Source organism: Dysgonomonas sp. 216 (assembly GCF_010501065.1).
Classification (GTDB): domain Bacteria; phylum Bacteroidota; class Bacteroidia; order Bacteroidales; family Dysgonomonadaceae; genus QVMM01.
In genome coordinates, this window is the sequence record NZ_QVMM01000001.1 from 115,344 (window position 1) to 282,942 (window position 167,599).

The window sequence follows — 167,599 nt, forward strand, 5'->3', positions numbered from 1 at the left end:
ATTATTTTTTAGAAAGCTCAAACAATGCTATAAAACAAGACTTTAAAAATGCATCGGCAGTAAGAGTTGGAGCCGAAGTACGTATCACACCTCAATTCTCCGGACGTATAGGGTATGCATGGACACAAAGTGCATTTGACGACAATCTGAAAGATAACATTCAACCGGCTATAATTTCGGGTACAATACCTCACTATATGGTAGAAGGAGACATAAATCACCTCACTTGGGGATTAGGATACCGTTTCACCCCTAATTTTTATGTAGATGTTGCGTTTGTTGTTAAAAACCAAAAGAACGATTTATACATGTTCCCTAAATTCTACGAGCCCAACACAGACAATTTACTAGTGGCCTCTCAGTCCGGAACTTACAAGCTAAACGAATTTAGCGGGCTGCTTACCTTTGGGTTCAAATTCTAATTATTCATAAATATTAAACAATATCAGAGCCGTTTTATCTCGCCCGAGGTAAGACGGTTCTTCATTTTTATGTAACTTTGCCCCCGAAAACTTATATAAAACGAAATATCATGTCAACTTATACCGAAGACAACCGCAAAGTAACAACCTTGCGTTTTTCAGAGATGAAACAAAAAGGCGAAAAAATTTCGATGCTTACATCGTACGATTTCACAATGGCAAGCATTGCCGATCAAGCCGGTTTAGATGCTGTACTTATAGGAGATTCGGCATCCAACGTTATGGTTGGAAACTCGACTACCCTTCCGATGACACTCGACCAGATGATTTTCATGGGACGCTCTGTTGTTAATGGCGTTAAACGAGCAATGGTTGTTATCGATATGCCTTTTGGTTCTTGTTCGGGCAATCCCGAAAAATCGCTGGAAGCGGCAATCCGCATGATGAAAGAAACCGGAGCCGATGCCCTTAAAATAGAAGGTGGAGAAGAAATAATAGAAGACATTCGTAAAATAGTAAATGCCGGCATTCCTGTTATGGGACATTTGGGATTAATGCCTCAATCGATAAATAAATACGGCTCATACGCAATCAGAGCTAAAGACGACAAAGAATCTAAAAAACTATTATCGGATATCCGCCTGTTAGAAGAAGCCGGATGCTTTAGTGTTGTTTTAGAAAAAATACCGGCAAAACTTGCCGAAGAGGCAACCAAGTCTACAACAATGGCAACCATAGGTATTGGAGCCGGCCCCGCAACCGACGGACAAGTATTGGTTATACACGACATGCTGGGTATGAACAAAGGTTTCTCTCCTAAATTTCTACGCAAATACGCCGATTTACATACAGTTATGACCGACGCCATACAAACGTATGTAAAAGACGTAAAATCGAACGATTTTCCTAACGAAAAAGAAAGCTATTAACAACTTGGTTTTATCTATAAAGGGAGAGATAACATCTGTCCCTTTATAAGAACAATAAAGCAATAATAAAAAATATTATTTTTTGTCAGATGTGTCAGGTTTTGAAAAAATAGCACTCTGTATTATATTTCAGCAAGGCAAAATTCTACATTAATAGAATTAACGACATAAAACATTGTCTCAAATTTTGTTGTTTTATATAAAACTACAGATTGCCAGCCAAAGCTAAAATATGGATTAACTAAAAGAATGCAATAATCTGTCAGGTGTGTCAGGTTTTTCCAAAATCATTCATTACAGTACATCAGGAAGAATATGCAATTATAGTCAGATAGAATAACTCAAAAAAAAGATTGAATTAATGAAAGTTTGCATAGCCGAAAAGCCAAGTGTTGCTCGCGAAATTGCCAATATTTTGGGTGCTAAAACCCGGAAGGATGGGTATTTCGAAGGTAACGGCTATCAGGTAACATGGACTTTCGGACATTTTTGTACCCTAAAAGAACCTCACGAATATTACACCGAATGGAAACAATGGTCGTTGGCTTATTTACCAATGATACCTCCTCGTTTTGGCATAAAATTAATAGACGACAGTGGCGTTGCAAAACAATTTGCAGTGATAGAAGAGTTGATATCGAAAGCCGAAGAAGTCATAAATTGCGGTGATGCGGGTCAAGAAGGAGAACTAATTCAACGTTGGGTTATGCAAAAGGCTGCATGTAACGTTCCGGTAAAACGGCTATGGATATCTTCACTTACCGAAGATGCGATAAGAGAAGGATTTGAAAAACTCAGGGAGCAAGACGAGTTCAACAGCCTGTACGAAGCCGGGCTGGCTCGTGCTATTGGAGATTGGTTATTAGGAATGAATGCGACGCGCCTTTATACTATAAAATATGGGCAAAACAAATCGGTGTTATCCATCGGGCGAGTACAAACCCCAACTCTGGCGTTAATAGTAAACCGACAGCTCGAAATAGAAAACTTCAAGCCCGAACCATACTGGGAGCTAAAAACAACTTATCGCGATGTAATCTTTTCTGTAACAAAAGGTAAATTCACCACACAGGAAGAAGGTTTGGAATTTCTTGAAAAAATCAAAGAATCGAACTTTGAAATTACCGACATAACTACTAAAAAAGGAGAAGAAGCTCCTCCTCGCCTATTCGACCTGACAGCACTACAGGTTGAATGTAACAAGAAATTCGGTTTTTCGGCAGAAGACACATTAAAGCTTATTCAAACACTATACGAAAAAAAGCTAACTACCTACCCTCGTGTAGACACCACTTATCTTAGCGACGACATTTATCCCAAAGTGCCCAACACTTTAAGGGGACTAGCCGGATACGAAAATCTTGTAACTCCTATACTGGCAAGCAAAATAAAAAAATCGAAAAAAGTATTTGACAACAGTAAGGTTACAGATCACCACGCCATAATCCCTACGGGCGTAAGAGCCAATAATCTGGCAGGAAACGAAAGGCTTGTATACGATCTTATTGCACGCCGATTTATAGCTGTATTTTATCCGAACTGCATATTTTCGACAACCACAGTATTGGGCGAAGCAAACAAAGTTGAATTTAAAGCAACAGGAAAACAGATATTAGATGCCGGATGGCGTGTTGTTTTCGAGAAGCAAACCAACCAACAGGAAGAAAAAGAAGAGAACGATAAGGAAAATATACTACCCGAATTTGTAAAAGGAGAACAAGGTCCTCACGAACCATCTTTAGCCGAAAAATGGACTCAACCACCTAAACTATATACAGAAGCTACTCTGCTGAGAGCAATGGAAACAGCAGGAAAACTGGTAGATAACGACGAACTTCGGGATGCGCTAAAAGAAAACGGCATAGGCAGGCCATCGACCCGTGCCGCTATTATCGAAACGTTGTTTAAACGCAACTATATACGGAAAGAGCGAAAAAACCTGACAGCAACCATTACCGGAATACAATTGATTACTACAATTCAGGAAGAGCTTCTCAAATCGGCTGAATTAACAGGATTGTGGGAAAAAAAACTGCGCCAGATAGAAAAAAAAGAATACGAGCCCAAGCTGTTTATAAACGAGCTCAAAGAAATGGTTTCGACAGTAGTTCACAATGTTAAAAACGACTGGAATTACAAGGCTATAACCATAGAAGACAAGGAAGCCCCGAAAGCTGAAAAGAAAGAAACCAAAAAGAAAGAGAAGAGCGAAAAAAAGCCATCCTCTCCTCGTAAAAAGAAAGAGAAGAAACTTATATGCCCCGTTTGTAAAACAGGTAACATCATAAAAGGGAAAACAGCCTACGGTTGTTCCAATTGGAAAACAGGATGCCAGTTTCGCCTGACTTTCGAACAGGCAGGAGGAGACAACCTTTCGGACGAAGCCTTATACGAGGTTCTGAAAAATTACAACGCATAAAGAATTCAGTTCAAAAAAAAGAAAAAGAATATTACAGCCGTATACGGCAGTAAAGTTCTTCTTCCTTCTTCTAAAAATAAAATAAGTTTAAACCTAAAACAAAAGATTTAACTAGCGATGAGATGATTATATTCGGGATGTCGCTTAACATAAGCTTTTGTATATGAACATAATGGCCGCACCTTTACCGACCGCTTTTGTGCATATTCAAATACCGCTTTTGTAAGTGCAGCGGCAATTCCACGCCCCTCCAATTCCCTTGGAACCCGCGTGTGTGTCACCAAAATCTCACCATTCTCGTCTTGCGTGTAATTCACAATTGAAACCTCGTTGTTAATGATAGCTTCAAATCTACTTTTAACTTCGTTGTGTTCTACTAAATAATTCATAATGTGTGAATCAATTAAATTGATTATTCTTAAACCTAAACAAAACAACAATAACTTTGTTCGAACTTTTTTAGAAACCTAACATTTAAAAGGTATAATTCACACCATACTCAGCTTTTAAAGTTTAATGGTGTTAAGATATGAAATATAAATGAGTTTCTCACTATATTTGTAGCCTAATAATTATTAAAAAGATGGGAAAAAACAAATTGATGAAGTTTGCAAGCATGGAGCAATACCCTCATGTATTCCAATATCCATTTTCGGCACTACAAGAAAAAGGATTTGAAATGAAGGGACGTTGGAACGAGCTCTTCTTCAAAAACAATAATCCTATAGTTCTCGAATTAGGATGCGGAAAAGGAGAATATACTGTAGGGCTGGCTCGCTTATATCCTGATAAAAACTTTATAGGAATAGACATAAAAGGAGCCCGAATGTTTACAGGTGCAACCCAATCGTTAAACGAAGGATTAAGAAATGTCGCCTTTTTACGAACCCATATCGAACTGATTTCCCATTTTTTTGCAGCCGGCGAGGTTGATGAAATATGGATAACGTTCCCCGATCCTCAAATGACACGCGTTAACAAACGTATGACATCAACACGTTTCATGAAATTATATGCCAATCTGTTAAAACCTCAAGGTATAATCCATCTCAAGTCGGATAGCAACTTTATGTTTATCTATACAATGGCAATGGTTAAAGAAAACAACCTGCCCATTTTATTCGAAACAGACGATCTTTACCACTCTGGATATATTGATGACATCCTTAAAATACAAACGTTTTACGAACAACAATGGTTAGCGCGAGGTTTGAATATAAAATACATAAAATTCGGGTTCGAGAACAAAAAGGAGTGGATAGAACCTGATATAGAAATTGAACAGGATTCTTATCGTAGCTACGGGCGGGAAAACTTCCAGACACTGGATAAAAAAAGAGCCGAAATGAATAAAAAACAATAAAACGAAGAATAGAAATGATAAAATTATATCCTAATTTAATTCTTGATGCATTACGCAACGTTCGCTACCCGGGAACAGGCAAAGACATTGTAGAAATGGGTATTGTATCGGACGACATTCGAATTGACGGAATGAAAGTTTCATTTTCGATGCTATTCGACAAACCCAACGATCCGTTTATAAAATCGGTTGTAAAAGCTGCCGAAACAGCTATATTAACATACGTAAGCCCTGACGTTCTGATAAAAGATAACATTGAAATATTAACAAAAGAACAAGTTAAGGCTGAACCTCCGCGCATGCTGCCCGACGTAAAAAATATAATCGCAATTTCGTCAGGAAAAGGAGGTGTAGGAAAAAGCACCGTTGCTGTAAACATCGCCGTTACTTTAGCCCGTAAAGGATATAAAGTAGGTTTACTTGATGCTGATATATTCGGCCCATCATTACCTAAAATGTTTGGGGAGGAAGATGCACGCCCCATGCTGGAAGCAGTTAACGGAAAAGAGCTTATTACACCCGTAAATAAATATGGCGTAAAAATGCTTTCCATCGGTTTTTTCGTCAACAAAGACGACGCAATTGTGTGGCGTGGCGCAATGGCCGGAAATGCTCTTAAACAACTGATCGGAGAAGGAAACTGGGGCGAACTCGATTATTTTCTGATCGATTTTCCGCCGGGAACCAGCGACATTCATCTCACATTAGTACAAACGCTAGGCATAACAGGAGCCGTTGTAGTAAGTACTCCGCAAGACGTAGCTTTAGCCGATGCCAGAAAAGGGATAAACATGTTTACAAACGAAAAGGTTAACATACCTATACTCGGACTTGTTGAAAACATGTCGTGGTTTACACCTGCCGAATTACCTGAAAACAAATATTACATTTTCGGGAAAGACGGAGCAAAAAAGTTAGCCGAAGAAATGAATGTTCCCTTATTGGGACAAATACCCATAGTACAAAGCATTCGCGAAGGAGGCGACGAAGGCAAACCTGTTGCCCTTAACGAAAATTCTATAACGGGTATGGCTTTCGATACATTAGTAGATAATTTCATAACCTCTGTTGATAAACGAAACGCAGAACTTGAACCAACTAAAAAAGTAGACATTAGCAAAAAATAATGCTGGAACTCTCTTTATATCCCGATTTAATTGAGGCCGGATGCGACGAAGCCGGACGGGGCTGTCTTGCCGGACCGGTTTTTGCCGCGGCAGTAATACTCCCTTCCGATTTTATTTGCGAAGCACTAAACGATTCGAAGCAATTGTCGGAAAAAAAGCGATACGAACTCCGCCCTTACATAGAAGAAAAAGCATTAGCTTGGGCTGTTGGCATTGTAACACACGAAGAGATTGACAAAATAAACATTCTGAATGCTTCTTTTTTGGCTATGCACAGGGCTGTAGAAGCTCTGAAAATACGCCCCCAGCATTTACTCATAGACGGTAACAGGTTTAAAAAATTTGAAGATATACCCCATACCTGCATTGTAAAAGGAGACGGGAAACTTCTTCCAATAGCCGCAGCATCTGTGTTAGCTAAAACGTACAGAGACGATTATATGCTGGCAATACATAAAGAATATCCAATGTATGATTGGAACAAAAACAAAGGATACCCAACCCTAAAACATCGAAATGCAATTGCAAAATTCGACATTTGTTCATATCACAGAAAAAGTTTTAATTTGAAAGATAACCAATTAAGCATTGATTTTTAACAAAAAAAGCTAAATTTAGAACCTGTTTTTTATGCTGTTATACGGATTTTACCTTACCTTTGCCATCTGGTTGTTGGTTAAACAAATAGTCCTAACACAAAATAAAAGGAAAATCATAATAATTACACTCATAGAGTTTCTTTATAACTATGAAATTAAATGCCCTGACCGCCGTTTCACCTATAGACGGACGCTACCATAGCAAGACTGCAGTGTTTGCAGAGTATTTTTCAGAATATGCATTAATCAAGTATCGGGTAAAAGTTGAGATTGAATATTTCATCGCTTTATGTGAGTTGCCCTTACCCCAACTTAAAAGCATTGACAGTAAAATATTCCCGGAGTTACAAAACATTGTGACCAACTTCTCGGAAGCCGATGCTCAACACATAAAAGAAATAGAAAGCATTACTAATCACGACGTTAAGGCTGTCGAATACTTTATCAAGGAAAAGTTTGATGCCCTTAACCTTGAGCCATATAAGGAGTTCATCCATTTTGGACTTACATCACAAGATATAAACAACACATCAATTCCTTTATCTATAAAGGATGCGTTAAACGAGCAATATTATCCAATGCTCGAATCTCTTATCTCCAACTTAAGAGATAAAGCCTATGAATGGAAAGATGTTTCTATGTTGGCAAAAACGCATGGACAACCAGCGTCTCCCACACGTTTAGGTAAAGAGATCATGGTGTTTGTCAGCCGATTAGAGAATCAATTAGAGCTATTAAAGCAAGCACCTCATTCAGCTAAATTCGGAGGTGCCACAGGTAACTATAATGCTCATAATATAGCATACCCCGAATACGATTGGAAATCGTTCGGTAATAAATTCGTTAGTGAAAAACTAGGATTGGTTAGAGAAGAATGGACTACTCAAATCTCAAATTACGATAATCTGGCTGCTGTGTTTGATGGGTTGAAACGTATCAATACCATTATGATAGACCTCAATCGCGATTTCTGGCAATACATCTCGATGGAGTACTTTAAACAGAAAATCAAAGAAGGAGAAATTGGGTCGTCGGCTATGCCACACAAAGTAAATCCTATCGACTTTGAAAATGCAGAAGGAAACTTAGGTATAGCAAATGCTATATTAGAACATTTGTCATCGAAGCTTCCCATTTCGCGTTTGCAACGAGATTTGACTGACTCTACAGTATTGAGAAATGTTGGTGTTCCAATGGGACACATAGCTATAGCATTGCAAAGCACATTAAAAGGATTAAGCAAATTGTTACTAAACAAAAAAGCATTAGAGAAAGATCTGGACGACTGTTGGGCTGTTGTGGCCGAAGGCATTCAAACAATCCTTCGCCGCGAAGGTTATCCAAAACCCTACGAAGCTTTAAAGAATCTGACAAGAACAAATGAAGCTATAACAGAAAAATCTATTGCCGATTTTATCGACACACTTGATGTTAACGATGCAGTAAAAGCCGAATTAAAGAAAATTACTCCTCATTCGTATACAGGAGTCTAAACACGACATTAGCCGTGAGGGCTAAATACATATGACTTTGTACTATAATAAACAGTTGGTATTATAGTTATTTAGGTTCAATAATATTAATATTTTAATCGACACAAGAAAAAATGATTACAAACAGAGATGATTTTCGCTCTCAAAGAGGAAGTGAAAGCCGGGATGGTAATTCATCGTCAGGTACAGGAAAAACACAAGATGGAGCAAGAAAAAAACGCCCAAGAGTAGGCGACACACGCATATCCACTGGAAGAGTTGGGTCAAGTAACAACGATTCGAGACGCAGCAGTAACAGTGGCAATTCAGACACCAGAGAATACCGCAGCAACAACAACTCGGGTTACAGAGATGGTAATAGCTCTGGAGGATATAGAGATAATAACGGAGAAAGAAGAAGCAATTCCGGCAATTCATCTTACAACAGACGAGGAAACAGTAACAACCGTCAAGGAGGGGGATATGGAAATAGCAATCGTCAACAGGGGGGAGGCTATAACAATAACCGCCGCCAACCGTCAGTAAACGCAGACGGAACACCTCGTAAAGTGTTCAACAGACAAAAGTCGTTGGTTAAACCTGTTAAGTACAAAGAGAATATTGATCCAAATACGCCTCTTCGTCTAAATAAATATCTGGCAAATGCAGGTGTTTGTTCTCGTCGTGAGGCTGACACATACATTTCATCGGGAGTTGTAAAAGTAAACGGTGTAGTTGTTTCTGAGTTAGGGGCAAAAGTTACACGCGGCGATATCGTTACATTCCACGATCAACCTGTTACATTGGAAAGTAAAATATACGTGCTTCTTAACAAGCCCAAAAATACGGTAACAACTTCCGACGATCCTCAGAACCGTAAAACAGTAATGGATCTGGTAAAGAATGCTTGTTCCGAACGCATTTATCCTGTCGGCAGACTCGACAGAAATACTACCGGGGTTCTATTATTGACAAATGACGGAGATCTGGCTTCGAAACTAATGCACCCCAAATTTAAAAAGAAGAAAATATATCAGGTAAAACTAGACCGCGATGTAGCAATAGAGGATATGCAAACAATTGCCGATGGTGTAGATCTTGATGACGGAGAAATACATGCCGATTCTATCGCCTATGTAGCCGAAGATGTTCTTGACGAGGTTGGTATAGAAATACACTCGGGTCGGAACCGCGTTGTACGCCGTATTTTCGAAAAGCTTGGCTATCAGGTAATGAAACTAGACCGAGTATATTTTGCAGGTCTAACAAAAAAGAACCTGCCCAGAGGAAGATGGAGATATCTTACCGAATCGGAAGTAAACATGCTTCGGATGGGAGCTTACGAGTAAAACTCTAATAGTATAATAGCCAAAGGGTAAGCATCTATAATTACTGATTATTAACTTGTTGATATAATAAAATTTATAATGGAAACAATTCGTAGAACTAAAATTTCAGATTTGCTCCAACGTGAAGATTTTGGAGCCACAATAAGCGTTAAGGGATGGGTAAGAACTCGCCGGGGTAACAAAAATGTAAACTTCATTAATCTTAACGATGGTTCTACTATAAATAATATACAGATAGTTGTGGATCTAGCTTCTTTCAGCGAAGACCATCTGAAAGTCATTACAACAGGTTCATGCATACATGTAATCGGAACTCTAGTCGAATCGCAAGGTCAAGGACAAAAGGGCGAAATTCAGGCCAAAGAAATCGAGATATATGGCACTGCCGACCCTGCAACATATCCTTTACAGAAGAAGGGACATTCGCTTGAATTCTTGCGGGAAATAGCACACTTACGTCCACGGACAAATACTTTCGGAGCAATTTTCCGTATGCGTCACCATATGTCTTTTGCTATTCATAAGTATTTTAACGATAAAGGGTTCTATTATTTACATACACCTATAATCACTGCTTCGGATGCAGAAGGTGCAGGAGCTATGTTTCAGGCTACGACCCTAAATTTAAACAATATACCTCGCACCGAAGAAGGTAAGATCAACTATACAGAGGATTTTTTCGGACGACAAACAAATTTAACTGTATCGGGGCAGTTAGAAGGTGAACTTGGTGCAATGGCATTAGGCGGAGTGTATACTTTTGGGCCTACTTTCCGTGCCGAAAACTCAAACACCCCTCGTCACCTTGCTGAATTCTGGATGATTGAACCGGAGGTTGCATTTTACGACATCCATGATAACATGGATTTGGCTGAAGATTTCCTTAAGTATCTTATCCGATATGCATTAGACAACTGTAAAGACGACATTCAATTCCTTAATGATATGTTCGACAAAGAACTGGTTGAAAGATTGAACTTTGTTGTTGCAAACGATTTTGTTCGTCTGACATACACAGAAGGAGTTAAGATACTGGAAGAAAGTGGAGCCAAATTCGAATTTCCCGTATACTGGGGAGCAGACCTTCAATCGGAACATGAACGCTATTTAGTTGAAAACCATTTTAAACGTCCTGTTATACTGACTGATTATCCAAAAGAAATCAAGTCGTTCTATATGAAACAAAACGAGGATGGAAAAACGGTTCGTGGAATGGATGTGCTATTTCCGAAAATTGGAGAAATCATCGGAGGTTCGGAACGTGAAGCAGATTATGACAAACTTACCAAGCACATGGAAAGTCTGGGCATGGACATAAATACCCTTTGGTGGTATCTCGACACTCGCCGATTCGGAACCGCACCTCATGCCGGCTTCGGGTTAGGATTTGAGCGTCTAATGTTATTTGTTACGGGCATGGCAAACATCAGAGATGTTATACCATTCCCCCGCACACCTAATAATGCTGAATTTTAATATCATTCATCGAAATCATATAATAAAAGGTCACAAATTTTGTGACCTTTTTACTTTATCATAAAGTCAAAGATCAGTCTCTCCCGGCACTTTCCACCATCATACGTACTTTCTTATTAAAAGAATTCAACTTCAGCAATTCTTCAAGAGTTATATGCATACGATACCGCCAGTAATGTCGGGGATCGGCTGGTATATTTATTCGTTCTGCTGCGGCATCGGCATTTCTTACCTTCGCATCAACCGACATCCAATCTTGCAACGGAATAACAGTAAACATTGCAGGCGAATTTAAATGATTCGTCAATATTTTATTGCATATATCGGGAGTACACTCCACGGGGGCTTCTCCTTGCTCATGCAATACCCGATTATAATAATACTGCGCATCGTCTCTGTTTTCGTTCCACCACAACCTGACAGGAGGCATATCGTGAGTTGATGTTGAGCAAACCGACATATAAGGGATAGAACTCAAATCCTCGAATTTTGCCCCATAAGCCTTAGGCATACGTTCTATCTCAAGACTAAGTATTTGCAAATCTGCCATAACCTGAGGAACACAGGCCGGAATCATCCCTAAATCCTCGCCACAAACCAACATACCATTCGATGAAATAAGAACAGGTAGCTTCTTCATTGCCTCAGCATGCCAAAAATCGTTATGACGATAATAAAAAAAGTTATCATACAATCGGTTAAAAGCATCTTTCTGCGAATCATCTAGTTCCCTGTAAGCAAATGTATATTGTGCCGTTATACGTGGGTGATACTTGTCCGGTTCTCTTTTATCCTTAATAAACAGCACCTCGTTGCACAGGCTGTAAAGGCTATCCCGAAGCCGGATACTCCGCTCATTATCTTTCGTCTCGAATAAAGCACATATCTTTTGCTGAGTATTACAAAACTCTTTCAGTTCAAAACGATCGGATGTTACCTGATTCAGATAAATATTTTTAGCCTCATCTGTATTATCGCCAAATAGTTCGGACAAATACTCTTCTTTTACAGAAGCATTTATCATTCTGTTTTTATCAAAAACAACACCAAAACTATTTATCTCGGTATCGGTATAAGGTAGCGCCGGATTAAAATAACCTAACAAACCTTGTACCGAATGCTTCGGAATTTCCCAAATACGGAAAAAGCCCAAAATATGGTCGATTCGGTAAGCATCGAAATAATCTGACATTTTCCTGAATCGCCCTATCCACCATTGGTAACCATCCTTAGCCATTTCCGTCCAATTATATGTAGGAAAGCCCCAATTTTGCCCATTTATAGAAAAATCATCAGGTGGTGCCCCGGTTTGTGTATCAAGATTAAATAAATGTGGTTCGGCCCATGAATCTGCACTTTTACCACTTATCCCGATAGGAATATCTCCTTTCAACACAACTCCTTTACTATAAGCATAACTACGAACAGCCTGCAACTGCCGATGCAATAAAAATTGAACAAAGAATACACGGTTTACGGCTTTTTGAGCCTCCACATTCTCTTCCAAATACATCTCTAAAGCTCTCTTATCATATTTAGCAAACCTTCCCCAACAATTATAGTCGGCTGTCTGATAATGGTCTCTTAAATAAGAAAAACAAGCATAAGAGAAAATCCAGCCTTCACTATCCTCCAAAAATGCTTTATAAGCATCGCTTGCCTGAACTTCTTCTCCAACATCGTCAAATAAAAGGTTTATGTAGTCCTGTTTCATTCTTACTACACGTTCGTAGTCAAGAAATTCCAGGTCATTCAGTTTCTCTGCCTGTTTCAGATACTTGTTAAACACACGTGTATCTTTTAAAGGAAACTCTTTCAACCCCAGATATACAGGATGTAAAGCATAAATAGAGATAGCATTGTAAGGATAAGAATCGGTCCATTTGTAAGTTATGGTCGTATCGTTTACAGGCAAAATCTGAATAACCTTTTGACCGGTTTTCACAGCCCAGTCTATCAGTTTAATCAGATCGGAGAATTCTCCTATTCCAAAGCTATCTTCCGATCTTAAAGAAAATACAGGAATAGCAATACCCGAAGCCCGCCAGCGTATCGAATCGTGACGATAAATAAACGACGATACAATACAAACATTCTGCTCGCCTTTTTCCGGTAATGGAAGTAAATAACGGTTTTCGCCTTCCTCCCAATGAGCAATCTGTTTCTTTTTCTTATCATATATTGCAAACTTGTATTGCAGTCGCTCTTTTACGTTATCAGCATCTATCAATAGCTCCCACATTCCTTGTTGCCCTACCGGCGATAATCGGGAGGCTTTTTCAACATTCCAATTTCCCAGAAAATCCGATTCCCCACATAATATAAGCACCTGATTTATGTCAACATAAGGACAAAACACTTGTAAACGAATAGAATTTTTTAAAACTTTTTTCTTCGGCATTACTACCCTATGAGAAAAAAAACTTTCGGTAAAAGCAGATGTCGATAAAAAGTTCTGAGAAGGTTTAATTATCCAGCTATCGTATAGATAAAAAGTTTTGCCTGATTCCAGTCCTATTTTCCTAACACTTCCCCATTCGTGCCTAACCGAAACCTGTCCTTCTTTCAATATATAGTAATAATCGAGTTCCAGATGCCAATCTTCAATCTCGATATATCCATTCCATTCCGAAGCATCAGTACATGTAAGCAATAAAGCCTTGCTTTCGTCCATATCGCCCAATTCGGGCACAGAACCACAAACATATATATTCTGTCCCCACGACGCACGATAGTCAATATTAAAATATATCTTCATCTATACGAATTTTCAATAACCCAATAATAATAAAACCCGGAAGATAATCTTACCGGGCTAACAAATATATCAAATGCTTTTTATATAAACAGTCTATTTTTTATAAAACATGTTCTTTTTTGCGATAGCTTCATTCAGTTCCTGCACATTAATTCTGCTTCTGGGAACCTCATTCATATCCAGATCGAAAATATCCATTCTCCCCGAATGTCCTGTTGTTAATATCAGGTCGTGCAACACAAATCCATACTCTACATTATTACCCACAACATGAGGATAACGGTCGGTATCATCCCACAAATCATATCCCATTGAATAATCGGACGATGGGTTTTTAATCCCAAAGAAATGGGACATAATACTTGGGCTTATATCGTAATGTGTTGTAGTATGATTAAATACCTTTCCTTCGTCTATTCCCGGATAATATACAATAAAAGGTACCTGCAACTGCCATTTTGAGTAATTTGAACCATGTCCCCAATAATTCTTCTGATTTTCGTTGAACTCCTGACCATGATCTCCGGTAACAACAATAATAGTATTCTCCAATAAGCCTTTTTTCTCTAGCGCATCTAACACTTTACCAACCAATATATCAGTCTGATGCACACAATTCTTATACAAATTGAAGAACGGAGTTCTATCCATCCCATTATGCAGCTTTATATAATATGGTGCATCCCACGACGGCAAGAACTCTGTAAGCGAGTCTTTTGGCATAACCATAGCATGTGGTAAATCGTAAAACACAAACGAAAAGAATGGTTTATCGTCGGTTCTGTTATCTATAAAGTCGATAAAACCATTTGTTATATCCTTATCTCTTTCCATCGGGCTATCTCCTTTTGCCTTTGTTCTTACATCAGGCACTGCTTTGAATACAATTTTATCGAGAGGAGGGCTTGCAAAATTTGCACTGGGAAACATCTCGAAATGATATCCTAACTGTAATAACCGATCGACAAGCACAGGAGACTTCTGCTCCATATAAAACTCCTGTTCGTATGTTAGCGAAACTCCAAAAAACAACCCGAATATTCCCCCTCTTGTTCCGCAGTGCGAACTCATATGATTCATAAAAGTATGCCCCCTTTTAGCAAAAGACACAATGTTCGGAGCTACAATTGAATCGAGGGTAGTAGGATTCCACGAATCTATTACCAAATACACAACATTATATTGGGGTATAGAATCGGATAGCACCAAAGGATTGACCGGATATTGAATATCGGACGAGGTTTTTCGATACGAAACCTTATCCAACTCGTCAGTCTTAACCAAGCCCCATTTCGACAAAAGAGTATTCGATGTCAGAGGAAAAAACAAAGGTAATACCGTAGCCGATTTCTGTATACTATATTGTTTTTGGGCATGAGCCACCATATAAACCAAATGTGAAGCAACAATACAAAATACCAACAATATACAAATCTTTCTGATTTTCGAAGGTTTCAGTTTTTCGTAATAACGCTTCGATATAATAACAGATAGCTGAATAGGCAGATATGCAAAAAAGAGGACAATAACAATAAAGCTCAGATAAAGAGTCCAATCAAATACAAATATCTCGGTAGCAGCACCTCCGAATAAAAGTTCGAGAACAAAGCCATTTATATGGAATTTGTAAAGGTCGAAAACGTACATATCGAGTATAAGTACTATTTGCGTACTCAGCGTCATTGTTGCATAAATAATGGTAGCAACAAAACGCCTTCGAAGCAACAAAGCAAATGGTATATAAAACACAATTTGCAGAAGAAGTGCAAATAAAGCTGCATGTCCCAAAGATGCTATCACAAAGTAGCCCCAAGACAAAACATCCATATGTGCCGAGACATTACTCGTGAATACAGACACTACAAAATCGACAAAGAATATGAACAGGGTGCATAAATAAAGTAAAAAGCCATACTTTAATTTGCCCTTTACGCCTGAAAAGAGTTTCATTTTACCAATATTTCTCGCAAAAGTATTTTTTCTCGTGGCAAAAATACTCAATTCAATCTTAATTATACAATAAATCTATAATTATACGCCAATCTTTAATTTTGGAGTCTATACCCATTCGGGCATTTGCACTACTTGGCGAAGGCAATGTGAAGTATTCTTTATTGCCAAACTTACCCACATACTTTATATAGTATTCTTCAGCCTTTTTACTGGCAAAACATACGAACTTTATATTGGGGTACGCAGCAAACAACACCGAGAAGTCGTTCGGTATTTCTTTTTGAATAGCAGTGTCGGCACTACCCTCCCGTTCGCATGCCGCCAAAACATCCCATAAAGCTATGCGATTGTCAAGTAACAATTGCTTTTTAGCCCCATAGTCCGTGAGGAAGGGCACACCTAATACCGAACATATTATTTGCCAAAACTGGTTACTTTTATGCCCATAGTACTCTTGTTTCCTCAACGATTCTTCTCCCGGCATTGTACCTAATATCAACACTGTGGAATTATCATCTACTATGGGCTTAAATGCTTTTTTCATAATTACTAATTCTATCAATATAGAATTACAGCCTCGTTTTAAAACCTTTTTGCTTTCATTTTTGAAAAACCTGACATACCTGACAAAAAAACGATATTTATAATTTAACCCTTCTACCTACTAAGGTTCGATAACTTAATCCCCTTGGTATAGATAAAAAGATAGTTGTTTTATTCCACCGGAACAATTTTATCAAGCGTTACATAACAAATAAAACCTGACACTTTTTCGTAGCCCATTTTCAGTATCTGAGCCATATAATATTTAACTTGTTTATGGTACTTTTTGCTTTCTTTCCCCCCAAATTTATAATCAACAACAATAACTTCATCGTTATTTATCATTACTCTGTCAGGACGAATAAAAACGCCGTTTGGCTGTAATATCTCTACTTCATTCAAAACTCTGTACTTTCCGGAATACCATTCTGCAACTTCCTCTCTTATCAGAAAGTTCACAATCATATCAATTACTTTCGTTTTTTCATCCTGTGTTATGTCGCCCGATATACTATATTGTTCAACAATATCAGTAACCTCATCCAACGATTTTACCTTACTTATAATCTCGTGCATCAGGGTTCCGTATTCCCGTTGCCCTTTATCGGAGAAGAAGTATTTATTATTCAGCTTTAACCTCAAGCGTTCGTCAAACGCAACACTCGACAATGTCCCTATTTTTATTTCTCCCGAACCATCTTCCTCGCTTTTCAAATAAGGTTCGTAGCTAACCCCCAACTCAAATACTCCCGATTCTTCATCCAAATTCTCCTGAAGCGGTATGTACTCGACGCTTTTCAAGGTATTACCTATACCATTTAAAGTACCCCACAACAACGATGAGATATTATTAATTTTATCCTTCGTTGGTCGGGGCGAGAATGCAATAAGATCTTTCTTTGCACGGGTAAATGCCACATATAGCACATTCAGGTTATCGATATGAGCATGCAATTTTTCGTTGAAATAATCGTATGCAAATATTGTATTCTTTAGTTTCTGCGAATACTTTACAGGAACAAGATGCAATTTATCGAAAGGCTCTGTTTGTGGCCTACACCATAAAATAGTAGTTAGTTTATGATCGATTTCCCAATTGCAAAAAGGTATCAGCACAGCTTCGAAACCCAACCCCTTCGATTTATGTATTGTCATTATACGGATAGCATCCTGCCCATCGGGGGTAAATATTGTTTTAGTAGAACCCGAATCGTCCCACCATTGCAGAAAACTATCCAAATCGGATGATTGCCTAACCGCATAATCGAGAACCATATCCAGAAAAGTTTGAATATATACATTCTCATTCTCTTCCATAGCCTCATGAAACATTTCGAAAACGCCTTCTACCATTTCATATAAAGGCATTTCGCGTATCTGTTCCAACTCTGCCCGAATATCTTCGGGAAAATCGCCTTTGGCAAAATGTTTCTGCAAAGCCATTTCGGAGGTCAAACCGTCTTTGAATTTGTAATACTCATAAATCGCTAAGCTCCTCAAAGCCATATCTAACGGATTGCTTAAATATTTAAGCAGCGAGATAATGAGTTTTATACTCTTCGAATTTCTGACAAACAATGCCTCATCCGATATTATATCATACTTATATTTCGAATCGGGGTGCTCCCCTTTATAACGAAGTAAGCAATCAGCAACATCAGCACCTTCTTTTTTTGTACGTACCAATATTGCAATATCTTTCAGGGCATACCCTCTGTCCTGTAAATCCTCTATGGTATGAGGTAATTGTTCCAAAACGGTAGCCTGCCAATCCGAATTATCAGCCGTATCTATAAACTCGACCTTTACATGTCCGCCATTATCTTTTTTGTGGGGTGCATAGTGCTGATACAAACCCGAATAGGCCTGAACTATTTTCGAAAAAAATTCTTCTGTTGCATTATCCCTTACGTCTTCGAGCGAATCGTTAAACTCCGACTGTAACAACTGTGCAGCCATGCCGAACACTGCATTATTGAAATCAACTATATTTTTTTCGCTTCGCCAATTTGTACCTAACAAACGATGATCTATATTCCGAGAACCAAAATCAACATCTAGCTGCGTATCCAGCAATTTCCAATCCGAGTTGCGCCAACGGTATATACTTTGCTTAACATCACCCACAATCAGATTACGGTTTCCGGTCGCCAAACTATCATTGAGTAAGGGGCGAAAATTAGCCCACTGCATACCCGATGTATCCTGAAACTCGTCAATCATATAATGATTTACATAAGTTCCTGTTTTCTCATATATGAAAGGACTGTCCGTTCCCTGAACTATTTTGCTGAGCAGCTCTGTTGTATCCGAGATAAGCATCAGGTTGTTCTCGGCAGTATATTCCCTTATCTTAGAGTCTACATCGCTCAAAATACCTAATGCAAAATAGTAACGATTTATTTCGTATGCTGTTTGGTAAAAAAACGAGTTTTCATAATGGCTTATAACTTCTTTCACACAATCGTTCAACCCGCTTGCATAAGCCTCTTCAATTTTACCCTTTGTTGCTGTATCGGTTTTCGCAGTATACCAGTTTCCTATATTATCATATAAGTTAGTAAACGTTGCGTTTGGCATTTTTATTTCGCCATTTGCCCAAGTCACAAAATTCGTAAAAGGCGACCTGCTTCCATTTTTGAAATCGGCAGGTAGCAGCCCGAACCTATCCATAATATTCAGCCCCTTCTCCCCTAACTGTTGCGAACGTTTTTCGTACTCGCGAATATACGAAACCAGCATCGATTTATATTCGTCCAATGCGGTTTTATCTTCAATATCTTTTTGTAGTTGATCGCTGAAAGCTTTGTAACTTTCCTTAAATATCTCGGACGAGAGCGATTGAATGTCATTTTTAACATTCCATGTTTCGCCATTTTCTATTTTTTCTTCCGAAAACCTCAATAGCCAATCCAACAACCTTTTATTCTCCGATTTCTCAAGGTCGGAAAGCATGCTGTCAATAGCCTCCCTCAACACTTTAGTTGTATCAAGCTCTACATTATAACCACCTCCCAAACCTATTTCGCGGGTAAATGCACGCATTGTTTGTTGAAAAAAGCGGTCGATAGTACTTACCGAAAATGCAGAATAATCGTGAAGTATATTTATAAGAGTACGTTTGGCCTTTTCCCTTATTCGTTCTTCTGTTTCGGCATACTCATACACCAATTCGCTTATATAATCAGACTTTTGCCCCGACGCAAGTTTCGACAGTTCTTCTACAATGCGGCTCTTCATCTCGTCGGTAGCCTTATTGGTAAATGTTACCGCCAAAATATGCCTGTAAGCAAAAGGAGAAGCAAAAAGCAGGCGTAGATACTCGTACGTCAACTGATGAGTTTTACCCGATCCTGCCGACGCCCTATAAACTAATAAATTTGCACTATCAGATGATTCGTGCTTTGGCATATCCTTCTTTTTTTAGAAGTTCTAATACTTTATTCCGCAAATCGCCCTGAACTATTATTTCTCCGTCCTTAGCCGATCCGCCTACCCCACACTTCACTTTAAGAAACTTCCCTAAATCCTGCAAATCGTCATCTGTACCTACAAAACCTGCTATCAAGGTTACAGCTTTTCCTTTACGGTTACGCTTATCAAGCGAAACCCGCAACAATTGTTTTTCCTTAGGTAAAGTATCCGATTCTTCTTCATCTTCCGATTCGTATTTGAAGTCGGGATTAGTTGAGTAAACAACATTCAAACGGTCTTTCCAGTCGTTATTATTTTTTTTCATTATTAATCAATTTCTTTATTTCTTCTTCTATCTCTTCTCCCCGTATATTTTTAGCAACAACAATACCCTCCCTATCGATAAGTACAGTATGAGGAATTGAATTTATACCATATATTGATCTTGCCGAATCTTTTCCTTTTTTCGAAAGTAATTGCGTCCAGACTAACTGATCCTGATCAACAGCTTTTTTCCATGCACTTTCATTGCTGTCAGTGGATATATTTATAATCTCAAATCCGTCTCCATTGTATTTTGTATAAAACTCCTTCATTAATGGAAACTCTTGTCTACATGGTCTGCAGGCCGATGCCCAAAAATCCAGTAACACAATCCTTCCTTTACCTACATATTGCGAAAGCTTTACATCTCTCCCCGTCAAATCGGTACAAGTTAGTTCGTAAAATGGTTTGCCTATTATTGCATATCCTCTTTTCTTTTTTTCTTCTTCTTGTTTTATCGAATCATTTTTTGCTTTCTCTAACAATCGTTTACCAGATACGACATATAGTTCTTTCTTTTGTGAGACATTCAAAAATATGTAATTTTTTACATAAATCTCATCGAAAAGCGGGCTTCCCACTATGCTTTTTAGATAAGGACAGAGTGTGTCATTTATCTTTTCTGCCAAAGCTGCCATTTCTTCGAGCTGAACGGAGTTGCCGTTATCTTTACTTTCTCCCTTCCTCTTCTTAATGGTTAATACTACCTCTTTTTTGATTTTCTGTAATTCATTCAAACGGTCATTTTCAGGTGACCCCGAAAGAGTAGGATAACCATTTGAATCGACAATCATTTCAATATTACCGCTTTCGGGAATAAACATAAGATCAGGGTCAAAAGATCGGGTATTTTGTATGTTTCCTAAAAATATGTATCGTGCCACTAATGAATCGTTTATAGCTTTTCCTTTAAAAACAAATTCGTTATTTTTTATTATTATTGAGTCCAGACTTACGAAACTCTCCAAGTCATCATTCATCTTCGTTAGATAAGCGTAATGTCCATTAAAAAGCTCGTTGGAGATTTTTACAGTCAACGTAAAGTCATTACCTGCTTGCTTTTTTGCATCTTGACAGGACAATTGTACAAAAAAAGGCAAGATTAACAAAAATGAAAGTTTTTTCATAAATCTATTATTAAAGATAAAACATAAACAAAGATACATTTTTCCGCCGTATTTTCTTTTGCTATTTTTAAGTAAGTCAACAACCCTCTCAAGAGATAAAAGCGAAACTTAATTCGTAACTTTGCACCTCGAAAAATTGGAACTAATGTCGGAAGAAAAAAATATACTCATAAAAGGAGCTCGGGTAAACAATTTAAAGAATATTGATGTAGAGATACCCCGAAATAAATTTATTGTAATCACCGGTTTATCAGGGTCAGGAAAGTCTTCTCTTGCCTTCGACACTCTTTATGCCGAAGGACAGCGGCGCTATGTCGAAAGTTTGTCTTCGTATGCACGTCAGTTTTTAGGGCGTATGCATAAACCCGAAGCCGACTATATAAAAGGCATCCCACCGGCTATTGCTATCGAACAAAAAGTTAGTTCACGCAATCCGCGTTCAACCGTAGGAACATCTACCGAAATATATGAATATCTGCGTTTGTTGTTTGCCCGTATAGGTAAAACAATTTCACCTGTATCGGGCGAAGAGGTAAAAAAACATCAGGTAAAAGATATTGTTGAAAAAATGCTTTCGTACCCCGAAGGCACACGTTTAATGATTCTGACCCGAATAATAAAACGCGATAACCGAAGCCTGACCGAGCAACTTGATATATTATTTAAAGAAGGATTTTCCAGAATTGACGTAAATGGAGAAACCATAAGAATTGACGATTTTTTATCAGCCAAAAACAAAACAGATAACAACGAAATCTATTTAATAATAGACCGTTTATCCTGCGAGAATGATCATGCAACTATTAGTCGTTTCTCACAGTCTGTCGAAACCGCATTTTTTGAAGGCGAAGGCGAATGTACTGTCAGATTCTACCCGGAGAGTGGAATCGAAAGTTTCACTTTTTCCAATAAATTTGAAGCCGACGGAATTCAATTCAACGAGCCTACCGATCTGAAGTTCAGCTTCAACAGCCCGATAGGAGCATGTCCCCGATGCGAAGGGTTCGGCAAGGTTATAGGAATAGACGAAAACCTTGTTGTTCCCGATAAAAGTCTTTCGATATATGAAGACGCCGTCGTTTGTTGGCGAGGCGATAAAATGAACGAATGGAAGCGCGAGTTTATTCAATCGTCGGCTGAATACGATTTCCCCATCCACCGCCCATACTTTGAGTTAAGCGAAAAAGAACTTGATCTGCTATGGAAAGGGGCAACAGGAGTACACGGAATAGACGATTTCTTCCGTATGTTGGAAGAAAATCAATACAAGATACAATATCGTGTTATGCTTGCCCGATACAGAGGGAAAACCACTTGCCCCGATTGTAAAGGAGCACGATTAAAACCGCAGGCACTATATGTAAAAATAGCAGGGAAAACAATTGCCGATTTGGTATTAATGCCCGTTACCGAGTTAAAGGATTTCTTTGAAACATTAGAACTCGACGAAACTGATGCCAAAATAGCCAAGCGATTACTTACCGAAATAAATAACCGTATACGTTTTCTTACCAATGTTGGTTTAGGTTACCTTACTTTAAATCGACTTTCGAACTCATTATCCGGAGGAGAAAGCCAGCGTATAAATCTGGCAACATCCTTAGGTAGTAGTCTTGTAGGTTCGCTTTATATTTTGGATGAACCTAGTATCGGATTACACTCGCGCGATACCGACCTGCTCATAAAAGTTTTGCGCAATCTCCAAAACTTGGGAAATACGGTTATAGTAGTCGAACACGATGAAGAAATAATCCGTGCAGCCGACTATATTATCGACGTGGGCCCGAAAGCAGGACGATTAGGGGGTGAGATTGTTTATCAAGGTAATCTCGCCGGACTCGAAAAGAACACCGAGAGCTATACCGTACGTTATCTGAACGGAGAAGAAACTATTGAAGTTCCCCTTTTAAGACGTAAATGGAATAACTATATTGAATTAACAGGAGCCAGACAAAATAACCTTAAAAATGTAAATGTCAAGTTTCCGCTAAATGTGATGACCGTTGTTACAGGCGTCAGCGGTTCTGGAAAATCGTCGCTCGTTTCGGACGTTCTTTACAATGCCCTGCAACGACATTATAAAGGAAACAGTGATCAGATAGTTCAATACAGCAAATTAATCGGCGACCTGAATCTTATTAAGCATGTCGAAATGGTCGACCAAAATCCGATAGGCAAATCATCGCGTTCAAATCCTGTCACTTACATTAAGGCTTACGACGAAATACGCAAACTATTTGCAGAACAAGCTTTGGCTAAACAAATGCATTTCACGCCTGCATTTTTCTCGTTCAATGTCGATGGCGGGCGTTGCGAAGAATGTAAAGGAGAAGGCACCATAACCGTAGAGATGCAGTTTATGGCCGATATAACTCTTGAATGCGAAACATGCAAAGGTAAACGCTTTAAACAAGATGTTCTGGATGTAGAATACAGAGGCAGCTCAATATTCGATATTCTGGAGATGACTATCGATCAGGCAATCGACTTCTTCAGCGAAGGCAAAGGAAGCACCGAGAAGAAAATAGTAAAACGATTAAAACCCTTACAGGACGTAGGACTTGGATACATAAAGCTGGGACAATCGTCATCTACTCTATCAGGTGGAGAAAATCAGCGTGTTAAACTAGCCTTTTACCTTGGAGAAGAAAAAGCCGAACCTACCCTATTCATATTTGACGAACCAACAACAGGGCTTCACTTTCACGATATAAAGACTTTGCTTAAAGCATTTAATTCGTTAATAGACAGAGGACACACAATTCTTATCATCGAGCATAATATGGATGTAATTAAAAGTGCTGATCATATAATCGATATTGGCCCCGAAGGAGGAAAAGAAGGTGGTAATATTGTTTTTGCCGGAACACCTGAAGATCTGGTCAAATGCAAAGAATCGTATACCGGAAAATTTTTGAAAGATAAATTATAATACAAACAGCCTGATATTCTCAGGCTGTTTGTATTTAACACAGAATCCTCAAGTCATTTACAGACCAAAACACTTGGCCCACTCAAAAATTTTCTTATTTTTGTATATTACGTTTAACTATTTAATGATGTTTGCATGAAAGACTTTTTTTTAAGTATGGATAGCTCGCAACAGGTATATTGGTATATTGCTCTTGCTGCATCTGTTGTTTTTATTATACAAACCATAATGACTTTTGTGGGTGCCGATACTGATACGGGAATCGATGCCGACTTCGACGGGAATCTGGATGGTGCCGGCTCTCCGTTCCAATTGTTTTCGTTACGTAACCTTGTCAATTTCCTACTAGGATTCGGATGGGCAGGAGTTACCTTATACAACAGTATAGAAAGTCAGTTTTGGCTAGGTGTTGTATCTTTCCTTATTGGAGCAGCATTCATTGCAATGTTCTTTGTAGTTATGAGAGCCTTGCTTAAACTATCGGAAGACAATAGCTTTAAAATAGAAAATACTATCGGTAAAACGGCAGATGTATATTTAACAATACCTGCCGACAAAAAAGGTAAAGGTAAAATATTTGTCAGCGTCAAAGGATCTACCCGCGAATTGCCTGCCATCACAACAGCCAAAGAAGATCTGAAAGCGGGAACCTTGGTAAAAATCACAGAATTGGAAGGCGATGTACTTGTTGTTTCACCTTTATAACCGAGCTGAAAAAACTCAAATAACAAAAACTCAAATAAATTTAAACACACATTATGATTTTTGAAGGAATACCCAACAGTATATTGCTCATTGTTATAGCAGCAATAGCTTTATTTGTCTTTATCTCGGCAATGGTATCGAGGTATAAGCGATGTCCGTCGGATAAAATTCTCGTAGTATATGGAAAAACAGGCGGAGCCTCGGCTAAATGTATACATGGTGGTGGTGCATTTATCATTCCCGTTATTCAGGATTATGCATATCTCGACCTGAAGCCTATATCCATCGAAGCTAACCTAACCAGTGCTTTAAGTAAGCAAAACATCAGGGTAGATGTTCCTTGTCGTTTTACAATCGCCATTTCTACCGAAAAGGAGAATATGAATAATGCAGCCGAAAGGTTATTAGGCTTAACCACTTCGCAAATACAGGAATTGGCTAAAGACATCTTATTCGGGCAGCTACGTCTTGTTATTGCAACAATGATGATTGAAGAAATCAATTCCGACCGCGATAAATTTCTTGATAATATATCGAAGAACGTCGACACCGAGCTTCGCAAAATAGGCCTAAAGCTTATAAACGTAAACGTTACCGACATTAATGACGAATCGGGGTATATTGATGCCCTAGGAAAAGAAGCTGCTGCAAAAGCCATTAATGAGGCTAAAATAAGCGTTGCCGAGCAGGAAAAAATCGGGGAAACAGGTAAGGCTGTAGCCGACAGAGAACGTGATGTAAAAATAGCGGAAACACACCGAGACAGGGATGTGCAGATTGCATTTGCTCAAAAAGACAGAGAAATAAGCATTGCAGGCGCAGCAAGAGACGAATCGATTGGTAAAGCAGAAGCAACAAGAGACACCCGTGTAAAAACAGCCGAAGCAAATGCCATTGCTGTAAAAGGGGAGAACACTGCAAAAATAGAAATTGCCGGATCGGACGCTCTTCGTCGTGAAAAAGAAGCCGAAGCCGCACGTGTAGCAGTTGCTGCCGAAAAAGTGCAACAGGCCAAAGCCTTGGAAGAAGCATATTTAGCTGAACAAAAAGCAGAAAATGCCCGTGCCGAAAGAGAACGTTCGACACAAAAGGCAAATGTTGTAGTTCCTGCCGAAATAGAGAAACAAAAGATCATTATTGATGCACAGGCATCTGCCGAACAGTTGAGAGAAAGAGCAAAAGGAGAAGCGGATGCAATATTCGCTAAAATGGATGCCGAAGCACGTGGATTATATGAGATATTGACCAAGCAGGCCGAAGGTTACAAAGAGATAGTAAAAGCTGCGGGAGGCGATACCACTGCCGCATATCAATTATTACTTGTTGAGAAACTTCCTGAGCTGGTTAAAACACAGGTTGAGGCTATCAAAAATATCAAGATTGATAAAATAACTGTTTGGGACTCGGCAAATGGCGGAGCAAACGGTAATACTTCTACTGCTAATTTTGTATCGGGGCTTATGAAGTCTGTACCTCCGTTGAATGACCTGTTTAATATGGCGGGAATGAATCTTCCTTCATATCTGAAAGGTGATCCTACTGAGAAAGAAAGCAACACCATTCCATTAGCTCCGAAAGAGAATATAGACAATAAGGGATAATAGATATTCCCTTACATAGAAACGGCTTAAATAAATGTTTAAGCCGTTTCTTATTTAAGCTTCAGTTCAATCTTCTTTAAACCAACCCGAATACATCAGATAATTCTTAGCTATTTTCTGATTTATTTCCTTCGCTTGGTCGGGGTCAACCTTCTTTACAAATTTGGCAGGTACACCGGCATATATACTACCGGGTTCAACCTGAGTACCACTCAGAATTACCGATCCTGCCGCAACAATAGCACCCTCGCCAATAACAGCATGATCGAGAACTATTGCGCCCATACCTATCAGTGCACCATTCTCTATTTTTGCGCCATGTATTACCACATTGTGACCAATAGAAACATCGTCTCCAATCTCAACAGTCGATTTTTGATATAATGTATGTAATACTGTACCATCTTGTATATTCACCCGGTTACCTATGCGAATCGAATTTACATCGCCACGTAAAACGGCATTAAACCACACACTACAGTCGTCGCCCATAATCACATCGCCTATAATGGTTGCATTATCCGCTAAATATGCGTTTTTTCCTATTTTGGGAACAAATCCCCTAACCTCTTTTATCAGTGCCATATTCTTAATACTTCTTTATTTTAACTAATTCTAGCTACCTATAATAACTACTTTATTGTAATACTTTAAAACATCTATTATTTCAAAACCTGACAAATCTTACACTTTTTATAATATTTGTTTATTGCAAACCTCTTTTACTTGTAAACCCAATACATAAAAAAACCTGACAAAGTTTACACACTTGGCAGGCTTTTTCGTTTTATGCTGTTCACTATTATTAATCTGCAACCTCCTGCATTATAAAGATAAAAAACAGATTATTATCCGGTTATTATATAGCTTTGGTCTTTTCTTTTAACCAAACCTTTTCTTCCACATCCAAGAACGACTCCAGCCTATCATAAACCATTTCGTGATAGTCGTTCAACCACTTTATTTCATCTTTGCTCAACATACTTTTCACAACAGGAGTTGTATCTATAGGACAAAGAGTTAAAGTTTCAAAAGCATAGAAATTACCAAACTCGGTTGTTATATCTTCCTTCGTCAATATCAGGTTCTCTATCCTAATACCATATTGACCGGCTTTATAAATACCCGGCTCGTTAGACGTAACCATTCCCGGCTGCAACGTCACAGGATTTTCATCCATACGTATACTTTGCGGGCCCTCGTGTACATTCAAAAAATGTCCTATGCCATGCCCCGTTCCGTGAAGATAATTCATGCCCTCGTTCCATAAAGCCTTACGTGCCAACACATCAATCTGGCTTCCTCGTGTTCCCTGAGGATAACGGCACGAAGCAATACCTATATGCCCTTTCAGCACCATAGTATAATCACGCTTCATATCTTCGGTTAGTTTTCCAACAGCTACTGTACGTGTAATGTCAGTTGTTCCATCAAAATACTGAGCTCCCGAGTCTATCAATAAAACACCTTCGGGTTTTACCTGTGCCGATGTTTCGGGTGTAACATGATAGTGAACAATAGCACCATTAGCCAGATAACCAACAATAGCGCCAAAACTTTCGCCCACAAACATAGCTTGCTGGCTTCGGTATTCTATCAATTTATTCACTATACCCAACTCCGAAACTTCGCCTTTTGGCACAGCTTTTTCGAGCCACATAAAAAATTTAACCAAGGCTACCCCATCCCTTGTTAAAGCATTGCGAAAACCTTTAATTTCGGTTTCATTCTTTATACTTTTCATCAAATCGGCAGGCGATGGAGTAATATCTAGTATCCGGCACGAAGAAGATATTTTATTATATAAAGCAAAAGTTATTTTATTTCCTGTAACACAGATAGTCTTATTCTGCAGTCCTGATACAAAATCGTATACTTTATTATATTCTGCAAGAATAACTCCTTCGCCTTGCAAATATTTACTTGCTTCGTCCGTCATTTTCTTCGGATCGATAAATAATATTGTTTCAGCTTTCGATATGTATGCAAAACTCACTGCTACGGGATTATACTCAACATCATTTCCTCTTATATTGAAAATCCATGCAATTGTATCAAGCGACGCAACAAGTAGCGAATCGGCATAATTTTCTTCCAGTTTTTCGCATACGGCTTTAATTTTCTTACTCACTGATAGCCCCGAATGCTCCTCAGGGTGTATAAATATAGGGTTCTGTGGTATTTGAGGACGATCGTGCCAAATAGCATCAAAAGGATCGTAATCGCTTATCAGATGAATATTATGTTGATTTAGTTTATGAGTAAGGTTAAATGCGTCTTTAGCCGCATATACACTTCCGTCAATACCAACATATTCGCCTTCACCCAACTCCGAGACCAACCATTGTTCTATTGAAGGAGTGTGAGGCAATCCCTCACGTTGAAGCTCAAACCCCGAACCTTCGAGCTCGTTTGCCGCCTGCAAAAAATAGCGGGAGTCCGTCCACAAACTCGCTTTTTCTCTGGTTATAACTGCCGTACCGGCCGACCCGGTAAAACCACTTATCCATTCGCGCGAAGCCCAATGCAACGCAGGATACTCGCTCAGATGAGCATCAGTGCTTGGAACGATAAAAGCATGCATACCTTTATCTTCCATAAATTTTCTCAACGCAACCAAGCGTTGATGTATTTTATTCGACATAACTTATTATTTTATCCTTGGAATACTCTTATAACCGTCGTACACCCTTAAGTGTTCATTTTACAAGAGCCTGTAAACTGGGCTCCCGGTTCTATTTCGATTACACGAGTAAGAATATCGCCCATCAACATGGATGCCGAACGCAATATAACTATCTCGTTACATTGAACATTCCCTGTTACTTTACCTAACAAATCAAGATTATAACATTCAATATCTCCTGTTACCGATCCGTTAGCGCCAACAATAATCTTTCCCTTACTTATTATATTTCCCTCAATTACGCCATCAATGCGGATATCATCATCCGTCACCAAATTACCGGTCAAAACCGTACCCGAAGAAAGCACATTATGTATGCCGGAACTTGTTACTACTTCTTTTCGATTTAACATGTGAATTTAAAGTTTCAATACAAAAGCAAATGTAAAAAAAAAACTTAGCTTTGTAACACTATTACATACATTAATACCCTTATATGGAAACTTTTATTTTACTCGAAAATATAACCTTCCATGCTAATCATGGAGTCTTCCCACAAGAAAATACAGTAGGCAACACATTTATCATAAACTTAAAAATAAAGACTTTAAGTAATAATGCATATAGCAGTGACGATTTGAATGAGACACTGAATTATGCCGAAGTTTATAACATCATAGACGAAGAGATGAAAGTTGCGTCGAAATTAATGGAACATGTTGGAGGACGTATTATAAAGCGGCTTAAATCGTACTCGCAGCAAATAGACAGTATTGAACTGAAAATATCAAAACAAAATCCTCCTGTAGGGGGACAAGTTGAATATGCAAGTATTATTTTAATAGATTAAACCATGCGAAAATTAAAGATAACAGAGCTAAACAGAATATCTGTAGATGAGTTTAAAGATGTAGAAAAGATACCTCTTATTATCGTTCTCGATAATATTCGCAGTTTAAATAACATAGGTTCGGTTTTTCGCACATCCGATGCGTTTCTTATCGAAGCTATATATTTATGTGGTATAACCGCAACCCCGCCAAATAACGAGATACACAAAACAGCTCTGGGAGCAGAAGATTCGGTAAGCTGGCTATATTTTGAGGAAACAACCGATGCCATTAAACAATTAAAGGATAAAAACTACACTGTTTTCGCTATTGAACAAGTAGAGAATAGTATACCTCTCGAAGAGGTAAAATTGAATCCTGCCAACAAATACGCAGTAGTTTTAGGTAACGAAGTTAAGGGTGTACAGCAAAGTGTAGTGAATATGTGCGACAATTCGATAGAAATTTCTCAATACGGAACAAAACATTCGCTCAATGTGTCGGTAACAACAGGTATTATTATCTGGGATTTTTTTAAACAGCTATATAAATAAAAAACGAAACCCAACTAAATCGTTTAACCGAAATAGTTGGGCTTCCTTATCTTTCAGAAAAAGTAGCTTATTCTGCAGCTTCGCTTTTAGGCTCTTCTGTTGCCGGAGTTTCAGCTTGTTCAGCTTTTGGTTCTTCAACAGGAGCAGCTTCTTTTTTCTTTGCAGCAGCAGAACGGCGAGTTCTACCTTTAGAAGCAGCTTTTTTCTCTTTCAACATGTTTTCGTTATAGTCAACCAACTCGATAAAACACATAGAAGCGTTGTCTCCTAAACGGTTACCTGTTTTGATAATACGGGTATAACCTCCGGGACGGTCTCCTACTTTTTGTGAGATGTTTTGGAACAACTCAGTAACAGCTGTTTTACTTTGAAGAGTTTGGAAAACTACACGCCTTGAATGTGTAGTATCTTCTTTCGACTTAGTGATAATAGGCTCGATAACTTTTTTCAATGCTTTAGCCTTAGCCACAGTCGTAAAGATTCTTTTATTAGGACTAATAATCAAAGATACACACATGTTAGATAACATGGCTTCTCTGTGAGTCTTAGTACGGCCTAAGTGATTGAATTTTTTATTATGTCTCATCGCTTAACTAATCTTTATCTAATTTATATTTTGAAATATCCAATCCGAACGAAAGATTCAGGCTATCAAGCAATTCATCTAATTCGGTTAATGATTTTTTACCGAAGTTACGGAATTTAAGAAGGTCATTCTTATTGAATTGAACAAGTTCGCCTAATGTTTCTACTTCAGCCGATTTCAAACAATTTAACGCACGAACAGATAGATTCATGTCCGATAGTTTTGTTTTCAATAACTGACGCATATGAAGAACTTCTTCATCGAACTCGTCATTTCCTTCCGATTCGTTTTGCTCAAGCAATATCTTTTCATCCGAGAACAACATGAAATGGTGTATCAATATTTTAGCTGCTTCTTTCAAAGCATCTTTCGGATGAATAGAACCATCGGTTGATATTTCTATTACTAATTTCTCGTAGTCTGTTTTCTGTTCAACACGGTAATTTTCTACCGCATATTTCACATTGCGGATTGGAGTATAGATAGAGTCAATTGCGATAACATTAACGTCGTCCGACAAACCACGGTTCTCGTCGGCAGGCACATAACCACGTCCTTTGTTAATGTTCAGTTCAATCTGAAAGTTCGCGCTTGTATCTAAATTACAGATTACCAAATCAGGATTCAGAACCTCAAATCCGGACAAGTGTTTACCAATATCTCCAGCTTTGAACACTTCCGAACCCGAAACAGTTATCATAACCTTTTCATTCTCGATTTCCTCAACAATCTGTTTAAACCTTACTTTTTTAAGGTTCAAAATGATGTTGGTAACATCCTCCATAACTCCGGGTACTGAAGCAAATTCATGCTCAACCCCGTCTATTTTGATTGAAGTTATAGCGAAGCCTTCGAGAGAAGAAAGGAGGATACGGCGCAGAGCATTACCTACGGTAATACCATAGCCGGGTTCCAAGGGACGAAATTCGAACTTTCCGTAGAAATCGTCCGCTTCTAACATCAATACTTTATCGGGTTTTTGAAATGCTAATATAGCCATAATTATTATTTCGAATACAATTCTACGATCAACTGTTCTTTAATGTTCTCTGGGATATCTGCTCTTTCAGGCAAATGTAAGTATTTACCTGTCATTGACGATGAGTCCCATTCAATCCAAGGATATTTACTGTGGTTAAACCCTGATAATGAGTTATCGATAACTTCTAGCGATTTAGATTTCTCGCGAACACCTACTTGCTGACCTGGTTTCAAAGTATATGAAGGAATATTCACTACTTTTCCGTCAACAACAATATGACGGTGCGAAACCAACTGGCGAGCAGCAGCTCTTGTTGGAGCTAAACCTAAACGATAAACAACGTTATCTAATCTCGACTCAAGAAGCTGAAGTAATACTTCACCTGTAATACCACGTGTACGTGCGGCTTTTTCGAACAGGTTACGGAATTGTTTCTCAAGAACTCCGTAAGTATATTTAGCTTTTTGTTTTTCACGTAACTGAATTCCGTACTCCGACGATTTTTTCTTCCTTCCGTTTCCATGTTGTCCCGGAGGATAGTTCTTTTTAGAAAGAACTTTGTCGGGGCCGAATATCGGTTCTCCGAATTTACGGGCAATTTTAGTTTTTGGTCCAGTATATCTTGCCATTTTCTTTTAATTAATTTTCAATTAAATTCAAATGAATCTGGAATTGTGCAGCCGCGATCACAGAGAGGGTTTTTGCAATCAAATTCACAATTCAAGTTTCAATCTCTCTTAAATTACGTTAGAATTAAACTCGTCTTTGTTTTGGAGGACGACATCCGTTGTGAGGAAGTGGAGTTACATCAACTATTTCCATAACTTCGATTCCTGCGCCATGAATTGTACGGATTGCCGACTCACGTCCATTACCCGGTCCTTTAACAAATACTTTAACTTTTCTCAATCCAAGATCAAATGCAACCTTTGCACAATCCTGAGCTGCTAGCTGAGCTGCATAAGGTGTATTTTTCTTAGAACTACGGAAGCCCATTTTACCAGCTGATGACCAACTGATTACTTGTCCTTCACTGTTTGTAAGAGAAATAATGATATTGTTAAATGAAGAATGGATATGAGCTTGCCCCACTGCATCAACCTTAACGTTTCTCTTTTTCGCTGCGACTGTTTTTTTTGCCATATCAAACTATTATTTTGTAGCTTTTTTCTTGTTTGCAACAGTTTTCTTTCTACCCTTACGTGTACGGGCGTTATTTTTAGTACTTTGACCTCTTACAGGTAAACCAATACGGTGACGTATGCCTCTGTAGCAACCAATATCCATCAAACGTTTGATATTTAATTGTACTTCAGAACGTAAATCTCCTTCTACTTTATATTTTGTAGAAATAATCTCACGGATTGCACCTGCCTGATCGTCGGTCCAATCTTTCACTTTGATGTCTCTATCGACACCTGCCTCTTCTAAAATCGCATTAGAAGCGCTACGACCTATTCCATAGATATATGTCAGGGCTATTTCGCCTCTTTTATTTTGTGGTAAATCAACACCAACTATTCTTATTGCCATATCACTAAATTAGTTTGCAAAATTAATAAATTATCCCTGACGTTGTTTATACTTAGGATTTTTTTTGTTAATTACATACAGGCGACCTTTTCTTCTTACGATTTTGCAGTCGGCTGTACGCTTTTTTAATGACGCTCTTACTTTCATATTTTTATTTTTTATTTGTATCTGAATGATATACGACCTTTTGACAGATCGTATGGCGACATTTCGACGCGAACTTTGTCTCCGGGTAATATTTTTATATAATGCATACGCATCTTTCCCGAAATATGAGCTGTTATTTCGTGTCCGTTTTCCAACTCTACACGAAACATTGCGTTCGATAATGCTTCAACTATTACGCCGTCTTGTTCTATTGCTGCTTGTTTAGCCATAAATTACTTAACTATAAAAATTAAATTGCGTTACTTCCTAATACAGATTCTATAAATTCGAATGTTGATAATATATCGGCATGACCTTCACGGATTGCAACTGTATGTTCAAAATGAGCCGAAGGCTTACGGTCTTTTGTCCGAACTGTCCAGCCATCACTTTCAAATACTACATTTTTGCTTCCCATATTAATCATAGGTTCAATGGCGATACACATCCCCTTCTTTAACAAAGGCCCGGTTCCTCTTCTACCATAATTAGGTACTTCTGGAGCCTCGTGCATTTTACGCCCAATACCGTGCCCGACTAGTTCGCGGACTACAGAATAACCTCGTTTTTCACAATACGTTTGAATGGCTTCTCCAATATCTCCAACCCTACTTCCTTCTACAGCTTTCTCAATTCCTTTATATAAGGACTCTTTTGTTGTACGAAGCAATTGTTTAATATCTTCCGAAACTTCTCCTACACAAAATGTATAGGCCGAATCTCCACAAAAACCATTTTTCTCGGTTCCACAATCGACAGAAATTACATCTCCATCTTTTAGTATATAATCTCCGGGAATACCGTGAACGACGTTTTCGTTTACCGAAGCACAAATGGAACCTTCGAACCCATTATAACCCAAGAACGAAGGTATAGCTCCATGGCTTCTTATAAACTCTTCTGCTATCTTATCCAATTGGCGAGTAGTTATGCCGGGCTTTATATGCTTAGCAAGCTCGCCCAATGTCATCCCAACCAATCGGTTGCTTTCACGCATCAACTCAATTTCTTCGTCTGTCTTTAGAAATATCATTTATGTGCCTTTCTTTTTCTTAATAAGCAGCTATCGAACCTGAACGACCTTTTATTCTTCCCGATTTCAATAAGCCGTCATAATGTCTGTTCAGCAAGTGGCTTTCTATTTGTTGAAGTGTATCAAGTACAACCCCTACAAGGATAAGCAACGATGTTCCTCCAAAGAATTGGGTAAACTCGCGACTTACACCAAAAATACTTGCAAATGCAGGCATTATAGCAACCAATGCCAGGAATATTGATCCCGGAAGTGTAATACGAGACATTATTTCGTCGATATAGTCGGCAGTTTTCTTACCAGGTTTAACTCCCGGAATAAAACCGTTATTTCTTTTCAAATCTTCAGCTATTTGTTGTGGATTCACAGTAACAGCTGTATAGAAATAAGTAAAGGCTATAATCAATAATGCTTGTAAAACACAATAAGGTACGCTAGTGAAATCGGTTAATGACGCCCAAAATCCGCCTGTTTTCTCAGTATAGCTGGCAAACGTGATAGGTATAAACATTATTGCCTGAGCAAAAATGATAGGCATCACATTAGCAGCATTCACTTTCAACGGAAGATAGTTGCGTGCACCTCCGTATTGTTTGTTTCCAACAACACGTTTTGCATATTGCAATGGCACTTTGCGTGTTCCTTGTACTAACAATATTGCAGCAGCAATAATTAATAACAAGGCTACTATCTCGATAAGGAACATAACCAAACCTCCGGCCTGATCGCTCAAACGAGACGCAAACTCACCTAGCAATGCATGAGGCAGACGTGCAATAATACCAACCAAGATTATAAACGAAATTCCGTTTCCTACCCCTTTATCGGTAATACGCTCACCTAACCATAATACAAACATACTACCTGCAGCTAAGATTATTGTCGATGGTAATAAGAATGTCCAGAAAGCCATGCCTCCCGGTACTATTGCCATTTCCATACCTTCAACTACAGCTCCGCCACGAAGTGTTCCTAATAAATAAGCCGGAGCTTGGAACATCAGGATTAACACTGTCAGGTAACGGGTATATTGATTAAGTTTAGATCGTCCACTTTCACCTTCACGTTGCAGCTTCTGAAAGTAAGGTAAAGCTATACCCAAAAGCTGAATAACAATAGATGCGGAAATGTAAGGCATGATTCCTAATGCAAATATAGACGCATTAGCAAACGCACCTCCCGAAAACATATCCAAAAGACCTAAAAGCCCCTCCGACGAACCTGTACGTTGAGACAAAGGCAGTGGATCTACCCCCGGCAATATAATAAACGTTCCGAAGCGATATATCACTACGAAAATGAAGGTTATGAGGAGTCTTTTTCTTAACTCCTCAATCTTCCATATATTTACTATAGTCTTTACTAACCGCAAATCACTAAGATGTCTTACAATCCCCATTGTTATTTCATTTTAGATACAGTTCCACCTACAGCCTGAATAGCAGCTTCTGCCGATTTTGAGAATGCATGAGCTTCTACTTCTAATTTAGCAGTTAAAGCTCCGTTTCCTAAAATCTTAACCAAATGGTTAGCAGATATAAATCCGGCGTTAATTAAAGCCTGAACATCGATTTTAGTCAGTTTTTGTTCGTCAGCTAAACGCTGCAAAACATCCAAATTGATAGGCTTGTACTCAACACGGTTAATGTTTTTGAAACCGAACTTTGGAAGACGACGTTGAATCGGCATCTGACCTCCTTCGAATCCGATCTTCTTTGAATATCCGGATCTCGATTTAGCTCCTTTATGACCTCTTGTAGAAGTACCGCCTAAACCCGAACCTGTTCCACGACCGATTCTTTTTCTAGTTTTAGTAGCACCTACAGCAGGTTTTAAACTTGATAAATTCATATTCGTTATTTTATCTTTCGTTCTGTTACTAAATTATCTCTCTACAGATACAAGGTGCTTAACTTTTTCGATCATCCCTAATATTGCAGGATTTTCTTCGTGCTCAACCACTCTGTTCAATTTTCTAAGACCAAGAGCATCTAATGTTCTTTTTTGATCTATAGGACAATTGATTCTGCTTCTTACTTGTTTAATTTTTATTTTTGCCATAACTTTTTCTTCTTGCAAATTTAACCTTTAAACACTTTCTCCATAGATACACCTCTGTTTTGAGCAACAGTGTAAGCATCTCTCAATTCGCCTAATGCCTCGATAGTAGCTTTCACCAAGTTATGAGGGTTTGACGATCCTTTAGATTTTGCAAGTACATCAGTTACACCAACACTTTCAAGAACGGCACGCATCGCACCCCCTGCTTTAACCCCTGTACCGGGAGCAGCTGGCTTAAGAAATACTTCCGAACCTCCAAAGCGCGCAACTTGTTCGTGAGGAATTGTACCTTTAAGAACAGGAACCTTTATAAGGTTCTTCTTTGCAGCTTCAACTCCTTTAGCAATGGCAGCTGTTACCTCGCCGGCTTTACCTAAGCCCCAACCAACTACGCCATCTTCGTTACCAACCACTACAATAGCAGCAAAACTGAAGGTACGACCTCCTTTTGTTACTTTTGTTACACGGTTAATAGCAACTAATCTGTCTTTTAATTCTATATCGTTGGTTGTTTTAACTCTATTACTAACTCTTGCCATTTCTATTAAAATTTAAGTCCGCCTTTACGGGCTGCGTCTGCCAATTCTTTAATTCTTCCGTGGTACAAGTAACCGTTACGATCGAAAACAACAGTTGTAACACCAGCTTCCTGAGCAGCTTTAGCAACCATTTCTCCTACTTTAGCAGCTAATTCTTTCTTTGGAGCTTTTTCTGTAATCTTCAAAGATGAAGCCGATGCTAAAGTTTTTCCTGTTAAATCATCAATTACTTGAGCGTAGATTTGTTTGTTGCTTCTGAAAACAGTCAAACGAGGACGCTCAGTTGTTCCTTGGATCTGACCACGAACGCGTAATTTTATTTTATATCTTCTTTCTGTCTTTGTTATCATAATTCATCAAAATTTCAATTATTTAGATGCCGATTTACCAGACTTACGACGGATTTGTTCGCCAACGAAACGTATACCTTTTCCTTTATAAGGCTCAGGTTTACGGAACGAACGGATTTTTGAACATACCTGACCGATAAGTTGTTTATCGCACGATTCCAGAATAATTAAAGGGTTTTTATTCTTTTCAGCTTTAGTTTCGAGCTTAACTTCGTTTGGCAACAACATAACAATAGGGTGAGTATACCCTAATGCCAATTCAAGAAGTTGTCCGTTATTAGTAGCTCTGTAACCAACCCCTACAAGTTCGAGTTCTTTACGATAACCTTCCGACACACCAACAACCATATTGTTTATCAACGATCTGAATAATCCATGGTTTGCACGTGTTTGTTTTTCGTCAGAAGGACGGCTTACTGTTAAAACAGTTCCGTCTACAGTTACTTTTATTTCCGGGTTTACGCTTTGCGTTAACTCTCCTTTAGGGCCTTTCACTGTAATAGTGTTATCATCAGCAACACTAACAGTTACACCTGCAGGGATGTTAATGGGTAATTTTCCTATTCTAGACATATATTATCCTCCCTCTTAATTAATAAACATAACATAATACTTCTCCACCCACTTTTGCATCGCGAGCTTCTTTATCTGTCATAACACCTTTAGAGGTAGATAATACAGCTATACCTAGTCCGTTAAGAACACGAGGCATGTCTTTATACCCTACATATTTACGTAGACCTGGTGTTGAAATACGAATCAGTTTTTTGATTGCATTTACTTTATTCACCGGATCGTACTTCAAGGCAATTTTGATTGAGCCTTGAGGTCCTTCTTCTACAAACTTGTAATTAAGGATGTAGCCTTTCTCCATTAAGATCTTTGTGATCTCTTTTTTCAAGTTAGACGCAGGTATTTCTACCACACGGTGGTTTGCACTGATGGCATTCCTGATTCGCGTCAAATAGTCCGCTATTGGATCTGTTGTCATAAAAAATGTTTTTAAATTAATCCCGTAACCCGGGACAATATTTAATTAACACTAAAAAAATTAGTCAGTTTTACCAGCTTGCTTTCTTAACTCCCGGTATCAACCCCTTAGAGGCCATTTCTCTAAACTGAATACGAGAAATTCCGAATTGACGGATATAACCTTTAGGACGACCTGTTAAGCTACAACGGTTGTGCAAACGCACAGGCGATGCATTTTTAGGTAGTGCCTGAAGTGCCTCGTAGTCGCCTTCAGCTTTGAGTTGAGCTCTTTTAGCAGCATATTTAGCAACTAATTTTGCTCTTTTCACCTCGCGGGCTTTCATTGATTCTTTTGCCATATATCAAGCTTTTTTTGCATTCTTAAACGGTAAACCAAATTCTCTTAACAGAGCGTAACCTTCTTCGTCTGTTTTTGCAGAGGTCACAAAGGTAATATTCATTCCCAATATTTTACTAATATTATCGATATTAATTTCAGGGAAGATTATTTGCTCTTCGATACCTAACGTATAGTTTCCACGTCCGTCAAGTTTACTTTCGATACCTTTAAAGTCGCGGATACGGGGAAGTGCTACTCTGATAAGTCTTTCTAAAAATTCGTACATGTTATCGTTACGCAATGTTACCATTACTCCGATAGGCATTTTTTTACGAAGTTTAAAGTTCGAAATATCTTTCTTTGACACAGTCGCTACAGCTTTTTGTCCTGTAATAGCAGTTATTTCGTTTATTGCTGTTTCGATAATCTTTTTATCGGCAACTGCAATACCTAAACCTTGGTTCACTACTATTTTTTTCAACACCGGAACTTGCATGTTCGACTTGTAACCGAATTCTTTCATCAAAGAAGAAACAATACGGTCTTTATATTCTTTCTTAAGATTTGCTGTATTGCTACTCATTATTTAATCTCCTCCCCTGACTTTTTAGCGTAACGTACTAGTTTTCCATTAGCTCCAACTTTACGGCCTACACGTGTAGCTTTACCTGTTTTAGGATCAACCACGTTTAGGTTCGAAATATGTATAGAAGCTTCTACTTTCTCAATTCCTCCTTGAGGATTTTTAGCATTAGGCTTAGCATGTTTCGTTACCATATTCAGGCCTTCAACAATAGCACGTTGCTTTTCAACAAGAACTTTTAATACACGTCCTGTACGTCCTTTGTCTTTTCCTGTGTTAACGAAAACAATATCGCCTTTCTTTATATGTAATTTGCTCATTACCTATGGTTTTATTAGTTATAGTACCTCTGGTGCAAGAGAAACAATTTTCATATTTGTTGCACGAAGTTCACGGGCAACAGGTCCGAAAATACGACTTCCTCTGATATCGCCTCCGGCATTTAACAGTACACAAGCATTGTCGTCGAAACGGATATATGATCCGTCGGGACGACGAATTTCTTTTTTCGTACGTACTACTATCGCCTTAGTTACAGCACCTTTTTTAATATCACTTGAAGGGATTACGTTTTTGATAGCAACCACGATTACATCCCCTACTGATGCATAGCGTCTTCTTGTTCCGCCTAATACACGGATACACAAACATTCTCTTGCGCCACTGTTATCAGTTACTACTAGTCTCGATTCTTGTTGTATCATAATTACTTAGCCCTTTCAATTATTTCTACTAATCTCCATCTTTTCAGTTTACTTAAAGGACGGGTTTCCATTATACGTACTGTATCGCCAATGCTACACTCGTTCTTCTCGTCATGAGCATGATATTTCTTCGTTTTGTTAACGAACTTTCCATAGATAGGGTGTTTCTCTTTCCATTTTACAGCAACAGTAATGGTTTTATCCATTTTATTACTGAAAACGACCCCGATTCTTTCTTTTCTTAAATTTCTCGTTTCCATTAACTCTCAGTTATTTTTTTAGTTCTCTTTGGCGCAATTCAGTAAGCATACGAGCAACTGTTCTACGCTTTTTCTTAATTTCTACAGGGTTATCCAATGGAGTAACACTGTGACTGAGTACCATTTGATCTAGAGCTATTTTTTCAGCATCTATTCTCTCCAGTAATTCTTTATCCGATAGTTCTCTTACTTCTGCAATTTTCATAGCTTACGAATTTTGAGTTAAATCATAATCTCTACGTACTACAAATTTTGTAGTCACGGGAAGCTTTTGTGCTGCTAAGCGCAATGCTTCTTTTGCCACATCATAAGATACACCTTCGATTTCGAAAAGTATTCTTCCTGGAGTAACTGGAGCAACAAAACCTTCGGGCGAACCTTTACCCTTACCCATACGCACTTCGGCTGGTTTTTTGGTAATTGGTTTATCAGGGAATATTCTTACCCACACTTGCCCTTGACGTTGCATGTAACGAGTTACAGCAATACGAGCCGCTTCAATTTGACGTCCTGTAATCCATTTCGAATCTAATGTTTTGATTCCAAATGAACCGAAAGCCAATTCATGCCCTCTTTGGGCATTTCCTTTCATACGACCTTTTTGCTGTCTTCTGAATTTTGTTTTTTTCGGTTGTAACATTTTAACTCTGTTTCAAACGTTTAATACTTATTTTCTCTTTCCTTTCTTGAAACCTCTTCCACCATCTCTGTTGCCACGGTTACTTCCTTGAGATCCGTTTTCTTTGCTTTGAGTGAATGATGGAGCAAGGTCTTTCTTACCGTAAACTTCTCCACGGCAAATCCATACTTTTATACCAATCAAACCAACTTTGGTCAACGCTTCGGCGTGTGCATAGTCGATATCGGCACGGAATGTATGAAGCGGAGTACGTCCTTCTTTATACATTTCCGAACGAGCCATCTCAGCTCCGTTCAAACGACCCGACACCTGAACTTTGATACCTTCGGCACCCATTCTCATAGTAGCGGCGATAGCCATTTTAACGGCACGACGATAAGCGATTTTACCTTCAACCTGACGAGCAATATTGTTTGCTACAATAACAGCATCAAGTTCAGGTTTTTTGATTTCAAAGATGTTGATTTGAATATCTTTGTCTGTAATCTTTTTCAACTCTTCTTTCAGTTTGTCTACTTCCTGACCACCTTTACCGATTATGATACCGGGGCGTGCAGTACAAACTGTGATTGTAACGAGTTTCAAAGTTCTTTCAATAATAATACGAGATACACTTGCTTTAGCAAGACGGGCATTCAGATATTTACGGATTTTAGTATCTTCAAGCAATGTATCGCCATACTTTTTACCGCCATACCAGTTAGAATCCCATCCCCTGATGATTCCTAAACGATTAGATATCGGATTTGTTTTTTGTCCCATCTGCTATTTAATTTTGATTATTGTTAAGTGTATCCACGTACAAAGTAACGTGATTAGAACGTTTACGAATTCTGTAACCTCTTCCTTGTGGAGCAGGACGCAAGCGTTTAAGCATTGTTCCTCCGTCTACTGTGATCGAAGAGATAAATAGTTCTCCGGCTTCGGCTTTACGCTCATTTTTAGCTTCCCAGTTAGCTATGGCTGACTTCAGAAGTTTTTCAACACGTATAGAAGCTTCTTTATTCGAGAATTTCAAAGTTCCAAGAGCTTTGAATACTTCCATTCCACGAACCATATCTGCTACTAAACGCATTTTACGAGGAGAAGTCGGCACATTGTTCAACTTAGCGAAAGAAACGCTCTTTTTGGCTTCTTTTATCGCTGTTGCTGCTCTTTCTTTTCTCTTACCCATTTTTACTGTTTCTTTTTATTTTATCAGGGTTTCCTATTATTTTTTCTTATTACCACCATGTCCGCGGAATGTACGTGTAAGAGAAAACTCTCCTAACTTATGACCTACCATGTTTTCTGTGATGTAAACAGGAATAAATTTATTTCCGTTATGCACAGCTATAGTATGTCCTACAAAATCCGGCGATATCATTGATGCTCTTGCCCATGTTTTAACTACAGCTTTTTTGCCCGACTCATTCATAGCCAAGACTTTCTTTTCAAGCTTTACATTAATATAAGGGCCTTTTTTTAACGAACGACTCATAGTTGTTTTTAATTAAATCAGATTATTTCTTTCTTCTTTCAATTATGTACTTAGAAGAATGTTTCTTCGGTGCTCTTGTTTTAAGCCCCTTAGCGTACAATCCTTTACGTGATCTTGGGTGTCCTCCCGAAGAGCGACCTTCACCACCACCCATTGGGTGATCGACAGGGTTCATCACAACACCACGGTTGTGTGGGCGACGTCCAAGCCATCTAGAGCGTCCGGCTTTACCTGATTTTTCAAGCGCATGATCTGAGTTTCCTACACTACCGATTGTTGCTTTACAAGATAGAAGAATCTTGCGAGTTTCACCCGAAGGCATTTTGATAATTGCATAGCTTCCTTCGCGAGAAGTTAACTGTGCAAATGTACCTGCCGAGCGAACCATTTTAGCTCCTTGACCGGGACGTAATTCTATATTGTGAATTACTGTACCGATAGGAATTTTCGCTAATGGTAATGCATTTCCTACTTCAGGAGCAGCATCTGCTCCCGACATCACTGTCTGACCAACTTCCAAACCGTTAGGAGCAAGCATATATGCTTTTTCTCCGTCGGCATAAAACAACAATGCGATACGAGCCGAACGGTTCGGATCGTATTCTATTGTTTTTACAATGGCTGGAACTCCGTCTTTTGTTCTCTTGAAGTCGATAATTCTGTATTTCCTTTTATGACCACCTCCAAGATAACGCATTGTCATCTTACCGGTATTGTTACGGCCACCTGAAGTATTCTTTCCGACTACAAGCGATTTCTCTGGTACATTTGTTGTGATGCTTTCAAAAGTACCAATAACTTTGTGTCTTTGCCCCGGTGTTGTGGGCTTTAATTTACGTACTGCCATTTTTTATTTAGATATTACTAAAAAAGTCTATAATTTCGCCCTCTTTCAAGGTAACGATTGCTTTCTTGAATGCAGGAGTTTTACCCGATATTACACCCGATTTTGTATAACGGCTTTTGCGTTTTCCGGCATAATTCATTGTGTTTACTCTAACTACACTCACGTTATATAGCTGCTCTACTGCATTTTTGATATCCACTTTATTAGCAGTAGGAACAACACGAAAAGCATAACGATTTGGATACTTTTCAGTAATCGCTGTTTGCTTTTCTGTTAATATTGGTTTTATCAAAATTCCCATTTTTTATTCTCCTTATGCTTTAAAAAGGTTATCAATTGCTGCTACTGACGATTCGGCCAACAATAAACATGTGCAATCCAAAATCGAGTAAGTGTTTAACTCAGAAGCAGTTATAACTTTAACTCTTTGCAAATTTCGAGCCGACAAATATACGTTTTTATTTTGATCTGGCAAAACCAAAAGTAGCTTTTTATCAGCAACTTGCAAGCTGTTAGCCATAGCAACGAAATCTTTTGTTTTTGGAGCATCGAACGATAAGTCCTCAACTACCATTATCTGATTTTCTTTTGCTTTGTAAGCTAAAGCCGATTTACGAGCTAACGCTTTTACTTTTTTGTTCAGTTTGAAACTATAGTTACGAGGACGTGGACCAAATACACGAGCACCACCTACAAGTACAGGAGAGTTGATATCACCACGACGTGCACCACCACTACCTTTTTGACGGATAAGCTTACGAGTACTTCCCGACATTTCGCTTCTCTCTTTCGATTTGTGTGTACCTTGACGCTGATTAGCCATATATTGTTTAACATCTAACCAAATAACATGGTCATTTGGCTCGATGCCATAAATAGCATCATTCAAAGTAACTTTCTTTCCGGTTTCTTTACCGCTTATATTAAATACACTAAGTTCCATTATTTCTCAATTAATACGATTGAACCTTTGCTTCCCGGAACAGAACCTTTAATCAATAACAGATTATGCTCTGCAATAACTTTGATAATCTCTAGGTTTTGAACAGTAACACGTACGTTACCCATTTGTCCACCCATTCTTGTTCCCTTAAAAACTTTAGCTGGATAAGAACATGCTCCGATCGAACCCGGTGCACGCAAGCGGTTGTGCTGCCCTAAAGTAGCTTCTCCTACCCCACGGAATCCGTGACGTTTAACAACCCCCTGAAATCCCTTACCTTTCGATGTACCTACAACATCAACAAAAACTACGTTTTCGTCAAAAACCTGATCTACAGTCAGCACATCTCCAAGTTTGCAATCAGTAAATCCTTTGAACTCAGCCAAGTGCCTTTTTGGAGTTACTCCTGCTTTCTTAAAATGTCCCATAAGAGGTTTAGATGTGTGTTTATCCTTTTTATCGGCAAACCCCAACTGAACCGCTTCGTAACCATCTGTATCAGCAGTTTTTACTTGAGTAACAACACAAGGACCTACTTCGATAACAGTGCATGGAACGTTTTTTCCATCGGCACTGAATACGGATGTCATTCCGATTTTCTTTCCTAATAATCCTGGCATTTCTTTTTTATTTTACTATTAATACTCTCTGATCAAACTTTAATTTCTACTTCTACACCACTTGGCAACTCAAGTTTCATAAGCGCATCTACTGTTTTAGCTGTTGAGCTATAGATGTCGATAAGTCTTTTATACGAAGACAATTCGAATTGCTCACGAGACTTCTTGTTAACGAAAGTCGAACGGTTTACTGTAAAAATACGTTTGTGTGTTGGTAATGGAATTGGGCCACTAACCACTGCACCTGTAGCTTTTACTGTTTTAACGATTTTCTCTGCCGACTTGTCAACCAGGTTGTAATCGTAAGATTTCAGTTTGATTCTGATTTTTTGACTCATGTCTTTTTTTATTATTTATAATTCATAATTAAGCATGCAAACCATAATTAAGAGTCATTTACTAACTACGGTTTGCACACCTCGATTTTCTATTTTATAAGATCGACACGCCCTTGAGCTTCTGTCAATACTTGTTTAGCAATAGAAGAAGAAACCTCTTCGTAGTGCGAGAATGTCATTGAAGACGTTGCACGACCCGAAGTAATAGTTCTTAATGCTGTAACATATCCGAACATTTCGGCCAAAGGAACTTTAGCTTTAACGATACGCGCACCAGAACGGTTAGATTCCATACCTTCAACTTGACCACGACGCTTATTCAAGTCAGAAATCACGTCACCCATACTTTCTTCAGGAGTAACAACTTCTACTTTCATAATAGGTTCAAGAAGAACAGGACGAGCTTTTTCTGAAGCAGCTCTGTATGCCTGCATAGCACAAAGTTCGTATGACAACTGGTCAGAGTCAACTGGGTGATAAGAACCATCAACAAGCACAACTTTCAGTTTTTCTACCGCAAAACCGGCAAGAACCCCTGTAGTCATAGCACGAGCAAATCCCTTTTGTACAGATGGAATAAATTCTTTAGGAATATTACCACCTTTCACCTCATCTACAAACTGAAGGCTTCCTTCGAAATCTGCATCAGCAGGACCAACTTTAACAATGATATCGGCAAATTTACCACGACCCCCTGTTTGTTTTTTGTAAACTTCACGAAGCTCTACTGTTTCGGTCAATGCCTCACGGTAAGCAACCTGAGGACGTCCTTGGTTACATTCAACTTTAAACTCACGTTTCAAACGGTCGATAATAATTTCCAAGTGAAGCTCACCCATACCCTCAATAATAGTTTGACCACTATCTTCGTCAGTATGAACACGGAATGTTGGATCTTCTTCCGACAGCTTAGCTAAACCGTTAGAAAGTTTATCAATATCTTTTTGAGTTTTAGGCTCTATCGAAATACCAATAACCGGATCGGGGAAGTCTATAGCTTCTAACACAATAGGATGTGCCTCGTCGCAAAGAGTATCTCCTGTACGAATATCTTTAAACCCAACTCCTGCACCTATATCACCAGTTCCGATAACTTCCTTCGGATTTTGTTTATTTGAGTGCATTTGGAATAAGCGCGAAATACGCTCTTTCTTTTCCGAACGTGTATTATATACGTAAGAACCCGCATTCAATTCACCCGAATATACACGGAAGAAACACAAACGTCCTACAAATGGGTCGGTCGCAATTTTAAACGCCAACGCACATAGAGGCTCTTCCGGATTTGGCTTACGAACTAAAACTTTATCAGGATCGCGAGGATCTGTACCTTCGATAGCCGGAGTATCGGCAGGACTAGGTAGATATAAACAAACCGCATCCAGCAAAGGCTGAACTCCTTTATTTTTGAATGAAGATCCACACAACATTGGCATGATCTGCATTGCAAGAGTTCCTTTACGAATAGCTACTCTGATTTCATCTTCTGTTATAGTCGATGGATCGTCAAAGTATTTCTCCATAACTGTATCATCACACTCTGCGATAGTTTCAAGTAAGTTATCTCTCCACTCATTTGCTTCATCAACAAATTCGGCAGGAATTTCTTCTACAGTATAATCAGCACCCATTGCTTCATCGTGCCAGAACATTGCTTTCATTGTTACCAAGTCAACAATTCCTCTGAACTTTTCTTCTGCACCAACAGGTATCTGTATAGGGCAAGCAACTGCGCCCAACATTTCTTTTATCTGACGAGAAACTTCAAGGAAGTTCGCTCCCGAACGGTCCATTTTGTTCACATAACAAATACGGGGTACATTGTATTTATCAGCCTGACGCCAAACAGTTTCAGACTGAGGCTCAACACCCGACACCGCATCGAATGCAGCAATTGCACCGTCCAAAATACGTAGCGAACGCTCTACTTCCACTGTAAAGTCAACGTGCCCCGGAGTATCAATAAGGTTGATTTTAAACATCTCGTTATTGTACTTCCATTGGGTAGTTGTAGCAGCAGAAGTAATTGTGATACCACGTTCCTGTTCTTGTTCCATCCAGTCCATAGTAGCGGCACCATCGTGCACCTCACCAATTTTGTGAGTCAGACCTGTATAGAAAAGAATACGTTCCGAAGTAGTCGTTTTACCGGCATCAATGTGAGCCATGATGCCTATATTTCTGGTATTTTTTAAATTATCTGTACTTTTTGCCATTGTTTTTTACTCCCTTAATTAAAATCTGAAATGAGCGAACGCACGGTTAGCTTCGGCCATACGATGCATGTCCTCTTTCTTTTTATAAGCACCACCTTGACTGTTGAATGCATCAACAATTTCGGCTGCCAATTTATCTGCCATTGATTTACCTCCTCTTTTACGAGAGAAAAGAATAAGGTTTTTCATACAAATAGACTCTTTACGGTCAGGACGAATTTCTGTTGGCACTTGGAATGTAGCACCACCAACACGACGAGATTTAACTTCGACCTGAGGTGTAATATTATCCAAAGCTGCTTTCCAAATTTCTAATGGAGATTTTTCTTCGTTAGGTAATTTTGTTTTCACAACATCTAACGCTGAATAAAAAATTGTGAACGCGATACTTTTTTTACCGTCGTACATTAAATGGTTAACAAATTTTGTAACCTTTACATCACCGAAGACAGGATCAGGTAATATCTGTCTTTTCTTTGGTTTTGCTTTTCTCATTGTTTTTCTTCAATTTAAATTGTTTGGCTGCTAATCTTTGTATCTTCAATAATTCCTCCGAATTATTTACTCAACCTTTTCTTTTAGCCTACCTAAAAAATAATAATTTAATTTTTTTGATAAAATAATCTTATTTACCGATTATTTTTTCTTTGCTGTAGCAGCTGCTGCTCCTGGTTTTGGACGTTTTGCCCCATACTTAGAGCGTCTTTGCGTACGACCATTCACACCAGCAGTATCCAATGTACCACGAACGATGTGATAGCGTACCCCCGGAAGATCTTTCACACGACCACCTCTAACCAACACAATAGAGTGCTCTTGCAAGTTATGTCCTTCTCCAGGAATATAAGCATTCACCTCTTTTGAGTTTGTTAAACGCACACGCGCTACTTTACGCATCGCCGAGTTAGGTTTCTTTGGCGTAGTAGTATAAACTCTTACACAAACACCACGTCTTTGAGGACATGAATCTAATGCTGGAGATTTACTCTTGTCAACCAAAACAGCCCGTCCTTTTCTTACTAATTGTTGAATTGTAGGCATCTTTTTTTACTTTAAAACTTAAAATTAAATTTATTTTCAATTATTTGCATTAAATAACTTATGCGACAAAAGCCACCAATAACCACATGACTATCAATTAAATAGCCAAGATTATCCGGTGAATTTCACACAAACGAGTCGCAAAATTACACATTATCAATAAGATATACAAATATTTACTAAAAAAAATAGCCATAAGATTGTTTTTATCTCATGACTATATATCAAATACGTATAAACGATTTTCTTTATCAGCTACAATATTTTAAAGCCAGATAAACCATTGTTCCAACCGATGTTTTTAAAGAATCTTCATCAATCAGAAATGTAGAAGTATGCAAACCCGTACAGTTTTGTGCACCAACAACCCCAAATCGATAAAATGTAGAAGGATACACCTGAGAGAAAAAACCAAAATCTTCCGAAGTCATACGCTTAGGCAATCCGGCCACCTTTTCGTCTCCTAAAAACTCAATAGCAAACTGTTTCATTAACGCCGTAACCCCCTCGTCGTTGTAAGTACATGGATACCCATCGTAAACGTCTATTTCGCATTCGCAGCCATAAGCCAAAGCCGTATTTTTTGCAATTTCCACTATTATATTTTTCGCCTTCATCCTTTCGTCTTCGTCCATACACCTCAATGTTCCGGCAAGAACAACTTCGTCGGGTATTACATTTGTTGCCCCGTCAGCAATAAATTTCCCGAACGAAAGCACCATTGGCTTAAATGGGTTTGAGCGACGACTCACCACTTGTTGCATTGCCACTACAACCTGAGATGCAGCCAAAACCGTATCATTTAATAAATGAGGCAATGCACCATGTCCGCCTTTGCCTTTTATTTTAAGATGTACTTCATCGGCAGAAGCCATTATCACCCCATCCTGAAAGCCAACAGTACCAACCGGATAATCGACATAAACATGTTGCCCTACCATTACATCAGGTTTTAATTCGTCAAAGACCCCATCTTCGAGCATAAGACGGGCACCACCGGGATGTTTCTCTTCCCCCGGTTGAAAAACAAACAACACAGTACCATCCAATCTATCTTTCATCCCATTTATTATCTTTACAACAGACAACAAACTAGCCGTATGCGAATCGTGCCCACAAGCATGCATCACCCCATCGTTTTCCGATTTATACTCAACATCATTCGCCTCAGTTATAGGTAAAGCGTCCATATCGGCTCGAAGAGCTATTGTTTTGCCTTCGGGATTCCGCCCCTTTATCCATGCCAACACCCCAAAACCTCCTATTTTATCACGAAAGCCTACCCCCATGTTTTTCAAAACAGAAACCACGTATTCCGAAGTATTTTTTTCATGAAACGACAGTTCGGGACGGCGGTGCAAATATCTATAATGCTCCACCGTTTCGGGATGAAGCTTATCAACCTCTTTTTTTATAAGATGGGCAAGTTCTTTATCCATAGCTTTAAAATTGTATATTTGTATCGAATAAAACAAAGATACAAAGAAGAATGATTATAAAAGATGCAAAATTTGTCATAAGTAACACCGATTACAACAAATGCCCTCAGGATGGAAAACCCGAATACGCTTTCATCGGACGATCGAATGTCGGCAAATCGTCATTAATCAACATGCTAACTAACCGCAAGGGGCTTGCTATGACTTCGTCGAAACCCGGCAAGACACAACTTATAAACCATTTTATCATAAACGACGATTGGTATCTTGTGGATCTTCCCGGATATGGTTACGCCCAGCGAGGCAAAGATGGACGAGAGCGCATACGAATCATTATCGACTCGTATATACAAAACAGAGAAGCCCTTACCAACCTATTTGTTTTATTAGACTGCCGACATGAACCTCAGAAAATCGATCTTGAGTTTATTGAATGGCTTGGCGAAAACGGCATTCCATTCTCGATAATTTTCACAAAAACGGATAAACTAAGTAAGTCTAAATCGAAATCCAATATCGATTTATACATTGAAAAGCTTAGAGAAACATGGGAAGAACTTCCCCCTATATTCCTTACCTCGTCAGAATACAAAATCGGGCGTGACGAAGTACTTAACTATATTGACAGCATTAACAAGGAAATTCAGAACCCTTCGCGATGAAAATTTCAGACATTTTGCGAGTAAAGGATAATAAATTTACGATAATAACCTTCCTTTTATTATTTATCATTGCTTTCACCTTACGATTAAGCATAAAGGAGTTTTCGTTAGCCAGCATTATATTCAGCATTACCAATGTCCTCATTCTATACCTTTTTACAGATACAATCGCACGTACATTTTTACGGATTCCGTTAATCGTTTTTCTTTCGTCCTTAATTACCGTCGACACGACATTGATGCTTGTTTATAACAATCCTTTAAATTATGGAGTCATCGCATCAATATTTGAGACGAACATTTCCGAAACATTAAGTATGGGTAAATTTATTTTCCCCATAGGCATTACTGTATTAATCTTAATTTCGTACCTGATTATTAAAACAACGGCAGAATTTAAAAGACGGAAACAACTAAAATTATATTTAACAATACCAACATTCTTAATTCTCTTATTCATCGTCCCTCCCATCCTTGATTATCAAGGTTCGATAAATTCATCAAACCTAAAATCGTATACCAAAACCTTTTGGAAAGACCCATTATTATTATATTCCAATATAATATACGTAAAGTATCCGCTTGTTATAAACGATATATTTGTAACTATTTCGTATTTCGACGAGATGAAAAAATACAAAAATGAAATACTAAGCGACAAAGTTTTACCCGAAGGTATTTCGCTTGATAAAAACAACACTAACAAGCCCGATAAAATAATATTTGTTATTGGCGAAAGCTCATATTCAGCCCACTACTCGCTGTATGGGTACAGTATAAAGACAACACCATCGCTCGACAGCCTCTACAACAACACAAACCTTCTTTCTTTTTACAAAAACATTATATCATCGGCAAGTTATACGCGCGATGCTCTACGTATAGCTTTATCGTTTGCCACCCCACACGAAGAACAGCCTTTTATTAATCAAAAAAACATACTGAATCTTGCAAAAGACGCAGGATATGAAACTTCGTGGATATCGAACCATGGAAAGTATGGTCTGCACAACACTTTTTTAGGCATGGTTGCATCCCACGCCGATTATAAATATTACGAAGACACGAACAACGACCTCGATTTGATTCCACTGCTGCAACAACAACTAAAAGACAGCAATAAGCAACAATTTATCACTGTTCACTTAAGAGGAAGCCACAAGTCTTATAGCGATAAATTTGACAAGCAAGACACCCAGATGCTAGGCTCGGAAGGCAAAACAATAGATTATGATAAGTCGATACATCACACCGATAGGGTCTTAAAAAAAATAGTTGAATTAACGAACGATAGTTGCTTTAAGTCTGTCATCTATTATTTTTCCGATCATGGCGAGGTCATTAATACCGGGCATGCAATTCTCAACAAATGGAAATGCCAGTATCAGGTCCCCCTAGTACTAATACAAAACAAGCCGTTTTTAGACACCGACAACATTATCAGAAAATATTACGACAGCAGAAACAGAATAAATACAAATGCAACACCTTATATATTGGGCGAAATTATGGGCTACTCTATAACAGATAGTCTTGTTGAAAAAACAAAAAGAGACGGGCTATACATTTATCAGGCCGACGGCTCGGTTATCCTATTCGATAACATTGTTGATTAAACAGAAGCAAATGAATAACAGTGAACTAAAAAATATTATAAAAGAAAATAAATACACAACAATCTGCTTTTGTTTGTTATTTGCGTTTGCGCTACTATTAAGGCTCAGCATAAAAGAGATATCCTTCAGCAGTATTTTTTTCTCTTTACTCAACACAGCATTCATTTATATTGTTATAGCCTGTTTTTCAAAAACAATAATAAGAATCCCTCTATCAATTATTATAGCACTACTCATTGCTATTGATATAACCGTTTTGTACACATGTGGCGAGGCTCTGAATTACGGCATATTGGCATCTATATTAGAGACTAACACAGAAGAAGCCTACAGTATGTCGGGTCTGTATTTACCTATGGGTGCAATTACATTTATCCTTTTAAGTTTTATTTTAATCAAGACCTCAAACGAACTAAAAAAATCGTCGAAAATCAACATATACTTCACTGCCCTCTTTCTTATTTTGAGCATCTTTTGCATACCTCTTTTTTTGGAAATAAAATCAGGCGGAGACAACATAAACGTTGCCAAAGAAAAAGCAAAGTCATCGATCAGTTATTTTTTCGCCAGAATTATACCGATAAAATACCCGCTTATCGTTAGCGATTTCTTCTTGTACGCTGCCTATAAAACCGATATGAAAACAATTACCTCATCTGTTAATATCCCAAAACAATTACCTCAAGGCATATCGGTAAAAACAGAAAGCAACGTTCCTGAGAAAATAATATTTATTATAGGCGAAAGTTCGTACAACGCTCACTATTCACTTTACGGATATAATTTAAATACCACTCCGTTTTTAGACAGTTTAAACAACAACAGCAATCTGCTGAACTTTTACAACAATGCTATAAGTTCGGCCAACTACACCCGCGACGCCTTACGAATAAGCCTATCGTTTGCTTCGCCGCAAAATGGTCAAGCATTTCTTGACAAAAAAAACATTGTACACCTTGCCGAAGATGCAGGATATGAAACATACTGGATTTCGAACCAGTCGAAATATGGGCCAGTAGATTCTTTTGTTGGCATAATTTCGGCTACGGCACAAAACTCGTATTACGAAAAAAAACTCCGACGCGATGATCTGGAACTCATCCCTGTCCTAAAACAAGCCTTAGAAAACGACAAAAAGCAATTCATTACCCTTCATCTGTCGGGCAGCCACATGATGTATGACGAACGCTACGATGAAACAGACACTAAAGCATTAGGATCGGACGGAAAGACTATAGAATACGATAAGTCGGTACATCACACCGATAGAGTTTTGCGTGAAGCGTTTTCAACCATAAATAAAGCGCATCAAAAAGCGCTGATATATTACTTTTCCGACCATGGGGAGCAGGTAAACGTAGGACACTCCATACCTAACAAATGGAAATCTCAGTACCAAGTACCTTTAATTATAATACAAAACAAGCCATTTTTAGACACCAACAGCATTATCTGCAAATATTACGACAGCAGGAGTAGAATAAATACAAACGCAACGCCTTACATATTGGGCGAAATTATGGGTTACTCAATAACCGACAGTCTTATTGAAAAAACTAAAAGAGACGGACTGTACATTTATCAGGCTGATGGATCGGTAATACCATTCGACAATATCATTGATTGACAAGTAGACTTGCTATTTTATCACAGAAAAAAGCCGGACAAAATAAATTTTGATATTTTTATTCGGTTTTTACTTGCTATATGTAATGATTCAAATAATAAATTATTAATTTTGGGGTTCGTCAATCGAACAACAACTCTAATTTTATATAATGTATGAAAAAGCATAATTTTAGTGCGGGACCATCAATCCTACCTCAACAAACAATTAAGGGAACAGCCGAAGCTATTCTCGACTTCAACAATTCTGGTTTGTCGTTAATGGAGATAAGCCACAGAAGTAAAGGTTTTCAGGCCGTAATGGACGAAGCCATAGAACTATTTAAGGAACTACTTAACATACCCGAAGGTTATTCGGTTATATTCCTTGGGGGAGGAGCAAGCCTTCAGTTCTGCATGGCACCTTTCAACTTGTTAGAAAAGAAAGCTGCTTATCTGAACACCGGAACATGGGCTAACAAAGCAATGAAAGAAGCTAAATTATTTGGCGAAGTTGTTGAAGTAGCAACATCGAAACCTGATAATTACACTTACATACCTAAAAACTACGAAATACCTGCCGATGCAGATTATTTCCATATAACAACTAACAATACCATATTTGGAACAGAACTACATACAGACATTGACTCGCCTGTACCTTTGGTAGCCGACATGTCGTCCGACATTTTTGCTCGAGTTATCGATGTATCGAAATATGGTCTTATCTACGGAGGAGCGCAAAAAAATCTTGCTCCCGCCGGCGTTACTTTCGTTATTGTAAAAGACGAATTGCTTGGTAAAGTTAGCCGCCCGATACCAACCATGTTGGACTACCGTACACATATCGAAAATGGTTCTATGTTCAATACACCTCCTGTAGTACCTATTTATGCAGCTGTTGAAACCTTAAGATGGTTAAAAGCAATGGGCGGGGTTCCTGCAATGGAAAAACTGAACAAAGAAAAAGCGACTATTCTGTATAACGAAATAGACCGCAATCCATTGTTCCGTGGCACATGTGCTGTTGAAGACCGTTCGTTAATGAATGTTTGCTTTGTTATGACAGACGAATACAAGGACCTTGAAGCCGATTTCCTTAAATTCGCAATAGAAAAAGGAATGGACGGAATTAAAGGTCACCGTTCGGTTGGAGGTTTCCGTGCATCTATTTACAACGCTATGCCAAAAGAAAGTGTACAAGCATTGATAGATTGCATGCAAGAATTCGAAAAACAACATGCTAAATAATTAATAAACAACAATGAAAGTATTAATAGCAACAGAAAAACCGTTTGCAAAAGAAGCGGTTGCAGGAATAAAAGAAGTACTTGACCAAGCTGGTTTTGAAACTGTATTGCTCGAAAAATATACCGACAAACAACAGCTGCTCGACGCTGTTGCAACTGCCGATGCTGCAATATTACGTAGCGACATTTTTGACAAAGAAGTACTCGATGCCGGAAAACAATTAAAAATAGTTGTTCGTGCCGGTGCTGGTTACGACAACATAGATCTTGCTGCTGCTACAGCAAACAACATATGTGCAATGAATACTCCCGGACAAAACGCAAATGCTGTTGCCGAACTTGCATTCGGTTTAGCAGTTTATGCAATCCGTAACTTCTATAACGGAACATCGGGGACTGAACTTGCAGGCAAAAAACTCGGTATTCATGCTTATGGTAATGTAGGACGCAATGTTGCCCGCATAGCAAAAGGATTCAACATGGATGTTTATGCATTCGACCCATTCCTTTCGGCCGAAGCTATCGAAAAGGAAGGAGTAAAAGCTGTAGGATCGGTTGAAGAATTATATTCTACTTGCCAGTTTGTATCGGTAAATATACCGGCAACTGCCGAAACTAAAAACTCTATCAATTACGCATTGTTGAGCAAAATGCCTCAAAAAGCTGTTATTATAAACACTGCTCGCAAAGAGGTTATCAACGAAGCCGAAATGGTAAAAGTTTTAGCTGAACGCACCGACATGAAATATGTTACCGACATTATGCCCGGCAACCATGCTGAGATGGCTGAAAAATTTGAAGGAAGATATTTCTCTACTCCTAAAAAAATGGGAGCTCAAACAGCCGAAGCCAATACCAACGCAGGTATAGCGGCAGCAAAACAAATTGTAGATTTCATTAAAAATGGAAACGACAGATTTAGAGTAAACAAGTAATTACTCCTGAATTTACAATAAAAAGTAGAGGCTGTCCCGTATTCGGACAGCCTCTGCTCTTTCAATCTTAGCTCGTTAATTTTCGAACCTTATAGCGGCTTGCGCTGCTGCCAACCGTGCAATTGGAACGCGGTATGGCGAACAACTTACATAGTTGAGCCCGATAATGTGGCAGAACTCTATTGAAGATGGTTCACCACCATGTTCGCCACAAATACCAACACTAAGCGACGGACGGGTTAAACGCCCTTTACTAACAGCCATTTTAATCAGCTCGCCAACACCTTCCCTATCAATAACCTGAAATGGGTCGACCCCCAATATTCCACTATCGAGATAAATAGGAAGGAATTTACCAATATCGTCACGAGAGAACCCGTAGGTCATCTGGGTAAGGTCATTTGTTCCTACCGAGAAAAATTCGGCCGACTCGGCTATTTTATCGGCTGTAATAGCGGCACGCGGAACCTCTATCATCGAACCTATTTCATACTTTATCGTATCGCCCATTTCGGTAAACACCTTTTGAGCAGTACTTCTTATCACATTTTCCTGATACTTCATCTCCATAATGCTACTAGTAAGAGGTACCATTATTTCGGGATGCGTATCAATACCTTCTTTTTTCAGCTTAATAGCAGCCTGAAGTATGGCACGCGTTTGCATTTCGGCTATTTCGGGATACGTATTTGCTAAACGGCATCCCCTATGCCCTAACATAGGATTCATTTCATGCAGAGCATTGATTTTTTGTTTGATACGGCTTTCGGATATATGCATAGCTTCTACCATTTCCTCGATGCCTTTAATATCGCGCGGCAAGAATTCGTGCAATGGAGGATCAAGCAGGCGAATAGTTACCGGAAGCCCGTTCATAACAGTAAATATGCCTTCAAAATCTTTTTGCTGCAATGGAAGAAGCTTTGCTAACGCTTTTTTACGTTCTTCGGTATTTTCGGCCAATATCATTTCGCGCATAGCAATAATTTTATCGCCTTCGAAAAACATATGCTCAGTACGACAAAGCCCTATACCAACAGCCCCAAAGTCGCGTGCAACTTTCGCATCGTGTGGCGTATCGGCATTTGCACGAACATCAAGACGAGCATATTTATTGGTCAATTCCATCAAAGAGGCAAAATCTTTGCTCATTTCGGCAGGTTTAGTCTCTACCTGACCTTCGTACACCTCTCCTGTCGATCCGTTTAGTGATATCCAATCGCCTTCGCGATAAGTTTTTCCATTTGCAGTAACAGTGCGCATTTTATAATTAATACGCAGATCGGCAACACCCGACACACAACATTTACCCATACCACGGGCAACAACTGCTGCATGAGAGGTCATACCTCCCCGAGCGGTAAGTATACCTTCGGCAACAGCCATACCTTTTAAGTCTTCGGCCGATGTTTCGATTCTTACCAATATGAGTTTTCGACCTGCATGCTCTTTTACTATATGCTCGGCATCGTCGGCAAAAAATATAATTTGACCCGATGATGCTCCCGGAGATGCGGGAAGACCTTTTGCTATAACCTTAGCTTTTTTTAGTGCCTGTGGATTGAACACCGGATGCAATAATTCATCAATACGCTGTGGTTCAACCCTTAACATCGCTTCTTTTTCTGTAATAAGCCCTTCTTTCAGCATATCTACAGCAATTTTAACCGCTGCGGTTCCTGTACGTTTTCCGTTACGGGTTTGTAAAAGCCATAATTTACCATCCTGAATAGTGAACTCAAGGTCTTGCATATCCTTGTAATGCAATTCTAATTTCTTCTGAAATGCGTTTAATTGCCGAAATACTTCGGGCATTAACTCTTCGAGCGAAGGGCCATTCGTTTTTCGGTCTTCTTCCGATATGCCTTGCAGTGCTGCCCAATCTTGCGATCCCTTTTTGGTTATTTGTTGAGGGGTTCTGATGCCCGCTACAACGTCTTCGCCTTGTGCATTAATCAAGTATTCGCCGTTGAATACGTTTTCGCCGGTAGCAGAATCGCGGGTAAAAGCAACACCCGAACCCGAATTATCGTTCATGTTACCAAAAACCATAGCTTGCACGTTTACGGCTGTACCCCATTCTTCGGGGATGTTGTTAAGTTTGCGATAGAATATTGCCCTGTCGTTCATCCAACTTTCGAACACCGCCATTATGGCATTCCAGAGCTGAGTCCATGGATCAGAAGGAAAATCCTGCCCTGTTTTATCTTTTATCGTTTTTTTGAATCTTACGGTTAGCTCTTTCAAGTCGTCAGTTGTAAATTCCGAGTCCATCTTTATGCCTTTTTCCTCTTTTAGTTGCCCAATTATTTCTTCGAAGATATCTTCGTCATCTTTTTCGATGGGGTTTAGCCCCATAACTACATCTCCATACATTTGAATAAATCTGCGATACGAGTCCCAAGCCAAACGGGCATTTCCGCTGCGGTTAATAATAGCCTTTACGGTATCTTCGTTCATTCCCAAATTAAGAATAGTATCCATCATCCCCGGCATAGACGCCCTTGCACCCGATCGAACCGAAACTAACAGGGGATTAGTATTGTCTCCAAATTTAGAATCACCAACAATGTTTTCTGTTTTCTCTATTGCTTCTTTAACCTCCTTTTCAAGCAATTTTATTGTATTTTCTTTTCCTTGTTTGTAAAAGTCGTTACAAACTTCTGTAGTAATTGTAAATCCCGGCGGAACCGGAATTTCCAGCAAGCTCATCTCAGCTAAATTAGCTCCTTTCCCACCTAATAATTCTTTCATTGTAGCATTACCTTCGGTGATTTTACCGCCGAAAAAGTAAACGTGCTTTCTCTCTTTCATATGCTCAAGATTTAGAAGGTTATAATAATAGAACAATAATCACATATATATAGTTTTATATAACTGTTCCTATTAAATTCAGATAACAACGCCATGCTATCCCAAATATAATAAAAAATTGGAATTAATGTTTTATTATTCTGTGCTTTATTTCGGGTAAAACATTAATATTAGTTTGCAAAAACCTTATCTTTGCATTAATTGTTATAAAGGTTGTTATATGGATGAAAAACAGAAACACCCGTTAGGATTGGCATTAAGCGGTGGGGGATCGAAAGGGTTTGCTCATCTGGGAGTTCTTGCGGCTCTTGACGAAATTGGGCTTAAACCCAATATTATTGCCGGAACCAGTGCCGGAGCATTTGCCGGTGTGTTATATGCTGACGGACATTCTCCAAAAGATATTTTATCCTTTTTCCAGAAAAAAGCATTTAAAGAATTTGCCGAATTCACGCTTCCACAATCGGGGCTGTTTAAGACCGACAGGTTCAAGTCTTTTCTGAAAAAACATCTTCGTGCCCACACATTCGAAGAATTACAAATACCTTTAAGGGTTGCAGCAACCGACATCGAAAACGGAGTGTCCAAAAACTTCGATAGCGGATCGCTTATTCCTGCTGTTGTTGCGTCATGTTCGTTTCCAATTGTATTTACACCTATCGAAATTGATGGAGTACACTATGTAGACGGAGGATTGTTCAAAAATTTTCCTGTGTCGTTAATCCGCAAACAATGCGAAAAAATAATAGGGGTTAATGTTTCGCCTATCACTACACAAAAATATAAGAATTCGTTATTTTATATTGCCGAGCGATCGTTTCATTATATTTCGGGAGCAAATGCATTGATAGATCGCAAACTTTGCGATTTGTTGATAGAAGCTCCAAGTATATCAAAATATCCAATGTTTAGTTTGGATCATTCGTCCGAAATTTATCAATTGGGTTATGAGGCTGCAATGAGTACGTTTGAAAAAAATAAAGATTTTATAGAAAAGCTTACTAATATATCCCAACCATCACAAGTTATTCAAGAAACAAAAATTAAAAAATCTGTATGAGTATGAAATCAAAATTGTTTATTTATCAAATTTTTCCCCGCCTTTTTGGTAATACAAAAAGTGTGAATAAGGAAAATGGAAGTCTTGAGGAAAACGGTGTTGGTAAATTTTCATCTATATCGAGCAAAGCTTTATCTGAAATAAAAAAAATGGGATTTACCCATATTTGGTTTACAGGCATTATTGAGCATGCATCGAAAACAGATTACACCAGGTATGGCATACAAAAAGATAATCCCGAAGTTGTGAAAGGCAATGCAGGTTCGCCCTACGCTATACGCGATTATTATGACGTATGCCCCGATCTTGCTGATGATGTGGCGAACAGGATGTTTGAGTTTGAAGAACTAATAGCACGCACGCATAGAGCGGGAATGAAAGTAATTATCGATTTTGTGCCTAATCATGTTGCCCGTCAGTATCACTCCGACGCTAAACCCCGAAAGATAAAAGATTTGGGATGTGAAGATGATAACACACAAGGGTTTGCTCCCGACAATAATTTTTATTATTTACCGGGACAAAATCTTGAATTGCAATTCGAAACATCGCAGGGAGAAAATGCATATATCGAATATCCTGCAAAAGTAACCGGAAACGACAAATTTGATAACAAACCAACACTTGACGACTGGTACGAAACCGTTAAGTTGAATTATGGCGTTAATTATTGGGATAACCGTGCTAAGTTTTTCACGGCAGAACCCGACACATGGCACAAAATGAAAGAAATTCTTTTGTATTGGGCATCGAAAGGGGTTGATGGGTTCAGGTGCGATATGGCAGAGATGGTTCCTGTTGAGTTCTGGAACTGGGTTATTAACGAAGTTAAGAGCAAGTATAAATCGATAGTATTTGTTGCCGAAGTTTATAATCCGGCCGAGTACGGAAGCTATACTTATACCGGTAAATTTGACTACCTGTACGACAAAGTAGGCCTTTATGATGCCATAAAAAGTATTACATGTGGCGAACGCCCAGCATCGGATATTACATTTTGCTGGCAAAAGCTGGAAGAACTACAACCACGTATGCTCAATTTTATGGAGAACCATGATGAGCAACGCATTGCTTCCGATTTTTTTGCCGGGAATGCCTTTAAGGCTATACCGGGAATGATTGTATCGGTTACAATGAATACTAATCCGGTACTCATTTATTCGGGACAGGAGTTAGGCGAACGAGGAATGGATAAAGAAGGCTTTAGCGGTGTAGACGGACGAACTTCTATTTACGATTACTGGTCGGTTGATTCGCTCCGCAAATGGTACAACAATGGAAATTTCGGGAACGAACAACTTTCACCCGAACAGATAGAACTTCGAAAATTTTATATAAAGCTACTTACTCTGTCGAATGATGAAAGTGCCATTTATAAGGGAAACTTTTTCGATTTGATGTATGCGAATTATGAAAATCCACGATTCGACCCAACAAAACAGTTTACTTACCTAAGAGCCTACAAGAAGGAACTTATATTAATTGTGGTAAACTTTGGCGACAAGGATGCAGATGTTACGATTAATATTCCGGATCTAGCTTTCGATTACCTAAAAATAAAAGGAGGCGATTATGTTTCGGCAAAGGATCTGCTTGGAGGAAGGAGTATTTCATTAAAGAAGGGACTGGGAAGTAAATTTGATGCAAAATTGAGTGCTTTTTCGGGCAAGATTATTAAATTTTCGACAAAATAGAATCTTTTGAATAATTGTTTGTAATTTTGCGGATAATCTAACAACAACATTTATAAAAAAAGGAAGACAATGGAACAAGTACCCTTCAAAATTTTTTCGGGAACCAAATCGCGATATTTGGCCGAGAAAATTTGTGACAACCTGGGTTGTACACTCGGGAATATGATAATAGAACGTTTTGCTGACGGAGAATTTTCAGTATCGTACGAGGAATCGATACGTGGATGCCAAGTATTTTTGGTTCAGTCTACGTTTCCCAGTTCCGACAATTTACTGGAACTTCTATTAATGATTGATGCCGCCAAAAGAGCATCGGCACGTTCCATTGTAGCTGTTATTCCTTATTTTGGATGGGCAAGACAAGACCGCAAAGATAAGCCAAGGGTTTCGATAGGAGCAAAACTTATAGCCGACATGTTATCAGCGGCAGGGATAAACCGATTAATAACTATGGATTTGCATGCCGATCAAATTCAAGGCTTCTTCGATGTTCCGGTAGATCACCTTTATGCTTCGGCAATTTTCACTGATTATATTAAGAATCTGGACAGAGATAATCTGGTTATTGCGACACCAGACGTTGGTGGTACTAAAAGAGCAAGCTCTTACGCTAAATATTTCGGTATACCGATGGTTATTTGTTATAAACTGCGTAAAAAAGCAAACGAGATATCCGAAATGCAAATAATTGGAGACGTTGAAGGCATGGACGTGCTTTTGGTTGACGATATTGTTGATACTGCAGGAACTATAACAAAGGCTGCCGATTTAATGACAAGCCATGGTGCACGCTCGGTGCGCGCTATAGCCAGCCATGCAGTGATGTCTGATCCGGCTTCGGCACGTGTCGATCAATCGAGTTTAGCTGAAATTTTGTTTACAGATAGTATTCCGTACACAAAAAAATGCGAAAAGGTTACAATTCTTTCTGTTGCCGGAGTATTTGCCGATGCAATCAAACGAGTTTGCCTGAACGAATCAATAAGCTCTCTTTATGTACTTTAAATAGACAATTGTTCATAACATAAATATATAAAACGAGAGGTTGCTTCTGTAACTTCTCGTTTTTATTATCAGTATACATAAAAAAACAACTTGGCGTTTTGAATATTCGCCAAATAAGAATACTTTTGTAGGCTAATGTAACTTAAATAAGCTGTGTCAATACGTAAAATGAAAGTTCATCACGAAGGACGTGGAATTTTAATAACACTATTTCTGGCCTTAGCTGCGATAAATGCAGGGTTGTTTTTTTCGTTCAAGAAATGCACCCTAACTTATGTTGTACTGGTCGTATCTTCAATACTTTTTTTATTGGTATTAAATTTCTTCCGTAGTCCGCATCGTCGGTTTAATGGAAATCACGAAGATTCGGTTGTAGCCCCGGCCGATGGTAAAATTGTAGCTATAGAAGAAGTATTCGAACCCGAGTATTTTAAAGAAAAACGCTTGTTGGTTTCGGTATTTATGTCGGTATTTAATGTCCATGCCAATTGGTATCCCGTAAGCGGTGTTGTGAAAATGAATAAACATCACAATGGACGCTTTGTTGCTGCATGGTTGCCTAAATCGAGTACCGAAAATGAACGATCTACTGTCGTTATAGAGCGGGTCAATGGAACAGAGGTGTTGGTAAGACAAATAGCAGGAGCTATGGCTCGACGTATAGTAACTTACCCCGAGATAGGAGATGAAGCACATATTGATGAGCATTTCGGTTTTATAAAATTTGGTTCTCGTGTAGATGTATATTTGCCCATAGGTACTAAAATATTGGTCGAGATGGATCAAAAAGTAACAGGCAATCAAACGTTAATTGCCGAATTACCAATAGATAAAGCTTAAAAAAGATGAAAAAGCATATTCCCAATTTATTAACTTCGCTCAATCTGTATTCGGGCTGTATAGCTTGTGTTATGGCTTTTCAGGGCGAATATTTTTGGGTAGTGTTTTTTATTATACTTTCGGCTATATTCGATTTTTTCGATGGATTTGCAGCTCGTTGGCTAAAAGCTTATTCGCCAATAGGTAAAGAACTCGATTCTTTGGCCGATATGGTAAGTTTCGGAGTAGCTCCCAGCCTTATGGTATTTAATTATTTATCGCGCTACGCAGCCGATTTAACACCATTGACAGTCATCAATCCATACATTCCTTATATTGCGTTTATCCTTGCGGTTTTTTCGGCTCTTCGGTTAGCTAAATTCAATGTCGACGAGAGGCAGACGACTTCTTTCATCGGCCTGAATACCCCTTCCAATGCTCTGTTCTGGATTAGTTTTATATATGGAATACAAGGCTCAGAGGTGTTATCCCCTACAATTATGGGATATCTTATTATAGCTTTAATATTTGTTTTCTCGTTCCTGATGATTGCTGAAATACCAATGTTCTCGCTTAAGACAAAAGGCTTTGGCATAAAGGGAAATGAACTAAGATATCTTTTAATTGTTTTTATTGTAGCAGCGACTATACTTTTAGGTATTTTGGGTATTACCTTGGGGGTATTGTTTTATATTGCAATATCAATATTTTCGTCTGTTATTAAAACAGATAAATAGTAGGTTATTTATTAAATATAAGGTTTTGATATGTCTTTTCTAATATATTTAGTTTTATTCATATTAGCAATTGTCCTTATCCCTGTGCTTTTATTAGGATTACCGTTGATACGCTTATATTTGAAGGCACGCTACGGAAAAGGAGGAAACATGTTTAATACTTCGAACAGTAAACAATCGTCTCGACAAAATACTACAAATACAAATTCTGCAGCAAACAAGAAAAAGGTTTTCGGCAAGGATGAAGGCGAATATGTTGAGTTTGAAGAAATAGAATAGAATCAACATTATACGCTTTGCTTATTGTTTTAACATGTACTTCTTAATATTTACACGAAGTAAGCATGAAGCATATTTTCTGTTTATAAAAAAGATAGACTTATTTTTGGGGGAGGGAGGACAAAAAAAAAAGAGACTTAGAATTTAGCCTCTTTTTATACTAGACGAAAATCCGTCTATTTATCTTCTTATCTAGTTTACCTTAACTACGCCCCTATCATATCATTAGCCATCCCCATACTCTAAAAATAACAAATACTACAATAACTATCTCTATAGTATTTAGTATTAATTTTGTTCCAATGTTTTTTGCAAACTATCGATTAAATCGTTGAGGAAATACAAGGTACTCTTTTTTGTATTCAGACGGGTTTCGCTGTTTTCGTCACTTAAAGCAAGAGCTTCGTTAGTTATCAAGGATTCGGCATCAATATTTTTCCCCAACGAGTTAGTATTTCGCTTCTGTTGGTTTTGGTATAATATGCTTGTAACCTCAACGATGCACAAATTCTCCAAGAAATATGCTTCTAAACGATATCTCATTACCATTCTTTCTTTTATGCCATGACTGTTTTCGGGTAAAACAAGCTCTATTCTCGACTTTGCGTTTATCAACTTTTTAGCATCATCGCTATGCATACTAGCGTTAAAAAGATCTTTCGCAAAATTTACTTTAGTCCATTTTTTAAGTTGCTTATATGCCTCCTCTTGTGTTTTGTTTTTAATATTGATTTCTTTAATAAAAACAACCTTATTATTCACTTTAAAAACATCAGTAAAGGCCTCGTCTGTTTTTGTTATCTGCGCAAACGATAATGCGGGAAACAAAACTAGTAATGCTACGAAAATATTTTTCATCATAACTTCTAAGGTATCAAATGGTAAATTTAACAGAAAGTAATAATTATGCTATTTCACAAAACTACAAAAATGTTTCCTTTTTGCCACTTTTTTCAGGCTTCTTCTAGAGCTACAAGCTTATTTTTTAACGTATTTGAATACATTTCAAGCATTTTCGTCCATAAAAAATCACAATCTTTGTTTGGTATTCTTACCTTATCGATTTGCTTATTTAGGTATGCTTTAAAATCTTCGACCTGTTGTGTAGTATATTTATCGGTAAAACGAGTCGCACTTTCCAGTAAATCAAAAGCAATATAATTACATGGAAATATTTTATAATTCGAATGTATTTCTTTATCCACACAACGGGCAACAGCTCCAACCTGCGCTTTGCGCTCAATATCTTTAATAGGATCAAGTCTATCGCCAATAGGGTCACCGAATTGGAAGAAGATATTTCCTTTGAATCCAAGCAAACCGGTCTCCATATTAACAAGATCGTCTTTTTGCGTTTTTTTATACTCCGGATTATCCCGTTTCAACTGAAATTCTTGAGCTTTCAGGAAATCACAAGGGTCGTATTCGTACGAAATAGAAAGCGGAAGTATATTCAGTTCCTTTATATTATCGATAAACGCTCCCCCCTCGGGTGCTAATGCAAGCATTTTCAACAAACTCTCTTGAGTCCTGTCATTCGAGTCCTTTGCCCTACCCTCTCGTTGAGCAAGCCATATCGATTCTTTTTTGTACGACTGTGCATAATGGATATACTCCGATAAATGTTTCGATACTTCGAGCATCTGCCTTACCGAAACTCCTCGCTGAACTACAAAACTTTTGTTAAGACGTACTAGTTTTTTTATCCACGGATAAACAAACAGGTTGTCTCCAATGGCAATTTCGGTAGTATTATACCCATGCTGATGCAACAATATATTTAACAATCCGGCATCGAGTATTATATCCCTGTGGTTCGATAAAAAAAGGTATTGTTTATCTTTATCTACTTTTTCTAAGCCCCCGCAGTCGATAGACGACGCTGTTTTCATCGCCACTGCCCAAATAAATGGAGATATCATATTGGCTTGAAATTCGAATTTCGTTCTGTATTTCGAAATTTCAGCGGTAAAATCGTCCCAACTCATACCCGCCGGTAAAATATATTTAGCGGCATGCATAAAACCTTCGTCAACAAGTAATTCCTGTATTGTATCAGCTACTTCATCGTCTAATACCGGAGCTATATCATCAAACTTAGAGTTCATAACTTCAGGCTTTTTTATTTAGTTCGTTCTCTATCAAATCAGTAAAAATTGACGTAATATCAATTCCCGCAGCTTTTATTTGTTGCGGTATAAAGCTAGTTACTGTCATACCCGGTGTTGTATTAACTTCTAGCAAGTAATAGATATCATCTTTTATTATATAATCGGCTCTGATAATACCTTTTGCTTCTACCAGTCCATACAGTTTTATTGTCTGTTGCTGTATTCGTGCCGTTAATTCGTCACTAATACGAGCTGGTGTTATTTCTTCAACCTGTCCATTATATTTGGCATTGTAGTCAAAAAAATCGTTAGAGGTAACAACCTCCGTTAATGGCAAAACTGTTATCTGATTGCCAACTTTAAAGCAACCACAGGTAACTTCTCTCCCCGCAATAAAACTTTCTATTATAACTTCCGATGTTTCGTTAAAAGCTTCTTCTATAGCCGTTTGTAAATCTTCAATCTTTTTCACCTTAAATGTGGCGAAACTAGAACCTCCGGTATTCGGCTTCACAAACATCGGAAACTTTAAGGTTTCGGCTATCTCGTTAATATCATATACATCCCCCGGTTTTAATATAATCGATTCGGCAACATGTACTCCAAAATTTTTGAGATATTTGTTGCACACATATTTATTCATCGTTAGGGATGCAGCCATAACTCCACATGCCGAATAAGGAATATTAAGCATATCGAGATATCCCTGCAATTTGCCATCCTCGCCGGGCGTACCATGTATTGTAATATATGCAAAGTCGAAATTTACTTTAGCATTATCTATTTCAAAACCAAAATAATTTTTGTCGACTGATAACTCTTCTCCATCTACATCGACAAACCAACCATTATGGTCGATTTTTACCTTATAAACATTATACTTGTTTTTATCAATAAAGGAGTATATACCTTGCATGCTCTTTTCCGAAACTACTATTTCGGACGAGTATCCTCCCCAAACAACAGCTATATTTTTCTTACCCATAAAATCAAGATTCTCGGTTCGATGTATACTTTCTCCATTTATCCAGCAATTGCTCCATATCGTCAGGCATAGGAGTCTCAAAAATCATCTTCTCACCGGTACGAGGATGTACAAAGCCCAACATACGGGCATGTAAAGCTTGACGCGGACACACCTGAAAACAATTCTGTACAAATTGTTTATATTTTGTAAAAGTAGTACCTTTCAGTATATGATCGCCACCATAACGTTCATCGTTAAAAAGTGTATGACCGATGTGTTTCATATGCACGCGTATCTGGTGCGTACGCCCCGTTTCTAATTCGCACTGAACAAGAGTTACATATCCTAAACGCTCCAACACCTTATAATTAGTAACTGCAGGCTTACCTTGGTCGCCATCAAAGACAGTCATTTGTAGTCTGTTCTTCACGCTTCTTCCTATATTCCCTTCTATTCGTCCCGAATCACTTTCAATCTGCCCCCAAACAACTGCCAGATATTGACGTTTTGTAGTTTTATTGAAAAATTGAGCCGACAGATGTGCTTTTGCCGATGCATTTTTTGCAACAACAAGCAGCCCCGATGTATCTTTATCGATACGGTGCACTAAACCCAGGCGAGGATCTTTAGCATCGTATTCGGGCGAATCCTTTAAACGAAAAGCAATGGCGTTAACCATTGTTCCTGTATAATTTCCATGCCCGGGGTGGACAACCAATCCCGCCGGTTTATTTATAACCATCAGATCACTATCTTCATAAACGACATCAAGCGGAATATCTTCAGGAATTATTTCGATTTCCCTGCGAGGGCGATCCATAACAATGGATATAATATCGCAAGGTTTTACTTTGTAGTTAGATTTTACAGGAATTTCGTTAACCAATATACAATTTGCATCGGCAGCATCTTGTATGCGCGTACGCGATATGCCCTCGATACGTACCGACAGAAATTTGTCAATACGCATCAAACCTTGCCCTTTATCAGCTACAAAACGATAATGTTCAAATTTTTCGGACTGATTGTCGAGTTCATCGCCATCATCTGTAACATCTTCTATATCATCAAACGGATCTATCATTATATAAATCGAATATGCAGCTTATTCTGAATCAACATGTATACTATCGGAGTCATTTTCATCGGAAGACTCAAGGCCTCCGGCTCCTACTTTTAAATTGAGCACCGACCCTTTCGGGATTTCCTGTCCAGCAACTAATGGCCGTCCTTTAAATTCGGCACCCATAACCAGATCTCTATATTCTGACGGAACTTCCTTTATATGTATCTTTGTAAATCCAAGCGCATTTAAAAGAGCTACAGCTTGCCGCTGCGACAAATCTTCAAGATTTGGCATTTTCACTAGTTGTTCCGATTTTGCTTGTACAATAAGGTAAATTGTACGATCTTCTTTCACTTTCGAATTTTCCTTAGGAACTTGTTCTAATACCGAACCGGGAACGCCTCGTTTTTCGTATATAGAATCAACCACCTCATAGTTCAGATTTGAAGAATTAAGGATTGCCGCAACCTCTTCAACCTGCAAACCTTTCAGCACAGGCACAGTTACGCTTTCATTGTGTTTGGTATAGGCATTAAGCCAAATCAATACTCCTGCTATAATAACTGTCAATAATATTACCATTATCAACAGATTTTTCACATATATGTTTCCTATTATTTTTTTTACAAATCCCATTTTTATACACGTTCAAACTGCAAAAGTATTAAAAATACTAACAATAGCAGTTAATTACCCTCCATGTTTTACTTAAAAATGAATAACCAGCCTTATCATTAGGCTGGTTACTATATATAAAACACTGATGTACAATCACTCCGGCTTAGATATAGGTATCTGTCTTTTCACTCCCTGACTAAGCGAAATCATAGTTTCGGTAGCCGAAACACCCGGTATTTCCTGAATCTTATTATTCAACAAATCCATCAAATGCTCATTATCTCGCGCATAAAGCTTTATAAGTATAGTATAAGGTCCTGTAGTGAAATGAGACTCCACTACTTCGGGTATTTTATCTAGTTCGGGAATTACAGTTTTATACATCGATCCTTTTTCGAGTTTTACCCCAATATAGGTGCAGGTATTATATCCTAAAACTTTAGGATTGATAATGTATCCCGAACCTACAATTACTTTCATCTCGATCATGCGCTGTACCCTTTGATGAATGGCTGCCCGAGACACTCCACATTCCAAAGCTACATCTTTGAACGGAATTCTGGCATTCTGCGAGATAATTTCCAGAATTTTCTTATCCAGCTTATCAATTTTATCCATAATACTGTTATTTTTCTTTTATTTTGTACCAAATATATACATTTCTTTTTAATATGCTATATTTTTCAAGAAAAATCTTACAATACCAATAAAAAAGAGGAAGAAAACATCCCCCTCTTTCGCTTTTTAATATCAAAATGTTATTTTACTTGTCAGCCTTTACTATCTCCAAAAGTTCAACTTCGAAGATAAGAGTAGAGAATGGAGGTATTTTTCCGGCTTCTCTCGAACCGTAACCGAGTTCGTAAGGAACATAAACCACCCATTTAGAACCTACAGGCATCAACATCAACGCCTCTGTCCATCCCGGAATAACTTGCCCAACACCAAAAGTTGTTGGTTCTTTTCTTTCTATGCTACTATCAAAAACAGTCCCGTCAACAAGAGTTCCGTGATAATGAACTTTAACCCTGTCACTTCTTACAGGCTTGTCTCCTTTTCCTTCTTTTAGAATTTTATACTGAAGACCGCTAGGTAATGAAACAACTCCTTCTTTCGCAGCATTGTCGGCAAGCCATTTTTTATCTTCTGCTATTTTAGGAGCATATTCTTTTTCCATTTCTTCTTCTTTTTTCTTTCTATCCAGCTCTTGTACCATTCGCATTTTGTTTTCGTAAACCACTTGAGGATTTTCAACAAGCGGCTTTTCTTTTTTAAGAACACTAACTGCTCCTGCTAAAAGAAGATCTGCATCCAATTGGTTTTCATCACCGTCAAAAGCTTGTTTCGAAAGGTTACCAGCCATCATTTTCAACTGTCCGCCAATCTCCACACCTCTTTGGTATGCAGCTTTATCTTTACCAACGCTCATTCCGGCTTTAAGCCCGGAAATAAAGTCGCTCATATTTTTAGCATTCGTTTTCTGAACCGAATCTATTTTCGCTATTAATTCTTTTTCTAGCTGAAGTTTTTTATCAGCATTTTCCTCTGCCTTTATTCTATCGGCATATTCAAATCTAAGTTGAACTGTGTCTGTCAACACTCCGATTTGAGACAAATACTGAGGTAAGCCCTGAGATGCAACATTTACCCCATAAGTGTAAGCCAACGTATCGGCATCCGACTTTAAAGGAACGTTAGTTGTTACAGAACTTCCTCCGTCGCACGAAACCGCAAAAATTGCGATAGCGCTCATTACAAATAATTGAATTTTTTTCATTAGTCTGATTATTTTTAGGTTTATCTAATTAAATTATATCCAAAAGTTCAACTTCGAAAACAAGAGCCGAGTTAGGCTCAATAGCCTGACCTGCACCCGATTTACCATAAGCTAAGTCGGAAGGAATGAACAATTTCCATTTCGAACCCACAGGCATTAATTGGAGAGCTTCAACCCATCCTTTTATAACCTGTGTTACACCAAATGTTGCAGGAGTTCCACGTTCGACACTGCTATCAAATACTTTTCCATCGATAAGCGTTCCGTGATAATGAACTTTAACCTCATCTGTAGCTACAGGAATTTTTCCTTCTCCCTTTTTTAATATTTCGTACTGTAACCCGCTAGGCAACACAACTACCCCTTCTCGGTTTTTGTTTATCGCCAAAAACTCTTCTCCTGCCTCAAGGTTTACAGAAAATCTCTCGTCTTGCAATTTAGTGAAATAATCATTTATCACTTGTTTGGCTTCGTCATAGCTCATAGCCGGATTAGCATTGTTCAGCACATCTTCTACAGCTTTACTGAATGTAGCCACATCTATTTTTTTGATACCCGAGCTAAGAAAATTGTTTCCTATACTTAAACCTAAAGCGTAACTTATTTTATCCATAAATAATTAATTAGTATAATCCCCCCTTTACATTACAGGGTTAAAACATGATAGCATAATATTATGCTGCGCAAAATTAATTGTTTTAAGTTTACATTTAATGTTTTTCAACTACTAAAAAGGGTATATTTGCATATCAGACTGTTAAATGTTATAAAAAAATAGATTTTAAAGATGAAAAAAATAGTGGTTTTGACAGGAGCAGGTATGAGTGCCGAAAGTGGAATTGCAACATTTAGGGATTCAGGCGGATTATGGAACCAATATAAAATTGAAGATGTAGCAACCCCCGAAGGCTTTGTTAAAAATCCGCAGCTGGTACTCGATTTTTATAACATGAGAAGAAAAGAAACTCTTGCAGCCAAACCCAACTTGGGACATATTGAACTGGCCGAAATGCAAAACGACTACGACATCAGCATTATAACACAGAATGTTGACAACTTGCACGAAAAAGCGGGAAGTAAAAAGGTACTTCATCTGCATGGAGAATTGATGAAAGTGCAGTCTACAAAGTACCTCGACCTTATATATGAACTGAACGCCGATAATATAGAAATAAACATTGGCGACACCTGCGAAAGAGGTGCACAACTACGCCCATACATAGTATGGTTTGGGGAGGCCGTACCGATGATGGAAAACGCTATAAAAACAGTACAAACAGCAGACATATTGGTTGTTATAGGCACATCGCTAAACGTATATCCTGCCGCAGGGTTGATAAACTATGCTCCTTCGGGAATTCCGGTATATCTTATCGACCCGAATGAGGTAAAAGCGCAAAGGGCAGGTGTAATATATATAAAAAAGGGAGCATCGGAAGGGGTAAAAGAATTGCGCGAACTATTGCTACAATAACTAAAAGAAAATTAACGGATTTTGAGCACGTCTCATAATTTCATAACTTAGATTTTTGTAAAGACAAAAGAACATAAAACATAATTAAAAACACAAATACTTTTATGGTAAGCAAACATAAAGCGCATCCTTGGCATGGCATTAACATCGGAGACGAAGCTCCCGAAATCGTAAGAACTTTTATAGAAATCGTACCAACCGACACTGTTAAATATGAAGTTGATAAAGATTCGGGATACCTGTGCATTGACCGCCCTCAAAAATATTCGAACATAATTCCTGCATTATATGGATTTATACCGCAAACCTATAGTGGAAAACGTGTTGCCGAACTAAGCAACGCCCGACTCGACAGACACGACATTGTTGGCGACAGCGACCCTATTGACATATGCGTACTTACCGAAAAAGACATAACCCACGGCGATGTCATAGTAAAAGCACGTCCCATAGGTGGATTCAGATTGATAGACCACGGTCAGGCCGACGACAAATTAATAGCAGTTTTGCATAACGATGCGATATATGGCAATTACCGCGACATATGCGATGTTCCCTTTCAGGTAATAGAACGACTGAAGCACTATTTCACCACCTACAAAGACATACCGGGCGACAACGAGCGCAAATGCCTGCTTACACATGTTTACGATGTAGAAGTTGCCTACGAAGTCATACGACGTTCGATTGAGGACTATCAGGAAAATTATGGCGAAATATATTAAGAACAGAAAAGCCTTCAAACTTAAACCTATAAACTAAATGCTCATATTCAATACAACTTATCATGTGGAAGATAATGCCCACGACGAATTCTTCAAGCATCTGACACTGATTTATATCCCGAAAGCGGTTTCGAGCGGCTTTTTACACAGCCCGTGCTTTTCCTGTATACGTCCACAACACGAACAAAGCGGAAAAAGCTATTCACTACAACTGAAAGTAAAAAACACCGACACTCTGAATCATTGGTTATCAACAGAAGGAGAACAATTACACAACGAAATTGTAAACAAATTTGGGGAGAAAGTTGTTGGTTTTGTTACTCTGATGGACGAAATAAGTCTGTAAAAAAATGGTAGAGAAGGAACGCATAATATTAGGCATCGACCCCGGAACACAAGTTATGGGATATGGAATACTACGGGTGGTAAACAACAAACCGCAACTAATGGCTATGGGCGTTCTGCAACTCAATAAATACGACGACCACTACCTTAAGTTAAGACGTATTTTTGAACGGGTAATAGGTTTGATTGACGAGTTTTTACCCGACGAACTGGCTATCGAAGCTCCTTTCTTCGGCAAAAATGTACAAAGTATGCTGAAATTGGGACGAGCACAAGGCGTTGCAATGGCAGCCGCCCTGTCGCGCGATATTCCTATATTCGAATATGCTCCTTTAAAAATAAAGATGTCTATTACCGGTAACGGAAAAGCAGCAAAAGAGCAAGTAGCTTACATGCTTCAAAACTATCTGAAAATACCCGACGAAAACATGCTTCCGCAACTGGACGCCACCGACGGGTTAGCTGCCGCCGTTTGTCATTATTTTCAGACCAACAACCCATCGACAGACAAAAAATTTACAAGCTGGAAGGATTTCATCAATAAAAATCCGGGAAAGGTAAAAGGATAGGGTTATATGAAAAATATTTTGAAAATTATTCCGTGGGGTACTATTCTTCGCATCATCGGTTTGTTATGTGTAGCCTTGTTATTGCTCAGCATGGCATGGGTAGCATATTTCAGTGTGTTTGACGTCACAAAAACACCCCAAATGGCATTTTATAAATTCGATGCCAAAGGCGACAGCCTCAACTTTAAGGTAGAGCATCAGTGGGTACCAATCGATTCTATATCGAGAAACATGATAGTAGCAATATTGGCTGCTCAAGATAAAGACTTCTATATTCACGACGGATTTTCCTTGATTAGCGGGGAAGACTCTATTATATCACGTATACCCAACCACCACGAAACAATATCGCAGCGCACGGCACATACAGTATTCTTGACAAAAGACGATTCGTGGGTAAAAAACATCCTCGAACCATACTTCACTACTCTCGAAGAATATTTATGGGGCAAAGACCGCATACTCGAAATCTATCTGAATACTGTATTAACAGGTGATGGTATTTTCGGGGTCGAAGCGGCATCTCAAATTTATTTTGGGAAAGGAGCAGGCAACCTTACTCTCAACGAAGCGGCATTCATTGCTTCCACTTTAGAAAACCCCGTATACATTGATATAAACAACCCTTCGGAAGAGATACTGACTAAACAAAAAGAAATACTTTTGCGCATGGGGTTTATCATGCACATCAAACTCGGTAAAACCCCGATAGACGAAAAAGAGCCTCGTCCTCTTAAAACCATTAACAAACGTAATTGGAAAGGTTGATTATGGAGTTCACAGACTTAGGTTTAATAGAATACAGCAAAGCGTGGGAGTTTCAGGAGAAATTATTTAACAACAATATACAAGCTAAAGCAAAGGGACTGCCAACCCGAAACCATTTACTTTTTTGCGAACATCCGCATGTTATAACTATTGGCAAAAATGGCAACTCAGCCAATCTGCTTTATCCGCAAGAGTTTTTAAATTCAAGAGGAGTTTCGCTTTTTCATATCGACCGGGGAGGCGATATTACTTATCACGGACCGGGGCAGTTAGTAGCCTATCCAATATTCGATCTCGAACATTTCGGTATAGGGTTGAAACAATATGTACATAATCTGGAAGAGATAATGATACTGTTATCAGCTTTGTACGGCATAAAGACAAGCAGGATTGAAAAAGCAACAGGTGTATGGATTGAAGACTGCAACAAACCATCTCTTACCCGAAAGATAGGAGCAATAGGCGTCCGAAGCAGCCGTTTTATAACTATGCATGGATTCGCTCTGAATGTAAATACCGACATGTCGTACTTTTCACTAATAAATCCATGCGGATTTGTAGACAAAGGAGTGACTTCCCTACAAAAAGAGACAAACTCTATAATAAGCATGGAAAAAATCAAAATTCAAACAAAAGCTTTATTTGAAGACATATTCGACTAATACCAAAGCAATAAAATTATTATTGAATAACCGCAAATAACTACTGAAAACCAACCAGCTATGAGGACATTTAAGCTCCCCCCTTTACTTACCTGCGCAACAAACAAGGCACAAGCACAGGATGTGTTTCCTACCGACAATGCGATATAGAGCAAACACAGCCATACTAGCAAAAGTACCGAATGATGGATATACGAAATGTCAAGTGATTGACACAAAACACATGATATTAACAGATTAGGAAGACAACCCAATATTTAAAAGTGAGAAAAAAGCCTTATTTCAATCCATACTCAAAAAAATAATAACTAAGACTTGCAAAAACAGACAAATATTCTTTTCTTCGAAACACAAACTTTATAACATGAAAACACTATACATATATCTATTTTTATCATTTATATTCTTTTTATCCAGTTCTACAACCTGTGAATATTTTGACGACAACCCATCTTTATTACTAATCGGGGTTGAGTTAGTTAACATCAACAACGAAGGAAAAGAAATGTTGATTTCTGACGACCCGATAAAGAAAGAAGCATATGTAATAGGAATAAAATATATAGCATCAGAAGCTGTGGATAAGGATTCTATAGGTAATAGTTTTTACGTCAAGCATTCTAATTTCATTTATTTTGCAAATGCTTACCCTGAACCCCGAATATATTGCAATAACGATTTCGACGAAGATTATCCTGCTGGTAGCGACATTAGCCACTTATTTTGGTTTTCGACAAAAGACATATTAAATCAAAATCTACTACTCATTCTAAAAAAAGCGCCCCAAAAAGGTATTCATTCATTTAAAGTTGTTTTTGATTGTCACAATAACAAGGTTATAGAAAACAACACTGCTGAAATAGAATTATACTAAACACACCTCAATAATACTCATGAAGAAAATTATAGTTTATTCCATCATCTTTTTCTTGGTACATATTTTACCTACACAGGCACAAGACTTTAAATTTTCGGGGAATATAATGATCGAACAAAACATTCCGTTAAACAACCAATATAAAGATAAAGACATCAACAACACACTACGCAGCATGTCTACAACATTCTTAGCAGGCAGATTAAACCTTCAAGTAACAGAATTATTAGAGATATATGGTAAAATAGGTTTAGGTGTAAGTAAAAGTGGTACCGATGTTAACAGATTTTTCAACAAATACAATGAATTTAATTTCGATGGACACATATTTGATCTGCAAGTAAGAAACAGTCGAAGTTCAATTAATCATCTAACCAACCAGTTTTCTCTCGGCACATCGGCATTGTTAATATCCTCAAATAAATATTCGATAAGAGGCGGAATGGGAATTGGCATAGAATATATGCGAGCTCCTAAACTAAGCTACACGCTTAAAGAAGAAGGTACAAACGTTGCTTATAATATAAGTTACACATGGTTCGATTCAAGAAGAACTGCTATCGAAACATTCTTTTATGATACAGAACTAGCTATATCAAAAACTCTATCAAAAAAAATAGATTTAAGATTTACTGCTGCTTATAAATTATACTTTCCTAGATCTACTTTTGAATACAGTGTAACAAATTATTATACTGACAGTTTAATCAAACAATATCAGCAGGAAGGAAAAACTATGCATGTTATTAGCCTAAGCCTTGGCATTACTATTAAATAACAGCATGTATATTTCACTCAAATCGCGAGTCGGCTCCCCATTTCAGTTTATCGCGTAAAGTCTCGTAAAATGTATGCCCTATACGTTTAACTACTTTCAATGGGTAATCGCCTTTCTTTACCTCAAGCCTTGTTCCTGTTGTTAACACATCCGACCGTCCATCGAGCGAAACGAGGAAACTTCGGTTGCGGCTTTCCACATCGAAAGTAAGAACACTGTCATCCTCAACCACAAGCGGACGGGTAGTCAAACTATGCGGAGCGATAGGTGCAAGAATAAAATTCGAGGAATTGGGTGTCATAATCGGTCCGCCAACACTTAACGAATAAGCCGTCGATCCAGTAGGAGTAGCAACAATCAGCCCGTCAGCCTGATACGAAGTAAGATATTCATCATTAATATTAGCATGCAAGGTCAACATCGAGGCAGTATCCTGCTTCATTATTGCAACTTCGTTCAAAGCATAATTATATTCCTTAAAGCTTTTATCCTTAGTAGTAAGCATCAATTGTGAACGCTCTTCAATCCTGTATTGTCCAAGCATCAACTCTTCAAGAGTAGCATCCAAATCTTTATCCGATATATCGGCCAAAAAGCCTAGCCGTCCCGCATTCACACCCAGAATAGGAATATCTTTACCTCCTACAATAGAAGCCGTACGGAGAAAAGTTCCATCGCCTCCTATGCTAAAAGCCATATCGGCAGAAAAATTTTCACAATCAATAAATTCAGCTATCTGATAATTTACCCCGAAACTAAGATGAAGATAATCGTAGAACTTTTTGTGCATTGATATTTCCACATTATTCTCCGAAAGAATGTCGAGAATTCTTTTTATCTGTCCTTTTTTTTGATGTTGGCTACCGAATATTGCTATTTTCATTTTTATTCTTTGAGCGTCTTGTTAGTATCTGTTGCTATACTTCGGTTTAAAAAGTAAGGAAGCAACCATTGTTTATTTGTTTTTCAAAAAAAGACTATCAGATTAATACCATATTGCATAAATCGTAGTAACTTTGCCACGAAAATATTGTACGGGTATCTTCTTTCATTAAAATAATAAGCCTGTATAAGTGTACATAAGAAATACTTTCCACATGGCTCGTTTTCTTAATATATCACAAAGGTGCTAAAAAAACTTTAGTTAAAGAAAGCAGCTACAATATTTTTAAATAGATTTGATTGTTAATTGTATATGACTAAGTTAAGTGTAAACATCAATAAAGTGGCAACCCTACGCAACGCGCGTGGAGGCGATATGCCCAATTTATTGAAAGTCGCAATAGATTGCGAAGCTTTCGGAGCCGAAGGTATAACCGTTCATCCACGCCCCGACGAAAGGCATGTGAAGATGAAGGACGTGTACGACTTGCGCCCGAAAGTAAAGACGGAATTTAATATTGAAGGATACCCATCTCCCGAATTTATAAAGCTGGTAAAAGCAGTACGCCCCAATCAGGTAACACTAGTACCCGATGCACCCGACGCTATTACCTCAAATGCAGGATGGGATACGGTTATGAACCTTGAGTTCCTTACCGACATAGTTGATGAGTTTAAATCGGCAGGTATACGCACCTCTATTTTTACAGGCACAAATACCGAAATTATAGAATACGCAGCACGAACAGGAACCGACCGTATAGAATTATATACCGAGCCTTATGCTGCAAATTACTCTAAAAACAGGGAGGAAGCGATAGCACCCTTTATTGAAGCGGCAATGGCTGCGAAAAAACTGGGATTAGGAGTGAACGCCGGGCACGATCTGAATCTCGAAAACTTGAATTATCTTTACACCAATATTCCGTGGATAGACGAAGTATCGATAGGACATGCACTTATATGCGATGCTTTGTACATGGGATTAGAAAAAACAATAGAGGCATACAAAAGCTGCTTAAGAAACGACTAAAATGTAAGACACTATGGAATCGACAAAGGATAGGTTTATAAGTATTGGAGGGACAGTTGGTTTTCACCTGCTGCTCGTGTTATTCCTTGTAATCTACTACATAAAACCATCATTCGATTCGTACAGCGAAGACCTCGAAGGCGTTCCTGTTATGTTTGGTAATGCAGCCGATGCTTTTGGCGACGATGAACCTTTCGGTCGGGGGAGCGACAACAAACCGGCAAACGATGTTGAAGTTTTCGAACCCAAACCCGAGCCCGTAACCCCTACTCCTCCACAACCTCAACAATCGGCAGCTCCGGCTGTTAACGAAAGCCCTGTGTATACACAAGACATTGAAGAGGCAGTAGAAGTAAAGGCGACAAACAAAGCCGAAGAAGAAAAAAAGCGTCAGGCAGCAATAGAAGCCGAACGGGTAAGACAAGAAAAAATAGCAGCCGAACAAAAAGCCTCCCTCGAAGCTAAACAGAAAGAAGAAATAAGCAAGCAAATGGCCGGTTTATTCGGAAACGGATCGGGCGAAGGCAGCCGTGGGAACACCGAAGGCACAGGCACACAAGGCGTACCCACAGGTAATGCCAGCTATGGTAAAACAACAGGCGTAGGCGGCTGGGGAAGTTACGATTTAGGTGGACGAGGTGTAGGACGAGGCGGACTGATTAAGCCGACTTACGTTGGGAATGATTACGGAACTGTTGTTGTCGATATAATTGTAGACCCTCAGGGAAATGTTGTGAATGCAACATTAGGCAGAGGAACAAATACCACAAGCACAACATTGAAAAACGAATCGCTTGCTGCGGCAAGACGCACTAAATTTATAGCTGTAAGTAAAACAGGAAACCAAAAAGGCACAATTACTTATATGTTCAATTTGAACTAAGGTCTTTTCTTTTGGGCTGAAACAATAACAGATAAGTATTAACCCCCATAAATTATATTGGCATGAAAGAAGTATATTTATTTTTGACTAATGGTTTCGAAGAAATCGAAGCACTGGGAACAATCGATATATTACGACGTGGAGGTGTAGACGTAAAATCGGTCTCTATTGTCGACGGTAAACAAGTGAACGGTAGTCACGGAATACCTGTGATTGCTGACATGATGTTCAACGAGGTAGACTTCGCAAAAGCCGAAATGCTGGTTATTCCGGGTGGAACCCCTAAGTTCAACGATCATGAAGGATTGAAAAAGGCGGTATTGGCATTTGCACAAAAAGGCGAAAAGGTTGCTGCAATTTGCGCTGCGCCAATGGTTCTTGGTGGATTGGGTTTGTTGAAAGGGAAGAAAGCCACTGCTTACCCCGGTTTCGAACAATACCTTGATGGAGCCGAATTTATTAAAACGCCCGTAGTGGTTGACGGAAACATAACAACAGGACGTGGTCCCGGTTTCACTATGGATTTTGCACTGAAACTTTTGGAAATACTCAGAGGTAAAGCAAAAAGCGACGAAGTTGCCGGACAATTATTACTCAAATAGAAGAAAATAAAGACTATATAATAATAACTAAGCGGATTGGGATTTACTTGATTCGCTTTTATTTTTAAAGAAAATTTCATCTTATCAACAAATATTTGCAATACATAAAAAACGTACTATCTTTGTCGCCGTTAATAAACTTTATTACAAACTTTTAGAAAACAGAAAAAAAAATGAAACTAAGAAAATTATTACCTCTGGTACTAGGTGTGGTAACTTTAGGGTTCGCTTCATGTAGCGACGACGATGACGATTCAGTGTCCTACAAGGAAACTAAAATTGTAAACTTCAAGATGTATGTAGGTTCCGAAAACGGCGGTGTAGAAGTAAACACTGCAAACATCGACCCTAAAAAATATTTCAAAGAAGATCTTGAAGAAGAAATCGACGATAATGAAGGCGTCAGCATTACTTTTTCAGGAAATAAAGCTACTGTAAGTTATAGTGGAGAAAAAGGAACAATAAGCTATAAAGTAGAAAATGGCAAACTATATTTTGGAGAAGAAAACTATTGGTGGTTTGCTGGATTTGGAGGAACTGGTGGTTTTAAAGTATCAGAGCATTATGGATACTACAGGACTCAATACAGCTACAATTTCAACGATATTGACCTTGAAGATTTAAACGATCAGGAAACTATAGATATAAACGATGTTATGGAATCTAATTATTATTTGGGTAGCCTTGATGATATGAGATCAATACAAGATACTATCGTATTCTGTACAATTGAATCGTATTTCAGATAAATTATCTTTACATATAAATAACAAAAGGAATCTTAATGGATTCCTTTTGTGTTATTTATTAATACATATTTAGCGTTTTTCTAAAGGCAGAATTGTGAAAGTCATAGTTCCTGTATCGTATATTTTTGAACCGATAAGATTTGTATTTAGACTTAGTTTTAAAGGTCCTCTTCTTTTTTTAGCCCAATTAACAAACTCTTAATGGCTAGCCAGTTTATAGATAAAAAAGAGAAAATTTCTTCGAACATTCGGTGCCATACCCTAAAAACATTTATATTTACAAAAAAAACGAACTATGAAAAAATGCTTATCCCTAATATTAAGCATTGTGCTTTTAAGCCTTGCCTCATGTAGCGACAATGACGATACCGTTTGGTTATCTTACAAAGAAACTAAGATTGCAAACTTCAAGATGTATGTAGGTTCCGAAAACGGTGGAGTTGAAGTAAACACTGCAAACATCGACCCTAAAAGGTATTTCAGATATGAACTCAATTCTATAGATGAACGGCTAAAAGATGCTAGCTGCTCTTTTTCAGGAAATAAAATAACAGACAATTTTGGAGATCTGTATTCATCGGCCAAATACAAAATAACAGACAACAAAATTTATATTCTTGAACAAAATAAATATGGGGAAACATACTGGGCTTTTTACGCATTTGGACACCCTGATGGTTTTAAAAGGTTAACGCATTATGGATATCAATATCAAACAAAAGAAAACGTCTACACACTTACTTTTCTCCATTTTGACTACTACGAAGAGCTAGAAACTATAAACATTAACGATGCAATAGAAGTATCTTACGACTTCGATAGCCTTGATGAAATGACATCTATAACCGACACTATCGTATTCTGTACAATAGAATCGTATTTCAGATAAAAAGCCAACCAGATCTAGCTGATATTATCAAAATCACTTATAAATCGAGAATATAGGCTCTTGGAAAAATGTCCACAAGCAATGTTTCTGACCACAGGCGGCAAGGGCGTCGTTTGCCCATGTATTGCAGGAGTAAAATAAACTGTAACGTCCTTTAGCTTCGTAAAAAGCATCGGAAACGCCATAAACAGCATTTGTTTTAATATTAACAAAATCGCCATTAGCGTCTTTCTCGAATCTGCCCGTGATAAAAACTATCAAACGCTGGTACTGTTGTTTGCTAATCATTATCTTCCGACAATCTTCATCTTCAGCCATTTCTTTATAATATGTAGCATGCATTGCCGTCGAATTGAGCCAAAACGCTGCTCTAAAGGCAAGTCCGAAGGTAAGGTCGTCCCAAGTGGGCATATCAAGAAAAAATCCTTTATCTCCCCAACCAAGTGCTAAAAAACTATATACTGTGTCTTGCGAAATATTATTCCGAAACGGTATTTGTTTACTCCAGTCCATAACTTCGTTACACACCGGAACAACTATATCGGTATGTTTGCCATTGGTTTTTATAAAAATAGCAATTTCCTTCAGAGTACCTTCTTCTTCAGATACAACGATATATGAACAACAAAATCCCACTACAAAATAAAGCACTATAAATACTATTATACCAATCGATATTCGTTTTAAAGCTTTTAATATCCGTTTAAACATATTTTCAACAATATTTCTGACAGTTTTTTGTAAATATTTCACTCAATTATTCATCAACCTTTTTATTGTAATGCTCAAGAAAACAAATTTCTCCTATATCTTTTAGTAGTTTTTGATTTTCAATAAAATTCTGACCATATTTCAGCCATCGTTTAGCAAAACCTTTAAACTTACTACAAGGAAAAGTCTTACATTGGTAACAATGAGTAATTTCCCGTTCTATACAACAAAGATGAAAAGTTTTACATTTATTACAACGTTGCGAATTTATTTCAGCACCCGGACATGGATTTTTTTCCCGGGTATATACAGGACATCCTCCGCAAAAAGCTCCACAAGCGGGCACTCTTCCTCTATATATTTTCAGAATATTCACAACAATAAAAGTATAATTTTTCGCCCGATAATTAATCTTATCAGCCTTCTAATTCTTAAATAAAAAAATATTTGTTTAAGAAGCTACGTTAAAGAATTGCATTTAAACAGTATGTATAAGAAATAGTACTATTTTTGCAAACTGACTAAATTAGAGTATTAAGCTAAACCGACCAACTAGCCCCAATGAAGCAAAGAATACTACTGTTTTTAAGTATATTCGTCTATTTTGTAATAATATTTTTGTTCGGAAAAATATTGTTCTTTCTTATTCACTCCTCGCTTATCGAAGGATTGTCGTTTACCGATTTGCTTGGAGTTTTGTATCATGGTTCCCTTCTCGACTCATCTACGAGTGGCTACCTGACCGTTATTCCTGCTTTAGTCATTATTTCTTCTATCTGGATTGCACGCCCGTTTATAATCCGTTTTTTTAATATATACTACCTTATTATATCTGTATTAATTGCCATAATTACGGTTGTCGATATTGTATTATATTCTTATTGGGGATTTCACCTCGACTCGTCGGTTTTCCTTTACCTTAAAGAACCCGAAGAAGCTTTTGCCAGTGTTTCTTTCCTCGAAATAATTGGAGGAACATTAGCCGTGGTTGTATTTTCGGCCATTACATATATAGGTTACGTTTTCATTATAAAGAAACAACTTCAGCAATTAGATAATCCTAAAAACAAACTAAAACCGTTTGTTTGCTTGCTTTTGTTTACTGTAGCCTTATTTATTCCGATAAGAGGCGGGGTCACGGTTTCGACAATGAATGTGGGACAGGTTTATTTTAGCGAAAGGATGTTTCTTAACCATGCAGCTATAAACCCGTCATTCAATTTGTTTTATTCGCTGACAAAGTCCGACGATTTTGCATCACAATATCAATTCTTCGACAAAGAAGAAGCGCAAAAACTGTTCGACGAAATGAACAGGATTCCGAAAGACACAGCCGTGAAACAAGTGCTGAATAATGAGCGCCCGAATGTAATTTTGTTTATACTCGAAAGTTTCTCGTTTGCTCCGGCATTAGATTCTGTTATTGCACCTAATATGAGTAGGTATGCATTGGAAGGCGTGTTTTTTGAGAATTTTTATGCAAACAGTTTCCGTACCGACAGGGGACTTGTTTCGGTGTTGAGCGGGTATCCCGCACAGCCTACTGCCGCTATAATGAAATACCCTAAAAAATCGGGGACATTGCCTGCAATTCCTAAATCGTTGCGAAAAGCCGGATATAACGAGCAATCGATATATTACGGGGGCGATGTAGATTTTGCAAATATGAGGTCGTATTTTGTTGGGTCGTGCGGAATAAATAACATAATTGCCGACGACGATTATCCGCTAAAAGACCGCTTAACAAAATGGGGAGTTCCTGACGGCATTGTTTTGGACAGATTGTATAACGATTTGATGGAACAAAAACACCAACAACCGTTCTTTAAAATGGTGCTTACACTCAGTAGCCACGAACCGTTTGATGTGCCCATCAATAAATTTGACGAACCTTTTTTAAACTCAATAAATTATGCCGACAAGTGTTTGGGCAATTTTGTAGAACGTTTAAAAGACTCCGAATTGTGGGACAATACACTTATTATTTTTGTCGCCGACCATGCAACACAAGCCTATCCATATGGAATGGAGGTGTACGACAAAAGGCGTTTCCATATTCCGATGATTTGGATTGGCGGTGCAGTAAAAGAGCCTATGGTTGTTTCGGACTATGGCTCGCAGAACGACTTGGCGGCAACACTACTTTCTCAATTGGATGTAGATTATTCGGCATTCAGGTTTAGTAAGGATATGTTTAGTTCTGAACTCGAAAAATTCGCTTTTTTTTCTTACAGCAATGGATTCGGAATGATAAACACATCCGATACTTTTATTTACGACAACGATAGCGAGCATATCATAAAGCAAGCTGACGATAGCCTATGCATGGAGAAAAAGGCTAAAGCTTTTTTCCAAACCATGTATCTCGACTTGGGAAGCCGTTAAATTATTCCTCTTTTAAAACAACTGAATTTTTAAGCCGAACGATAGCCTTAAATAGTCGGTTGGTTTCAGGTAGCTATTTGTAAAAGCGCTTACTATATATAAATCGCAGCTGCTTATCTCGTAGAAAAGCGTAAGCGATTTGGCAAAAAAACGTTTTTCCTCAGGGATATGCATAGTGAACCGTTGTCCGGCAAAAGCCCAGAATCTCATTTTCGTCGAAAAAGAATAATAATCGCTAGGATATTTATCGGGTTCCGACACCCAGAATTCTCCGTCGAATATTGTATTAACATACATTCCGCAGGTTAACGGATCTATCGAGAGCCATTCGTTAACTCTTTTCTGCCATGGTATAAAATTCTGTTTAACGGTAAGCGTCACTTTCGAATGGTTTGTCGAATATTTAGGTAAATATCCTAAAAGGACATCGGTCTCCCATTGGTCGTTCTTTCCATAATCCCAGCCTATTCCGGCAGATACCAGCCCCATACCTCCCGCAAATTGCAATTTATAGTGAGTGGGAATTAGTTTTTGCCATGCTGTCTGATAATTTTCAACACGCTTTTCATAGCCATTCCGAGCCGAAACGGCAAAAGGAAATGCAATAAATACAATTACCCAAAACCTTACATTAAAATTCAACCACTTCATATTCGTATAAATTATCAGGTTTTAGTGTAAAAACAAGGTATTTACGTTTCTTTATATTAGATACGCCGTAATATATAACTCCATCGTCAAAAAGATCGTCGGTTGCAACACGATGGTTGTGTGCATTCAGGCAAAATTGCAGATTACGGAATTCTTTCAGATACCGCTGAAACACATTAGCTATGTTGTTATTAAACTGGTCGTCGAACGGGCGTACGTGCATGGCAAATACGGTTTTTTTGTATGCTTCGCGTTCGTCGCTGTACTCACTTTCGATGAATTGAAAATCGGGAACAGGATGCGAGTAATCGAACTCGAGGGCATTTGTATTCAGACATATGAACTTTGTATCTCCTGCCAGAAAAGAAAAGTTTTCGGGGCCGAATATTTTTCTGAAAATCTCTTCTCCGTTGGCAAGACAATCGTGGTTGCCTAACAGGGCAACATAAGGGACTTTCAGTCCATTCATAATATCTCTTATCCAGATAAATTCTTTTGTCATCCCGAAATCGGCAATATCGCCCCCATGTATAACAAAATCTATATCATCTCTTTTATTCAGTACTTTTACAAAGTCTTCGGTATCGTCGTACCAGCGTTGTGTATCTCCAATCATCGCAAAACGAATGGTTGTTTTACCTTCGCAAGCTTTTTCTATCCTCGCTATATTTTTAGCGTTAACGCCTGTTTCGCCCTTTATACGCCCATCATAAGGATGATATTCAATCATTTCGCACGACTGAAAGAAAACCGGAATTAACAATAGAAGTAGTAAGTGTTTCATGCTCCTGCTTTTTTTTGATTGGGCGCAAATATACAATATATGCTCTTTAATCCTTTAGATTTTCTTCACTATTAAACCCGGAAGGAGACAAAAAAATGTAAAAATGAACCCCCGATTATTCTACCTACATAGAATTTCGCCTTTACTTAGGTATTCTCTGATATCTGTTTACCACAAAACCTGACAATGCTGACACTTTTTCATCGTTTTCTTACTTCGATTATCGTATACTACCGATTGTAAAGAATACTGCCCCAAGTATAGATAAAACAAAAAACCAATATATGTAGAAAAGAAATTGGTTCAAACTAAAATACCCACATACTTTTCGGCATGCAGGTATTCTAATATATATAATAAATTATTGCGGATTACTTATTTTGCCTTAAACAGCCATCGGGTACCTATCAGAACCAAATGAGTATCTTTATTATTCAAGTTATTAAATTCTCCTTGAAAGTTGGTATTGCTATAAGCATAAGCAGCATGAAAACGCAAATCTTTGACAACCGATTGGGTAAATGGGTAAAACTCTATTGCCGCTTGTATACCTATACTTTCGTATGCATTACTATCATAATCTTTGTCGTAACGTTGATTCCATGTTGTTTTAACTAAAGGTTTCCATTTGCCGAAATTATATTTAATATTGAGCGCAGTCGACTGGTCGCGTACATAACGACTACCAAGTTCGGTATTGTTTACAATAGCGCTGTAATCCATATTCCGACTACCCAAAAAGTAGTCTAATTCGGTAGTGAATTTACCCAGATTGAGTTGTGTTCCAAGTGTTAGCCAGTTATAAAATTTTGTTTTTTCGTGTTGAAAAGCTCCATAGCCCCAGCGTGTTCTTAGTTTTTTATCGAGCAAATTACCTTGCCACAAAACATTCAGCGAAAAAGCCTTATTTTTGTATTCTTCGCTGGCAAATTGCGGCGAATCGGAGTTCACTACTTGTAAGTTTAGGGTTTGCGCTGCAAATTTGTAAGCAACATTTACCCCTGTTTTATACATATCTATGTCTCCGTTTACCATTGTCGATTGGTAAATGTCGGCACCATTATAATCGTATTCGAAAGTTCCCAACTGCATCGATTGTTTACCTGCCGTTATTGTCCATTTATTACCTATGTCGAAAGCCAGCCATGCCTGATCTGTGGCACTCGAATAGTTGTCGCGCACCAAAGGTGTTTGCGGCTTGTTGAAGCGGTGACGTACCCTGTACCGTATTCCCGGTATTACTTCTCCGGCAAACCATACCCTGAACGTCTGCCCTCTGAATCCTGCATTATCGACATCGCCATTACTGATTTCGGACTGAAGATCGACACGGGTATCGAGCATGATATTCAGCATTTTATCGCCCCATATTAGTTTCTCCAGAATATTCTCACTTTCATGATGTTGGGCTTGTAGCTGAAAATTAACAGAGATTATGCATATTATGGCAAATAGTTTTTTCATCGTCATACGTATTTATATATAAAGTGCAGGAAGCATAATGCTCCCTACACTCTATTATTTTAGAACTCTATTCACATGAAAAGGATATTGTTATTTTGTGCTTTCCCATGCCTCTACATAATCTTGCATAGTTTCGGAAAGTTCTTTACCTATAACACTGTAATCTTTATCTTCAAGATTCGCCAACGAGACCCTTACCGACCATTCGGGTCCGGCAAAGCCTCCACCGTTAAGCAGCACGATAGACGATTTTTCGGCAAGACGGAAAACAATGTCAACCGGCTCGAAATTCTTTTCGAGGAAAGTAACGAATTCTTTTCCGTAGTTCTTCATCGCCCACTCGTGAATATCTATCTCGCAGTAATATGCCGCCCGTTCGGGGTCGGGTATTACCGGAATATTAATTCCTTCCCATAACAATGTGTAACGGTGTTGTAACAGATTTATACAATCGGTTTTGTATTTGTTCTCTTTGTCTAACAGGGCAAAGGTGGCAAATAATAGCATCTGTATTTGTTGAGGCGTAGACAGTCCGGCTGTATGGTTCAAAGCAACCTGACGGCTATCGGCTACAAGCCTGTCTATAAATTTCAGCTTTTCGGGATGCAATGTAAGGCTTTCGTAAAGTTTGGCGAGCCTTTCTTTGTCCTTTTCGGGTATAGCCGATAACATATCGTCGTAAATATTATCTTCGTACAAGGCAATTACACCCAAGCGCCAGCCTGTAGCCCCAAAGTATTTCGAGAATGAATATACGCACAACGTATTCTGTGGAAGTTCGTTCATCAGTGAAACAAAACCGGGAACAAACGTGCCGTAAACATCATCGGTTAATATCATCAGATTCGGGTTCAGGTTTTTCACAACCTTTACCAGATACTTGCGGCTGTGATCCGATATTTCGACCGATGTTGGGTTACTGGGGTTTACAATAAAAAATGCTTTGATTGATTTATCGCCCAGTTTATCCAATTCTTCGTCCGGATATTGGAAGGTAGAGTTGCCATCTTTATCTTTTCCCGAACCATGTATGAATGTTACTTTAAAATCATAACGTGCAAGTTCGGGTATTTCGAGGTAAGGTGTAAACACAGGAACGCCTAACGCTATACGGTCGCCTTTCTTCAACAAACAGTTTTCTATCAGCGAATCGAATATATAACACATGGCGGCTGTTCCTCCTTCTACGGCAAAAAGATCAAATTTTCCTGCTCTCGAAGGCTTATCTCCGCACATTTCCTGAATTAAATAATCGTGTACAACTTTCTCGGTTTGTTTTAGCATCCTTACGGGGCTGGGGTATTGGTCGCCAACAACACCTTCGGCTAATTCAAATACCCACGAGTCAAGGTCGAATCCATGCTTATCTATTCCGTATTTGTACAATCCGTTTAGCAATTCAATACCCGGAGTCTGCTTTTCTTTTTTAAGAAAAGCTTCGAATCGTTTTGCGATACCCGATTTTTGAGGAATACCTGCTATCCCTGACGGTTTTTGCATTGCAAGTTTACTTTCTTCAACACCAAACATACCAAGTATAAAGAATGCCTCGCGAGGTACGGTTGCAGTCCAGTTTGGATTTCCGCGTCCTGCATTCAGCATTGTTTTCACAGGCTTTTTCTGCTGATCGGAAGCCAAAGTTATCAGATTGTCTTTCAGTTCGAACGGACTTAATTGTTCCAATTGTTGTTCGCGTTTGCGCGAAGTCCTTAATTTATCTATATCCATAATTCAATATTTATTTGATGATACGTCATTTTTATATTTAACTCATTAACAGCACGATGACAACACCCCAGATGATAAGCAACGTATTACCTATTGCATAAGTAGTGGTGTACGACAGGGCAGGAACTTTACTGTTTAAACTGTCCTGAATTGCACCTAATGCCGCTGTTGTTGTACGTGCGCCGGCACAAGCGCCTAATGTTATAGCCGGATTGAATTTGAAAACAAAACGTCCTAATAGTATCCCGATAAGCATTGGAACCAGACTGACGAAAATTCCGGCAATAAACAAACTTACTCCAGCAGTTTTAAGCCCGGCTATAAAATCGGGGCCTGCATTAATACCTACAATTGCAATAAAGATATTAAGCCCCAAGTTGTTCATTAACCATATTGATGGCTGGGGAATTGCTCCGAATGTGGGGCGAAGAGAACGTATCCACCCGAATATAATACCCATAATTAATACACCACCACTGGCACTCAGGCTTAACGGAATGTTTCCTGTACGTAATGTTAACGATCCCAATATGCCGCCAATAAATATTCCAAGTCCGACATACAACAGGTCGGTAATTGTAGTGGGACGTTCGGCATAACCAATGTAAGAGGCAAAGCGATCAACATCGGCTTTCCGCCCTTCAATTTCCACAATATCGCCTCGCTGCAATTTAATATTGTTCAGCAGCGGAATAGAGGCTTTTCCTCTATGTATTTTACGTATAATAACACCATGTCGCTCTTTACAGGTTTTTAATTCTTTCAATGTTTTTGTTGTTATATCCTTCTTCGAAATTATAACCCTGAGAGCCTCCGCCTTAAAGTTTAACAATTCTATATCGGCAACTTCGGTTCCTATTATATTTTCGTCAGCCAATAACGAATCAATTGGTCCGTTTAAAACAAGGCGATCTCCCTTACCTATCGGAGAGTCGGCTTGAGGTTCTTGTATTATATCGCCTTTCGACGGGCGTATACGCTCAATGTATACAGGCCAGCCTTGCTGAATTAACAAATTCTCTACATCCTGTACCGTTCTGGGCTGATCGAAATAACCGCTCGAAGCTTCAATAACCCTGAATGTCGTACCGTCATAAGCTTCTTCTAGCGATGTGTCACTATCTTCGATTGATCCTCCTAACGATTGTTCATAATCCCTTATTTGTTGCATAACATTTTTGCCTAAGAGCTTAGGACCTACAGACGATAAAAACCAAGCTGTACCTGCTGTCCCAAAAATGTAAGTTACGGCATACGCCACCGGTATTTGGTTTATGAAAGAGTGCTTCTGTTCTTCACTTATACTCAGTTGATTTATAGTGTCGGAGGCTACACCAATTACAGCCGAAATAGTATTTGCTCCGGCCAACAGACCTGCCGAGTTACCTAAATCGAATCCGGCAATTATTGAGCAAACCCAAGCCATAGCCAAACAGGCAACACATACTATCGCAGCAAATGCAATTTGAGGCAATCCTTCTTTCTTCAAGCTATGAACAAACTGAGGCCCTACACTATAACCTACAGCAAAAAGGAATATCAGAAAGAAAGTTGATTTTACTGTGGGAGAAACACTTATGTGCAATTGCCCGATTATTACGCCCATCAATAGCACTCCGGTGACCGATCCCAGACTAAACCCTTTTATCTTTACTTTACCTATAGCAAAACCTAAGGCTAATGTTAAAAAGATAGCAAGCTCGGGCGAGGCTTGCATGGTTTTTATTATCCATTCCATAAAGCTTTTTGTTTTTTAACTTCTATAACCTAATGTGTATTAAATCTTTTCTTAGATATAGAACAAGCCTATGTGCTTTTTGTTTTTGGGGTTGAAGCTAAAAGGAATTAATAAACCGACACTTGTATTCTCGAAGTTCGCAATTGTAAAGACTTTTGAAGAATTTTGCCTACTAAAAAATGATTGGTAAAAAAATAAATTCTGAGAATGAAATGTAATAACAAAGCTTTTTTTCACTCTTAAAAAGCTAATTAACAATATTAATGAGACTTTTTTAGGAATAATAATGCTCCGATTTGTGAAAAGTGTTTAAATTTGCAAATTAATCTAATATGTTTTACATATTTTGCATGCGAAAACAACAAACAAACATAACACAACTATGAAGAAGTTTTTTTTACAGTCGGCATTACTGCTTATTGTACTTTCTTGTGGTACAATTGGAGCTGTGGCTGATAATGGAAACGACAATACAGACTACGAAAATGGTGAGATTACAAGACTGGAAAAGATTACATTAGCACTGGATGACAAAATCACCACTTACAACGGTTACCCTCAATCGGTTGACAAGGTAACAATTGAACCTGCATACGCAGATACGCTTACTGTATTTTATCTTTATAAAACAATTGGTCAGGATAACGAACCATCCGATACCCCCCCAACTACTGCAGGCGAGTATGAGGTTACTGCTTATACTAACGAGACTGCACAGTACGAAGCATCGTTAGTTACCGCCAAACTTATTATAGAGAAAAAAGAGCCTGCCTTCGGCATAAAAGATAAAACTGTTGTTTATTCGGGTCAAACCGTTTCGGTTGAAGCTGACATACAGGAAGAACTGGAAAACAATGTTATTATTTATTACGAAGGTATTGAAGAAACTGTTTTTGAAAACACAACAGATAGCCCTGTCGATGCAGGAATATATAAAGTATCAGCTGTATATGAAGAAAGCAACAACTTTGAAAAGAAAACAGTGTATTCAAAACTGGTTATCGAACGAAAGGAGCCGATATTTAATATACAGGACAAACGTGTAAAATATTCGGGCGTCGTGGTGCCTGTTAGTCCCGAAATAGTAGATCGACCTGCAGATGCGGAAATATTGATAACTTATACAGGTGTCGGATCTACTGAGTATGAAGAAACAGATATTGCGCCTAAAGATGCAGGAGAGTATAAGGTTACGGCAACACTTAAAGAAACTCCTAACTATACATCTAAAACAATATCATCTAGTCTGATTATCGATAAATATGGTAAGCCCGAGTTGACACTACAAAACAAAACAGTGATTTACAACAAAAACCCTCAGGGTGTTGACAACGCTATTGTTTTGCCCGTTTTCGCATCCTATCTACCTGTAACATACACTTATAAAGCTGATGATTATCCCGAGTCGGAGTATCCTCCTACCAATTCGGGCACTTATATTGTAAAGGCAAGTACTCCCGACGACAGGAATTTTGATCCTAATTTTGTTACGGCTGTTTTAATAATAGAAAAGGCAGAACAAGTTATTACATTCCCCGACATCTCTCCCAAAAAATGGAAAGACAATCCGTTCAATTTGAATGTAACTGTCGACACCGGATTTCCCATTATTTATGAAGGCAGCAACAATCAGGTTGCCGAGGTTGCTGACGATGGAACTGTCGCGATAAATTGTTCGGGCAATGTAACTTTCACTGTAAATGTAGAAGAAACCCGTAATTATTTACCGGCAACTAAAACTCAATCTATTTTTGTAACCAGCAGCGACACCGATATATATGATTTGAGGATAAATGGAGAATCTATATCGTTAGGAACACAAATGTACTACGATATGTATTGTGCCGAAATTACTCAACTTGACATAGCAATTGATACAGAATGTAATGCAACCATAGATAAAGGACATGTATTTACAGAGATTATAGAAAAACCTGAGAAACGCAAGGTTGTATTTACTGTAACATCACAAGACCAGACAACCAGCAAAATATATACGCTTATTATTGAAAAGCGATTCAAATTTGAGGATATTATAAATATCAGATGGAACAATACTTTATCGGTTATAAACAATCCGGAGAATAATGGAGGGTATAATTTTACTTCATTTAAATGGTACAGAAAAACCGCTGCAAGCGAAGACTTTGAAGTTGTATCAGAAGAACAATACTATTCGGTTGGAGAAAATGGTGAGATTATACAGCCTGACGATGTATTTTATGTTGAGATAACAGGAAAAGAATTTGACGATATTTTACGAACATGCGAAAATTCGCCGGCTATACAGTCGGGAAACTCATCAATAAAAGCTTATCCGATACCAGTGTCCAGAGATCAGGATCTGAAAGTAGAAATTGACTTGGAAGATGAACAATTAAAAGATGCCGAAATTGAAATCTATAATGTCAATGGTATGCTAATCAGAGTTCAGAAAGTAGCAGAAAAGCAAACCTTAATTTCGCCCTTAAATGTATCTGGGACACATATCCTTCGACTCAAAACAAAAGAGGAAAAAGGAAATGAATTGAGGATAATGGTAAAGTAAATTTAAGCTAAATCACAGATTTATTATATGAAAATCTCAAAATATATAGCAGTTTTTATTTCCGGACTAATGTGTAGTGCGGCACTTTCGGGGCAGGACGGACAGTCTGCTCACGAGTTGTCGGTCTATCTGGGCGGAGGACTGTCTACTTTAAACTACGACACAAGGGTAGGAAAACAAACCGATGGTAATGGCGGATTGGGCGGTTTTGGTTATAGCTATTTCTTTTCGGAGAAATGGGGCATTGTAACCGGCGCTGAAGTATCCTTATATAAAGCAAGAATGACTTTTGATTATCTTTCCGATAAATATGTAACCAAAGATGTAGACGGCGAAAATTTTGAGTTCAGAAGCAAGGTTAGCAATTATAAAGAAAAACATCATTCGATATTCCTTAATATTCCGGTGATGATGCAATACCAAACTCCCGGCGACAAGCATCGTTTTTATGCTATGGCAGGAGGTAAGATTGGTATACCATTACGAACCAAATATAAAACATCGGGGGCTACTATCGAGAATTCAGGATATTACATGTTCGATGATGTAGAGTATACAACCCAGAAGTTTATGGGATTCGGGGTGTTTACCGATAAGAACATGAACGAAAAGGTCGATTTCAAAATATCGTTTACGCTTTCGGCTGAGGTTGGTACAAAGTGGCGTCTGGGAGATAACCTATCCTTATATTCAGGCTTATTTATTGATTATGGAGTGAACGATATAGGAAAAGGCAAACGTAACCAAAGGTTTATAGCATATAACTCCGAAAACCCACGCAATTTCACCTCCAGCAGTATTCTTGTATCTCAATTTGCTGCTGAAGATGGCAAAACAGTGAGCTTTATTGATAAAGTTAATGTTATGACTGCAGGAATAAAACTAAGATTCTCGTTTGGAATAGGGCAAACTAAAAAATAAATCTTGAGTAAAGTTGGAGACTCAGACACCTCTGTTCGAATCTTTTTCGGCAGGGGTGTTTTTCTTTTTTTATCTTTTCCAGAAAGCAGGTATAAATAACGAAAGAACAGTAAACAATTCAAGACGCCCTGTCAGCATAAGAAAGCATAGATACCACTTTGAGAATGTTGGTATATCGGCAAAATGCCCGCTAGGGCCAACAGTTCCAAGACCGGGACCTACGTTGCCCATACAAGATATAGCCGACCCGACCGACTCTTCGAAACCCATTCCCGAAAAAGACAGGATAAGGAAACTTATAATAAGAATAGCCAAATACAGAAACATGAAAGCCAATATCTTGGTTACAATATCGATAGGAATAACATGCCCATTCAAGCGTACCGGATAAATAGCGTTAGGATGTACCTGACGTTTGAATTCGTTGATCGCATTCTTACACAGTACAATAATGCGTACAATTTTTATACCACCCGAAGTTGATCCGGCACAGGCACAGAATAGCATTAAAAGACATATTACCAATGTATAAAAGGCTCCCCATTCGATGTAATCGGCCGTTGCAAATCCGGTAGTGGTTATTACTGAGATAACCTGAAACAATGAAGAGCGGAATGCCTGCTCAATATCATTAATTTTTCCCGACATAAATAGGCTGGATGCAACTATTGCTATAAACAAAACACAAATTGTAAAATACCAACGGAATTCTTCATCCTTTATTAACCTTTTGGGTACTCCTTTTACCAAAAAGTAAATGAGAGCGAAATTGACTCCACCAATAAACATGAACAGACTGACAACATATTCGATATAAGGAGAATTCCAGTGCGCAATGCTTGCTTGCTTAGTAGAGTATCCGCCCGTCGACATAGTGCTCATGGCATGGCAAACCGAATCGAAAAAGTTCATCGGCCCGACCCACAACAAACCGCAGAGAATAACTGTTACTAAAATGTATGTACCCCAAAGCCGCTTTGCAATTTGAGTTACACGGGGGCGAAAACGTTCGTGTACAATTCCCGTAGTTTCGGCATCGTACAGAAACGAAGCATTACCTCCAAGCATGGGTAAAAGAGCCAGTGCAAAGACTATAATACCAATTCCACCAATCCATTGGGTAAGGCATCGCCAAAACAGCAGTCCTTTAGGCATTGCTTCTATATCGAGCAAAATACTAGAACCGGTAGTTGTAAAACCCGACATGGTTTCGAAATAAGCATTGCTTATATTTGGTATGGACCCACTGATAAAGTAAGGAAGCATGCCGAAAGCCGACAATACAACCCAAGCCAAAGCCACAACCAGAAAACTTTCGCGTTTGCCGATAGGCTTTTCATATTCTTCCATCCCTATCAGCCGAAAAAACACGCCCGATATTAAAGTTATTGTGCTTGATATAAGCATAGCATCGCCGCTATACTCTTGATAATAGAATGATATAACAGTAGCCACCATCATAAACAGCGACTCTATCAGTAATAAAAAGCCCAGAGTTTTGATTACAAACCTGAAATTAAATTTATTCATTCTATTTACCTTATTGGGGGTTAATTGAATAGCTTCTCTATATCTCTGATTGCGTCGTTGAGGCAAAATACTACAACATTGTCATAAGCTTCGACCTGAGTATTACCATCAATCAACATGGGTTCTCCATTGCGGATGAGTCCGCCCAAACTTGTGTTTTTAGGCAAAGTAAGGTTCTTTATCTCTTTCTTCGTTATTAAGGAATTGGGACGTGCTGTAATTTCCGCAACATCGGCATTTGCAAATGTCAGGGATTTTATATTCGAAACGTCTGCATTTAGCAGAAATCGGTATATATTGTTAACCGTAATCAATCGCTTGTTTATCACAGTTCCTATATCAAGGCTTTCGGCCATGGCAATATAGTCCATATTTTCTACTTCGGCAACAGTTTTCTTTACGCCAAATTGCTTTGCCGCCATACATGCCAGAATATTAGCCTCGGAATTTCCTGTAACAGCTATAAAGGCATCCATATCCGTTATTCCTTCTTGCAACAGAAAGTCAGTATTTCTTCCGTCGTCGTTAAATATTGTCACATTCTTAGGAACCTTTTCCAGTAGTTTGTGACATTTTTCTTTGTCCGACTCCAAAAGCTTTATGTGCACATCATCAGGTAGATATTGGCTGGTACGTATTGCAATACGGCTACCCCCCATAATCATGATGTTTTTAACATCAAAGTTCTGTTTTCCTGTTATATCGGGTATCTCTTTAACAAATTCCTGAGTTGTACAGAAAAACAATATATCGTTTGGTAAAATCTGATGATTACCTTTGGGTATAATGGTTGTATTATTTCGCTTAATGGCAACTATATGGAACCTCTTTTTATCCTGATTCAGGTCGTAAAGGTACTTGTTTGCAAGTGTAGCATTCTCGCGGATCTTAACACCTACAAGAATTATAGCTCCGCCAAAAAGCTCGACCCATAGCCTTGCCCAAGGTCGCTTTACTGCCGATACAATTTCTTTTGCAGCAAGCATTTCGGGGTATACCATGGCGTTTATACCCAATTTATCAAAGAAGTCTTTGTTTTTTGGCAACAGGTATTCGAAGTTATCGATACGGGCAAAAGTTTTTTTCGCACCCATATTGGCAGCAAGCATACAAGAAGTAATGTTTACCGATTCGTCGGGGGTTACCCCTATAAAAAGGTCGGTGTTTTTAATATCGATTTCGTTCAGGTCTTTTAACGATGTCGACGATCCCACCATTGTTATCATTTCCAGATTGCTTGAGAAATTAAGCCTTTCTCTGTCGGTATCCATAAGGATAACATCCTGATTCTCCTGCGATAGAAGTTTCGCTAAGTGCGTACCTACAGCACCTGCACCGGCAATAACAATTCTCATCTTACTTTTTTTATGCCTGTTGGCCGTTATTCAACAAAACTAACGCTTTTTTAAGACTTCTGCAACACGCTTGGTTATACCCTCGGTATCTATTTCACAAAGCCTGTTAAGGTCTTTTATAGATCCGTGTGTAATAAAGCTATCGGGTAAACCTATACGCGTGAGTTCTATGTTTTTCACGTTCTTGTCCGAATAATATTCAAGCACTGCAGAACCAAGACCTCCTGTTACCACCCCGTTTTCGACAGTAATAATTTTATCGAATTTCGTGGATATTTCGTCCAGAATATCAGTATCTATTGGTTTCAGGAAGATCATATCGTAATGAGCTATACTGTATCCCTCTTTTTCGAGATTATCGATAGCATCATTTGCTGCATTACCTATAGGTCCTATAGATAAAATCACGGCATCTTTTCCGTCACGTATTTTCCGTCCTTTCCCTATTTCCAAAACTTTCATTTCGTTTTGCCAGTCCTTCAACTCGCCCTGTCCTCTGGGATAACGTATTACAAATGGCCCGCTGTTTCCGTATATTCCTGTATACATTAAATCGCGAAGGAAATGTTCATTATATGGCGATGATATAATAAGGTTAGGAACGCAACGCAAACTTGCCAAATCGAATGCGCCATGATGCGTCGGGCCATCTTCTCCCACAAGACCGGCTCGGTCTAAGCACATAACCATATGCAGTTTTTGTATGGCTACATCGTGAATAACATTGTCGTAGGCCCGTTGAAAGAATGATGAATATACGTTGCAAAACGGTATCAATCCTTCTTTTGCCAATCCGGCTGAGTACGTAACGGCATGACCTTCGGCAATACCAACATCGAAAGCCCTATCCGGAAATTCCTTCATCATGTATGTCATGGAACAACCTGTAGGCATGGCCGGAGTTATACCCACAACCCGTTCGTCTTTCTTGGCCAAATCGACAAGCGTATGTCCAAAAACATCCTGATATAGTTGAGGTTGGTCTTTTGATCGAACAATAACACGTTCGCCGGTTTCTTTATTGAATTTTCCGGGAGCGTGCCACTCGATAGCCGAAACTTCGGCGGGTTTAAAGCCTTTACCCTTAACCGTATGTATATGTAATATTTTAGGACCTGTCATATTCTTGATGTTCTCAAGAATACGTACTAAACCTTTCAGATCGTGACCGTCGACGGGCCCGAAATAACGGATATTAAATCCTTCAAATATATTTTGTTGTTTAGTTATCAGCGATTTAAGACTATTATTAAACCTAAGTATAAAATTCTTGCCTTTTTCTGATATAAGATTTCTGCGTTTAAACTTCTGGTAAACATCGTTTCTGAACTTATTATAAGTCTGCGATGTAGTCATCTTTACAAGATAGTCTTGTATTCCGCCCACATTATTATCGATAGCCATATCGTTATCGTTCAGTATAATAAGTAGATTATTGGGCTGAGAACTGGCGTTATTTAAGCCTTCGAAGGCTAATCCGCCTGTCATTGCTCCATCGCCGATAACAGCCACCACCTGACGGTCTTCATTTTTCAGACTCGAAGCTACAGCCATACCTAGAGCTGCCGAGATAGAGTTAGAAGCATGTCCTGCGATAAAAGAATCGTATTCGCTTTCGTCAGGATTGGGGAAACCCGCCAATCCTCCAAATTTACGGTTTGTCGAAAAACGGTCTTTTCGCCCAGTGAGTATTTTATGACTGTATGCCTGATGCCCTACGTCCCATACAATGCGGTCGTAAGGAGTATTGTAAACATAATGTAAAGCCACAGTCAATTCTACCGTACCCAAACTTGAACCAAAATGTCCCGGATTGCAACTTAGCTGATCGATAATAAATTGTCTTAATTCAGTACAAAGAGTTTCCAGTTGATCCGGTGCTAATCCCTTCAGGTCCGACGGATAGTTGATGTTTTGCAACAAAGTCGGTGTATTATTGTTTTCTGACATAATTTCGCTAAAATAGGGATGTGCAATAAGCACAAACAAGACAGCAAAATTAAGAAACAAAAGCTACTTTTCCTATGATTTTATATTAAAAATGCGATAAGGAGAAAAGGGGCTTTTATTGTTAAAGTTTTACCAACAATTATTCTATTAGCTCAGGATTGCATAGCCCCGTCAGTATCTTTAAACACTTGTTTAGAAAAAGCCTGACAATTTTTCCTGATTTTGTTCTTTAAATCAAATCCTATTGTCTGTAAATGTCTCTTTCGTTTTACATATAAAAAAGCACAAATCAAGACATTGAAAGCTAAGCATATTTTTGTAAACTTTTCCTTTTTTGCATTGCTTTCAGTATGTTTCGCCGAACTGTACGTATAGCCGGACAGAGTCGTCCATCCATCATTTCGAGAATAGTCTTTAGCTCTTGTACCAATTCGGGAATGGGAAGACAAAGTTCATAAGCTATTTTCATGCAAAGCGATTGCACGCCCGGTAGCTCCTGCGCCGACAACATCCGTTCCATGCAAAAGTCCAGAAAATCGACACGAAGCGGATCACCTAACGGTTGTTTATAAAGCAGATTCAGCATAACCCTTCGTTTCCCTCCATGCTTACATATCATAACTTCGTTAATCAGATCGTCTTGTTTACAGTATAACCATTTGTTTTCTTGTCGAGAAAAATGAGAGAAAACCCAAGCTGCCTGATACCCAACAGTCTCATCTTCATCCTGCAGCAAACGATAAAGCTCTTCTTTTTGTTCATCGCTTTGCTGTGTCAGACGAAGCAACTCTTCTATATCAGCCATCCCTATACGCCCCGATAATTTAGCCTTAAAATCCACTATTTAATTAACTCTGTTCGTTTGTATAAATCGTTTTGATATGTTCCATAATAGCTACTTTCCGACACACTATGTAAAATACAGCTTACAATCAATCGTTTATAGTGTTATTGGTGTATATGGGTGTACTATATTCTTTGGAATCAGGAGAGATAACCCTATCATTGATATACGTGGTTATTTCGCCTGTAATTTCGCTAAAATAATAGATAAATTTAATTATATCTTACCTTTCTGATGATAATTAATTTCGTAAAGGACACGAATAAAAATAGAATATTCCTGTATCCCTTTTGTTATTTTATCTTCTAATCCTATTCTTTGTTTATCATATAGAGCGAATTCTGAATGCAAATTTTGATTAATATCTTCAATCATTTTTAAACTTTTATCGGTGCTTTTTGCATTTTCAAGAATTAAACTACGTTTACTTGCCAAGTGTTCAAGTTGATGAATTGTTTTAATCAATACGACAGAAATATCACTAATTTGATTAATGAACTTGTTTAAAGATTCAACAATTCTTTTATCTTCGTTAAAAGCCAAACATTCATAAAATATTGTTTCTGCTTTTAATCTTTCTTCATAAATGCAATTATATAAATTTCTAATGTAGAGTATATCATCTACTCTATCGAATGCATACACCATTTTTACTATTAAGTTTTTGTGTGCAATTCCAGAAGGGATAAACGACATTAATTTATTTTTTCGTTCTTGCAAATAGTCGTTTTCTCTTAATTTTTCAAAGCTTATTTCATTTTTTATTTGTTCAATATCTCTTGTTATTTGCTTTACATCCTCTTTTGTTGCTAAATTTTTTCCTTTTTCTTTAAAATAAGATACTGCAAAGGCAGATATTAGACCTCCTATAAAAGCAGATATAGGTATAAGAATAATTTCAAAAAAACTCATAATAACATTATATTATAAAAATTATAGACCTGAATTATTTTTTATCATGAGAAAAATACACTTAATAACTCAACCCCAACTGCCACAACGGAATAACATTTAAATATCCGCTCTCGATATCGTCTTTTACAATATATCCATTCTCAACCTCCTTAATTTGCTTCTGTCCCTTGTTCTCACCTCCAACCTCAAAGGTTTTATCATCTATCAAGAAGTCAGCAATAGGCGATGCGAATACATCATGTTTTACTCGCATTTGATTGATAAAGAATGTTTCCCTAATATTTCCAATATTGGATGTATCATCGGCAAGATTGTAAATAAGATTGGTATTGTCCAAATATATTTTATCGACTTTACCTAAGCCTCGAACACCACCTGTATTATTTCTTAGTTGGGCTATCATGCCCGCTTCCTCAATATACAAACAATAGTCTGCGATATTGTTCCGACTTGCAGATAGCATTTCTGCTATCTTACTCATATTAGGTTTAAATGGTGCACTTTTAGATATAATTGCAAGTAATTGTTTTAACTTCCGTCCTGTTGCCACATTCATATCAGCATACATCGGAATATCATTCTCTAAAGTTTGATTGATAATTTGCCCCAAACGTAAACCGAAATCTTCTTCCAAGGCAAATGGATAATACCCTGTTTTTAAATAGTCAGAGAAAAGAGGTAGTGGGTGTTGTACAGGCAATTCAACTTTGTGCTGCAATATTTCCTCTAGCGAGTAGGTTCTTGCAGAAATGCCATGAAACAGTTGCAAATACTCTCGGAAAGATAAGCCTTGCATGTTGTATATAACAGCCCTACGGCTTAAATCAGAAGCTCCCTTTTTTATATCCAGAACCGAAGAACCTGTAAATACCACATTCAAATCTTTGTGATAGTCATAAATCAACTTTAATTCCTTTGACCAATCTTTGTATTTATGAATTTCGTCTATAAAAAGGTACTTACCCCCATGCTTAACAAAAGTATCTGCCAAATCGACAAATCTGTTATCAACAAAATAAAAGTCTTCTGCCGTTACATAAAGCGTTTCGGTTGGGTTAAGATTTTGCTTGATATATTGAAGCACTAATGTAGTTTTACCAACACCACGAGGTCCGATAAGGCCTATCATCCTGCTTTTCCAATTTATTTCATCGTACATATATCGAAGAAACTTCGTATCAGTTTCTTTTATCAGTCTATTGGAATATTCAAATAACTTATCCATACTTCTTCCTTTTTTGCAAAGATAGTCATTTTTTGCACTTCAATAGTGCATTTTATTTTATTTTTCGCACTTTCAAGGGGCATTTATCATTCCAAGTACTAAAATTATTCGTATCTTTTATAAATGCTGAACGACCAAACAGAAAACAGACAATTTTCATGGTTAAAACATTTAACTTATGCACACCTCAGCGATTCTTCCTTTATTACTCAGTCTTTAATAATTACTGAATACTAGCAATTATTTGCCAATACAGAATTTACTGAAAATATTGCCTAAAATTTCATCGGTTGAAATTTGCCCCGTAATCTCGCCCAAATAGTGCATACAGTCGCGGATATCCTGAGAAAGAAAATCGCCCGATATACCATTATCAAGCCCTTCTATCACCCGTCTAATAGCAGAAAGGGCATTTTGCAAAGCCTCGTAATGTCGCACATTGGTAACAACAACATCGTTTTCGCTAAATTCAGGAATATTGGCGGCTTCAACTAAAACATCTTCAAATCCGGAGGTATTTTCCTCATACTTCGCTGAAATAAACACACGCTTCGACACTTCTGTCTGCAAAAGCTTTTCTTTCGACAAAAGCCGTTCCGGCGAAACCGAATCGACCTTATTAAAAACAAGAATCACGGTTTTACCTTCGGCCTTCGGCAATATTTTCTTCGACAAATCGAGTATATGATCGTCCGACGATTGTATATCCACAACCCAAAGAACGATACTAGCCTGATCGAGTTTTTTAAAAGTACGCCCTATCCCCAAATTTTCGATTTCGTCGTACGTATCTCGAATACCAGCAGTATCTATCAAACGGAACGATACGCCCTTTATGTTTATAGTATCTTCCACCACATCGCGGGTTGTTCCATGAATATCAGAGACAATAGCTTTATCCTCGTGCAAAAGCAAGTTCAGCAATGTCGATTTTCCGGCGTTGGTTTCGCCTATTATAGCAACAGGAATTCCTGTTTTAATAGCATTTCCTAACGAAAACGAATCCGACAACTTCTTTATGTGCGATTCGATAAGTTTTGCCGCCTGCTTCAAACTATCCCTGTTAGCAAACTCCACATCTTCTTCCGAAAAATCCAGTTCTAACTCAATCAGAGAAGTAAAATTCAGCAAATCGGTACGCAGTTCTACCAATTTACCACTGAACCCACCTCGCATTTGATTCATCGCCAAACGATGCGTAGCCGCAGAAGTAGAAGCTATAAGATCGGCAACCGACTCGGCTTGCGATAAATCCATCTTCCCATTCAGAAAAGCCCGCTGAGTAAATTCGCCGGCAGAAGCCAATCGAGCACCTTTTGTTATTAGCAACTGTAAGATATTCTGTTGTATATATATCGATCCATGGCACGATATCTCAACCACATCTTCTCCCGTAAAAGAATACGGAGCCCGAAATATACTAACTAAAACCTCATCCAGAACAGCATCCTCTTTTTTAATATACCCAAAGTGGATAGTATTGGCCTTTTGATCCTTTAACAGTTTGCCTGTTGTATGATTAAACACAGTATCGACAAGTTCAATAGCCCCTTTTCCCGACACCCGAACAACCGCTATTCCCCCTACGCCCGCAGCCGTAGATATGGCTACAATAATATCTGAATAATTCATCTTTTATCCATTTAAGGCACTAAACCTATTGTTTTTAAAACACGTTAACTATAAAACAGATGTCTTAAATACAGAAAATCCGACATGAAGGAATTCAGAATTTCTGTCAGTAAGAAAATCAAAGTTAATAATATTTCTCCATTAGATAAGCTTTTATTTTTCGTCCCAATCTAAAACAGACAACAAACTTATCCGTTTATTATCAGAGCAATTGTAGAATATTGATATACACCAGCGAACAATTTATAATATTTTTTGTTATATATTAACAAAAGCTAAAAAAAAGGGAATAAAACCAAAACAAATAATTACTTTTGTCGTTATTAATTGGAGAGGAACAATTTTTCATACCAAAATCATGCTCAATTTAAAAAACATAGGGGTTATCTTGCTTGCTTCAATCTTCTTACTATTTAGCTGTAAGGAAGAGGATAAAAGTACATTTAAAATAGAAGGAAAGTTATCGAACCTCAATGCTCCATACTTTTTTCTGGTGATGGAATCGCCTGACTCTTTAATAGTTGACACAATCCGCATAGACGAACACGGCGTTTTTTCGCATGAAGGAAAAGTTGACACACTAACTATTGCCTCGTTATACTTCGACAAAAAAGCATGGTCCACCTCTGTATTTTTGGATAAAGGATGGGATGTTAATATCGATGGCAACATCAATTATTCCGATCTGATAACCGTAAACGGAGGAAATGTAAATGACGACCTGACAGCTTTCAAAAAAGAAAACGAACAGCTGCTCAAAATCCGTACCGAATTACTTCTGAAAATAAAGGATGCCGCTAATGTAGATATGTTCCAAAATTATAACGCCGAATTAAAAAATATAGAGTTCGATTTAATAAACAAAGCAAAATCTTACGTCGAAAAAAATCCGGATAAAGTAGCCAGTGTTATTCTTATTCAAGACTTTCTGAAAAGCAACATTTCGCTTAGCGATCTTGACAAATTATTAGGATCGTTAGAAGGGGCTGCCGTAGATTTTCCGCTGACACAAGACCTGAAAAAACAAAACACAAGAACCAGATTATCGCAAGTTGGAGCAATAGCACCCGATTTCACTTTGAAGAACGGAGAAAAAGAATTCGACCTTCGCAAATACAAAGGAAAATACATATACCTGACTTTTGTGGCACAAGACGGCGAAGTATATAAAGAGCGTATACCATACATGATAGACGCTTACAAAAAGCTAAAAAACAAAGACACCGAATTTATATCTATTGTTATAGATTATAAGGATGAGAACACCCCCGATTCTATTAAATGGCCTGTTTTTTACGACAACAAAGGGTGGGCTTCTCAGGCCGTTAATCTATACAATATCTCCGAATTACCTTATGGTATTTTAATTTCACCGAAAGGATGGATTCTCGAAAGAGGAATATTAGCTCCAGAATTATCAGAAAAGATACAGGACTTACAAAAAGACAAAAAGTAAGCAATAAAATTTATTTTCCCGCTTTTTCTTTATACTTTAGTGTCCGATTCTCAAAAAAAAACCGAAATAATAAGATGCTTGTAAAGGTTTTCGGAGCAGCAGTTCAAGGAATTAATGCAACTCTAATAACTATTGAAGTAAATTGCTCGAAAGGTATAAAATTTATGCTTGTCGGGTTGCCCGACGCATCGGTTAAAGAAAGCCACGAGAGAATTATTTCAGCACTTCAGATAAACGGATATAAGTTTCCCCGCCAACAAATTGTTATAAACATGTCGCCTGCCGACATAAAAAAAGAAGGATCGGCATACGACCTACCTTTAGCCATAGGCATTATGGCTGCATCGGGCGGCATTACAACAGAAAAAATAGAGCAATACATTATAATGGGAGAATTATCGCTCGACGGAAGCATTTTGCCAATAAAGGGAGCGCTACCAATAGCCATAAAAGCAAGGGAAGACGGATTTAAAGGAATAATACTGCCTCATAAAAACGCAAAAGAAGCAGCAGTTGTTAACAATTTGGATGTATACGGAGTAAATAACATTTGCGAAGTAATTGATTTTTTTAACAACCAAAAAGAGCTGGAAACAACAAATATTGACACCCGTAACGAATTTTACAGACAACATCAAATATTCGATTTTGACTTTACCGATGTAAAAGGACAAGAAAATGTAAAACGAGCATTGGAAGTTGCCGCTGCCGGCGGACACAATATAATAATGATAGGTCCTCCGGGGGCAGGAAAATCCATGATGGCAAAACGTATGCCTTCTATACTTCCACCATTTACATTACACGAAGCCCTCGAAACGACCAAAATACACAGCGTAGCCGGAAAAACAGGAACCGATACATCTTTGATGACACAACGCCCTTTCCGATGTCCGCACCATACCATTTCGGATGCAGCAATGGTTGGCGGAGGCACTTATCCTCAACCGGGAGAAATAAGTCTTGCTCACAACGGGGTACTCTTTCTTGACGAACTACCGGAGTTTAACCGAAGTGTATTAGAGGTTATGAGGCAACCACTTGAAGACAGAAAAATAAGTATATCGCGGTCGAAATTCACAGTAGAATATCCTGCCAGTTTTATGTTGGTAGCCTCTATGAATCCCTGTCCGTGTGGCTATTACAATCACCCAGAAAAGACCTGTACCTGCAGCGAAGGCATAGTACAGCGCTATTTGAATAAAATATCGGGCCCACTACTCGATCGTATCGATATACATATCGAAATTATCCCTGTACCTTTCGAAAAAATATCAGACAAAAACATGTCTGAAAAAAGCGAAGCAATAAGGGAAAGAGTTATAAAAGCGCGCGAAATACAAGCCGAACGTTTTAAAGACGAAGAAGGAGTTTACTGTAATGCCCAAATGAGCTCCAGATTATTAAACAAATACGCGCTTCCTGACGAGGCAGGACTTCAATTACTGAAAACGGCCATGAACAGGTTTAATCTGTCGGCCAGAGCTTATGACAGAATATTGAAAGTAGCCCGAACCATAGCTGATATTGACAACTCGGAAAAAGTAGAATCAAGACACTTAGCCGAAGCAATAAATTACAGAAATCTCGACAGAGAAACATGGGCTAGCAAATAAAAAAACACGATTAATAATAAATACATCTTATGAAATTTACAGAATTAAGCAACTCAATATTCGATCAAGTGATAAAAGATTATCACATCGCCAACAATGTAGATACTCCTATCAACAATCCATATACAATTCCGGCTATCGAATATTATCTCTATTTAAAAAACTGGATCGACACAGTTCAGTGGCATCTCGAAGATATCATTCGGGACCCGGATATTGATCCCGTAAATGCATTGCAAATAAAACGCCGTATCGACAAATCGAACCAAGACCGCACCGATCTTGTGGAAATGATAGACAGTTACTTTCTTGATAAATATAAGGAAGTAAAAGTTCGGGAAAATGCTAATATAAACACCGAAAGTCCGGCTTGGGCTATCGACCGTTTATCAATTCTTGCACTTAAAATATACCACATGAACCAAGAAGTTATCCGTACAGACATTGACGATAACCAGAAAAAAGACAGACAAAAGAAACTTGACATTTTATTAGAACAACGTACCGATTTATCAACAGCCATCGAAGAGTTGCTTTCCGATATAGAAAGTGGCAATAAATACATGAAAGTGTATAAACAAATGAAAATGTATAACGATCCTACTCTCAACCCGATATTATACGACAAATCGAAAAAATAAACACTCAGTATAAGCACAAATAAAAACTACAGTTAAATGTCAAGAGTATTAGTAACCCGAATTTCGTCGTTTGGAGATGTTGCTCTTTTGGTTCCGGTAATATACTCGGTTGCCGCAATGTATCCCCACGACAGATTTGTTGTTTTAACCAGAAAGTCTTTCGCTCCTTTATTCGAAAATCTAGGCTTTAACATCAGCACAAAAAGCTTCGATATGTCAAAACACAGGAGCTTTTTCGGGCTTTTACGTTTAATCCGATCGGTTTCGATCGACCATTTTTCATATGTTGCCGATATGCACGATGTTTTAAGAACAAGTGTGCTTCGCAAGGCAATGTGGCTTCAGGGGAAAAAAGTTGCACACATAGATAAGGGGAAACATGACAAAAACAACCTGATAAAAAACAAAACGCTTACCCATCCGCTAAAATCAACAATAGAACGTTATAGCGAGGTTTTCGAGCGATTAGGGTTTCCCTTCGAGATGTCTTTCACTCATTTTTTCGAATTCAGAGAAAGGTCGTTATATCCTTTACGCTCGCTTGTTTCGGAAAAACAGGGAAAATGGATTGGGATAGCACCGTTTTCGAAACACAATGAAAAAATTTATCCTTTAAAAAAGATGGAGAATATAATAAAACTCCTGTCTTCGAATCCCGAAAATAACTTATTCCTGTTTGGCGCCGGCAAAGCAGAACGTGCCATATTAGACAAATGGGTCGAAAAATATCCCAGAGCTATTAATGTATCGGGAAAACTGCCACTCGATCTTGAACTTTTATTAATATCATACCTTGATGTTATGCTCTCTATGGATTCGGCCAATATGCATCTCGCATCATTGGTAGAAGTTCCGGTTGTTTCTGTTTGGGGTGCGACACACCCGTATTTAGGATTTTATGGATATAATCAGGATTTTGACAATGCTATTCAGGCCGATTTATCATGCCGTCCATGTTCAGTATTCGGAGACGTACCCTGTTTCCGAAAAGATTACGCTTGCATGAATATGATAGACGAATCGACAATTATAAAAAAAGTAGAGCAAATATTAAACAAACAATGAAAATAGCGATACTTTCACCTTTTTATCCTTTCCGTGGCGGATTGGCACAACTGAATGCCCGTTTGTATACCGAATTAAGCAAGAATAACGAGGTGAAAGCATTTACATTTACAACATTATACCCAGATTTGCTGTTTCCGGGTAAAACTCAATTTGTAACGGAAGACGACACTGCTACAGTTATCGACAGTATCAGAATTCTGAGTAGTATCAATCCGTTCACGTATATAAAAACAGCTAAAGCCATAAATAAATATTCGCCCGATATACTTATCATTCCTTATTGGATGTCGTTTTTTGCTCCGGCTTATGGAACCGTTTGTCGTTTTATCAATAAAAAAACAAAAGTTATATCGCTTGTTCACAACGCCATATCGCACGAACGTGTTTTTATGGAAAAACAACTTGCAAAATATTTTCTTAAACGCTGCGATGCCTTTTTAGTGATGAGCGAACCTGTAAAAAAAGATTTACAGACACTATGCAGCCACACACCTATACTGCAGCTGCCACACCCTATTTACGATCATTATAAAGAAACATTCGACAGGGAAGAAGCTTGTAAACAACTCGACATAAAACCTGACAAAAAGAACCTGTTGTTTTTTGGCTTCATACGAGACTATAAAGGATTAGATTTACTTATCGAGGCAACAAACCATCTGACCGACGAATACCAACTGATTATTGCAGGAGAGAGTTATGGCAGTTTCGACAAATACGCACAACTTATCGAAAAATCGAAACTGAAAGATAATATTATCGTTTTCGAACAATATATAAATGACGACATGGTCACAACCCTGTTTTCGGCTGCAGATGTACTGGTTTTACCTTATCGGTCGGCAACACAAAGCGGAGTTGTAGCCTTAGCTTATCAGCTCGAAACACCTATGGTAGCAACAAACGTTGGAGCTTTGGGCGAGACTGTACGCGAAGCAAATACAGGTATTGTTGTAGAAAACCCCAATCCGGAAGAAATAGCAAACGGTATAATTGAATTTTTCGAGAGTAACAAACAAGCCGAATTTATAGATAATATCTTATCCGAAAAAGAACGCTTATCGTGGAAAACGTTTACCTCGAAAGTCGAAGCGTTTATTTCAGAACCGAAAAAGTAAACTTCTCTATAAAAACATATTACACCAATCAATAAACTGGTTAGCCGACCGTTCTCCAAATTTATTCATTCCTTTTATTATTTTATCTACATCCTTTTCTGTATCCAGATGGGTTTTGGAGAAAAAACAATCGGCAAAACAGATAACTTGCTCCTCGATACTTACAGGAAACATATTGCGGTGAGGAATTGGCAATTGTTGCTCTATAATTTCCTCTTTTGTTAAGCCTGCACCGGTATGGCGTTCACACACGAGGCCGTGACGATGAAAGCCTTCTTTATCGAGCAATTCCCGTCCTAAATAACCATGAGCGATATAAGGAAAATCTCCGAAGCAGAAAATAGCAGGAGCATTTGTCATAAAAATACCTATGTCGTGCAACATCGCCGCTTCGCTTACAAATTGTTCATCAATATTTAATTCAGGATGATTACGGGCAATATTCAAAGCCTTATTGGTAACCAATGTACTGTGCGTTATAAGAATATTATAAAGCTGAGTATCTTGGGCATAATATTTATGTATAATCTCTATCGCATTCATTTTCTTCGTAAATTTACAAGTGAATTATTACTTTATACAAAGTAAACAAATAAGTTAGAAATGAAAAAAAGCAGTATACTCATCCTCTTTTTTCTCTGTTTAAGCAGTGTTAGCTACGCATCGCTCAGGCTGGGTGCCGACAGATTAGAGGTGTTACTACCCCTTATAAAAGAAAAAAAAGTTGCTCTTGTAGTTAATCAAACAAGCTGCTTATCGAACGGCACACACTTGCTCGACACATTACTGGCTGAAAATATACAAGTAAAAAAAATATTTGCACCCGAACATGGAATACGGGGAAATGCCGATGCCGGAGAAACAGTTATTGACGGAAAAGATCCGAAAACAGGAATAAATATAACATCGCTTTATGGTAAAAATAAAAAACCTACCCGAGCAATGCTCAATAATATCGACATTGTCATCTTCGACATTCAGGACGTAGGAGCGCGTTTTTACACATATATCAGCACAATGCACTATGTAATGGAAGCTTGTGCCGAACAACAAAAAACCTGCATAATTCTCGACCGCCCCAATCCTCATGACTTTATAGACGGCCCCATACTTGAGAGTTCCCTCAAATCTTTCGTCGGCATGCATCCTATACCCGTTCTGCACGGACTAACGATAGGCGAGCTGGCTAAAATGATAAACGGAGAAGGCTGGTTGAATCAAAAAATTAAGTGTAAATTAAAAATTATAACTCTTGAAGGGTGGAAACACGGACAAGCATACAGTTTGCCAATAAAACCATCTCCTAATTTACCAAACGATCAGTCGATAAAATTGTATGCTTCGCTTTGCTTTTTCGAGGCAACCAACGTAAGCGTTGGGCGGGGCACTTACTTTCCGTTTCAGGCAATAGGATACCCCGACCCTAAATTCGGCGATTTTACCTTTACACCTAAATCTTTACCCGGATTTGATAAAAACCCTCTTCAAAAAGATAAGTTATGCTATGGAGTCGACCTCAGGCAATTTAAATTTAACGATGGATTATCGCTAAAATTCCTGATAAGCTTCTACAAAAAATCAGGTTCAGCCCCATCCTTCTTTAAATCACCCAGATTTATGGACAATCTGGCGGGAACAAGCAAACTCCGTTTACAAATTCAAAAAGGGGCAACCGAAGAAGAAATTCGTAAAAGCTGGGAAAATGATTTAACAAAATATAAAACAATAAGGAAAAAGTATTTGTTATATACAGAGAATGACAAATTTTAAAGTCGCTATTTGTATATTTGTATAATAAACCAAGGAATACGTATATGTCAGATAACCTTTGTCCCTTGTGTGGAAAGCAAGTTAATGAAAATGAAATAATCTGTTCGGAGTGTAACGAAATAGCACGAAGGAGGGATTCTATCAATTTTTTATTAGATGAAGACACTTTTAATACTGACATGACGGAAGACACTCCTCCTATAATAGAAAAGAATACCCCCGATCGGTCAAAAAACAATACTATCCCCGACAAAAAAAACATCCTACCGGAAGATAGTGAAAACGAAAAAGAAATACCCCCTACACCTCCGGCTAAAAACATCGGAAAAAAGATACGCATTATAGCTCTTTGGTCAGTAGGTTTACTTTTATGCCTTGGCATGGGTATAGGTATATATTTAGTAAATAAGGAAAAAAAAGACAGAGATAATGCCGAGCTCAGTTTTTGGTATATGTGTATCGAACGCAATACGCCCGAAACATACTCCAACTATTTACGATTATACCCTAACGGAAAGTTTCAGAACGAAGCTCAGGATAAAATAGGAAGACTCCGCGATCTGGAAACTAAAGCGTGGTTAGGCATTAAAAATTCGTCCGACATAAACGATTTCTACGATTTTCTTCAGGTATATCCTCTTACCCCGTTTAAAACTGAAGCGAAAAAAATAATGGACTCGTTAAGCTGGAACGAAGCCCAAGTTGATAACACCGCAGAAGGATATCTTGTATATATACAAAATGCCGAGCTTGGCAACATAGCCGGTTTTTATAAAGATATAGCGCAAAACCGACACGATTATTTATTCAATATAAAGCCGGTTGAAGGCGACGAGCGTAATGATATAATGCAGCATGTAGGCTCTTTGTTTCGTTCGCTATCGGGTAATCAGTTTCGTAAACTGACCGATATATTGAATATTCCCAAAGTAGACAATTTTTACGGGGCTAAAAACAGATCGGGAGCCATTATTGTGAAGTCGATAGAAGCCGACATGCAACGCAACAAGATAAAAAGCATGGAATACTATCCTCAATACAAGACGCTTACCGTAGAAAAAGACGGCGATGGCATTTATCTTCTAAGTTTAACCGTCGACAAAAAAATATATTATAAGACCCACAAGAAAAACGATAACATTACCGAAAAGTTATATATAGAGCTAACCCCCGACAAAAAAGTAAAATACCTGCATACAAGCAAAGATGGTATTTGATTTTATACTACAAAAACACGAACCTTTTGTGTTAACCTTAAAAAAAGGTCTATATTAAAAAATTGCTTTTCAGTCTTTAAATACTGTCAATAATTGTTTTTTTAAGAGCAAAAACGTCCTTTTCTATTTTAGATATCAACAAATTCACGTATATTTGCCAATAATGCTAATCGCATATAGCAAAATATGAATAAAATAGAACATGAAGGAGTCATTTGCAGCCTATCTGAAAAAAGTGCACTTGTCAAGATAAAACAAGTAGAAGCATGTGCCGAGTGCCATGCAAAAACAATGTGTTCTGTTTCGTCCATACAAGAAAAAACAATAGAGATTTCCTATATTTCGGGAGAATACCAGATCGGAGAAAGAGTGTTGATTACAGGAGCTACTTCCATAGGGTTAAAAGCAGTTCTGTATGCTTTTGTTATACCCCTTATAATAATTATAGCCACTCTGTCATTTACAACAATACTCCATCTATCCGAATCCTTGGCAGTTATTCTAGCAATCGCAGCCCTTATTATATATTACCTGATACTGTATCTTCTTCGGGAGAAAATGAAAAATAAATTTGTATTTACACTGACTAAAAAAATCTGAAATGAGCATAATATTAGTGTCGGTTATATCATTAGGCGTAATAGGTGCTGTTGGTACTATAATATTATTCTTAGTCTCAAAAAAGTTTAAAGTAAACGAAGACCCTCGCATAGCATTGGTACAGGATGCATTACCCGCCGCAAATTGTGGTGGATGTGGTTTTCCCGGATGTGGAGGTTTTGCAACCGCTTGTGTAAATGCATCATCTCTCAGCAATTTAAATTGCCCTGTAGGCGGTAATAGTACAATGGAAAAAGTAGCCGGAATACTAGGCATGACCGTCGAAAAAACCGAGCCCAAAATAGCAGTTATCCGCTGCAACGGTTCGTGCGATAATCGTCAACAAACTTCGCTTTACGATGGAGCATCTTCGTGTTCCATTGCCGCCGCATTATACGGAGGCGATACCGACTGCAGCTACGGCTGTCTCGGATTAGGCGACTGCAAAGCTGTGTGCCAGTTTGGAGCTATTAAAATGAATCCTTCGACCCGCTTACCGGAAATAGATGAAGAAAAATGTACAGCTTGTGGCGCCTGTGCAAAAGCATGTCCTAAAATGCTTATCGAATTACGAAAAAAAGGAACTAATTCGCGCCGCATATATGTTAGCTGTATGAATAAGGACAAAGGAGGAGTAGCGCGCAAAGCATGCACAGTTGCATGTATAGGATGCAATAAATGCGAAAAAGCATGTACCTTCGATGCCATAAGCATACAAAACAATCTGGCATATATCGATGACGAAAAATGCCGCTTATGCCGGAAATGTGTAAAAGAATGTCCAACTTCGGCTATTACCGAGCTTAACTTCCCTGTAAGAAGAGAGTCGAAAGAACTGGCAACAACAACAACCATTGGATAATTCCTAAAAGCAACGAAAAAACAATGATCACTAAAATAAGGACATTTCGAAAAGGGGGAATACATCCGTCCGAAAATAAAATATCAGCAAACAAACCCATTGATACAAGCAATATACCTTCGCTGGTTGTTATACCTCTATCTCAACACATCGGTAAACCGGCTATACCTGTTGTTAACAAAGGCGACATTGTGAAAACAGGCACATTATTGGCTAAAGCCGACGGTCTTATTTCTGCCAACATACACTCATCTGTTTCGGGAACTGTTTTGAAAATTGATGAAGTGATGACAATAAGCGGATTCAAACATCCTGCTGTTTACATTGAAGTTGATGGCGACATTTGGGAAGACGATATCGACACAACCGATACTTTAATAAAAGATTGCAATTTGTCGTCAGATGAAATAAAAGACAAAATACTCGAAAAAGGTATAGTGGGCATGGGTGGCGCAACCTTTCCGCTGCACGTTAAATTGAGTCCTCCACCCAACAGCGAGGCAAAGTATTTACTGATAAATGCTGTTGAGTGTGAACCATACCTAACCTGCGATCACGCTTTAATGCTCGAAAAAAGTGAGGAAATTCTTGTTGGAACTTCTATCCTAATGAAAGCTTTGAACGTAGAAAAAGCAATGATAGGTATCGAAGCCAATAAACCCGACGCCATAAAAAAACTGGGAAAACTATCCGACAACTATAAAAACATAGACATTGTGCCGCTAAAGGTTCGTTATCCGCAAGGCGGCGAAAAACAGCTGGTAGAAGCATGCATCGGACGACAGATACCAAGCGGGGCATTACCTATATCAGTAGGGGCTGTAGTGGTTAACGTTGCCACAGTTTTTGCGTCGTACGAAGCTATCCAAAAAAATAAGCCTCTGATAGAAAGGGTTATAACCGTAACAGGAAAACATGTAGAAAAACCATGTAATATCCGAACACGGCTAGGCGTACCTATTGGTCAGCTAATTGAGCAAGCAGGCGGATTGCCCGAAAACACAAAAAAGATAATAGCCGGCGGACCAATGATGGGCAAAGCTATTTCGAATATCGACATGCGAGCAACTAAAGGTTTATCAGGGCTACTCATCATTCCAACTTTGGAAGCCCAGCGGAACGAAATGAAAAACTGCATAAGGTGCGGAAAGTGTGTGAATATATGCTGTATGGGATTAACCCCGTATTTTCTAATGAATGTCAGCGAATTTTCGGACTGGGACAAGGCCGAATCGGCACACATTACCGACTGTGTTGAATGCGGATCGTGTAGTTTTGTCTGTCCTGCAAACCGACCGATACTTGATTATATTCGCCTTGGTAAAAATAATGTGATGAAAGCAAAGAAGGCACGCAATAACTGAAGTATATAAAAACAAATATATTATCTATATTACGAACGATAAACTTACTAGCGAGCAAACAAATAAAAACAATTATAACAAAAGCCGTTTTTTCTGTCAGAATTGTCAGGTTTTATAAAAAGTACATGCTAAAACCCATCAAAAACCGCATTTAATTCTACTTAGATAGAACTAACATCAATCATCGAGGAACTATATAAACACTAAAAAAACGTAATGTCAAATAAACTAATTGTATCCCCCTCTCCTCATATACACAGTGGAGATTCCATCGAGAAAAACATGTATGGAGTATTGATTGCTCTGATACCTGCTTTTCTGGTATCTCTTGTATTCTTTGGGTTGGGAGCTTTAATTGTAACCACAGTATCTGTTGTATCCTGTATCGTGTTCGAAGCTCTAATTCAAAAATATTTATTAAAAACAAAGGTGTCAATAAGCGACGGATCAGCCATAATCACAGGTATTTTACTGGCATTCAACCTACCGTCAAATCTTCCGGTTTGGATTGTTATTATCGGTGCTTTTGTCGCTATTGCCATAGGTAAAATGACTTTCGGAGGACTGGGTAATAACATATTTAACCCCGCATTGGTAGGCAGGGTATTTTTACTTATATCGTTTCCCGCACAAATGACTGTATGGCCTCAGCCGGGGTTTTTCCCTTTCGAATATACCGATGCTACCACTGGAGCAACTACTCTGTCGCTTATAAAGCATGGTTCGGACAAAGTATTCTCTTTCGCTTCTATGCTTATTGGCGAACAAGGTGGAAGCCTTGGCGAAGTTAGTGCTATAGCTTTGCTTATCGGGTTCGGGTACATGCTTTGGAAGAAAATTATCACATGGCATATTCCGGTATTTACAGTGGGCACAGTCATGGTTTTCACAGGAATACTGCACCTGGCAGATCCGCATGTTTATGCCGACCCCGTCATGCATCTTCTGTCGGGAGGGTTATTGTTAGGTGCCATATTTATGGCAACCGACTATGCTACCTCTCCGATGAGTAAAAACGGAATGATAGTATACGCCATAGGAATCGGGCTTATAACAGCGGTTATACGTATATTCGGAGTTTACCCCGAAGGTATATCATTTGCAATACTGATTATGAATGCTCTGACTCCGTTAATAAACACATATATTAAACCTAAAAGATTTGGGGAGGTAATAAAAAATGGCTAAACTTAAATCCACGCTACTAAATATGTTTCTGTCGTTAACTATTATATGTATAGTTGCCGCCGCTATTCTGGCATATGTAGATCAGGAAACAGCTCCACTGATAGCCAATGGCAAGAAACAAAAGCTCGAAAATGCAATAAGGGACGTTATTCCCGGATTCGACAATTCGCCTCTGGAAGATATGTACTCAATAGCGACATCGAAAGGAGACTCCCTTAAAGTTTATCCGGCAAAAAAAGGAACCGAATTGTTGGGCGTAGCAATCGAAAGCTTCACTATGAAAGGTTTCAGCGGAGAGATAAGAATATTAGTGGGGTTAAAACCCGAAGGCGAGATAATAGACTATGCAATACTTCAGCATGCCGAAACGCCGGGGCTTGGAGACAAAATGGATACTTGGTTTAAAACCGACAAAAAAAATCAGAATATAATAGGACGTAATTTATCGGGTAGCACACTAAAACTGAATAAAGATGGTGGAGATGTAGATGCAATTACAGCAGCAACCATTACCTCGCGTGCGTTCCTCGATGCTGTAAATCGGGCGTATGCGACCTATACCAATCAGGAGTGGGATTCGTCAAGCGGAGCAACAACCTCATCGGGCGAAGCTACCGACTCAACAAGCGGAGCAACAGACACCTCCGACTCTGTAACAGATTCAACCAGTGGAGCAACAGAAGCCTCAACCGAAAATACCGATGCAAACAGCGGAGCAACAAAATAGGAAACAACATTCTCTGGATATAATGAAAGAAAATATACAAATATTAGTAAGTGGGATAATTAAAAATAACCCCGTATTTGTCCTTTTGCTGGGAATGTGCCCTACTCTCGGAACTACTTCTACAGCAATTAACGGATTAGCAATGGGATTGGCCACAGCATTTGTTCTTACATGCGCAAATATGGCTATATCGCTATTGAAAAACCTTATACCCGACAAAGTGAGGATACCCGCATTTATTGTCGTTATTGCAACTTTTGTCACAGTTGTTAAAATGTGCATGGAAGCTTACTTACCTTCGCTATACGATAGTTTAGGGCTATTTATACCTCTTATTGTTGTTAACTGTATAGTTTTGGGACGTGCCGAAGCCTTTGCTGCAAAAAACAAAGTTATACCTTCGTTTTTTGATGGTTTGGGTATCGGGATAGGCTTTACATTGGCTTTAACGATATTGGGTAGTGTCCGCGAATTTTTGGGTACAGGCAAAATATTCGGATTCAGCATTTACCCCGAAGATTTCGGCTCGCTGATATTCGTTTTTGCTCCGGGTGCTTTTATTGTATTAGGTTACCTTATCGCTATTTTCAATAAATTCAGTACTAAATCTAAATAGTCTTTTCGAATAATGGAATATATATTAATATTTATAGGCGCTGTTTTTGTAAACAACATAATACTATCGCAATTTTTAGGCGTATGCCCATTTCTGGGTGTTTCGAAAAAAGTTGAAACTGCAATAGGAATGAGTGCCGCAGTAGCTTTTGTAATGACTATTGCCACACTTGTTACTTACCTTATACAAAAGTTCGTTCTCGATCCTAACGGTTTGGAGTTTATGCAAACAATAAGCTTTATTCTGATTGTTGCATCGCTGGTACAAATGGTGGAAATAATACTGAAAAAGGTTTCGCCTGCGCTATATCAGGCATTAGGGGTATTTCTTCCTCTTATAACTACAAACTGTGCAATTCTGGGTGTTGCGCTAATTGTTATACAAAAAGACTTCGATTTGCTTACATCAATCATCTATGCAATATCCAGCGCTGTTGGTTTTGCCTTGGCTCTCATTATATTTTCGGGCATAAGGGAACAATTGTCATTAACACATATACCTAAAAGTATGGAGGGAGTTCCTATTGCATTAATTACAGCAGGAATACTGGCTATGGCATTTATGGGATTTAGCGGAATAGTGTAAGGATTGTCAGGTTTTCAATAAATGCTGCATCTGAGCCCTCTAAACAAGGCAGTAATTCTACACAGATAGAATTAAAAAAAAGCCTATCCTCGTTTCTGAAGATAAGCTTTCTATATCTGTATGCAACAAAGTTACTCTTCGTTATATGTTGCCGTATCGCAAAGACAAGATATAAGGTTACGATCGCCATAAGCATTATCAATGCGGGCAACGTTTACCCAAAACTTGTTCTCCTTTACAAAATCGAGTGGAAAAGCCGCCTTCGAACGTGGATAGCTATGCTTCCATTCATCGGCACAAACCTCATATTCGGGGTGAGGCGCATTAACCAATACATTATCATCTTTGGCATAAGTACCATTTTCCACTTCTTTTATCTCTTCCCATATCTGATTCATCACAGCTATAAACCGATTCAGTTCGGCAAGGCTTTCACTCTCGGTAGGCTCAATCATCAATGTTCCATGAACAGGGAATGATAATGTTGGCGCATGATACCCGTAATCGACCAAACGTTTAGCTATATCGCTTTCGGTTATCCCCGACAATTCTTTCACCTTACGGCATTCAAGAATAAGTTCGTGTCCAACCCTACCCGATGTGCCTGTATAAACAACACCATAAGTATCTTTTACACACTCGGCTATATAATTAGCACTGAGTATAGCTATTTTAGTCGCACGGGTCAATCCTTCGGCTCCCATCATACGAATATAACCGTAAGTTATAGGCAGTATACCTGCACTACCATACGGAGCCGAAGCTACCGTATTCAAAGTGCTTCCATCTTGTTCGGGATGGTGTGGTAAAAACCGAACAAGATGTTCGGCTACACATATAGGCCCTTCACCCGGCCCACCACCTCCGTGAGGTATTGCAAATGTCTTATGTAAGTTCAGATGACATACATCGGCACCAATAACTCCCGGATTAGTTAAACCTACCTGAGCGTTCATATTAGCACCATCCATATACACCTGCCCTCCCCTTTCGTGAATAATCTTACACATGTCTTTCACGTCCTTTTCAAAAATTCCGTGAGTAGACGGATAGGTTATCATAAATGCAGCAAGGTTATCCTTGTTCTGGTCAGCCTTAGCTACAAAATCGTCCATGTCGACATTTCCCTTGGCATCGGTAGCTACTATCACAATCTTATAGCCGGCTTGCACAGCCGAAGCGGGATTTGTACCATGAGCCGAAGCGGGAATCAATACTATATCGCGATGCGATTGTCCGATACTCTCCTGATATGCCCGAATAGTCATCAAACCGGCATACTCTCCGGCTGCACCCGAATTTGGTTGAAAGCTTACACCTGCGAGCCCTGTTATTTCTCCCAGATAAGACGCAAGTTCCGAAATCAACTCGGCATAGCCCATAGTCTGCATTTCCGGTGCATAAGGATGGATATTTTGAAAACCTCCTAAGTATAAAGGTAATAACTCCGACGCAGCATTCAGTTTCATTGTACACGAACCGAGTGAGATCATTGAGTGAGCCAACGATATATCTTTCCTTTCGAGACGTTTTATATAACGCATCAGTTCGGTTTCTGTATGATACGAGTTGAACGCATCGTGTTGCAAATACTTACTTGTACGCAAAAAACTGCTCTTTATATTACATTTCGCAGGCAAATCGTCAATCATATACACCGTTGTTTGTCCTGCCGATACGGCAAAAACGGCCAACAATTCGTGTGCCTTATAGTCGTTTGTTGTTTCGTCTATACTTATACCTATTTCTCCCGTTTCGAAATAACGAAGATTTATCTCCCTCATTTCGCAATTGAACCTGATATCATCATGCGATACCTCTTTTCGCAAAGAGACTTTCAATGTGTCGAAGTATTGATCGTTCTCAACTTTATACCCCAATGCAGTAAGTTCGTTTGCAATAAGAGCGGCTGTTGAATGTATACGTTCAGCAATAGTCTTAAGACCTTCGGGTCCATGATATACTGCATAAAAACTACTCATTGTAGCCAACAAAGCCTGAGCAGTACAGATATTAGATGTTGCTTTCTCTCTTTTTATATGTTGCTCCCTTGTTTGCAAAGCCATACGGTATGCAGGCTTTCCATAAGCATCCTTAGACAAACCGATTATACGTCCGGGAACATTGCGTTTATATTCTTCTTTAGTCGCAAAAAATCCGGCTGAAGGGCCTCCATAAAACATTGGAACGCCAAAGCGTTGGCTACTACCAAAAGCCACATCTGCACCCCATTCTCCGGGAGGTACAAGCAGGGTCAGAGCCATCAAATCGGTAGCTACAGCTACTTTACAATCTAAAGACTTAGCTTTTTCTGTAAAATCGCTGTAATCTTCTATGCTTCCGTCCGAATTCGGGTATTGTATAACAGCTCCGAAAAACGAGTCGTCAAGAGTTACAGTCTTATAATCGCCCTGAACTATTTCAATGCCATGTGGTTTCGATCTCGTATTTATTACAGCTAATGTTTGAGGAAATATCTTATTATCAAGAAACAATTTATTCGCATTCTTGGTTACTTTATCACGACTGCGTAGTGCAAAAAACATCGAAACAGCCTCGGCTCCGGCAGTAGCTTCGTCCAATAACGAACAGTTTGAAAGTGGTAAGCCCGTCAGTTCACTTACTACCGTCTGAAAATTCATAAGAGCCTCTAATCGCCCTTGCGATATTTCGGCCTGATAAGGCGTATAGGAAGTATACCAAACGGGATTTTCGAAAACATTACGGTAAATGGCCGCAGGAACAACAGTATCGTACCATCCCATACCTATGTATGACGCATGTACCCTGTTTTTTGCAGCCAGCAGACTTATTTCTTCGGCATATTCGTATTCGCTTAAAGCCTTAGGTAAGTTCAGCCTTTCTTTCAACCTGATATTTTCAGGCAAAGTCTGACCTATTAAATCGTCAAGCGACTTTAACCCTACTTTTTCCAACATTATTTTCTCATCATCCTCATTGATACCAATGTGCCGCGTATAGAATTTTTCTGCTTCCATATTACAATGCTTTTTATGGTGAATGCCTATTTTACGGTTAACAACAAGGATACGGAAAATGTTGCAACCGTTTTTTAAAGATACGGATTATTTCTTATTTCTTCGCCAATTGTAGTTGTTGGTCCATGTCCGCTATATACTTTTGTTTCGGGCGGAAGGGTTAAAAGTTTCTTTTGTATATTATCTATCAATTGGTCGTGATTACCACCAGCCAAATCGGTACGCCCTATGCTCGACCGGAAGAGCACATCTCCTGCAAACAAGGCTTTTTCTTTATCGTTATAAAAAACAACACTTCCGGGCGAATGCCCCGGTACATGCAAAACCAGAAAGCGCTGGTTGCCAAACTCGATAATATCGTCTTCGTTCAGGTACGATTCAATTTCGGGTATTTCTGCCGGAGCATCAAATCCAAACATTCGCATTTGCGCAGGTATAGCCTCAAGCAAAAACAAATCGTCTTTATGTGCTTTGGTTTTTAAATTAAACTGTTCGTACACAAAGGTGTTACCAAAAACATGATCGAAATGAAGATGCGTATTAAGCAAATGTTTTACGATAAGCTTTTTATCCAATATAAAATTCAGCAAAGTTTCGCGTTCATCAGGATAAAAACAACTGGCATCGATAATTACACACTCGTTTGTTTCGTCGTAAACAACATAAGTGTTTACATATATGGGATTAAACTGAAAGGTTTTAACTATCATAAAATTATTTCGACTTTTTATCTATCAATAAAATAAGGGGAGGGTAATTTTTGAGATATTAAACTCACACAGGCAAATAAACAACCTTTTTGGTTTCGAAAAAATCTTCTTCGAAAAAGCTGCTTAAATCGTCAACATCAACAAGATTACGAAACTGATGTAACTCCGATTCGAGTTCGCCACCTTTCAAACAAATAATTCCGTTCGGGAGCGAGTTTTTTTGTTTTTCCGAAATGTTTTTCCGTACTATCTTAAACAAATCGCCCAAAGGCATAACTGCACGGCTAACAACAAAATCGAATTTCTTTTTTTCGTCTTCCGCCCTGCAATGCCTGAATGATATATTCTGTAAACCTATAGCATTAGACACCTCTGTAGCTACCCTAATCTTTTTTCCTATGCTATCAACCAGCAGAAATTCACATTCTGGAAAAAAAATAGCCAAAGGCACACCGGGAAATCCTCCGCCTGTACCAACATCCATTATCGACGTTCCTTTTGTGAAAGATATAAGCTTGGCTATACCCAACGAGTGCAAAACATGATGGGTATAAAGATTCTGAATATCTTTGCGTGAAATAACATTTATTTTGTCATTCCAATCGACATACAAATCATACAGTGCAGCAAACTGTTCCTTTTGCTTTTCGTTAATATCAGGAAAGTATTTTAATATAACGTCCATAAATTATTGAAGACTTGTTATATGAATAAATTTAAAGGTTATTCTTCAAAAAAAACGGAAATCGGAGATTTCTTTTTTAAGATATCCGTAATATCAATATAAGATATAGGAATTACAATCTCATCTAACTGAAGAACCGAATATTCGTTTTTATTAAACACATAGGTAACAGCCTTATCGTCGATATAGAAGTTTCCATTAGGCATCATTTCATCAATTCCAAAATAGCCCAAGTCTTCCAAATCGTGTATGGTTTTAACCCCGTTCTTGTTCATTAAGCGGTCTTTAAATATCAGGTTCAGCACCCTTTCGTAACCGGGTTGAAAGATATCGTCTTCAGACAAAAGTTCACCGGTTTCCAAATTAAGGACATAACTATAAACCTGTTTATAAGAATTTTGTCCTCCTTTGCTATTGGTTTGAATTGTTTGCAAGGACAACAAGTCCGACTTATTAAACAATATTTTATTAGAAAGACTCTCGTAATAAGAGAAATAAGTATCAACACTGGCATCTTCACTTATTTCATACACTTTTTCTTTGTAAAAAATACGGGCGTCTTCTTTATAATTGTCGATGTAATTCTTTGCATACGCATCAAACGCTTCATCGGGCATTAAACCTTCATAATTTTTATCCAGAAACAAGCCTAAAAATATTTGTTGAAGAGTATCCAACTTAGCCTCATCAAAGCACGAAACCGGATATATGTAAGATATTTCAAGATTACATGAAGGCTGGGCTGTATCGTTTTCTAAATGAAAACTCCGTGAAACGTTTATGGTATCAAAGGATATAACGTTATCTACTGTCACATCCACTTGCTTCTCTTTACATGAGTTTAAAACAATCAAAAGCAAAAGAAACAGGATCGAGGTGTATAACCTAAACATTCTCATTAAGCATCTATTTTGCGATTATTAATGCAAATATATCAAACTAATTTATATTAAAACCGATTTTACGAGTCAAAGTTCGAAACTAACATTTACTTACTTTATCCTCAACATTATAAAATAAGCCGTCTGCTATACACATTAAATTTATTATATTTGCGCCTGTTATTAAAGCATTTTTTCATTACACACCCATCATTATGAGTATATTTAAGTTCCTTACATTGGCCATTGTTACGGGCAGCCTCTTTTTCATTTCGTGCAACAACAAACCTGTATTCACGGTAGAAGGTTCTATTGAAAATGCTGAAGGATCGACTATCTACTTCGAACGCCGAGGACTTAACGAGTTGGCAATAATAGACTCACTCAAGCTGGATAACAATGGTAATTTTAAATTCGAAACTCCGGCACAAAGCTACCCTGAGTTTTACATATTAAAACTTGATAACCAAACTATAAATATTTCAGCCGATTCCACTGAAACTGTCACTGTAAAATCTTCGAAGAAAAATTTCGCAACCAATTACACCATAAGCGGATCGGAAAGCTCGCAGCGAATAAAAGAAATTGTATTAGCTAATTCAGCCCTATCGTTAAAATTAGACAGCTTAAAAAAGGAATACGATAGTAAAAACATTTCAGCTGAAATATATATCGAAGCGATGAATAATGTTCTTAACAACACAAAATCGCAACTTATAAATATTATCGCACAAAATTTACAAAGCCCCTCGGCCTATTTCGCAATCTTTCAAAAACTTGACGGATACTTGATATTCGACCCCAAAAAGAAAGAAGACCTCAGATACTACACAGCTGTAGCTAACGCATGGATTACAAACTACGAAAATAGCCCACGCACCGAGCAATTAAAAATGTTTACTTACAACATGCTGGCTCAAAGCAGAGCAAAAGAAAAATCGGACACATTAACGCATAGTATCAAAGAGGTTACCGCCGCCGAAGCATATAATGTTGAACTACCCGATATATCGGGCAAAAAGATATCTCTAACATCGTTACAAGGAAAAGTTGTTATCCTTGACTTTACTGCATATCAAACAGAATACTCGCCCGGACATAATATACAGATAAATAAAGTATACGAAAAATACAAAAACAATATCGAAGTCTTTCAGGTTTCGTTTGATACCGATATACACTTCTGGGAAAACGCATCATCTAACCTACCTTGGATATGTGTAAGAGATAAACAATCTCTACAATCGAGCCTTATCTCTCAATTCAATATACAAGAATTGCCAACAACTTATTTATTGAACAAAAACGGTGAAATAGTGAAAAGAATGCAGAAAAACGATAACCTTGAAGCTGAAATAAAGAAACTTATTTAAGCAAAAACAAGGAGAACCGAATATTAAATTCACCTGTCATTAATCTTCAGCTACTAACACAACGCCGGCAAAATCAAAGTCTTCTGTTTCGGGTTTAAATCTCCTGCCACAAAAGACACATCAACTTCATTTACCGAGAAAGATGCAGTGCAACAGATATTATCTGTTACGAATTATTAATTCGTAACATTACACGTATGCAATGATCAATAATTTAACAATAGATAAAATTTAACAATAAAAAAACACCTTAAAGGGCTTGTTTATTAATTATTATCACGGCAACTATCTTTTTTGCAAAATATTTGAAATAAAAGGATTTGTTCTCGTTTTTTTTAGCTACTTTTGCAGCCTGCTTTTTTGTGAGATATCGGTAACAATACCACCAAAAAGTATTATAGTTTAATTTTTTTTCATAGTATTATGAACTTATTAAGAGATAAACTATACCGTTACGATGCAGCCCGCAATGCTAGAGCAGCGGGAATATATCCTTACTTTCGCGAAATACAAAGCGATCAGGATACTGAAGTAGTTATTAACGGTAAGAAAGTTCTGATGTTTGGTTCGAATGCTTATTTAGGGTTAACAAATCACCCGAAAGTAAAAGAAGCATCTATTGAAGCAACAAAAAAGTACGGAACAGGAATGGCTGGATCCCGCTTTTTAAACGGAACACTCGACATACATGTCGAATTAGAGAAAAAACTGGCTAAATTTGTTGGAAAAGAAGACACCCTTGTTTATTCAACAGGTTTTAATGTAAACCAAGGTGTGGTCGGTTGTATAACCGGACGAGAAGACTACATACTTTGGGACGAACTGGATCATGCTTCTATTATTGAAGGGAACAGAGCCTCGTTGTCTACAAAACTGAAATTCCGCCACAACGACATGGAGTCGCTCGAAAAGCAACTTCAAAAGTGCGATGCGGATAAGGTTAAGCTTATTGTTGTCGACGGCGTATTCAGCATGGAAGGCGATGTTATAAACCTACCCGAAGTAGTAAGGTTGTCCAAAAAGTATAACGCCAATATCATGATAGACGAAGCTCACGGGCTTGGTGTTCTTGGTAGAAACTATAGTGGAAAAGGCGTTCACGATCACTTTGGGCTTACCGACGACATGGACCTGATAATGGGTACATTCAGTAAGTCGCTTGCATCAATCGGAGGCTTTATTGCCGGAGACGAAGCTGCAATCGATTACCTTCGTCACAATTCCCGTCCTTACATATTTAGCGCAAGTATTACCCCCGGTGCAACAGCTGCGGCAAGTACAGCTTTAGACATCCTTATGTCGGAGCCCGAACGTATTAAAGCATTATGGGATATAACAAACTACTCGCTCGAAGGATTCCGTTCCTTAGGATGTGAAATAGGACATACAGCAACCCCAATTATACCTTTGTTTATCAGGGATAACGAAAAAACATTCCTTATCACAAAAACACTTTTCGAAGAAGGTGTATTTGTAAATCCTGTTGTTTCGCCTGCCGTTGCACCTAATGATACACTTATACGTTTCTCGCTAATGGCTACGCATACAAAAGAACAAGTGGATTTTGCTTTAGACAAAATTGAAAAGATATTCAAAAAAATGGGAGTTCTTTCAAAACAAACAGTTTAAAGATATCCTTTTAGCATACAGATAAAAAGTCCCGTTTCTTTTACAGAAACGGGACTTTTTCGTTATCATAAATCTTCTATTTCAACTGTTCTTTTTCTATTTCTCTGATTCGGGGCACAACAAGATTATCTTCGATAAAAGTATGTACACCCAACTCTTCCTGCGTAGTAAATAACTCAAGCAATATATTAGTTATCAGCCTCTGGTTTTTCATCCCCGGCAAATACTTCATCAATATACGCTTTAGCTCTTCCACTTCGTTCTCTATATTGTTATGCCTTTCTTCAAATATACCGATATTATACCCATTGTTATTAGTCCTCTTTAATAAAGAATATATGTAAGGAAAAACAACTTCGTCTTCATAAGTCATATGATCGTATACTTCCTTTACATAATTATCGAAAAAGTTCATTATCACATCCGACAAATCTTTCTCTTCCGGAGCAAATACCAATTGTAGTTTACGGCGGATATTAGGCAACCTATCTTTCAAAAAATAATCGTGCGACGATCTCAGGTAATACAAAAAAGGTTCTACCCGAAGCTTCCCGAATTCTTCCTCTACATTTATTATCGACTTACTGGACTGAAAATTTGCCAGAAAAAGGAAACAGTTAACATCAAAACCATTTTGCTGACAAACAGTCTCAACACTTTTATCGCCAAAACCCAATGGAATATTAAGTCGAAGCAACAGCAACAACAAATTACAATCGGCATCGATAAGATCCGACATCTTCATCGATTTGTTGAATACAGTAGTCACATTTTTCATAACGTTATTTCTTTAATATCAACAAACTTATTCAGTATTGCATATACAGTAAGCCCCGACACGCTATGTATACCAAGCTTTCGACCTATATTACGGCGATGAGTAATAACAGTATGTATCGATATATTGTGAAAATCGGCAACTTCCTTATTACTCATCCCCTTAACTATACTTACAAGAATATCTTTCTCCCTATCGCTCAGCTCCTCTTGCTCGGAATTAGCCGTTGGCTCGTTAAGACAATTCGACAATATCTCCTCAATTTTCGATTCACTATCATTAATCTTTATAATGCCATCGTACGAACGGTAAAATTGCTCATCAATCAAATTATACACCAAAGCTATAACCGCAACATCTTTATCTAGTTTCAGTTGTGTTTTAATATCCTGCTTCAGTCCGTTACCCAAAAGCATTGGGTTTATAAGAAGAGCATCGGGTTTTAACAGATTCAACTGATAAGCAAGATCTTCGTGTTCACGCAATTCAACCACCTTAGCTACAAGCGGAAACTGAGATAGCGCATACACCAAACCTTTACGGATGATATATGATGTTTCGGCAACCGCCAATATTTTTTTTGAGTTAAGCATTTTCCAATCTCGCCTTATCTAGAATGATTCTTTATAGCTTGCAAATTTGGCAATAATAATTGGTTTACACAAAAAGTTTTACTTAAACCTTCTTCCACTTTTTCTCCCGTTAAACAGATGCATTATAGCAGCAAACGGATAGTGAAAAATCATTCGGGGACCTGCATATCTCATCACAGTTCTAATCTGCTCTTTCATATCAGGTTTGTAGCAATGTATAGGACAAATTTTGCACGAAGGTTTACTTTCGCCAAACCTGCACTTTTCAAGTTTAAGGCGTGCATAGTTTTCCAACAACTTACATGCTTCGCATATGCCCGATGTGCTTCGATGTTTAGAACGGCAGTAAATCGCAATCATTCTCGAAACAGTTGTTTTATCTCTTTCATTCATGGCTCCACAAAATCGTAATCGTCCATCCTCTCCCGATTTGCAAAAACAACCATCCCTGTTTTCATTTTTTTAAATCCCAGCTTTCTGTAAAAATCTTCTTTACCCGGCGATGCATACAGTATAATATTACAACCCGGCAAACACTTTATTATATGCATCACAATTTCTTTCCCGATACCTAATCCCTGATATTCGGGATCTACGGCTACGTCGTAAATTGCCGCTTGCCTCACCCTGTCGGATATAGCACGCCCCAATCCGATTAATTTATCCTCATGATACACAAAAACAACCTCCTGACTTGCCTCGAAAGATAATCGGTGAGTTTGCACGTCGGTTGCAGCCATGTTTACCTTATTCAATAATTCGGGAACACTATTCCATAAAACATTTTCACAATCATATTTATAAACAATCCTCATAATTTTAAATTATAATTATGAAATCTGACAGGATAATTACTTTTTAGAATATCATAATTCTATCAAAACAGAATTACACCTCGCTCAAAACGCGCCACAAAGCCTATAATTTCAAAACCTGACAATCCTGACAAAAAATCTATTTTTTCTGATAAACCAAAATCGTTCGATATTTACTGCCCGATATTTCTTGTATAGAGATAAAAAAACTTATTTTCTTTCTAAGAATCTTTTCTCAGGACTGACTTTTACAAGTTTGAATAATTTATCGGACGGGCGAATTTTGTCAATGGTTTTTATGGAGAAACGCTCGCCTTTAACTGTTTTATCAACAACCTTCAAATCAACCCTGATTTCATCTACAATTTGTGTTACGGCTCCGGTTGTAGGACCAGTTATCAGAATTTCGTCGCCAACTTCAAGCGATTGTGTTTCTAATAAAAATTCGGCAACACCCAGATTGGAAAAATATTTAATGCCTTTACCAATGTACACCTTCTTTTTTGTTGCTTCCGAACCATAATTCATCGACCACTCGCCCAAGCGTTGGCCTAAATAATATCCATCCCAAAAGCCACGGTTGAATACCGATTTTAGGCGAATATTCCAATCGGCAACCTTTTCTTCTGTGAAAGAGTCATTACAATAAGCCCTCACGGCTTCCTTATAACATTCGGTAACCATTCGCACATATTCGGGGCCTCGTGCCCTGCCTTCTATTTTAAATACACGCACGCCTGCATCCATCATCTTATTCATAAAATGAATGGTTTTCAAATCTTTGGGCGACATTATGTATTCGTTATCTATTTCCAGTTCTATTTCGCTGTCTTTATCTTTTACAATATAGCCTCTGCGGCATATTTGATTGCAAGCACCCCTATTAGCCGACAAATCTTTTTCGTGCAGACTAAGGTAACATTTGCCCGAAACAGCCATACACAAAGCTCCGTGAGCAAACATCTCGATACGAATAAGTTCGCCTCCGGGCCCTTTTATTTGTTGGTCTACAATTTCCTTATATATTGCCGCTACCTGATCGAGATTTAACTCGCGAGCCAATACTACAACATCGGCAAATTGCGCATAAAACTTTAAAGCCTCGGCATTGGTTATGTTCAATTGAGTTGAAAGATGCACCTCTACATCAACACTACGGGCATACATCATAACCGACACATCAGATGCTATAATTGCCGACACTCCGGCATCTTTTGCCGAATCGACAATTTTTTTCATCAATTCAATATCGTTGTCATATATAATTGTATTAACCGTCAGATAACTCTTCATATTGTTTTCCCTACATATCCTGACAATATTATATAAATCGTCGGTAGTAAAATTATTAGAAGACCTAGCCCTCATGTTCAAACCCTCGATCCCGAAATACACCGAATCGGCACCTCCTTGTATTGCCGCAGCAAGCGAATCGTAAGAACCAACAGGCGACATTATTTCAAACTCACTAATATTATTATTCATTGTTTCAACTTATTTACATACAAAGATAAAACAAAAAGAGTTGAAAGGTAAACCTTTCAACTCTCTAACATATATTTCACAAATCTTATATTATCCTTTTTTCAGGAAACAAGTCTTAAGCACAATACCCGAACCATCGATGCGGCAATCCACTTCTTCAGGATTTTCGGTTAATCTTATACTTTTTACTTTAGTTCCGCGTTTTATAACCATCGACGAACCTTTCACTTTCAGGTCTTTTATTACCGTAACCGCATCACCGTCCATCAGTTCGGTACCATTACTATCGCGTGGCGTACTGTCTGCTACTCCGGCTTCCTGTTCTTCCGCTGTCCACTCCAAACCACAATCGGGGCACACAAAAACCGATCCGTCAAAATACGTATTTTCAAGTGCACACTGCGGGCAAATCGGATATTCTTCCATTCTTTCTTTTTAATTTTGGTTTATAATTCGGGTGCAAATATACAACATACAAGCCATCAAAACAAACCGAAGCACCCGGCTCCTCAAACGCTTCAATAACATTGTTTTATTGCTATTTAAGCAACTTTCACTTTCACTACTATTTTTCGGATGGTACCATTGCCGATACAAGGAGCATGAGCATCGTCGGGAAAAAATATGGCAAAACTACCGGGCTGTAAATCGAAATAAGTTTGAGCTTTGTCTTCGAAAAACTGTATATCTTTTTCGGTATTAAACGGAGCCGATTCTTGTTTCAGATCGGAACGGTGCAACCAACCAAAGCCTTCGACTTTCGACACGGGCATCTGTATGTCGATATATTTATCATGTACTTCCAACTTGGCATTTTCTTCAGTTTTTAAAGTACTGTCGCTAACATTAAAAATCAGATTTTCTCCGTCAAGAATTACTTTACCAACTTCTATCTTCGAAAAATCGAGAGATTTCAAATAATCGAAAGCCTTTTTAAAATAAGGATTCATGTGCTCGTACCGAGCCGAACTTTTTAAATTATCTATTATCATAGCTCTATTTATTTAAATATGTTTATCTACAAAGATAAAAAAACAACCCAATACGTTCTTCTTATAACTGTAAAACCTGACCGAAAGAGGGTTTTGCTCTGAAAAACAGCAGCGTTTTGTTTTCAAAATACGCAAATAAGAATTGCTAATGTACGAAAAATGAAACAGTTTAACTTCGAATTACAACAAAATATCCATAACTTTGTGCCCAAGTATTTCATTCTATATTTAGAATTTGTCAAATTAAAAAAACTACATTGAAATGAAAGAAAAGATTGGTTTTAATGCAGGTGCTGTATGGAGTTATCTAGATGAGAACGGAGCTGAAAGCTTGAAAGTTGTAAAAAAAGCATGTAAACTTACTGATAAAGATTTATACGCTGCTTTAGGCTGGTTAGCTCGTGAAGACAAAGTTGATTTTGAAGAAACAAAAGAAGACATTATCGTTAAGTTGAAATAAGGAGAAAGCAATATAAGCATTGCTAATATTCCCTACTCACGAAATAAGTCCAAAAGTATATAGAAAAGGAGGCTATTACAATTAAGTAATAACCTCTTTTTTTATGCCGAAGAGAATAGCCTTCTGTTATGCAATTTATTATCTTTGAGGTTTAAACCATAAAATAACGCTTCGTTTTTGACGTTTATTATAAAAACAAAAGAGTATAATACTTATGCAAAGTATAAAGAACCTATTGGTTGCCATAATATTTTCGATTCTTCCCCTATCGGCATTCTCCCAACTCTCGGTTTCGTCGGGAGGGAAAATGGAAGCCATAACGCCCGAAGCTAATTCGGGTTTAGATAATGTATACATCCTTAATAACCTGACCACAACAACTATTTCATATACAAGTACAAATGCTGCGGTTAAGTTTTACAAATACACACATAATTACGACACTGATCGCGTTGAAATCCCTTCGGGAGATATATCAGTTCAATCCTCTGGCAGTTCTACAACTTACACAATCAGTAATCTCGAGGACAGCAAAGGATATGTTGCAGACGATAACGATCAGAAAGCCATTTGGATAATCGATTACGGGCTACATTTGCCCACTATTAACTCGCTTAGTATTGAAGAAACAAGTGAAGAACGATGTAATATCGCTATTAAGTTGCTGGTTAATAAATCCGAAGACAATTTGCAATACTATCGGTTTAAAAAGAGTAATACAGCGCCAATAGGAATAGCGAGAAGCTATAAACTCGAATACATGACATTGGCATGGAAAGAAAGTAACCTTAGCTACGAAGAAAAATTAATAGGAAAAATCGAAAAAACACACGACTCTTTCATCATAAGCGGTTTATCTAATTTACCATTAAAGGATACCAATTTCTCGGTTTGGGATGTACTGACAGAGAAACTTGGTTTTACGGTGCAAAAAGCAACGCTTGAATATAAGGCTGTAGCCGTTGAAGGACATGTAATAGCTAAACAAGAAAACGATGACGGAACAGAAGAAGCCCTGAACACTTCGGAACGCATCTCCGCTCCGCTAAAAGTTAAACTGTACGGTTATGCCAACGAGCCTACCGCCGCTTTATATAATTGGTACATTTACAACTCTAATGATAAGGTTAATTATATTGCCAATTTTTCGGACAAGAATACGACCTATACATTCAATCAATTTGGAAGCTTTTTTATCCGCCTTGAGGTATCAAGCATAGGAGGATGTACTTACACAACAGAAGATATTACTTTACAAATTGCAGAATCGTCGCTCGAAATACCAAATTGGTTCTCGCCGGGAGACTCGCCCGGCATTAACGACGAATTCAAAGTAAAACATGAATCTATTGTCGAATTTAAATGCGTAATATTTAACCGTTGGGGAAACAAAGTGTATGAGTTCAGCGACCCTAACGAAGGATGGGACGGTAAATACAAGGGAAAATATGTGAACCCCGGAGTTTACTTCTATAAAATAAGCGCCCGCGGATCGGACGGAATAAGATATAATAAACAAGGAGACATTAACATTACCCGTAGCAAATAAAAATACTCACGGTTAAAACCTTAGAATAATGGCAATAGACAAAAGACTAATAGAGCTGATTCCAACTTTACCTCTTTTCGTAAACAAAGAGGATATAAACGAAGCAACCTTATTGGAAGAAGATTTACATTTATACGGTTATCAGGCTCGAAGCTTTATTCTAAAATATGCCGACGAGTTTGGAATAAACTTAAAAGGATTTCGTTTTAACCAGTATTTTTCGCGCGACATTCCCGTATACAGAGTTTTTGCCAAAATAACTAGAATATTTAAAAGCAAAAAAAACAAGTTGACCTTAGGCGATCTTCAGGCAGCTATCGAATATAAAAAGCTGAACGAGAATGTACTTAAGGATATAAAAGAAAAAAAGGTATCGAACGCCCCACATAAGAAATTACACACCCATTCGTCTTTAGTCATAAAGGCCGAAGATATTATAATTTATATATTAGTAGGAATAACTGTTTTTATATTTCTGGCATGGGTTACCTTTGCTATGACCTAAACAATAAGAAAAATTTATCCCCTTATATTCACCATTCCTTTACGTGGAATTATAGCGCCATCTAAGGCGTTATAATAATCGATTGTCCGCCGCAATGTTTGTTTAACGCTTTCGGACAAAACAATTGTAGCCAATGTTTCTCCCGTGCCTCTGTCAACAAGGCTGATTTGTGCTTTTTGGGCATCGGCTAATGCTTCAACAAACTCCAAATCATTTTTCTTCATCTCGTTATCGAACCAATAAAACACCGAACTTTGTACAATTTGCTGATTGGCCGATCCCGATTGATTTTTGTTCGCTATATAAGTAAAAGATTTTCCATCGGCATTAAAAACATACTGATCGGCTTCTGTATAGTTCCAATACTGAATATGCAAGCGCAAAGCTGTTGCTTTGTCATTCTTTAAACGAAAATAACAATAAACACCGTCTCCGTTCGAAGCTATATTATTGGGTTGAATAAAAACTCCCGAGCCTGTTTTTTGCTTCGAAAAATAAGTTTCTAAGTCCTCGGCAGAAGGGGTTTTCTCTTCTATTATCATTACCGAATCGACTTTAGCAGATACCGAATCGGCAGTATTTGTTTTTTCAGTATTTTTATTTGCTTGAGTATGATGACAAGATGACAATATAAATAACAAAGCCGAGAGGCAAACTAATATCTTTTTCATAATTTCAAATTATCTTCTATAAAATGTAAGTCTTTATTTTCTAGTTCTTTTATTAAAAAATCTGTTATCCAAATAGCTGACGGAACGCTTCCTCAACTTTACGAACCTGAACAATTTCGATCTTTACTTTCGATGTAAAGCCTTTCAGATTATTATGCGGAATAATTATCCGTTTAAAACCTAATTTTTCTGCTTCTAATATACGTTGTTCTATACGGTTAACAGGGCGTATCTCGCCCGACAAACCAACTTCGCCCGACATACAAACATGCCTTTCGATTGCTATATCGAGGCTGGACGAAAGCACTGCACTTATAACAGCCAAATCGATAGCCGGATCGTTTACTTTAAGCCCGCCTGCAATATTAAGAAAGACATCTTTTTGCACAAGTTTAAAACCCGCCCGTTTTTCGAGTACAGCAAGCAACATATTCATTCGGCGTATATCGAAACCCGTAGCCGACCTTTGAGGTGTTCCGTAAGCGGCAGTACTTACCAGAGCTTGTGTTTCGATAAGAAAAGGACGAACACCCTCGATAGCTGCAGAAATAGAAACGCCGCTCAAACCCTCATGGTTTTGAGTTAAAAGCAACTCCGAAGGGTTACTCACTTGCCTTAACCCATCCTGTCTCATTTCGTAAATACCCAATTCGGCAGTACTTCCAAAACGATTTTTTATACTTCTCAGTATACGGTACATATAGTGTTGGTCTCCTTCGAACTGAAGCACCGTATCAACAATATGCTCCAGCACTTTAGGACCGGCAATGCTTCCTTCTTTATTAATATGCCCAATAAGAATAACCGGAGTAGAAGTTTCCTTCGCAAATTTAAGCAAAGCTGCAGAGCACTCTCGCACTTGCGAAACACTGCCCGGCGAAGACTCTACGGTATCGGTAAATATTGTTTGTATAGAATCGACAATTACGAAATCGGGTTGTACGTTTTTGATATGCACAAAAATCTGTTCGAGATTTGTTTCACATATTATATAACAATTTTGCGATAGAGGGTCTATTCTGTCTGCCCTCAACTTTAATTGGCGGGCACTTTCTTCGCCCGACACATATAGGGTTTTAAGAGTATTTAGTTTCAGTATTGTTTGTAAAATCAAGGTCGATTTCCCGATTCCCGGTTCTCCCCCTATCAGCACCAACGACCCGGGCACAAGCCCTCCACCAAGCACCCTGTTAAATTCCGAATCAACAAGATCTATTCTAGGTTCTTCGCCGGTTGTTACATCTTTTAACTGCAATGGCTTATTTTTAGGGGTTTCAAATCCGGAAGGAACACCCCGCTTTGCAGTATCTTTTGCAATAAGTTCCTCAACATAAGTGTTCCACTCGCCGCAAACAGGGCATTTGCCCAACCATTTTGGAGAATCGTTACCACAATTGCTACAAACATAAACCGACTTGGATTTTGCCATGCTTAGTATTTTATAATTTTTCGGTTAAAGATATCGTTTACCGTTTCAACCACCACTGTGTAAATACCATTACTCCATCCTTCCGGATTTACATCTTTGTATCTGCTGTTTACTTTTTTGGATATATGAATTATCCGCCCATACGAATCGTATACATATATATTATTAATAGAATCGCGTGCTTCTATTCCGAATAGATACCTTACAGGGTTCGTCACTTTCAGTTTTTGACTCTCTTCGTTTCCGGGTATATCCGAACTATTAGGCGAATATCCATTCCAACGCACAACATCTTTATTCGATGGGTTGAGAAATGGTTTCATCCATTTTTCCGAATCGGGATATTGATCCCAATGATACGACATACGCGCAGCAAAATCGGCGTACGACGAACCTCCGGGCCTGACTGATTCGCAGTACGAAGCTCCACCCGACAGGGTTCCTATAATCAGACCAATAGAATTAAACAATGGCGAACCCGAAGAGCCTCCTTCGCTAACACTTTTGCCATTGGCTGTTGCCGAATAAAAAAACTTCCAGCACCCCGAGTTTATTCCTTTAATTGCGCCATCGTTCCATGTTGCAATTGTTGGTCTTTGGCTAAATGTCGATATTTTTTTCACATCACCTTCAGGATGATGAATAAGCACGCCTGTATTACCCGGATCGGAACTTAAATCCCAACCGTTGTAATAAGGGTCCCACTCTTTAGGTACTTCATTTTTCAGTTTTAGCAATAGCCCGTCCGAACCTGCATTTAACAATGTATGCACCAATAAATCGCCACCTACAAGAGTATTATAAGAGGGTATATTGGTTTGGTTGTCGCATGACGAAAACTCATAATTGAAATAAAATTGCGCAACGCGACAATCAGAAACGTCTTTTATGCCTGCTTGGTTTTCCCTGAAGAAACAATGATTAGCGGTTAGAATATAGGGAGTTCCATCGTTGTTAGTGTTATTAACCAACGATCCGGAGCAAGTTAACCAACTATTCGGATATTTCATTGCAATACGCACAACACCTCTTTTCTGATCTTGCCAGTCGTCGCCTTCTTCGCAATTTATGTTTACCATACAGTCGGCCGAATTGTTAATCTTCCCCGGATCAGCATAAGAACGCACTCCGTCCGATAAGTTTGCATAAACATACCCTACATCTTCGATAACCAAACGGGGCTGCTCGTCCGATATGTCCGACGAAACATATTCGAGAACCAACTCGTCGCCATATACAACTTCGTTCGAAAAATAACCACCACCCGGATTTGTTGCATTTGTGTAAGCTCCCAAAAGCTGCTTACAGTTTTTATTATAAACAAACAATTGCGCTCCCGGTGGAATATAAAAATCCTTATATCCTAAAATCAGCCCTTTTGCTCCGGGTGCCGAAACCGTCTGCCTCCAAACCCGATAGCCGTCTATTTCGTTCCATTGCCCCGAACTATTTATATCAATATCTAAAGGTAATAATATTGCAATACGGTGTGGGCTTCCGTGTTCTTCGGCAATAGAGTCTTCTCTTTGTAGTTGTTCTATATCAATATTGTCTGTTGACAAACGAACGCTAACAACTTGCGAACGTACACTGTTTGATTTTTTCTGACTGGGAGGAAATCCTCCGTAACTTACTTGGGACTTTGCAACATATACAGTAGTCCACATTATAATTAAGCACAACAACAGTTTTTTCATAATCAAATCACACCTAAATAATTATCGATAATCCCTGTTAAATAAACGGCATCATCTTCTACTTCTTTTCTATTTGCGTAGTCTTTTGTTTCAAATATTATATGGGCTTTATTATATACAGGCTCCCGAACGTCCAGATTTTCTGATATAAAATTGCTCAATTCGTCCATAGTTTTATTTTTTATCAATGGACGCTTTTCCTTAGCCTCGGCTAAACGTCCGGCCAAGATAACAGGCGATGCTTTAAGATAAATTGTAATCCCCTGCTTATTCATAAACTCCATATTATTATGAAAGCACGGAGTACCCCCTCCGGTAGATATCACAACATTTTCAAAATCGGCAACCTCTTTCAACACCGAACTTTCTATTTCACGAAACCGGGCTTCTCCGTATTCTTCAAAAATTTGCCCGATCGTTTTCTGATAACGAGATTCGATAAATAAATCCAAATCGATAAAATCCAAACCTCTTCTTTTAGCCAAAATACGCCCTATAGTCGTTTTTCCGGCTCCCATATATCCAATCAAGAACAATCTACACATACTCCCAAACAGAGATTACATTTCTTACCCGCTTATTATTTTACAAAGATAAAAAAATATAACAGAGAATATATTCATTTCGAAGCCACTACCTGTTATTTAGGCTTAAGTCAAGAATGTATACGATAAAGAAATATCCCGAAGAAAAACTCGAGAACAAAAGGTACTGCTAGCGGTAAATATATGTATTTTTAGTTTTTCGGCACCCGAAGTAGTTTTGTAAAAACATCCGTTTTACGAAAAATAATCAGACTTAACAGATGTAAGCTTCAGACTCACACAAATCTTATTAAATACTTTAAACAAGAAGTAAATCCATTTTTTAGAGAGGGTAAATCGGGTTATATACTCATTTCTTTCCAGAAAATATAGATAGTTGATTTTATTGTACACCTGTTCCGAAAGTTCTTGTTGCGCAACTATCTGTTTTTCTTTTAAAATAGCTTTTCCTCCAATATTACTGCTAAGGCCTTCGGTATTGTATATTACTATATCGGCATCCACATATTTCACAGCTTCGCAATGTATACCTATGGCAATAAAGAACAGTTTAAAATCGGAAACTATTCGCAAACTTTCATCATAATAGCCATATTTGTCAAACATTTCTTTTTTGATAAAGAAGGCTTGGTGACATAAATGGCCTGAAAATATATCGTACAGAGAAAATGTCCAGTCTCTGTTTCTGTACGACTCATTTTTCACTAACTTCCCTTTATTATCCGTGAAAAAATTTCCGCATATAAAACTATCATGTACATCTTCTTCGAATGCATTTTCCAGAACCACATTCGAAGGATATATATCCCCCGAATTCAGGAAGTGGCAATATTCGCCTTTAGCCTGCATAATACCTTTATTCATGGCATTGTAAATTCCACTATCGGGTTCACTCAGCCAAAAATCAATTTTATGGGCATTCTCTTTTATTACATCAACACTTCCGTCAGACGAATTTCCATCAATAATAATAAACTCATAGTCTGTAAAAGTTTGAGCAATCACACTCTCAATTGTCTTTTGCAGCCCTTGTTTATCATTCAGGTTTATTGTTATAATAGATAGTTTCATTATAAAGGCTCTAAATTAAGTAGCTTCAAACATCTGAGTTTGCCTATTAAAGGTTATCAGAGGTGGATATTCAAAATTTTGAAGTTTAAATTTTGCAAGATATGCCGCAGCATTAAATATTCGGAATTTAGCCAGAAATTCAGAGCGTTTATACACTTTTTCATAATTGCGTATTACCCGTTTTTCCGATTCGGAGTATTCATTCTTTCCTAATATCAACTGTATTTCTTTTTCATAGGCTGCAGACTGACTCATCGATAACTGCTCGCCATCCCTCTGTCTAAACCCACTCAATAAGGCGGTTGTTACATAAAGTTTATCGTGTTTAAAAAACTTATTCCAGAGGTCGAAATCTCCGGCATATTTCAGGCTTATATCAATACTTGCACCAATTTTATCCCAAAGAGTTCTGCGCCAAAAAACCGATTCTTGTTGTATCCATCTATAATTACCGGTATAAACATCGAACTTCGACCACCGATGCATTGTATGGGAACAATGTACTAAACGACCCTGAGCATCGTAAAATGTAGGAAAACCCAGTAGCCAGTTCACATTCTTAAAGCTCGAGAAAATCTCGGCAACCGAAAACAACGATTTAGAAATATACATATCGTCCGAATTAATCCAAGCCATTATTTCACCGGTCGATTTCTCAAATCCTTTTTGTATAGCATGGTACATGCCTTTATCGGCGACACTTTCCCAATAGGTTAATTTATCGGCATATTTTTTTATTATCTCAACCGATCCGTCTGTACTGGCACCGTCAATTATTATATATTCCAGATTCGGATAATTTTGCCCTAAAACCGACTGTATGGTCTGCTCAAGATAATCAGCCTGATTGTAATTCGGTGTAACTATTGTTATTTTCGGATAATATGCCATAATTATATTTTTATATAATTTTTCCAGAACTCTTCGTACTGATTTTTTTGCCATGCATGACAGCCAAAGGGCAATATATTATTATTAAGCCCTAACAGATATGAAGGATCCGATTCGAATGAAAAACTTATGGCTTCGGCTATCGTAGCTATTTTAAACTGCCTATAAGCTTCGGGAACTATCTGGCTCCATACTACGTCTTCCTGAATATCGGACGACAAATAATACTGCAGGTTGTTATTTACCCCACGCAACCTAAGCCATATATTTTTTATTGTCAGCTTATTACACTCGACCAAATCGTAAACATTCCAAAAATTAGTCAAAGATATTGTTTTATTATGTTTTTCCGCATATTTAAAAACATCCAGAAATGTTTGAATTTTTCTCAACGAGAAGCCTCCGTTACCAACAGCTTCTAATTTGGCCACATTATGATTGGAGCGAAACCTGCTAAACCACGGAGCACCAATATAATCGTAAGCTTTATTACACCACATATCCAGTTCATCCCTAAACACATATACATCTAGTTGTGTTATAAGCATATAATCAAATTGCTTGTAACAATTGTAAAATTCGGACGAAAGCAACAGCCTGTTATAAGATTTTAAGCTATCGAAAAAACTTCTGTCAAAAAAATCTACTTGATAACTCACCCGTTCTTTTTCTAAAACATCTGTATAATAAGAGATATCTAATTGGGAATGAGTTACGATCGAAAACAAATGCTTCGACAACACCTTGACATTCTGCAAAAAAGAAACTTCTTCTGTTTGAGATGGAACGGCTTTATATATGGGAATTACTATTATATTCAAGATAAACTCTTTCTTATATATATTTTTAATAACCGAAATAAAAATAAATAATCATTTTTAAAAGCAATTGGAGCAATGTCTGCAAATTTATTTTTCAGAAGACAACCTAGCTTATTGTTTGCCTGTGAAATCCATTTCACAAGAAAAACATACCGCACAGTGTCCTTATCCTTTGCTTCTAGGTTAAGGTTGTGAAAAATAAAATCTATAATGTGGGCATATTCCTTTATATTATTATAATTTTTTATATTTCCGGAACTACCTTTCCCTCCATGTTGCCTAAAATAATTAAGAGGCGTGCCTAAGTTATAAAAATCTGATTTTTTTAAAATTTTTGTATAGATCAACCAGTCGCCATTCAACTTAAAAGTCTCATCAAATATATCTTCGGAAAGAAGACTGTGTCTGAAAACAACAGCGCTTGCATTTACTATAGGATTGCTAAATAACATCCCTTTTTTTATAAATACCTCACCATTTTCCTTAAAGTCGGTATTCCAATTATACACTTTTTGTTCATTGTCCCAAATACCCTTAACTTCGTTATTGGCATTAACTTCTTTCGATTGAGATTGAATTAATCCTATAGAATCATCATTTTCCAGAACTGTAATTGACGATTCAAGAAAAAATTGATCTGCATAATCATCACTTTCAGCAACCCATACATACTTTCCTGTAGCCAAGCCAAGTCCTTTTTTCCACTGCTTAAACGTAGAACCCGAATTTACTTCGTTATACACAATATGTGCAACTTTTTCATTACCTCGATATTGTTCTATAACATTCCGGCTTTCATCTGTTGAGCAGTCGTCTAATATTATTAACTCAAAATCCTGAAAGCTTTGATTCAATACAGATTCTATTCGTTGTTTTAAAAATAACGAATGGTTATAGTTAGGTATTATTACTGAAACTAAAGCGTTCATTTTTTTTATAGTTTAAACATCACAAATTATTTTCGCATTCATTTTCGTCAGGAAAGAAAAATTACAAATTTAATTTTGTTTAAAAATAAGTTTTCGTATTTTATTAATCGGTTTTAAAATCAAATTTCCTAACCGATAGGATCTGGACTGATAAATTTCAGACTTAATAAAAATTGTGTAATCTTTTAAATCGAGCAATGGATAATCATTCGGATTTAGTCCCCTTCTTAGGCATGTATCATGACGAACAATTAAATTCCAATAAAAGCCTCTAGTTATGCTAGAACTTGATATTCCATTTTTATGAAAACGATATTTATATGTAAATTCGTTCAGAACACAAATATCACCAACCTCCTCTAGTTTAAAATAAAGATCCTGATCTACTCCTAATCGATAATTAGCCGAAAGACCTGTTGTCTTATCGTAATATTGTTTTTTAAACGATGCGAAATGTTCCGGGCCATAATTTCTATTTGTAAAATACGATTTACCTGCATCAATAACCAAAAAGCGACTTTCGGTTTGGATATTAAGATTTTCGTCACAATAATAAAAACGGGAAAAAACAAGTCCAACATTAGGCTTTTCGACATGAATACGAACCATCTTCTCCAAGGCATTAGGCAACAAAGCATCATCTGAATCAAGAAATCCACAGATTACACCCTTTGCCTCTTCTACACACCTGCGTTTGGTAAAACCACAGCCACAGTTTATACTGTTCGAAAATATTTTTATTCTATCATCCGAAGAGTATTTGGCATATATTTCTTTCGAGTTATCGGCCGAACAATCATCCACAATAATTATTTCCCAGTTTTTATATGTTTGGTTATATACGCTGGATATGGCTTCTTCTAAGTATCTACCATTATTATATTGAGCTATCAATACCGAAAATAAAGGTTCAATATTTGATTTTTCCATCTTTTTATTAAACTATCTCCTCACAGAATTAATGGTTCTTTTTATTTTACCTTTGACTCTCATCCAAAATGTATGAAGATGTGGGCGAGGAATATTTATCATATCAAATGTTTCGATACAAAACACATCCTTATGTGTAACCTGAGCTATAACCTGTGCCTGTGTTAGTGAGCTTTCGATAAACAAACAGCAATTACTCTCACCGTAAACTTTTGCTTTGTATTCACCATACTTGCCCCATGCAGTTCTAGCCTGCTTGTCGGGAAGATCTAACAAAACCAGATTATCATATTCTATATTGTTTTTCTTCAACCATTCTTCGGTCAATTTTCTGTATTTTTCTAAACGACACGAAACTAATGTGTGTATTTTTATTGTAGGAACATATAATGGAACTGCATTTTTTAAAAAGTGGATATACCTCTCTCCATCGTCATTTTCTTCTTCTGTTGGATCCACACACAGCACACCATCAATATCCACACATGCTTCAGATAAAGTTAAATGATGAAACATATTCCATTGAAATATTCGGGGGGCATCTACCAATTCCATATATATATCAACTAACGATTGTGTCTGCGGATATTGAAATACTGTACAAAATAGAAAGTTGTATTTTTCATTAAACGTTTCCAATTTCTCTTTTGCGCGAGCTAATGCTGCTCCTGCCAAAACGCTGTCGTCAACAACCAATATATTGCTATAAGTTTGATTTCCTAAACGGGTGAAATCTTTTCTCTTTCCAACTTCATAAACCCGTCCCTCAATAAAAGAGTCTATGTCTGTATAAGGCAGATTCAGGTATAATGCTATCAAATTAGCGGGTAGCATTCCGCTTCTGGGTATCCCTACCACTAAATCTATATTACGAGGTATTTTATGTAAATTACGTAAAATAGCATTATTCAGATCTGTTATATTCTTATAATTTATCATTCTTTCTACCCTTAACTCCTAAATTTATCCATCCATGGTTATATCCCCGAACTTCCGATTCATCCATTAGAGTGACATCCAAAAAGCCTGCTTTCTTAAATAAATTTGTCAAAAACTTAGGTGTATATAGTGTCCGATGCCAATTAGGATGATAAATATCATCACTACCATCACCATAGGTAAAAATTCGGCCATTGGCCCAAGTAACAACATCCTTCTCGTCGTTAAATCTGTACCAGCCGTCTTTATCTATGTTATTTATTCCATTAATTTCAAATTCATAGACAGAAGATATTACTTTCCAACCATCAGGAACCCACACCTCAAGTTGTCCCGCTGGCTTTAGAATCCGATATAACTCTTTAAATACATCTGCTTGTAAAAACCACGGCACATGTTCGAGCACATGGCTTGCATAAATAAGATCGAACGAGTTGTCTTCGAAAGGAAAAGGCTTGAATATATTATGAATATAATCAACATCTTCTCCATCTATAATATTCAGAGTCTCAAAATCAGGTAACCGTTCCAGTCCCGGACCTATTTCGAGAAAACGTTTATCCTTCGTCTTATTTTTTCGTATATTTTTCGACGTTTTGTAGTTGTTCTTTATTTTTAAAAAAAAAGAAAGATGCAATTTTTGTAAAACACGATCTCTTTTCCTACTATTCTTAAATGAATAAAATATATTTTTCATACAATACTCCAATGACCTGCATTTATCAATACGCCTCCATCCCCATCTAGTTTTCTCGAAGCATCAATTGACAATAACAACGGTTGATTATTTTTGATAATATTAACATTCGCCTCGTTCCTAACTCCAAAAAAGAGTTGATACTTTTTGGGCGCCAATAATTTTGTATCTAAAAGACACTCTATTTTCATTTTTCCTTTCAGTTCTTTCTCTATACGGAAATTGTTATCATCAATAGAGTGAGAAGTCAACACTCGCTCTCCCAGCATATTATTAAGAGCAACTCCTACAACTATATTCTTAAACGAATCGACAAACTCAAATTCGAATACAACCTTAACATTTTCTCCCTGAGAAAATATTTGTTGTACATCTCCACATTCGTCAACAAAATATGGAGCCTTTACTTTCAGTCTTTCACAAGCCGACTCAATCCATTCATCATTTCTCTCTACAAAGTTGTCGCCTTCGCCTTGAAGATACTTATCTATAATAAAATCAATATCTCCAACTGAAGACACCATCCCATTTTGCAATATTACACCTCTATTGCAGAGACTTTTAACAGCTCCTATATTATGGCTCACAAACAACACAGTGCGTCCTTCACTTCTCGACACATCCTGCATTTTTCCGATTGCTTTTTTTTGGAATTCGGCATCACCTACAGCAAGCACCTCGTCAACAACAAGTATTTCCGGTTCAAGGTGTGCTGCTATAGCAAAACCTAAGCGAACCGTCATCCCCGACGAATAACGTTTTACCGGAGTATCGACGTATTTTTCAACACCGGCAAACGATATAATTTCGTCAAGTTTCGATTTTATCTCATGTTTTGTCATCCCCATTATAGCACCGTTCATAAAAATATTCTCACGTCCGGTCATTTCGGGATGAAACCCGGTTCCTACTTCCAACAACGAAGCTATACGCCCTTTTGCCTTAATAGAACCTAAAGTTGGAGATGTGACACGCGACAATATTTTGAGCAAAGTTGATTTTCCTGCTCCGTTTTTTCCGATAATTCCAAGTACTTCGCCTTGTTTTACATCGAAAGAAATATCCCGCAAAGCCCACACATATTCGCTGGTAGCTTTTGACGCACGGTCGTTAACCTCACCTATTTTCAAGTAAGGATCTTCCAATCCTCTCATTTTATGCCACCAACGGTTAAGGTCGTGGCTTATGGTTCCGGTTCCTATAGTTCCTAATCTATATTGTTTCGAAATGTTTTCGAACTTTATCGCTATATCTGACATATTTATACTTTGCTAAACAAAAATATTTTCACACTACATCTACAAACTTGCGCTCAACTTTGTTGAACACCCAAGAGCCTATGATTAAAATTATAACAGAAAAAGCAAAACTGTACAATAATGAAAACCATGTAAAAGTACCGGTTCCTAAAAATCCATACTTAAAGGCTTCGATAATAGATGTCAGAGGATTCATCTGTACAACCCACATCCATTCGGCATACCTTTCCTTCATTACCGACAATGGATAGATTACAGGTGTAATATACATCCAAAGTTGCACGGCAAAAGTAAACAGTATAGCCAAATCCCTATATTTATTAGTTAGTGATGATATTATTATTCCAAAACCAAGCCCCAAGCTTCCTAACATAAGTATCAGCAAGGGAAACAATAAAGCGTAAGTATTCACGCCCACTGCTGCTCCGTCGACCACAAAATATATGTATAACGATATAAAGAGGAAAAACTGAATAAAAAATTTAAAAAGATTTGACACTGCCACCGAAAACGGAACTACCAAGCGTGGAAAATAGACTTTACTAAAAACCCCGGCATTAGTCATAAAAGTAGAGGAACTTCGGGTCAAACATTCCGAAAAATAATTCCAACATAAAATACCTGCCATATAAAACAATGGCTGTGGAAGCCCGTCGGTAGAAATACCTGCTATTCCGCCAAAAACAAACATAAACATCACCGTTGTAAACACGGGCTGTATAATAAACCACAACGGGCCCAATATAGTTTGTTTATATACGACAACAATATCGCGGCGAATATACATCATTAGCAAATCTCTGTAACGCCATACCTCTGATAGATTTAAGCTAAAACGCCGGCCTTCTGGCTTAATAACAATATCCCATTGTTCTTCTTTCGAATGACTCATCTAGTTCTATGTTATGTTATTTAAATTCTTTATAAGAAAAAAAGGAAGTACAAAGATAATATTTTCTACCGAAGAAACTTAGAAAACGAATGTGTTAAGTACAAAAAACAAAAAGCCTGTATGGAACTCACACAGGCCTCAGAAATTTCTTTAGTTTAGTAAAAACCGGCTTAAATTATTCTGCTACGGTTTCTTCTACAACTTCAACAGCAGCGCTATCTGCAGGAGCAGCAACTTCTTCTACTGTTTCTACAGTTTCAACTACAGCTGTAGTATCAGCTTCTGGAGCAGTAGCATCAGTGTTAGCTTTGTTTGAGCATGAAGCAAAAGAGATTGCAACAGCAACAGCAGCAAATAATACTAATTTTTTCATTTTCTTCTCAAATTTTAACGGTAAATGTTCAAATATTATCTTATTTTTAAGATTCTGCAAAGATACATAGTTTTTTCAATTTGTTGCACATCAGGAACTTTTTTTTTCAAAGCTCTCTATTTTCCTCTAAAAACAGATAAGATTTCGATCATTTTTACACGTATAAGTATCTTTTAATACTCTTTTTAGGTGTTTTTTCAAATTCATTGGGATAAACATGAATAGTTGATATATTTTCGTAACTCGAAATCATTTTATTCAAATTCACCTTATTTGTTTCCATTATCTCCGACAAATCGCCCGACGACAATCCATCGTTATCCATTGCTTCGTAATCGGGGTAAACCAAAGCCACTAATCTATTATCACGATTAACAATCAAGCTTTCCATAACATAAGGCATGTTATTCAGGCGGGCTTCTATCTCCTCCGGGAAAATATTTTGTCCGCTTGGCCCTAATATCATTGTTTTGCTACGCCCCCTAAGGAAAATACGGTTGTTTTCGTCTACCGTACCCAAATCTCCTGTTCTCAACCAACCATCTTCGGTAAACGCAAGTTTTGTAGCTTCTTCATTTTTATAATATCCTTTCATCACATTTTCGCCACGAACCTGAATCTCGCCTAATATATTTTGAGGATCGGGAGAATCGACCCGAACTTCCATTATCCCTTTCAGCACCTGCCCGCAAGATGTCGGGATAAAATCGTAGTTATGATCGTACGAAATAAGGGGGGCACATTCGGTCATGCCATATCCTACAGTAAACGGAAACTTTATTTTATGCAGAAAAGCCTCAACTTCGTGATTAAACGCAGCCCCTCCGATTATTACCTCATGAAGTTCTCCGCCTAAAGCCTCTTTCAGCTTTTGATTAATCTTTGCATATATTTTCTGATTTATAATAGGAACGCTCAATGCCACTTTCATTGTCGGCTTCTCTAACTGGGGCAATATAACTTTCTTATATATTTTTTCGATAACCAAAGGAACTGTCACTATAAGGTTGGGCTTATATTCGGCAAAGGCCTGAGAAAGAATTTTGGGCGAAGGCGTTTTTCCTAACAACACGGTATGCACACCTTCTGTCATAGCATACAGAAAATCGAAAGCACAGCCATAGGCATGAGCCAAAGGCAGAAACGAAACCATACGTTGCCCCCTGCGAAGCAGGTTTAAATCGTGAGCATAAGTAACATTTCCTGCCAGATTATTTGCCGTAAGCATAACCCCTTTACTGAAACCTGTTGTACCGGAAGTATAATTAAGCAAAACAAGTTCCGAATTATCTACTTTCGCATATTCAACATCATCGGGAGTGTAACCACCCGGGTATCTCGACTCCATCTCCTTATCCAATCCCTTCAATATAGAGACAAAGTCTTCGCCACTTTGCTGATGAAGGCACCTGAAGTTTGTAAGCGAGAACACACCCCTTACCTGAGACATCTGGCACTCATCCAGATTTTCCCAAATGGCATCGCTCGTAAACAGAAGTTTCGATTCGGAATGAAAAACAATGTGATGAACATTATCGGGATGAAAATCCTGCAAGATAGGAACTATTACCGCCCCATAACTTACTGTTGCCAAATAAACCGAACACCACAAGGTGTTATTTTTACCTATCAGGGCTATCTTATCCCCTCTTTCTACTCCTGCTTTTTTGAAGAATATATGCAGACGTGCTATTTCGGTAGCCAAATCTTTGTAGCAAAGTGTTTTCTGTTCAGAGTAATCGGTTAACGCCGGCAAATCCCAATTTGCCTTAAAGCTTTTGATATAAAGCTCTACAAAATTTTCTTTTATCATAAATAATTGCGCATTTTTAGCGATTTTGTGCAAAAATAGACATACATATATATATTAACCAAATTTTCGAGATGGATTTTACTGCATTTTACATATTTTTGTTGCTTCAAATTGTAAAGTCTGACCGTATAGCCGGAATTTCCGTTCTTGCTGTTTTGTTTTAATCAAAAAAATGATAGACCATAATATATTCGAATATAAAAAAGCAGCTTACCTTACCTTAGGATGCAAGCTTAACTTTGCCGAAACCTCAGCCATTGGCAAACAGCTTTCTGCCATTGGTTTCCGCAAAGCGCGTAAAGGAGAAATAGCTGATATTTGTGTAATAAACACCTGCTCCGTTACAGAACTCGCCGACAAAAAATGCCGACAAGCAATACGTAAAATGATAAAGGAAAATCCCGGAGCATTTGTTGTTGTTACGGGTTGTTACGCCCAACTAAAACCCGAAGAAATAGCCGACATAAAAGATGTAGACCTTGTGCTGGGGGCCGATCAGAAGCTTGACATAACATCGTATTTAGACGAACTGAAGAAAAAAGAAAAAGGCACAATATTTACTACCCAAACAAAGGATATCAAAGTATTCACTCCATCCTGTTCGGCCGACGACCGCACCCGTTACTTTTTAAAAGTTCAGGATGGTTGCGACTATTTCTGCACATATTGTACAATACCTTTCGCCAGAGGCAAAAGCCGTAACGGAACTATAGAAAGCCTTGTAAAACAAGCAGAGGAAGTTGCAGCAAACGGAGGACAGGAAATTGTGCTTACAGGTGTAAACATCGGAGACTTCGGCAAATCGACAGGAGAGACCTTCTTCGATTTAATAAAAGCCCTCGACAATGTAGAAGGCATAGCCCGTTACCGAATATCGAGTATTGAACCGAACCTGTTGACCGACGAAATAATTGAATTTGTTGCCAACTCGAAAAGGTTTGCGCCACATTTTCATATTCCTCTGCAATCGGGGTCGGACGACGTGCTGAAACTGATGAAACGAAAATACGACACCGCCCTGTTTCGCCATAAAGTAGAAAAAATAAAACAAAGCATACCCGATGCCTTCATTGGTGTAGACGTTATAGTGGGTACAAGAGGCGAAACAGACGAGTATTTCGAAAATGCAAAATCATTTATTGACAGCCTCGACATATCGCAACTCCATGTTTTCACTTATTCCGAACGTCCGAATACTCAGGCTTTAAAAATAGGGCACAGCGTTGATCCTAAAACAAAGCATGCCCGATGCAAAACTTTATTAGACATATCGGATAAAAAGCTGGCGGAATTTTATAAATCGCAGCAAAACACCAACCGTAAGGTTCTGTTCGAGCATTTACTGAAAGAAGGCAACTTAATGCACGGATTTACCGAAAACTATGTGAAGGTTGAATGCGAATATGACGAATCGAAAATTAATATTATCGAAAAAATTTCGCTTGGAGAATTCAATTCCGACCAAACAGCCTTGATTTGCTCCTTTATTTAAGTTATACTTGCATTCTATGTTTACAAAAATAACATATTATCTTACTTTTGCTTGGATGTATTTGCATGCCATGCTACCATTCAGGCTGCTATATATATTATCCGATATTCTATACCTGCTTGTATATTACGTTGTAGGCTACAGGGTTAAAGTTGTAAGAAAAAACCTAAAAAACTCCTTTCCCGATAAGGCGCATAAAGAGCTCAGACAAATAGAACGCAATTTTTACCATCACCTTTGCGATTACTTTGTTGAGACAATGAAGCTACTTCATATTTCAGACAAACAAATGCAGGAACGTTTCGTTTTTACCAACCCCGAAATAATAAGGGAACGAATGAAAGACAAATCGGCAATTTTGTATTTAGGGCATTACGGAAACTGGGAATGGATTACATCTATAACGCTAGTACTAGATAAAAACGACCCTGATATTGTTGCAGCACAAGTATACCGTCCGTTAAAGAGCAAAGCCTTTGACGATATATTTCTGAAGCTTCGCAAACGATTCAAGTCGGTTGGAATTCCGAAAAACCACACACTAAGGGCTATTATTAATTTCCGAAACGAAGGAAAACGTTCCATTATCGGGATGATCTCGGACCAAACCCCATCGTGGGCCAATATACATTATTGGACAAAATTTCTGAATCAGGACACCCCCGTATTTACAGGCGCCGAACGCATAGCAAAACAAACCGGTTTTGCAGTCTACTATCTGGATGTACAAAAAACAGGGAGAGGAAAATATACCGGAACATTCGAACTATTATCGGAAACCCCAAAGAGTGAACCCGAAAATGCTATTACAGAAATGTACATCCGTAAGTTCGAAAACACGATACTCCGTAACCCTGCATACTGGCTTTGGTCGCACAACCGATGGAAACATAAAAAATCGGATTTTGTAAAATGAAAAAAACAGCAGTTGTTATTCTTAACTGGAACGGACAAAAATTGCTCGAACAATTTTTGCCCTCGGTTATTGCAAACACACCTCAGTCCGAAGCCGACATTGTTGTTGCCGATAATAATTCCGACGACAATTCGGTCGATTTCCTGAAAAATAATTATCCCGAAGTAAAGGTTATTCAATTAGACAAGAATTACGGTTTTGCCGAAGGGTACAACAGAGCTTTATCCGAAATTACAACCGAATATGTAGTCTTACTTAATTCGGATGTAGAAGTGACACCCAATTGGCTTACCCCTATGGTTTCCTACATGGACAATCATAAAAGCATAGCCGCAGCACAACCCAAAATATTAGCACAGCGCAACAAAGAATACTTTGAGTACGCAGGAGCTGCTGGAGGCTATATCGACAAATACGGTTATCCGTTTTGCCGTGGGCGTATTTTCGGGACAATAGAAAAAGACAAAGGACAATACAACTCGCCTGTTGATATATTTTGGGCATCGGGAGCCTGCTTACTTATACGAACCAAAGATTATAAGGATGCTGGAGGATTAGATTCCCGATTTTTCGCCCATATGGAGGAGATAGATTTATGTTGGCGGCTTAACGCACGCGGAAAGCATTTAATATGCCTGCCTCAATCAACCGTTTATCATGTAGGAGCAGCAACACTTTCGGAAGAAAACCCTCGCAAAACATTCCTTAATTTCAGAAACAATTTGCTGATGCTCTATAAGAATTTGCCCGATAAGGCGTTAAAAAGAACAATGAGAACACGCACTGTTCTCGATTATATAGCTATTCTGCAAATGCTGTTAACTTTTAAAAGTAAGAATGCGAAAGCAATAAAAGAGGCAATAAAAGATTACAAAAAACTGAAAAAAGAATACAAAGATATACGAGACGAAAACTTAAAGAAGACGGTTGTCGACAACATTTCGACAATATACCCAAGCTGTATATTAAAAGACTTTTATATAAAAAATTCGAAGGTATTCAGTAAGCTGAACTTTTTGAAATAAAAGCTGGCGTTTTACTACTGTTTATCCAGAAAAGAAAGTATACGCTCTACATAGTCGCGGTTATTCGATAAACGTGGCACTTTATTCTGCCCTCCCAATCTATTCACCGATTCCTGATATTTATAAAATGTACCTTTAACCAATGCCCTGACTTTTGGGCGTTGCAGCGACAGATTGTACGAGCGTTTAGCCTCATAATCGGAATTTACTTTTTTAAGCGCATTATCCAGCGTATCGGTAAAGAGTTCCAAATCCGAAGGATCTTTCTCAAACTCTATCAACCATTCGTGCGCACCGGCATTATTATCGCCAAAGTACACAGGAGCAGCAGTATATTCCGCTATCTGCGCACCTGTTTGCAAACAAGCCTCCAGCAAAGCCCTTTCGGCATTATCGATAATAAGTTCTTCGCCAAAAGCATTGATAAAACTTTTGGTACGTCCTGTTATTTTAAATAAATATGGAGATGTTGAAGTAAACTCTACTGTGTCGCCAATCATATAACGCCACAAACCACCGTTTGTAGTTATTACAATAGCATAATTTTGTCCTGTTTGTACCTCATCCAATGTTAAAGTCCGGGGATTTTCAGCTCCCCACTCACTCATCGGGATAAATTCATAATAAGTATTATGATTGAGCATCAACAGCATATCTTTCGAGGACGAAGAATATTGCACCCCAAAAAATCCTTCCGAGGCATTATATGTTTCCCAATAATTCATATCGGGCTTAGGTATAATTTTTTTGTATTGGTCTTCGAACGGAGTAAAACTAACACCTCCATGAAAAAACACTTCGAGATTAGGCCAAAGATCGGGAAGCTCTTTTCCCGTTTCTTCCTTTATCTTTTTCAGCAAAATAAGCAACCACGAAGGCACACCCATAAAAGCCCTTATATCGTGCTTTACCGAATAGTCTGTCAGTGCTCGTAGTTTTTGCTCCCAATCGGGCAGTAAAGTTATATCCTGTGGTGTACGGCTACGCCTTGCCCACAAAAGCAGGTTCTTGGTTAAAATTGCAGATATATCGCCTGTATAAATACCATCGCCTATACTATTTATCTGCTGGCTACCACCCAAAACTAAAGTCTTGCCTAGAAAAAACCTTGCATTCGGGTTTTCTTTCCCATATATAGCCAACATTTGCTCTCCGCACTTATAATGGCCTTTAGTCAACGATTCGGCAGTAACAGGAATGTATTTGCTTTTATCTTCGGTTGTCCCCGACGACATTGCAAACCATTTAACAGGCTTATCCCATAATACATTTTGTTGCTTATCGATAAGAATTTTATCGAGGTATGGCCTGAGTGTCTCGTAGCTGAATACCGGAACCTTTCTCCGAAAATCGTCCTTATTTTTTATCGAACGAAAATCATATTCATTTCCTATAAACGTATCTGCTGCCCTATCGAGCAAAAACTTCAGCGTTTTTTCCTGAGTTTCGACAGGCTTTGTCAGGAAAGCATCAACTTCCCTGTATTTAAAATCAAGGTATTTATGGAAAATGCGGGCGATCATCCGATTTTACTTACTTTTCGCAATTTATCTTCGTCTATTATCTTAATCTTGCGTCCGTCCAGAGCTATAATATGCTCATCAACAAATGTAGAAAGCGTGCGTATGGCGTTCGATGTTGTCATGTTCGAAAGGCTTGCTAGGTCTTCGCGCGAAAGGTATATGCTGATAGTGGCGCCATCCTCTTCCAGTCCGTAATTATCGACAAGGAATATAAGCGATTCGGCTAAACGTCCGCGAATATGCTTTTGAGTAAGATTCACAACCCTTTCGTCGGCAATACCTAAATCAGTAGATAATTCGCGAATAAAGAACATCGCCAAACGCGGATTGGTAAGTACAAACTTCTCGACCAAATCCATAGGTATAAAACAAATGACCGAATACTCGAAAGCCGATGCTGCCGTTACATAAGGCTCTCTTGCAAAAAAAGCCCTGTAACCAAAATTCTGAACAGGACGTACCATTCTTACTATTTGGCTGCGCCCACCTACTCCACTCTTATAGATTTTAACTTTTCCCTCTATAAGACACATCATATCTTTAGGCACCTCTCCTTCGCAATAAATTACTTCGTTTTTTTTAAACTCCATAACCCTTGCTTCAGAAGCAAGCTCCTCCCTATCCTCTTCACTTAACAAGCTCCAAATCTCGGGTATACTCGATGCGATAGAGCCAACATCTTTCGTGTTTTTTTCTTTAGCCATACATGTTTTCTCTGAGAAAGCTTCGTTAACTAATTCTCACAAAGTTATCACAAAATACTGTAAACAAAAGCAAATACATCAAGAAATCTGTTTTTTAACAGTGTTTTACAAGCATCTTCATAAAATAATATCATCATTTTATCTTTCACGTGTATTGGGTTTATTTTTCAAAAATGAATAAATATGTTTGAATATTGAGATAATAAAATTAATTTTGCAGGCTGTAAAATTATACCCTTTTGTATTTAAAAGGTATTGATTCTCAGAATAGGAAAGAAGTAAACAAAAATCAAATAGTCATTAACAATTTAATTAAAGATGAATACATCTCTTACAAATGTTGACAGCGTTAACGCAATCATTCAAATAAATGTAACAAAAGACGATTATCAGGAAAAGGTTGAGAAATCGTTAAAATCGTTCCGTCAAAAAGCCAGCGTACCGGGTTTCCGTAAAGGCATGGTACCAATGGGCATGGTAAAAAAAATGTATGGCAAATCGGTTTTAGCCGAAGAAATAAACAAATTGGTTGGCGAGTCGCTATACAGCTACATACAAGAGAACAAATTGAATGTATTGGGCGAGCCTCTTCCAAACGAAGAGAAACAACAACCTATCAATTTTGAGGTAGAAGGCGACTATGAGTTTTTCTTTGACATTGCCCTTGCCCCCGAAATTAAGTTGTCGCTTACAAAAAGAGATAAAGTTACTTACTATAAAATAGCTGCCGATCAAGAATTGGTGGACAAACAAATAGCTTCGTTCAAATCGAACTATGGCAAATACGAACAAGTTATAGACGAAGCACAAGACACCGACCTGCTAAGAGGAGAAATCCGCGAGTTGGAAAATGGTCAGCCAAAAGAAGGGGGTATTTTCGTAGAATCGGGAGTACTTATGACTTCTTACTTCAAAAACGACGAAGAAAAAGCAAAATTCAAAGGAGTAAAAATAGACGATGTTATTGTTTTTAATCCCGGAAAAGCATACGACGGACACGAAGCCGAAATAGCATCTTTCCTTCATATCGAAAAAGATCAGGTAGAATCGATTGCTGCCGAATTTTCGTTCACGGTAAAAGAAGTAACACGCTACAAAGAAGCTGAACTCGACCAAGAGTTATTCGATAAAGTATTTGGCGAAGGCACAGTAAAAACAGCCGACGAATTCATTCAAAAAGTAAAAGACGGCATTGCAGAGCAAATGGCTCCCGATAGCGATTATAAATTTCTGCTTGATGCCCGCAAGCTACTCGAAAAGAAAGCCGGAGACCTTGAATTCCCCGATGCATTTCTTAAACGCTGGTTATTGGCAACAGGCAAAGAAAGAACTGCCGAATCGATAGAAGAAGAATATCCGAAAATTATTGAAGATCTGAAATTCCACCTTATTAAAGAACAGATCGTAAAAGATAACGAACTGAAAGTGGAAGAAGAAGACCTTAGAAGCATGGCTAAAAACACAGCACGCGCACAATTTGCTCAGTACGGAATGATGCATTTACCCGATGATGTTGTTGAAAACTATGCAAACGAAATGTTAAAAAACAAAGATTCGGTTCGCAACATGGTAGACCGTGCTATGGAAATAAAAGTTTCGGACTATTTGAAAAAAACGTTAGGCGTTACCGAAAAAGAAATCAGCCTTGATGAATTCAAGAAATTCTTTGAAGAAGAAACTGCTAACGAAGCAAAATAAGCACAAGAAAGATATAGCTTAATAATAAAAGAAGAGGTTCTGTCCCCCAAGAAAAGTTAGAATAAAAAGACGGTTATTTGTTTGTTTCAACTTTTTATTTATAACTTTGTTTAATATGAATAATATTTAATGGGATAAAGCCTCTTCTTTGTGTATTTACATACCGGAGAAGCAGGAAGGTTATCAAGAAAAATTTACAAATTATGAACGATTTCAAAAAATATGCAACCAAGCATTTAGGAATGAATAGCTTGGGACTGGATAAGTATATTGACATAACCAGCAGCTATATTTCTCCAACCATTATGGAGGAACGTCAATTAAATGTAACCCAGATAGATGTTTTTTCACGTCTGATGATGGATCGTATTATCTTTCTAGGCACCCAGATTGACGATTACACAGCCAATGTTATACAAGCTCAATTACTATACCTCGACTCGGCAGACCCGGGAAAAGACATATCTATTTATATCAACTCGCCCGGAGGATCAGTGTATGCCGGTTATGGCATTTACGACACAATGCAATTTATAAGCAGCGATGTTTCTACTATCTGTACAGGCATTGCAGCATCTATGGCGGCAGTATTACTTGTTGCAGGACAAGACAAGAAACGCTTTGCCCTGAAACACTCACGTGTAATGATTCACCAACCACTTGGTGGCGCACAAGGACAAGCTTCCGATATAGAAATTACAGCCCGCGAAATAGCTAAAGTAAAGAAAGAACTTTACGAGATTATATCGAGCCACTCGGGGCAATCGGTCGAAAAAGTTGAAAAAGACTCCGACCGTGACTATTGGATGACAGCATTGGAAGCCAAAGAATACGGAATGGTAGACGAAATATTCGAGAAAAAACAATAATATATAAACAACCTCTCAAGTCTGATTGGCTTGGGAGGTTTTATATACTATCATCATCTTTAGATCAACACTAAAACCAACTCATACAGAAACCCTATAATATTTTATGGCGAAAAAAACCTCCAGCGATTATTGTAGTTTTTGCGGACGAAGCGACAATGAGGTGAGCCTGTTAATTGCAGGAATGTCGGCTCATATATGCAACGACTGCGTAGAACAAGCATACCAGATAGTTAAAGAATCGCTCGACACAAAACACCAAGGGCAATCGCTCGGCAATATACCATTACCCGCGCCTCAGGAAATAAAAGAATTTCTCGATTCTTACATTATCGGACAGGAAGCTGCAAAACGATATTTATCTGTTTCGGTATACAACCATTACAAACGGTTAATGCAGGATACGGAAGACGACGGTATCGAAATAGAAAAGTCCAACATTATTATGGTAGGGCCAACAGGTACAGGTAAAACTTTACTTGCCCGCACATTAGCAAAAATGCTGCATGTTCCGTTCGCAATGGTAGATGCCACAGTTCTGACCGAAGCCGGATATGTAGGGGAAGATATCGAAAGCATATTAACCCGCTTGTTGCAAGCTGCCGATTATGATGTAGCAGCAGCAGAACGAGGAATCGTGTTTATTGACGAAATAGACAAAATAGCCCGCAAAGGCGATAACCCATCCATAACCCGCGATGTTAGCGGCGAAGGAGTACAACAAGGCTTGCTTAAACTTCTGGAAGGAGCAATTGTAAACGTACCCCCTCAGGGAGGGCGTAAGCACCCCGAACAAAAAATGATTGCCGTTGACACCCGCAATATATTATTTATCTGCGGCGGAGCATTCGACGGGATAGAACGCAACATAGCCAAAAGGTTGAATACCCAAACCGTAGGTTACTCGTCGGCTATGAAAAGCGTAAAAATAGACAAAGACAACCTGCTTCAGTACATAACCCCGCAAGATTTGAAATCGTTCGGGCTTATACCCGAAATCATCGGCCGATTACCGATTTTGGCCTATTTGTCAAATCTGAACAAAGATGCACTCCGACGTATACTTACAGAGCCTCGGAACTCGATAATAAAACAATACATCAAATTGTTTGCGATGGATGGTATTGTTCTTACGTTCGACGAAGATGTATTTGAGTATATTGTTGAAAAAGCAATAGAATACAAGCTGGGAGCACGGGGCTTACGGTCTATCGTCGAAACAATCATGATAGATTGTATGTACGAAGCCCCATCATCAAAAAAGCAAAAAATACATATAACAAAAGAATATGCAATTGAAAAACTCGAGAAATCGAGTCTTGACAGATTAAAAGCATTATAAAATCCTTTTTTTGCAAAAAAAAACAATATTAGATGTTATTTTAGTGTCAATATCTTTTTATGTAAAGAAAAAGTACTAAATTAACTGTCTAAAAAATTTGATTTACATGTTTTTATCTAAAGAATAGGAATCCATTGCGTATATGCCAAACCAACACGAAACATTAGCCAAAGAACTGAAAAAACATTTCGGATTCGACCGATTCAAAGGCAATCAGGGCGATATCATTAAAAATGTTTTAGAAGGAAACGACACTTTCGTACTGATGCCGACAGGTGGAGGTAAGTCGTTATGTTATCAGTTGCCTGCCCTGCTTATGGAAGGCACTGCGGTTATCATATCTCCGCTGATAGCATTAATGAAAAACCAAGTGGATGCAATGCGCAACTTTAGCGAGGAAGATGGAGTGGCTCATTTCCTTAATTCCTCTTTAAACAAAAGCGCAATAGAGCAAGTTAAGGCTGACGTTATGGCACAAAAAACCAAGCTCTTATATGTAGCTCCCGAATCTTTAACCAAAGATGAAAACGTTGAATTTTTGCGCCATGTTAATGTATCGTTTTATGCAATTGACGAGGCTCACTGTATATCGGAATGGGGACACGATTTCCGCCCCGAATACAGGCGCATACGTCCGATAGTAAATGCGATAGGCAAACGCCCCATTATAGCATTAACGGCAACTGCCACTCCAAAAGTCCAGCACGATATTCAGAAAAATCTGGGAATGATCGACGCCAAAGTATTCAGGCTGTCGTTTAACCGCGACAATCTGTTTTATCAGGTAAAGCGCAAAACTACCAATATCGACAGAGACATTATAAAATACATCCGTACCCAAGAAGGTAAATCGGGTATTGTGTATTGTTTGAGCCGCAAGAAGGTAGAAGAGTTTGCCGAAGTTTTAAGAGCAAATAAAATAAACGCTCTTGCTTATCATGCCGGATTAGACAGCACTACACGTGCCGAAAATCAGGATGCATTTTTGATGGAAAAGGTTGATGTAATTGTGGCCACAATAGCGTTCGGGATGGGTATAGACAAACCCGATGTTCGCTATGTTATACATTACGACATACCCAAAAGCCTCGAAGGCTACTATCAGGAAACCGGACGTGCCGGTCGTGACGGAGGCGAAGGACAATGTATTGCTTTTTATTCGTACAAAGACCTCCAGAAACTGGAGAAATTTATGCAAGGCAAACCTATTGCCGAGCAAGAAATAGGGAAACAGCTTCTTTTAGAAACTGCCTCCTATGCCGAAACTGCTGTATGCCGCAGAAAGGTACTACTGCATTATTTCGGCGAAGAATATACCCAAGATAACTGTAATAATTGTGACAATTGTTTAAATCCTAAAAAACAGGTGGAAGCTCAAGATTTATTATTAACAGCCATAGAGGCTACAATAGCATTAAAAGAAAAATTTAAGACAGAGTATATTATCAACATCCTGAGAGGCAAAGAAACGTCCGAAATAGAAACCTACGGACATCAGGATATTGAAGCATTCGGTTCGGGAGACGACACCGACGAAGAAACATGGAATGCCGTTATACATCAGGCTCTGATCGAAGGTTATCTCGAAAAAGATATTGAAAATTACGGACTGCTGAAAGTTACAAAAAAAGGCAAAAGCTTTTTGAAAAAGCCCATATCGTTCAAAATAGCAAAAGCTGATGAACAAGACGAAGACGATGCAGAAGAAATAGCAGTTAAAGGCGGTGGCGGAATATCGGCTGTCGATCCGGTCTTATTCTCGATAATGAAAGACCTGAGAAAAAAGATGTCGAAAAAACTGAATGTACCTCCTTACGTTATATTTCAGGATCCATCGCTCGAAGCAATGGCTACCATTTACCCCATAAACCTCGACGAATTACAAAATATTCCGGGTGTAGGTGCAGGTAAAGCTAAACGGTACGGTACAGAGTTTATTGAGATAATAAAGAAACACGTTGAAGAAAACGAAATAGAGCGCCCCGAAGACCTGAGAGTTAAAACGGTAGCTAATAAATCGAAACTGAAAGTTGCTATTGTTCAGGCAATCGACCGTAAAGTTGCGTTAGACGACCTTGCCGAATCGAAAGGCATTGATTTTACCGAACTACTGAACGAAGTAGAAGCCATAGTTTACTCGGGAACAAAAATAAACATCGACTATTTTCTTGAAGAAGTTATAGACGAAGACCATATTGCCGACATATTCGACTATTTTCAGGAAGCAGAATCGGACGACTTGGAAGATGCCATAAAAGAATTGGGTATGTACTCGGAAGACGAAATTCGTCTGGTAAGGGTTAAATTTATATCCGACATGGCAAACTAAAAACCAATGTCATTTGTTTACAATATATTCAAATGAAGAAAAAAGCCATTTTTCCGGGGACATTCGACCCTTTCACAACAGGACATTATTCTCTCGTCAATAGAAGTTTACATTTTATTGACGAGATTATTATAGCTATTGGGGTAAACGATGCTAAAAAAACATTATTCCCTCTGGATAAACGGATCGGCATGATCCGTTCGGTATTCAAGGACGATCCGCGTGTAACTGTCGAATCGTACCGTAATTTAACTGTCGATTTCGCAAAGGAAGTAGGCGCCAATTGTATAATACGGGGTATACGTTCGGTTAACGATTTCGAATACGAAAAAACAATAGCCGACATGAACAGAAAAATATCGGGTATAGAAACACTGGTTTTGTTTACCGAACCGGAACTTACACACATAAGTTCCACAATTGTACGCGAACTTATCCGTTTTGGGCACGATGTTTCGGATTTCATACCCCCCAATATGGAAATGTAATTATATAAACAATGAATAAACTGAACACAAACCTGAATAGACTATTAATTGTCGTATTCTTTTTTAGCGTTTTCACATTAAACTGTCGTGCACAATTCAGCATGGGCGAAGCCGAACGAAAAATAGCTACCGCCTTTATGCTTATCGACAAAATGTATGTCGATAAAATTGATGCCGATAAACTATCGGACGACGCAATCACAGCTCTACTTAGCGAACTCGATCCGCATTCAAGCTACATAAAAGCAAGCGAACTGAAAGAAATGAACGAGCCATTGGAAGGTAATTTCGACGGAATCGGGGTAACTTTCAATATGGCTACCGATACACTGTTTATTATAGAAACAATAGCCGGAGGACCTTCCGAAAAAATAGGAATATTACCGGGAGATAAAATAATTCTGGTAAACGACACGCTTATTGCCGGTGTAAAAATGCCGACACGCGATGTTATGAAACGTTTACGCGGACCTAAAGGAACAGCAGTTAATGTAAAAATTCAGAGAAGAGGGATCAAAGACCTGTTGAATTTCAGAATAGTACGCGATAAAATTCCAATTCACAGCCTCAACGCTTCATATATGATTGACAACCAAACAGGGTATATCAGTCTTGTTCGTTTCGGAGCCACAACTTATCAGGAATTTAAAGAAGCTCTTGCCCGTTTACAAAATCAGGGCATGAAAAACTTGATACTCGATTTGCAGAGCAATGGAGGAGGGTATCTTTCTGCCGCAATAGACCTCACTAACGAGTTTTTAGGCAAAGACAAACTAATAGTATATACAGAAGGAGCAAATCAGCCCCGATTTAGCGAAAAGTCAAAATCGAACGGAATGTTCGAAAACGGAAAAGTAGTTATTCTTGTAAATGAAACATCTGCTTCAGCCAGCGAAATATTATCAGGAGCGATACAAGATTGGGACAGAGGCGTTATCGTTGGGCGGCGCACTTTCGGTAAAGGGCTTGTACAAAGGCAACTACCCCTACCCGGAGGCTCGGCAATGCGTCTTACCGTTGCACGTTATTACACACCAACAGGACGTTCGATACAAAAACCGTATACAAACGGCGATAAAGACTCGTACGACAAAGATTTGATAGCAAGATACAATCATGGCGAAATGATGTCGGCCGACAGTATACACTTCCCCGATTCGCTTAAATACCGTACTCTGATAAACGATCGTATTGTATACGGAGGCGGTGGCATTATGCCCGATTATTTTGTTCCTCTCGATACCCTTACAGACTTCCATCGCGAAGTATGGGGCAAAGGCTTATTCAACGAGATAAGCATGGCAAATATCGAAGGGAAGCGTAACGAGATGAAAAAGCAATACCCTACTGTGGAATCGTTCAAGAATAATTTCGTTGTTGGCGACGATATTATGTCGCGCCTTTTGGAAATGGCTAAACGCGAAAACATCGAGTTCAAGGAAGGTCAGTATAATGTTTCAAAAAAATTGATGGCGCTACAAATAAAAGCGTTGATGGCGCAATTTCTTTTCAACTCGGAAGCATACACCCGTATAATAAACGACGAAAGCCCGATTTATCAGAAAGGAGTCGAAATAATTAACGACGACCAGCAATACAAGACATTGCTTTCGGGCAAAAAATAAGAATAAGCAGGCTAAAAACCACGTTGCCTCATCGCTTCGAAGGTTAAAACTGCTGTAGAAACCGAAACATTCAGAGAATCAATATAGCCACGCATGGGTATTTTTACCCGTGCGTTTGCTTTTTCAAGCCAGAAGCCTGTAAGCCCGTCTGCCTCCGTACCCATTACAATGGCCGATGGTTGGCGAAAATCGGCATCCTGATACCAATCCGAAGCATTTAATTCGGCAGCATAACTTTTAATACTATTTCTTTTCAGCCAGTCAACCGCTTCGCCAGATGTACAAACAGCAGTCTGAACCGTAAATAAACATCCCACACTCGACCGTATGGCATTCGGATTATACAAATCGGTAAGCGGATCGCAAACAATTACAGCATCAACGGCAGCGGCATCGGCGGTTCGTAATATCGCACCCAGATTGCCCGGTTTCTCTATCGACTCCAATATTATAACAAACGGATTGTCGGACAACTTAATATCGTCAAGAGTATGGCTCTTTGGTGTTGCCAGCGCCAATATTCCGTCCGAACCCTCACGATAAGCTATTTTACTGAAAACCGAATCGGTAACCTCATACTTTATACTATCAGCAATGGTATCGAGCACATCGGGGTAGTCGGTCGAAGCAAAAAGCGCAGGACAAACAAACACCGATTTTACATTGTAGCCCCCCGATATAGCAAGCGACAATTCTCTTGCTCCTTCAATTACAAACAATTGCTGTTCGCGGCGCTCTTTACTTTTCGATAGTTTGACAATATTTTTTATTCTCGCATTTTGCAAGCTGCTTATAAGTTCCATGCTTCCCGTAATTTTCGTGAAAAGAAGTTCAAATATAAAACAATCTTCCTAGCTGCAGGTAATAATTTATTAACTATTTATCGACAGTTAATCGCCGTAACATCCAATTTATTATCTTTATCGTTATTATTTTCCATTTATTTAGAAAAAACAGAATGAAAAAGAGTCTATTATTAGGTATCTTATGCCTTTTCGGCTTAAGTTTATGCACCGCACAAAACAAACACAAAGAAAAGAGAACTGTAAAACTTCTCTTTGTGGGAGATGCCATGCAGCACAAATCGCAAATAGATGGTGCACGCACAAAAGCAGGATACGATTATTCGAAATATTTCAAACATATTAAATCACAAGTAGACTCTGCCGACATTGCCATTGTAAATCTCGAAGTAACATTGGCCGGAAAACCATATACAGGCTACCCAAGTTTCAGCGCACCCGATGAATTTGCCGTTGAATTAAAAAATACGGGGTTCGACGTATTCCTTACTGCGAACAACCATATTCTGGACAAACGAAAACGAGGGTTGGAAAGAACGAACAAAGTTCTCGACACACTGCAGGTAAAACATCTGGGAAGCTACATCGATGCAAAGCACCGAAGCCTGAGATACCCTTTGATGCTGATTAAAAATGGCATTCGCATAGCCTTGCTCAACTACACTTACGGCACTAACGACATTGAAGTGGAAGCGCCCAACATTGTAAATTACATAGATAAAAAACAAATAAAAGACGATATAGACTCGGCAAAGGCTATGAACCCCGATATTATAATAGCAAATATGCATTGGGGATACGAATACAAACTGAAACCGCATAAAGAGCAGACAACAATGGCCGACTGGCTTATCGGTAATGGTGTAAATCTGGTAATAGGTAGCCATCCGCATGTGGTGCAGCCTATTGATATACGCAAAGAAAACGACTCGATAAAACAAGTTGTAGTATATTCGCTCGGCAATTTCATATCGGGAATGAAGGCCGAAAATACCGACGGAGGAATGATGGTAAATATAAATATCAGTAAAGTAGACAATAAACCCGTTACCATCGACACTTGCCATTACTCGCTGGTATGGGTGTATAAACCTGAGGTTAACGAAAAACAACAATTTCAGCTTCTCCCTGTAAATAAATACGAGCACGAAAGCCACATAGAAGAAATCGGGCAGGAAGCTTACGATAAGATGATGAAATTTGCACGCACCGCCCGTACAACAATCGAATCGATGTGGGAGCAAAACTAAACAAACTAAAGCCCAATACAGTTTACATTATAGCAGTTCGGATAAAAAATAACGTAAAACTATAACAAAGATGAAAGAACTATCATATAGCGAAGACATCTTAAGATATGGCTTTGAGCAGTATACTATAAATTTAAAAGACGACTACGAAGGGCATGCCGTAGCAACGCTGATACGGCGAAACACCTCGTCATACCAAGGAAAAGCCATATTGTACATACATGGCTTTAACGATTACTTTTTCCAACAGGAAACAGCAATAGCCTTCAACAATAAAGGTTATAACTTTTATGCCCTCGACCTTCGAAAATACGGGCGTTCGCTCCTACCCCATCAAAAAATGAACGATATAAGAAACCTGCGAAGCTATTACGAGGAGATAGCAAAAGCTTTAGATATAATACACAGCGAAGACAACAAAGAAGTTATATTATTCGGGCATTCTACCGGAGGGTTAATACTTACGCTGTTTGCCAAAGAACACCCCGATTCGCCACTATTCGACGGGGTAATGCTAAACAGCCCGTTCTTCGACTTCAACAAAAAACCGATAATCAAGAGACTTATCCCCATTTTCTCGGCATTGGGCAAATTATTCCCCGGCATTAAAATAAACGGGGGTTTCAGCAAGGAATATGGGATGAACCTGCATAAAGAGTATTCGGGCGAATGGAACTATAATCTGGAATGGAAACCAAACACTGCACCCAGAATAAATTTAGGATGGCTGCGGGCAATTTACAGGGCACAGCAATTATTACAAAAACAATTTACAATTACGCATCCTGTCCTTATTCTGCATTCGAGCCAAAGTACGAACAATTATACCGATAAGGAGCAAATGCAAACAATGGACAGCATTCTTAACGTGAGAGACATAGCACGTATGGCAAATAAGATAAATGGCAATGTAGAAGTTACAGCCATAGAGGGAGGTATACACGACTTAGTACTGTCGAAAAAGAATATAAGAGAGCAGGTATACGACACAATATTCACATGGTTGAAAAAGCAGAATCTATGATTTTATAAATTACCTGTTTCTGAAAGCCTTAAGCTTTTCATTTCTTATTAATACAGTGCTACATCCAAAGAAAACTCGAGGGTTTTATCTATAAGTAAAAACTAATATTTAAAACTTTTGAATTATGGCAAAGTACACCCCCGAAACAGTAGAAAAAATTTGCATCCTTATCTCCGAAGATTACCTGTCGATTGCTAACGTGTGCGATGCAGCAGAAATAAGCCGCGAAACGTTTTACGAATGGAAGAAAAACAAACCCGAATTTGCTCAGGCTGTTGAAGAAGCAATCGAAGAGCGTCAGGAACGCTTGTACCGACTAGCCCGAAATGCCATGCGTCGAAAAATGGAAGGCTATACCCAGAAAATAGTGAAAAAGAAATACATCCCTTCCCCACTCGACCCCGAAGAGATGGAACTGAAAGAAATAATTGTAACCGAAAAACACTGCGAACCAAAAGCTTCG

The 167,599-nt window shown here is 38.2% G+C and carries 170 protein-coding genes (1 of these 170 running past the window's edge); 72 read left to right on the top strand and 98 right to left on the bottom strand.

Annotated elements, in window-relative coordinates:
• The 3 genes from D0T53_RS00530 to D0T53_RS00540 form a co-directional block, all read left to right on the top strand.
• Positions 1-422: the 3' portion of an OmpP1/FadL family transporter gene (locus D0T53_RS00530; protein WP_163263986.1), read on the top strand. It extends 1,102 nt beyond the left edge of the window; only the last 422 of its 1,524 coding nucleotides appear in the window; its start codon lies off the left edge, out of view; the stop codon is at positions 420-422.
• A 110-nt stretch (positions 423-532) separates the two neighbouring features.
• Positions 533-1,351 (top strand): 3-methyl-2-oxobutanoate hydroxymethyltransferase, encoded by an 819-nt coding sequence (gene panB, locus D0T53_RS00535; RefSeq protein WP_163263988.1) that lies wholly within the window; start codon positions 533-535, stop codon positions 1,349-1,351.
• A 361-nt stretch (positions 1,352-1,712) separates the two neighbouring features.
• Positions 1,713-3,770: a DNA topoisomerase 3 gene (locus tag D0T53_RS00540; protein WP_163263990.1), complete on the top strand. Its 2,058-nt coding sequence runs from the start codon at positions 1,713-1,715 to the stop codon at positions 3,768-3,770.
• Between the two features lie 107 nt (positions 3,771-3,877).
• On the opposite strand, the gene D0T53_RS00545 is transcribed toward D0T53_RS00540, so the two are convergent.
• A complete protein-coding gene (locus tag D0T53_RS00545) occupies positions 3,878-4,159 on the bottom strand; it encodes a GNAT family N-acetyltransferase (protein ID WP_163263992.1) in 282 nt (93 codons plus the stop codon).
• 194 nt (positions 4,160-4,353) lie between these two features.
• Between D0T53_RS00545 and trmB the strand changes: the two genes are divergently transcribed.
• The 6 genes from trmB to asnS all read left to right on the top strand — a co-directional run bounded on the left by trmB (position 4,354) and on the right by asnS (position 11,156).
• Positions 4,354-5,133, top strand: a complete 780-nt coding sequence (gene trmB, locus D0T53_RS00550) for a tRNA (guanosine(46)-N7)-methyltransferase TrmB (protein ID WP_163263994.1) — start codon at positions 4,354-4,356, stop codon at positions 5,131-5,133.
• A 17-nt stretch (positions 5,134-5,150) separates the two neighbouring features.
• Positions 5,151-6,260, top strand: a complete 1,110-nt coding sequence (locus D0T53_RS00555; RefSeq protein WP_185152959.1) for an Mrp/NBP35 family ATP-binding protein — start codon at positions 5,151-5,153, stop codon at positions 6,258-6,260.
• A complete protein-coding gene (locus D0T53_RS00560; RefSeq protein WP_163263997.1) occupies positions 6,260-6,859 on the top strand; it encodes a ribonuclease HII in 600 nt (199 codons plus the stop codon). The genes D0T53_RS00555 and D0T53_RS00560 overlap by 1 nt, the downstream gene beginning before the upstream one ends.
• Before the next feature lie 149 nt (positions 6,860-7,008).
• Positions 7,009-8,352: an adenylosuccinate lyase gene (gene purB / locus D0T53_RS00565; RefSeq protein WP_163263999.1), complete on the top strand. Its 1,344-nt coding sequence runs from the start codon at positions 7,009-7,011 to the stop codon at positions 8,350-8,352.
• Positions 8,353-8,465: 113 nt separating this feature from the next.
• On the top strand, positions 8,466-9,680 hold the full coding sequence (locus tag D0T53_RS00570) for a pseudouridine synthase (protein ID WP_163264001.1): 1,215 nt from the start codon (positions 8,466-8,468) through the stop codon (positions 9,678-9,680).
• A 78-nt stretch (positions 9,681-9,758) separates the two neighbouring features.
• Entirely contained in the window at positions 9,759-11,156 is a 1,398-nt protein-coding gene (gene asnS / locus D0T53_RS00575; RefSeq protein WP_163264003.1) for an asparagine--tRNA ligase, read from the top strand.
• A 73-nt stretch (positions 11,157-11,229) separates the two neighbouring features.
• Here the strand turns inward: asnS and D0T53_RS00580 are convergent, their stop codons facing one another.
• The 6 genes from D0T53_RS00580 to D0T53_RS00605 form a co-directional block, all read right to left on the bottom strand.
• Complete coding sequence (locus D0T53_RS00580) at positions 11,230-13,914, bottom strand: 4-alpha-glucanotransferase (RefSeq protein ID WP_163264005.1); 2,685 nt, start codon at positions 13,912-13,914, stop codon at positions 11,230-11,232.
• Positions 13,915-14,007: 93 nt separating this feature from the next.
• Entirely contained in the window at positions 14,008-15,864 is a 1,857-nt protein-coding gene (locus D0T53_RS00585; protein WP_163264007.1) for a DUF3413 domain-containing protein, read from the bottom strand.
• Between the two features lie 58 nt (positions 15,865-15,922).
• Positions 15,923-16,411, bottom strand: coding sequence for a DNA-deoxyinosine glycosylase (locus D0T53_RS00590; protein ID WP_185152956.1), 489 nt, complete (start codon positions 16,409-16,411; stop codon positions 15,923-15,925).
• 170 nt (positions 16,412-16,581) lie between these two features.
• Positions 16,582-19,821, bottom strand: a complete 3,240-nt coding sequence (locus tag D0T53_RS00595) for an exodeoxyribonuclease V subunit beta (protein ID WP_163264009.1) — start codon at positions 19,819-19,821, stop codon at positions 16,582-16,584.
• Positions 19,799-20,149, bottom strand: a complete 351-nt coding sequence (locus D0T53_RS00600) for a translation initiation factor (protein WP_163264011.1) — start codon at positions 20,147-20,149, stop codon at positions 19,799-19,801. The genes D0T53_RS00595 and D0T53_RS00600 overlap by 23 nt, the downstream gene beginning before the upstream one ends.
• The gene (locus tag D0T53_RS00605; RefSeq protein WP_163264013.1) at positions 20,136-21,275 is read right to left on the bottom strand and encodes a TlpA disulfide reductase family protein; all 1,140 of its coding nucleotides are present in this window, start codon (positions 21,273-21,275) and stop codon (positions 20,136-20,138) included. The genes D0T53_RS00600 and D0T53_RS00605 overlap by 14 nt, the downstream gene beginning before the upstream one ends.
• A 145-nt stretch (positions 21,276-21,420) precedes the next feature.
• On the opposite strand from D0T53_RS00605, the gene uvrA reads away from it, so the two are divergent.
• The 3 genes from uvrA (at position 21,421) to D0T53_RS00620 (ending at position 26,513) form a co-directional block, all read left to right on the top strand.
• Entirely contained in the window at positions 21,421-24,207 is a 2,787-nt protein-coding gene (gene uvrA, locus D0T53_RS00610) for an excinuclease ABC subunit UvrA (RefSeq protein WP_163264015.1), read from the top strand.
• A 135-nt stretch (positions 24,208-24,342) separates the two neighbouring features.
• Positions 24,343-24,912 carry an NfeD family protein gene (locus tag D0T53_RS00615; RefSeq protein WP_163264017.1) on the top strand — a complete coding sequence of 190 codons (570 nt, stop codon included), beginning with the start codon at positions 24,343-24,345 and terminating at the stop codon, positions 24,910-24,912.
• 53 nt (positions 24,913-24,965) lie between these two features.
• Complete coding sequence (locus tag D0T53_RS00620) at positions 24,966-26,513, top strand: flotillin family protein (RefSeq protein ID WP_163264019.1); 1,548 nt, start codon at positions 24,966-24,968, stop codon at positions 26,511-26,513.
• A gap of 66 nt (positions 26,514-26,579) precedes the next feature.
• Here D0T53_RS00620 and D0T53_RS00625 read toward each other — a convergent pair whose 3' ends face one another.
• From D0T53_RS00625 to D0T53_RS00635, 3 genes are all read right to left on the bottom strand, one after another.
• Positions 26,580-27,098 (bottom strand): gamma carbonic anhydrase family protein, encoded by a 519-nt coding sequence (locus D0T53_RS00625; protein ID WP_163264021.1) that lies wholly within the window; start codon positions 27,096-27,098, stop codon positions 26,580-26,582.
• Between the two features lie 274 nt (positions 27,099-27,372).
• Positions 27,373-29,157, bottom strand: a complete 1,785-nt coding sequence (locus tag D0T53_RS00630; RefSeq protein ID WP_163264023.1) for an aminopeptidase P family protein — start codon at positions 29,155-29,157, stop codon at positions 27,373-27,375.
• A 47-nt stretch (positions 29,158-29,204) separates the two neighbouring features.
• Entirely contained in the window at positions 29,205-29,552 is a 348-nt protein-coding gene (locus D0T53_RS00635; RefSeq protein WP_163264025.1) for a polymer-forming cytoskeletal protein, read from the bottom strand.
• Between the two features lie 83 nt (positions 29,553-29,635).
• Between D0T53_RS00635 and folB the strand changes: the two genes are divergently transcribed.
• Positions 29,636-29,989 (top strand): dihydroneopterin aldolase, encoded by a 354-nt coding sequence (folB, locus tag D0T53_RS00640; RefSeq protein WP_163264028.1) that lies wholly within the window; start codon positions 29,636-29,638, stop codon positions 29,987-29,989.
• Between the two features lie 3 nt (positions 29,990-29,992).
• A complete protein-coding gene (locus D0T53_RS00645) occupies positions 29,993-30,523 on the top strand; it encodes an RNA methyltransferase (RefSeq protein ID WP_163264030.1) in 531 nt (176 codons plus the stop codon).
• A gap of 67 nt (positions 30,524-30,590) precedes the next feature.
• On the opposite strand, the gene rplQ is transcribed toward D0T53_RS00645, so the two are convergent.
• From rplQ to D0T53_RS00815, 34 genes are all read right to left on the bottom strand, one after another.
• Complete coding sequence (gene rplQ, locus D0T53_RS00650) at positions 30,591-31,109, bottom strand: 50S ribosomal protein L17 (RefSeq protein ID WP_163264031.1); 519 nt, start codon at positions 31,107-31,109, stop codon at positions 30,591-30,593.
• Positions 31,110-31,116: 7 nt separating this feature from the next.
• Positions 31,117-32,109 (bottom strand): DNA-directed RNA polymerase subunit alpha, encoded by a 993-nt coding sequence (locus tag D0T53_RS00655; protein ID WP_163264033.1) that lies wholly within the window; start codon positions 32,107-32,109, stop codon positions 31,117-31,119.
• A 5-nt stretch (positions 32,110-32,114) separates the two neighbouring features.
• Positions 32,115-32,720: a 30S ribosomal protein S4 gene (rpsD, locus tag D0T53_RS00660; protein WP_163264035.1), complete on the bottom strand. Its 606-nt coding sequence runs from the start codon at positions 32,718-32,720 to the stop codon at positions 32,115-32,117.
• Positions 32,721-32,844: 124 nt separating this feature from the next.
• Positions 32,845-33,234 (bottom strand): 30S ribosomal protein S11, encoded by a 390-nt coding sequence (gene rpsK / locus D0T53_RS00665; RefSeq protein ID WP_163264037.1) that lies wholly within the window; start codon positions 33,232-33,234, stop codon positions 32,845-32,847.
• A gap of 9 nt (positions 33,235-33,243) precedes the next feature.
• The gene (rpsM, locus tag D0T53_RS00670; RefSeq protein WP_163264039.1) at positions 33,244-33,624 is read right to left on the bottom strand and encodes a 30S ribosomal protein S13; all 381 of its coding nucleotides are present in this window, start codon (positions 33,622-33,624) and stop codon (positions 33,244-33,246) included.
• A gap of 30 nt (positions 33,625-33,654) precedes the next feature.
• Positions 33,655-33,771, bottom strand: a complete 117-nt coding sequence (ykgO, locus tag D0T53_RS00675) for a type B 50S ribosomal protein L36 (protein WP_006800238.1) — start codon at positions 33,769-33,771, stop codon at positions 33,655-33,657.
• Positions 33,772-33,782: 11 nt separating this feature from the next.
• Positions 33,783-34,001: a translation initiation factor IF-1 gene (gene infA, locus D0T53_RS00680; RefSeq protein ID WP_014224918.1), complete on the bottom strand. Its 219-nt coding sequence runs from the start codon at positions 33,999-34,001 to the stop codon at positions 33,783-33,785.
• Positions 34,002-34,021: 20 nt separating this feature from the next.
• The gene (gene map / locus D0T53_RS00685; RefSeq protein WP_163264041.1) at positions 34,022-34,804 is read right to left on the bottom strand and encodes a type I methionyl aminopeptidase; all 783 of its coding nucleotides are present in this window, start codon (positions 34,802-34,804) and stop codon (positions 34,022-34,024) included.
• 19 nt (positions 34,805-34,823) lie between these two features.
• A complete protein-coding gene (secY, locus tag D0T53_RS00690; protein WP_163264043.1) occupies positions 34,824-36,203 on the bottom strand; it encodes a preprotein translocase subunit SecY in 1,380 nt (459 codons plus the stop codon).
• A 2-nt stretch (positions 36,204-36,205) separates the two neighbouring features.
• The gene (gene rplO, locus D0T53_RS00695; protein ID WP_163264045.1) at positions 36,206-36,655 is read right to left on the bottom strand and encodes a 50S ribosomal protein L15; all 450 of its coding nucleotides are present in this window, start codon (positions 36,653-36,655) and stop codon (positions 36,206-36,208) included.
• 33 nt (positions 36,656-36,688) lie between these two features.
• A complete protein-coding gene (rpmD, locus tag D0T53_RS00700) occupies positions 36,689-36,865 on the bottom strand; it encodes a 50S ribosomal protein L30 (protein ID WP_163264047.1) in 177 nt (58 codons plus the stop codon).
• A gap of 20 nt (positions 36,866-36,885) precedes the next feature.
• Positions 36,886-37,404: a 30S ribosomal protein S5 gene (gene rpsE, locus D0T53_RS00705; RefSeq protein ID WP_163264049.1), complete on the bottom strand. Its 519-nt coding sequence runs from the start codon at positions 37,402-37,404 to the stop codon at positions 36,886-36,888.
• Positions 37,405-37,409: 5 nt separating this feature from the next.
• On the bottom strand, positions 37,410-37,754 hold the full coding sequence (gene rplR / locus D0T53_RS00710; protein ID WP_163264051.1) for a 50S ribosomal protein L18: 345 nt from the start codon (positions 37,752-37,754) through the stop codon (positions 37,410-37,412).
• An 18-nt stretch (positions 37,755-37,772) separates the two neighbouring features.
• Positions 37,773-38,327: a 50S ribosomal protein L6 gene (gene rplF, locus D0T53_RS00715; RefSeq protein ID WP_163264053.1), complete on the bottom strand. Its 555-nt coding sequence runs from the start codon at positions 38,325-38,327 to the stop codon at positions 37,773-37,775.
• A gap of 19 nt (positions 38,328-38,346) precedes the next feature.
• Positions 38,347-38,745, bottom strand: coding sequence for a 30S ribosomal protein S8 (rpsH, locus tag D0T53_RS00720; RefSeq protein ID WP_163264055.1), 399 nt, complete (start codon positions 38,743-38,745; stop codon positions 38,347-38,349).
• Between the two features lie 70 nt (positions 38,746-38,815).
• Complete coding sequence (gene rpsN, locus D0T53_RS00725; protein ID WP_163264057.1) at positions 38,816-39,085, bottom strand: 30S ribosomal protein S14; 270 nt, start codon at positions 39,083-39,085, stop codon at positions 38,816-38,818.
• 3 nt (positions 39,086-39,088) lie between these two features.
• Positions 39,089-39,649 carry a 50S ribosomal protein L5 gene (gene rplE, locus D0T53_RS00730; RefSeq protein WP_163264059.1) on the bottom strand — a complete coding sequence of 187 codons (561 nt, stop codon included), beginning with the start codon at positions 39,647-39,649 and terminating at the stop codon, positions 39,089-39,091.
• On the bottom strand, positions 39,649-39,969 hold the full coding sequence (gene rplX / locus D0T53_RS00735; RefSeq protein WP_163264061.1) for a 50S ribosomal protein L24: 321 nt from the start codon (positions 39,967-39,969) through the stop codon (positions 39,649-39,651). The genes rplE and rplX overlap by 1 nt, the downstream gene beginning before the upstream one ends.
• 18 nt (positions 39,970-39,987) lie before the next feature.
• Entirely contained in the window at positions 39,988-40,353 is a 366-nt protein-coding gene (gene rplN, locus D0T53_RS00740) for a 50S ribosomal protein L14 (protein WP_163264063.1), read from the bottom strand.
• 2 nt (positions 40,354-40,355) lie between these two features.
• Entirely contained in the window at positions 40,356-40,613 is a 258-nt protein-coding gene (gene rpsQ, locus D0T53_RS00745) for a 30S ribosomal protein S17 (RefSeq protein WP_163264065.1), read from the bottom strand.
• Positions 40,614-40,623: 10 nt separating this feature from the next.
• Positions 40,624-40,818 carry a 50S ribosomal protein L29 gene (rpmC, locus tag D0T53_RS00750; protein WP_163264067.1) on the bottom strand — a complete coding sequence of 65 codons (195 nt, stop codon included), beginning with the start codon at positions 40,816-40,818 and terminating at the stop codon, positions 40,624-40,626.
• A gap of 3 nt (positions 40,819-40,821) precedes the next feature.
• The gene (gene rplP / locus D0T53_RS00755; RefSeq protein WP_163264069.1) at positions 40,822-41,253 is read right to left on the bottom strand and encodes a 50S ribosomal protein L16; all 432 of its coding nucleotides are present in this window, start codon (positions 41,251-41,253) and stop codon (positions 40,822-40,824) included.
• A gap of 27 nt (positions 41,254-41,280) precedes the next feature.
• Complete coding sequence (gene rpsC, locus D0T53_RS00760) at positions 41,281-42,015, bottom strand: 30S ribosomal protein S3 (protein ID WP_163264071.1); 735 nt, start codon at positions 42,013-42,015, stop codon at positions 41,281-41,283.
• Between the two features lie 7 nt (positions 42,016-42,022).
• Positions 42,023-42,427, bottom strand: coding sequence for a 50S ribosomal protein L22 (gene rplV, locus D0T53_RS00765; RefSeq protein ID WP_163264073.1), 405 nt, complete (start codon positions 42,425-42,427; stop codon positions 42,023-42,025).
• A 36-nt stretch (positions 42,428-42,463) separates the two neighbouring features.
• On the bottom strand, positions 42,464-42,733 hold the full coding sequence (gene rpsS / locus D0T53_RS00770) for a 30S ribosomal protein S19 (RefSeq protein ID WP_163264075.1): 270 nt from the start codon (positions 42,731-42,733) through the stop codon (positions 42,464-42,466).
• Positions 42,734-42,755: 22 nt separating this feature from the next.
• Complete coding sequence (rplB, locus tag D0T53_RS00775; protein WP_163264077.1) at positions 42,756-43,580, bottom strand: 50S ribosomal protein L2; 825 nt, start codon at positions 43,578-43,580, stop codon at positions 42,756-42,758.
• A gap of 7 nt (positions 43,581-43,587) precedes the next feature.
• Positions 43,588-43,881 (bottom strand): 50S ribosomal protein L23, encoded by a 294-nt coding sequence (gene rplW / locus D0T53_RS00780; RefSeq protein WP_163264079.1) that lies wholly within the window; start codon positions 43,879-43,881, stop codon positions 43,588-43,590.
• Between the two features lie 12 nt (positions 43,882-43,893).
• Entirely contained in the window at positions 43,894-44,523 is a 630-nt protein-coding gene (rplD, locus tag D0T53_RS00785; protein ID WP_163264081.1) for a 50S ribosomal protein L4, read from the bottom strand.
• Positions 44,523-45,143: a 50S ribosomal protein L3 gene (rplC, locus tag D0T53_RS00790; RefSeq protein ID WP_163264083.1), complete on the bottom strand. Its 621-nt coding sequence runs from the start codon at positions 45,141-45,143 to the stop codon at positions 44,523-44,525. Before rplC ends, rplD begins: the two co-directional genes overlap by 1 nt.
• Before the next feature lie 32 nt (positions 45,144-45,175).
• Entirely contained in the window at positions 45,176-45,481 is a 306-nt protein-coding gene (gene rpsJ, locus D0T53_RS00795) for a 30S ribosomal protein S10 (protein WP_026626968.1), read from the bottom strand.
• 89 nt (positions 45,482-45,570) lie between these two features.
• Positions 45,571-47,697, bottom strand: a complete 2,127-nt coding sequence (gene fusA / locus D0T53_RS00800) for an elongation factor G (protein ID WP_163264085.1) — start codon at positions 47,695-47,697, stop codon at positions 45,571-45,573.
• A gap of 18 nt (positions 47,698-47,715) precedes the next feature.
• Complete coding sequence (gene rpsG, locus D0T53_RS00805; RefSeq protein ID WP_163264087.1) at positions 47,716-48,192, bottom strand: 30S ribosomal protein S7; 477 nt, start codon at positions 48,190-48,192, stop codon at positions 47,716-47,718.
• A gap of 141 nt (positions 48,193-48,333) precedes the next feature.
• Entirely contained in the window at positions 48,334-48,738 is a 405-nt protein-coding gene (rpsL, locus tag D0T53_RS00810; protein ID WP_163264089.1) for a 30S ribosomal protein S12, read from the bottom strand.
• Between the two features lie 251 nt (positions 48,739-48,989).
• The gene (locus D0T53_RS00815) at positions 48,990-50,177 is read right to left on the bottom strand and encodes a M20 family metallopeptidase (RefSeq protein ID WP_163264091.1); all 1,188 of its coding nucleotides are present in this window, start codon (positions 50,175-50,177) and stop codon (positions 48,990-48,992) included.
• A 50-nt stretch (positions 50,178-50,227) separates the two neighbouring features.
• Between D0T53_RS00815 and yihA the strand changes: the two genes are divergently transcribed.
• The 5 genes from yihA to D0T53_RS00840 all read left to right on the top strand — a co-directional run bounded on the left by yihA (position 50,228) and on the right by D0T53_RS00840 (position 56,245).
• Positions 50,228-50,839, top strand: coding sequence for a ribosome biogenesis GTP-binding protein YihA/YsxC (gene yihA, locus D0T53_RS00820; RefSeq protein WP_163264093.1), 612 nt, complete (start codon positions 50,228-50,230; stop codon positions 50,837-50,839).
• Positions 50,836-52,455, top strand: a complete 1,620-nt coding sequence (locus D0T53_RS00825; RefSeq protein ID WP_163264095.1) for a sulfatase-like hydrolase/transferase — start codon at positions 50,836-50,838, stop codon at positions 52,453-52,455. Before yihA ends, D0T53_RS00825 begins: the two co-directional genes overlap by 4 nt.
• 10 nt (positions 52,456-52,465) lie before the next feature.
• On the top strand, positions 52,466-54,082 hold the full coding sequence (locus D0T53_RS00830; RefSeq protein ID WP_163264097.1) for a phosphoethanolamine transferase: 1,617 nt from the start codon (positions 52,466-52,468) through the stop codon (positions 54,080-54,082).
• Positions 54,083-54,237: 155 nt separating this feature from the next.
• Positions 54,238-55,311, top strand: coding sequence for a 3-phosphoserine/phosphohydroxythreonine transaminase (gene serC, locus D0T53_RS00835; RefSeq protein WP_163264099.1), 1,074 nt, complete (start codon positions 54,238-54,240; stop codon positions 55,309-55,311).
• Positions 55,312-55,324: 13 nt separating this feature from the next.
• Complete coding sequence (locus tag D0T53_RS00840) at positions 55,325-56,245, top strand: NAD(P)-dependent oxidoreductase (RefSeq protein WP_163264100.1); 921 nt, start codon at positions 55,325-55,327, stop codon at positions 56,243-56,245.
• 75 nt (positions 56,246-56,320) lie between these two features.
• Here D0T53_RS00840 and ppdK read toward each other — a convergent pair whose 3' ends face one another.
• Positions 56,321-59,059, bottom strand: a complete 2,739-nt coding sequence (gene ppdK / locus D0T53_RS00845) for a pyruvate, phosphate dikinase (RefSeq protein WP_163264102.1) — start codon at positions 59,057-59,059, stop codon at positions 56,321-56,323.
• 220 nt (positions 59,060-59,279) lie between these two features.
• On the opposite strand from ppdK, the gene D0T53_RS00850 reads away from it, so the two are divergent.
• The 6 genes from D0T53_RS00850 (at position 59,280) to D0T53_RS00875 (ending at position 64,653) form a co-directional block, all read left to right on the top strand.
• Complete coding sequence (locus D0T53_RS00850; RefSeq protein ID WP_163264104.1) at positions 59,280-60,119, top strand: patatin-like phospholipase family protein; 840 nt, start codon at positions 59,280-59,282, stop codon at positions 60,117-60,119.
• Positions 60,116-61,813: an alpha-amylase family glycosyl hydrolase gene (locus tag D0T53_RS00855; RefSeq protein ID WP_163264106.1), complete on the top strand. Its 1,698-nt coding sequence runs from the start codon at positions 60,116-60,118 to the stop codon at positions 61,811-61,813. The genes D0T53_RS00850 and D0T53_RS00855 overlap by 4 nt, the downstream gene beginning before the upstream one ends.
• Positions 61,814-61,882: 69 nt before the next feature.
• The gene (locus D0T53_RS00860) at positions 61,883-62,818 is read left to right on the top strand and encodes a ribose-phosphate pyrophosphokinase (protein WP_163264108.1); all 936 of its coding nucleotides are present in this window, start codon (positions 61,883-61,885) and stop codon (positions 62,816-62,818) included.
• 168 nt (positions 62,819-62,986) lie between these two features.
• Positions 62,987-63,658 carry a phosphatidylserine decarboxylase family protein gene (locus D0T53_RS00865; protein ID WP_163264410.1) on the top strand — a complete coding sequence of 224 codons (672 nt, stop codon included), beginning with the start codon at positions 62,987-62,989 and terminating at the stop codon, positions 63,656-63,658.
• Positions 63,659-63,663: 5 nt separating this feature from the next.
• Positions 63,664-64,374, top strand: coding sequence for a CDP-diacylglycerol--serine O-phosphatidyltransferase (gene pssA / locus D0T53_RS00870; protein ID WP_163264110.1), 711 nt, complete (start codon positions 63,664-63,666; stop codon positions 64,372-64,374).
• 30 nt (positions 64,375-64,404) lie between these two features.
• A complete protein-coding gene (locus D0T53_RS00875) occupies positions 64,405-64,653 on the top strand; it encodes a DUF4834 family protein (RefSeq protein ID WP_163264112.1) in 249 nt (82 codons plus the stop codon).
• A 288-nt stretch (positions 64,654-64,941) separates the two neighbouring features.
• Here the strand turns inward: D0T53_RS00875 and D0T53_RS00880 are convergent, their stop codons facing one another.
• The 8 genes from D0T53_RS00880 to D0T53_RS00915 form a co-directional block, all read right to left on the bottom strand.
• Positions 64,942-65,514 (bottom strand): DUF4468 domain-containing protein, encoded by a 573-nt coding sequence (locus tag D0T53_RS00880; protein ID WP_163264114.1) that lies wholly within the window; start codon positions 65,512-65,514, stop codon positions 64,942-64,944.
• Between the two features lie 92 nt (positions 65,515-65,606).
• Entirely contained in the window at positions 65,607-66,761 is a 1,155-nt protein-coding gene (locus D0T53_RS00885; RefSeq protein ID WP_163264116.1) for a 1-acyl-sn-glycerol-3-phosphate acyltransferase, read from the bottom strand.
• Between the two features lie 4 nt (positions 66,762-66,765).
• Complete coding sequence (locus D0T53_RS00890; protein WP_163264118.1) at positions 66,766-67,749, bottom strand: D-alanine--D-alanine ligase; 984 nt, start codon at positions 67,747-67,749, stop codon at positions 66,766-66,768.
• A gap of 4 nt (positions 67,750-67,753) precedes the next feature.
• Positions 67,754-68,815: an RluA family pseudouridine synthase gene (locus D0T53_RS00895; RefSeq protein WP_163264120.1), complete on the bottom strand. Its 1,062-nt coding sequence runs from the start codon at positions 68,813-68,815 to the stop codon at positions 67,754-67,756.
• Between the two features lie 21 nt (positions 68,816-68,836).
• Complete coding sequence (locus tag D0T53_RS00900) at positions 68,837-69,433, bottom strand: PASTA domain-containing protein (RefSeq protein WP_163264122.1); 597 nt, start codon at positions 69,431-69,433, stop codon at positions 68,837-68,839.
• A 135-nt stretch (positions 69,434-69,568) separates the two neighbouring features.
• The gene (locus tag D0T53_RS00905) at positions 69,569-70,033 is read right to left on the bottom strand and encodes an Lrp/AsnC family transcriptional regulator (RefSeq protein ID WP_163264124.1); all 465 of its coding nucleotides are present in this window, start codon (positions 70,031-70,033) and stop codon (positions 69,569-69,571) included.
• Between the two features lie 145 nt (positions 70,034-70,178).
• Positions 70,179-71,192: an FKBP-type peptidyl-prolyl cis-trans isomerase gene (locus D0T53_RS00910; RefSeq protein ID WP_163264126.1), complete on the bottom strand. Its 1,014-nt coding sequence runs from the start codon at positions 71,190-71,192 to the stop codon at positions 70,179-70,181.
• 28 nt (positions 71,193-71,220) lie between these two features.
• Entirely contained in the window at positions 71,221-71,805 is a 585-nt protein-coding gene (locus D0T53_RS00915) for an FKBP-type peptidyl-prolyl cis-trans isomerase (protein WP_163264128.1), read from the bottom strand.
• 174 nt (positions 71,806-71,979) lie between these two features.
• Between D0T53_RS00915 and D0T53_RS00920 the strand changes: the two genes are divergently transcribed.
• The 8 genes from D0T53_RS00920 (at position 71,980) to D0T53_RS00955 (ending at position 77,390) form a co-directional block, all read left to right on the top strand.
• Positions 71,980-72,666: an NAD-dependent deacylase gene (locus tag D0T53_RS00920; RefSeq protein WP_163264130.1), complete on the top strand. Its 687-nt coding sequence runs from the start codon at positions 71,980-71,982 to the stop codon at positions 72,664-72,666.
• A gap of 104 nt (positions 72,667-72,770) precedes the next feature.
• Positions 72,771-73,391, top strand: a complete 621-nt coding sequence (locus D0T53_RS00925) for an inorganic pyrophosphatase (RefSeq protein ID WP_163264132.1) — start codon at positions 72,771-72,773, stop codon at positions 73,389-73,391.
• 37 nt (positions 73,392-73,428) lie between these two features.
• Positions 73,429-73,737, top strand: a complete 309-nt coding sequence (locus D0T53_RS00930) for a DUF4286 family protein (RefSeq protein ID WP_163264134.1) — start codon at positions 73,429-73,431, stop codon at positions 73,735-73,737.
• A gap of 4 nt (positions 73,738-73,741) precedes the next feature.
• Complete coding sequence (ruvC, locus tag D0T53_RS00935; protein ID WP_163264136.1) at positions 73,742-74,305, top strand: crossover junction endodeoxyribonuclease RuvC; 564 nt, start codon at positions 73,742-73,744, stop codon at positions 74,303-74,305.
• A gap of 6 nt (positions 74,306-74,311) precedes the next feature.
• Positions 74,312-75,073 (top strand): transglycosylase domain-containing protein, encoded by a 762-nt coding sequence (locus tag D0T53_RS00940; protein ID WP_163264138.1) that lies wholly within the window; start codon positions 74,312-74,314, stop codon positions 75,071-75,073.
• Positions 75,074-75,075: 2 nt separating this feature from the next.
• Complete coding sequence (lipB, locus tag D0T53_RS00945) at positions 75,076-75,735, top strand: lipoyl(octanoyl) transferase LipB (protein WP_163264412.1); 660 nt, start codon at positions 75,076-75,078, stop codon at positions 75,733-75,735.
• A gap of 364 nt (positions 75,736-76,099) precedes the next feature.
• Positions 76,100-76,609 (top strand): DUF5034 domain-containing protein, encoded by a 510-nt coding sequence (locus tag D0T53_RS00950; protein WP_163264140.1) that lies wholly within the window; start codon positions 76,100-76,102, stop codon positions 76,607-76,609.
• A 19-nt stretch (positions 76,610-76,628) separates the two neighbouring features.
• On the top strand, positions 76,629-77,390 hold the full coding sequence (locus tag D0T53_RS00955) for a hypothetical protein (RefSeq protein ID WP_163264142.1): 762 nt from the start codon (positions 76,629-76,631) through the stop codon (positions 77,388-77,390).
• A 13-nt stretch (positions 77,391-77,403) separates the two neighbouring features.
• Here the strand turns inward: D0T53_RS00955 and D0T53_RS00960 are convergent, their stop codons facing one another.
• Entirely contained in the window at positions 77,404-78,273 is an 870-nt protein-coding gene (locus D0T53_RS00960) for an NAD kinase (protein ID WP_163264144.1), read from the bottom strand.
• Positions 78,274-78,585: 312 nt separating this feature from the next.
• On the opposite strand from D0T53_RS00960, the gene D0T53_RS00965 reads away from it, so the two are divergent.
• The 5 genes from D0T53_RS00965 to D0T53_RS00985 all read left to right on the top strand — a co-directional run bounded on the left by D0T53_RS00965 (position 78,586) and on the right by D0T53_RS00985 (position 82,428).
• The gene (locus tag D0T53_RS00965) at positions 78,586-79,305 is read left to right on the top strand and encodes a pyridoxine 5'-phosphate synthase (RefSeq protein ID WP_163264146.1); all 720 of its coding nucleotides are present in this window, start codon (positions 78,586-78,588) and stop codon (positions 79,303-79,305) included.
• Between the two features lie 13 nt (positions 79,306-79,318).
• Complete coding sequence (locus tag D0T53_RS00970; RefSeq protein WP_163264148.1) at positions 79,319-80,188, top strand: TonB family protein; 870 nt, start codon at positions 79,319-79,321, stop codon at positions 80,186-80,188.
• A 62-nt stretch (positions 80,189-80,250) separates the two neighbouring features.
• A complete protein-coding gene (locus tag D0T53_RS00975; RefSeq protein WP_163264150.1) occupies positions 80,251-80,790 on the top strand; it encodes a DJ-1 family glyoxalase III in 540 nt (179 codons plus the stop codon).
• 173 nt (positions 80,791-80,963) lie between these two features.
• Positions 80,964-81,539 (top strand): hypothetical protein, encoded by a 576-nt coding sequence (locus D0T53_RS00980; protein ID WP_163264152.1) that lies wholly within the window; start codon positions 80,964-80,966, stop codon positions 81,537-81,539.
• Between the two features lie 295 nt (positions 81,540-81,834).
• Entirely contained in the window at positions 81,835-82,428 is a 594-nt protein-coding gene (locus D0T53_RS00985) for a hypothetical protein (protein ID WP_163264154.1), read from the top strand.
• Positions 82,429-82,461: 33 nt separating this feature from the next.
• Here D0T53_RS00985 and D0T53_RS00990 read toward each other — a convergent pair whose 3' ends face one another.
• On the bottom strand, positions 82,462-83,139 hold the full coding sequence (locus D0T53_RS00990) for a TIGR02117 family protein (RefSeq protein ID WP_163264156.1): 678 nt from the start codon (positions 83,137-83,139) through the stop codon (positions 82,462-82,464).
• 46 nt (positions 83,140-83,185) lie between these two features.
• Positions 83,186-83,515, bottom strand: coding sequence for a DUF3795 domain-containing protein (locus tag D0T53_RS00995; protein WP_370457761.1), 330 nt, complete (start codon positions 83,513-83,515; stop codon positions 83,186-83,188).
• A gap of 185 nt (positions 83,516-83,700) precedes the next feature.
• Between D0T53_RS00995 and D0T53_RS01000 the strand changes: the two genes are divergently transcribed.
• On the top strand, positions 83,701-85,524 hold the full coding sequence (locus D0T53_RS01000; protein ID WP_163264158.1) for an LTA synthase family protein: 1,824 nt from the start codon (positions 83,701-83,703) through the stop codon (positions 85,522-85,524).
• 12 nt (positions 85,525-85,536) lie between these two features.
• Here D0T53_RS01000 and D0T53_RS01005 read toward each other — a convergent pair whose 3' ends face one another.
• From D0T53_RS01005 to aspT, 5 genes are all read right to left on the bottom strand, one after another.
• The gene (locus D0T53_RS01005) at positions 85,537-86,175 is read right to left on the bottom strand and encodes a hypothetical protein (protein ID WP_185152957.1); all 639 of its coding nucleotides are present in this window, start codon (positions 86,173-86,175) and stop codon (positions 85,537-85,539) included.
• Complete coding sequence (locus tag D0T53_RS01010; protein ID WP_163264160.1) at positions 86,156-86,959, bottom strand: metallophosphoesterase; 804 nt, start codon at positions 86,957-86,959, stop codon at positions 86,156-86,158. Before D0T53_RS01010 ends, D0T53_RS01005 begins: the two co-directional genes overlap by 20 nt.
• 375 nt (positions 86,960-87,334) lie before the next feature.
• Entirely contained in the window at positions 87,335-88,423 is a 1,089-nt protein-coding gene (locus D0T53_RS01015; RefSeq protein ID WP_163264162.1) for a porin, read from the bottom strand.
• Between the two features lie 90 nt (positions 88,424-88,513).
• Complete coding sequence (gene aspD / locus D0T53_RS01020) at positions 88,514-90,151, bottom strand: aspartate 4-decarboxylase (RefSeq protein WP_163264164.1); 1,638 nt, start codon at positions 90,149-90,151, stop codon at positions 88,514-88,516.
• A 37-nt stretch (positions 90,152-90,188) separates the two neighbouring features.
• On the bottom strand, positions 90,189-91,889 hold the full coding sequence (gene aspT / locus D0T53_RS01025) for an aspartate-alanine antiporter (protein ID WP_163264166.1): 1,701 nt from the start codon (positions 91,887-91,889) through the stop codon (positions 90,189-90,191).
• A gap of 382 nt (positions 91,890-92,271) precedes the next feature.
• On the opposite strand from aspT, the gene D0T53_RS01030 reads away from it, so the two are divergent.
• Together D0T53_RS01030 and D0T53_RS01035 are read left to right on the top strand one after the other, a co-directional pair.
• On the top strand, positions 92,272-94,437 hold the full coding sequence (locus D0T53_RS01030; protein WP_163264168.1) for an MBG domain-containing protein: 2,166 nt from the start codon (positions 92,272-92,274) through the stop codon (positions 94,435-94,437).
• Between the two features lie 27 nt (positions 94,438-94,464).
• Positions 94,465-95,358: an outer membrane beta-barrel protein gene (locus tag D0T53_RS01035; RefSeq protein ID WP_163264170.1), complete on the top strand. Its 894-nt coding sequence runs from the start codon at positions 94,465-94,467 to the stop codon at positions 95,356-95,358.
• A gap of 69 nt (positions 95,359-95,427) precedes the next feature.
• On the opposite strand, the gene D0T53_RS01040 is transcribed toward D0T53_RS01035, so the two are convergent.
• From D0T53_RS01040 to mnmE, 7 genes are all read right to left on the bottom strand, one after another.
• Positions 95,428-96,888, bottom strand: coding sequence for a TrkH family potassium uptake protein (locus tag D0T53_RS01040; protein WP_163264172.1), 1,461 nt, complete (start codon positions 96,886-96,888; stop codon positions 95,428-95,430).
• A 20-nt stretch (positions 96,889-96,908) separates the two neighbouring features.
• Entirely contained in the window at positions 96,909-98,243 is a 1,335-nt protein-coding gene (gene trkA, locus D0T53_RS01045; protein ID WP_163264174.1) for a Trk system potassium transporter TrkA, read from the bottom strand.
• Between the two features lie 39 nt (positions 98,244-98,282).
• A complete protein-coding gene (gene dxs / locus D0T53_RS01050) occupies positions 98,283-100,193 on the bottom strand; it encodes a 1-deoxy-D-xylulose-5-phosphate synthase (RefSeq protein WP_163264176.1) in 1,911 nt (636 codons plus the stop codon).
• A 304-nt stretch (positions 100,194-100,497) separates the two neighbouring features.
• Positions 100,498-101,034 carry a hypothetical protein gene (locus D0T53_RS01055; protein ID WP_163264178.1) on the bottom strand — a complete coding sequence of 179 codons (537 nt, stop codon included), beginning with the start codon at positions 101,032-101,034 and terminating at the stop codon, positions 100,498-100,500.
• Between the two features lie 219 nt (positions 101,035-101,253).
• Entirely contained in the window at positions 101,254-101,949 is a 696-nt protein-coding gene (locus tag D0T53_RS01060; RefSeq protein ID WP_163264180.1) for a hypothetical protein, read from the bottom strand.
• 61 nt (positions 101,950-102,010) lie between these two features.
• Positions 102,011-103,177: an ATP-binding protein gene (locus D0T53_RS01065; RefSeq protein ID WP_163264182.1), complete on the bottom strand. Its 1,167-nt coding sequence runs from the start codon at positions 103,175-103,177 to the stop codon at positions 102,011-102,013.
• Positions 103,178-103,417: 240 nt separating this feature from the next.
• Entirely contained in the window at positions 103,418-104,809 is a 1,392-nt protein-coding gene (gene mnmE, locus D0T53_RS01070; RefSeq protein ID WP_163264184.1) for a tRNA uridine-5-carboxymethylaminomethyl(34) synthesis GTPase MnmE, read from the bottom strand.
• 358 nt (positions 104,810-105,167) lie between these two features.
• Here mnmE and D0T53_RS01075 point away from each other — a divergent pair, with 358 nt between their 5' ends.
• From D0T53_RS01075 to D0T53_RS01095, 5 genes are all read left to right on the top strand, one after another.
• On the top strand, positions 105,168-106,265 hold the full coding sequence (locus tag D0T53_RS01075; protein WP_163264186.1) for a DUF4369 domain-containing protein: 1,098 nt from the start codon (positions 105,168-105,170) through the stop codon (positions 106,263-106,265).
• Between the two features lie 74 nt (positions 106,266-106,339).
• On the top strand, positions 106,340-107,881 hold the full coding sequence (locus D0T53_RS01080; protein ID WP_163264188.1) for a YifB family Mg chelatase-like AAA ATPase: 1,542 nt from the start codon (positions 106,340-106,342) through the stop codon (positions 107,879-107,881).
• Between the two features lie 29 nt (positions 107,882-107,910).
• Positions 107,911-108,522, top strand: coding sequence for a DUF4254 domain-containing protein (locus D0T53_RS01085; RefSeq protein WP_163264190.1), 612 nt, complete (start codon positions 107,911-107,913; stop codon positions 108,520-108,522).
• Between the two features lie 36 nt (positions 108,523-108,558).
• Positions 108,559-109,587 (top strand): glycosyltransferase family 9 protein, encoded by a 1,029-nt coding sequence (locus tag D0T53_RS01090; RefSeq protein WP_163264192.1) that lies wholly within the window; start codon positions 108,559-108,561, stop codon positions 109,585-109,587.
• Positions 109,584-110,708, top strand: coding sequence for a glycosyltransferase (locus D0T53_RS01095; protein WP_163264194.1), 1,125 nt, complete (start codon positions 109,584-109,586; stop codon positions 110,706-110,708). The genes D0T53_RS01090 and D0T53_RS01095 overlap by 4 nt, the downstream gene beginning before the upstream one ends.
• Before the next feature lie 6 nt (positions 110,709-110,714).
• Here the strand turns inward: D0T53_RS01095 and D0T53_RS01100 are convergent, their stop codons facing one another.
• Positions 110,715-111,251 carry an HDIG domain-containing metalloprotein gene (locus D0T53_RS01100; RefSeq protein ID WP_163264196.1) on the bottom strand — a complete coding sequence of 179 codons (537 nt, stop codon included), beginning with the start codon at positions 111,249-111,251 and terminating at the stop codon, positions 110,715-110,717.
• Between the two features lie 60 nt (positions 111,252-111,311).
• On the opposite strand from D0T53_RS01100, the gene D0T53_RS01105 reads away from it, so the two are divergent.
• The 9 genes from D0T53_RS01105 (at position 111,312) to rsxA (ending at position 119,637) form a co-directional block, all read left to right on the top strand.
• The gene (locus tag D0T53_RS01105) at positions 111,312-112,478 is read left to right on the top strand and encodes an exo-beta-N-acetylmuramidase NamZ domain-containing protein (protein ID WP_163264198.1); all 1,167 of its coding nucleotides are present in this window, start codon (positions 111,312-111,314) and stop codon (positions 112,476-112,478) included.
• Positions 112,479-112,522: 44 nt separating this feature from the next.
• Positions 112,523-113,695: a hypothetical protein gene (locus D0T53_RS01110; RefSeq protein WP_163264200.1), complete on the top strand. Its 1,173-nt coding sequence runs from the start codon at positions 112,523-112,525 to the stop codon at positions 113,693-113,695.
• A gap of 186 nt (positions 113,696-113,881) precedes the next feature.
• Positions 113,882-114,295, top strand: a complete 414-nt coding sequence (locus tag D0T53_RS01115; RefSeq protein WP_163264202.1) for a SoxR reducing system RseC family protein — start codon at positions 113,882-113,884, stop codon at positions 114,293-114,295.
• A gap of 1 nt (position 114,296) precedes the next feature.
• Positions 114,297-115,157 (top strand): Fe-S cluster domain-containing protein, encoded by an 861-nt coding sequence (locus D0T53_RS01120; protein WP_163264204.1) that lies wholly within the window; start codon positions 114,297-114,299, stop codon positions 115,155-115,157.
• A 23-nt stretch (positions 115,158-115,180) separates the two neighbouring features.
• On the top strand, positions 115,181-116,521 hold the full coding sequence (rsxC, locus tag D0T53_RS01125; protein WP_163264206.1) for an electron transport complex subunit RsxC: 1,341 nt from the start codon (positions 115,181-115,183) through the stop codon (positions 116,519-116,521).
• A gap of 216 nt (positions 116,522-116,737) precedes the next feature.
• Positions 116,738-117,709 carry an RnfABCDGE type electron transport complex subunit D gene (locus D0T53_RS01130; RefSeq protein WP_163264208.1) on the top strand — a complete coding sequence of 324 codons (972 nt, stop codon included), beginning with the start codon at positions 116,738-116,740 and terminating at the stop codon, positions 117,707-117,709.
• On the top strand, positions 117,702-118,436 hold the full coding sequence (locus tag D0T53_RS01135) for an RnfABCDGE type electron transport complex subunit G (RefSeq protein WP_163264210.1): 735 nt from the start codon (positions 117,702-117,704) through the stop codon (positions 118,434-118,436). Before D0T53_RS01130 ends, D0T53_RS01135 begins: the two co-directional genes overlap by 8 nt.
• 22 nt (positions 118,437-118,458) lie before the next feature.
• Positions 118,459-119,052 carry an electron transport complex subunit RsxE gene (gene rsxE, locus D0T53_RS01140; protein WP_163264212.1) on the top strand — a complete coding sequence of 198 codons (594 nt, stop codon included), beginning with the start codon at positions 118,459-118,461 and terminating at the stop codon, positions 119,050-119,052.
• A 12-nt stretch (positions 119,053-119,064) separates the two neighbouring features.
• Positions 119,065-119,637: an electron transport complex subunit RsxA gene (gene rsxA / locus D0T53_RS01145; RefSeq protein ID WP_163264214.1), complete on the top strand. Its 573-nt coding sequence runs from the start codon at positions 119,065-119,067 to the stop codon at positions 119,635-119,637.
• Between the two features lie 131 nt (positions 119,638-119,768).
• Here rsxA and gcvP read toward each other — a convergent pair whose 3' ends face one another.
• From gcvP to D0T53_RS01165, 4 genes are all read right to left on the bottom strand, one after another.
• The gene (gene gcvP / locus D0T53_RS01150) at positions 119,769-122,636 is read right to left on the bottom strand and encodes an aminomethyl-transferring glycine dehydrogenase (protein ID WP_163264216.1); all 2,868 of its coding nucleotides are present in this window, start codon (positions 122,634-122,636) and stop codon (positions 119,769-119,771) included.
• 74 nt (positions 122,637-122,710) lie between these two features.
• Positions 122,711-123,346: an MBL fold metallo-hydrolase gene (locus D0T53_RS01155; RefSeq protein WP_163264218.1), complete on the bottom strand. Its 636-nt coding sequence runs from the start codon at positions 123,344-123,346 to the stop codon at positions 122,711-122,713.
• 64 nt (positions 123,347-123,410) lie between these two features.
• Positions 123,411-124,031 (bottom strand): 16S rRNA (guanine(527)-N(7))-methyltransferase RsmG, encoded by a 621-nt coding sequence (gene rsmG, locus D0T53_RS01160; protein ID WP_163264220.1) that lies wholly within the window; start codon positions 124,029-124,031, stop codon positions 123,411-123,413.
• A gap of 38 nt (positions 124,032-124,069) precedes the next feature.
• Entirely contained in the window at positions 124,070-124,846 is a 777-nt protein-coding gene (locus D0T53_RS01165) for a DUF3298 domain-containing protein (protein WP_163264222.1), read from the bottom strand.
• A gap of 281 nt (positions 124,847-125,127) precedes the next feature.
• Between D0T53_RS01165 and D0T53_RS01170 the strand changes: the two genes are divergently transcribed.
• Together D0T53_RS01170 and D0T53_RS01175 are read left to right on the top strand one after the other, a co-directional pair.
• Complete coding sequence (locus D0T53_RS01170) at positions 125,128-126,285, top strand: TlpA disulfide reductase family protein (RefSeq protein WP_163264224.1); 1,158 nt, start codon at positions 125,128-125,130, stop codon at positions 126,283-126,285.
• 423 nt (positions 126,286-126,708) lie between these two features.
• On the top strand, positions 126,709-127,914 hold the full coding sequence (locus D0T53_RS01175) for a pyridoxal phosphate-dependent aminotransferase family protein (RefSeq protein ID WP_163264226.1): 1,206 nt from the start codon (positions 126,709-126,711) through the stop codon (positions 127,912-127,914).
• 76 nt (positions 127,915-127,990) lie between these two features.
• On the opposite strand, the gene D0T53_RS01180 is transcribed toward D0T53_RS01175, so the two are convergent.
• From D0T53_RS01180 to D0T53_RS01210, 7 genes are all read right to left on the bottom strand, one after another.
• The gene (locus D0T53_RS01180) at positions 127,991-128,692 is read right to left on the bottom strand and encodes a hemerythrin domain-containing protein (RefSeq protein WP_163264228.1); all 702 of its coding nucleotides are present in this window, start codon (positions 128,690-128,692) and stop codon (positions 127,991-127,993) included.
• Positions 128,689-129,285 carry a LuxR C-terminal-related transcriptional regulator gene (locus D0T53_RS01185; protein WP_163264230.1) on the bottom strand — a complete coding sequence of 199 codons (597 nt, stop codon included), beginning with the start codon at positions 129,283-129,285 and terminating at the stop codon, positions 128,689-128,691. Before D0T53_RS01185 ends, D0T53_RS01180 begins: the two co-directional genes overlap by 4 nt.
• A gap of 78 nt (positions 129,286-129,363) precedes the next feature.
• Positions 129,364-129,678: a nitrous oxide-stimulated promoter family protein gene (locus tag D0T53_RS01190; RefSeq protein WP_163264232.1), complete on the bottom strand. Its 315-nt coding sequence runs from the start codon at positions 129,676-129,678 to the stop codon at positions 129,364-129,366.
• Positions 129,675-130,100, bottom strand: a complete 426-nt coding sequence (locus tag D0T53_RS01195) for a GNAT family N-acetyltransferase (protein ID WP_163264234.1) — start codon at positions 130,098-130,100, stop codon at positions 129,675-129,677. The genes D0T53_RS01190 and D0T53_RS01195 overlap by 4 nt, the downstream gene beginning before the upstream one ends.
• A 210-nt stretch (positions 130,101-130,310) precedes the next feature.
• A complete protein-coding gene (locus D0T53_RS01200; protein ID WP_163264236.1) occupies positions 130,311-131,585 on the bottom strand; it encodes a peptidase U32 family protein in 1,275 nt (424 codons plus the stop codon).
• 90 nt (positions 131,586-131,675) lie between these two features.
• Positions 131,676-132,011 carry a zinc ribbon domain-containing protein YjdM gene (locus D0T53_RS01205; protein ID WP_163264238.1) on the bottom strand — a complete coding sequence of 112 codons (336 nt, stop codon included), beginning with the start codon at positions 132,009-132,011 and terminating at the stop codon, positions 131,676-131,678.
• A 116-nt stretch (positions 132,012-132,127) separates the two neighbouring features.
• Positions 132,128-132,577: a YhcH/YjgK/YiaL family protein gene (locus tag D0T53_RS01210; protein ID WP_163264240.1), complete on the bottom strand. Its 450-nt coding sequence runs from the start codon at positions 132,575-132,577 to the stop codon at positions 132,128-132,130.
• A 262-nt stretch (positions 132,578-132,839) separates the two neighbouring features.
• On the opposite strand from D0T53_RS01210, the gene D0T53_RS01215 reads away from it, so the two are divergent.
• The 3 genes from D0T53_RS01215 to D0T53_RS01225 all read left to right on the top strand — a co-directional run bounded on the left by D0T53_RS01215 (position 132,840) and on the right by D0T53_RS01225 (position 135,091).
• Positions 132,840-133,037: a winged helix-turn-helix domain-containing protein gene (locus D0T53_RS01215; protein WP_163264242.1), complete on the top strand. Its 198-nt coding sequence runs from the start codon at positions 132,840-132,842 to the stop codon at positions 133,035-133,037.
• 214 nt (positions 133,038-133,251) lie between these two features.
• A complete protein-coding gene (locus D0T53_RS01220; RefSeq protein ID WP_163264244.1) occupies positions 133,252-134,586 on the top strand; it encodes a gliding motility-associated C-terminal domain-containing protein in 1,335 nt (444 codons plus the stop codon).
• A 28-nt stretch (positions 134,587-134,614) separates the two neighbouring features.
• Positions 134,615-135,091, top strand: coding sequence for a DUF1493 family protein (locus tag D0T53_RS01225; protein ID WP_163264246.1), 477 nt, complete (start codon positions 134,615-134,617; stop codon positions 135,089-135,091).
• A gap of 14 nt (positions 135,092-135,105) precedes the next feature.
• Here the strand turns inward: D0T53_RS01225 and D0T53_RS01230 are convergent, their stop codons facing one another.
• The 15 genes from D0T53_RS01230 to D0T53_RS01300 form a co-directional block, all read right to left on the bottom strand.
• Positions 135,106-135,762 (bottom strand): hypothetical protein, encoded by a 657-nt coding sequence (locus D0T53_RS01230; RefSeq protein WP_163264248.1) that lies wholly within the window; start codon positions 135,760-135,762, stop codon positions 135,106-135,108.
• Between the two features lie 64 nt (positions 135,763-135,826).
• Entirely contained in the window at positions 135,827-137,191 is a 1,365-nt protein-coding gene (gene radA / locus D0T53_RS01235) for a DNA repair protein RadA (protein ID WP_163264250.1), read from the bottom strand.
• Between the two features lie 2 nt (positions 137,192-137,193).
• The gene (locus D0T53_RS01240; protein WP_163264252.1) at positions 137,194-138,888 is read right to left on the bottom strand and encodes a T9SS type A sorting domain-containing protein; all 1,695 of its coding nucleotides are present in this window, start codon (positions 138,886-138,888) and stop codon (positions 137,194-137,196) included.
• A gap of 2 nt (positions 138,889-138,890) precedes the next feature.
• Complete coding sequence (locus D0T53_RS01245; protein WP_163264255.1) at positions 138,891-139,433, bottom strand: shikimate kinase; 543 nt, start codon at positions 139,431-139,433, stop codon at positions 138,891-138,893.
• Positions 139,434-139,667: 234 nt separating this feature from the next.
• The gene (locus D0T53_RS01250; RefSeq protein ID WP_163264256.1) at positions 139,668-140,504 is read right to left on the bottom strand and encodes a glycosyltransferase family 2 protein; all 837 of its coding nucleotides are present in this window, start codon (positions 140,502-140,504) and stop codon (positions 139,668-139,670) included.
• Positions 140,505-140,519: 15 nt separating this feature from the next.
• The gene (locus D0T53_RS01255; protein WP_163264258.1) at positions 140,520-141,395 is read right to left on the bottom strand and encodes a glycosyltransferase family 2 protein; all 876 of its coding nucleotides are present in this window, start codon (positions 141,393-141,395) and stop codon (positions 140,520-140,522) included.
• A 2-nt stretch (positions 141,396-141,397) separates the two neighbouring features.
• Complete coding sequence (locus D0T53_RS01260) at positions 141,398-142,216, bottom strand: DUF5672 family protein (RefSeq protein ID WP_163264260.1); 819 nt, start codon at positions 142,214-142,216, stop codon at positions 141,398-141,400.
• Complete coding sequence (locus tag D0T53_RS01265) at positions 142,213-143,145, bottom strand: glycosyltransferase (protein WP_163264262.1); 933 nt, start codon at positions 143,143-143,145, stop codon at positions 142,213-142,215. Before D0T53_RS01265 ends, D0T53_RS01260 begins: the two co-directional genes overlap by 4 nt.
• A 69-nt stretch (positions 143,146-143,214) precedes the next feature.
• Entirely contained in the window at positions 143,215-144,075 is an 861-nt protein-coding gene (locus D0T53_RS01270; protein WP_163264264.1) for a glycosyltransferase, read from the bottom strand.
• A 12-nt stretch (positions 144,076-144,087) separates the two neighbouring features.
• Complete coding sequence (locus tag D0T53_RS01275; protein WP_163264266.1) at positions 144,088-145,014, bottom strand: phosphoribosyltransferase; 927 nt, start codon at positions 145,012-145,014, stop codon at positions 144,088-144,090.
• Positions 145,001-145,711 (bottom strand): class I SAM-dependent methyltransferase, encoded by a 711-nt coding sequence (locus D0T53_RS01280; protein WP_163264268.1) that lies wholly within the window; start codon positions 145,709-145,711, stop codon positions 145,001-145,003. Before D0T53_RS01280 ends, D0T53_RS01275 begins: the two co-directional genes overlap by 14 nt.
• Complete coding sequence (locus tag D0T53_RS01285; RefSeq protein WP_163264270.1) at positions 145,708-146,970, bottom strand: ABC transporter ATP-binding protein; 1,263 nt, start codon at positions 146,968-146,970, stop codon at positions 145,708-145,710. The genes D0T53_RS01280 and D0T53_RS01285 overlap by 4 nt, the downstream gene beginning before the upstream one ends.
• A gap of 28 nt (positions 146,971-146,998) precedes the next feature.
• On the bottom strand, positions 146,999-147,862 hold the full coding sequence (locus D0T53_RS01290; RefSeq protein WP_163264271.1) for an ABC transporter permease: 864 nt from the start codon (positions 147,860-147,862) through the stop codon (positions 146,999-147,001).
• Positions 147,863-148,037: 175 nt separating this feature from the next.
• Entirely contained in the window at positions 148,038-148,235 is a 198-nt protein-coding gene (locus D0T53_RS01295; protein WP_163264273.1) for a hypothetical protein, read from the bottom strand.
• A gap of 154 nt (positions 148,236-148,389) precedes the next feature.
• Positions 148,390-150,048, bottom strand: coding sequence for an AMP-binding protein (locus D0T53_RS01300; RefSeq protein ID WP_163264275.1), 1,659 nt, complete (start codon positions 150,046-150,048; stop codon positions 148,390-148,392).
• 172 nt (positions 150,049-150,220) lie between these two features.
• Here D0T53_RS01300 and mtaB point away from each other — a divergent pair, with 172 nt between their 5' ends.
• The 3 genes from mtaB to D0T53_RS01315 are packed head-to-tail and all read left to right on the top strand — an operon-like array spanning position 150,221 to position 153,481.
• Positions 150,221-151,540 (top strand): tRNA (N(6)-L-threonylcarbamoyladenosine(37)-C(2))-methylthiotransferase MtaB, encoded by a 1,320-nt coding sequence (gene mtaB, locus D0T53_RS01305; protein WP_163264277.1) that lies wholly within the window; start codon positions 150,221-150,223, stop codon positions 151,538-151,540.
• Positions 151,541-151,556: 16 nt separating this feature from the next.
• The gene (locus D0T53_RS01310) at positions 151,557-152,456 is read left to right on the top strand and encodes a lysophospholipid acyltransferase family protein (RefSeq protein WP_163264279.1); all 900 of its coding nucleotides are present in this window, start codon (positions 151,557-151,559) and stop codon (positions 152,454-152,456) included.
• Positions 152,453-153,481, top strand: a complete 1,029-nt coding sequence (locus D0T53_RS01315) for a glycosyltransferase family 2 protein (RefSeq protein WP_163264281.1) — start codon at positions 152,453-152,455, stop codon at positions 153,479-153,481. The genes D0T53_RS01310 and D0T53_RS01315 overlap by 4 nt, the downstream gene beginning before the upstream one ends.
• 14 nt (positions 153,482-153,495) lie before the next feature.
• Here the strand turns inward: D0T53_RS01315 and D0T53_RS01320 are convergent, their stop codons facing one another.
• Positions 153,496-155,004 carry a GH3 auxin-responsive promoter family protein gene (locus D0T53_RS01320; protein WP_163264283.1) on the bottom strand — a complete coding sequence of 503 codons (1,509 nt, stop codon included), beginning with the start codon at positions 155,002-155,004 and terminating at the stop codon, positions 153,496-153,498.
• Complete coding sequence (locus D0T53_RS01325) at positions 155,001-155,708, bottom strand: Crp/Fnr family transcriptional regulator (protein WP_163264285.1); 708 nt, start codon at positions 155,706-155,708, stop codon at positions 155,001-155,003. Before D0T53_RS01325 ends, D0T53_RS01320 begins: the two co-directional genes overlap by 4 nt.
• 318 nt (positions 155,709-156,026) lie before the next feature.
• On the opposite strand from D0T53_RS01325, the gene tig reads away from it, so the two are divergent.
• The 6 genes from tig to D0T53_RS01355 all read left to right on the top strand — a co-directional run bounded on the left by tig (position 156,027) and on the right by D0T53_RS01355 (position 164,059).
• Complete coding sequence (gene tig, locus D0T53_RS01330; RefSeq protein ID WP_163264287.1) at positions 156,027-157,406, top strand: trigger factor; 1,380 nt, start codon at positions 156,027-156,029, stop codon at positions 157,404-157,406.
• 203 nt (positions 157,407-157,609) lie between these two features.
• On the top strand, positions 157,610-158,275 hold the full coding sequence (clpP, locus tag D0T53_RS01335; RefSeq protein ID WP_163264289.1) for an ATP-dependent Clp endopeptidase proteolytic subunit ClpP: 666 nt from the start codon (positions 157,610-157,612) through the stop codon (positions 158,273-158,275).
• Positions 158,276-158,381: 106 nt separating this feature from the next.
• Positions 158,382-159,617, top strand: a complete 1,236-nt coding sequence (gene clpX / locus D0T53_RS01340; protein ID WP_163264291.1) for an ATP-dependent Clp protease ATP-binding subunit ClpX — start codon at positions 158,382-158,384, stop codon at positions 159,615-159,617.
• 142 nt (positions 159,618-159,759) lie between these two features.
• Positions 159,760-161,946 (top strand): DNA helicase RecQ, encoded by a 2,187-nt coding sequence (gene recQ / locus D0T53_RS01345; protein ID WP_163264293.1) that lies wholly within the window; start codon positions 159,760-159,762, stop codon positions 161,944-161,946.
• A gap of 32 nt (positions 161,947-161,978) precedes the next feature.
• Entirely contained in the window at positions 161,979-162,434 is a 456-nt protein-coding gene (gene coaD / locus D0T53_RS01350) for a pantetheine-phosphate adenylyltransferase (protein ID WP_163264295.1), read from the top strand.
• Between the two features lie 11 nt (positions 162,435-162,445).
• Positions 162,446-164,059: a S41 family peptidase gene (locus tag D0T53_RS01355; protein ID WP_163264297.1), complete on the top strand. Its 1,614-nt coding sequence runs from the start codon at positions 162,446-162,448 to the stop codon at positions 164,057-164,059.
• An 11-nt stretch (positions 164,060-164,070) separates the two neighbouring features.
• On the opposite strand, the gene D0T53_RS01360 is transcribed toward D0T53_RS01355, so the two are convergent.
• A complete protein-coding gene (locus tag D0T53_RS01360) occupies positions 164,071-164,862 on the bottom strand; it encodes an RNA methyltransferase (protein WP_163264299.1) in 792 nt (263 codons plus the stop codon).
• A 155-nt stretch (positions 164,863-165,017) separates the two neighbouring features.
• Here D0T53_RS01360 and D0T53_RS01365 point away from each other — a divergent pair, with 155 nt between their 5' ends.
• The 3 genes from D0T53_RS01365 to D0T53_RS01375 form a co-directional block, all read left to right on the top strand.
• A complete protein-coding gene (locus D0T53_RS01365; RefSeq protein WP_163264301.1) occupies positions 165,018-166,112 on the top strand; it encodes a CapA family protein in 1,095 nt (364 codons plus the stop codon).
• 70 nt (positions 166,113-166,182) lie between these two features.
• On the top strand, positions 166,183-167,136 hold the full coding sequence (locus tag D0T53_RS01370) for an alpha/beta hydrolase (RefSeq protein ID WP_163264303.1): 954 nt from the start codon (positions 166,183-166,185) through the stop codon (positions 167,134-167,136).
• 124 nt (positions 167,137-167,260) lie between these two features.
• Positions 167,261-167,599 (top strand): phBC6A51 family helix-turn-helix protein (locus tag D0T53_RS01375; protein WP_163264305.1); only part of this gene is annotated, 339 nt, incomplete at its 3' end.

What these genes read in the sequence shown, in the direction of transcription:
- map (WP_163264041.1), bottom strand. Translation starts at nt 34,804, where the DNA reads ATGATATTTCTAAAGACAGACGAAGAAATTGAGTTGATGCGTGAAAGC.
- D0T53_RS00865 (WP_163264410.1), top strand. Translation starts at nt 62,987, where the DNA reads ATGAAAGTTCATCACGAAGGACGTGGAATTTTAATAACACTATTTCTG.
- D0T53_RS00875 (WP_163264112.1), top strand. Translation starts at nt 64,405, where the DNA reads ATGTCTTTTCTAATATATTTAGTTTTATTCATATTAGCAATTGTCCTT.
- gcvP (WP_163264216.1), bottom strand. Translation starts at nt 122,636, where the DNA reads ATGGAAGCAGAAAAATTCTATACGCGGCACATTGGTATCAATGAGGAT.
- D0T53_RS00615 (WP_163264017.1), top strand. Translation starts at nt 24,343, where the DNA reads ATGAAAGACTTTTTTTTAAGTATGGATAGCTCGCAACAGGTATATTGG.
- rplE (WP_163264059.1), bottom strand. Translation starts at nt 39,649, where the DNA reads ATGAGTAGCAATACAGCAAATCTTAAGAAAGAATATAAAGACCGTATT.
- dxs (WP_163264176.1), bottom strand. Translation starts at nt 100,193, where the DNA reads ATGTCAGAAAACAATAATACACCGACTTTGTTGCAAAACATCAACTAT.
- aspT (WP_163264166.1), bottom strand. Translation starts at nt 91,889, where the DNA reads ATGGAATGGATAATAAAAACCATGCAAGCCTCGCCCGAGCTTGCTATC.
- D0T53_RS01205 (WP_163264238.1), bottom strand. Translation starts at nt 132,011, where the DNA reads ATGGAAGAATATCCGATTTGCCCGCAGTGTGCACTTGAAAATACGTAT.
- rpsK (WP_163264037.1), bottom strand. Translation starts at nt 33,234, where the DNA reads ATGGCAAAAAAAACAGTCGCAGCGAAAAAGAGAAACGTTAAGGTTGAT.
- D0T53_RS01185 (WP_163264230.1), bottom strand. Translation starts at nt 129,285, where the DNA reads ATGCTTAACTCAAAAAAAATATTGGCGGTTGCCGAAACATCATATATC.
- D0T53_RS00850 (WP_163264104.1), top strand. Translation starts at nt 59,280, where the DNA reads ATGGATGAAAAACAGAAACACCCGTTAGGATTGGCATTAAGCGGTGGG.
- D0T53_RS01255 (WP_163264258.1), bottom strand. Translation starts at nt 141,395, where the DNA reads ATGGCATATTATCCGAAAATAACAATAGTTACACCGAATTACAATCAG.
- D0T53_RS00985 (WP_163264154.1), top strand. Translation starts at nt 81,835, where the DNA reads ATGAAAAAATGCTTATCCCTAATATTAAGCATTGTGCTTTTAAGCCTT.
- rpsJ (WP_026626968.1), bottom strand. Translation starts at nt 45,481, where the DNA reads ATGAGTCAAAAAATCAGAATCAAACTGAAATCTTACGATTACAACCTG.
- D0T53_RS00600 (WP_163264011.1), bottom strand. Translation starts at nt 20,149, where the DNA reads ATGAAAAAAAATAATAACGACTGGAAAGACCGTTTGAATGTTGTTTAC.
- trkA (WP_163264174.1), bottom strand. Translation starts at nt 98,243, where the DNA reads ATGAGAATTGTTATTGCCGGTGCAGGTGCTGTAGGTACGCACTTAGCG.
- D0T53_RS01175 (WP_163264226.1), top strand. Translation starts at nt 126,709, where the DNA reads ATGAACTTATTAAGAGATAAACTATACCGTTACGATGCAGCCCGCAAT.
- D0T53_RS00990 (WP_163264156.1), bottom strand. Translation starts at nt 83,139, where the DNA reads ATGTTTAAACGGATATTAAAAGCTTTAAAACGAATATCGATTGGTATA.
- rsxA (WP_163264214.1), top strand. Translation starts at nt 119,065, where the DNA reads ATGGAATATATATTAATATTTATAGGCGCTGTTTTTGTAAACAACATA.
- D0T53_RS01015 (WP_163264162.1), bottom strand. Translation starts at nt 88,423, where the DNA reads ATGAAAAAACTATTTGCCATAATATGCATAATCTCTGTTAATTTTCAG.
- D0T53_RS01300 (WP_163264275.1), bottom strand. Translation starts at nt 150,048, where the DNA reads ATGATAAAAGAAAATTTTGTAGAGCTTTATATCAAAAGCTTTAAGGCA.
- ykgO (WP_006800238.1), bottom strand. Translation starts at nt 33,771, where the DNA reads ATGAAAGTAAGAGCGTCATTAAAAAAGCGTACAGCCGACTGCAAAATC.
- D0T53_RS00645 (WP_163264030.1), top strand. Translation starts at nt 29,993, where the DNA reads ATGCGAAAATTAAAGATAACAGAGCTAAACAGAATATCTGTAGATGAG.
- D0T53_RS00585 (WP_163264007.1), bottom strand. Translation starts at nt 15,864, where the DNA reads ATGAAACTCTTTTCAGGCGTAAAGGGCAAATTAAAGTATGGCTTTTTA.
- fusA (WP_163264085.1), bottom strand. Translation starts at nt 47,697, where the DNA reads ATGGCAAAAAGTACAGATAATTTAAAAAATACCAGAAATATAGGCATC.
- D0T53_RS01130 (WP_163264208.1), top strand. Translation starts at nt 116,738, where the DNA reads ATGTCAAATAAACTAATTGTATCCCCCTCTCCTCATATACACAGTGGA.
- rplC (WP_163264083.1), bottom strand. Translation starts at nt 45,143, where the DNA reads ATGCCAGGATTATTAGGAAAGAAAATCGGAATGACATCCGTATTCAGT.
- trmB (WP_163263994.1), top strand. Translation starts at nt 4,354, where the DNA reads ATGGGAAAAAACAAATTGATGAAGTTTGCAAGCATGGAGCAATACCCT.
- pssA (WP_163264110.1), top strand. Translation starts at nt 63,664, where the DNA reads ATGAAAAAGCATATTCCCAATTTATTAACTTCGCTCAATCTGTATTCG.
- rpsN (WP_163264057.1), bottom strand. Translation starts at nt 39,085, where the DNA reads ATGGCAAAAGAATCAATGAAAGCCCGCGAGGTGAAAAGAGCAAAATTA.
- ruvC (WP_163264136.1), top strand. Translation starts at nt 73,742, where the DNA reads ATGGTAGAGAAGGAACGCATAATATTAGGCATCGACCCCGGAACACAA.
- rpsL (WP_163264089.1), bottom strand. Translation starts at nt 48,738, where the DNA reads ATGCCTACAATTCAACAATTAGTAAGAAAAGGACGGGCTGTTTTGGTT.
- D0T53_RS00580 (WP_163264005.1), bottom strand. Translation starts at nt 13,914, where the DNA reads ATGAAGATATATTTTAATATTGACTATCGTGCGTCGTGGGGACAGAAT.
- rpsM (WP_163264039.1), bottom strand. Translation starts at nt 33,624, where the DNA reads ATGGCAATAAGAATAGTTGGTGTTGATTTACCACAAAATAAAAGAGGC.
- D0T53_RS00625 (WP_163264021.1), bottom strand. Translation starts at nt 27,098, where the DNA reads ATGGCACTGATAAAAGAGGTTAGGGGATTTGTTCCCAAAATAGGAAAA.
- D0T53_RS01315 (WP_163264281.1), top strand. Translation starts at nt 152,453, where the DNA reads ATGAAAAAAACAGCAGTTGTTATTCTTAACTGGAACGGACAAAAATTG.
- D0T53_RS01370 (WP_163264303.1), top strand. Translation starts at nt 166,183, where the DNA reads ATGAAAGAACTATCATATAGCGAAGACATCTTAAGATATGGCTTTGAG.
- D0T53_RS00860 (WP_163264108.1), top strand. Translation starts at nt 61,883, where the DNA reads ATGGAACAAGTACCCTTCAAAATTTTTTCGGGAACCAAATCGCGATAT.
- D0T53_RS01105 (WP_163264198.1), top strand. Translation starts at nt 111,312, where the DNA reads ATGAAAAAAAGCAGTATACTCATCCTCTTTTTTCTCTGTTTAAGCAGT.
- D0T53_RS00910 (WP_163264126.1), bottom strand. Translation starts at nt 71,192, where the DNA reads ATGAAAAAAATTCAATTATTTGTAATGAGCGCTATCGCAATTTTTGCG.
- D0T53_RS01135 (WP_163264210.1), top strand. Translation starts at nt 117,702, where the DNA reads ATGGCTAAACTTAAATCCACGCTACTAAATATGTTTCTGTCGTTAACT.
- D0T53_RS00630 (WP_163264023.1), bottom strand. Translation starts at nt 29,157, where the DNA reads ATGTCGAATAAAATACATCAACGCTTGGTTGCGTTGAGAAAATTTATG.
- D0T53_RS01100 (WP_163264196.1), bottom strand. Translation starts at nt 111,251, where the DNA reads ATGAATGCGATAGAGATTATACATAAATATTATGCCCAAGATACTCAG.
- D0T53_RS00605 (WP_163264013.1), bottom strand. Translation starts at nt 21,275, where the DNA reads ATGAAAAAACTTTCATTTTTGTTAATCTTGCCTTTTTTTGTACAATTG.
- D0T53_RS01360 (WP_163264299.1), bottom strand. Translation starts at nt 164,862, where the DNA reads ATGGAACTTATAAGCAGCTTGCAAAATGCGAGAATAAAAAATATTGTC.
- serC (WP_163264099.1), top strand. Translation starts at nt 54,238, where the DNA reads ATGAAAAAGCATAATTTTAGTGCGGGACCATCAATCCTACCTCAACAA.
- D0T53_RS00920 (WP_163264130.1), top strand. Translation starts at nt 71,980, where the DNA reads ATGAAAAAAATAGTGGTTTTGACAGGAGCAGGTATGAGTGCCGAAAGT.
- D0T53_RS00840 (WP_163264100.1), top strand. Translation starts at nt 55,325, where the DNA reads ATGAAAGTATTAATAGCAACAGAAAAACCGTTTGCAAAAGAAGCGGTT.
- D0T53_RS01040 (WP_163264172.1), bottom strand. Translation starts at nt 96,888, where the DNA reads ATGAATAAATTTAATTTCAGGTTTGTAATCAAAACTCTGGGCTTTTTA.
- D0T53_RS01155 (WP_163264218.1), bottom strand. Translation starts at nt 123,346, where the DNA reads ATGATAGTTAAAACCTTTCAGTTTAATCCCATATATGTAAACACTTAT.
- ppdK (WP_163264102.1), bottom strand. Translation starts at nt 59,059, where the DNA reads ATGAAAGAGAGAAAGCACGTTTACTTTTTCGGCGGTAAAATCACCGAA.
- rplN (WP_163264063.1), bottom strand. Translation starts at nt 40,353, where the DNA reads ATGATACAACAAGAATCGAGACTAGTAGTAACTGATAACAGTGGCGCA.
- D0T53_RS00560 (WP_163263997.1), top strand. Translation starts at nt 6,260, where the DNA reads ATGCTGGAACTCTCTTTATATCCCGATTTAATTGAGGCCGGATGCGAC.
- infA (WP_014224918.1), bottom strand. Translation starts at nt 34,001, where the DNA reads ATGGCTAAACAAGCAGCAATAGAACAAGACGGCGTAATAGTTGAAGCA.
- purB (WP_163263999.1), top strand. Translation starts at nt 7,009, where the DNA reads ATGAAATTAAATGCCCTGACCGCCGTTTCACCTATAGACGGACGCTAC.
- asnS (WP_163264003.1), top strand. Translation starts at nt 9,759, where the DNA reads ATGGAAACAATTCGTAGAACTAAAATTTCAGATTTGCTCCAACGTGAA.
- clpX (WP_163264291.1), top strand. Translation starts at nt 158,382, where the DNA reads ATGGCGAAAAAAACCTCCAGCGATTATTGTAGTTTTTGCGGACGAAGC.
- D0T53_RS01120 (WP_163264204.1), top strand. Translation starts at nt 114,297, where the DNA reads ATGAGCATAATATTAGTGTCGGTTATATCATTAGGCGTAATAGGTGCT.
- D0T53_RS00635 (WP_163264025.1), bottom strand. Translation starts at nt 29,552, where the DNA reads ATGTTAAATCGAAAAGAAGTAGTAACAAGTTCCGGCATACATAATGTG.
- D0T53_RS01115 (WP_163264202.1), top strand. Translation starts at nt 113,882, where the DNA reads ATGAATAAAATAGAACATGAAGGAGTCATTTGCAGCCTATCTGAAAAA.
- D0T53_RS00970 (WP_163264148.1), top strand. Translation starts at nt 79,319, where the DNA reads ATGGAATCGACAAAGGATAGGTTTATAAGTATTGGAGGGACAGTTGGT.
- D0T53_RS00880 (WP_163264114.1), bottom strand. Translation starts at nt 65,514, where the DNA reads ATGATGAAAAATATTTTCGTAGCATTACTAGTTTTGTTTCCCGCATTA.
- folB (WP_163264028.1), top strand. Translation starts at nt 29,636, where the DNA reads ATGGAAACTTTTATTTTACTCGAAAATATAACCTTCCATGCTAATCAT.
- rpsS (WP_163264075.1), bottom strand. Translation starts at nt 42,733, where the DNA reads ATGAGTCGTTCGTTAAAAAAAGGCCCTTATATTAATGTAAAGCTTGAA.
- D0T53_RS00895 (WP_163264120.1), bottom strand. Translation starts at nt 68,815, where the DNA reads ATGATAGATCCGTTTGATGATATAGAAGATGTTACAGATGATGGCGAT.
- D0T53_RS00975 (WP_163264150.1), top strand. Translation starts at nt 80,251, where the DNA reads ATGAAAGAAGTATATTTATTTTTGACTAATGGTTTCGAAGAAATCGAA.
- D0T53_RS01215 (WP_163264242.1), top strand. Translation starts at nt 132,840, where the DNA reads ATGAAAGAAAAGATTGGTTTTAATGCAGGTGCTGTATGGAGTTATCTA.
- D0T53_RS01250 (WP_163264256.1), bottom strand. Translation starts at nt 140,504, where the DNA reads ATGAAACTATCTATTATAACAATAAACCTGAATGATAAACAAGGGCTG.
- D0T53_RS00830 (WP_163264097.1), top strand. Translation starts at nt 52,466, where the DNA reads ATGAATAACAGTGAACTAAAAAATATTATAAAAGAAAATAAATACACA.
- D0T53_RS00905 (WP_163264124.1), bottom strand. Translation starts at nt 70,033, where the DNA reads ATGGATAAAATTGATAAGCTGGATAAGAAAATTCTGGAAATTATCTCG.
- D0T53_RS00980 (WP_163264152.1), top strand. Translation starts at nt 80,964, where the DNA reads ATGAAACTAAGAAAATTATTACCTCTGGTACTAGGTGTGGTAACTTTA.
- D0T53_RS01280 (WP_163264268.1), bottom strand. Translation starts at nt 145,711, where the DNA reads ATGAAAAATATATTTTATTCATTTAAGAATAGTAGGAAAAGAGATCGT.
- D0T53_RS00965 (WP_163264146.1), top strand. Translation starts at nt 78,586, where the DNA reads ATGACTAAGTTAAGTGTAAACATCAATAAAGTGGCAACCCTACGCAAC.
- rpmD (WP_163264047.1), bottom strand. Translation starts at nt 36,865, where the DNA reads ATGGCAAAAATAAAAATTAAACAAGTAAGAAGCAGAATCAATTGTCCT.
- clpP (WP_163264289.1), top strand. Translation starts at nt 157,610, where the DNA reads ATGAACGATTTCAAAAAATATGCAACCAAGCATTTAGGAATGAATAGC.
- rplD (WP_163264081.1), bottom strand. Translation starts at nt 44,523, where the DNA reads ATGGAACTTAGTGTATTTAATATAAGCGGTAAAGAAACCGGAAAGAAA.
- rplF (WP_163264053.1), bottom strand. Translation starts at nt 38,327, where the DNA reads ATGTCTAGAATAGGAAAATTACCCATTAACATCCCTGCAGGTGTAACT.
- D0T53_RS01110 (WP_163264200.1), top strand. Translation starts at nt 112,523, where the DNA reads ATGTCAGATAACCTTTGTCCCTTGTGTGGAAAGCAAGTTAATGAAAAT.
- D0T53_RS00955 (WP_163264142.1), top strand. Translation starts at nt 76,629, where the DNA reads ATGAAGAAAATTATAGTTTATTCCATCATCTTTTTCTTGGTACATATT.
- D0T53_RS01060 (WP_163264180.1), bottom strand. Translation starts at nt 101,949, where the DNA reads ATGAGTTTTTTTGAAATTATTCTTATACCTATATCTGCTTTTATAGGA.
- D0T53_RS00595 (WP_163264009.1), bottom strand. Translation starts at nt 19,821, where the DNA reads ATGCCAAAGCACGAATCATCTGATAGTGCAAATTTATTAGTTTATAGG.
- rpsH (WP_163264055.1), bottom strand. Translation starts at nt 38,745, where the DNA reads ATGACAACAGATCCAATAGCGGACTATTTGACGCGAATCAGGAATGCC.
- D0T53_RS00545 (WP_163263992.1), bottom strand. Translation starts at nt 4,159, where the DNA reads ATGAATTATTTAGTAGAACACAACGAAGTTAAAAGTAGATTTGAAGCT.
- uvrA (WP_163264015.1), top strand. Translation starts at nt 21,421, where the DNA reads ATGTCGGAAGAAAAAAATATACTCATAAAAGGAGCTCGGGTAAACAAT.
- D0T53_RS00940 (WP_163264138.1), top strand. Translation starts at nt 74,312, where the DNA reads ATGAAAAATATTTTGAAAATTATTCCGTGGGGTACTATTCTTCGCATC.
- D0T53_RS01230 (WP_163264248.1), bottom strand. Translation starts at nt 135,762, where the DNA reads ATGAAAAAGATATTAGTTTGCCTCTCGGCTTTGTTATTTATATTGTCA.
- secY (WP_163264043.1), bottom strand. Translation starts at nt 36,203, where the DNA reads ATGGGGATTGTAAGACATCTTAGTGATTTGCGGTTAGTAAAGACTATA.
- D0T53_RS01010 (WP_163264160.1), bottom strand. Translation starts at nt 86,959, where the DNA reads ATGAAACACTTACTACTTCTATTGTTAATTCCGGTTTTCTTTCAGTCG.
- D0T53_RS01190 (WP_163264232.1), bottom strand. Translation starts at nt 129,678, where the DNA reads ATGAATGAAAGAGATAAAACAACTGTTTCGAGAATGATTGCGATTTAC.
- panB (WP_163263988.1), top strand. Translation starts at nt 533, where the DNA reads ATGTCAACTTATACCGAAGACAACCGCAAAGTAACAACCTTGCGTTTT.
- D0T53_RS00900 (WP_163264122.1), bottom strand. Translation starts at nt 69,433, where the DNA reads ATGGGATTTGTAAAAAAAATAATAGGAAACATATATGTGAAAAATCTG.
- D0T53_RS01035 (WP_163264170.1), top strand. Translation starts at nt 94,465, where the DNA reads ATGAAAATCTCAAAATATATAGCAGTTTTTATTTCCGGACTAATGTGT.
- rsmG (WP_163264220.1), bottom strand. Translation starts at nt 124,031, where the DNA reads ATGGACGTTATATTAAAATACTTTCCTGATATTAACGAAAAGCAAAAG.
- rplV (WP_163264073.1), bottom strand. Translation starts at nt 42,427, where the DNA reads ATGGGTAAGAGAAAAGAAAGAGCAGCAACAGCGATAAAAGAAGCCAAA.
- D0T53_RS00950 (WP_163264140.1), top strand. Translation starts at nt 76,100, where the DNA reads ATGAAAACACTATACATATATCTATTTTTATCATTTATATTCTTTTTA.
- rplP (WP_163264069.1), bottom strand. Translation starts at nt 41,253, where the DNA reads ATGTTACAACCGAAAAAAACAAAATTCAGAAGACAGCAAAAAGGTCGT.
- D0T53_RS01090 (WP_163264192.1), top strand. Translation starts at nt 108,559, where the DNA reads ATGTCAAGAGTATTAGTAACCCGAATTTCGTCGTTTGGAGATGTTGCT.
- rplW (WP_163264079.1), bottom strand. Translation starts at nt 43,881, where the DNA reads ATGGGAATTTTGATAAAACCAATATTAACAGAAAAGCAAACAGCGATT.
- D0T53_RS01285 (WP_163264270.1), bottom strand. Translation starts at nt 146,970, where the DNA reads ATGTCAGATATAGCGATAAAGTTCGAAAACATTTCGAAACAATATAGA.
- aspD (WP_163264164.1), bottom strand. Translation starts at nt 90,151, where the DNA reads ATGGATATAGATAAATTAAGGACTTCGCGCAAACGCGAACAACAATTG.
- D0T53_RS00815 (WP_163264091.1), bottom strand. Translation starts at nt 50,177, where the DNA reads ATGGATAAAGAACTTGCCCATCTTATAAAAAAAGAGGTTGATAAGCTT.
- mnmE (WP_163264184.1), bottom strand. Translation starts at nt 104,809, where the DNA reads ATGAATTATTCAGATATTATTGTAGCCATATCTACGGCTGCGGGCGTA.
- lipB (WP_163264412.1), top strand. Translation starts at nt 75,076, where the DNA reads ATGGAGTTCACAGACTTAGGTTTAATAGAATACAGCAAAGCGTGGGAG.
- rplO (WP_163264045.1), bottom strand. Translation starts at nt 36,655, where the DNA reads ATGAATTTATCAAGTTTAAAACCTGCTGTAGGTGCTACTAAAACTAGA.
- D0T53_RS01030 (WP_163264168.1), top strand. Translation starts at nt 92,272, where the DNA reads ATGAAGAAGTTTTTTTTACAGTCGGCATTACTGCTTATTGTACTTTCT.
- D0T53_RS01320 (WP_163264283.1), bottom strand. Translation starts at nt 155,004, where the DNA reads ATGATCGCCCGCATTTTCCATAAATACCTTGATTTTAAATACAGGGAA.
- rplB (WP_163264077.1), bottom strand. Translation starts at nt 43,580, where the DNA reads ATGGCAGTACGTAAATTAAAGCCCACAACACCGGGGCAAAGACACAAA.
- rplQ (WP_163264031.1), bottom strand. Translation starts at nt 31,109, where the DNA reads ATGAGACATAATAAAAAATTCAATCACTTAGGCCGTACTAAGACTCAC.
- D0T53_RS01005 (WP_185152957.1), bottom strand. Translation starts at nt 86,175, where the DNA reads ATGAAGTGGTTGAATTTTAATGTAAGGTTTTGGGTAATTGTATTTATT.
- D0T53_RS01225 (WP_163264246.1), top strand. Translation starts at nt 134,615, where the DNA reads ATGGCAATAGACAAAAGACTAATAGAGCTGATTCCAACTTTACCTCTT.
- D0T53_RS00540 (WP_163263990.1), top strand. Translation starts at nt 1,713, where the DNA reads ATGAAAGTTTGCATAGCCGAAAAGCCAAGTGTTGCTCGCGAAATTGCC.
- D0T53_RS01095 (WP_163264194.1), top strand. Translation starts at nt 109,584, where the DNA reads ATGAAAATAGCGATACTTTCACCTTTTTATCCTTTCCGTGGCGGATTG.
- D0T53_RS00655 (WP_163264033.1), bottom strand. Translation starts at nt 32,109, where the DNA reads ATGGCTATATTAGCATTTCAAAAACCCGATAAAGTATTGATGTTAGAA.
- D0T53_RS01075 (WP_163264186.1), top strand. Translation starts at nt 105,168, where the DNA reads ATGCTCAATTTAAAAAACATAGGGGTTATCTTGCTTGCTTCAATCTTC.
- D0T53_RS00855 (WP_163264106.1), top strand. Translation starts at nt 60,116, where the DNA reads ATGAGTATGAAATCAAAATTGTTTATTTATCAAATTTTTCCCCGCCTT.
- D0T53_RS01295 (WP_163264273.1), bottom strand. Translation starts at nt 148,235, where the DNA reads ATGAAAAAATTAGTATTATTTGCTGCTGTTGCTGTTGCAATCTCTTTT.
- rplX (WP_163264061.1), bottom strand. Translation starts at nt 39,969, where the DNA reads ATGAGCAAATTACATATAAAGAAAGGCGATATTGTTTTCGTTAACACA.
- yihA (WP_163264093.1), top strand. Translation starts at nt 50,228, where the DNA reads ATGATTATAAAAGATGCAAAATTTGTCATAAGTAACACCGATTACAAC.
- D0T53_RS00960 (WP_163264144.1), bottom strand. Translation starts at nt 78,273, where the DNA reads ATGAAAATAGCAATATTCGGTAGCCAACATCAAAAAAAAGGACAGATA.
- D0T53_RS00915 (WP_163264128.1), bottom strand. Translation starts at nt 71,805, where the DNA reads ATGGATAAAATAAGTTACGCTTTAGGTTTAAGTATAGGAAACAATTTT.
- coaD (WP_163264295.1), top strand. Translation starts at nt 161,979, where the DNA reads ATGAAGAAAAAAGCCATTTTTCCGGGGACATTCGACCCTTTCACAACA.
- D0T53_RS01080 (WP_163264188.1), top strand. Translation starts at nt 106,340, where the DNA reads ATGCTTGTAAAGGTTTTCGGAGCAGCAGTTCAAGGAATTAATGCAACT.
- rplR (WP_163264051.1), bottom strand. Translation starts at nt 37,754, where the DNA reads ATGATAACAAAGACAGAAAGAAGATATAAAATAAAATTACGCGTTCGT.
- recQ (WP_163264293.1), top strand. Translation starts at nt 159,760, where the DNA reads ATGCCAAACCAACACGAAACATTAGCCAAAGAACTGAAAAAACATTTC.
- rpsE (WP_163264049.1), bottom strand. Translation starts at nt 37,404, where the DNA reads ATGGCAAGAGTTAGTAATAGAGTTAAAACAACCAACGATATAGAATTA.
- D0T53_RS01355 (WP_163264297.1), top strand. Translation starts at nt 162,446, where the DNA reads ATGAATAAACTGAACACAAACCTGAATAGACTATTAATTGTCGTATTC.
- D0T53_RS00590 (WP_185152956.1), bottom strand. Translation starts at nt 16,411, where the DNA reads ATGAAAAAAGCATTTAAGCCCATAGTAGATGATAATTCCACAGTGTTG.
- D0T53_RS01200 (WP_163264236.1), bottom strand. Translation starts at nt 131,585, where the DNA reads ATGAATAATAATATTAGTGAGTTTGAAATAATGTCGCCTGTTGGTTCT.
- D0T53_RS01195 (WP_163264234.1), bottom strand. Translation starts at nt 130,100, where the DNA reads ATGAGGATTGTTTATAAATATGATTGTGAAAATGTTTTATGGAATAGT.
- tig (WP_163264287.1), top strand. Translation starts at nt 156,027, where the DNA reads ATGAATACATCTCTTACAAATGTTGACAGCGTTAACGCAATCATTCAA.
- rpsD (WP_163264035.1), bottom strand. Translation starts at nt 32,720, where the DNA reads ATGGCAAGATATACTGGACCAAAAACTAAAATTGCCCGTAAATTCGGA.
- D0T53_RS01000 (WP_163264158.1), top strand. Translation starts at nt 83,701, where the DNA reads ATGAAGCAAAGAATACTACTGTTTTTAAGTATATTCGTCTATTTTGTA.
- D0T53_RS01275 (WP_163264266.1), bottom strand. Translation starts at nt 145,014, where the DNA reads ATGATAAATTATAAGAATATAACAGATCTGAATAATGCTATTTTACGT.
- D0T53_RS00930 (WP_163264134.1), top strand. Translation starts at nt 73,429, where the DNA reads ATGCTCATATTCAATACAACTTATCATGTGGAAGATAATGCCCACGAC.
- D0T53_RS00925 (WP_163264132.1), top strand. Translation starts at nt 72,771, where the DNA reads ATGGTAAGCAAACATAAAGCGCATCCTTGGCATGGCATTAACATCGGA.
- D0T53_RS01220 (WP_163264244.1), top strand. Translation starts at nt 133,252, where the DNA reads ATGCAAAGTATAAAGAACCTATTGGTTGCCATAATATTTTCGATTCTT.
- D0T53_RS01065 (WP_163264182.1), bottom strand. Translation starts at nt 103,177, where the DNA reads ATGGATAAGTTATTTGAATATTCCAATAGACTGATAAAAGAAACTGAT.
- radA (WP_163264250.1), bottom strand. Translation starts at nt 137,191, where the DNA reads ATGGCAAAATCCAAGTCGGTTTATGTTTGTAGCAATTGTGGTAACGAT.
- D0T53_RS01085 (WP_163264190.1), top strand. Translation starts at nt 107,911, where the DNA reads ATGAAATTTACAGAATTAAGCAACTCAATATTCGATCAAGTGATAAAA.
- D0T53_RS00885 (WP_163264116.1), bottom strand. Translation starts at nt 66,761, where the DNA reads ATGAACTCTAAGTTTGATGATATAGCTCCGGTATTAGACGATGAAGTA.
- rpsG (WP_163264087.1), bottom strand. Translation starts at nt 48,192, where the DNA reads ATGAGAAAAGCAAAACCAAAGAAAAGACAGATATTACCTGATCCTGTC.
- D0T53_RS00825 (WP_163264095.1), top strand. Translation starts at nt 50,836, where the DNA reads ATGAAAATTTCAGACATTTTGCGAGTAAAGGATAATAAATTTACGATA.
- D0T53_RS01170 (WP_163264224.1), top strand. Translation starts at nt 125,128, where the DNA reads ATGAGTATATTTAAGTTCCTTACATTGGCCATTGTTACGGGCAGCCTC.
- D0T53_RS01180 (WP_163264228.1), bottom strand. Translation starts at nt 128,692, where the DNA reads ATGAAAAATGTGACTACTGTATTCAACAAATCGATGAAGATGTCGGAT.
- D0T53_RS01240 (WP_163264252.1), bottom strand. Translation starts at nt 138,888, where the DNA reads ATGAAAAAACTGTTGTTGTGCTTAATTATAATGTGGACTACTGTATAT.
- D0T53_RS01245 (WP_163264255.1), bottom strand. Translation starts at nt 139,433, where the DNA reads ATGTGTAGATTGTTCTTGATTGGATATATGGGAGCCGGAAAAACGACT.
- D0T53_RS00890 (WP_163264118.1), bottom strand. Translation starts at nt 67,749, where the DNA reads ATGGGTAAGAAAAATATAGCTGTTGTTTGGGGAGGATACTCGTCCGAA.
- D0T53_RS01310 (WP_163264279.1), top strand. Translation starts at nt 151,557, where the DNA reads ATGTTTACAAAAATAACATATTATCTTACTTTTGCTTGGATGTATTTG.
- mtaB (WP_163264277.1), top strand. Translation starts at nt 150,221, where the DNA reads ATGATAGACCATAATATATTCGAATATAAAAAAGCAGCTTACCTTACC.
- D0T53_RS01325 (WP_163264285.1), bottom strand. Translation starts at nt 155,708, where the DNA reads ATGGCTAAAGAAAAAAACACGAAAGATGTTGGCTCTATCGCATCGAGT.
- rsxE (WP_163264212.1), top strand. Translation starts at nt 118,459, where the DNA reads ATGAAAGAAAATATACAAATATTAGTAAGTGGGATAATTAAAAATAAC.
- rpsQ (WP_163264065.1), bottom strand. Translation starts at nt 40,613, where the DNA reads ATGGAAACGAGAAATTTAAGAAAAGAAAGAATCGGGGTCGTTTTCAGT.
- D0T53_RS01265 (WP_163264262.1), bottom strand. Translation starts at nt 143,145, where the DNA reads ATGAACGCTTTAGTTTCAGTAATAATACCTAACTATAACCATTCGTTA.
- D0T53_RS00620 (WP_163264019.1), top strand. Translation starts at nt 24,966, where the DNA reads ATGATTTTTGAAGGAATACCCAACAGTATATTGCTCATTGTTATAGCA.
- D0T53_RS01365 (WP_163264301.1), top strand. Translation starts at nt 165,018, where the DNA reads ATGAAAAAGAGTCTATTATTAGGTATCTTATGCCTTTTCGGCTTAAGT.
- D0T53_RS01270 (WP_163264264.1), bottom strand. Translation starts at nt 144,075, where the DNA reads ATGGAAAAATCAAATATTGAACCTTTATTTTCGGTATTGATAGCTCAA.
- rsxC (WP_163264206.1), top strand. Translation starts at nt 115,181, where the DNA reads ATGATCACTAAAATAAGGACATTTCGAAAAGGGGGAATACATCCGTCC.
- rpsC (WP_163264071.1), bottom strand. Translation starts at nt 42,015, where the DNA reads ATGGGACAAAAAACAAATCCGATATCTAATCGTTTAGGAATCATCAGG.
- D0T53_RS00570 (WP_163264001.1), top strand. Translation starts at nt 8,466, where the DNA reads ATGATTACAAACAGAGATGATTTTCGCTCTCAAAGAGGAAGTGAAAGC.
- D0T53_RS01290 (WP_163264271.1), bottom strand. Translation starts at nt 147,862, where the DNA reads ATGAGTCATTCGAAAGAAGAACAATGGGATATTGTTATTAAGCCAGAA.
- D0T53_RS01210 (WP_163264240.1), bottom strand. Translation starts at nt 132,577, where the DNA reads ATGATAATAGATAATTTAAAAAGTTCGGCTCGGTACGAGCACATGAAT.
- rpmC (WP_163264067.1), bottom strand. Translation starts at nt 40,818, where the DNA reads ATGAAAATTGCAGAAGTAAGAGAACTATCGGATAAAGAATTACTGGAG.